The 226,444-nt window shown below is 73.9% G+C and carries 224 protein-coding genes, 1 pseudogene and 1 riboswitch (2 of these 226 cut by a window edge); of the genes and pseudogenes, 88 read left to right on the forward strand and 137 right to left on the reverse strand.

The window, feature by feature from the left end; translation table 11 throughout:
- Together CLV37_RS28810 and CLV37_RS07360 are read left to right on the forward strand one after the other, a co-directional pair.
- Positions 1 to 663, forward strand: partial view of a Gfo/Idh/MocA family oxidoreductase gene (locus CLV37_RS28810; protein ID WP_106208761.1) — the 3' portion only. It extends 393 nt beyond the left edge of the window; only the last 663 of its 1,056 coding nucleotides appear in the window; the start codon falls outside the window, past its left edge; it ends in the stop codon at positions 661 to 663.
- Between the two features lie 26 nt (positions 664 to 689).
- Positions 690 to 1,436, forward strand: a complete 747-nt coding sequence (locus CLV37_RS07360) for a TIM barrel protein (protein WP_106209357.1) — start codon at positions 690 to 692, stop codon at positions 1,434 to 1,436.
- Between the two features lie 43 nt (positions 1,437 to 1,479).
- Here CLV37_RS07360 and CLV37_RS07365 read toward each other — a convergent pair whose 3' ends face one another.
- Complete coding sequence (locus CLV37_RS07365; protein ID WP_106209359.1) at positions 1,480 to 2,934, reverse strand: sugar porter family MFS transporter; 1,455 nt, start codon at positions 2,932 to 2,934, stop codon at positions 1,480 to 1,482.
- 97 nt (positions 2,935 to 3,031) lie between these two features.
- On the opposite strand from CLV37_RS07365, the gene CLV37_RS07370 reads away from it, so the two are divergent.
- Complete coding sequence (locus tag CLV37_RS07370) at positions 3,032 to 3,880, forward strand: PhzF family phenazine biosynthesis protein (protein ID WP_106208763.1); 849 nt, start codon at positions 3,032 to 3,034, stop codon at positions 3,878 to 3,880.
- A gap of 48 nt (positions 3,881 to 3,928) precedes the next feature.
- On the opposite strand, the gene CLV37_RS07375 is transcribed toward CLV37_RS07370, so the two are convergent.
- From CLV37_RS07375 to CLV37_RS07395, 5 genes are all read right to left on the reverse strand, one after another.
- A complete protein-coding gene (locus CLV37_RS07375; RefSeq protein WP_106208765.1) occupies positions 3,929 to 4,213 on the reverse strand; it encodes a hypothetical protein in 285 nt (94 codons plus the stop codon).
- Positions 4,210 to 5,727, reverse strand: coding sequence for a hypothetical protein (locus CLV37_RS07380; protein WP_106208767.1), 1,518 nt, complete (start codon positions 5,725 to 5,727; stop codon positions 4,210 to 4,212). The genes CLV37_RS07375 and CLV37_RS07380 overlap by 4 nt, the downstream gene beginning before the upstream one ends.
- Complete coding sequence (locus tag CLV37_RS07385; RefSeq protein ID WP_211298469.1) at positions 5,724 to 6,416, reverse strand: ABC transporter ATP-binding protein; 693 nt, start codon at positions 6,414 to 6,416, stop codon at positions 5,724 to 5,726. Before CLV37_RS07385 ends, CLV37_RS07380 begins: the two co-directional genes overlap by 4 nt.
- The gene (locus CLV37_RS07390) at positions 6,413 to 6,949 is read right to left on the reverse strand and encodes a PadR family transcriptional regulator (protein ID WP_106209363.1); all 537 of its coding nucleotides are present in this window, start codon (positions 6,947 to 6,949) and stop codon (positions 6,413 to 6,415) included. Before CLV37_RS07390 ends, CLV37_RS07385 begins: the two co-directional genes overlap by 4 nt.
- A gap of 182 nt (positions 6,950 to 7,131) precedes the next feature.
- Positions 7,132 to 8,532 carry an aspartate aminotransferase family protein gene (locus tag CLV37_RS07395; RefSeq protein ID WP_106208769.1) on the reverse strand — a complete coding sequence of 467 codons (1,401 nt, stop codon included), beginning with the start codon at positions 8,530 to 8,532 and terminating at the stop codon, positions 7,132 to 7,134.
- A gap of 133 nt (positions 8,533 to 8,665) precedes the next feature.
- On the opposite strand from CLV37_RS07395, the gene CLV37_RS07400 reads away from it, so the two are divergent.
- Positions 8,666 to 10,159 (forward strand): PucR family transcriptional regulator, encoded by a 1,494-nt coding sequence (locus tag CLV37_RS07400; RefSeq protein WP_211298470.1) that lies wholly within the window; start codon positions 8,666 to 8,668, stop codon positions 10,157 to 10,159.
- On the opposite strand, the gene allB is transcribed toward CLV37_RS07400, so the two are convergent.
- The 9 genes from allB to CLV37_RS07445 are packed head-to-tail and all read right to left on the reverse strand — an operon-like array spanning position 10,160 to position 17,428.
- Positions 10,160 to 11,488 (reverse strand): allantoinase AllB, encoded by a 1,329-nt coding sequence (allB, locus tag CLV37_RS07405; RefSeq protein ID WP_211298471.1) that lies wholly within the window; start codon positions 11,486 to 11,488, stop codon positions 10,160 to 10,162.
- 40 nt (positions 11,489 to 11,528) lie between these two features.
- The gene (locus tag CLV37_RS07410; RefSeq protein ID WP_106208771.1) at positions 11,529 to 11,993 is read right to left on the reverse strand and encodes a nucleoside deaminase; all 465 of its coding nucleotides are present in this window, start codon (positions 11,991 to 11,993) and stop codon (positions 11,529 to 11,531) included.
- On the reverse strand, positions 11,993 to 12,895 hold the full coding sequence (pucL, locus tag CLV37_RS07415) for a factor-independent urate hydroxylase (protein WP_106208772.1): 903 nt from the start codon (positions 12,893 to 12,895) through the stop codon (positions 11,993 to 11,995). The genes CLV37_RS07410 and pucL overlap by 1 nt, the downstream gene beginning before the upstream one ends.
- Before the next feature lie 5 nt (positions 12,896 to 12,900).
- Positions 12,901 to 13,218 carry a hydroxyisourate hydrolase gene (gene uraH, locus CLV37_RS07420; protein WP_106208774.1) on the reverse strand — a complete coding sequence of 106 codons (318 nt, stop codon included), beginning with the start codon at positions 13,216 to 13,218 and terminating at the stop codon, positions 12,901 to 12,903.
- The gene (gene uraD, locus CLV37_RS07425) at positions 13,215 to 13,694 is read right to left on the reverse strand and encodes a 2-oxo-4-hydroxy-4-carboxy-5-ureidoimidazoline decarboxylase (protein WP_106208776.1); all 480 of its coding nucleotides are present in this window, start codon (positions 13,692 to 13,694) and stop codon (positions 13,215 to 13,217) included. Before uraD ends, uraH begins: the two co-directional genes overlap by 4 nt.
- Positions 13,695 to 13,737: 43 nt before the next feature.
- A complete protein-coding gene (locus CLV37_RS07430; protein WP_106208778.1) occupies positions 13,738 to 14,619 on the reverse strand; it encodes an ABC transporter permease in 882 nt (293 codons plus the stop codon).
- Entirely contained in the window at positions 14,619 to 15,464 is an 846-nt protein-coding gene (locus tag CLV37_RS07435; protein WP_245885305.1) for an ABC transporter permease, read from the reverse strand. Before CLV37_RS07435 ends, CLV37_RS07430 begins: the two co-directional genes overlap by 1 nt.
- Positions 15,461 to 16,297 (reverse strand): ABC transporter ATP-binding protein, encoded by an 837-nt coding sequence (locus tag CLV37_RS07440; protein WP_245885306.1) that lies wholly within the window; start codon positions 16,295 to 16,297, stop codon positions 15,461 to 15,463. Before CLV37_RS07440 ends, CLV37_RS07435 begins: the two co-directional genes overlap by 4 nt.
- Positions 16,298 to 16,330: 33 nt before the next feature.
- Positions 16,331 to 17,428 carry an ABC transporter substrate-binding protein gene (locus CLV37_RS07445; RefSeq protein ID WP_106208780.1) on the reverse strand — a complete coding sequence of 366 codons (1,098 nt, stop codon included), beginning with the start codon at positions 17,426 to 17,428 and terminating at the stop codon, positions 16,331 to 16,333.
- A gap of 219 nt (positions 17,429 to 17,647) precedes the next feature.
- On the opposite strand from CLV37_RS07445, the gene CLV37_RS07450 reads away from it, so the two are divergent.
- Positions 17,648 to 19,042 (forward strand): NtaA/DmoA family FMN-dependent monooxygenase, encoded by a 1,395-nt coding sequence (locus CLV37_RS07450; RefSeq protein WP_245885323.1) that lies wholly within the window; start codon positions 17,648 to 17,650, stop codon positions 19,040 to 19,042.
- On the opposite strand, the gene CLV37_RS07455 is transcribed toward CLV37_RS07450, so the two are convergent.
- Complete coding sequence (locus CLV37_RS07455) at positions 19,021 to 19,596, reverse strand: TetR/AcrR family transcriptional regulator (RefSeq protein WP_146149332.1); 576 nt, start codon at positions 19,594 to 19,596, stop codon at positions 19,021 to 19,023. The two genes, CLV37_RS07450 and CLV37_RS07455, sit on opposite strands and share 22 nt — an antisense overlap.
- 30 nt (positions 19,597 to 19,626) lie before the next feature.
- On the opposite strand from CLV37_RS07455, the gene add reads away from it, so the two are divergent.
- Both add and CLV37_RS07465 read left to right on the forward strand, forming a co-directional pair.
- On the forward strand, positions 19,627 to 20,601 hold the full coding sequence (gene add, locus CLV37_RS07460) for an adenosine deaminase (RefSeq protein WP_106208786.1): 975 nt from the start codon (positions 19,627 to 19,629) through the stop codon (positions 20,599 to 20,601).
- A gap of 201 nt (positions 20,602 to 20,802) precedes the next feature.
- Complete coding sequence (locus CLV37_RS07465; protein WP_106208788.1) at positions 20,803 to 22,416, forward strand: GAF domain-containing protein; 1,614 nt, start codon at positions 20,803 to 20,805, stop codon at positions 22,414 to 22,416.
- Between the two features lie 6 nt (positions 22,417 to 22,422).
- Here CLV37_RS07465 and CLV37_RS07470 read toward each other — a convergent pair whose 3' ends face one another.
- From CLV37_RS07470 to CLV37_RS07480, 3 genes are read right to left on the reverse strand one after another with little or no spacing between them, the layout of a single operon-like run.
- Positions 22,423 to 23,115: a GntR family transcriptional regulator gene (locus CLV37_RS07470; protein WP_170127112.1), complete on the reverse strand. Its 693-nt coding sequence runs from the start codon at positions 23,113 to 23,115 to the stop codon at positions 22,423 to 22,425.
- Positions 23,112 to 23,840 (reverse strand): aspartate/glutamate racemase family protein, encoded by a 729-nt coding sequence (locus CLV37_RS07475; protein WP_106208792.1) that lies wholly within the window; start codon positions 23,838 to 23,840, stop codon positions 23,112 to 23,114. The genes CLV37_RS07470 and CLV37_RS07475 overlap by 4 nt, the downstream gene beginning before the upstream one ends.
- On the reverse strand, positions 23,840 to 25,342 hold the full coding sequence (locus tag CLV37_RS07480) for an NCS1 family nucleobase:cation symporter-1 (RefSeq protein WP_106208794.1): 1,503 nt from the start codon (positions 25,340 to 25,342) through the stop codon (positions 23,840 to 23,842). The genes CLV37_RS07475 and CLV37_RS07480 overlap by 1 nt, the downstream gene beginning before the upstream one ends.
- 62 nt (positions 25,343 to 25,404) lie before the next feature.
- Between CLV37_RS07480 and CLV37_RS07485 the strand changes: the two genes are divergently transcribed.
- Positions 25,405 to 26,043, forward strand: coding sequence for an MBL fold metallo-hydrolase (locus CLV37_RS07485; RefSeq protein ID WP_245885307.1), 639 nt, complete (start codon positions 25,405 to 25,407; stop codon positions 26,041 to 26,043).
- Between the two features lie 16 nt (positions 26,044 to 26,059).
- Here CLV37_RS07485 and CLV37_RS07490 read toward each other — a convergent pair whose 3' ends face one another.
- Positions 26,060 to 26,893 (reverse strand): LysR family transcriptional regulator, encoded by an 834-nt coding sequence (locus CLV37_RS07490; protein WP_106208798.1) that lies wholly within the window; start codon positions 26,891 to 26,893, stop codon positions 26,060 to 26,062.
- Positions 26,894 to 26,986: 93 nt separating this feature from the next.
- On the opposite strand from CLV37_RS07490, the gene CLV37_RS07495 reads away from it, so the two are divergent.
- Positions 26,987 to 27,703 carry an SDR family oxidoreductase gene (locus CLV37_RS07495; protein WP_106208800.1) on the forward strand — a complete coding sequence of 239 codons (717 nt, stop codon included), beginning with the start codon at positions 26,987 to 26,989 and terminating at the stop codon, positions 27,701 to 27,703.
- 3 nt (positions 27,704 to 27,706) lie between these two features.
- Here the strand turns inward: CLV37_RS07495 and CLV37_RS07500 are convergent, their stop codons facing one another.
- Positions 27,707 to 28,069 (reverse strand): nuclear transport factor 2 family protein, encoded by a 363-nt coding sequence (locus tag CLV37_RS07500; protein ID WP_170127113.1) that lies wholly within the window; start codon positions 28,067 to 28,069, stop codon positions 27,707 to 27,709.
- A gap of 70 nt (positions 28,070 to 28,139) precedes the next feature.
- Between CLV37_RS07500 and CLV37_RS07505 the strand changes: the two genes are divergently transcribed.
- Together CLV37_RS07505 and CLV37_RS07510 are read left to right on the forward strand one after the other, a co-directional pair.
- Positions 28,140 to 29,015 carry a LysR family transcriptional regulator gene (locus CLV37_RS07505; RefSeq protein ID WP_106208802.1) on the forward strand — a complete coding sequence of 292 codons (876 nt, stop codon included), beginning with the start codon at positions 28,140 to 28,142 and terminating at the stop codon, positions 29,013 to 29,015.
- 1 nt (position 29,016) lies between these two features.
- Positions 29,017 to 29,889 (forward strand): aminodeoxychorismate lyase, encoded by an 873-nt coding sequence (locus CLV37_RS07510; protein WP_106208804.1) that lies wholly within the window; start codon positions 29,017 to 29,019, stop codon positions 29,887 to 29,889.
- Positions 29,890 to 29,941: 52 nt separating this feature from the next.
- On the opposite strand, the gene CLV37_RS07515 is transcribed toward CLV37_RS07510, so the two are convergent.
- Together CLV37_RS07515 and CLV37_RS07520 are read right to left on the reverse strand one after the other, a co-directional pair.
- Positions 29,942 to 30,781, reverse strand: a complete 840-nt coding sequence (locus tag CLV37_RS07515; protein ID WP_106208806.1) for a peptidase — start codon at positions 30,779 to 30,781, stop codon at positions 29,942 to 29,944.
- 64 nt (positions 30,782 to 30,845) lie between these two features.
- Positions 30,846 to 31,136, reverse strand: a complete 291-nt coding sequence (locus tag CLV37_RS07520; protein WP_106208808.1) for a hypothetical protein — start codon at positions 31,134 to 31,136, stop codon at positions 30,846 to 30,848.
- 171 nt (positions 31,137 to 31,307) lie between these two features.
- On the opposite strand from CLV37_RS07520, the gene CLV37_RS07525 reads away from it, so the two are divergent.
- Entirely contained in the window at positions 31,308 to 31,907 is a 600-nt protein-coding gene (locus CLV37_RS07525) for a sulfite oxidase-like oxidoreductase (RefSeq protein ID WP_106208810.1), read from the forward strand.
- A 42-nt stretch (positions 31,908 to 31,949) separates the two neighbouring features.
- A complete protein-coding gene (locus CLV37_RS07530; RefSeq protein WP_211298472.1) occupies positions 31,950 to 32,687 on the forward strand; it encodes a ferredoxin reductase in 738 nt (245 codons plus the stop codon).
- A 21-nt stretch (positions 32,688 to 32,708) separates the two neighbouring features.
- Here the strand turns inward: CLV37_RS07530 and CLV37_RS07535 are convergent, their stop codons facing one another.
- Entirely contained in the window at positions 32,709 to 33,101 is a 393-nt protein-coding gene (locus CLV37_RS07535; RefSeq protein WP_106208812.1) for a PPOX class F420-dependent oxidoreductase, read from the reverse strand.
- 2 nt (positions 33,102 to 33,103) lie between these two features.
- Between CLV37_RS07535 and CLV37_RS07540 the strand changes: the two genes are divergently transcribed.
- Together CLV37_RS07540 and CLV37_RS07545 are read left to right on the forward strand one after the other, a co-directional pair.
- Complete coding sequence (locus tag CLV37_RS07540; RefSeq protein WP_106208814.1) at positions 33,104 to 34,015, forward strand: acetamidase/formamidase family protein; 912 nt, start codon at positions 33,104 to 33,106, stop codon at positions 34,013 to 34,015.
- Between the two features lie 174 nt (positions 34,016 to 34,189).
- Positions 34,190 to 36,235 carry a S53 family peptidase gene (locus CLV37_RS07545; protein ID WP_106208816.1) on the forward strand — a complete coding sequence of 682 codons (2,046 nt, stop codon included), beginning with the start codon at positions 34,190 to 34,192 and terminating at the stop codon, positions 36,233 to 36,235.
- A gap of 71 nt (positions 36,236 to 36,306) precedes the next feature.
- Here the strand turns inward: CLV37_RS07545 and CLV37_RS07550 are convergent, their stop codons facing one another.
- The gene (locus CLV37_RS07550; protein WP_106208818.1) at positions 36,307 to 37,716 is read right to left on the reverse strand and encodes a dihydrolipoyl dehydrogenase family protein; all 1,410 of its coding nucleotides are present in this window, start codon (positions 37,714 to 37,716) and stop codon (positions 36,307 to 36,309) included.
- Positions 37,717 to 37,782: 66 nt separating this feature from the next.
- Between CLV37_RS07550 and CLV37_RS07555 the strand changes: the two genes are divergently transcribed.
- Entirely contained in the window at positions 37,783 to 38,934 is a 1,152-nt protein-coding gene (locus CLV37_RS07555) for a glutamate--cysteine ligase (protein ID WP_106208820.1), read from the forward strand.
- On the opposite strand, the gene ald is transcribed toward CLV37_RS07555, so the two are convergent.
- Positions 38,935 to 40,050, reverse strand: a complete 1,116-nt coding sequence (gene ald / locus CLV37_RS07560; RefSeq protein WP_106208822.1) for an alanine dehydrogenase — start codon at positions 40,048 to 40,050, stop codon at positions 38,935 to 38,937.
- A 99-nt stretch (positions 40,051 to 40,149) separates the two neighbouring features.
- Between ald and CLV37_RS07565 the strand changes: the two genes are divergently transcribed.
- Positions 40,150 to 40,659 (forward strand): Lrp/AsnC family transcriptional regulator, encoded by a 510-nt coding sequence (locus tag CLV37_RS07565; RefSeq protein WP_106208824.1) that lies wholly within the window; start codon positions 40,150 to 40,152, stop codon positions 40,657 to 40,659.
- An 18-nt stretch (positions 40,660 to 40,677) separates the two neighbouring features.
- On the opposite strand, the gene CLV37_RS07570 is transcribed toward CLV37_RS07565, so the two are convergent.
- Entirely contained in the window at positions 40,678 to 41,322 is a 645-nt protein-coding gene (locus tag CLV37_RS07570) for a TetR/AcrR family transcriptional regulator (protein WP_106208826.1), read from the reverse strand.
- A 135-nt stretch (positions 41,323 to 41,457) separates the two neighbouring features.
- Here CLV37_RS07570 and CLV37_RS07575 point away from each other — a divergent pair, with 135 nt between their 5' ends.
- Positions 41,458 to 42,951 carry an MFS transporter gene (locus tag CLV37_RS07575; RefSeq protein WP_106208828.1) on the forward strand — a complete coding sequence of 498 codons (1,494 nt, stop codon included), beginning with the start codon at positions 41,458 to 41,460 and terminating at the stop codon, positions 42,949 to 42,951.
- A gap of 38 nt (positions 42,952 to 42,989) precedes the next feature.
- Here CLV37_RS07575 and CLV37_RS07580 read toward each other — a convergent pair whose 3' ends face one another.
- From CLV37_RS07580 to purD, 7 genes are read right to left on the reverse strand one after another with little or no spacing between them, the layout of a single operon-like run.
- Positions 42,990 to 43,913, reverse strand: a complete 924-nt coding sequence (locus CLV37_RS07580; protein WP_211298473.1) for an ABC transporter substrate-binding protein — start codon at positions 43,911 to 43,913, stop codon at positions 42,990 to 42,992.
- A 9-nt stretch (positions 43,914 to 43,922) separates the two neighbouring features.
- The gene (locus CLV37_RS07585; RefSeq protein ID WP_106208830.1) at positions 43,923 to 44,618 is read right to left on the reverse strand and encodes an LrgB family protein; all 696 of its coding nucleotides are present in this window, start codon (positions 44,616 to 44,618) and stop codon (positions 43,923 to 43,925) included.
- Positions 44,615 to 45,001, reverse strand: coding sequence for a CidA/LrgA family protein (locus tag CLV37_RS07590; protein ID WP_245885308.1), 387 nt, complete (start codon positions 44,999 to 45,001; stop codon positions 44,615 to 44,617). Before CLV37_RS07590 ends, CLV37_RS07585 begins: the two co-directional genes overlap by 4 nt.
- Positions 44,992 to 45,804: a DUF4253 domain-containing protein gene (locus CLV37_RS07595; protein WP_106208834.1), complete on the reverse strand. Its 813-nt coding sequence runs from the start codon at positions 45,802 to 45,804 to the stop codon at positions 44,992 to 44,994. Before CLV37_RS07595 ends, CLV37_RS07590 begins: the two co-directional genes overlap by 10 nt.
- Positions 45,805 to 45,826: 22 nt before the next feature.
- Positions 45,827 to 46,843, reverse strand: a complete 1,017-nt coding sequence (locus tag CLV37_RS07600; protein WP_106208836.1) for a hypothetical protein — start codon at positions 46,841 to 46,843, stop codon at positions 45,827 to 45,829.
- Complete coding sequence (locus CLV37_RS07605; RefSeq protein ID WP_106208838.1) at positions 46,843 to 47,745, reverse strand: phosphoribosylaminoimidazolesuccinocarboxamide synthase; 903 nt, start codon at positions 47,743 to 47,745, stop codon at positions 46,843 to 46,845. The genes CLV37_RS07600 and CLV37_RS07605 overlap by 1 nt, the downstream gene beginning before the upstream one ends.
- Positions 47,742 to 49,001, reverse strand: coding sequence for a phosphoribosylamine--glycine ligase (gene purD, locus CLV37_RS07610; RefSeq protein ID WP_106208840.1), 1,260 nt, complete (start codon positions 48,999 to 49,001; stop codon positions 47,742 to 47,744). Before purD ends, CLV37_RS07605 begins: the two co-directional genes overlap by 4 nt.
- 72 nt (positions 49,002 to 49,073) lie before the next feature.
- Between purD and CLV37_RS07615 the strand changes: the two genes are divergently transcribed.
- Both CLV37_RS07615 and CLV37_RS07620 read left to right on the forward strand, forming a co-directional pair.
- Positions 49,074 to 50,165: an FUSC family protein gene (locus CLV37_RS07615; RefSeq protein ID WP_106208842.1), complete on the forward strand. Its 1,092-nt coding sequence runs from the start codon at positions 49,074 to 49,076 to the stop codon at positions 50,163 to 50,165.
- Positions 50,166 to 50,191: 26 nt separating this feature from the next.
- Positions 50,192 to 50,665: a DUF4383 domain-containing protein gene (locus CLV37_RS07620; RefSeq protein WP_106208844.1), complete on the forward strand. Its 474-nt coding sequence runs from the start codon at positions 50,192 to 50,194 to the stop codon at positions 50,663 to 50,665.
- Positions 50,666 to 50,717: 52 nt separating this feature from the next.
- Here the strand turns inward: CLV37_RS07620 and CLV37_RS07625 are convergent, their stop codons facing one another.
- Together CLV37_RS07625 and CLV37_RS07630 are read right to left on the reverse strand one after the other, a co-directional pair.
- Entirely contained in the window at positions 50,718 to 51,560 is an 843-nt protein-coding gene (locus CLV37_RS07625) for a GNAT family N-acetyltransferase (RefSeq protein WP_106208846.1), read from the reverse strand.
- Positions 51,561 to 51,626: 66 nt separating this feature from the next.
- Positions 51,627 to 52,169 carry a CGNR zinc finger domain-containing protein gene (locus CLV37_RS07630; RefSeq protein ID WP_106209379.1) on the reverse strand — a complete coding sequence of 181 codons (543 nt, stop codon included), beginning with the start codon at positions 52,167 to 52,169 and terminating at the stop codon, positions 51,627 to 51,629.
- A gap of 66 nt (positions 52,170 to 52,235) precedes the next feature.
- Here CLV37_RS07630 and CLV37_RS07635 point away from each other — a divergent pair, with 66 nt between their 5' ends.
- Positions 52,236 to 53,432: an epoxide hydrolase family protein gene (locus CLV37_RS07635; RefSeq protein WP_245885309.1), complete on the forward strand. Its 1,197-nt coding sequence runs from the start codon at positions 52,236 to 52,238 to the stop codon at positions 53,430 to 53,432.
- A 48-nt stretch (positions 53,433 to 53,480) separates the two neighbouring features.
- Here the strand turns inward: CLV37_RS07635 and CLV37_RS07640 are convergent, their stop codons facing one another.
- Positions 53,481 to 54,317, reverse strand: a complete 837-nt coding sequence (locus CLV37_RS07640) for a LysR family transcriptional regulator (protein ID WP_106208850.1) — start codon at positions 54,315 to 54,317, stop codon at positions 53,481 to 53,483.
- A gap of 93 nt (positions 54,318 to 54,410) precedes the next feature.
- Here CLV37_RS07640 and CLV37_RS07645 point away from each other — a divergent pair, with 93 nt between their 5' ends.
- Positions 54,411 to 55,130, forward strand: a complete 720-nt coding sequence (locus CLV37_RS07645; RefSeq protein WP_106208852.1) for an SDR family NAD(P)-dependent oxidoreductase — start codon at positions 54,411 to 54,413, stop codon at positions 55,128 to 55,130.
- Between the two features lie 67 nt (positions 55,131 to 55,197).
- Positions 55,198 to 55,899, forward strand: a complete 702-nt coding sequence (locus CLV37_RS07650; RefSeq protein WP_106208854.1) for a hypothetical protein — start codon at positions 55,198 to 55,200, stop codon at positions 55,897 to 55,899.
- Here the strand turns inward: CLV37_RS07650 and ligD (CLV37_RS07655) are convergent.
- Both ligD (CLV37_RS07655) and ligD (CLV37_RS07660) read right to left on the reverse strand, forming a co-directional pair.
- Entirely contained in the window at positions 55,889 to 56,815 is a 927-nt protein-coding gene (gene ligD, locus CLV37_RS07655; protein ID WP_106209381.1) for a non-homologous end-joining DNA ligase, read from the reverse strand. The genes CLV37_RS07650 and ligD (CLV37_RS07655) overlap by 11 nt on opposite strands.
- Positions 56,816 to 56,819: 4 nt before the next feature.
- Positions 56,820 to 57,746 carry a non-homologous end-joining DNA ligase gene (gene ligD / locus CLV37_RS07660; RefSeq protein WP_106209383.1) on the reverse strand — a complete coding sequence of 309 codons (927 nt, stop codon included), beginning with the start codon at positions 57,744 to 57,746 and terminating at the stop codon, positions 56,820 to 56,822.
- Positions 57,747 to 57,865: 119 nt separating this feature from the next.
- Between ligD (CLV37_RS07660) and CLV37_RS07665 the strand changes: the two genes are divergently transcribed.
- Together CLV37_RS07665 and CLV37_RS07670 are read left to right on the forward strand one after the other, a co-directional pair.
- Positions 57,866 to 58,858, forward strand: coding sequence for a siderophore-interacting protein (locus CLV37_RS07665; protein ID WP_106209384.1), 993 nt, complete (start codon positions 57,866 to 57,868; stop codon positions 58,856 to 58,858).
- A gap of 1 nt (position 58,859) precedes the next feature.
- The gene (locus CLV37_RS07670) at positions 58,860 to 59,714 is read left to right on the forward strand and encodes a siderophore-interacting protein (protein ID WP_245885310.1); all 855 of its coding nucleotides are present in this window, start codon (positions 58,860 to 58,862) and stop codon (positions 59,712 to 59,714) included.
- 3 nt (positions 59,715 to 59,717) lie between these two features.
- On the opposite strand, the gene CLV37_RS07675 is transcribed toward CLV37_RS07670, so the two are convergent.
- Positions 59,718 to 60,110 carry a PNPOx family protein gene (locus CLV37_RS07675; RefSeq protein ID WP_106208856.1) on the reverse strand — a complete coding sequence of 131 codons (393 nt, stop codon included), beginning with the start codon at positions 60,108 to 60,110 and terminating at the stop codon, positions 59,718 to 59,720.
- A gap of 117 nt (positions 60,111 to 60,227) precedes the next feature.
- On the reverse strand, positions 60,228 to 60,956 hold the full coding sequence (locus CLV37_RS07680; RefSeq protein ID WP_106209388.1) for an NUDIX domain-containing protein: 729 nt from the start codon (positions 60,954 to 60,956) through the stop codon (positions 60,228 to 60,230).
- Between the two features lie 189 nt (positions 60,957 to 61,145).
- On the opposite strand from CLV37_RS07680, the gene CLV37_RS07685 reads away from it, so the two are divergent.
- The gene (locus CLV37_RS07685) at positions 61,146 to 61,901 is read left to right on the forward strand and encodes a DeoR/GlpR family DNA-binding transcription regulator (protein ID WP_106208858.1); all 756 of its coding nucleotides are present in this window, start codon (positions 61,146 to 61,148) and stop codon (positions 61,899 to 61,901) included.
- A 27-nt stretch (positions 61,902 to 61,928) separates the two neighbouring features.
- Here the strand turns inward: CLV37_RS07685 and CLV37_RS07690 are convergent, their stop codons facing one another.
- Positions 61,929 to 62,810 (reverse strand): NAD-dependent epimerase/dehydratase family protein, encoded by an 882-nt coding sequence (locus CLV37_RS07690; RefSeq protein ID WP_106208860.1) that lies wholly within the window; start codon positions 62,808 to 62,810, stop codon positions 61,929 to 61,931.
- Positions 62,811 to 62,936: 126 nt separating this feature from the next.
- On the opposite strand from CLV37_RS07690, the gene CLV37_RS07695 reads away from it, so the two are divergent.
- Positions 62,937 to 63,554, forward strand: a complete 618-nt coding sequence (locus CLV37_RS07695; RefSeq protein ID WP_170127114.1) for a TetR/AcrR family transcriptional regulator — start codon at positions 62,937 to 62,939, stop codon at positions 63,552 to 63,554.
- A 48-nt stretch (positions 63,555 to 63,602) separates the two neighbouring features.
- On the opposite strand, the gene CLV37_RS07700 is transcribed toward CLV37_RS07695, so the two are convergent.
- On the reverse strand, positions 63,603 to 64,481 hold the full coding sequence (locus CLV37_RS07700) for a 3-methyladenine DNA glycosylase (protein ID WP_170127115.1): 879 nt from the start codon (positions 64,479 to 64,481) through the stop codon (positions 63,603 to 63,605).
- 69 nt (positions 64,482 to 64,550) lie between these two features.
- Here CLV37_RS07700 and ku point away from each other — a divergent pair, with 69 nt between their 5' ends.
- The 3 genes from ku to CLV37_RS07715 are packed head-to-tail and all read left to right on the forward strand — an operon-like array spanning position 64,551 to position 68,115.
- Positions 64,551 to 65,546 carry a non-homologous end joining protein Ku gene (gene ku / locus CLV37_RS07705; protein WP_106208864.1) on the forward strand — a complete coding sequence of 332 codons (996 nt, stop codon included), beginning with the start codon at positions 64,551 to 64,553 and terminating at the stop codon, positions 65,544 to 65,546.
- 55 nt (positions 65,547 to 65,601) lie between these two features.
- A complete protein-coding gene (locus tag CLV37_RS07710) occupies positions 65,602 to 66,969 on the forward strand; it encodes a DHA2 family efflux MFS transporter permease subunit (RefSeq protein WP_106208866.1) in 1,368 nt (455 codons plus the stop codon).
- Positions 66,970 to 66,978: 9 nt separating this feature from the next.
- Positions 66,979 to 68,115: a class I SAM-dependent methyltransferase gene (locus tag CLV37_RS07715; protein WP_106208868.1), complete on the forward strand. Its 1,137-nt coding sequence runs from the start codon at positions 66,979 to 66,981 to the stop codon at positions 68,113 to 68,115.
- 15 nt (positions 68,116 to 68,130) lie between these two features.
- Here the strand turns inward: CLV37_RS07715 and CLV37_RS07720 are convergent, their stop codons facing one another.
- The 3 genes from CLV37_RS07720 to CLV37_RS07730 are packed head-to-tail and all read right to left on the reverse strand — an operon-like array spanning position 68,131 to position 72,131.
- The gene (locus CLV37_RS07720; RefSeq protein WP_211298476.1) at positions 68,131 to 69,261 is read right to left on the reverse strand and encodes an FAD-binding oxidoreductase; all 1,131 of its coding nucleotides are present in this window, start codon (positions 69,259 to 69,261) and stop codon (positions 68,131 to 68,133) included.
- On the reverse strand, positions 69,258 to 70,526 hold the full coding sequence (locus CLV37_RS07725) for an aromatic ring-hydroxylating oxygenase subunit alpha (RefSeq protein ID WP_106208870.1): 1,269 nt from the start codon (positions 70,524 to 70,526) through the stop codon (positions 69,258 to 69,260). The genes CLV37_RS07720 and CLV37_RS07725 overlap by 4 nt, the downstream gene beginning before the upstream one ends.
- 27 nt (positions 70,527 to 70,553) lie before the next feature.
- Positions 70,554 to 72,131 carry a BCCT family transporter gene (locus CLV37_RS07730; RefSeq protein WP_106208872.1) on the reverse strand — a complete coding sequence of 526 codons (1,578 nt, stop codon included), beginning with the start codon at positions 72,129 to 72,131 and terminating at the stop codon, positions 70,554 to 70,556.
- Positions 72,132 to 72,325: 194 nt separating this feature from the next.
- Between CLV37_RS07730 and CLV37_RS07735 the strand changes: the two genes are divergently transcribed.
- Positions 72,326 to 72,664: a bifunctional 3-phenylpropionate/cinnamic acid dioxygenase ferredoxin subunit gene (locus CLV37_RS07735; protein ID WP_106208874.1), complete on the forward strand. Its 339-nt coding sequence runs from the start codon at positions 72,326 to 72,328 to the stop codon at positions 72,662 to 72,664.
- A 225-nt stretch (positions 72,665 to 72,889) separates the two neighbouring features.
- On the opposite strand, the gene purU is transcribed toward CLV37_RS07735, so the two are convergent.
- From purU to CLV37_RS07755, 4 genes are all read right to left on the reverse strand, one after another.
- Positions 72,890 to 73,732: a formyltetrahydrofolate deformylase gene (purU, locus tag CLV37_RS07740; protein ID WP_106208876.1), complete on the reverse strand. Its 843-nt coding sequence runs from the start codon at positions 73,730 to 73,732 to the stop codon at positions 72,890 to 72,892.
- Complete coding sequence (locus tag CLV37_RS07745) at positions 73,729 to 76,182, reverse strand: GcvT family protein (protein ID WP_106208877.1); 2,454 nt, start codon at positions 76,180 to 76,182, stop codon at positions 73,729 to 73,731. Before CLV37_RS07745 ends, purU begins: the two co-directional genes overlap by 4 nt.
- Before the next feature lie 100 nt (positions 76,183 to 76,282).
- Positions 76,283 to 76,618: a YnfA family protein gene (locus CLV37_RS07750; RefSeq protein ID WP_106208879.1), complete on the reverse strand. Its 336-nt coding sequence runs from the start codon at positions 76,616 to 76,618 to the stop codon at positions 76,283 to 76,285.
- 32 nt (positions 76,619 to 76,650) lie between these two features.
- Positions 76,651 to 77,430, reverse strand: coding sequence for an IclR family transcriptional regulator (locus CLV37_RS07755; protein WP_106208881.1), 780 nt, complete (start codon positions 77,428 to 77,430; stop codon positions 76,651 to 76,653).
- An 82-nt stretch (positions 77,431 to 77,512) separates the two neighbouring features.
- Here CLV37_RS07755 and CLV37_RS07760 point away from each other — a divergent pair, with 82 nt between their 5' ends.
- The 3 genes from CLV37_RS07760 (at position 77,513) to aroC (ending at position 80,036) form a co-directional block, all read left to right on the forward strand.
- Positions 77,513 to 78,175, forward strand: a complete 663-nt coding sequence (locus tag CLV37_RS07760; protein WP_106208883.1) for a GntR family transcriptional regulator — start codon at positions 77,513 to 77,515, stop codon at positions 78,173 to 78,175.
- 85 nt (positions 78,176 to 78,260) lie between these two features.
- Entirely contained in the window at positions 78,261 to 78,737 is a 477-nt protein-coding gene (locus CLV37_RS07765) for an Lrp/AsnC family transcriptional regulator (protein ID WP_106208885.1), read from the forward strand.
- A gap of 66 nt (positions 78,738 to 78,803) precedes the next feature.
- Entirely contained in the window at positions 78,804 to 80,036 is a 1,233-nt protein-coding gene (aroC, locus tag CLV37_RS07770; RefSeq protein WP_106208887.1) for a chorismate synthase, read from the forward strand.
- Between the two features lie 2 nt (positions 80,037 to 80,038).
- Here the strand turns inward: aroC and CLV37_RS07775 are convergent, their stop codons facing one another.
- On the reverse strand, positions 80,039 to 80,632 hold the full coding sequence (locus CLV37_RS07775; RefSeq protein ID WP_106208889.1) for a TetR/AcrR family transcriptional regulator: 594 nt from the start codon (positions 80,630 to 80,632) through the stop codon (positions 80,039 to 80,041).
- A gap of 216 nt (positions 80,633 to 80,848) precedes the next feature.
- On the opposite strand from CLV37_RS07775, the gene CLV37_RS07780 reads away from it, so the two are divergent.
- The 3 genes from CLV37_RS07780 to CLV37_RS07790 are packed head-to-tail and all read left to right on the forward strand — an operon-like array spanning position 80,849 to position 85,059.
- A complete protein-coding gene (locus CLV37_RS07780; RefSeq protein ID WP_106208891.1) occupies positions 80,849 to 83,989 on the forward strand; it encodes an MMPL family transporter in 3,141 nt (1,046 codons plus the stop codon).
- Between the two features lie 58 nt (positions 83,990 to 84,047).
- On the forward strand, positions 84,048 to 84,443 hold the full coding sequence (locus CLV37_RS07785; protein WP_106208894.1) for a hypothetical protein: 396 nt from the start codon (positions 84,048 to 84,050) through the stop codon (positions 84,441 to 84,443).
- Between the two features lie 10 nt (positions 84,444 to 84,453).
- Positions 84,454 to 85,059: a hypothetical protein gene (locus CLV37_RS07790; RefSeq protein ID WP_106208896.1), complete on the forward strand. Its 606-nt coding sequence runs from the start codon at positions 84,454 to 84,456 to the stop codon at positions 85,057 to 85,059.
- On the opposite strand, the gene CLV37_RS07795 is transcribed toward CLV37_RS07790, so the two are convergent.
- From CLV37_RS07795 to CLV37_RS07825, 7 genes are all read right to left on the reverse strand, one after another.
- On the reverse strand, positions 85,034 to 86,074 hold the full coding sequence (locus CLV37_RS07795) for a LacI family DNA-binding transcriptional regulator (protein WP_106208898.1): 1,041 nt from the start codon (positions 86,072 to 86,074) through the stop codon (positions 85,034 to 85,036). The genes CLV37_RS07790 and CLV37_RS07795 overlap by 26 nt on opposite strands.
- Positions 86,075 to 86,188: 114 nt before the next feature.
- A complete protein-coding gene (locus tag CLV37_RS07800) occupies positions 86,189 to 87,349 on the reverse strand; it encodes an endo-1,4-beta-xylanase (protein ID WP_106208899.1) in 1,161 nt (386 codons plus the stop codon).
- 332 nt (positions 87,350 to 87,681) lie between these two features.
- Complete coding sequence (locus tag CLV37_RS07805; RefSeq protein WP_106208901.1) at positions 87,682 to 88,149, reverse strand: GNAT family N-acetyltransferase; 468 nt, start codon at positions 88,147 to 88,149, stop codon at positions 87,682 to 87,684.
- Between the two features lie 7 nt (positions 88,150 to 88,156).
- A complete protein-coding gene (locus CLV37_RS07810; RefSeq protein ID WP_106208903.1) occupies positions 88,157 to 89,443 on the reverse strand; it encodes an adenylosuccinate synthase in 1,287 nt (428 codons plus the stop codon).
- Positions 89,444 to 89,578: 135 nt separating this feature from the next.
- The gene (locus CLV37_RS07815; RefSeq protein WP_211298477.1) at positions 89,579 to 90,601 is read right to left on the reverse strand and encodes an NAD(P)/FAD-dependent oxidoreductase; all 1,023 of its coding nucleotides are present in this window, start codon (positions 90,599 to 90,601) and stop codon (positions 89,579 to 89,581) included.
- Positions 90,598 to 91,017: a DUF3151 domain-containing protein gene (locus tag CLV37_RS07820; RefSeq protein ID WP_106208905.1), complete on the reverse strand. Its 420-nt coding sequence runs from the start codon at positions 91,015 to 91,017 to the stop codon at positions 90,598 to 90,600. The genes CLV37_RS07815 and CLV37_RS07820 overlap by 4 nt, the downstream gene beginning before the upstream one ends.
- 22 nt (positions 91,018 to 91,039) lie before the next feature.
- Positions 91,040 to 93,442, reverse strand: a complete 2,403-nt coding sequence (locus tag CLV37_RS07825; protein ID WP_170127116.1) for a SpoIIE family protein phosphatase — start codon at positions 93,440 to 93,442, stop codon at positions 91,040 to 91,042.
- A gap of 259 nt (positions 93,443 to 93,701) precedes the next feature.
- On the opposite strand from CLV37_RS07825, the gene CLV37_RS07830 reads away from it, so the two are divergent.
- Positions 93,702 to 94,115: an STAS domain-containing protein gene (locus tag CLV37_RS07830; protein WP_106208910.1), complete on the forward strand. Its 414-nt coding sequence runs from the start codon at positions 93,702 to 93,704 to the stop codon at positions 94,113 to 94,115.
- A gap of 83 nt (positions 94,116 to 94,198) precedes the next feature.
- On the opposite strand, the gene fbaA is transcribed toward CLV37_RS07830, so the two are convergent.
- The gene (gene fbaA, locus CLV37_RS07835) at positions 94,199 to 95,221 is read right to left on the reverse strand and encodes a class II fructose-bisphosphate aldolase (RefSeq protein ID WP_106208912.1); all 1,023 of its coding nucleotides are present in this window, start codon (positions 95,219 to 95,221) and stop codon (positions 94,199 to 94,201) included.
- 114 nt (positions 95,222 to 95,335) lie between these two features.
- Between fbaA and CLV37_RS07840 the strand changes: the two genes are divergently transcribed.
- The 4 genes from CLV37_RS07840 (at position 95,336) to CLV37_RS07855 (ending at position 98,608) form a co-directional block, all read left to right on the forward strand.
- A complete protein-coding gene (locus CLV37_RS07840) occupies positions 95,336 to 95,890 on the forward strand; it encodes a type 1 glutamine amidotransferase domain-containing protein (protein ID WP_106209396.1) in 555 nt (184 codons plus the stop codon).
- 142 nt (positions 95,891 to 96,032) lie between these two features.
- A complete protein-coding gene (locus CLV37_RS07845; RefSeq protein ID WP_106209398.1) occupies positions 96,033 to 97,007 on the forward strand; it encodes a TIGR03557 family F420-dependent LLM class oxidoreductase in 975 nt (324 codons plus the stop codon).
- A gap of 19 nt (positions 97,008 to 97,026) precedes the next feature.
- Positions 97,027 to 97,686 (forward strand): helix-turn-helix domain-containing protein, encoded by a 660-nt coding sequence (locus CLV37_RS07850; RefSeq protein WP_106208914.1) that lies wholly within the window; start codon positions 97,027 to 97,029, stop codon positions 97,684 to 97,686.
- An 82-nt stretch (positions 97,687 to 97,768) separates the two neighbouring features.
- Positions 97,769 to 98,608, forward strand: coding sequence for a right-handed parallel beta-helix repeat-containing protein (locus CLV37_RS07855; RefSeq protein WP_106208916.1), 840 nt, complete (start codon positions 97,769 to 97,771; stop codon positions 98,606 to 98,608).
- Position 98,609: 1 nt separating this feature from the next.
- Here the strand turns inward: CLV37_RS07855 and CLV37_RS07860 are convergent, their stop codons facing one another.
- The 9 genes from CLV37_RS07860 to CLV37_RS07900 form a co-directional block, all read right to left on the reverse strand.
- A complete protein-coding gene (locus tag CLV37_RS07860) occupies positions 98,610 to 99,821 on the reverse strand; it encodes an allantoate amidohydrolase (protein WP_106208918.1) in 1,212 nt (403 codons plus the stop codon).
- Complete coding sequence (locus tag CLV37_RS07865; protein WP_106208920.1) at positions 99,814 to 100,941, reverse strand: FAD-dependent oxidoreductase; 1,128 nt, start codon at positions 100,939 to 100,941, stop codon at positions 99,814 to 99,816. Before CLV37_RS07865 ends, CLV37_RS07860 begins: the two co-directional genes overlap by 8 nt.
- Positions 100,938 to 101,381 (reverse strand): HutD/Ves family protein, encoded by a 444-nt coding sequence (locus tag CLV37_RS07870; RefSeq protein WP_106208922.1) that lies wholly within the window; start codon positions 101,379 to 101,381, stop codon positions 100,938 to 100,940. The genes CLV37_RS07865 and CLV37_RS07870 overlap by 4 nt, the downstream gene beginning before the upstream one ends.
- A gap of 4 nt (positions 101,382 to 101,385) precedes the next feature.
- Positions 101,386 to 102,711: an FMN-binding glutamate synthase family protein gene (locus CLV37_RS07875; RefSeq protein WP_106208924.1), complete on the reverse strand. Its 1,326-nt coding sequence runs from the start codon at positions 102,709 to 102,711 to the stop codon at positions 101,386 to 101,388.
- A gap of 11 nt (positions 102,712 to 102,722) precedes the next feature.
- Positions 102,723 to 103,439 (reverse strand): GltB/FmdC/FwdC-like GXGXG domain-containing protein, encoded by a 717-nt coding sequence (locus CLV37_RS07880; RefSeq protein WP_106208926.1) that lies wholly within the window; start codon positions 103,437 to 103,439, stop codon positions 102,723 to 102,725.
- Positions 103,427 to 104,323: a class II glutamine amidotransferase domain-containing protein gene (locus tag CLV37_RS07885; protein WP_106208928.1), complete on the reverse strand. Its 897-nt coding sequence runs from the start codon at positions 104,321 to 104,323 to the stop codon at positions 103,427 to 103,429. The genes CLV37_RS07880 and CLV37_RS07885 overlap by 13 nt, the downstream gene beginning before the upstream one ends.
- Positions 104,324 to 104,409: 86 nt before the next feature.
- Positions 104,410 to 105,801, reverse strand: a complete 1,392-nt coding sequence (glnT, locus tag CLV37_RS07890; RefSeq protein WP_245885312.1) for a type III glutamate--ammonia ligase — start codon at positions 105,799 to 105,801, stop codon at positions 104,410 to 104,412.
- Positions 105,802 to 105,960: 159 nt separating this feature from the next.
- Positions 105,961 to 106,296 carry a cupin domain-containing protein gene (locus tag CLV37_RS07895; protein WP_106208930.1) on the reverse strand — a complete coding sequence of 112 codons (336 nt, stop codon included), beginning with the start codon at positions 106,294 to 106,296 and terminating at the stop codon, positions 105,961 to 105,963.
- Entirely contained in the window at positions 106,297 to 107,769 is a 1,473-nt protein-coding gene (locus CLV37_RS07900) for a purine-cytosine permease family protein (RefSeq protein WP_106208932.1), read from the reverse strand.
- 270 nt (positions 107,770 to 108,039) lie between these two features.
- On the opposite strand from CLV37_RS07900, the gene CLV37_RS07905 reads away from it, so the two are divergent.
- From CLV37_RS07905 to CLV37_RS07950, 10 genes are all read left to right on the forward strand, one after another.
- On the forward strand, positions 108,040 to 108,702 hold the full coding sequence (locus CLV37_RS07905; RefSeq protein ID WP_106208934.1) for a GntR family transcriptional regulator: 663 nt from the start codon (positions 108,040 to 108,042) through the stop codon (positions 108,700 to 108,702).
- A gap of 97 nt (positions 108,703 to 108,799) precedes the next feature.
- A complete protein-coding gene (locus tag CLV37_RS07910; protein ID WP_211298478.1) occupies positions 108,800 to 109,333 on the forward strand; it encodes a flavin reductase family protein in 534 nt (177 codons plus the stop codon).
- Between the two features lie 183 nt (positions 109,334 to 109,516).
- Positions 109,517 to 110,203, forward strand: a complete 687-nt coding sequence (locus CLV37_RS07915) for an amino acid synthesis family protein (protein WP_106208936.1) — start codon at positions 109,517 to 109,519, stop codon at positions 110,201 to 110,203.
- Complete coding sequence (locus CLV37_RS07920) at positions 110,200 to 110,751, forward strand: amino acid synthesis family protein (RefSeq protein WP_106208938.1); 552 nt, start codon at positions 110,200 to 110,202, stop codon at positions 110,749 to 110,751. Before CLV37_RS07915 ends, CLV37_RS07920 begins: the two co-directional genes overlap by 4 nt.
- A 10-nt stretch (positions 110,752 to 110,761) precedes the next feature.
- The gene (locus CLV37_RS07925; protein ID WP_211298479.1) at positions 110,762 to 111,499 is read left to right on the forward strand and encodes an alpha/beta fold hydrolase; all 738 of its coding nucleotides are present in this window, start codon (positions 110,762 to 110,764) and stop codon (positions 111,497 to 111,499) included.
- Entirely contained in the window at positions 111,496 to 112,983 is a 1,488-nt protein-coding gene (locus CLV37_RS07930; RefSeq protein ID WP_106208940.1) for an aldehyde dehydrogenase, read from the forward strand. Before CLV37_RS07925 ends, CLV37_RS07930 begins: the two co-directional genes overlap by 4 nt.
- Before the next feature lie 44 nt (positions 112,984 to 113,027).
- Positions 113,028 to 114,083 carry an LLM class flavin-dependent oxidoreductase gene (locus CLV37_RS07935; RefSeq protein WP_106208942.1) on the forward strand — a complete coding sequence of 352 codons (1,056 nt, stop codon included), beginning with the start codon at positions 113,028 to 113,030 and terminating at the stop codon, positions 114,081 to 114,083.
- Complete coding sequence (locus tag CLV37_RS27455; RefSeq protein ID WP_170127117.1) at positions 114,080 to 114,508, forward strand: riboflavin kinase; 429 nt, start codon at positions 114,080 to 114,082, stop codon at positions 114,506 to 114,508. Before CLV37_RS07935 ends, CLV37_RS27455 begins: the two co-directional genes overlap by 4 nt.
- A 231-nt stretch (positions 114,509 to 114,739) precedes the next feature.
- Positions 114,740 to 115,132, forward strand: coding sequence for a hypothetical protein (locus CLV37_RS07945; RefSeq protein ID WP_106208944.1), 393 nt, complete (start codon positions 114,740 to 114,742; stop codon positions 115,130 to 115,132).
- A 232-nt stretch (positions 115,133 to 115,364) separates the two neighbouring features.
- Entirely contained in the window at positions 115,365 to 116,261 is an 897-nt protein-coding gene (locus CLV37_RS07950) for a hypothetical protein (protein ID WP_106208945.1), read from the forward strand.
- Positions 116,262 to 116,340: 79 nt separating this feature from the next.
- Here the strand turns inward: CLV37_RS07950 and CLV37_RS07955 are convergent, their stop codons facing one another.
- The 4 genes from CLV37_RS07955 to CLV37_RS07970 are packed head-to-tail and all read right to left on the reverse strand — an operon-like array spanning position 116,341 to position 121,813.
- A complete protein-coding gene (locus tag CLV37_RS07955; protein WP_106208947.1) occupies positions 116,341 to 116,946 on the reverse strand; it encodes a dihydrofolate reductase family protein in 606 nt (201 codons plus the stop codon).
- A gap of 42 nt (positions 116,947 to 116,988) precedes the next feature.
- Positions 116,989 to 119,931 carry an FAD-binding and (Fe-S)-binding domain-containing protein gene (locus CLV37_RS07960; protein WP_425433613.1) on the reverse strand — a complete coding sequence of 981 codons (2,943 nt, stop codon included), beginning with the start codon at positions 119,929 to 119,931 and terminating at the stop codon, positions 116,989 to 116,991.
- Positions 119,928 to 120,812, reverse strand: coding sequence for an NAD(+)/NADH kinase (locus CLV37_RS07965; RefSeq protein ID WP_106208949.1), 885 nt, complete (start codon positions 120,810 to 120,812; stop codon positions 119,928 to 119,930). Before CLV37_RS07965 ends, CLV37_RS07960 begins: the two co-directional genes overlap by 4 nt.
- On the reverse strand, positions 120,809 to 121,813 hold the full coding sequence (locus CLV37_RS07970; RefSeq protein WP_106208951.1) for an SPFH domain-containing protein: 1,005 nt from the start codon (positions 121,811 to 121,813) through the stop codon (positions 120,809 to 120,811). Before CLV37_RS07970 ends, CLV37_RS07965 begins: the two co-directional genes overlap by 4 nt.
- Positions 121,814 to 121,869: 56 nt before the next feature.
- Between CLV37_RS07970 and CLV37_RS07975 the strand changes: the two genes are divergently transcribed.
- Genes CLV37_RS07975 through CLV37_RS07990 form a run of 4 tightly spaced genes read left to right on the forward strand, consistent with a single transcriptional unit; the run spans position 121,870 to position 125,187 of the window.
- Positions 121,870 to 122,565 carry an NUDIX hydrolase gene (locus tag CLV37_RS07975; RefSeq protein WP_170127118.1) on the forward strand — a complete coding sequence of 232 codons (696 nt, stop codon included), beginning with the start codon at positions 121,870 to 121,872 and terminating at the stop codon, positions 122,563 to 122,565.
- A gap of 45 nt (positions 122,566 to 122,610) precedes the next feature.
- On the forward strand, positions 122,611 to 123,402 hold the full coding sequence (locus CLV37_RS07980; protein WP_106208955.1) for an ABC transporter permease: 792 nt from the start codon (positions 122,611 to 122,613) through the stop codon (positions 123,400 to 123,402).
- Entirely contained in the window at positions 123,395 to 124,201 is an 807-nt protein-coding gene (locus tag CLV37_RS07985) for an ABC transporter permease (protein WP_106208957.1), read from the forward strand. Before CLV37_RS07980 ends, CLV37_RS07985 begins: the two co-directional genes overlap by 8 nt.
- On the forward strand, positions 124,198 to 125,187 hold the full coding sequence (locus CLV37_RS07990; protein WP_170127119.1) for an ABC transporter ATP-binding protein: 990 nt from the start codon (positions 124,198 to 124,200) through the stop codon (positions 125,185 to 125,187). Before CLV37_RS07985 ends, CLV37_RS07990 begins: the two co-directional genes overlap by 4 nt.
- Here CLV37_RS07990 and CLV37_RS07995 read toward each other — a convergent pair.
- From CLV37_RS07995 to yczE, 4 genes are read right to left on the reverse strand one after another with little or no spacing between them, the layout of a single operon-like run.
- The gene (locus tag CLV37_RS07995) at positions 125,145 to 125,483 is read right to left on the reverse strand and encodes a transcriptional regulator (protein WP_106208960.1); all 339 of its coding nucleotides are present in this window, start codon (positions 125,481 to 125,483) and stop codon (positions 125,145 to 125,147) included. The two genes, CLV37_RS07990 and CLV37_RS07995, sit on opposite strands and share 43 nt — an antisense overlap.
- Positions 125,480 to 125,887, reverse strand: a complete 408-nt coding sequence (locus CLV37_RS08000; RefSeq protein WP_106208962.1) for a hypothetical protein — start codon at positions 125,885 to 125,887, stop codon at positions 125,480 to 125,482. The genes CLV37_RS07995 and CLV37_RS08000 overlap by 4 nt, the downstream gene beginning before the upstream one ends.
- A 53-nt stretch (positions 125,888 to 125,940) precedes the next feature.
- Positions 125,941 to 126,219 (reverse strand): YciI family protein, encoded by a 279-nt coding sequence (locus CLV37_RS08005; protein WP_106208964.1) that lies wholly within the window; start codon positions 126,217 to 126,219, stop codon positions 125,941 to 125,943.
- Positions 126,220 to 126,228: 9 nt separating this feature from the next.
- Entirely contained in the window at positions 126,229 to 126,777 is a 549-nt protein-coding gene (yczE, locus tag CLV37_RS08010; RefSeq protein WP_342762253.1) for a membrane protein YczE, read from the reverse strand.
- A gap of 139 nt (positions 126,778 to 126,916) precedes the next feature.
- Between yczE and yczR the strand changes: the two genes are divergently transcribed.
- Positions 126,917 to 128,335 carry a MocR-like transcription factor YczR gene (yczR, locus tag CLV37_RS08015; RefSeq protein ID WP_106208968.1) on the forward strand — a complete coding sequence of 473 codons (1,419 nt, stop codon included), beginning with the start codon at positions 126,917 to 126,919 and terminating at the stop codon, positions 128,333 to 128,335.
- 9 nt (positions 128,336 to 128,344) lie between these two features.
- On the opposite strand, the gene CLV37_RS08020 is transcribed toward yczR, so the two are convergent.
- From CLV37_RS08020 to CLV37_RS08035, 4 genes are all read right to left on the reverse strand, one after another.
- Positions 128,345 to 129,256 carry a carbohydrate ABC transporter permease gene (locus CLV37_RS08020; RefSeq protein ID WP_106208970.1) on the reverse strand — a complete coding sequence of 304 codons (912 nt, stop codon included), beginning with the start codon at positions 129,254 to 129,256 and terminating at the stop codon, positions 128,345 to 128,347.
- A gap of 4 nt (positions 129,257 to 129,260) precedes the next feature.
- Positions 129,261 to 130,175, reverse strand: a complete 915-nt coding sequence (locus tag CLV37_RS08025) for a carbohydrate ABC transporter permease (RefSeq protein WP_106208972.1) — start codon at positions 130,173 to 130,175, stop codon at positions 129,261 to 129,263.
- Between the two features lie 112 nt (positions 130,176 to 130,287).
- On the reverse strand, positions 130,288 to 131,601 hold the full coding sequence (locus CLV37_RS08030; RefSeq protein ID WP_106208974.1) for an ABC transporter substrate-binding protein: 1,314 nt from the start codon (positions 131,599 to 131,601) through the stop codon (positions 130,288 to 130,290).
- Positions 131,602 to 131,625: 24 nt separating this feature from the next.
- Positions 131,626 to 133,557: a glycoside hydrolase family 127 protein gene (locus CLV37_RS08035; protein WP_106208976.1), complete on the reverse strand. Its 1,932-nt coding sequence runs from the start codon at positions 133,555 to 133,557 to the stop codon at positions 131,626 to 131,628.
- 135 nt (positions 133,558 to 133,692) lie between these two features.
- Here CLV37_RS08035 and CLV37_RS08040 point away from each other — a divergent pair, with 135 nt between their 5' ends.
- Together CLV37_RS08040 and CLV37_RS08045 are read left to right on the forward strand one after the other, a co-directional pair.
- On the forward strand, positions 133,693 to 134,688 hold the full coding sequence (locus CLV37_RS08040; RefSeq protein ID WP_106208978.1) for a LacI family DNA-binding transcriptional regulator: 996 nt from the start codon (positions 133,693 to 133,695) through the stop codon (positions 134,686 to 134,688).
- Between the two features lie 168 nt (positions 134,689 to 134,856).
- Complete coding sequence (locus tag CLV37_RS08045) at positions 134,857 to 135,570, forward strand: VIT1/CCC1 transporter family protein (protein ID WP_211298480.1); 714 nt, start codon at positions 134,857 to 134,859, stop codon at positions 135,568 to 135,570.
- Between the two features lie 51 nt (positions 135,571 to 135,621).
- On the opposite strand, the gene CLV37_RS08050 is transcribed toward CLV37_RS08045, so the two are convergent.
- Positions 135,622 to 136,509, reverse strand: coding sequence for a helix-turn-helix transcriptional regulator (locus tag CLV37_RS08050; protein ID WP_106208980.1), 888 nt, complete (start codon positions 136,507 to 136,509; stop codon positions 135,622 to 135,624).
- 198 nt (positions 136,510 to 136,707) lie between these two features.
- Between CLV37_RS08050 and CLV37_RS08055 the strand changes: the two genes are divergently transcribed.
- The gene (locus CLV37_RS08055; protein WP_342762254.1) at positions 136,708 to 137,742 is read left to right on the forward strand and encodes an SDR family oxidoreductase; all 1,035 of its coding nucleotides are present in this window, start codon (positions 136,708 to 136,710) and stop codon (positions 137,740 to 137,742) included.
- Positions 137,743 to 137,768: 26 nt separating this feature from the next.
- Here the strand turns inward: CLV37_RS08055 and CLV37_RS08060 are convergent, their stop codons facing one another.
- On the reverse strand, positions 137,769 to 138,044 hold the full coding sequence (locus CLV37_RS08060) for a hypothetical protein (protein ID WP_106209413.1): 276 nt from the start codon (positions 138,042 to 138,044) through the stop codon (positions 137,769 to 137,771).
- A 107-nt stretch (positions 138,045 to 138,151) separates the two neighbouring features.
- On the reverse strand, positions 138,152 to 139,030 hold the full coding sequence (locus tag CLV37_RS08065; protein WP_106208982.1) for a phytanoyl-CoA dioxygenase family protein: 879 nt from the start codon (positions 139,028 to 139,030) through the stop codon (positions 138,152 to 138,154).
- Positions 139,031 to 139,102: 72 nt separating this feature from the next.
- On the opposite strand from CLV37_RS08065, the gene CLV37_RS08070 reads away from it, so the two are divergent.
- Entirely contained in the window at positions 139,103 to 139,870 is a 768-nt protein-coding gene (locus CLV37_RS08070; protein WP_106208984.1) for a helix-turn-helix domain-containing protein, read from the forward strand.
- Positions 139,871 to 139,901: 31 nt separating this feature from the next.
- On the opposite strand, the gene CLV37_RS08075 is transcribed toward CLV37_RS08070, so the two are convergent.
- The 3 genes from CLV37_RS08075 to CLV37_RS08085 form a co-directional block, all read right to left on the reverse strand.
- Positions 139,902 to 141,428, reverse strand: coding sequence for a catalase (locus CLV37_RS08075; RefSeq protein WP_106209415.1), 1,527 nt, complete (start codon positions 141,426 to 141,428; stop codon positions 139,902 to 139,904).
- 162 nt (positions 141,429 to 141,590) lie between these two features.
- The gene (locus CLV37_RS08080; protein ID WP_106208986.1) at positions 141,591 to 142,631 is read right to left on the reverse strand and encodes a DUF4331 family protein; all 1,041 of its coding nucleotides are present in this window, start codon (positions 142,629 to 142,631) and stop codon (positions 141,591 to 141,593) included.
- A gap of 143 nt (positions 142,632 to 142,774) precedes the next feature.
- On the reverse strand, positions 142,775 to 143,320 hold the full coding sequence (locus CLV37_RS08085) for a carboxymuconolactone decarboxylase family protein (RefSeq protein WP_106208988.1): 546 nt from the start codon (positions 143,318 to 143,320) through the stop codon (positions 142,775 to 142,777).
- Positions 143,321 to 143,445: 125 nt separating this feature from the next.
- Here CLV37_RS08085 and CLV37_RS08090 point away from each other — a divergent pair, with 125 nt between their 5' ends.
- Complete coding sequence (locus CLV37_RS08090) at positions 143,446 to 144,105, forward strand: MarR family winged helix-turn-helix transcriptional regulator (protein WP_106208990.1); 660 nt, start codon at positions 143,446 to 143,448, stop codon at positions 144,103 to 144,105.
- Positions 144,106 to 144,145: 40 nt separating this feature from the next.
- Here the strand turns inward: CLV37_RS08090 and CLV37_RS08095 are convergent, their stop codons facing one another.
- Complete coding sequence (locus tag CLV37_RS08095; RefSeq protein WP_106208992.1) at positions 144,146 to 145,174, reverse strand: LacI family DNA-binding transcriptional regulator; 1,029 nt, start codon at positions 145,172 to 145,174, stop codon at positions 144,146 to 144,148.
- Between the two features lie 147 nt (positions 145,175 to 145,321).
- Between CLV37_RS08095 and CLV37_RS08100 the strand changes: the two genes are divergently transcribed.
- From CLV37_RS08100 to CLV37_RS08110, 3 genes are read left to right on the forward strand one after another with little or no spacing between them, the layout of a single operon-like run.
- Positions 145,322 to 146,644, forward strand: a complete 1,323-nt coding sequence (locus CLV37_RS08100) for an ABC transporter substrate-binding protein (protein ID WP_211298483.1) — start codon at positions 145,322 to 145,324, stop codon at positions 146,642 to 146,644.
- Positions 146,644 to 147,630, forward strand: coding sequence for a carbohydrate ABC transporter permease (locus CLV37_RS08105; protein WP_106208994.1), 987 nt, complete (start codon positions 146,644 to 146,646; stop codon positions 147,628 to 147,630). Before CLV37_RS08100 ends, CLV37_RS08105 begins: the two co-directional genes overlap by 1 nt.
- Positions 147,627 to 148,529 carry a carbohydrate ABC transporter permease gene (locus CLV37_RS08110; protein ID WP_211298484.1) on the forward strand — a complete coding sequence of 301 codons (903 nt, stop codon included), beginning with the start codon at positions 147,627 to 147,629 and terminating at the stop codon, positions 148,527 to 148,529. Before CLV37_RS08105 ends, CLV37_RS08110 begins: the two co-directional genes overlap by 4 nt.
- A 39-nt stretch (positions 148,530 to 148,568) precedes the next feature.
- Here the strand turns inward: CLV37_RS08110 and CLV37_RS08115 are convergent, their stop codons facing one another.
- Positions 148,569 to 150,209, reverse strand: coding sequence for a prolyl oligopeptidase family serine peptidase (locus tag CLV37_RS08115; protein ID WP_106208996.1), 1,641 nt, complete (start codon positions 150,207 to 150,209; stop codon positions 148,569 to 148,571).
- 50 nt (positions 150,210 to 150,259) lie between these two features.
- On the opposite strand from CLV37_RS08115, the gene CLV37_RS08120 reads away from it, so the two are divergent.
- The gene (locus CLV37_RS08120; protein WP_106208999.1) at positions 150,260 to 151,084 is read left to right on the forward strand and encodes a PhzF family phenazine biosynthesis protein; all 825 of its coding nucleotides are present in this window, start codon (positions 150,260 to 150,262) and stop codon (positions 151,082 to 151,084) included.
- Positions 151,085 to 151,112: 28 nt separating this feature from the next.
- On the opposite strand, the gene CLV37_RS08125 is transcribed toward CLV37_RS08120, so the two are convergent.
- Both CLV37_RS08125 and dprE1 read right to left on the reverse strand, forming a co-directional pair.
- On the reverse strand, positions 151,113 to 152,675 hold the full coding sequence (locus CLV37_RS08125; protein ID WP_146149334.1) for a GGDEF domain-containing protein: 1,563 nt from the start codon (positions 152,673 to 152,675) through the stop codon (positions 151,113 to 151,115).
- Positions 152,676 to 152,764: 89 nt separating this feature from the next.
- A complete protein-coding gene (gene dprE1, locus CLV37_RS08130; RefSeq protein WP_170127138.1) occupies positions 152,765 to 154,123 on the reverse strand; it encodes a decaprenylphosphoryl-beta-D-ribose oxidase in 1,359 nt (452 codons plus the stop codon).
- A 146-nt stretch (positions 154,124 to 154,269) separates the two neighbouring features.
- Between dprE1 and CLV37_RS08135 the strand changes: the two genes are divergently transcribed.
- Entirely contained in the window at positions 154,270 to 155,712 is a 1,443-nt protein-coding gene (locus CLV37_RS08135; protein ID WP_106209003.1) for a GGDEF domain-containing protein, read from the forward strand.
- Between the two features lie 5 nt (positions 155,713 to 155,717).
- On the opposite strand, the gene CLV37_RS08140 is transcribed toward CLV37_RS08135, so the two are convergent.
- Positions 155,718 to 156,875: a glycerol dehydrogenase gene (locus CLV37_RS08140; RefSeq protein ID WP_106209005.1), complete on the reverse strand. Its 1,158-nt coding sequence runs from the start codon at positions 156,873 to 156,875 to the stop codon at positions 155,718 to 155,720.
- 158 nt (positions 156,876 to 157,033) lie between these two features.
- Here CLV37_RS08140 and CLV37_RS08145 point away from each other — a divergent pair, with 158 nt between their 5' ends.
- The 3 genes from CLV37_RS08145 (at position 157,034) to CLV37_RS08155 (ending at position 160,899) form a co-directional block, all read left to right on the forward strand.
- Complete coding sequence (locus CLV37_RS08145; RefSeq protein ID WP_146149335.1) at positions 157,034 to 159,358, forward strand: putative bifunctional diguanylate cyclase/phosphodiesterase; 2,325 nt, start codon at positions 157,034 to 157,036, stop codon at positions 159,356 to 159,358.
- 25 nt (positions 159,359 to 159,383) lie between these two features.
- Entirely contained in the window at positions 159,384 to 160,046 is a 663-nt protein-coding gene (gene deoC, locus CLV37_RS08150) for a deoxyribose-phosphate aldolase (protein ID WP_106209009.1), read from the forward strand.
- A gap of 70 nt (positions 160,047 to 160,116) precedes the next feature.
- On the forward strand, positions 160,117 to 160,899 hold the full coding sequence (locus CLV37_RS08155; RefSeq protein WP_106209423.1) for an HAD-IIA family hydrolase: 783 nt from the start codon (positions 160,117 to 160,119) through the stop codon (positions 160,897 to 160,899).
- Positions 160,900 to 160,917: 18 nt separating this feature from the next.
- Here CLV37_RS08155 and CLV37_RS08160 read toward each other — a convergent pair whose 3' ends face one another.
- The 4 genes from CLV37_RS08160 to CLV37_RS08175 form a co-directional block, all read right to left on the reverse strand.
- The gene (locus tag CLV37_RS08160; protein WP_106209012.1) at positions 160,918 to 162,795 is read right to left on the reverse strand and encodes a S9 family peptidase; all 1,878 of its coding nucleotides are present in this window, start codon (positions 162,793 to 162,795) and stop codon (positions 160,918 to 160,920) included.
- 49 nt (positions 162,796 to 162,844) lie between these two features.
- On the reverse strand, positions 162,845 to 164,629 hold the full coding sequence (locus CLV37_RS08165; protein ID WP_106209013.1) for an N-acetylglutaminylglutamine amidotransferase: 1,785 nt from the start codon (positions 164,627 to 164,629) through the stop codon (positions 162,845 to 162,847).
- Positions 164,610 to 167,195, reverse strand: coding sequence for a carboxylate--amine ligase/circularly permuted type 2 ATP-grasp protein (locus CLV37_RS08170; protein WP_245885315.1), 2,586 nt, complete (start codon positions 167,193 to 167,195; stop codon positions 164,610 to 164,612). Before CLV37_RS08170 ends, CLV37_RS08165 begins: the two co-directional genes overlap by 20 nt.
- A gap of 229 nt (positions 167,196 to 167,424) precedes the next feature.
- A complete protein-coding gene (locus tag CLV37_RS08175; RefSeq protein ID WP_106209015.1) occupies positions 167,425 to 167,742 on the reverse strand; it encodes a tetratricopeptide repeat protein in 318 nt (105 codons plus the stop codon).
- 51 nt (positions 167,743 to 167,793) lie between these two features.
- Here CLV37_RS08175 and CLV37_RS08180 point away from each other — a divergent pair, with 51 nt between their 5' ends.
- Positions 167,794 to 168,180: a DUF1801 domain-containing protein gene (locus CLV37_RS08180; protein ID WP_106209427.1), complete on the forward strand. Its 387-nt coding sequence runs from the start codon at positions 167,794 to 167,796 to the stop codon at positions 168,178 to 168,180.
- Between the two features lies 1 nt (position 168,181).
- Here CLV37_RS08180 and CLV37_RS28980 read toward each other — a convergent pair.
- The 5 genes and pseudogenes from CLV37_RS28980 to CLV37_RS08205 all read right to left on the reverse strand — a co-directional run bounded on the left by CLV37_RS28980 (position 168,182) and on the right by CLV37_RS08205 (position 172,137).
- Positions 168,182 to 168,539 (reverse strand): annotated as a pseudogene (locus tag CLV37_RS28980) (metallopeptidase family protein).
- Positions 168,540 to 168,543: 4 nt separating this feature from the next.
- Positions 168,544 to 168,825, reverse strand: coding sequence for a hypothetical protein (locus CLV37_RS08190; RefSeq protein WP_106209017.1), 282 nt, complete (start codon positions 168,823 to 168,825; stop codon positions 168,544 to 168,546).
- Positions 168,826 to 168,942: 117 nt separating this feature from the next.
- Positions 168,943 to 169,119 carry a CstA-like transporter-associated (seleno)protein gene (locus CLV37_RS08195; RefSeq protein ID WP_106209019.1) on the reverse strand — a complete coding sequence of 59 codons (177 nt, stop codon included), beginning with the start codon at positions 169,117 to 169,119 and terminating at the stop codon, positions 168,943 to 168,945.
- Positions 169,116 to 171,275 (reverse strand): carbon starvation CstA family protein, encoded by a 2,160-nt coding sequence (locus tag CLV37_RS08200; protein ID WP_170127139.1) that lies wholly within the window; start codon positions 171,273 to 171,275, stop codon positions 169,116 to 169,118. The genes CLV37_RS08195 and CLV37_RS08200 overlap by 4 nt, the downstream gene beginning before the upstream one ends.
- A gap of 70 nt (positions 171,276 to 171,345) precedes the next feature.
- Positions 171,346 to 172,137, reverse strand: coding sequence for a carbon-nitrogen hydrolase family protein (locus CLV37_RS08205; RefSeq protein ID WP_106209021.1), 792 nt, complete (start codon positions 172,135 to 172,137; stop codon positions 171,346 to 171,348).
- Between the two features lie 60 nt (positions 172,138 to 172,197).
- Between CLV37_RS08205 and CLV37_RS08210 the strand changes: the two genes are divergently transcribed.
- The 3 genes from CLV37_RS08210 (at position 172,198) to CLV37_RS28815 (ending at position 176,399) form a co-directional block, all read left to right on the forward strand.
- Positions 172,198 to 174,489 (forward strand): SDR family oxidoreductase, encoded by a 2,292-nt coding sequence (locus tag CLV37_RS08210; RefSeq protein WP_106209023.1) that lies wholly within the window; start codon positions 172,198 to 172,200, stop codon positions 174,487 to 174,489.
- 128 nt (positions 174,490 to 174,617) lie between these two features.
- Positions 174,618 to 175,361, forward strand: a complete 744-nt coding sequence (locus tag CLV37_RS08215; protein ID WP_170127120.1) for a lysophospholipid acyltransferase family protein — start codon at positions 174,618 to 174,620, stop codon at positions 175,359 to 175,361.
- A 161-nt stretch (positions 175,362 to 175,522) separates the two neighbouring features.
- Positions 175,523 to 175,691: riboswitch (cyclic di-AMP (ydaO/yuaA leader) on the forward strand.
- A complete protein-coding gene (locus tag CLV37_RS28815) occupies positions 175,689 to 176,399 on the forward strand; it encodes a LysM peptidoglycan-binding domain-containing protein (protein ID WP_106209027.1) in 711 nt (236 codons plus the stop codon). It overlaps the preceding riboswitch by 3 nt.
- Positions 176,400 to 176,574: 175 nt before the next feature.
- Here the strand turns inward: CLV37_RS28815 and CLV37_RS08225 are convergent, their stop codons facing one another.
- The 8 genes from CLV37_RS08225 to CLV37_RS08260 form a co-directional block, all read right to left on the reverse strand.
- On the reverse strand, positions 176,575 to 177,234 hold the full coding sequence (locus CLV37_RS08225) for a TrmH family RNA methyltransferase (protein WP_106209029.1): 660 nt from the start codon (positions 177,232 to 177,234) through the stop codon (positions 176,575 to 176,577).
- 12 nt (positions 177,235 to 177,246) lie between these two features.
- A complete protein-coding gene (locus CLV37_RS08230; protein ID WP_106209031.1) occupies positions 177,247 to 178,422 on the reverse strand; it encodes an ABC transporter permease in 1,176 nt (391 codons plus the stop codon).
- Positions 178,419 to 179,309, reverse strand: coding sequence for an ABC transporter ATP-binding protein (locus CLV37_RS08235; protein WP_106209033.1), 891 nt, complete (start codon positions 179,307 to 179,309; stop codon positions 178,419 to 178,421). Before CLV37_RS08235 ends, CLV37_RS08230 begins: the two co-directional genes overlap by 4 nt.
- Positions 179,310 to 179,372: 63 nt before the next feature.
- Complete coding sequence (locus CLV37_RS08240; RefSeq protein WP_106209035.1) at positions 179,373 to 180,422, reverse strand: sulfate/molybdate ABC transporter ATP-binding protein; 1,050 nt, start codon at positions 180,420 to 180,422, stop codon at positions 179,373 to 179,375.
- Positions 180,422 to 181,201, reverse strand: a complete 780-nt coding sequence (locus CLV37_RS08245; RefSeq protein WP_245885317.1) for an ABC transporter permease — start codon at positions 181,199 to 181,201, stop codon at positions 180,422 to 180,424. The genes CLV37_RS08240 and CLV37_RS08245 overlap by 1 nt, the downstream gene beginning before the upstream one ends.
- Before the next feature lie 17 nt (positions 181,202 to 181,218).
- Positions 181,219 to 182,004 carry a molybdate ABC transporter substrate-binding protein gene (gene modA, locus CLV37_RS08250; protein WP_106209040.1) on the reverse strand — a complete coding sequence of 262 codons (786 nt, stop codon included), beginning with the start codon at positions 182,002 to 182,004 and terminating at the stop codon, positions 181,219 to 181,221.
- On the reverse strand, positions 182,001 to 182,411 hold the full coding sequence (locus CLV37_RS08255) for a TOBE domain-containing protein (RefSeq protein WP_106209042.1): 411 nt from the start codon (positions 182,409 to 182,411) through the stop codon (positions 182,001 to 182,003). Before CLV37_RS08255 ends, modA begins: the two co-directional genes overlap by 4 nt.
- 56 nt (positions 182,412 to 182,467) lie before the next feature.
- Positions 182,468 to 182,863, reverse strand: coding sequence for an ankyrin repeat domain-containing protein (locus tag CLV37_RS08260; RefSeq protein WP_106209044.1), 396 nt, complete (start codon positions 182,861 to 182,863; stop codon positions 182,468 to 182,470).
- A gap of 151 nt (positions 182,864 to 183,014) precedes the next feature.
- On the opposite strand from CLV37_RS08260, the gene CLV37_RS08265 reads away from it, so the two are divergent.
- The 6 genes from CLV37_RS08265 to CLV37_RS08290 all read left to right on the forward strand — a co-directional run bounded on the left by CLV37_RS08265 (position 183,015) and on the right by CLV37_RS08290 (position 187,505).
- Entirely contained in the window at positions 183,015 to 183,767 is a 753-nt protein-coding gene (locus tag CLV37_RS08265; RefSeq protein WP_106209046.1) for a sugar phosphate isomerase/epimerase family protein, read from the forward strand.
- Positions 183,764 to 184,873: a Gfo/Idh/MocA family protein gene (locus CLV37_RS08270; protein WP_106209048.1), complete on the forward strand. Its 1,110-nt coding sequence runs from the start codon at positions 183,764 to 183,766 to the stop codon at positions 184,871 to 184,873. The genes CLV37_RS08265 and CLV37_RS08270 overlap by 4 nt, the downstream gene beginning before the upstream one ends.
- A gap of 196 nt (positions 184,874 to 185,069) precedes the next feature.
- Positions 185,070 to 185,789, forward strand: a complete 720-nt coding sequence (locus CLV37_RS08275) for a DedA family protein (RefSeq protein WP_106209050.1) — start codon at positions 185,070 to 185,072, stop codon at positions 185,787 to 185,789.
- 24 nt (positions 185,790 to 185,813) lie between these two features.
- Positions 185,814 to 186,227: an acyl-CoA thioesterase gene (locus CLV37_RS08280; RefSeq protein ID WP_106209052.1), complete on the forward strand. Its 414-nt coding sequence runs from the start codon at positions 185,814 to 185,816 to the stop codon at positions 186,225 to 186,227.
- A 34-nt stretch (positions 186,228 to 186,261) separates the two neighbouring features.
- The gene (locus CLV37_RS08285) at positions 186,262 to 186,882 is read left to right on the forward strand and encodes a DedA family protein (protein WP_211298487.1); all 621 of its coding nucleotides are present in this window, start codon (positions 186,262 to 186,264) and stop codon (positions 186,880 to 186,882) included.
- Positions 186,879 to 187,505 (forward strand): YigZ family protein, encoded by a 627-nt coding sequence (locus CLV37_RS08290; RefSeq protein WP_106209432.1) that lies wholly within the window; start codon positions 186,879 to 186,881, stop codon positions 187,503 to 187,505. Before CLV37_RS08285 ends, CLV37_RS08290 begins: the two co-directional genes overlap by 4 nt.
- 64 nt (positions 187,506 to 187,569) lie before the next feature.
- On the opposite strand, the gene CLV37_RS08295 is transcribed toward CLV37_RS08290, so the two are convergent.
- Genes CLV37_RS08295 through pyrE form a run of 3 tightly spaced genes read right to left on the reverse strand, consistent with a single transcriptional unit; the run spans position 187,570 to position 189,337 of the window.
- Positions 187,570 to 188,346 (reverse strand): methyltransferase domain-containing protein, encoded by a 777-nt coding sequence (locus tag CLV37_RS08295; protein WP_211298488.1) that lies wholly within the window; start codon positions 188,344 to 188,346, stop codon positions 187,570 to 187,572.
- Between the two features lie 38 nt (positions 188,347 to 188,384).
- Positions 188,385 to 188,759: a hypothetical protein gene (locus CLV37_RS08300; RefSeq protein WP_106209056.1), complete on the reverse strand. Its 375-nt coding sequence runs from the start codon at positions 188,757 to 188,759 to the stop codon at positions 188,385 to 188,387.
- Complete coding sequence (gene pyrE / locus CLV37_RS08305) at positions 188,759 to 189,337, reverse strand: orotate phosphoribosyltransferase (protein WP_106209058.1); 579 nt, start codon at positions 189,335 to 189,337, stop codon at positions 188,759 to 188,761. The genes CLV37_RS08300 and pyrE overlap by 1 nt, the downstream gene beginning before the upstream one ends.
- A gap of 83 nt (positions 189,338 to 189,420) precedes the next feature.
- On the opposite strand from pyrE, the gene CLV37_RS08310 reads away from it, so the two are divergent.
- Both CLV37_RS08310 and CLV37_RS08315 read left to right on the forward strand, forming a co-directional pair.
- Positions 189,421 to 190,221 carry an exodeoxyribonuclease III gene (locus tag CLV37_RS08310; RefSeq protein ID WP_106209060.1) on the forward strand — a complete coding sequence of 267 codons (801 nt, stop codon included), beginning with the start codon at positions 189,421 to 189,423 and terminating at the stop codon, positions 190,219 to 190,221.
- A gap of 62 nt (positions 190,222 to 190,283) precedes the next feature.
- Positions 190,284 to 190,844, forward strand: a complete 561-nt coding sequence (locus tag CLV37_RS08315; protein WP_146149336.1) for a hypothetical protein — start codon at positions 190,284 to 190,286, stop codon at positions 190,842 to 190,844.
- A 136-nt stretch (positions 190,845 to 190,980) separates the two neighbouring features.
- Here the strand turns inward: CLV37_RS08315 and CLV37_RS08320 are convergent, their stop codons facing one another.
- Complete coding sequence (locus CLV37_RS08320) at positions 190,981 to 191,580, reverse strand: DUF1684 domain-containing protein (protein ID WP_106209064.1); 600 nt, start codon at positions 191,578 to 191,580, stop codon at positions 190,981 to 190,983.
- Positions 191,581 to 191,668: 88 nt separating this feature from the next.
- Positions 191,669 to 192,100 carry a DUF2000 domain-containing protein gene (locus CLV37_RS08325; RefSeq protein WP_106209066.1) on the reverse strand — a complete coding sequence of 144 codons (432 nt, stop codon included), beginning with the start codon at positions 192,098 to 192,100 and terminating at the stop codon, positions 191,669 to 191,671.
- A gap of 49 nt (positions 192,101 to 192,149) precedes the next feature.
- On the opposite strand from CLV37_RS08325, the gene CLV37_RS08330 reads away from it, so the two are divergent.
- Complete coding sequence (locus CLV37_RS08330) at positions 192,150 to 192,935, forward strand: helix-turn-helix transcriptional regulator (protein WP_245885318.1); 786 nt, start codon at positions 192,150 to 192,152, stop codon at positions 192,933 to 192,935.
- A 16-nt stretch (positions 192,936 to 192,951) separates the two neighbouring features.
- Here CLV37_RS08330 and CLV37_RS08335 read toward each other — a convergent pair whose 3' ends face one another.
- The 4 genes from CLV37_RS08335 to CLV37_RS08350 form a co-directional block, all read right to left on the reverse strand.
- On the reverse strand, positions 192,952 to 194,145 hold the full coding sequence (locus CLV37_RS08335; protein WP_106209068.1) for a TolB family protein: 1,194 nt from the start codon (positions 194,143 to 194,145) through the stop codon (positions 192,952 to 192,954).
- Positions 194,146 to 194,297: 152 nt separating this feature from the next.
- Positions 194,298 to 195,914 carry a peptide chain release factor 3 gene (locus tag CLV37_RS08340; RefSeq protein WP_106209437.1) on the reverse strand — a complete coding sequence of 539 codons (1,617 nt, stop codon included), beginning with the start codon at positions 195,912 to 195,914 and terminating at the stop codon, positions 194,298 to 194,300.
- Between the two features lie 195 nt (positions 195,915 to 196,109).
- The gene (locus CLV37_RS08345; protein WP_106209069.1) at positions 196,110 to 196,964 is read right to left on the reverse strand and encodes an aminoglycoside phosphotransferase; all 855 of its coding nucleotides are present in this window, start codon (positions 196,962 to 196,964) and stop codon (positions 196,110 to 196,112) included.
- 171 nt (positions 196,965 to 197,135) lie between these two features.
- Entirely contained in the window at positions 197,136 to 197,777 is a 642-nt protein-coding gene (locus CLV37_RS08350) for a TetR/AcrR family transcriptional regulator (RefSeq protein WP_211298489.1), read from the reverse strand.
- A gap of 175 nt (positions 197,778 to 197,952) precedes the next feature.
- On the opposite strand from CLV37_RS08350, the gene CLV37_RS08355 reads away from it, so the two are divergent.
- The gene (locus CLV37_RS08355) at positions 197,953 to 199,284 is read left to right on the forward strand and encodes an MFS transporter (RefSeq protein WP_106209073.1); all 1,332 of its coding nucleotides are present in this window, start codon (positions 197,953 to 197,955) and stop codon (positions 199,282 to 199,284) included.
- A 63-nt stretch (positions 199,285 to 199,347) separates the two neighbouring features.
- On the opposite strand, the gene CLV37_RS08360 is transcribed toward CLV37_RS08355, so the two are convergent.
- The 6 genes from CLV37_RS08360 to CLV37_RS08385 form a co-directional block, all read right to left on the reverse strand.
- Complete coding sequence (locus tag CLV37_RS08360) at positions 199,348 to 201,399, reverse strand: beta-galactosidase (protein ID WP_106209439.1); 2,052 nt, start codon at positions 201,397 to 201,399, stop codon at positions 199,348 to 199,350.
- 140 nt (positions 201,400 to 201,539) lie between these two features.
- Complete coding sequence (gene clpB / locus CLV37_RS08365; protein ID WP_106209075.1) at positions 201,540 to 204,173, reverse strand: ATP-dependent chaperone ClpB; 2,634 nt, start codon at positions 204,171 to 204,173, stop codon at positions 201,540 to 201,542.
- A 128-nt stretch (positions 204,174 to 204,301) separates the two neighbouring features.
- A complete protein-coding gene (locus CLV37_RS08370) occupies positions 204,302 to 204,805 on the reverse strand; it encodes a hypothetical protein (protein ID WP_106209077.1) in 504 nt (167 codons plus the stop codon).
- A 200-nt stretch (positions 204,806 to 205,005) separates the two neighbouring features.
- Positions 205,006 to 206,043, reverse strand: a complete 1,038-nt coding sequence (locus tag CLV37_RS08375) for a DUF2891 family protein (protein ID WP_106209079.1) — start codon at positions 206,041 to 206,043, stop codon at positions 205,006 to 205,008.
- A 1-nt stretch (position 206,044) separates the two neighbouring features.
- Positions 206,045 to 207,109, reverse strand: coding sequence for a DUF979 domain-containing protein (locus tag CLV37_RS08380; protein ID WP_106209081.1), 1,065 nt, complete (start codon positions 207,107 to 207,109; stop codon positions 206,045 to 206,047).
- Positions 207,106 to 207,801 (reverse strand): DUF969 domain-containing protein, encoded by a 696-nt coding sequence (locus tag CLV37_RS08385; protein WP_106209083.1) that lies wholly within the window; start codon positions 207,799 to 207,801, stop codon positions 207,106 to 207,108. The genes CLV37_RS08380 and CLV37_RS08385 overlap by 4 nt, the downstream gene beginning before the upstream one ends.
- Before the next feature lie 138 nt (positions 207,802 to 207,939).
- Between CLV37_RS08385 and CLV37_RS08390 the strand changes: the two genes are divergently transcribed.
- A complete protein-coding gene (locus tag CLV37_RS08390) occupies positions 207,940 to 209,175 on the forward strand; it encodes a hypothetical protein (protein WP_106209085.1) in 1,236 nt (411 codons plus the stop codon).
- Between the two features lie 32 nt (positions 209,176 to 209,207).
- On the opposite strand, the gene CLV37_RS08395 is transcribed toward CLV37_RS08390, so the two are convergent.
- Complete coding sequence (locus tag CLV37_RS08395) at positions 209,208 to 209,882, reverse strand: GntR family transcriptional regulator (RefSeq protein WP_106209087.1); 675 nt, start codon at positions 209,880 to 209,882, stop codon at positions 209,208 to 209,210.
- A gap of 94 nt (positions 209,883 to 209,976) precedes the next feature.
- On the opposite strand from CLV37_RS08395, the gene CLV37_RS08400 reads away from it, so the two are divergent.
- Genes CLV37_RS08400 through CLV37_RS08410 form a run of 3 tightly spaced genes read left to right on the forward strand, consistent with a single transcriptional unit; the run spans position 209,977 to position 214,045 of the window.
- Entirely contained in the window at positions 209,977 to 210,753 is a 777-nt protein-coding gene (locus tag CLV37_RS08400; RefSeq protein ID WP_106209089.1) for a LamB/YcsF family protein, read from the forward strand.
- A gap of 14 nt (positions 210,754 to 210,767) precedes the next feature.
- Positions 210,768 to 212,333 carry a 5-oxoprolinase/urea amidolyase family protein gene (locus CLV37_RS08405; RefSeq protein ID WP_106209441.1) on the forward strand — a complete coding sequence of 522 codons (1,566 nt, stop codon included), beginning with the start codon at positions 210,768 to 210,770 and terminating at the stop codon, positions 212,331 to 212,333.
- A complete protein-coding gene (locus CLV37_RS08410) occupies positions 212,330 to 214,045 on the forward strand; it encodes an acetyl/propionyl/methylcrotonyl-CoA carboxylase subunit alpha (protein ID WP_106209094.1) in 1,716 nt (571 codons plus the stop codon). Before CLV37_RS08405 ends, CLV37_RS08410 begins: the two co-directional genes overlap by 4 nt.
- A 25-nt stretch (positions 214,046 to 214,070) precedes the next feature.
- Here the strand turns inward: CLV37_RS08410 and CLV37_RS08415 are convergent, their stop codons facing one another.
- From CLV37_RS08415 to CLV37_RS08475, 13 genes are all read right to left on the reverse strand, one after another.
- Positions 214,071 to 215,138 carry a hypothetical protein gene (locus CLV37_RS08415; RefSeq protein WP_106209098.1) on the reverse strand — a complete coding sequence of 356 codons (1,068 nt, stop codon included), beginning with the start codon at positions 215,136 to 215,138 and terminating at the stop codon, positions 214,071 to 214,073.
- Positions 215,139 to 215,216: 78 nt separating this feature from the next.
- On the reverse strand, positions 215,217 to 216,179 hold the full coding sequence (locus CLV37_RS08420) for a ketopantoate reductase family protein (protein ID WP_106209101.1): 963 nt from the start codon (positions 216,177 to 216,179) through the stop codon (positions 215,217 to 215,219).
- On the reverse strand, positions 216,176 to 217,027 hold the full coding sequence (locus tag CLV37_RS08425; RefSeq protein WP_106209104.1) for an alpha/beta fold hydrolase: 852 nt from the start codon (positions 217,025 to 217,027) through the stop codon (positions 216,176 to 216,178). Before CLV37_RS08425 ends, CLV37_RS08420 begins: the two co-directional genes overlap by 4 nt.
- A gap of 8 nt (positions 217,028 to 217,035) precedes the next feature.
- Entirely contained in the window at positions 217,036 to 218,760 is a 1,725-nt protein-coding gene (locus CLV37_RS08430; RefSeq protein WP_106209107.1) for a DUF885 domain-containing protein, read from the reverse strand.
- Positions 218,761 to 218,784: 24 nt separating this feature from the next.
- Complete coding sequence (locus CLV37_RS08435; RefSeq protein WP_106209110.1) at positions 218,785 to 219,483, reverse strand: SDR family NAD(P)-dependent oxidoreductase; 699 nt, start codon at positions 219,481 to 219,483, stop codon at positions 218,785 to 218,787.
- Positions 219,480 to 220,379 (reverse strand): MurR/RpiR family transcriptional regulator, encoded by a 900-nt coding sequence (locus CLV37_RS08440; RefSeq protein WP_106209112.1) that lies wholly within the window; start codon positions 220,377 to 220,379, stop codon positions 219,480 to 219,482. Before CLV37_RS08440 ends, CLV37_RS08435 begins: the two co-directional genes overlap by 4 nt.
- A 34-nt stretch (positions 220,380 to 220,413) precedes the next feature.
- Positions 220,414 to 221,370, reverse strand: coding sequence for an isoaspartyl peptidase/L-asparaginase family protein (locus CLV37_RS08445; protein ID WP_211298490.1), 957 nt, complete (start codon positions 221,368 to 221,370; stop codon positions 220,414 to 220,416).
- Positions 221,370 to 222,203 (reverse strand): M55 family metallopeptidase, encoded by an 834-nt coding sequence (locus CLV37_RS08450; protein WP_106209114.1) that lies wholly within the window; start codon positions 222,201 to 222,203, stop codon positions 221,370 to 221,372. The genes CLV37_RS08445 and CLV37_RS08450 overlap by 1 nt, the downstream gene beginning before the upstream one ends.
- On the reverse strand, positions 222,200 to 223,303 hold the full coding sequence (locus tag CLV37_RS08455) for an ABC transporter ATP-binding protein (RefSeq protein WP_106209116.1): 1,104 nt from the start codon (positions 223,301 to 223,303) through the stop codon (positions 222,200 to 222,202). The genes CLV37_RS08450 and CLV37_RS08455 overlap by 4 nt, the downstream gene beginning before the upstream one ends.
- Entirely contained in the window at positions 223,300 to 224,292 is a 993-nt protein-coding gene (locus CLV37_RS08460) for an ABC transporter ATP-binding protein (protein WP_211298491.1), read from the reverse strand. The genes CLV37_RS08455 and CLV37_RS08460 overlap by 4 nt, the downstream gene beginning before the upstream one ends.
- 2 nt (positions 224,293 to 224,294) lie before the next feature.
- On the reverse strand, positions 224,295 to 225,185 hold the full coding sequence (locus CLV37_RS08465; RefSeq protein ID WP_106209118.1) for an ABC transporter permease: 891 nt from the start codon (positions 225,183 to 225,185) through the stop codon (positions 224,295 to 224,297).
- A complete protein-coding gene (locus CLV37_RS08470) occupies positions 225,182 to 226,141 on the reverse strand; it encodes an ABC transporter permease (protein WP_106209120.1) in 960 nt (319 codons plus the stop codon). Before CLV37_RS08470 ends, CLV37_RS08465 begins: the two co-directional genes overlap by 4 nt.
- 90 nt (positions 226,142 to 226,231) lie before the next feature.
- Positions 226,232 to 226,444: the 3' portion of an ABC transporter substrate-binding protein gene (locus CLV37_RS08475; RefSeq protein ID WP_106209122.1), read on the reverse strand. 1,350 nt of this gene lie beyond the right edge of the window; only the last 213 of its 1,563 coding nucleotides appear in the window; its start codon lies beyond the right edge, outside the window; it ends in the stop codon at positions 226,232 to 226,234.

The following is a 226,444-nucleotide window of genomic DNA, read 5'->3' on the forward strand; positions in this document are numbered from 1 at the left end:
AACCGGCGCTTCGCCGCCGAGTTCGCCGCCGCCCGCGCCGCCGTCGACGCCGGCCGCGTCGGCACTCCGCAGCTGCTGCGCTCCCTGACCCGCGACCCGGGCCTGGTCGACCCCGCCGGCGTGCCGCCGTGGACGATCTTCCTGCTCACCCTCATCCACGACTTCGACACCCTGCTGTTCCTGAACCCCGGCGCCGAGCCCGTCTCGGTGTACGCCGTCGCCGACGCCCTGGTCGCCCCCGGCTTCAAGGACGCCGGGCTGCTGGACACCGCCGTGGTCACCATCCGCTTCGACAACGGCGCCCTCGCCACCGCCGAAGCCAGCTTCTCGGCCACCTACGGCTACGACGTGCGCGGTGAGGTCTTCGGCTCCGGTGGCCGCCTGGAGATCGGCGGCGGGCCGCGCCGGCAGCTGGCGATCTCCGACGCCGACGGCCGGCACGTCGACACCCCCCGCGGGGACACCGAGCTGTTCCCCGAGGCCTACGCCGGCGAGCTGGCCGAGTTCGCCGCCGCCGTCCGAGAGGGACGGGCACCGGCCGTCACCGGTCACGACGCCAGGCGGGCCCTGTCGATCGCGTTGTCGTGCATCGCGTCCGTCCGCTCCGGCGGACCGGTCGACCCGGCCGTCGTCGCCGCCACGATCGACGGGCGGGTCCGGTGAGCTTCACCCTGGCGGTCTGCGCGGAGATGGTCTTCCGGGACCTGCCGCTCGTCGAGCGCGTGCGGACCCTGCACGACGCGGGTTTCGCCGTCGAGATCTGGGACTGGACCACCAAGGACCTCGACGAACTGGCCGGCACGGGTGCGCGCTTCACCTCGATGACCGGGTACGTCGACGGGGAACTCGTCGACCCCGAGGGGGCCGACCGCCTGCTGGCCGGCGCCGAGCGTTCCATCGAGGCCTCCCGGGTGCTGGGCCACCCGAACCTGAACCTGCACGGGACGGGCCTGGACGACCGCGGCCTCCCCGTCCGTCCCCAGCAGGTCGTCTCCCCCGCCGACTGGCTGGCCGCGGACCGGACGCTGCGCCGCATCGCGGCGCTGGGCGAGGAGCACGACGTGGTCTTCACCCTGGAGAACCTCAACGTGGCCGTCGACCACCCGGGAACCCCCTTCGCGACGGCCGCCGACACGCGGACCCTCGTCGCCGCCGTGGGCAGCCCCCACCTGCGGATGAACCTCGACCTCTACCACGCGCAGATCGGCGAGGGGAACCTCGTCGAACTCGTGCGCGACAGCGCCGCGTGGATCGGGGAGGTCCAGGTGGCCGACGTCCCGGGCCGGTGCGAACCGGGGACCGGGGAGATCCACCACCCCGCCATCGCGCGAGCCCTGCACGACGTCGGGTACACCGGGACGGTGGGGATGGAGGCCTGGGCCTCCGGCGACAGCCGCGAGGCCGTCGAGCGCTTCCGCGAGGCGTTCACCCTCTGAGCACGCGACCCGGTCGCACCCGGCGCAGCGGGGTGCGACCGGTCTACCGGCGCCGCCCGGCCGCCTCCCGGCTGGAGTTCTCCGCCGACACGTCCACCCGGCGCCCGCTGCGGCCCCCGGCGAAGTCCGCGGGCCGGAACCGCCCCGCGCGCAGCTCGCCCTCGATCTCCTCCAGGGAGTGCCCGGTCAGCTCCGGCATCTTGCGGAACAGGAAGACGAACGCGGCGACGTTGAACGCGGCGTACAGCCAGAACGTCTGCCCCGTGCCGATGGTGTCCATGATCGTCAGCAGGGTCAGGGTGATGAGCAGGTTCGTCCCCCACAGCGACGCCGACTGCGCCGCCGCCCCGGCCGAGCGGGTGGCGAGCGGGTAGATCTCCGAACCCGTCAGCCACCCCATGAGCTGGATCCCGCCGGCGGTGAAGGCCATGAACACCACGAGGGTGGCGACGATGAAGGGGATCTGCTCCTTGCCGGCGTTGCCCGTCACGAAGAACGTCCCGAGCACGATCAGCGCCAGCGCCGCCCCGGGCAGGGTGAGCAGCGTGAGCCGGCGCCGGCCGACCCGGTCGATGATCGCCAGCCCGACGAGCTGCACCACCAGGTACGTCGCCCCCAGGGCCACCGAGACGCGCAGCGCGACGCTGTCGTCGAAACCGTTGTCGGTGAGGATCGTGGGCGAGTAGTAGACGATCATCTCGATGCCGGACAGCTGGGTGAAGATCGCCAGGCCGCAGCCGACGACCAGCGCGGGCCGCACCCACGCCTCCCGCAACCCCCGCCACCCGCGCGTGCTGGCCTGCTTCTCCTCCTGCACGAGCCCGTTCATCTCGTCCAGCTCCGCCTGCAGGTCCGCGCCGTCGGGGCGGACCCGGGCGAGGGCCTCGCGGGCCCGCTCGTCCTGGTCGGCCTTCAGCAGCCAGCGCGGGCTCTCCGGCAGCCGGAGCATGAGCAGGAACATGACCGCCGCGGGCACCGCGGCGGAGCCGATGGAGACGCGCCAGTCGACGGCCTCGCTGGCCCCCACGAGGGTGGCGATGAGGATGCCGGCGCCGATGGCGATCTGGAAGCACAGCACGAGCCGGCCCCGGTATGCCGTGGGCGCGAGCTCGGCGACGTACACGGGTGCCGTCTGGGTGGCCCCGCCGACCGCGAAACCCAGGACGAGGCGCGCGAGGGAGAGCAGTTCGGGGTTCGGCGCCAGCGAGGCCCCGAGGGTGCCGACGACGAACACCGCACCGACGACCAGCAGGGTCCCGCGCCGGCCCCGGCGTTCCCCGAGCCGGCTGCACGTGAGCGCCCCGATCACGGCCCCGGCGAGGATGGAGGCGGCGATGACCTGTTCCCAGCCGTTGCCGGTGTCGAAGTCGTCGCTGATCTGCAGCAGCGCGCCCGAGATGATGCCGGTGTCGTAGCCGTACAGCAGCCCCGAGATCGCCGAGACGAGGGCGACCACGACCACGGCACCGTTGAGTTCACGACCCTTCGCTGGGCTCATGGACACTCAGGCAACCACCGGCGGACGAGTTCCGCGCGCCGGGGTGCGTCCGGGGTGCGTCCGGGGTGCGTCCGGGGTGCGTCGCTACGCTGCGCCGGTGTCGCGCCACCGGTTCACCCAGCTCGACGTGTTCTCCCCCGACCCCCTGGGCGGCAACCCGCTGGCCGTCGTGCACGACGCGGACGGCCTGCCCGACGCGACGCTGCGGCGGTTCGCGGCGTGGACGAACCTGTCCGAGACGGCGTTCCTGCTGCGCCCCACCCACCCCGACGCGGACTACCGCGTCCGGATCCTCACCCCGGGCGAGGAGTTCGCCTTCGCCGGGCACCCGACGCTGGGCTCGGCGCGCGCCTGGCTGGAGGCGGGCGGGACGCCGCGCCGCGACGGGGTCGTCGTGCAGGAGTCCGGCATCGGCCTGGTCGAGGTGCACGTCGAGGCCGGCAGCGGTGGTGAGCGGCTGAGCTTCACCGCACCGCCCCTGCTGCGGCAGGGCCCCCTCGACCCCGGCCTGCTCGAGCGGGTGCGCCGCGGGCTGGGTCTGGACGCCGCGCAGGTCGTGGCGAGCGCGCACCTGGACAACGGCCCGGGCTGGATCGTGGTCCGGGTGCCGGACGCGGCGACGGCGCTCGCGCTGCGCCCCGACCCGGCCGGGCTCGCCGGTCTCGCGGTCGGCGTCGTCGGGAACCACCCGGCCGGTGCGGCGACGGCCGTGGAGGTCCGCGCCTTCGCCGCCTCCCCCGACGGCCGGCTCCTCGACGAGGACCCCGTCACGGGCAGCCTCAACGCCGTGGTCGGGCAGTGGCTGAGCGACCTGCCGGCCCGGTACACGGCCGCGCAGGGCACGGCGCTGGGACGGACGGGGCGGGTCCACGTCACGCGCGAGGACGGCCGGGTGCGGGTCGGCGGTGCGACGCGGATCGTGGTCGCGGGGACCGTCGACCTGTGACCGGGGCGTTCCCGGCGACCGGTCGCGGTGCCCCCGGGAACCGCGCGATCACCCCGGGCCGCCCGCCGGGGTGCGCGGTCCCGGCGCCGGCAGGGTTCCCCGGAACGTCCACGAGCACCCGCGGCGGGCGGCCTCGCTGCGCAGGACCAGCAGCGCGCGGCGGACCCCCGGCGAACTGCGCCGGGTGCGGGTGAGGTCGACGACGAGCTCGGGGTGACCGGTGGCGGCCCGCAACCGGCGGACGACGTCGGCCAGGGCCGGTCCGGTCGGGTCGGCGGGGATCTCGACGACGAACGGCACGGTCGTGGACCGCTCCCGCCCGGTGGGGTTCACGGGACCCTCAGGTTCTCCAGGGCCGCCGCCGCGCGGACGCGACCGGACAGCAGGCGCGCCAGGGCGAAGCAGGCCGCGGTCGTCGCGGCGGTCACCACGACGGCGACCGCGAGCGGCAGCAGCGCGGTCCACCACGCGGCGGTCCCCTCCGCCGGGCGCCCCAGCGCGGTCACGGAGTACGGCAGGGCGGAGACGAGGACGCCGATCGCCGTCACGGGCACGGCGGTGCGGACCAGGGACACCGCCTGGACGCGCACGAGCCGGGAGACCGGGACCCCCAGCGCCGCGGTGGAGGCCACCGCCCGCCGGTTGCCCAGCAGATGGTCGGTGAGGCTCAGGACCAGCGCGGCGATCGCGACGGCCGCACCGAGGAGCCCGACCGCGCCGGCCAGCGCCGCACCGCCGACGTAGAACCGCAGGTCCTCGGCGGTGTGGTTCGCCTCCGCCAGGACCCCGGCGGCGAACGTCGACTCGACGCCGAACGAGAGCCCGCACAGGAACAGCACCCCGGCGGTCCCGGTCACGGCACCGGTGTTCCCGCGCCGTTGCGCCTCCGCCAGCAGCCCGACCGCCGCGTCGCCGCGCGTGCGGACCGACCGGCTGCGGCGGTCGGGCGTCGGCACGGGGGCGTCGGCGGTGCGGAAGACCCCGGCGGAGGACCGCGCGACCCCGGCCCCCGCCGCGAGGACGAAGAGGACCACGGCCACCACGAGGGTCACGGGGAAGACCACGTCGCCGCCGCCGCGGCCCGCGACGGCCGGAGCGGTCAGCAGGAGGACCCCGCCGGCCACGGCGCTCAGCAGCACGAACAGCCGGGACGGGACCCGGGGCACGGCCCCGGTGCGCTGCCAGACCAGGACGTCCTGACGCCGGAACGCCGTGGTCCCCAGGACGCGGGCGAGCGCCCACAGCACGACGGTGACCGCCGCCCAGATCAACGGCATCGCCCAGTGCAGCGGGGGCAGCATCCGGTACCCCGCCGGCGGGGCGGCCCCCAGGACGAGCCAGAGCAGGACGTACAGCGGGCCGGCGGCCAGCCCCCCGCGCAGGAACGCGGCGGTGGTCCGCGCGGTCCGCAACCGGCGCAGGTCCGCCGACGTCGCCCCGGCGACGAGCAGCTGGCGCGCGCGGCGGTCCTCGACGACCTGCCCGACCCGCAGGGCCTGGACCGCCAGGGCCAGGAACGGCAGCACCAGCAGCACGGCCGCGACCACGAAACCGGGCCGCAGACCGGGCTGGGCCAGGAACGGGGCCAGCCCCCCGGCGGCCTCGTACGTGTCCTCGACGAACTGCCGGCCGGCGGCGTCGGTCCCGCGGGACGTCCCGGTGAACACCGTGTCCTGCACCGTGGCGACGGATCCGGCGACGAGCAGCGCGAGGCCGACGCCGGCCGCCGCAGCGCTCGTCGCGCGGGCACGGACCCGGTCGACGTGCGAGCGCGCGGCCGTCATGGACCGGACGGCCTCGGCCGTCAGGGCCGACCGTCGCGCACCGGCGGTCGCGGTGGCGTTCACCGGAGCACCGATTCACGGTCGACGTTGCCGTCGCGCAGGCGGATCTCGCGGTCGGCCATCGCTGCGGCGGTGTTGTCGTGGGTCACCAGGACCACCGCGCCGCCGTCGCGTCGCGCGACGCCCAGCAGCATGTCCAGCACGTCCTGCGCGGCGACGGCGTCGAGGCTGGCGACGGGTTCGTCGGCGAAGACGATCCTGGGCGCGGTGATCAGGGCCCGCGCGACCGCCGCCCGCTGCACCTCGCCCCCGGACAGTTCCTGCGGGACGGCGAGTCCGGCGTGCTCGAGGCCGACCGTGTCCAGGGCTGCCCGGGCCGCCGTGCGCGACGCGGCGACCTCCCCTCCGTCGAGCAGCAGCGGCAGGGCGACGTTGTCCTCCAGCGTCATGTCCGGCACGAGTTGCCCGTACTGCAGGACGATGCCGACCTCCCGGCGGCGCAGGAGCGCGCGCTGCGCCTCGTCGAGGGTGCGCAGGTCGCGCCCCAGCAGGGTGACGTCCCCGGTCTGGGGCAGCAGCAGGCCGGCGGCGGCGTGCAGCAGCGTGGACTTCCCGCAGCCGCTGGGGCCGGTGACGGCCACCACCTCCCCCGGTTCGACCTGCAGCGACACGTGCCGCAGGGCCGGGGTCCTCGTGTAGGAGTGGCCGACGCCGCGCAGGGTGAGCGGGGTCGTCGCAGCGGTCGGGTTCACGCGGTGCCTCCGGGAGTGGTCGTGGACGTTCCGTCGAGGGCGGCGGCGGCCTCGTCGAGCCAGCGCAGGTCGGCGTCGAGGTGCAGGACGGCGTAGCGCCGGGCCAGCCGGGCTCCGAGGTCGTCACCGCCCGACGGCGTCGCGGTGAGGGCGCACATGGCGCGCAGGTGGGCGGTGCGCTGGTCGGCCACGACGGAACTCGCCCGCCCACCGGTGCGCAGGGCGGCGATCGCCTTGCGCACCAGGTCTTCCGCGCCCGTCGCCGTCGGGGGCGCGGGTTCGGCCAGCCACGCCTGCAGTCGTTCCCGGCCCGCGACGGTGACCGCGTAGACGGTTCGTTCCGGCCCCCCCTCGGAGCGCGTCTCGACCACCTCGGCCAGGCCGTCGCGGACCAGCCGGCCCAGGGTCGAGTACACCTGCCCGAACGGCAGCGGCTTGGCGTCGGGGAACCACGCGTCGTACTCCCGCTTGAGGTCGTACCCGTGGGCCGGTCCCGAGGACAGGAGCGCGAGGTGCAACTCGGCCATGGACATGCGCGTCACTGTACACACGGAGTACGTACTGAATGAATAGTTGGGCGGACTCTCGCCGACGTGTGACGCTGAGCGGCCCCCGGGGGGGTGTGCGACACCGGGTGCGGCCAGTCCGAAACGGCACGTTGACTCCACGGTCCCGTTCATCGAGACCGCGGAGTCAACGTGCCGTTGCGCGGGCCTCAGACGAGCCGCATCGCCTCGGTCAGCGTCGCGCGCAGGATCTGCTCCATCTCGTCGAACACCGCCTGCCCGCTCGTCAGCGGCGGGGCGACCTGGATGACGGGTTCACCGCGGTCGTCCGGGCGGCAGTACAGGCCGTTGCGGAACAGCGCGCCCGGCAGGAACTGCTTGATGAGGGTCTCGCGCTCGCCCAGGTCGAACGTCTCCTTCGTCGCCTTGTCCTTGACGAGCTCGACGGCCCAGAAGTACCCGTCGCCGCGGACGTCGCCGACGATGTCGAGGTCGAGGAGCTTCTTCAGCGTGTTCCCGAGGGCCTGCTCGTTGTCGAGGACGTTCTGGTTCAGGCCCTCGCGCTCGAAGATGTCGAGGTTCGCCAGCGAGACGGCGGCCGAGACGGGGTGCCCGGCGAACGTGTAGCCGTGCGGGAAGAAGTTCTTGCCCTGCAGGAACGGCTCCATGATGCGGTCGGTCGTGATCATCGCGCCGATCGGCCCGTACCCGGAGCTCATGCCCTTGGCGCACGTGATGATGTCGGGCTGGTAGCCGAACTTCTCCGCCGCGAACATCGTGCCGTGGCGGCCGAAACCGCAGATGACCTCGTCGGAGACCAGGAGCACGTCGTGCCGGTCGCAGATCTCGCGGACCCGCTGGAAGTACCCCGGCGGCGGGGTGAAGCAGCCGCCGGAGTTCTGCACGGGCTCCAGGACGACGGCCGCGACGGTGTCGGGACCCTCGAAGAGGATGGCCTCCTCGATGCGGTCGGCGGCCCACCGGCCGAACAGGACCGGGTCGGTGGGCGCACCCATCCGCTCGGCGCGGTAGATGTTGGTGTTCGGCACCCGGAAACCACCCGGGGTCAGCGGTTCGAACGCCTGCTTCATGGCCGGCAGGCCCGTGATCGCCAGGGCGCCCTGCGGGGTGCCGTGGTAGGCCGTGGCCCGCGAGATCACCTTGTGCTTCATCGGTTTGCCGGTGAGCTTGAAGTACTGCTTGGCGACCTTCCAGGCGCTCTCGACGGCCTCGCCGCCGCCGGTGGTGAAGAACACCCGGTTCAGGTCGCCCGGGGCGTAGCCGGCGATCCGGTCGGCGAGCTGGATGGCGGGTTCGGTGGCGTAGCCCCAGACGGGGAAGAACGCGAGCTGGCGGGCCTGCTGGGCCATGACCTCGGCCAGTTCCTCGCGGCCGTGCCCGACCTGCACGACGAACAGCCCGGACAGCCCGTCGAGGACCTTGTGCCCCTGGTCGTCCCAGATGTACGCACCCTCGCCCTTGGTGATCACGGGCGCGGGCCTGTCCTGGTAGGCGCCCATGCGGGCGAAGTGCATCCAGAGGTGGTCGCGGGCGGCCTCGGTGAGGTCGGAGCCTCCCGCGCCCGTCACCGTCTGCTCGGTCACCGTCATGTCCAGCCTCCTCGACGTTCGCACCGACGCTCGGTCACGATCCTCCCACCCTGCCGCCGCAGGGCCGGGAGTTCCAGCGACGTTCCGTCGGCGGACTGCGGGGATCACGGACGATCCGTCGTACCCTCGGTGCGTGCTGACGGTCGCCGACGTCCTCGCTCTGCCGGTCCTGGCCGCGGGCTCGCCCCGGGTGCGGGCCGGTGAGGACGCGCTCGACGCCCCGGTGCGCTGGGTGCACGTGACCGAGCAGGCCGACGTGGCCGGGCTGCTGGACGGCGGCGAGCTCCTGCTGTCGACGGGGATCGGCTGGCGGGCAGGCACCTTCGACGCGCGCGCCTACGTCACCTCCCTCGTGGAGGCCGGGGTCGCCGGTCTGGTCGTGGAGCTCACTGAGCACCTCGTGGACCTGCCGGCCGACCTCGTGCGCGCGGCCCGGGCGGTGCGGCTGCCCCTGGTCGAGCTGCACCGGGTCGTCCGCTTCGTCGAGGTCACCGAGCAGGTCCACGCCCGGCTGCTGCACGAGCAGTACGAGAGGTTGCGCTTCGCCGACCGCGTGCACGCGACGTTCGCCTCGCTGGGGCTCGTGGACACCTCCGCGCAGGAGGTGCTCGACCGCGCCGCGGGCCTGCTGGGCGGACCCGTCGTGCTGGAGGACCTCGCCCACCGGGTGGTGGGTCACGTCAGCCACGGCGCGGCGGAGCTCCTCGTCGACTGGCCGCGCCGCTCGCGCCGGGAGGTCGTCAACGAGGGGTGGCTGGTGGCCGACGCCGGACCCGCCGGCGACCGGTGGGGCCGGCTCATCGCGCCCGGACCGGTCGAGGCCCGCGACGGCCTGCTCGTGCTGGAACGGGCCGCGGAGGTGCTGACCGTGCTGCGCCTGCTGCGCGGGGACCCCGCCGACGGGGACGACCTCGCGCTGCGGGCCCACGACGACCTCGTGCGGGACCTGCTGCGCGCCCGAGCCGTCGACGAGAACGCCCTGCGGCAACGGCTGCGGGCGCTCGGGGTCAGCGCCCGGGGCGGGTTCGTCGCCGTGGCCGTGGTGGGCGCCGAGCGCACCGAGGTGTCCGCGGCCGTCACCGCGGTCCGGGCCGCGGGGGTGACGGGGATGGTCGGGGACCGGGACGGGCCCGTCGTCGGGGTGCTGCTGGTCGGCAGCGCCCGCAGCCTGGAGGAGACCCTGCCGAAGCTCGCCGCGGCCCTGCCGGCGACGGCCACGGCGGGGGCGGCGGAGCACGTCGCCGACCTCACGGCGACCGGCGCGGGGTTCGCCGAGGCGCGCCACGTCGCGCAGGTCGCCTCGGCCTTCCCGGGGCGCGTCCCGGGCCGGGTGCACCGCACGGCCGACCTCGGGGTCCGGGGACTGCTCTGGCGGCTGCGCACCGACGCCCGGCTGGCCGAGTTCGCCGAGGCGCAGCTCGCCCCGCTGTTCGACACCCCCGAGGACCTCGCCTTGCTGAGGGCCTACCTGGAGGTCAACGGCTCGATGACGCGCCTGGCCGAACGCCTGCACCTGTCGCGGCCGGCCACGTACGGCCGCGTGGAGCGGCTGGCGCGACGGCTGGGCCGCGACCTCGAGGACGCCGAGGTACGCCTGGGGCTGCACCTGGCCCTGCTGACCCGCTGATCAGCGCGACAGGAGCCGGCCCGACGGGTCGTCGAGGTCCACCGGCGCTCCGCGCCGCCACGTCGACCGCACCACGCCGACGAGGTCGCGCCCCGCGTACGGCGTCACCTTGTTCTTGTGGTGCAGCGCCTGCGCGTCGACCGTCCACGCCTGCTCCGGGGCGAAGACGGCGAAGTCGGCGACGTTGCCGGCCCGGATCCGCCCGCGGTCGCCCAGGCCCGCGAGGTCGGCCGTGGCCGACGACATCCACCCCACGACGGTGGCCAGCGGCACCCCGCGCTCGCGGGCCGCCGTCCACACCACCGGCAGCCCGATCTGCAGGGAAGCGATCCCGCCCCACGCCGCCCCGAAGTCCCCCTCGGACAGCCGCTTGAGCTCGGCCGTGCAGGGCGAGTGGTCGGACACCACGCAGTCGATCGTCCCGTCCAGCAGACCGCGCCACAACGCGTCCTGCTCGGCCCGGTCGCGGATGGGTGGGCAGCACTTGAACGCCGTGTCCCCGTCGGGGACGTGGTCGGCGTCGAGCGTCAGGTAGTGCGGGCACGTCTCGACGGTGATCCGCGTCCCGGCGGCCTTCGCGGCCCGGACCTCCGCCAGCCCCGCCGCCGAGGACAGGTGCACGACGTGGGCCCGGGCCCCCGCGCGGGCCGCGGCCTCGGCCACGGTCCGGACCGCGACCGCCTCGGCGCTCGGCGGCCGGGAGGCCACGAAGTCGGCGAAGCGCGGGCCTCCGGCGTGCTCGTGCAGCTCCCCGCCGTCCTCGGCGTGCACGAGCATCAGCCCGTCGAAGCGGGCGAGCTCGGTCAGCGCCTCCTGCAACCCGGCGGCGTCCAGCGGCGGGAACTCCTCCACACCCGAGTCGAGCAGGAAGCACTTCACGCCGTAGACCCCCGCCTCGTGCAGCGGTCCGAGCTGGTCGGCGTTGCCGGGGACCGCACCGCCCCAGAACCCGACGTCCACGGCGCACCGCCCCTGCGCCGCCGCCCGCTTGACGGCCAGGGCGGCCGGGTCGAGGGTCGCGGGAACGCTGTTGAGGGGCATGTCGAGGATCGTCGTGACCCCCCCGGCCGCCGCGGCCCGGGTGGCGGAGGCGAAACCCTCCCACTCGGTGCGGCCGGGTTCGTTGACGTGCACGTGAGTGTCGACCAGCCCCGGCAGGAGCACCTCGTCGTCGGCGAGCACGACCTCCCGGCCGGCGCCCCAGGGGTGGTCGACGTCCTCGACCCCCGCGACGTACCCGTCGCGGACCCCCACCGACGCCGGCCGTTCGGTGCCGTCGACGACGGCGCGCCGCGCCCGGAGCACCACGTCCACCTGGTCGCCGCTCACGACGCCAGGTCCGTCGGGTTCATCAAGTCCATCACCTCGTTCAGTAGTCGACGCGCTGCGCGCTGGCCAGCCAGGCGTCGAACGGGGCGGGTGAGTTCACGTCCCGGCGTTGCTGGACGGGGACCTCCCACTCCGCGCGGGGCCGGTCGAACAGCTCGTAGAACGCGCGGTCGTCGAACCCGCCGCGCGCGGCGTCGTGCCGGTCGGCGGCGAACACCACCCGGTCGACGCGCGCCCACAGGGACGACGCCAGGCACATCGGGCACGGTTCGCAGCTGGAGTACAACGTCGTGCCGGTCAGCGTGAACGTCCCCAGCGCGGCGCAGGCCGCGCGGATCGCCTGCACCTCGGCGTGCGCGGTCGGGTCGTTCTGCGCCGTCACGCGGTTCTGCCCGGTCGCCACGACCGTCCCGTCGCGCACGACGACGGCCCCGAACGGGCCACCGCCGGCCGCGACGTTCTCCACGGCGAGGCGCACCGACAGGTCGAGGAACTCCTGGTCCATCACCGCTCCCACGCCAACGGCGCCGCCGGCACGTCGTCGCGCGCCACGACCGCCTGGATCAGCCCATAGGGGCGGTCGTCGGCGTGGAACACCTCGCCCGCGTTCGGCACGTCGAACCGGGCGAGGTCGTAGAGGAAGTGGTGCTTGTTGGGCGCCGCCAGCCGGACCTCGACCACGCCCGGGACCTCCTCGATCGCTGCCTTCCCCATGTGCCACAGGGTCTGCTGGAGGGCGAAGGAGTGCAGGGTCGCGAACTGGGTGAGGAAGGCCCGCTTCACGGCGTCGTAGGCGGCGTCGAAGTCGAACCCGTCGGCCAGGCAGGTCGCGTCGTAGCGCCACTGCGCCACCAGCGAGGTCGCCATGACCCGGTCCTCGGTGGGTTCGAGCGTCGTGTAGGCGTCGGTGAGGAAGTCCTTGAACTCCGACCCGGTGGACTTGAGGACGGTGAAGTCCTTCAGGCCGGCCACGACGTGGGTCTGCTGCGCCTCGCCCTCGCCGGCCACGGTCACGGCGGCCGTGCGCACCTCGCTGCCGCTGCGCGTCCACGTGTGGTCGTGGTCGTGGCCGTCGACGACGACGCGCGTCCAGGCGTAGGAGTCCACGTCGATCCGCGCCCCGTGCACGGGGTCGACGTCGTCGACGAAGTGCCGGGCCAGGTCGAGGGCGTACCCCTCGACGCTGGAGACGCCCTTCTCCTTGGCGTAGGAGTACATCGTGTTCTTCTGCGAGTCGGTGGGCAGGACCTTGCTCTGGTCGCCCGTGAGGTAGGCGTCGGCGAAGTCGCCGCGCAGCGTCGAGGTGACGTTCAGGTCGACGATCTCGTGGCGCGGGGTGTCGCGCTGGAACCGGACGACGCGGTTCTCCGCCTTGCCGTACTGGTGACCCGCCAGGACCACGGCCATGTCTTTCAGCTCCCTCGGTAGGTCGAGTAGGCGAACGGGGACAGCAGGAGGGGGACGTGCAGGTGCGGTTCACCGTCCGCGGTGAACGCGACGACGACCTCGGGGTAGAAGGTCTTCCACCCGGCCGTCGCGCACCACTCCCCCGTCGCGAAGGACAGCCGGTAGGTGCCGCGCGGCAGGTCCTCGGCCAGCCGGGCGCGACCGTCGGCGTCGGTGACCGCCTCCACCAGGCGGCTGCCGTCGGCGGCCGACAGGCACAGGGCCACGCCGGCGGCGGGGGTCCCCGTGACGGCGTCCAGGACGTGGGTGGACAGGCTGGTCACGAGAACAACCTCTGCAGCCGCAACCGGGTGATGGCCCCCAGTTCCTTGCGCAGGACCGCGCGTTCGACGACGGGGTCGTTGTCGATCCGCGCGTTCAGGATCGCCAGCAGCTCCTCGGCGCTCTTGCCCGAGGCGAAGACCAGGTACACGTGCCCGAAGCGTTCCTCGTAGCGGCGGTTGCCCTCGGCGAGCTCGCGCAGGACGTCGACCCCCGCCGCCAGGGCCCCGGCCTGCTCCTGCCGGGAGGTCGCGCTCTCCGAGCGCTCACCGATGCGGGGGTGCGCCGCCAGGGCACGGTCGACGTCGGCCTCGGAGGTCGCCGCCAGCTCCCGGTCGGCCGCGGCGAGCAGGTCGTCCAGCGACGCGAACGGCCGCGCCGCGGTCACCCGGGCCGCCCAGGCCGGGGCGTCGCAGCACGTGCGCAGCAGGTCCCGGCAGGCGCGGGCGTCGAGCGTGCGGAACTCCCGGAGGTTCACGCCGCCCCCGCGACGGGACGCGCGGACGGGCGGGGGCCGGACGTCACGTGGTGCTCCTCGGGTACTTGGCCAGGACCAGCGTCTCCACGATGCTGACCAGGGTGTAGAGCAGGATCGAGGTGAAGGTGACGACGACGACGATCGACCAGACCTTGTTGTACTGGACCTGGGAGTTGGCCCGGAAGATCTCCGCCCCCATGCCCGTCCCCGAGAACAGCCACTCGTAGAGCATGGCACCGATCACCGCACCGGGCACCGAGATCCGGATGGCCGCGAACAGGTTCGGCAGGGCGCTGGGGATCGCCACCTTGCGCAGCGCGGTCCACTTCGAGCCCCCGTTGACGCGGATGACGTCGATCGCCTGCGGCGACGCCGAGCGCAGCCCGGTGGCCGCGTTGACGAGGACCGGGAAGAACACGACGACCCCGCCGATCGCGGCCTGACCGCCCAGACCGCGGCCGAAGAGGATCCCGATGAGGGGGGCCATGGCGACCAGCGGGACCGAGCGCAGCAGCATCGCCAGCGGCATGAAGACGAACTCCAGGGGCCGCAGGACGGTGAACAGCGAGGCGACGACGACGGCCGCGACGACGCCGGTCACGAAACCCGTCACCGAGTCCGTGAGCGTGATCTTCAGCGCCGCCTCGATCGCGGCCCGGTTCTCGGCGGCCTTGGGCACCGAGAACAGGTAGTCGTAGACGTCGAGCGGACGCTTCCCGACGAAGGCGTCCACGTCGAACAGCCGCAGCAGGGCGTACCAGGCGACGACGAGGACGACCGTGGAGATCAGCAGGGTGAGCACGGCGACGCCGATGCGGCGGCTGACGGCGGCGGCCACCGAGGCCCCACTGCGGTTCTGGTGCACGGGGTTCGCGGCGACGTCCGGGACGGCGTTCTGGACGGTGTTCTGGACGGGAACGGCCATCAGAGCTCCCCCTTCCGCTCACCGGTCGAGGACCAGGGCGTGAGCAACTTCGCGACGAGGCCGATGAGCAGGTACCCGACGCCCGCGACCGCCCCCGACAGCAGGGCCAGGCCCCAGATCTGGGCGTAGAGCAGGTTGGTCTGGGCCGCGACGATGAGGATGCCGAGCCCGGAGTCGACCCCGCCGAAGTACTCCCCCAGCACCGCGCCGAGGAAGGCCGCCGGCGCGGCGAGCTTGAGCGCGGCGAAGACGTTGGGCAGGGCCGCGACGAGCCGCACCTTGACCAGCGCCGTCCAGCGCGAGCCGCCGTAGGCGTGCACCACGTCCAGCGCCGTGCGGTCCGCGGCCCGCAGCCCGAGCAGGCACCCCACCACGGAGGTGAAGATCACGCTCATCGCGGCCAGGAAGACCGAGGTGGTGCGCGACCCGGGCGGGGAGACGATGAGGACGATCGGGCCGATCGCGGTCAGCGGGATGCAGTAGGAGATGACGGCGACCTGGTTCGCCGCCCCCTCCAGCGGCGGGATCAGCAGCACGACGACGGCGATCGCGATCGCGACGAGGTTGCCCCACAGCCAGCCCTGGGCCGCCGACCACGTCGTGACCGACAGGTTGTTCCAGTACGTCGTGAAGCCGGTGTCCCCGAACTGGGCCACCACGGCCCACGGGGTCGGGACGATGCCGCCGGAGCCGAAGAAGATCGTGCTGACCAGGCTCCAGACGACGAGGACCGCGACGACCCCGATGGCGCCGCCGGCCCACGGGGGCAGGGGACGCCGGGCGCGGGGTGCAGCGACGGTCGAGACCTCCGCCTCGGTGCGCGGCGCGACGGACGCCTCGGTCACGAGTGCCCCCCGCCGCCGAAGAGGATCTCGGACAACCGGTCGTGGTAGGCGTGGAACTCCGGCGTGCGCATCATCTCCGGCGTCCGCGGCCGGGGCAGGTCGATCTCGACCACCTCGACGACCCGGCCGGGCCGCGGGCTCATGACGGCCACGACGTCGGACAGGAAGATCGCCTCGCTGATCCCGTGGGTGACCATGAGGGTCGTGGCGGGCTTCTGCGTCCAGATGCGCAGCAGCTCGACGTTCAGCCGCTGACGGGTCATGTCGTCCAGCGCGCCGAACGGTTCGTCGAGCAGCATGACGCTGGGCTGCACCACGAGGCAGCGCGCGATCGAGACGCGCTGGCGCATCCCGCCCGACAGCTGCGCCGGCTTGGCCTTCTCGAACCCCTTCAGCCCGACCAGGCCGATGAGGTCGTCGATCAGCCCCTTCTCGGGGGTGACCCCCGCCACCTCGAGCGGCAGCCGGATGTTCTGCGCGACCGTCCGCCACGGCAGGAGCGCGGAGTCCTGGAACGCGACGCCGAGGTCGTGCCCGCGCTGGAGCTCACGGGTGGTCAGGCCGTTGACGAGGGCCTGACCACCGGTGGGGGTCTCCAGACCGGCGAGGATCCGCAGGATCGTCGACTTGCCGCAGCCCGAGGGACCGAGCAGCGACAGGAAGGCGTCCTTGCGGGTGCCGAGGTCCGTCTGCTCGAGGGCCAGGACGCTCTTGCGGCCCAGGTCGAACCGCTTGGTGAGGCCCTGCAGGTTGAACCCCGTGGCCGCCTCGGGGTGGCCGGCCGGGTCCGTCGTGGCCGACAGGCCGGCGGGGGTGGAGGTCTCTTGCGACACGGGGTTGCCCTTCTGCAGCGGTCAGGCGGGGGTTCAGCCGGTGATGAGGTCCGGGTTGTCCTGGTAGACCTCGTCCAGGAGGGACAGGTCGAACAGGTCCTTCGCCGAGATGGTGGTCCCCATCTCCTCCAGGGACTTGATGTTCTGCTCGACGAGCGCGTCGGTCATCGTGAACAGACCGTTCTTCTTCGTGTCGTCGGAGACGATGAGGGCGGCCTGCGCCTCCGCCTCCTTCTGCTGCTCGGCCAGGTCCAGCTTCTGGTCCTTGCCGTAGGTGTTGACGGCCAGGGCGGCGCTGGCGGCGGCGTCGGCCACGGCGTCGGTCCAGCCCTGGATCTCGGCCTTGAGGAACGCCTTGAGCATGTCCCGCTGGTCGTCGATCGTGGACTGCAGGACGGTGAAGGTCTCGGCGACCACGGGCAGGCCGTTGTCGGCGAAGCCGAGGGTCACGGGGACGATCGGCTGGCCGTCGACCTGACGGGCAGCGAGCAGGATGGGCTCGTTGGTCAGGTAGGCCATGAACGCGTCGACGTCCTTGGAGACGACGACGGACGGGTCGTACTGGACGGGCACGATCTCGAACGTCGACTTGTCGATCCCGTTGGCCTTGCAGAAGCCGTCGAAGATCGTCTCGTTGCCGCCGGTCTGGATGCCGATCCGCTTGCCGGCCAGGTCGGCGACGGTGCGCACGGGCTTGCCCTGCTCCATCGACACGAGGCAGAAGGGGTTCTTCTGGAAGGTCGTGCCGATGATCTTCAGCGGGGCCTGCTCGTTGACGATCGCCGGGCCGGTGAGCGTCGGGGACGACAGGCCGACGGTCGCCTTCTTCGACAGGACCATGGCCTCGGCCGCGGTGCCCGCGCTCCCGCCGGCGACCAGGTTGACCTTCGAGAAACCGGCCTTGGTGTAGTAGCCCTTGCTGTCGGCGAAGTACTCGCCGGCGAACTCGATGTTCTTGATCCAGGACAGCTGCACCGTCAGCTCGCCGAAGCCGGAGGACCCGCTCGAGGACGAGCCGGTGCTGGAGTCGGTGCCGCCGCCGCACGCCGCGAGGGTCCCGAGCGTGCCGAGGCCGGCGGCTCCGAACAGCAGGGATCGGCGCGAGAGGGGGGAACGACGGAGTTCGGACATGGGCTGCTCCGGGAAGGGTGGGGTCCCGTGTCCACGTGACACCGGGGGATGTCGACACTGAAGCACCCGCGCGAGGCGGGCGTGTCACGCCCGCGTGAACGGCGTGTTACACGGCCACCGCGGTGTGACGATCGTGTTGCGGACGGGACGCGAGCCCCGGCGCCGTGGTCTCATGTGAACCGACTGGTTCAACGAGAGGGGTCACGTCCCGTGCGCAGAATGCACCTGGGGGTCTTCGAGGTGGCGGCGCCACAGGTCGGCGGGACCCTGTCCTGGTCGCACCCGTACAGCGACTCCGTCCACCACCGCGAGCAGCAGCACTGGATCGAGGTGGCGCAGCTCCTCGAGGCGGCGGGTTTCGACTTCCTGTTCTTCGCCGACGGGTACGGGTACCCCAGCGTGGGCGGGGACCTCCCCGAGGCGGCCGCCCGCGGGGGCCTGAACTTCACCGGGATCGACCCCATGCTGCTCATCCCGACGCTGGCCCACCACACGTCCCGGCTGGGTTTCGTCGTCACGAGTTCCACCGGGATCGACCACCCGGTCGCCATGGCGCGGCGCTTCGCCACCCTGGACCACCTGACGGGCGGGCGGATCGGCTGGAACGTCGTGACGGGCGCCTCGCAGGACACCATCGCGGGGTTGTTCGGTCACGACGGGATGACGCCGCACGACACCCGGTACGAGATCGCCCGGGAGTACGTCGACCTCTGCCTGCAGTTGTGGGAGGGCTGCTGGGAGGACGCAGCCCTGGTGCAGGACAAGGAGTCCGGCGTCTTCGCCGACCGGTCGAAACTGCACCGCGTCGAGCACGTCGGCAAGCACTTCCGGTCCTCGGGGTTCTTCACCGTGGTGCCCTCGGCGCAGCGCACGCCCGTCCTGTTCCAGGCCGGGAGTTCCGCGGCCGGGCGGGAGTTCGCGGCCGCCCAGGCCGAGTGCGTGTTCCTGCAGGGCACGACCCCCGCGCACGCCGCCGCGAACGTGGCCGACCTGCGCGCCCGCGCCGCCGCGGCCGGACGCGACCCGCGCTCGGTGAAGGTCCTCGTCGGCGCCACGGTGACCGTGGCCGCGACCCACGACGAGGCCCTCGCCCGGCGCGCGGAGTTCGAGGCCCTGCAGACCGACGAGGTCGCCGCGGTGATCTACGCGGGGAACACGGGGATCGACCTGACCGCGCTCGACCCGGACCGCCCGCTGTCCCAGATCAACGAGGCGGCAGCCGACTCCCGGATCGGTCAGATGGGCCAGAGCAACATCGACCGGTTCCGCAGGCCCGACGGCAGCTGGCCCCTGGTCCGCGAGGTGCTCGACGAGTTGCGGGGCCGCGGGACCCGGGGTTTCACGGTCGTCGGGGACCCGGTCGAGGTCGCCGACCAGCTCGAGGAGATCATGGACGTCACCGACGTCGACGGGTTCCTCCTCGAGGCCATCTTCTCCCCCGGTGACCACCGGCTCTTCTGCGACCTCGTGGTCCCCGAACTGCGCCGCCGCGGCCGGCTGCCCGAGCCCGACCACGCCCCCGGGACAGGGTCGCTGCGCGAGCGGCTCGGCGCCGACTCGCCCCGGTTGCCGTCCGACCACCCCGGGGCGCGCTACGTGCCGACGCCGGCCTGAGTGCGGGCGCAGAACCCGTCGAGCGCCCGGTCCTGCACCCGCGTCACCGCGGCCGGGTCCTGGGTGAGGATCAACGTCATCTGCAACCCGCGCCACAGCGCGATGAGTTCGGTCGCGAGGGTCTCGGCGTCCTGCGCGCACAGACCCTCGCGGCGGAACCGCGCGGCGGCCGGCCGGTGCCAGGACGCGATGTCACCCATGAGGTTGGTGTACCCCGGCTCGCGGGTCGCCTGGCCGAACACCTCGAAGAACAACCGCAGGAAGGGCAGGTTCACGGGGTTGGCGATGACGTCCCACACCTGCTGCAGGTCGTGCCGGAGGGTTCCGGTGCCGTGTTCGAGGGCCGACCAGGCGTGCTCGAACTCCGGGAAGAAGTCCCGCGAGACGGCCTGCAGCGCTTCACCGACCAGTTGTTCCCGGCTGCCGAAGTAGTACAGCAGCATCCGGTTGTTGGACCCCACCGCCCGCGCGAGCCCGCGCAGGGTCGAGGATGTGAGCCCGTGGCCGAGCAGGTGCTCGGCCACCAGCCCCAGCAGCCGATCCCTCTCGTTCACACCCAGCACAGTAGTCGGAGGAGACACCCGATGCGTGACCTCGCCACGTTGCCGAAGGCCCACCTGCACCTCCACCTCGAGGGCGCCATGCGCCCCGGGACCCTCGCCGAGTTCGCGCAGGAGGCCGGTGAGGCCGTCCCCCCCACGCGGGGTTTCACGACGTTCCCGCACTTCGTCGAGATGTACGACGGGGCCGTCGCCTTCATCCGCACCCGCGAGCACCTGGCCCGGGTGATCCGCGAGGTCGTGCAGGACGCGGCGGCCTCGGGTGCGGTGTGGATCGAGGCCCAGGCGAACCCGATGTTCTACGTCCCGCAGTTCGGGACGGCGGACGAGGTCACGACGTTCATGCTCGAGACGGGGCAGGCCGAGGCCGCCCGGCTCGGCATCGGGTTCGGGCTCATGCTCGTGGCGATCCGCAACCTGCCCCCGGCCGAGGCCGAGGCGCTGGCCGTGCACGCCGCCGGGTTCGCCGGTCGCGGGGTCGTGTCCTTCGGGCTGGCGGCCGACGAGGCGCTGTTCCCCCCGGCCCCCTTCGAGAAGGCGTTCGCCATCGCCCGCGAGGCGGGCCTGAAGTCCGCCCCCCACGCCGGTGAGCTCCTCGGCCCGCAGAGCGTGGTCGACGCCCTGGACAAGCTGGGCGCGCAGCGCGTCCAGCACGGAGTGCGGGCGGTGGAGGACCCCGAGCTCGTCCGGCGGCTCGCCGCCGAGGGCACCGTCCTGGACGTGTGCCCCACCTCGAACGTGGCGCTGTGGGTCGTCCCCGAGATCGGTGCCCACCCGCTGCCCGCGCTGCTGGAGGCGGGTGTGCGCTGCTCGATCAACGGCGACGACCCGCTGCTCTTCGGCCCCGGGCTGCTGGAGGAGTACGAGACGGCCCGCCGGGACCTGGGCCTGAGCGACGGCGACCTCGCGGCCGTGGCGAAGGCGTCGCTGGAGGGGTCGGCGGCCCCCGCCGAGTTCGTCAGCGCGCAGGTGGCCGCGGTCGACGCCTGGCTGGCGTGAGCGGGCCGGTCGGTCGTCGCGCACGACGACGCGAAACGGTTGCAGCACAGAATTTCTAGACATCTGATCGACGCCTGCCGACCTGTCCCCGACAGGTCAAGTCCTCCACCGGACCTGTCGATCCCAGGAGAGCTGAAACAGTCGGCGCTGCGTGGCTCCCGTCTCCTGACCGGGCTACCACCGGACGGGAGACGGGGAGTCATGTTCCGAACCACGCGAGCCGCGAGGGCCGCCGACCGGGCGGCCGACCAGGCGCAGGCCGGGGCCGCCGACCTGGAGGCCGTCACCGACCTGGTGCGCGCGCTGCACGACGCGGCGACGCCGGAGGCTGCCGTGACGACGGCGCTGGAGACCATCCGGCACCGCTTCGGCTGGGCCTACGGCTCGTTCTGGCGGCTGGAACGCCCGTCCGGGTCCCCCGCCCGCGGCGCCCGCAGCGCCGCGCCCGTCCTCGTCTTCGCCCAGGACAGCGGCCAGGTCCCGGGTCAGGCCGGCGAGGAGTTCCGGCGGGTGACCCTGTCGGCGTCGTTCGCCGAAGGCGTCGGGCTGTCGGGGCGGGCGTGGCGTCAGCGCGACCTCGTCCACGTCGCCGACCTCGGCGAGCTCACCGACTGCGTCCGGGCCCCCGTCGCCCAGCGCGCCGGGATCCGGTCCGGCATCTGCTTCCCCGTCCTGGACGGGGGCCAGGTGGTGGGGACGATGGACTTCTTCACCACGGAACGCGTCGAACTGTCGCCGGGCCGGTCGGCCGTGCTGCGCACGGTCGCGACGCTGGTGTCCGAGACGCTGGCCCGCCTCGACGAGGCGGTCCGGCAGGAGAGGGCCGCGCAGGACGTCGCCGCCGTGTCCACGCTGATCCGCGAACTGACCGCGGCCACCAGCGAGGAGCGGGCGCTGCGCGTCGCGCTGGACACCATCCGCGCCGACTTCGACTGGCAGTACGGCTCGTTCTGGCGGCTGGACGAGGCCGGTCCCGCCTCCGGTCACGTCCTGCGGTTCGAGCTGGAGTCCGGCGACGCCGGTGCGGAGTTCCGGCAGGTGACGCTGCAGGCCTCCTTCGCCGAGGGCGTCGGCCTGTCGGGGCGCGCGTGGGCGCAGCGGGACCTGGTGTTCGTCGAGGACCTGGGCGAGATGACCGACTGCGTGCGGGCCCCCGTCGCCCAGCGCGCCGGGGTGAAGTCCGGCGTGTGCCTGCCGATCGTCGTCGGCGGGCGCGTCGTGGGCACCATGGACTTCTTCGCCACCCGCACCCTGGTCATGTCCGACAGCCGGCGCGCGGCGCTGCAGAACACCGCCTTCCTCATCGGCCAGGCGATGGAGCGGTTCGCCGCGGGGGGCCGGCTGACCCGGGCCGGCGAGGACCTGCTGGCCTCCATCCAGGAGGTCGAGCGCAACGTGGTGGCCGCCACGGGCGTGGCCGCGCACGGGGAGGCGCTGGCGGCGGAGGCCAACGCGGAGGTCGCGGCCCTGGAGGAGGCGTCGGCCGAGATCAACGAGGTCGTGCGGGCCATCCAGGCCATCGCGGCGCAGACGAAGCTGCTGGCGCTGAACGCGACCATCGAGGCGGCCCGGGCCGGGGAGGCCGGGCGGGGTTTCGCCATCGTGGCCGAGGAGGTCAAGGAGCTGTCCGGGGAGACCGAGCGCGCCACGAGCAGCGTCGGGAACCGGGTGTCGACGATCCAGGCGCGGGTGGGCGCGGTGACCTCCTCGCTGGCCCAGATCAGCGCCGCCGTCGGTGAGATCAACCAGACGCAGTCCATCATCGGCGGGGTGCTCACGGAACAGTTCGCGGTGACCCGCGACATCATCGGCTGACGGCCGTCAGGGCGCGGACGAGCGCGGTCGACGCCTGACCGGCGCGGACCTGACCGGCGCGAGGACCGGGAACGGCCGCGCCCGGACGCGGGCGGCCAGGTTCTGCTGGTGGGCCGCCGCCGCGTCCAGGAGCGCGTCCGCGTCACCGGCCGCGAAGGCGGCGAGCATGCGCCCGTGGTCGTCGTGCAGCTCCTCGGCCTCGAGGGGTGCGAGGTCGTCCATCGGCCGGTAGGGCTCGGTGAGGTCCCAGACCCGGTCGAAGACCGCCAGCAGCCGCGGCATCGCGGACGGCCGGGTGAGCGCCTGGTGGAACGCACGGCTCTGGTGGTGGTACTCGCGCTCGTCCGCGGCGGCCGCGGCCCTCGCCAGCGCCTCGTGCGCCCGGCGGGCGGTGTCGACGTCGCCCGGCCCGCCGAGCGCCACAGCGACCCGCAGCGCCGCGAGCTCCAGGGTCCCGCGCACCTCGTAGAGCTCGGCGAGCTCGCCCGGCGCGAGCTGTGCGACGGAGTACCCCCGCCGGGGCTGGTGCTCGACGAGCCCTTCGCCCACGAGCGTCATGAGCGCCTCCCGGACGGGGATCCGGCTGACGTCGTGGGCGGCGGCGAGCACGTCGACCTCGAGGGCGGACCCCGGCGGGACCACGCCCTCGACGATGTCGCTGCGGATGGCGTCCAGCACCGGACGCGCGCTGGGGCTCACCGCAGCGGCCACCCGAGCACGGCCTTGGGCCCCGGCGTGGCGTAGCTGCGCGCCTTCGAGGTGGACAACCCCAGCGCCACCAGGGACTCGGCCAGCCGGGCGGCCGCCGCCACACCGTCGACGACGGGGACCCGCAGGTCGGCGAGGTCGGCGCTGACGGCCTCGTGGACGCCGGCCATCCCGGCGCAGCCCAGGACGACGACCTCGGCCCCGTCCTCGACCAGCCGCCGGGCCTGCTCCACGAACGCCCCGGCGGTGACCTCGGGCGCGGCCTCGAGCTCCAGGACGGGCAGGTCGACGCTGCGGATCCCGGTGCAGCGGCCGGAGAGCCCGGCCAGCAGCAGCCGGTCGGCGATCGAGGGTGCCGCGCGGTCCAGCGACGTGACGACCCCGAACGTCCGGCCGAGCAGGCACGCGGTGTGGGCGGCGGCCTCGGTGATGTCGACGACGGGGACGGTCAGGACGTCCTGCAGGGCCTCGCGTCCCACCTCGCCGAACCCGGCGTGCACGACGGCGTCGAACGGGCCGGCGTACCCCTGCACGGCGTCCAGGACCCCGACGGCCGACAGGTGGCTCTCGTAGTTCGACTCCACCGACGCGGGGCCGAAGCGGGGGGTCAGGGCCACGACCCCGGTCGTCGGCGACACCGCCGCGCGGGCCGCGGCGGCGATGACGTCGGTCACCGCCGCCGAGGTGTTCACGTTGACGACCAGGATCGTCGGCATCAGGCCCCGGCCCGGTCGGCTCCGGCGGGGATGGAGTTCTTCAGGGCGACGTACAGCCCGAAGGCCAGGCCGGCGCCGATGAACCAGCTGAAGCTCGCGGCCGTGGCGTTCGTGAAGAAGACCACGACGATCCCGACCACGGCCGCGACGGCGGTCACGCCCACGGCGATCGGGTTCCAGCCCCGGCGGTAGTGGTAGGTCCCCGCGGGGTCCATCGTGAAGAGGTCGTCGACGCGCACCTGCTGCTTCTTCACGACGTAGTAGTCCGCGATGAGGACGCCGTACAGCGGCCCGATGAAGGCCCCCAGCGTGTCGAGCGTGTAGTGGATGGTCTCCGGGGAGTTGTAGAGGTTCCAGGGCGTGATGAGCACCGACCCGACGGCGGCGATCATCCCGCCCGTGCGCCAGCTGATCCGCTGCGGCGCGACGTGCGAGAAGTCGAACGCCGGGGAGACGAAGTTCGCGACGATGTTGATGCCGACCGTCGCGATCATGAAGGTCAGGCACCCGAGGACGGCGATCGTCAGGTTGTCCAGGCGGTACACCGTCGCGACCGGGTCGGTGATGAGCTCGCCGTAGACGGGGACGGTCGCCGAGGCCGTGACCACGCAGAGCACGGCGAACACCAGGAAGTTCACCGGCAGGCCGAGGAAGTTCCCCTTGCGCACCGCGCGCATCGTCGTCCCGTACCGCGCGAAGTCGCCGTAGTTGAGCATCGGGCCGGAGAAGTAGGAGACGACCAGCGCGATCGCCGAGACCATGACCCCGACCGCACCGAGGCCCGTGTGCTCGATCGACCCCAGGTTCAGCGAGACCTGCGAGAACCCGCCGGCCTCGGTGACCAGGTAGGCCGCGAGGGCGAACATGACGACGTAGACGGCGGGACCGCAGAAGTCGATGAACCGGCGGATCGCGTCCATGCCGCGCCAGAACACCAGCGCCTGGACGACCCACATGACGCCGAACCCGATCCAGCCGAGCGTGCTCAGTCCCACGAACCCGTGCTGGGCGACGTCCGCGTAGGGCGCCCACGACGGGTCGACCTTCAGGGCCAGCAGCACCAGGGCGTTCGAGGCGAGGTAGGTCTGGATGCCGTACCAGGCGACGGCGATGAGGCCGCGGATGACGGCCGGGACGTTCGCCCCGAGCACCCCGAACGCGACTCGGGACACGACGGGGTAGGGGACCCCCGTGGCCTGGCTGGGTCGGGCGACGAGGTTGCAGAGGAAGTACACGACGACGATGCCGACGAGCAGGGAGACGAGCACCTGCCACGCGGCCAGACCGAGCGCGAACAGGCTCCCGGCGGTGACGTACCCGCCGACGCTGTGGACGTCGGACATCCAGAACGCGAAGAAGTTGTACGACGTCCAGTTCTTGACCTTCAGCGGAGCCAGGTCGGAGTTCGTCAGCCGGGGGTGGTACCCGGCCTTGACCACCCCGTCCCCCGCGGCGTGCGAACGTCCGGCCGGTTCCACCTCGGCCCGGGTCACCTCTGTCATGCTCAGGAACGCTATTGACCTCAGGTTTCGCTCGTGTTACCCAGCGGATATATTCCGTGACCATGCGCGTCACGCACTTCGGCCACTCGTGCCTGCTGGTGGAGACCGGCGCCGCCCGGGTCCTGCTCGACCCCGGCACGCTCAGCCACGGCTTCGAGGAACTCGAGGGCCTCGACGCGATCCTCGTCACGCACTCCCACCCCGACCACGTCGACCTGGAGCGCCTCCCGACGCTGCTGGAGGCCAACGACGGCGTCCTGCTGCGCGCCGAGCCCGCGACGGCGGCGTCCCTCGCGGAGTCGGGGCTGGACGCCGCCCCCGTGCACCCCGGTGAGTCGTTCCCGGTCGCCGGGGCGACGGTGACGGCCGCGGGCGGCCGGCACGCGGTCATCCACGCCGACGTCCCCCGGATCGGCAACGTGGGCCTGCTGGTCTCGGCCGAGGGGGAACCGACCCTGTTCCACCCGGGCGACTCCTACGAGGCCGTCCCGGGGGGTGTCGACGTGCTGGCCGTCCCGGTGAACGCGCCGTGGGCGGCGCTGAAGGAGACGGTCGACTTCGTCCGGGCGGTGGGTGCCCCGGTGGGGGTGCCGATCCACGACGGGCTGCTCGCGGCCCCCGGGCGCGCGATCTACGGCAACCAGGTGCGCTCGCTCGGCGGGCTGGACCTGCGCGAGTTCGACGGCGCCCTGGAGTTCTGAGCCACCGCGCGGCCGGCTACCGCGCGGCCACGGCCACGAGGTCGCGCACGGCCCGGCTCGTCCCGTGGGCGGGCCAGGCCAGCGCGACGGTCACGGGGCCGGCGTCGCGCAGCGGCAGGACGGCGACGCCCGCCGTCGCGGCGGAGCGGGCGCAGGCCGCGGGGACGACGGCCGCGGTGCGCCCGAGGGCGACCAGGTGGACGAGCTGGACCTGATCGCGCACCACCGGCCCGGGGCCGTCGGGGACCTGCCCGTCCGGGCCGCGCCAGCGCGGCGGCGGCAGGACCGCGGCGACCTCCGCCGTGGTGGTCGAGGAGTTCTGCGCGACGGCGTGACCGGACGGCACCAGGGCGACGAGCTCCTCGGCGCCGATCGCCAGGTGGTCCAGCCCGGCCGTGCCCTCGAACGGCAGGTGCAGCAACCCCACGTCGGCACGGCCGTCGCGCAGGGCCGTCTCCGTCTCGCCGAACTCGGTGAGCACCAGGTCGACCCGGGCAGCGCCGGGTTCGGCGGCGTAGGCGTCGAGCAGCGTCGCGAGCTGCTCGGCCCCGGTCCCGGCCTTGACGGCCAGGGCGAGGGCCTCGGGTCCCTCGACGGCCCGGCGGGTGCGCCGTTCGGCCGCCTCGATGGCCGCCAGCGCGGCCCGGGACTCCCGCAGCAGCACCTCCCCCGGGCGGGTGAGGACGACCCCGCGGGGGGTGCGGTCGAACAGCTCCGCGCCGAACCTGCGCTCCATGCGCTGCAGGGCCCGGGACAACGGGGGCTGGGCGATGCCGAGCCGCTGCGCCGCACGGCCGATGCCGAGTTCCTCGGCGACGGCGACGAAGTACCGCATCTCCCGTTCCTCCACGCAATCAGCGTACGTCGACCCATACCTCCCGGGTATGCCGGGCCACCCGATCGGTGTTGGACCGCGACGGCGCACCCGCCGCAGGATCGGCGCATGACGGAACGGAAGACGGCGCTCGTGACGGGCGCCAACAAGGGCATCGGCTTCGAGGTCGCGGCCCAGCTGGGCGAGCTCGGGTTCCGGGTGGGGGTCGGCGCGCGCGACGCCGCCCGCGGGACGCAGGCCGTGGAACGGCTCCTCGCCGCGGGGGTGGACGCGTTCGCCGTCGCCCTGGACGTGGCCGACGACGAGAGCGTCCGCGCGGCGGCGGCGGGCTGGACCGGCGGTCTCGACGTCCTGGTGAACAACGCCGGGATCTCCGGGGGTGCGCAGGACCCGGCGAGCAGGACGTCCCCCGACCAGCTGCGTGCCGTGCTGGACACGAACGTGGTGGGTGTGCTGCGGGTGACGAACGCGTTCCTGCCGTTGCTGCGCCGCTCGGACGCGCCGCGCATCGTCAACGTGTCGTCGAGCATGGGGTCGTTGACGCTGCAGCACGGCGAGTCGGCGGGCAGCGGGCCGGTGGGCGGGGCGTACGGGCCGTCGAAGTCCCTGCTCAACGCGCTGACCCTGCAGTACGCGCGGGAGTTGCGGGATTCGGACGTGCTGGTCAACGCGGTCTGCCCCGGCTACACGGCGACCGACTTCACGGGCCACGCGGGCGACCGCACGCCCGCCCAGGGGGCGAGGATCGTGGTGGAACTGGCCACGGTCGGCGACGACGGCCCGCGGGGCGGGTTCTTCGACGAGAACGGCGTGCTGCCGTGGTGAGGCTCACCCGGCCAGCGCGGCCAGCAGGTCCCGGGGGTCGAACACGACGCGGATCCGGTCGATGCCGCGCGGCCCGACGTGCAGGCGGTTCGCGACGGGGAACGGGTCGAGCCCCTCGATGCGGGTCCGCATCGTGAACCAGGTGATCGCCTCCTCGTCCTCGACGAGCAGCCTCTCGACGACGACCTCGTCGAGGAACCCCCGGCGCATCCCCAGCAACCCGGCCACGCACTCGTCCGGGCCGTGCGCGACACCCATGGGCCCCCGGAACGTGACGCCGGGGTCGAAGAGCGTGCGCAACCCCTCGGCGTCCTGACCGTTCCAGCCCCGGAAGTACTGCTCGGCGTGTTCTCTCACGGTGGTCACGGCTCCACCCTGCGCCGGTAGGAGCCAGAAGTCCAAGACCGGTTCGTGACCCCTGCCATACGGTGTGGTGATGGATCTGCGCGCCCTGGAGCACTTCGTGGCCGTCGTCGACGAGGGTGGTTTCACCCGCGCCGCGCAACGGCTGCTCGTGGCCCAGCCGGGCGTCAGCGCGCAGATCCGCAACCTCGAGCGGGAACTGGGCCAGACGTTGTTCGAGCGGCACGCCCGCGGCGCGACCCTGACCGCCGCGGGCGAGGCGGCTCTGCCCCACGCCCGGGCCGCGCTGGCCGCCGCGGCCGCCGTCGGCGACAGCGTCGCGGAACTGTCCGGCCTGCTGCGCGGGACCCTGCGACTGGGGATGCTGCTGTCCAGCAACGGGATGCAGATGCCGGCGCTGCTGCGCCGGTTCCGCGACCAGGCACCGGCGGTGGACGTCACGATCGTCGAGGACGACGCCGCGAACCTGCTCGCGGCCGTGCGCGAGGGGACGCTGGACGTCGCCTGGACCGCGACGGCGGCCACCGCCCCCGAGGGCCTGCAGAGCCGCCGGGTCTCCGACGAACCCCTGTCCGCGCTCGTCGTCCCCGGCCACCGCTGGACGCGGCGCCGGACGGTCCCGCTGGCCGAGCTGTGCACCGAACCCCTGCTCGTCGTCCCGCGCGGCGGGGGGATCCGGACGGTGCTCGACACCGCGTGCGCCGAGCACGGCCTCGACCTGCGCGTCGAGCTGGAGGCGAACTCCCCCGTGCTCCTGGCCGCGCTGGCCCGCGAGGGGCTGGGGATCGCGGTGGTCCCCTCCTCCTACGCGGCGACCGCGGAAGGTCTGCACGCGCTGCGGATCGTGCGCCCGGACCTCGTGGGCCGGGTCCAGGTGGTGTGGCGCGCCGAGAACCCCTCCCCCGCGACCCGCGCGTTCGCCGCCCTGGTCCGGCGGGCAGGATGGTGACGTGCCCAGCAGCCCGGTCCTGTTCCTCGCCACGATCGCCGCCGACGGCACGACGTCGTTCGCCCCCGCCGATCCCGGTGCGCCGCAGCTGCGCGTGGACGACCTGGGCGCCACCCGCGGCGACGGGGTCTTCGAGTCCGTCAACGTCGTCGGCGCGGTCCCGCAGAGCCTGACCCACCACCTCGCGCGCTTCGCCCGCTCGGCCGCGATGCTCGACCTGCCCGCCCCCGACGCGGCGGCCTGGACCGACGCCGTCCACCGGGCCGTGGCCGCCCACGAGCCCGGTGACGAACTGCTGGCCAAGCTCGTCCTCACCCGCGGGGTCGAGGGGTCCGGCGTGCCCACCGGCTGGGTCCACGTGTTCCCCGGGTACGACTACGGGACCCAGCGCACGGCCGGGATCGACGTGCTCGTCCTCGACCGCGCCTACCCCAGCGACGTCGTGACCCGCGCACCGTGGCTGCTGCAGGGCGCCAAGACGTTGTCGTACGCGCTGAACCAGGCCGCGCTGCGGTACGCCCGCGGCCACGGCGCGCACGACGTGGTGTTCGTCTCCGCCGACGGTGACGTGCTGGAGGGCCCGAACTCGACGGTGCTGGCGAAGTTCGCCGACCGCTGGGTGACGACCCCGCCAGAACTCGGGCTGCTGGACGGGACCACGCAGGGCCGCGCGTTCGCCTGGGCCCGGGCCCGCGGCGAGCGCACCGAGGTGGCCCACCTGACGGTCGACGACCTCAGGACCGCCGACGCGCTGTGGTTGCTGTCCAGCGGCCGGTTGTCCGCGCCCGTGCGCAGCCTCGAAGGGGTCCCGCGCCCGACGGACGCGGGGCTGCAGGCCGAACTCCTGCAGCACCTGCTGACCGTTCACGAGTGAGGCGGGGGCGATCACCCCGGCCGCTCCCGCGCCGGGGCCGCATGAACCCTGGTCAGCGCCCCGTCAGGCTCAGGGTGAGCTGCTCGGCACCGGTGTGCACGGCGTCCTGGACGTCGATGCGGTAGAGCCCGGTGCTGGGCAGGGTGAGCGTCACGTCGGACTGGTTCCGGCCCCCGGTCGTGTGCAGCGGGGTGCCGTCCGGGGCGATCAGCGCGAACGTCCCCGTGCGGGAACCGCCGAGCTGGACGCGGGCGCGCTGCCCCTTCGACGCGGCGAAGGTGTAGGCGGCGCGGTCCTGGGGTCCGACCGTCGCGCTCACCGTCGCGCTGGTGCGGCCGGGCGCGAAGTCGATCTTCGTGGCCTCGGCGACCACCGGCCTGCCCGGCTGGGCCGCCGACGCACCCGGCTTCGTGGTGGCCTTCGTGCTCGCCGGGATGGACAGGTCCAGCCGGTAGCTGGAGGGCCGGGTGGAGACGATGTCGACGTAGTAGCGCCCCGTCTCGGGCAGGCGGTAGGTGAAGTCCGACTGCCGCGGGCTGTGCGCGTCGTGGACGGCCGGCCCGGAGGGGCCGACGAGGGTCCAGGTCTGGGCGCTGGTGGAGCGGGCCAGGTGGAAGCTGGCGGTCTGCCCGGCCTTCGCGTCGAAGACGTACCGGTCGTCCTCACCGGGCCCGACCTTGCCGGAGACGCTGGCCGAGGTCGCACCCTTGGCGAAGTGGACGACCGTCTGCGCGGGGACGCCGTGGGCGCCGGACCCGGTGCCGGTCCCGGTCACCGGGCCGGCGGCGCTGGCGACACCCGCACCGGCCAGCAGGGCGGCGGCGGTGAGGGCGGCGGCGGTGAGGGCGGCGGCGGTGAGGACCTTGCGGTGCTGCACGAACTGGGTGTTCACGGTGGTTGTGCCCTTTCGGAACTGGTGAGGAGGTTCGGTCCCGCTGACTGCGGTCCCGGCTCCGTCACGGGGAGGACGCAGCAGCGGCCGCACCTGTTACACCGCCCCGCCCCGTGATCACCCACTGCGGGGCGATGAGGGCACCGGTGCAGATCGGTTCGCCGTCCTCGTACAGGCGGACGCTCCACCGGCCGTCGCGGCTCACCGACCCACCGACCACGGCCTGCGCCGGCACGGCCCAGACCACGGCGCACACCACCGCGCACACCACCGCGAGCAGGCCGGTGGACCTCGTGCGCAGGCGCTGCCGGCGCCGCGTCGGCGACGAGGCGGCCCACTGCGGGAACCGGGTCACGTCTCGCTCCAGGAGGTTCGCGTCGGACGGGTTCCGCCGCTGCGGTCCCCCCGGGGGACGCGGCACGGCGCTGCCCGGACCGCAGGGGCGCCGAACCGGGTGGACCAGGCCCTCGCGGGGTCACGTCCGCCCCTTCACGACGGTGTCGCGGATGCGCTTCAATGCCTGACCATGGCGACGTTCTCCCCGGGCTTCGGCGGTCGGCGACGCGCTGCGCGGGACGACCTGCCCCCCGGGCAGTACGAGACCCACGACTTCCCCGTCCTGTCCTACGGCCCCACGCCCCACGTGCCGCGCGACACCTGGCAGTTCACCCTCACCGACGAGAACGGTGCCCGGCGGAGCTGGTCCTGGCAGGAACTGCTGGACCTGCCCCAGGAGGACATCACCGTCGACATCCACTGCGTCACCAAGTGGTCGAAGTTCGCGACCAGCTGGCGGGGCGTCTCGCTGGACGTGCTGCTCGACGACGTCGAGACGTCGGCCGACTTCGCCGTGGCGCACAGCTACGGCGGGTACACCACGAACCTGCCGCTGGACGACCTGCTGGACGGCAAGGCGTGGATCGCCCACGGCTACGACGGGCAGGACCTCGAACCCGAGCACGGCGGCCCGGCGCGACTGCTCGTGCCCCACCTGTACTTCTGGAAGTCGGCGAAGTGGGTGGACGGCCTGCGGCTGACGACGACCGACGAACCGGGTTTCTGGGAGACCAACGGCTACCACGCCTACGGGGACCCCTGGCGCGAGCAGCGGTACTGGGGCGACTGACGGGGGACGACCGGCGAGATCGAGGGACGGGGGACGGCTGACGTGCGGCGGTTGACGTGGCGGGCGGCGACCCTGGTGGCGGCCCGGTGGGAGACGGCCGCGGCGCGGACCCTCGTGCTCGACGTCCCCGACTGGCCCGGGCACCTGCCCGGGCAGCACGTCGACGTGCGCCTGACGGCGCCCGACGGCTACCAGGCGCAGCGCAGCTACTCCATCGCCTCCGCCTGGCCCGCCGGGGGCGGCAGCCGCCTCGAACTCACGGTGCAGCGCCTGGGCGACGGCGAGGTGTCGCCCTACCTCACCGACGTGCTGGGCACCGGGGACCAGATCGAACTGCGCGGTCCGGTCGGCGGGTGGTTCGTGTGGGACCGGCACGTGCCCGGACCGGTCCTCCTGGTGGCCGGCGGTTCCGGCGTCGTCCCCCTGATGGCCATGGTCCGGGCCCGCGCTCTCCTCGCCGCGCAGCAACCGTTCCGGCTCGTCTACTCGCTGCGCAGTCCGGAGGACCTCTACTTCCGGCGGGAACTCGAGCAGGTGCAGCGCGGTGGGCGCGGCGTCGAGGCCCACCTCGTCTACACCCGCTCGGCACCGCCCGGGTGGCCGGTTCCGCCGGGGCGTCTGGACGCGGCGGCCCTGGCGGAGCACGGCTGGCCCGCCGACGCGGAACCCACGTGCTTCGTCTGCGGTCCGACGGGTTTCGTGGAGACCGCGGCGAACCTGCTGGTCGAACTGGGGCACGACCCCCAGCGCATCCGCACCGAACGCTTCGGGGGTTCCTGACCGGTTCGCCGCACCGGAGCGTCAGCCGACGGCGTGGACCCGGTCGGCCGCGATCGTCAGCACGACGCGGACCTGGTCGCGGCCGCCGAACCAGGGGTACGGGGCGCCGAGGTACTTCTGCGACAGGGCCTCGATGCCCTCCGTCCCCCCGTCGGTGGTGGTCGCCACGACCCGGCCCCGCACCGCGAAGTAGCGGCTCGGGTTCGCCGGGTCGGCGACGGTGACCGCCACCCGGCCGTCCCGTTCCACGTTCCGCAGCTTCTGGAAACCCTGCACCGTGTTGATGACGATGTTCGTCCCGTCGGTGTCCACCCAGGTCTGGGTGAGCTGGGGCGAGCCGTCGGGCATCGTCGTCGCGAGGTAGCAGGTGGCGGGTCCGCGCAGCAGCGCGAGCAGTTCGGGGGGAAGATCCATGCGTGGACGCTACCCCGACCGACGTGTTCGACCCCGACCTGGAGCCCGCGCTCGTGGTCGACGACGGACAGCGCTTCGTCGTCGAGGCCCTCGACGCCCGCGGCTACCTGGAACGCCCGCAGCGGCCCGGGGGGCCCGCTCCCCGCCGCATCGAGGACGCCCGCGGTCACTGCCTGGTCGGGCCGATCGCCGTGCGCGGCGCCGAACCCGGGGACGTGCTGGCGGTCACCCTGCACTCGATCACGACGTCGGGCTGGGGGTGGACCAGCGCCGGCGCGGTGGACACCCCGCTGAACGCGCGGCTCGGCGTCACCGACCGGGTGGACCTGCTCTGGGACATCGACGACGAGGCGGGGACGGCCACGAACCAGCTGGGGTTCACGGTCGACACCGCGCCCTTCCTCGGCGTCATCGGGACGACGCCGGCCGAACCCGGCCAGCACTCCACGACCCCGCCGCGGCCCGGCCACGGCGGCAACGTCGACTGCCGCTCCCTGGTCGCCGGTTCCACGCTGTTCCTGCCCGTGCACGTCCCCGGCGCCCTGCTGTGCCTGGGCGACGGCCACGCGGCCCAGGGTGACGGCGAGGTCTGCGGGACGGCGGTGGAGTGCGGCACCACGACGGACCTGACGGTGTCCGTCGTCCCGGCGCCCGCCCTGCCGTCGGTCCACGCGACGACGCCCACGGAGCGGCTCACGTTCGGGTTCGACGCGGACCTGAACGCCGCGACGGACGCGGCGCTCGGCGACATGGTGACCTGGGTCGCCGCGGAACTCGGCCTCGACCGGCCGACCGCGCTGGCCCTGCTCAGCACGTGCGCGGACCTGCGCGTCACCCAGGTCGCCAACCAGACGTGGGGCGTGCACGCGGCGCTGCGGCACGACGCCCTGCGGCGGAACCGGCCACGCCCCTGACGCTTCGGCGCACGTGCGAATCTCACTCTGGAGCATCGGACGATCACTCACCGTGAAAATACCCGGGGCAACTACCCACTCGTGACATCTCCGTGACACCGAGTGGCGCGTTTTCACCCACACGGCCGCACGGAGGTCTAGGTTCGCGACACCACTCCGCGGAAAGGACCACTGGTGCAACACTCAGCGTCTTCCAAGGTTTCTCCAGCACGGCTGTCCATCAGGCTGCTCACCGCAGCGGTCGGCGCCACCGCCCTCGTCGCGACCGGCGGCGTGGCCCACGCCGCACCGCCCCGGACCACGACGATCGCCGGCACCCTGCCGAGGTGGCTGCCGAGCGGCACCGCGCGCCTGCTGCGCTCGGCCCCCGTCACCGCCCCGCAGACCGTCCGCGTCTACCTCGCACCGCGCGGCGGGCTGACCGCGCTGCAGGACGCGGTCGCCGCCGTCTCCACGCCCGGCTCCCCCTCCTACGGCCACTACCTCACCGGGGCGCAGTACACCGCCTCCTACGCCCCCACCGAGGCCGCCGCGACCGCGGTCTCGAACTACCTGGCCTCCGCCGGCCTGCACGTGGACTCGGTCGAGGCGAACCGGCGCTACGTGGCGGCGACCGGGACCCCCGCCCAGCTCCAGCGCGCCTTCGGGGTCACGCTGGCGTCCTTCACCCACGACGGCGCGCAGGTCGTCGCCCCCACCACCGCCGCGTCCCTGCCCACCGACGTGGCCGCCGACGTCCTGACCATCAGCGGCCTCGACACCAGCGTGCAGCGCATGACGTCGCAGCACGTCACCGGGGAGACCGGCTCGACGACGGCCACCGCGACCGACACCGCGGCGAACCGCACCGCGGCCGCCGCCTCGGCCGCCGGGGTCGCCCAGCCGGTCATCGCACCCCCCGCCGCGTCCGTCGTGGGCCGTCCCTGCACCCAGTTCTACGGCGGGCTGCTGGCGAAGTACCAGGCGGACTACAAGACCCCCCTGCCCACGTACGGGGGGCAGACGCTGTCCTACGCCCTGTGCGGCTACACCGCCCCGCAGCTGTTCAACGGGCTCGGCGGGGACAGCGGCAACTACGGCAAGGGCGTGACCGTCGGCATCGTCGACGCCTACAACTCCTCGACGATCGTGCAGGACAGCGACACCTACGCCAAGAACTACGGCTGGCCCCGGTTCGGCCAGGACCAGTACTCCACCTGGAGCGCCGGGAAGTTCACCGACCAGGAGGAGTGCGACGCCTCGGGCTGGACAGGTGAGCAGACCCTCGACGTGCAGGCCGTGCACGCCGTGCGCCCCAACTCCCGCATCCGGTACTACGCGGCCGCGAACTGCGGCCAGGGGCTGCTCGACGCGCTGGCCGCCGTCGTGGACGAGAACCGCGCCGACGTCGTCACCAACTCCTGGGGCGACCTGGAGACCAACACCGGCGCCGACGCCGTCTTCGCCTACGAGCAGGTCTTCCTGCAGGGCGCGCTGCAGGGGCAGACGTTCCTGTTCAGCTCCGGCGACAGCGGTGACGAGGTCGCCTCGACCGGCACCAAGCAGGTCGACTACCCGACGAGCGACCCGTACGTCACCTCCATCGGCGGGACCTCGACGGGCCTGGGCAACGGCACGCGCAACGTCCTCGCCGAGAGCGGCTGGGGCACCCGCGTGAACACCCTGAACGCCAAGGGGACCGGCTGGACCGACGGCGGGTACCTCTACGGCGCGGGCGGCGGGTACTCCACCCTCTTCCCGCGGCCCGCCTGGCAGGCCTCGACCGTGCCCACCTCGGCCCCGACCGGGCGCGGGGTGCCGGACATCGCCAGCATCGCGGACCCGCAGACCGGGATGCTCGTGGGCCAGACCCAGACCTTCCCGGACGGGATCCACTACGGGGAGTACCGCATCGGCGGGACGAGCCTCGCCTCGCCGCTGGCGGCGGGCGCCCTCGCCGAGGCGGTGCAGGTCGGCGGCAAGCGGGCGGGTCTGGCGAACCCGGCGCTGTACTCGATCGCCCGCGGCGCCTACACCGACGTCAAGGCCTCCCCGGTCAAGGGCGTGGTCCGCACGAACTACACCAACGGCCTGGACCCCAGCGGCGGGTTCACGTACACCGTCCGGACCTGGGGCCAGGACTCCAGCCTCGCGCTCGCGAAGGGCTGGGACCCCGTGACGGGTCTGGGACGCCCCGGCGCGACGTTCGCCCGGACCCTCGGGAAGACCCTGGGCGGCTGAGGCGGCCGGGACCGACGGAACGCGCCCACCGGGTCCTCCCGGTGGGCGCGTCCTGCGTGCGGGGGACGGCGTCAGAGCCCGTAGGTCTCCAGCAGCCGCAACCACACCTCGCTGATCGTGGGGTAGCTGGGGACGGCGTGCCAGAGGCGTTCGAGGGGGACCTCCCCGACGATCGCGACCGTCGCGGCGTGCAGGAGTTCGGCGACGTCCTGCCCGACGAACGTCACCCCGACGATCACGCGCCGGTCCTCGTCGACGACCATGCGGGCCGTGCCGGTGTACCCGTCGGCGACGAGGGAGGCACCCGCGACGTTCCCGATCTCGTAGTCGACGACCTTGACGTCGAGGCCCCGCTCCCGGGCCTGCGCCGCGGTGAGCCCCACCTGGGCGACCTCGGGGTCGGTGAACACGACCTGCGGGACGGCGTGGTGGTCGGCCGTGGCCGTGTACCTCGACCACGCGGGGGTCTCGATCGGCCCGGCGGCCCGGGCGGCGATGGCGTCGCCGGTCGCGCGCCCGGCGTACTTGCCCTGGTGGGTGAGCTTGGGGCGGCCCGAGACGTCGCCCGTGGCGTAGAGCCAGCCGCCCTCCACACCGTCGACGAGACCGGTGTCGTCCACCGACAGCGAGCCCCCGTCCTCCAGGCCCACGGTCTCCAGCCCCAGGCCCGAGGTCGCCGGGCGGCGGCCGGTGGCGACGAGGAACTCGTCGGCCTCGACGCGGGAACCGTCGGACAGCTCCACCGTGAAGGGGCCCGTGCCCTCGCGGGTGACCCGCGTCGGGGACGCCCCGAGCCGCACGTCGACCCCGTCGGCGCGCAACGCCCCGGCGACGAGCTCCCCGGCGAACTCCTCCTGGCCGCCGAGCAGCCCGGTCCGGGCGGCGAGGGTGACCGTGGACCCCAGCCGCGCCCACGCCTGGGCCAGTTCGACGCCGACGACGCCGCCGCCGAGGACGAACAACCGGCCGGGCACGGTCTTCGCGCTGGTGGCCTCGCGCGAGGTCCACGGCGAGCTGTCCGCCAGCCCCGGCACGTCCGGGACGACCGGGACGGACCCGGTGGAGAGCACGACCGCGTGCCGGGCCACCAGCACCTCGTCCCCGACCCGCACCCGGCGGGGGCCGTCCAGCCGGGCGGTCCCGCGCACGAGCGACAGACCGGCCGACTCCAGCCACTGCGCCTGGGAGGAGTCGTCCCAGTCGTGGGTGAAGGACGTCCGCCGCTGGAGGACCTCCGCCGCGTCGAGACCGCCCGTGACGGCCTCGGCGGCCCCCGGCAGCCGCCGCGCCGCCGCCAGGGCCTGCCCGGAGCGCAGCAGCGCCTTGCTGGGCATGCACGCCCAGTAGGAGCACTCCCCGCCGACGAGCTCCTTCTCCACGACCACGACCGACAGCCCCGTCCGGGCGGCCCGGTCGGCCACGTTCTCCCCGACCGGTCCGGCCCCGACGACGACGACGTCCACTTCCCGCTCAGCGCTCACGCACCGGACGGTAGAGCCTCACCCGGTGGTGCGGCGAGGGTGGCACGGGTGTGGTGTGATCGTCGGGTGGGCCGACGCACGGTGGAGTTCAACGCCTCTCCCCGCCCGACGCTGGGCGTGGAGTGGGAGATGGTCCTCGTGGACCGCGGCACGCGCGACCTCGCGTCCCGGGCCTCGGAGGTCCTCGAGGCGGTCGAGCGGGAGGCCTCCCCCACGGGCCCGCGGGTCACCAAGGAACTGCTGCGCAACACCCTCGAGGCCGTCACGGGGGTGTGCGACACGGTCGCCGAGGCCGCCGACGACCTCACGCGGACCCTGGACGCGATCCGGCGCGTCACCGACCCGCTGGGCCTGGACCTGATGTGCGCGGGGACGCACCCGTTCGGCCGCTGGGACGAGCAGCTCGTCACCCCCGACCCCCGCTACGCCGAGCTCCTGGAACGCACCCAGTGGTGGGGGCGGCAGATGCTCATCTGGGGCGTCCACGTCCACGTCGGCGTGAACTCGGTGCACAAGGTGCTGCCGATCCTGAACACCCTGCTCAACCACTACCCGCACCTGCAGGCGCTGTCGGCGAGCTCGCCGTACTGGACGGGTTTCGACACCGGCTACGCCAGCAACCGGGCGCAGATGTTCCAGCAGCTCCCGACGGCCGGCCTGCCGTTCCAGTTCGGCGCGTGGGACGAGTTCGAGGACTACGTGGACGACATGTTCGTCACCGGGGTCATCGACGGCCTGTCCGACGTGCGCTGGGACGTCCGCCCGTCCCCGCGGTTCGGGACCATCGAGGTCCGGGTCTGCGACGGGACGCCGTCGTTGCGGGAACTGCGCGCGCTGACGGCGTTCACCCAGGCCCTCGTGGTGCACCTCGACGCGCGTCTGGAAGCCGGCGAGACCCTGCCGACGATGCCGCCGTGGCACGTGCAGGAGAACAAGTGGCGCGCGGCCCGCTACGGCCTGGACGCCGAGATCATCGTGGACGCCGCCGGTCGTGAGCGGCTCGTCACCGACGACCTCGACGAGTGGCTGAACCGCCTGGAACCCGTTGCCCGGCAGCTGGACTGCGCCGACGACCTCGCCCTCGTCGCGGAGATCCCGCGACGGGGGGCGAGCTACCAGCGGCAACGGGCGACGTTCGAGGCGGCGTGCGCGCGGGGGGCGGCCAACCCCCTGCACGACGTCGTCGACTCGCTCGTGGCCGAGCTGCGCGAACCCTGATCAGGCCAGCGCGTCGGCCAGGGTGGTCGACGGCAACCCGTGCGCCGCGGCGACCTCGGCGTTGACGAGCGAGCCGGCGTGCGTGGACAGCCCGCCCGCGAGCGCCGCGTCGGAGCCCAGCGCGGCCTTCCAGCCCGAGTTCGCGAGCTTGACGACGTAGGGCAGCGTGGCGTTGGTCAGCGCGTAGGTGGAGGTGTGCGGGACGGCGCCGGGCATGTTCGCGACGCAGTAGAACACCGACCCGTGGACGGTGAACGTCGGGTCGTCGTGGGTGGTGGGGTGGGAGTCGGCGAAGCAGCCGCCCTGGTCGATGGCGATGTCGACGAGGACCGAGCCGGGGCGCATCTGGGCGACGAGCTCGTTGCTGACGAGCTTGGGGGCCTTGGCGCCGGGGACGAGGACGGCGCCGATGACGAGGTCGGCGCCACGGACGGCGCGGGCCAGTTCGTAGGAGTTCGACACGATGGTGCGCACGGCGCCGCCGAAGCGGGCGTCGACCTCGCGCAGCTTGGGGATGGACAGGTCGAGGACGGTGACCTCGGCGCCCATGCCGAGGGCGATCTGGGCGGCGTTCTGGCCCGAGACCCCGGCGCCGATGACGACGACGTCGGCGCCGCGCACGCCGGGGACCCCGCCCATGAGGACGCCGCGCCCCCCGGCCGCGCGCATGAGGGAGTACGCACCCACCTGCGGGGCGAGCCGGCCGGCGACCTCGCTCATGGGGGCGAGCAGGGGCAGGGAGCGGTCGGGCAGCTGGACGGTCTCGTAGGCGATGGCGGTGGTGCCGGAGGCCAGGAGGGCGTCGGTGCACTCGCGGGAGGCGGCGAGGTGGAGGTAGGTGAAGAGGACCTGGTCGCGGCGCAGGCGGTGGTACTCGCTCGCGACGGGTTCCTTGACCTTGAGCAGGAGGTCGGCGGCGCCCCAGACCTCGTCGGCGTCGGCGACGATCTTGGCGCCGGCGGCCTCGTACTCGTGGTCGGGCAGGGAGCTGCCGAGGCCGGCACCGGACTGGACGAGGACCTCGTGGCCGTGGCCGGCGAGCTCGTGGACGCCGGCGGGCGTGAGGGCCACGCGGTACTCGCGGTTCTTGACCTCGGTGGGGACGCCGATGCGCATGGTGCTCTCCTCGTCGTTGCGGTCAGGCTCGGTTCCAGCGTGAACAGCGTTCGACGAGACGGCAAGCTCTCTGCAGATGATTCGTGGGAGGCTGTACGAGTGGCAGATCCTTCGAGCACGGCGGCGTACGGACCGGTCCCACCGAAGAAGCTGCAGCGCATCGTGGACCCGGTGGACCGCGCGATCCTGCGGGTGCTGGCCGAGGACGCGCGGATCACGAACGCCGCCCTGGCCCAGCAGGTGGGGATCGCGGCCTCGACGTGCCTGCTGCGGGTGCGGGCGCTGCGCGAGTCGGGGGTGATCCGGGGGTTCCACGCCGACGTCGACCCCGCGGCGCTGGGGCTGGACCTGCAGGCGATGATCGCGGTGAAGCTGGCCGCGCACGCCCGCGGGAGCATGGGCCCGTTCGTCGCGCGGATGCGCCGCCAGCCGGAGGTGCTCGACGTGTACTTCGTCGCCGGGGCCGACGACTACCTGCTGCACGTGGCGGTCGAGAGCACGGCGGCCCTGCGCGACTTCGTCGCCGAGCACCTCTCGCGGGACCCGGACGTGGGGCTGACGGAGACGAGCCTGATCTTCGAGCACACCCGGGCCGCGGGGCGCTCCTGACCCGGGGGCGCCCCCGGCTCAGGGGCGGGCGACGGCGCAGCCCGCGGGGGGCGGTGCGAGCGGCTCGCCCACCAGGGGCGGCAGCTCGCCGGCCGGCGGGCAGACCGCGTCGACCAGGAGCAGGGCGTAGCGCCGCCAGGCGTCCGGGTGCTCGTCGCGGGTGCGGTCGGCGATGGAGCCGATCATGGACGACACGGCGGGGACGTCGTCGGGGGTGAACCCCTGCCGCACAGCGCCTTCGGCCTGCGCCCGGGCGACGACACCCCCCATGAGCGCCCACAGCCGCTCCCGCAGTTCCAGCGCCTCGGCGGTCTGCGGTGCCGCGCGCATGACGGCCGTGGACAGGGACCGGTCGCTGGAGCGCAGCTGCATGGCCCCCAGCAGGTACTGGCGCAGTCCCTCGCGACCCGTGGGCAGCGCCGCGGCCTGCTCGGCGAGCTCGACGAGCGTCTCGTACTTGGCGGTGACCAGGCCGGCGAGCAGGGCGTCCTTGTCGGGGAAGCGGCGGTAGACGGTGCCGACCCCCACGCCGGCCTCCTCGGCCACGTCGTGCAGCGTCACGTCGAGGCCGCGTTCGGCGAAGAGCTTGCGGGCCGCGTCGACGATGAGGGCGCGGTTGCGGACGGCGTCGGCGCGCAGGGGGCGGACAGCGGTCGTGCTCACGACCCCAGGTTACCCGCGTCCGGGAACAAGTGGACGCATCTTGTCCGTTTGCGTGTACGCTGATGGAAGTGGACGCGAGCCGTCCGCTTCAGTCGGCCCGAACCACTCGCCGGCACCTCGACCCCTGGAGAACCCGTGAGCTCCGCCACCCCCACCCGCAGGGACACGCGCCACCATCCCGCGCACGTCGTCGTGAAGGACCACCGCTGGGCGATCCTCGCCGTCATCGGCATCGCCCAGCTCGCCGTCGTCCTGGACGCCACGATCGTCAACATCGCCCTGCCCGCCGCCCAGCGCGACCTCGGCTTCGCCGACGACCAGCGGCAGTGGATCGTCACGGCGTACTCCCTCGCGTTCGGGTCCCTGCTGCTGCTCGGCGGGCGCCTCGGGGACCTGTTCGGCCGCAAGAACACGTTCATCGTCGGCCTCGTCGGGTTCGCCGGCACCTCCGTCGTCGGCGGCCTGGCCGAGAACTTCGGCCAGCTCGTCGCGGCCCGCGCCGGCCAGGGCGTGTTCGGCGCCCTGCTCGCCCCCTCGGCGCTGGCCCTGCTCACCACGACGTTCACCGACCCGAAGGAACGCGCCAAGGCGTTCGGCGTCTTCGGCGCCATCGCCGGTTCCGGGGCCGCCACCGGCGTCCTGCTCGGCGGGGTCCTCACCGAGTACACGACCTGGCGCTGGTGCCTGTACGTGAACGTCGTGTTCGCGGTCCTCGGCGTGGTCGGCGCCCTGGTGTTCATGCCCAGGCCCGTGCGCGGCCACCGCCCGCGCCTGGACCTGCTCGGCACCGCCACCATCACCGTCGGCCTCGTCGGGATCGTCTACGGGTTCTCCAACGCCGAGCGCCACGGCTGGTCCGACGTCACGACGATCGTCTCGCTGGTGGCCGGCGTCGTCCTCGTCGCGCTGTTCGTCCTCGTCGAGTCCCGCGTCTCCCACCCGCTGCTGCCGCTGCGCATCGTCCGCGACCGCGACCGCGGCGGGGCCCTGATCGCGATCGGCCTGGTCGGCGTCGCGATGTTCGGGATCTTCCTGTTCCTGACGTACTACCTGAACCAGACCCTGCGGTTCTCATCCTTGGAGACCGGGCTGTCGTTCCTGCCGATGCCGTTCTCGATCATGACGGCCGCCACCCAGATCACCCCGCGCCTTCTGCCGCGCGTCGGCCCCAAGGTCCTGCTGCGCACCGGCGGGATCGTCGCCGCGGCCGGGATCCTGCTGTTCCTGCGCACCGCGGCCGACAGCACCTGGGCCGGGACCGTCCTGCCCGCCCTCGTGGTGACCGGCCTGGGGATGGGCCTGATCGTCTCCTCGGCCATGAACACCGCCACCGCCGGCGTGGCCCGCGAGGACGCCGGGGCGGCCAGCGCCAGCGTCAACACGTTCCAGCAGATCGGCGGTTCGATCGGGACGGCCCTGCTGTCGACGGTGTTCGCCAGCGCCGTGGAACACCACGGCGGGAACCCCGCCGACGCGGTGCTGCACGGGTACCACGTCGCCTTCACCGGGGGCGCGATCGCCGTGTTCCTCGTCGCGGTCGTCTCCGGCAGCCTGGTCAACCGGCACGCCGTGCGGCAGGAACGGCTCGCCGGGATCACCTCGATCCCGGCGCCGAGCGCCGCGCACTGAGACCTGCGCCCCTCCGCGAACGCGGAGGGGCGTACTGCTCAGCCCGCGTCGAGGATCCGGTCGATGTCGTCGAGCACGCGCTCGCCGCCCAGGGGCCCGACGCCGGAGACCCAGTACGACGTGTCGACGAGGTGCACGTGCCCGAACACCTGCGGGGCGTTCGCGACGAGCGGCGGGACGCCCGCGGGGTCGGCCACGTCCTGCACGGGGACGAACAGGTGGTCGGCGGCGGCCTCGGGGACCCGCTCGGGAGAGATGTCGACCTGGATGCCGCCGCCCCAGTCGCGCTCGGGGAGCGTGAACCCCGCGCACTCCAGGACGCTGCCGGCGAACGACGTCGGCCCGTACAGGCTCAGGGTCGCCGCGTCCCGGGGGCGGACGAAGTTCGCGGTGGTCCCCGCCAGGGCGTGCTCGGCGGCGATCCGGTCGCAGCGCCGCCGGTGCTCGTCGAGGAGTTCGGCGGCCCGGTCGCCGCGCCCCAGGGCCTGCGCGACGAGCGCGACGTCGTCCGCCCAGGGGTCGGACTGACTGGCCACGAACACGGTCGGCGCGATGGAGCGGAGTTCGTCGTAGAGCTCGGAGTGCCGGGACTCGGTGCCCAGGATCAGGTCCGGTTCCAGCGCTGCGATCGCCTCGAGGTCGGGTTCGGGGACGGTCCCGACGCTCGCCACGGCGTCCCCCACGCCGAGGTAGGCCGGGATCCCGGCGACGTTGCTGGCCACGGCCGCCCCGACGGGCGTCACGCCGAGCGCGACGGCCGTGTCGAGTTCGAGGGGTTCGAGGGTGACGACGCGCCGCGGGTCCGCCGGGACCTGCGTCGTCCCGCGGACGTGCTGGACGCTGCGCCCCTCGACGCGGGGTGCGTCCGCGGCGGAGGGGTTCGAGCAGCCGGTGAGGGCGAGCCCGGCGGCGAGGGCGAGGGCGATGGTCGTCAGGCGTATGACAGGTGAGCCTAACCTCACTCGAAGGCGTCAGTGGAAGGCCCGGGCGACGACCGGCAGCGCGACGGTCATCGCCAGCGCGTTGAGCACCATGGCCGCGCTCGACCAGCCCCCGGTGACGTCGGACTCCGCCAGCGCCCGCGACGTCCCGATCCCGTGCGAGACCACCCCGAGCGCGAAACCCCGCGCGCGGGCGTCGGTGACCCGGACCCGGTCCAGCAGCCACGGTCCGACCGTCGCCCCCAGCACTCCCGAGACGAGGGTCAGGACGACCGCGAGGGTCGTGTTCGCCCCGATCGCCTCCCCCACCGTCAGCGCGACCGGGGTCGTCACCGACCGCGGCAACGTCGTCAGGACCAGCTCGTCGGGGGCGCCGAGCGCGACGAGCGCGGCGACCGTGACGCCCACGCTCACGACGCCGGTCACCACGAGCGTCACGAGCACCGCGAGCCGGTCGGCCAGCAGCGCCCGCCCCGAGCGCAGCAGCGGCAGCGCGAGGGCCACCGTCGCCGGGCCGAGCAGCAGGGTCAGCACCGACACCGACGACAGGTACTCCGCGTACGAGATCCCCAGCAGTTCCAGGACGACCGAGACGACGACCATGGCGACGAGGACCGGGGCGAGCAGGGCCGGCCGCCCGAGCCGTCGGTGCAGCTCCCCGGCGCCCAGGTAGGCGCCCACCGTCAGGAACAGCCCGAAACCGGGCGCGTGGACCAGCGCGTTCACGCCGTCCCCCGGCGCCGCAGCAGCCGCTGCAGGACGAGTCCGGCCACCACGAGACCCGTCGCGAACGAGCCGACGACCGCGAGCGCCAGCGGCCCCGCGTGCTGCACGAGCGTGGAGAGCTGGGTGAGGGCGCCGACCCCGGGCGGGACGAAGAGGAGCTGCAGGTGCTTCAGCAGCGGTTCACCGGCCGGTTCGGCCCGGCGCGCGAACCGCGGGAACCGGGCTCCGACGCCGAGCAGGACGACCAGCCCGACGACGGCGCCCGGCACGGGCAGGTGCGTGAGGTCGACGAGCAGCGTCCCGAGCAGCTGCAGCCCGAGCAGCAGCGCGAGCGCGGCCAGGACCGAGCGGGCCCCGTCGGTCTCGGCGGTCCTCAGTCCCACCAGAACCTCCACGCACCGGCGCCGACCAGCTGCTCCGCGTGCCCGACGACGTCGCCCGGCCCGTTCTGGACGATCTCGTCGCAGCAGAACGCCAGGTGCTCGGCCGCGACGGGCACGGCCGCCTCGAGGGAGGTGGGCGGGGCCGCGACGCTCAGCCGGACGGTGTCGAAACCCAGCGCGACGAGCCGGGTGGAGAACCGGTCCTCCCAGCTGCGCAGGACGGCCGACAGGGTCGCGGGGGCGACGTCGGAGTTGACGGCGCCGTACCAGCCGATCGCGGCGAGGACGTCGGCCCCGCGGTCGACGGCGACGAGCCCGAGGTGCCGGTGGGGGCCGTGGTCGAGCAGTTCGCAGGCGAACCGCTCCGCCGCGGCGAGGGGGTCGGTGACCGCGGGCAGCGCGGGCGAGAGCCCCGGCCAGGCGGGTGGCGGCCCGGTGGGCGGTTCCTCCCCGTCGTCCTCGTCCTCCCAGTCGTCCTCGTCCTCGAGCGCGGCGGCGTACTCCCCCGCGAGGAACGTCTCGACGTCGAGGGGGACGACGTCGTCGGGACCGGAGAACTCCCCCACGGTCCAGGGCCGTTCGACGTCGCCGACCTCCAGCCCCTCCAGGAGGACGGGCCACAGCCCCGTCGCGGGGTGCAGACGGGCGAGGCGGCCCCAGTCGTCGCGGGCGGCGGGCGCCGCGCTCACCCAGACCACCGGCCCGGCCCCGGGCACGCCCACGGGGGCGACGAGCCTGCCGGGCGGCAGGCCGGGGACGTCGTCGACCAGGTCGGGCAGCGCGGGGCGGGGGTGTCGGGCCACGCGCCCACGGTAGAGCGCCGGGTCAGCCCCGCACCCGGCGCGACCGGGCCAGGTCGGCGTTCACCAGACCGAGCAGCACGAGGTCCCCGAGCAGCCCGGCCGTCGCGGCGAACTGGGACGCCGCGAACAGGAACACCTGCGTCAGCAGCAGGGACGTCAGCACCGACCGCTGGAACGACTCCACGGCCGCGCGCCGCCCGCGGCGCCGGCCCTGCCACAACCCGGTCGTCGTGAACACGACCGAACCGGCGGTCCCCAGCAGCACCCCGCCGACCGAGACGCCGTGCGGGGCGTCGGAGAGCGTCAGCCAGGCGAGGACGAGCAGGGCCCACGCGACCTGGGTGAACAGCAGGACCCCCATGACGGGCAGGGCGAACCGCGACCGCGAGACCCGGGCGAACCCGTCGGCGACGCGCTGCCACCACCCCTCGAGGCGTTGCGGCACGGCCGGTGCGCGGGTCTCGATCCGTTCCAGCAGCCGGCGCACCTCCGCCGCCCCCTCGACGTCACCGACCTCGTCGAGGGAGTGCAGCACCTCGGCCCGCCGGTTCTCCGACAACCGGCCCGCCAGCCCGTCGACGAGGACGTGCGCGGCGTTCGCGACCCGTTCGGCGTCCGAGAGCGGGACCCGCCGGCGCCAGAAGTGCGCCCCCACCACGAAACCCGCGAACACCACGTACATGATCGCCGCGGACGGGGCGAAGAAGTAGTCGTTGTCGGACGTGACGAACTTGCCGACCTCGTCCAGGAACAACCCGAACCCGATCCCGCCGAACAGCGCCGCCACCGGACGCGGTCCGGGCCCGATGTACGACAGCTGCAACCACATCGCGAACAGCATCAGCAGTCCGCCGGGCAGCACGTGCGCGACGTGCAACCCGGTGTCCCCGCCGATCTGCGGGTACCCCGACAGCGCCAGGTACAGCCGTGTGATCAGGATCGTCGAGATCCCCGCGACGACGAACGTCGTCAGGTGCTGCACGGCCTTCGTGCTGCGCACGAGGTCGAGGTGGAACAGGCCCTTCAGCCGCGGGAGCATCAGCCGGCGAACGTGGACCCCGTCAGCCGCTCGTAGGCGTCGACGTAGCGTTCGCGGGTCCGCTCCACGACCTCGGCCGGCAGCACGGGCGGCGGCTCGGAGCCGTTCCGGTCCCACCCCGAGGCCGCCGACGTCAGCCAGTCGCGCACGAACTGCTTGTCGAAGCTCGGCTGGGCCCGGCCCGGTTCCCAGCTCTCGGCCGGCCAGAACCGCGAGGAGTCGGGGGTGAGGACCTCGTCGCCGAGGACCGTCACGCCGTCGGCGCGGCCGAACTCCAGCTTGGTGTCGGCCAGGACGATCCCGCGCTCGCGGGCGATCTGCTCGGCGCGGCGGTACACGGCGATCGTCAGGTCGCGCAGTTCGGCGGCCGCCTCCGCCCCGACGGACGCGGCGACGTGCTCGAAGGAGACGTTCTCGTCGTGCTCACCGACCTCGGCCTTGGTCGCCGGGGTGAAGATCGGTTCGGCCAGCCGGGAACCGTCCACGAGACCGGCGGGCAGGGCGACCCCGCACACGGCCTGGTTCTCGCGGTACTCGACCAGCCCCGACCCCGTGAGGTAGCCGCGGGCCACGCACTCGACGGGGAACATCTCCAGCTTGCGGCAGAGCATGGCCCGGCCCGCGACGGCCGCGGGGACGTCGGTCGACACCCCGCCGGACAGCAGGTGGTTCGGGACGATGTCGCGCAACTGCTCGAACCACCACAGCGACAGGGCCGTCAGGACCTTGCCCTTGTCGGGGATGGTGCTGGACAGCACGTGGTCGTAGGCGGAGATCCGGTCGCTGGCGACGACCAGGACGGTCCCGTCCTCCCCGGCGGCGGGCACGTACAGGTCGCGGACCTTGCCCGAGTAAGTGTGGGTCCAGCCCGCGAGCTCGAGGGGTTCCACGGGGGCGCTCACGCCTGCGCCGCCGTCAGCGCGATGTCGCGGCGGAACCGGCCGCCGTCGAGGTCGATCAGCTCCACCGCCTCGTACGCCACGGCGCGCGCCGCGGACAGGTCCGGCCCGACGCCCACGACGGACAGCACCCGGCCGCCGGCGCTGACGATCGCCGCGCCGTCGGGCGCGGTGGCCGTTCCGGCGTGCAGGACGTCGGCCCCGCCGATCGCGTCCGCCTGCGCCAGCCCGCGCAGCACCCCGCCGGTGACCGGCGCCTCCGGGTAGCCCGGGGAGGCCAGGACGACCGTGACGGCGGCGTCCTCGCGCCAGCGCAGGGCGGGCTGCTCGGCGAGGGTGCCCGTGGCGCAGGCGTTCAGGACCGCGCCGAGCGGGGTCGCCAGCCGGGCCAGGACGACCTGGGTCTCCGGGTCGCCGAACCGGGCGTTGAACTCGATGACCCGCGTCCCGCGCGAGGTCAGCGCCAGCCCGCAGTACAGGACCCCGCTGAAGGGGGTGCCGCGCCGGGCCATCTCGTCCACGACGGGCTGCGCGATGCGCTCCACGACCTCGTCCGCCAGGCCCTCGGGCGCCCACGGCAGCGGCGAGTACGCGCCCATGCCGCCGGTGTTCGGGCCCTCGTCGCCGTCGAGGGCCCGCTTGAAGTCCTGCGCGGGGGCCAGCGCCACCACCGACGTCCCGTCGGTGAGGCAGAACACCGAGACCTCCGGGCCGTCGAGGAACTCCTCGACGACGACCGGGCCGTGCTCCAGGCAGGTGCGGGCGTGCGCGAGGGCCGCCTCGCGGTCGGAGGTGACGACGACGCCCTTGCCCGCGGCGAGCCCGTCGTCCTTGACGACGTGCGGGGCGCCGAACGCGTCGAGGGCGGCGGCGACCTCGTCCTCCGTGGTGCACAGGTGGGCCATCGCGGTCGGCACGCCCGCGGCGGCCATGACCTCCTTGGCGAACGCCTTGGACCCCTCCAGCCGGGCCGCCTGCCCGGACGGGCCGAAGACGGCGATCCCGGCCGCGCGCACGGCGTCGGCGACCCCGGCCACCAGCGGGGCCTCCGGGCCCACGACGACCAGGTCGGCGCCCAGGCGCTGCGCGAGGGCGGCGACGGCGCCGGGGTCGGTCGCGTCGACCGGTTCGACGCTCACGTCGAGCGCGATCCCGGCGTTGCCCGGGGCGGCGACGACGCGGTCCACCCCCGGGTCGTGCAGCAGGGCACGCACGAGGGCGTGTTCGCGGGCACCGGATCCGATGACGAGGACGTCCACGGGACTCGAGGGTAGAGGTTCGGGGTGGCCGTCCCGACCGCGCGCGGGGGGATCCACTGCCAGGATGGGCGGGTGCCCCGCACGATCCCGTTCGCCGTGACGGCCCGCCGCCGGCTGCGCACGGGCTGGCAGCGCTGGCAGGGGTCGTGGTGGCAGATCATGCAGTGCGGGCTCGGCGCCGGGATCGCCTGGCTGCTGGCCCAGGCCCTGTGGGGGCAGCCCTACCCCGTCTTCGCGACCGTCGCGGTCGTCGTGTGCCTGGGGGTGCAGAACAACCAGCGGGTGCGCCGCGTGGGCGAGCTGGGCGTCGGCGTCACCATCGGCGTGCTGCTCGGCACCCTCGTCGTGCACTTCGTGGGCCGCGGCCCCCTGCAGATCACGGCCATCGTGGCGACGGCCATGTTCGTGGCCCGGTTCCTGGACTCGGGGATCCTGCTCGTCAACCAGGCGGCCCTGCAGGCCGCGTTCATCGTCGCCTACCCGCCCACCGCGGGCGGCGGCGGCGGGGGGCGCTGGCTGGACGCGATGACGGGGGTGGTGGTGGCCCTCGGTGTGGCCGCCCTGCTGCCGCCGGACCCGCGCCGCGACGTGCGGGGACGGGCCCGGGCCTACGCCGGGCAGCTCGCCGACCTCCTGGAGGACGGCGCCGACGCCCTGCGCAGCCGCGACGCCGCCAAGGCCGAGGACGTCCTGAACCGGGCGCGGGGCACCCAGACGGAGCTGGAGGGCTGGTCGCAGTCGGTCAACGCGGGCCAGGAGGTGCACCGGCTGTCCCCGTTGCGCCGCCGCGGGCGCGGGGAGATCGTGCGGCAGAAGAAGCTGCAGGCCGGGATGGACCGCGCGACCCGCAACCTGCGGGTGGCGCTGCGGCGCGTCAGCACCGCCCTGAAGTACGACGAGCCGATGCCCGACTCCCTGGCGGGTGCGCTCGACGGCATGGCCGCGGCGATCCGCTCGCTGGGGGAACCGCCCTACCCGGGCGAGACGGTGCCGCCGTCGGTGGCCGTGCTGCAGGAGCTGGCGGTCACCCTGGGGCCTCGGACCCTGGGCGCGGAGTCGCTGTCCGCGACCGTGGTCGTGGCGCAGCTGCGCTCGGCCGCCGTGGACCTCCTGCAGGCCCAGGGCGTGGGTGCGGCCGAGGCGCACCGCCTGCTGCCGCGCTGATCCGGCGCATCGGCGATGATGGGGGCATGAACGCTCCCGCCGCCCCCGCTGCGATCGAGTCCGCGTACCCCACCGAGGTCAGCGGCCCCGTCAACGGCTTCGCCCGCGCCGCGGGCGTCCTCGTCCTGGGCCTGGGTGTCCTCGGGCTGGTCCCCGGCATCGTGACGCACTACTCCGACCTGGGCTTCTACAGCTCGGGCGCCAACCTCTTCGGCCTGTTCCGGACGTCGATCGTCAGCGCCTCCCTGCAGATCCTCTTCGGCCTGGCCATCCTCGCCTTCTCGGGGTCGGTGCGGCAGGCGCACAAGGTCGTCGTCTGGGTCGCCCTGGCCTACCTGGCCGCCGGTCTGGCCGGCGCGGGCCTGCGGGTGAACGCCGAGCGCGACGACCTCGTCGTCAACGCCGCCAGCAACTGGCTGCACCTGGCCCTGTTCTTCGTCCTCGCCGGTGGTGCGGCGCGCAGCCGCAAGAAGCACATCGAGCAGCTGGGCGTGTTCTGATCCGCTCCCCCGGTCGCCGCGGCGCTCCGCGCGCCGCGGCGGCGGGTACGGCCTAACCGCCCAGCGGCAGGTCGTAGTAGTCCTCGGTCTGGACGCGGGCGAACCCGACCGAGGTGTAGAGGCCGAGCGCACGGTCGTTGTCGACGGCGACCTCGAGCCGGACCGACGTGGCGCCGCCGGCGAAGAACTCCCGGCAGACGCGGCGCAGGACGTCGCGGCCGATGCCCCGGCCCTGCGCCCGCGGGTCGACCGCGAAGCCGTAGACCCCGCCCTGGTCGCCGTCGCGCTGCAGCCGAACGGTTCCGACGGGTTCCCCGGCGTGCTCGACGAGCAGGGTGCGCCCGGTGCGCAACCCGTCCTCCAGGTGCGTCGGCGCCTCGCCGAAGGCGGCGGTGAGCAGTCCGGTGAGCACCCCCAGGTCCGCGGCCGTGGCGTCGCGCAGGACGGTGCGGGCGTCCTCCTCCCCCGTGGCGGGCGCGTGGTCGAGCCGCAACGCGTGCTCGGAGTGCTCCAGCGGTGCCCCGAGGCGCTGCGCCAGGTGGTGCCCCGCCGCCGAGGGCCGCGGGACGATGAGCAGCGCCTGGGCGAACCCGCGCTCGCGGCAGACGCGGACGGCCGCCTCGAGCAGGGCCGACCCGATCCCCCGCCCCCGCGCACCCGGGGCGACCATGCCGACGAGTTCGACGACGCGACCGTTCCAGGTGTCGAACCCGACGTACCCCACCACCTGCCCGTCGACCGTCCACAGCAGGTCGTTGGTGTGGTCGCCGGTCCTGTCCCGCAACCCGTTCCACTCGATCTTCAGCCGGCCGCCGTCGTGGGCGACGACCTCCTGCTCGAGGGCGGCGACGGCGCGCAGGTCGTCGGGGGACAGTCGGGTCCTGGTGTGCAGCACCGGGTCAGTCGACCGGTCGCGCCGCGGGCGGTCAACCGCGTTTCCCGGCCGCCCGGGCCCGGGCCGTCAGGCGGTGGCCCGCCGGCGGTAGGCCGCCGTCTTGTGGCGGTTGCCGCACACCTGCATCGAGCACCAGCGGCCGGCGCCGCTGCGGGAGGTGTCGTGGAAGGCCCAGCGGCACTCCGGTGCGGCGCAGAGCTTCAGCCGCGACCAGCGCCCCGAGGCGACGGCCGTCGCGACGGTTTCGACGAGGACGTCGAGCCCGGGTGAGCCGGTGGCGGCGGCGAGCCGCAACCGGCCGGACCCGTCCGGCGCCAGACGCACCGGGAATCCGGCCAGCGCGTCCTGCCCCGCAGCGGGTCCCGCCCCGAGGAGGGCCTCGCGCAGCGCCGTCCGCAACCGCAGGACCGCGCCCAGCTCGGCCGCGTCCGGCTCGGCGCCGTCCGGTGCGGAGCCCGCGAGGTCGTGCTCGCGCCACCAGGCGGACAGGGCCTCGCCGGAGACGAGTTCGTCGGTGGCGCTGTGCTCCTGCCCGTGCCGGGTGAAGCGCCGCTCGTCGAGGGTGTTCAGGAAGTCCCGCACGAGGTCCAGGTCGCCCGCCGTCCGCATCACGACACCAGATTAGACCGTCTCCGGTGTTGACAGGTCGTGCGACACCGGTAATACGCTTGAATGGTGTCGAACTCCTCCCTCCCCGAGATCGCCACCGACACCACCGCCGGTGGACCGCTGCTGCAGGTGCCCGAGGCCGACCTGGCCGACCTGCGATCCCGGCTGCGTGCGACGCGCTGGGCCACCCCCTGGCCGGTCGAGCCCTGGCAGGTGGGGACCGACGGCGCCGACCTGCGGCGCCTGGTCGCCCGCTGGGCCGACGGGTACGACTGGCGTGCCCACGAGGCGCAGATCAACGCGCTGCCCTCCCACGTCGCGGAGATCGAGGGCACCCGGGTCCACTACCTGCGCTTCGACGCCGAACCCGGCGCCGGTCCGGACCCCCTGCCGCTCGTGCTGACCAACGGCTGGCCGAGCACCTCCTACGAGCTCGTCGGCCTCGCGCAACGGCTCTCGCAGCCGTCGCGGTTCGGTGGCGACCCGCGGGACGCCTTCACCGTGGTCGTCCCCTCCCTGCCGGGTTTCCCCTTCTCCGGGCAGCGCCCCACCCTCGACGCGCTGCCGACCCACGAGTTGTGGCACCGCCTCCTGCACGACGAGCTCGGGTTCACCCTCTACGGGGCGCACGGCGGCGACCTGGGGGCCGGGATCACCGGGTGGCTGGCGCAGGCCCACCCGGAGTCGGTGGTCGGCGTCCACCTCCTCGACGTCGACCGGACCCCGCGGGCCGGGGACACCGACCTGAGCGCCGAGGAACGCGCCTACCTCGACGCCGTCGCCGACTGGGAGGACCGCGAGGGTGCCTACGCCCACCAGCACAGCACCCGCCCGCTGACCCTGGCCCAGGGGCTGAGCGACTCCCCGTCCGGGCTGCTGGCCTGGATCCTGGAGAAGTACCGCGCGTGGAGCGACTGCGACGGGGACGTGACGGGGCACTTCGGCGACGACTTCCTGCTCACCCAGGCGTCGCTGTACTGGTTCAGCGGCACGATCTCCACGTCGTTGCGGCCCTACTACGAACGCCGTCACGGGCTGACGCCGACGCTGGAACGGGTGCGCGTCCCCACGGCCGTCGCCTGGTTCCCGGCCGACCTCGGCGCCCGCCCGCCGGAGTCCTGGGTGCGGCGCCGCTACGACCTGGCGCGCTTCACGCCGATGCCGCGCGGCGGTCACTTCGCCGCCGTGGAGGAACCCGAACTGCTGGCCGGTGACATCACCGCCTTCTTCGGCCCCCTGGCGCGCACGGCGCCGACCGGGTGAGGCGTTCCGCGCGATCGGCCCCGGGTTGCGCACCGCGCGGAACCCCGGTCAGGCGGTCGCCGTCCGCACGAGGGCGGCCACCGCCCGCGAGCGCGAGTGGGCGGGCCAGGCGATGGCCGTCGTCACCCGCACGGCGTCGACGAGCGGCACCAGGGCGATCCCCTCGCGCGGGAAGGGGATCGCCGACGGCGGCAGGATCGCGCAGGTCCGTCGCAGCGCGACCAGTTGCAGCAGTTGCAGGTGGTCGCGGATCTCCGGCCCCGTGGGTTCGGGCAGGTTCGGGTCCGGACGGGGCCAGCGCGGCAGGGGCAGGTCGGGCAGGCCGGTGAGGTCGGCGAGTTCCAGGTGGTCGCGGGCGCTGAGGGGGTGGCCGGCGGGCAGGACGGCCACCTGGTCCTCCACGAGGAGTTCCTCGGCGTCGAAACCCGCGGTCGAGTCCATCGGCAGGTGCAGCAGGGCGACGTCGGCGCGCCCGTCGCGCAGCATCGCCTCGGGTTCCCCGGGGCCCACCAGCGCGACCTCGACCGGGACCGCGTCGGGTTCGGCGGCGAAGGCGTCGAGGAGTTCCGCCAGCACCTCGTTGGCCGACCCCGCCTTCACGGTCAGGACGATCCCGGCGGAACCCGCCGCGGCGCGCACGGTGCGGCGTTCGGCGGCCTCGACGGCGGCCAGCGCCGCCCGCGCCTCGTCGAGCAGCACCCGTCCGGCCGCCGTGAGGGTCACGGCCCGCGGCGTGCGTTCGAGGAGTTCGACGCCCAGGCGTCGTTCGACCTGCTGGATGGCCCGCGACAGCGGCGGTTGGGCGATGCCCAGGCGCCCGGCGGCGCGCCCGAAGTGCAGCTCCTCGGCCACGGCCACGAAGTAGCGCAGCTCCCGCGTCTCCACCCCGCCAGGCTACGCCCGCGATACCGCAGGGGTATCGACCGGGACCGGACCGGTGTTGGACCCCGGACCGTCCCCGGGCGCAGGGTCGGGGACGTGAGCGAACAGAGGACGGCGCTGGTCACCGGCGCGAACAAGGGCATCGGGTACGAGGTCGCGGCCGGCCTGGGCCGCCGGGGTTTCTCCGTCGGCGTGGGCGCGCGGGACGCGGCGCGCCGCGAGGAGGCCGTCGGGAAGCTGCGCGCGGAGGGTCTCGACGTGTTCGGGGTACCGCTCGACGTCACCTCCGGCGACAGCGTCCGCGACGCCGTGGAACTGCTGGCCGCCCGGGGCGGTCTGCACGTCCTGGTGAACAACGCGGGGATCACGGGCGGACCGCCGGCGCTGCCCTCCGAGCTCGAGGTCGACCGCCTGCGGTCCGCGGTGGAGACCAACGTCCTCGGCGTCGTGCGCGTCACCAACGCGTTCCTGCCCCAGCTGCGCGCGGCGGCCTCGCCGCGGATCGTCTGCACGTCCAGCCGGCTCGGGTCCTTCGCGTACCAGGCCGAGAACCCCGACCCGCCGGTGTTCTGGGCCACCTACACCCCGACGAAGGCGTTCCTCAACGCCGTCGTCGTCCAGTACGCCCAGGAGCTGCGCGGGACGGGGATCCTCGTCAACGCCGCCTGCCCCGGCTACACGGCCACCGACCTGAACGACTTCGCCGGGCACCGCACCCCCGCCCAGGGCGCCGAGGTGGTCGTGCGGCTCGCGACGCTGCCGGACGACGGGCCGACGGGTGGTTTCTTCGCTGAGGAGGGCGAACTGCCCTGGTGACCACCCGTGGGCGTCGGGGTGAAGTCGCTGGCCCGGCACGCCGGCGCCGCCTACCATCGACGTCGCCATGGAGAGCGAACCGCACGTCCTGTCCCGCCGGGGGGAGACGATCACCCTCGACGCCGAGCACGTCGGTGACGTCCACCGGCACAGCGCCTTCAGCCTGTGGGACGACGCCGACGACCTGCCCGACGACGCCGACCCCGCCACGCAGGTCCGCGCCGTCGGGGAGCCGGTCCCGGTGCGGCGGGGCGACCTCGACGACGTCGCCCGCGCCGAGACGGAGGCCCTGCTGTCGCTGGCCGGGGCCGTCGACCACGCCTGCCTCGAACGCCTGCTCCCGCAGGTCGAGGTCGACGACGTCGCGCCGGACGCGCTGGCGGCCTGGCTCGTCGGGGCCGTGCAGGCCGTCAACGACGCCGCCGCACCCACGTGCAGCCTCAACGCGCTGCTGGACACCGAACTGCGCCGGTACGCCGGCATCCCGCTGATCAACGGCCGCTACCGGCTCCTCGACGCGGGCTGGTGCGACGCGGACGTGCAGCTCATGAGCCGGCGCGAGGAACCCTGGTACGCGGTCGTCGCCGACGAGCACCTGGCCGGTCTGCGCGGAGCGCTGCAGGTGAGCCTGACGTCGGTCGACTTCGGCCCCGAGGAGTACCTGACGGCCTCGGCGCTGTTCGCGTACTCGCCGCGGATCAGCCTGCACCCGGGCGAGGTCCGGATCGCCCGGGTCAGCCCCCGGATCAGCTCGCAGGTCAGCGCGTAGGGACGCGGGGTCCGGGTTCGGCCAGGGGGGCCAGGAGGTCGCCGTCGCGCGCGTACCGCGCGGCGACCTCCTCCAACGTCAACTGCCGCAACGACCCCGGGTCGTCGAGTTCGGCCCAGGTCCGCGGCGCGGCGGCGCAGGGACGGTGCCGGCCGCGCGGCGAGTACGGCGCGACGGTCGTCTTCGCGGAGTTGTTCTGGCTCCAGTCCAGCAGGACCTTCCCGCCGCGCAGCCTCTTCGTCATGCGGCTGACCACGAGGCGCGGTCGTTCCCGCTCCATCTCCTCGGCGATCCGGTGCGCGTAGGACCGCAGGACGTCGGCGTCCTGGCGGCCGGAGACCGCGGCGTACAGCTGCACCCCCTTCGACCCCGACGTCACGGGGTGGCACCGCAGACCGTCCTCGGCCAGCCGGTCGCGCACGGCCACGGCCACCTCGGCGCACTCGGCCAGCCCGGCCCCCTCGCCGGGGTCGAGGTCGACGACGAGCCGGTCGGGGTCGCGCACTCCCCCGCGCGGTCCCACGCGCCACTGCGGCACGTGCAGCTCCAGGGCGGCGAGGTTCACCAGCCAGACCAGGCCGGCGAGGTCGTCCAGGAGCGGGTAGCGGACCGTCTCGCGGTCCTTCGTGCTGCCGGGGACCTCGATCTCCACGGTGCGGATCCAGTCGGGCACCCCGCGCGGGACGTTCTTCTCGAAGAACGAGCCGCCGGTGACCCCGTCGGGGTAGCGCTTGCGCGTCAGGGGCCGCTGGTGCAGCTGGGCGAGCAGGGCCGGGGCCACCGCGGTGACGTAGGCGAGGACCTCCGCCTTGGTGGTCCCGGTCGCGGGGTACAGCACCTTCTCCAGCCGGCGCAGCCGCAGGTGACGTCCCTCGACGTCGACGACGGTCTCGTCGGTGCCGTGCTCGCGGGCCACCACCTCACTCCTGCCGCACGTCGGACGGTCCCAGGTCGGGGCGCAGTCCCCGCAGCGTCGGCTGGCGCAACCGGCCCCCGCTCGTGCGGCCGAGGTGGCGGACCTCCACGACCGCGACGGGTTCGGTGAACGTCGCCCCGGCCGCGTCGGGGCGGGGCACGTCGACCACGGGGCGGGGCAGTTCGCGTCCGGCGAGCGCCGCGCGCAGCCCCTCCTCCAGGGCGCCGTCGAGCCCGCTGCCGGCGCGGCCGGCGTAGCGCAGCCGCCCGTCGGGGCCGGGGACGGCGAGCAGCAGGGCACCGATGCGGTCGGGGGACCCCTCGACGGGGCGCCAGCCGGCGACGAGGCAGGCCTGGTGGTGGCGGTGGGCGTGCTTGACCCAGTCGGGGCTGCGGCGGCCGGGCTGGTACGTCGAGGTGCGGCGCTTGGCGACGACGCCCTCGAGGCCCTGCTCGCGGGTGGCGGTCAGCAGGGAGGAGGCGTCGGGGTAGACCGGTGAGACCTGCCAGGCGCGTCCGGAGGGCAGCAGCCGGTCGAGGGACTCGCGGCGGTCCTGCCAGGAGCGGTCGAGGAGCTCGACGCCGTACAGGCGCAGGACGTCGAAGGCCATGAGGGTGACGGGGGTGCGCGCGGCGGCGCGTTCGGCGGCGCGGGGGTCGCTGACGTGCAGGCGGTCGGCGAGGACGGAGAACGAGGGCAACCCGTCGTCGAGGGCGACGACCTCGCCGTCGAGGAGGACGTCGGCGTGGGCGTCGGCGAGGGCGGTGAGCTCGGGGAACGTGGTCGAGACGTCGCGGCCGGTGCGCGAGCGCAGCACGACGGTGCCCTCGTGGACGTCGGCGAGGACGCGCATGCCGTCCCACTTGACCTCGTAGGCCCACAGGTCGCCGTCCGTGGGCACTCCCGCGGACCGGGCGGCGGTCGCCAGCATCGGGAGCACGGTCCCACTCTGCGGCCCGTGCGGGGCCGTGGCGAGCGGGGCCTTGCCGAGCACCACCTTCCATTGGTTAGGCTGGCCTCACACATCGGGGGTCGAGGAGCGGGGTGGGCATGAGCACGGGCACGGGCGTCGAGGTGCGGGCGCGGCGGGCGGCGTACGCCCTGTACGAGGTGCGGGTCGCGGCCGTGCAGCGGGTCGGGACGAGCTTCGCCCGGATCACGGTGACGTCCCCCGACCTGGGCGGGTTCGGCGTCGCCGGGTTCGACCAGCGGTTCAAGGTGCTCCTGCTGCCGCAGCCGTTCGCGGCCTACGACGTCCCCGAGGGCGACTGGTACACGTGGTGGCGCGAGCTGCCCGAGGCGGTCCGCCCGACGATGCGCACCTACACGGTGCGCGCGTTCCGGCCCGAGACGCTGGACGCGCAGGCCGAGCTCGACATCGACTTCGTGCTGCACGGCGTCGCGGACGGGCACGCCGGCCCGGCGTCGTCCTGGGCGGCGCAGGCGGCGGTCGGCGACCCCCTCGTGCTGGTGGGTCCCACCGCTCCCGGCGAGGGCCGGATGTGGGGCGTGGAGTGGGCCCCGCCCGCCGAGGCCCGCACCCTGCTGCTGGCCGGCGACGAGACCGCGGTCCCGGCGGTGTCGGCGATCCTGGAGCAGCTGCCGCCGGGGGTGAAGGCGACGGCGCTGCTGGAGGTCCCCACCTCCGGTGACTTCCTCGACCTGCCCTCCCCCGCGGACCTGACGGTGGAGTGGCTGCCGCGCAACGGGTCCCACCCGGCGGGGGAACTGCTGCAGAGGCGCGTGCACGAGGTGGCGTCGGCGCTCGTCGACGAGGTGTCCTCGCCCGCCGACGCTGACCTCGACGCCGACCTGGACGCCGACCTGGACGCCGAGCTCGACGCGGAGGAGGACACCGGCATCCTCTGGGAGGTCCCCGAGCAGGCCGAGGCCAGCGGCCCGGAGGCGCTGTACGCGTGGCTGGCCGGGGAGTGCGGGGTCGTCAAGGCCCTGCGGCGCCACCTCGTGCGCGAGGTCGGCGTCCCGCGGACCTCGGTGGCGTTCATGGGGTACTGGCGCGAAGGCCGCGCCGAGGGTGAGTGAGGTGGAGCAGGACGTGCGCAACCCGTTCAAGCGGAAGGAACCCGCGCCCCGGCGCCAGCGCCTGGGTGTCGTGCAGCGCGTCGAGCGGCTCGCCCCGCACATGGTGCGGGTCGTCTTCGGCGGTGAGGACCTCGCCGACTTCGCCGTCGAGCACGCCGACTCCTACGTGAAGCTGATCTTCCCCGTGCCCGGCGTCGAGTACGACGAACCGTTCGACGTGGCCGCGATCCGGGAGACCCGGCCCCGCACCGAGTGGCCCGTGCAGCGGACCTACTCGGTCCGCGCGGTCTCCGGCGGAGAGGTGACCGTCGACTTCGTCGTGCACGGCGACGAGGGCCTCGCCGGGCCGTGGGCGGCGAACGCGCAGCCCGGCGACGAGCTGTGGCTGACGGGCCCGGGTGGGGCCTACACCCCCGGCGACCACGCGCCGTGGCACCTGCTGGTCGGGGACGCGAGCGCCCTGCCCGCCGTCTCGGCCTCGCTCGAACGCGTCCCCGCCGGGTCCGTCGCGGTCGCGGTCGTCGAGGTGCACTCCCCCGCCGAGGAACTGGACCTGTCCTGCCCCGGTGACCTCCGGCTGCACTGGGTCCACCGCGAGGAACCGGACCCCGAGGCGCTGCTGGAGTTCCTGGGCTCCCTCGACCTGCCGTCCGGGGCGCCGCAGGCGTTCGTCCACGGCGAGGCCGACACGGTCCGCGCCGTGCGGCGCTGGGTCCGCACCGAACTCGGGGTGACCAAGGACCTGCTCTCGGCGTCGGGGTACTGGCGCCGGGGGCGCACCGAGGAGGGCTGGCGGTCGGAGAAGCGGGACTGGAACGCCGCGACCGAGACCGACGACGCGGCCGCCGGGGTCTGAACCTCAGCGGACGACGGTGAGGTCGAGGAACTCCTCGACCCCCAGCCGCGCGAGCACGAACCGCACGGGGCGGGGCATCCCCGTCCGTGCGGGGTCGTGGACCAGGCGGGGGTCGGCGAGTTCCAGCCTGCGGCCCCGGAACCGCAACGAGCACCCGCCGGCCGCGAGGACGTTCTTCACCCAGTCGGTGCCCGGCCCGTAGGTCAGGGCCAGCCGGATCCCGGGCGCACCCTCGGACGTGACCTGGAACACGTTGACCGGGATGGTGAACTCGCGCCCCGAGCGGCGACCGCGGTGCGTCAGCAGCCCGAGGAACGGGGTGTGGGGCGCGACCCTGCGCATCACGTGGTTCAGCGCGGCCCGGTTCGCCCGGGCCACCGCCATCGGGATCGGCATCGTGCCCCTTCCTCGCGCGGGCCGTGTCCCACCATCGTGCGCCCCACCTGCCCCTGCCGCAGCGTCCCCGGCGCGCCCGAGCCGCCCGTCCGGCGAGCAGGGGCGCCCCGACGTGCGTCACGTCCTCTCGAGGAGTGCGCGCGGTGGTGCGGGGTTCCAGCCCGCGGGCGAGAAGGGCCCCTGGAGGACGGCCCACTGCAGGAGCAGGACGGTCTTGGCGTCGACGATGCCGCGGCCGATCTCACCGAGCGCGTCGTCGACGTCGAGTTCGACGACCCGGGTGTCCTCACCCTCGGCGCGCACTCCGGCCCGGGCCCCGTGGTCCACGCTCCCGTGCTCGTAGGGGGCGGCGAAGAAGTGCAGGCGCTCGGTGAGCGAACCGGGACTGCTGTAGAGGTCGAAGAGGTGGTGGACCTCACCGACGACGCACCCGGTCTCCTCCTGGCTCTCCCGGCGGACGGCGGTCTCGGGGTGGTCGTCGTCGAGCAGGCCGGCCGGGACCTCCAGCAGCATCCCGTCGGGGTGCTCGTTGACGTAGGCGGCGTAGCGGAACTGCTCGATCAGCAGGACGGTCCGCGCCGCGGCGTCGAAGAGCAGGACGCACGCGCCGTCGCCGCGGTCGTGGGTCTCCCGTTCCTGCCTGCTCCACGTGCCGTCGGCGTGCTGGTAGTCGAAGGCGGTGGTCCGGGTGACGTACCAGTTCGAGGTGAGCAACCGCACGTCCCGCACGACGACGCGGGGGTTGCGGTCCAGGTCGCGACCGGTCCGGTCGAGGTGGGTCCGGCCCCGCGCGTCCGGGACCTCGATCCCCGGGCGCGGTGCACCGGGTGGGGTGGGGTCGGTCATCCGGTCGTCCTCCTCCTGGGCCGCGACGGCCACCTCCGCGGGCACGGGCGTGCCCCACCCGTCTCCGTCCCGGGCAGCCGCCGCGGCGAGCCGCCCGGTGCGCGTGACCGCCGGGTCGTCGGTACGGCAGTACAGTACCCCGAACAAGCAAGAACGTGCATGAACTTGCAGCAACGAGAGGAGGCCCGCGTGCTGGGAGCTCAACGGCAGGAACTGCTGCTCACCCGCCTGCGCGCCGACGGCCGTCTGGTCGCCAAGGACCTGGCCGTCGAACTGGGCTTGTCCGAGGACAGCATCCGCCGGGACCTGCGGGAGCTGGCCGCCGCCGGGTTGTGCCAGCGCGTCTACGGCGGAGCCCTGCCCGTCTCCCCCGCCGTGGCCGACCTCACCACCCGCGGCGGTGTGGCTGCCGACAGCAAGCGCCGCGTCGCCGAACGTGCCGCCCGGCTCGTCACCCCCGGCTGCACCGCCGTCCTCGACGGCGGCACCACCGCCCTGGCCCTGGCCCGGGCCCTGCCGGCGGACCTGGAGGCGACGGTCGTCACCCACAGCCCCGCCGTGGCCGCCGCCCTGCTCGACCACCCGCGGATCGACCTGCACGTCATCGGCGGGCGCGTCTTCAAGCACTCCGGCGTCGCCTGCGGAGCCGCCGCCGTCGAAGCCGTCGCGGGCCTGAGCGCCGACGTGTTCCTGCTGGGGGTGACCGGGGTCCACCCCGACGCGGGTCTGACCACCGGGGACTCCGACGAGGCCGCGATGAAGCGCGCCCTGGCCCGCCGGGCCGCCGACACCTACGTCCTGGCCAGCGCGGAGAAGCTCGGCACCGCCTCGGCGTTCACCGTCCTGCCCCTGCAGGACGTCGCCGGCATCGTCACCGACGGCACCGACCCCGGGGACCGGACGCTGCGCGCCCTGCGCGAACAGGGCGTCACCCTCCTGCCCTGAGGGCCGGCCACCCGCGCCGCGCCGGGGTCAGTCGGTGTAGAACCCGGCCTCCAGGTCCTCGAGCAGGGTGGGCCCGGTCGGCTCCCACCCGAGGAGCTGCCGGGTCGCCGCGCTGGAAGCGGGCTGGTCGGTTCCGAGGAGCGCCCCGAAGACGCCCAGCTCAGCGGGGTCGACGGCCGCGGCGCGCAGGCCGGTCTTGCGCGCCACGACGTCGGCGACCCGGCGCATCGCCACGCCCTCCTCCCCGACGGCGTGCAGCACCGAACCCGCCGGCGCCTGCTCCAGGGCGAGGCGGAAGAGGCGGCCGGCGTCGCCGAGGTGCACGGCGGGCCAGCGGTTGCCGCCGTCCCCCACGTAGGCGGCCGTGCCCAGCCGCCGGTCCAGATCGACGAGCACCGAGATCAGCCCGTTGCGGTCGCCCGCACCGTGCACGGAGCGCGGCATCCGCACCAGGCCCGAGCGGATGCCGCGCTCCGCCAGGGCCAGGACGGCGGTCGCGGTCCGGGCGCGGGCGCCGGCCGGCCCGGAGGGGTCGAGGACGTCCTGCTCGGTGGCGACGCGGCCGGGCAGGATCGGGGTCCCGGAGGCCGCGAAGAAGGCTTTCCCGCTGCCCTGCAGGGCGTCCCCGATCCGGCCGACGAGCTCGACCTCGTTGTCGACCGTCTCCTCGAACGCGGCGAAGTCGAGCGTGAAGGCCAGGTGCGCCACGGCGTCGGCCTGCTGCGCCTGCGCGACGATCAGGTCGTGGTCGCCCGTGTCACCGCGCACCGCGGTCGCGCCCAGCGCCCGGACCTTCCCGGCCGAGGCCTCGGACCGGGCGAGACCGACGACCTCGTGGCCCGCGGCGGTGAGCTCCCGCAGGAGGGCGGTTCCGATCCAGCCGGAGGCACCGGTGGTGAAGACGCGCACGGTCGTTCTCCTTCGCGAGGTGGTGGTGTGGCCCAGCCCGTCGTCCGGTGACGACCACCGGTGATGTGACTGAGTAACATCACCGTACATCTGATGTGACTTAGTCGCATCACGTACAGTTCACCCGTGGCACGCTGGGAACCCGACGCGCGGGGCCGGCTGCTGCGCACCGCCGTCGACCTCTTCGCCGAGCAGGGGTACGAGGCCACCACGACGGCCCAGATCGCGCAGCGGGCCGGCCTGACGAGGACGACGCTCTTCCGGCTCTTCCCCGACAAGCGGGAGATCCTCTTCCAGGGCCAGGACGACCTCATCACCGTCGGCGTCGACGCGGTCCACCGGACCCCCGCCGACGCCCCGGCGATCGCGGCCGCGGCCGCCGCGGTGGCGGCGATAGCGGACGCGCACGTCGCCGACCGCGCCGGCAGCCGGCGCATCACCGGGCTCATCGCCGCCAGCCCGGAACTGCGCGAACGCGCCGCGTTCAAGCGGTCGTCCATCACCGAGGCCCTGCAGGCCGCCCTCCGGGAACGGACCGGCAGCCACCGCCTGGCCGGCCTGCTGACCGACGTCGCGGTGCGGTCCTACTACGACGGGTTCGACGTGTGGATCTCCACGGACGACGACCGGTCGTTCTCCGCCGTCGTGCTCGACGAACTCGCGGACGGCGAGGCCGCCCTGCGACGACTCGCAGGGGAACTGACGGGCCCGGTCCCCGGCCGCGGCGCACGGTCCCGGGCCTGACCGGGAGCCGTCCGCCGCACCTGCCGGGTCCCCGGGCCGCGGGACGGCTCAGCCCCGGACCTCGACGTCCTCCTGCAGCAGCGCGTCGCACACCTCGACCAGCGCGGCCCGCAGCGGGTCGGCCCGTTCGGCGAACGCCCGCTGGGCCCGTGCGTACTCCGCCTTGCCCTCGGCGGTCTCGATCGCGACGGCCGGGTACCCCAGGGAACTCACGTCGTACGGGGAGGCGCGCATGTCGAGGACCCGCACGTCGCGGGCCAGTTCGAAGCAGTCGAGCAGCAGTTCCCCGGGCACCGCGGGCGACAGCTTCATGGCCCAGCGGTAGAGGTCCATCGTCGCGTGCAGGCACCCCGGCTGCTCCTGCGCGGCCTGGTCGACGCGCGTGGGCCGCAGTTCGTTGAGCGGGACGGCGCTGGGGGTGAAGAAGCGGAACGCGTCGTAGTGGCTGCACCGGATGCGGTGCGACTCCACGACCTCGTCCGTGCCGGCGTGCCCGAGCCGCAGCGGCAACCCCGCGTGGCGCACCTGCTCGGGCTGCGTGCGGTGCACCATGGCCCACTCGTGCAGACCGAAGCAGGCCAGCTGCGGGGCCCGGCCCCGGGTCGCGGCCAGCACGTCGCGGGCCAGCCGGACGGTGGCCCGGCGCTGCGCCACCAGCGCCGCCGCGTCGACCCGCCACCCCGCACCGGTCGCGACGTAGTGGGCCCAGTCGGCCCTCTCGTCCGCGTCCGCCAGCGCGACCCCGACCCCGGGGTGCCAGCGGGCGAGGCGGCCCGGCGACCACGAGTAGTACGTGAACAGGAAGTCCTCGACAGGGTGCTTCTCGCCGCGGGCCCGGCGCGCGGCGGCGTCCCCGGTCAGGGCGAGCGCGCGCTCGGCGTGCGCGGCGGCGCGGGCGCGCCACCGCTCGGCGGGCACCGTGGTCACCGCTCGACCCCGCGCGGGGGTGCGGTGCCGGCCGTACGGTGGAGGTCCGACCCGAGGAAGGGGGGCGCCGTGCCACGCGCCGTCTGGAAGGGCGCCGTGTCCTTCGGCCTGGTCAACGTGCCGGTGCGGCTCCACCCCGCCACCGCCGAGCACGACATCCGTTTCCACCAGGTCCACCGTACCGACGGCGGCCGCGTCCGGATGAAGCGGACCTGCTCGGTGTGCGGCGAGGAGATCGCCTACGACGAGGTCGCCAAGGGCTACGAGAGCCCCGACGGCAAGCTCGTCGTCCTCACCGACGAGGACCTCGAGGAGCTCCCCGTGGCCAGCGGTCACGAGATCGACGTCCTGCAGTTCGTGCCCGCCGACCAGGTCGACCCCCTCCTGCTGTCCAAGCCGTACTACCTCGAGCCCGAGGCCCGCGCCGCGAAGCCCTACGCGCTGCTGCGCGAGGCCCTCGCCGAGACCGAGCGGATGGCCGTCGTCAAGATCGCGTTGCGCCAGCGCGAGTCGGTCGCCGTGCTGCGCGTGCGCGACGAGGCGATCGTCCTGCAGACGATGCTGTGGCCCGACGAGGTCCGCGAGCCCGACTTCGAGGTCCTGCAGGCCGACGTCGACCTGCGCCCGCAGGAGCTGAAGATGGCCGCCTCCCTCGTGGAGTCCCTCGCCGGGGACTTCCACCCCGAGGAGTTCGAGGACGAGTACGAGGTCGCGGTCAAGGAACTCGTGGAGGCCCGCCTCGAGGACGCCGACGCGGCGCCGGGCGCGGCCGCCGAGGAGACGTCCTCCGCCGGGACGGGCAGCAGCGAGGTCGTCGACCTGCTGACGGCGCTGCAGCGCTCCGTCGAACGGGCCCGCGGGGGTGGGGGTGGCGCGAAGCCCGCCGAGGTCGCGGACGAGGAGCCCGCAGCAGCGGAGAAGACCGCCGCGAAGAGGACGACGAAGAAGACGGCGTCCCCGGGGAAGACCCCCGCGAAGAAGACGGCCGCCAAGAAGGCGACTGCACGGAAGACGGCGGCGAAGAAGACGACCGCCAAGAAGACGGCGACGAAGAAGAGCGCCTGACCGTCACCGATACTTGCCCGAGGCCCCCGCACGGAAGGACCGCCTCGAGCCCCGCATGACGTCCCCGATCCCCGCCCCTCCCCCCGTCCGTCGGGGGTTCGTCCTCGCCGCGCTGCTGTCCGCGACGTTCATGGCCACCGTCGACGCCTCCATCGTCAACGTCGCCCTGCCGACCCTGTCCCGCGAACTGCACGCCCCCGCCTCGGACACCGTCTGGGTCACGACGGCCTTCCTGCTCGCCGCGGCCTGCTGCATCCCCGCGACGGCCGCCCTCGGCGACCGCGTCGGGCGCCGCAGGCTGTTCCTCGTCGGCGTCCCGGCGTTCACCCTCGCCTCGGTGGCCTGCGCCGCCGCCCCCACCCTCGGCGTGCTCGTCGCGGCCCGCGTCGCGCAGGGCGTCGCCTCCGCGCTGGTGCTCGCCGTCCCCATCCCCGTCTACCGGCACGTCGTGCCACCCGAACGGCTCGGCAGCGTCCTGGGGCTCAACGCCATGGTGGTCGCGCTCGGGACGTCGGCGGGCCCGGCGCTCGGCGGGCTGCTGCTGACGGCGCTGCCGTGGCCGTGGCTGTTCCTCGTCAACGTCCCCGTGGGCCTGACCGCCACCCTGCTCGGGTGGCGGTTCCTGCCGGGGGTCACCGGCCGGGGCGGCCGGTTCGACGCCCTGGGGTCGGTGTGGATCGCCGCGGCCATCGCGAGCTTCCTGCTGGGCGTGCGCGGGCTGGGTTCCACGTCCACGCTGCCCGTCTCGACCGCCCTGCTCGCGGCCACCGCCGTGCTCGTCGTCCTCTTCGTGCGCCACGAGAAGCGCACGGCGCGACCGGTCGTCCCCCCCGCCCTCTTCCGGCGGCCCTTCACCCTCGCGGTGCTCACCGCCTCGTGCTCGTTCTTCGGGCAGTCGACGGCGTTCGTGGCCCTGCCGTTCCTGTTCCAGCAGTCCCTGGGGGACAGCGCGCTGCGCTCCGCCCTGCTCTTCACCCCCTGGCCGCTGGTCATCGTCCTCGTCGCCCCCCTGTCCGGACGCGCCGCCGACCGGGTCGACCCGACCCTGCTGGCCCTGCTCGGGCTCACGGTCATGGCCGGCGGCCTCGTGTCCCTGGCCCTGCTGCCCGAGGACGCCTCCACCGCCGAGATCCTGGTCCGCACCGGCCTGTGCGGGCTCGGGTTCGCCGTGTTCCAGTCCCCCAACAACCGGGACATGATGTCCGCCGCCCCGCTGCAGCACGCCGGGTCCGCCGCCGGCGTCCTGAACCTCAACCGCACCGTCTCGCAGTCGACGGGGTCCGGCGCGGTCAGCGTGGTGTTCGTCGCGGCCGGGGCGAGCGCCGGCCAGCACGTCGGCCTGGTGCTCGCCCTCGGGGCGGCCGTCACCGCCGTCGGCGCAGGGCTCGCCGGGCTGCGGCTGGCCGGCGGCACGAGCCGGTAGCGTGCCGCGGTGAGTCCGCCCCTCTTCGACACCCTGCGCCGCTGGCCCGACGTCGAGGCCCCCGAACTCGTCGCCGTCGACGCCGCGGACCGCCTGCTCCTCGACGAGGCCGCGCCGGCGCTCGCCACCGCGGGCGCCGACGTCGTGGTGGTCGGGGACGACTACGGCGCCCTCACCCTCGGCGCGCTCACCCGGCACGACCTGGCGCGGGTCCGCGTCCACCAGGACTCCTTCACCGGCGAGCTCGCCATGGCGGCGAACGCCGCCCGCGCGGGGATCGACCCGGGCCGGGTCGAGAACCACCCCGTGCCGGGTCCGGCGCTGGTCCGGGGGGCGACGGTCGTGCTGCTGAAGCTGCCCCGCAGCCTCGAGGCGCTGGACGCCACCGCCCGCCTGCTGGCCCGGCACGCCCACCCCGACGTGGTCGTGCTCGCCGGGGGCCGGGTCAAGCACATGACCCACGCCATGAACGACGTCCTCGCCCGCTCCTTCGCCCACGTGCGGGCCGGGCTGGGGCGGCAGAAGGCGCGCGTGCTGACGGCGACCTCCCCCCGCCCGGACGTCACCGAGACCGGACCCCGCCGGTTCCACGACGAGGACACGGGGCTGTGGGTGTGCGCCGTCGGTGGCGCGTTCGCCGGCGCCACCACGGACATCGGGACCCGCGTGCTGCTGGACCACCTCGACGAGGTGGGGCGCTCGCTGCGGCCCCCGCGCACCGTCGTCGACCTCGGGTGCGGCACGGGACTGCTCGCGGCGGCGGCCGCCCGCCGGTTCCCGTCCGCCGCGGTGGTCGCGACCGACCAGTCCGCCGACGCCGTCGCGAGCGCACGGCTGACCGCGGCGGCCAACGGGGTCGCCGACCGCGTCCGCGTCGAGCGCGACGACGCGGGCAGCCGCATCCCCGACGCGGGTGTCGACCTCGTCCTGCTGAACCCGCCCTTCCACGTCGGCGGTGCCGTGCACACGGCCATCGCCTCGAAGGTGTTCCGCGCCGCCGCCCGGGTGCTCGCGCCCGGGGGCACCCTGGTGGCGGTGTGGAACTCGCACCTGACCTACCGCCGCGAACTCGAACGCGTCGTCGGGCCGACCCGGCAGGTCGCGCGCACGCCGAAGTTCACGCTCACCGCGAGCACGCGGCGCTGAGGGCGCCCCCGCGCCTCAGGAGTCGATCTCGACGTCCCCCAGGGGCTTGCTGCAGCAGATGAGCACCTTGCCCGCCGCGATCTCGCGCGGGCGGATGCCGCCGTTGTGCTGCATGTCGACGTCCCCGGACAGCAGGACGGTCTTGCACGTCCCGCACATGCCCTGGCTGCAGGAGCTCGGCGGCGAGATCCCCGCCCGGAAGGCGGCGTCGAGGATGAACTCGTCGGGGGCGCACGCGAACGTGCGGCCGGACCTCGCCATCGAGACCGTGAACGTCCCCAGGTCCGTCCCCGCCGGGACGTGCGCCCCGATCGACCCCACGTCGACGGGCTCGGTGCCGGTGAACGCGGCCTGCGGCAGGGCCTCGAAGGTGAACGTCTCCTCGTGGTGGTGCGCGAGGTCGAACCCGAGCGCGGTGAGGGCGTCCCGGACCGTGGCCGTGTACCCGTCGGGGCCGCAGACGAACACCTCCCGCTCGTGCAGGTCGGGGGCGATCTCCTGCAGCACCTCGCGCGTCAGCCGGCCCTTCCAGCCCCACCACTCCTGACCGGGGCTGTCCCGGCTGCACACCTGCACGACGTTCACGGTCGGGAACTGGGTGGGCAGACCGAGCAGCTCGGGCCGGTAGACGATGTCGGCCGGGCTGTGGGCGGAGTGGACGAAGACCACGTCGACGTCGCTCCCGAGGTCCACGAGCGTGCGCGTCATCGAGATGAGCGGGGTGATCCCCGATCCCGCCGAGAGGAACAGGTACTTGCGCGCGGGGTGATGGACCATGCTGAACGCCCCCAGCGGTGGGGCGGCGGCGACCCGGTCCCCCACGGTCAGGTTGTCGTGCAGCCAGTTGGAGACGAGGCCACCGGGTTTGCGCTTGACCGTGATGGCCAGCCGGTGCGGACGGGTGGGCGGGGACGAGATCGTGTAGGACCGCTCGACGCGCCGGCCGTCGATCTCGAGGTGCAGCGTGATGAACTGCCCCGGGTCGAAGTGGAACACCTGCGAACCGACCGGTTCGAACCAGAACGTCTTGACGTCGTGGGTGATCTCCCGCACCCCGCCGCAGACGAGTTCGGCGACGTCGGCGTCGTCGCCCCAGACCGTGATCCCCCCCGGGTGCGGGACGCCCTGCGTCTCGGTGACCGTCACGCGATCGCCTCGCGCAGCCGGGTCACGTACCAGTTCACGAACGCCTCCACGTCGTCCTCGACCATCGAGTAGGGCCCCGGCACGTACCCGGGGTCCGAGCACCCCGCCTGCGTCCCGGCCACCAGGGCGCGGTCCTGGTCGTTCGTCGCCCGCCAGACCGCGGTCAGGGCGTCGAGGTCGTAGTCGACCCCCTCGACCGCGGCCGGGTGCACCAGCCACGTCGTCCGCAACGTGCTCGTGCCCGTGGACGTGGGCAGCACCGAGAACACCACGGCGTGGTCGGACAGCAGGTGGAACCAGGAGTTGGGCTGCAGGTGCAGCGACAGGTCGCCGAACGCGGCGTCCTGCACCTGCCCCATGAGCGTGCGGCAGACCGCGCCCCCGTTCGGCGCGAACGACTTCCCCTCCCCGTCCAGGGGCAGGTGGGACAGCTGGAACCCCACGACGCGGGTGTCGAGCTCGCGGTGGTCGGTCAGCGGGAGCCCGTGCGCGGCCCGGATCTTCTCCAGGGCCTCAGCGGCCTTGACGTAGCGGTCGTACAGGGGTTTGAGGCGCGGGGTGATGTCCTCGGCCTCGTAGGCGAACAGCGGGAAGTAGGCCGTGATGAGCTCGGGGTGACCGTCGCAGTGGTAGCACTCGCGGTTGTTCTCCATCACGAGCTTCCAGTTGCCGGCCTCGGCCAGGTCGTACGTCGCGGCGACCTTGGCCTTGCCCAGCTCGTAGGGACGCAGGTGCGGTTCGAGGACCTCGGCGACGGCGTCGAAGTCCTGCGGTGCCTGCTCGGCCAGGCAGATGAAGACGAGCCCGGCCAGGTCGCGCACGTGCACGGGCCGCAGCGAGAAGCAGGTCGTGTCGAACGTCGCGGGCTGGGACTCGGCGAACCGCAGCCGGCCGTCCACCCCGTACGTCCAGCGGTGGTAGGGGCAGACGATGTTGCCGACCGCCCCCTGGCGCTCGGGCAGCAGCCGCGACCCCCGGTGCCGGCAGACGTTGTGGAACGCGCGGACCTGCTCGTCGTCGTCGCGGACCACGATGACGGAGTACTCCCCCACGTCGACCGTGACGTAGTCGCCGGGTTCGGGGATCTCGGCGGCCGCGGCGACGAAGATCCAGTTGCGGGCGAAGATCACGTCGAGGTCGCGCCGGTACACCTCCTCGGAGGTGTAGAAGGGCGCCTCCAGGCTCTGCCCGGCCACCCGGCCGCGCACGAGGTCGTCGACGACCTCGTGCGCGGCCGGGGCGGGGACGGCGGTCTGGGCGGTCATGCTGTTCTCTCCCTCGGTACGGCGGGCTCAGTCGGGGACGCGGGCTTCGGCGGGTTCCCGCGCGGCGCCGTTCAGGTGGACGACCGACGGGCGCGTGAAGAGGCGGTCGCTGCGGACGTCCTTCACGACGGCCACGCACAGGAGCACCATGACCACGAGGAACGGCGTGGCCGCGATGATGGTGACGTTCTGCAGCGCCTGCAGCCCGCCCGCGGAGAGCAGGACGATCGCCACCGCCCCGGTCAGCGCCCCCCACAGCGCCGTGAGCCAGCGCCGGGGTTCGTCGTCGCCGTGGCTGGACAGCGACGCCATGACGATGCTCGCCGCGTCGGCCCCGGAGACGAAGAAGATGGCCACCAGCAGGACCACGAGGACCGAGGTCGCCCCCGCCCACGGGAACTGCTGCAGCAGCGTGAACATCTGGACGTTCTGGTCCGGGCTGGCCAGCACGTCGAGCGCGCCCGTGAGCTGCTCGTGGATGGCCGTCCCGCCGAAGACGGAGAACCACAGCAGGCTGACGGCGGTCGGGATGAGCATGACCCCGACGACGAACTCGCGGATGGTCCGGCCCCGGGAGATCTTCGCGAGGAACGCGCCGACGAACGGCGTCCACGAGATCCACCAGGCCCAGTAGAAGATCGTCCACCCGGACAGCCACGACCCGCCGCCGTAGGCCCCCGTGCGCACGGACATCTCCGGCAGCTGCGCGAGGTAGTTCCCGGCCGCGTTGGGGATGAGGTCGAGGATGAACACCGTCGGCCCGACGACGAACAGGAACAGCAGCAGGACGGCCGCGAGGACCATGTTGGTGTTCGACAGGATCTTGACCCCGCGTTCGATGCCGCTGACGGCGGAGACGACGAAGCAGACGGTCAGGACGACGATGATGCCGATCTGCCACGCCCGGCCGTTGCCGGCGCCGAACACCTCGGACAGCCCGCCGTTGATCTGGGCCGCGCCGAGCCCCAGGCTCACGGCGGAGCCGAAGATGGTGGCGAAGATCGCCAGGACGTCGATCGCCCGGGCGGCGCCGTGGCCGCGCGGTCCGCGCAGCAGCGGCGCGAACGCGGCGGAGAAGCCACCGGTCCGGCCCTTGCGGTAGCTGGAGTACGCGAGAGCCAGGCCGACGACGGCGTAGATGGCCCACGGGTGCAGGCCCCAGTGGAACATCGCGTAGTTCATGGCCTCCCCGGCGGCGGCGTCGGTGCCGGGTTCGATGCCCGCCTCGGGCGGGGTCATGAGGTGGGTCACGGGTTCGGTGACGCCGTAGAACATCAGGCCGATGCCCATGCCGGCCGAGAACATCATCGCGATCCAGGAGGCGCGCGAGTGCTCGGGCCTCTCGTCGTCGGCGCCGAGGCGGATCCGCCCGACGCGGCTGAAGGCGAGCAGGAGGGCGAACACGACGAAACCCGTCGCGCCGAGCACGAACGCCCAGCCGAGGTTGGTGGTGATCCAGCTCAGGACCGACCCGGTGCCCGAGGCGAGCCGCTCGGGGACGGCGACGCCGACCGCGAGCAGCACGGCCACGACGGCCACCGAGACGATCAGGACGGGCCGGTCGAGGGGGAGTCTGCGGTGACGTGTTCCCGGGTCGAGCGCCATGGGCGGGTCCTCTCCTCAGCGGTGCGCGTGCACCCGTGGGCGGTGGAGTGGAGCTGTTGCAGACTACGGCCCACGTTGCGCCATGGGCAACAGGTTCACGTGGATGAAACGGGACCCAACGTCGCCGAAACACGCACGGGCGCAGGGTGGGACGATGGGGCCGACCGTGGAGCCCGAACGAGGAGGAACTGCCGATGTCGACTGGTCACAGGGTCGTGGTGTGCCCGGCGGCCGCGCTGCCGGCGGGCGAGGTGGTGCGCGTCGACCGCCCCGGGCTGGACGTCCCCGTCGCCGTCTTCAACGTCGACGGCGACCTGTTCGCCATCGACGACACGTGCACGCACGCCGACGAGTCCCTCGCGGAGGGCTGGGTGGAGGACTGCGCCGTCGAGTGCCCCCGGCACGCCTCGGCGTTCGACCTGCGCACGGGTGTCCCGTCGAGCCCGCCGGCCATCACGCCCGTGCGGACCCACCTCGTCGAGGTCGTCGACGGTGAGGTCGTCGTCGAGGTGGGGACCCCGCGCCCCGCCTGACCGCGCGAAGCACACCTCGGACCCCGCCGGGCGACGGTTCCGGGTCCGAGGTGTGCGTCGCGCGGCAGCCGTCGACGGTCCCCGACCCGAAGCGCTGGGAGGAGCTCAGCGGAAGACCCAGCTGAGCGACGACCAGCGCGTCGGGGTCCGCGGGTGACCGACACGCCGACGGAGTCGCTGCGTGGCGGGCGTCCGCGGGCTCCGACCCGAAGCGCTGGGAGGAGCTCAGCGGAAGACCACAGTGCTGTGGCCGTTGAGGAGCACGCGCTGCTGGCAGTGCCACTTCACGGCCCGCGACAGCGCGAGCGCCTCGGCGTCGCGGCCGACGGTCGCCAGCGCGGCCGGGTCGTGCGTGTGGTCGATGCGGATGACCTCCTGCTCGATGATCGGTCCCTCGTCGAGGTCGGCGGTGACGTAGTGGGCGGTGGCCCCCACCAGCTTGACCCCGCGGTCGAACGCCTGGTGGTACGGCTTGGCCCCCTTGAAACCGGGCAGGAACGAGTGGTGGATGTTGATGGCCCGCCCGCGCAGGTCCTGCGTCAGCTCGTCGGAGAGCACCTGCATGTAGCGGGCCAGCACCACGAGGTCGGCGCAGTGCTGCGCGACGAGTTCGCGCAGCCGGGCCTCGGCCTGCGGTTTCGTGGTGGGGGTGACGGGGACGTGGTGGAACGGCAGCCCGGCGGCCTCGGCCATGGGCCGCAGGTCCTCGTGGTTGGAGACGACGGCGACGATCTCGCCGCCGAGGTTGCCCGAGCGCCAGCGGAAGAGCAGGTCGTTGAGGCAGTGGCCCATCGTGGAGACCATGACGAGGATCCGGGTGGGCCGTTCCCCGGTGAAGGTGAACTCCATGCCGTACTCGCGGGCGAGGCCGGCGAACTCGGCGGCGAGGTCGTCCACGCACGTCTCACCGGCGAACGCCGTGCGGGAGAACAGCCGGCCGCTGGTCCGGTCGTCGAACTGCTGGTGCTCGACGATGTCGCAGCCGTGCGAGAACAGGAACGAGCTGACGGCGTGCACGATGCCGGGCCGCTGGGGGCAGCTGAGCGTGAGGGTGCGGGGGACGTTCATCCGCGGATCTTCTCCATCCCGGGGTCGACGAGGGGTTCGGCGGCGACGGTGGCGGCGACCGGGCGCCCGAAGTACGAGATCTGGACGTGGTCGCCGACCGCCGTGGCCCCGGGCAGCCAGGCGTAGGCGATCGGGCGGCCGACGGTGTGCCCGAAGGCGGCGCTGGTGACGTACCCGGCGGGGGCGCCGTCGACGAGGACGGGTTCGCCCCCGAGGACGACGCTGGTGCCGTCGTCGACGGTGAGGCACACCAGCCGCTGGTCCGGGGTCCGCTGCGCGCGGCCTTCGAGGGCGGGTCCCCCGACGAAGGAGTCGAGCGGGGAGCGGACGGCGAACCCGACCCCGGCCGCGTAGGGGTCGTGCTCGATGGTCATGTCCGTGCCCCACGACCGGTACCCCTTCTCCAGCCGCAGGCTGTTGAAGGCGGCGCGACCGGCGGCGACGATCCCGGACTCCTGACCGGCCTCCCACAGGGCGTCCCACAGCCGGGCGCCGTGCTCGGCGCTGGTGTAGATCTCCCAGCCGAGTTCCCCGACGTAGGACAACCGCATCGCCGTCACGGGGACTCCCCCGACGACGGCGGGCTTGGCCCGGAAGTACTTCAGGGCCTCGTCGGAGAAGTCGTCGCGGGAGACCCGGGTGACGACGTCGCGGGCGCGCGGTCCCCACAGGCCGATGCAGCAGGTGGCGCCGGTGGTGTCGGTGACGCTCACCCCGGCCGGGGCGGTGCGTTCGAGGTGCACGACGTCGGCGCCGGAGTTGACGCCGATCTGGAACTCCTGCGCCCCGAGCCGGGCGACGGTCACGTCGCTGCGGATGCCGCCGGCGGTGTCGAGGAACAGGGTGTAGGTGACGGAGCCGACGGACTTGTCCATCTTCGCCGTGGTGATCCCCTCGAGGAACTCGACGGCTCCCGGTCCCCGCACGACGACGCGCTTGAGGGGCGTCATGTCGTACATCGCGACGGCCGTGCGGGTCTTCCACGCCTCGGCCGCGGCGATCGGCGAGTGGAACCGCGCCGCCCAGGGTTCGCGGGCCGGCGGGGTCCACTCGGCGGGCAGGTCCGCGAGCAGGCCGGCGTTGGCCTCGTACCAGTGGGGTCGCTCCCAGCCGCCGGACTCCAGGAAGAACGCGCCGAGCGCCTTCTCGCGCGAGTGGAACGGGCTGACCCGCAGGTTGCGCGGGGATTCGCGCGGTTGCAGCGGGTGGAGGACGTCGTAGACCTCGACGAAGTTCTGCTGGGCGGTCTCGCTGACGTACTCGTCGGTGAGCTGGACGTCCTCGAACCGGTGGACGTCGAGGGCGTGCAGGTCGTAGGAGCTGCGACCGTCGACGAGGAGTTCGGCCACGGCCCGGGCGACGCCGGCGGAGTGGGTGACCCACACGGCTTCGGCGACGAAGAACCCGGCGACCTCGCGCGACTCCCCGACGAGGGAGCCCCCGTCGGGGGTGAAGGAGAAGACGCCGTTGAACCCCTCCTCGACCTTGGTCTGGGCCAGGGCGGGCAGCAGCCGCAGGGAGTCCTCCCAGCTGGGGGCGAAGTCCTCCTCGGTGAACGGCAGCATCGAGGGCATCGAGGCGGCGCTGACCTCGCCCTCGGGGAGCTCGTCGAGCCGCACGGGCATCGGCCGGTGGGCGTAGGACCCGATGCCGACGCGGTCGCCGTGCTCACGGTAGTAGAGGTCGGCGTCCTGGTGGCGCAGGATGGGCAGGCCCGCTTCGAGGAGTTCGGGGTTGCGGCCGACGAGTTCGGCGACCTGCCCGGTCCTGGCGTACTGGTGGGCCAGCGGCAGCAGCGGGACCTTCATGCCGACCATCGCGCCGACGGCCGGTCCCCAGAACCCGGCGGCGGAGACGACGACGTCGGCGGGGACGACCCCGTCGGCGGTGCGGACCCCGGTGACGCGGCCGCCGGTCTGCTCGACGTCGAGGACCCGCACGCCGCCGCGGAACTCGACGCCGGCGGCGGACGCGCGCCGGATGAGGGCGGTGACGGCCCGCGACGCCTTGGCGAGCCCGTCGGTGGGCACGTGCAACCCGCCGAGCACCTGCTCGACGTCGAGCAGGGGGTGCGCGGCCACGCACTCGGCCGGGGTCAGGACCTCACCGGCCACCCCGGCGGCGGTGAGCCAGCCGAGCCGTCGCTCGAGCTCGGTCAGGCGCGCGGGGGTGGTCGCGACCTCGAGCCCGCCGACGGGGTTGAAGCACCAGGCGCCGTCGACGTCGAGGGAGGCGAGCTTGTCGCGCGTGTAGGTGGCCATCCGGAGCATGGTCCGCGAGGAGTTGGCCTGGAACACCAGGCCGGGGGCGTGGGAGGTGGAGCCGCCGGTGAGCGGCAGCGGGCCCTGGTCGAGGACGGTCACGTCGGTCCAGCCCCGCAGGGCCAGTTCGTCGGCGAGGTTCGCGCCGACGATGCCGGCGCCGACGATCACGACACGTGGGTGGGTCACGGTGCGCTCCTGGCCTCGGGGCACGTCGGCGACGGGCGTGTCGACGACTGATATATCAACCCGGCCGACGCTAGGCCCGCAGCGGGACGGCGTCAAGGGCTCAGGCGTCGCCGCGCGGCGCGTACATGATCACGCCGACCCCGGCGAGGCAGACGAGGGCCCCGGCCACGTCGTACCGGTCGGGCCGGTAACCGTCGACCACCACGCCCCACGCCAGCGCCCCCGCCACGAACACCCCGCCGTAGGCGGCCAGGACCCGCCCGAACTCCGCGTCGGGCTGCAGCGTCGCGACGAACCCGTACAGGCCCAGGGCGATCACGCCCGCGCCGATCCAGGCCCACCCCCGGTGCTCGCGCAGACCCTGCCAGACCAGCCACGCCCCGCCGATCTCGAACAGGGCGGCGACGACGAACAGCAGGATCGATCGCAGGGTCACGCGGGGACGCTAGACGACGACGCCGGACCACGTCAGGGCGTGACGCGCCACCCCAGGGCCGCCGAGGCCCGCTCGGCCGCCGCCACGACCGCGGGGGCGACCTCCAGCAGGCGCTCGGCCGACAGGCGGTAGGCGGGCCCGGAGACGCTGAGGGCCGCCACCACGGACCCGTCCGGTCCCCGCACCGGGGCCGCGACCGCGTTGAGGCCGACCTCCAGCTCCTCCGCGGTCGTCGCGAACCCGTCGACGGCGATCTTGTCGAGCGCCTCCTCCAGGTCGCGGCGGCGCGTGAGGGTCGCGTCCGTGAACCGGCGCAACCGCCCGGCCAGGCCCCGGGCCCGCACCGGGGCGGAGAAGGCCATGAGCACCTTGCCGCTGGAGGTGGCGTGCAGGGGCGTGCGCTCGCCGATCCAGTTGTGCGTCACGACCGACGAGGCGCCCCGCACCTGGTCGACGTTGAGGGCCGCGTCACCGTCGGCGAGCGCCACGTTCACCGTCTCCCCCGTCTGCGCGGCGAGGTCCTCGCAGGCCGGCCGGGCGCGCCGGGTGACGTCGAGCTGGTCGGCGACGGCTCCGGCGAGGCGCACGACGGCCATGCCCAGGCGGTACTTGCCGCGGTCGCCGACCTGTTCGACCAGACCCCGGTTCTCCAGGGCGGCCACGAGCCGGAAGGCCGTGGACTTGTGGACGTCGAGCCGCTGGGCGATCTCGGTGACCCCCGTCTCGCCGAGCTCGGCGAGCACCTCGAGGATCGTGATGGCCCGGTCGACGGACTGCACCGGTGAGGTCCGCGTCCCGGGGGTCTCGCTCATGGGGTCATCGTCTCAAACGGGACCCCGCCCCACCCGCCACTGGACGGGTACTGGTGTACCAGTTCGCGCGTAGGATGCCCGCGTGAGTGCCGAAACGGTCCCCGACGCCCCCGCCTCGCTGGCCGACCTGGCCTACGAACGGCTGCGGGACAGGCTGGTCGTGCTCGACATCCGGCCCGGCGCCCCCCTGAACGACGACGCCCTCGCCAAGGAGTTCGGCGTCGGCCGGACCCCCGTCCGGGAGGCGCTCAAACGCCTCGAGGCCGACCGGCTCGTCGTCGCCTACCCCCGGCGCGGGACGTTCGCGACGACCGTCGACATGACCGACCTCGGCCACATCTCCGAGGTGCGCCGGGCCCTGGAACCGGTCGCGGCCGCCGACGCCGCGCGGCGCAGCGGCCCGGCGGCGCGGGCCGAGATGCGGGCGCTGGCCCGCACCGTGGCCGAGCTGGGCGACTCCCCGCGACTGACGCAGCGCGAGCTCATGGAGCACGACGTCGAGGTCCACCGCAGCATCTACCGCAACTCCCAGAACCCCTACCTGCAGGACGTCCTCGTCCGTCACGACAACCTCGCGACGCGCATCTGGTGCCTGGTCCTGGACCGGTTGCCGACCTTCGCCGGCCACGTCGGGGAGCACGTGGACCTGCTCGAGGCCATCGTCGCCGGGGACGCCGACCGGGCCGCGGAGCTGGCCCTGGCCCACGTCACGGGCTTCGAGGAGACGGTCCGCGCCGTCCTCTGAGCACGACCCGCACCCGCCAGGTGCACAGGGAAGTCACACGCGGGTGCGCACATTGTTCGCCGGTACCGGGTCCGGATGCGCCAAGATGTCGTCCGTGCGCCGTCTCGACTCCATCGATGCCCGGATCCTCCTCGCGCTCGACGAGGACCCGCGAGCCACCGTGCTGGGCCTGTCGCGCGAGCTCGGCCTGGCCCGCGGGACGGTCCAGGCCCACCTCGAACGGCTCGAGTCCGACGGGGTGCTGCACCGCTTCTCCCGGCGCCTGGCCCCCGCGGCCCTGGGGTTCTCGGTCTCGGCGTTCGTCATGATCGAGATCCACCAGGGCCAGCAGGACGACACCCTGCACCGGCTGCGCGAGACGCCCGAGGTGCTGGAGGTCCACGGGATCACCGGCGACGGGGACCTCATGTGCCGGGTCGTGGCGCGCGACGCCGACGACCTGTACCGCGTGGGCCAGGGCCTGCTGTCGATCCCGGGAGTGGTCCGCACGCGCACCTCCCTGGCCATGCGCGAGCTCGTCCCCTACCGCGTCGACCCGCTGCTGACCGAGCTCGCCGACTGACGCACCGCGCGACCGGGGCACGACCGGGGCACGGACGAGGGCCCCCGGTGCGGCAGAATCGGGGGCGTGTTGCGCTGGCTGACCTCAGGTGAATCGCACGGCCCCGCCCTGGCGGGCATCCTCGAAGGCCTGCCCGCGGGCGTCGAGATCGACAGCGCGCAGATCCGCCGGGCCCTGGCCCGCCGTCGCCTCGGGCACGGCCGCGGGGCCCGCATGAACTTCGAGCAGGACGAGCTGGAGGTCATCGGCGGGGTCCGCCACGGCCTCACCCAGGGCGGCCCGATCGCGCTGCGCATCGGCAACACCGAGTGGCCGCGCTGGTCGGAGGTCATGGCCGCCGACCCGGCCGACGCCGACGGCCGCCGCTACGACGAACCCGGCCGCATCCCGGCCCGGGGCCGCTCCGCTCCCCTGACCCGTCCCCGTCCCGGGCACGCCGACCTGACGGGCATGCAGAAGTACGGCTTCACCGACGCCCGCCCCGTCCTCGAACGCGCCTCGGCGCGCGAGACGGCGACCCGCGTGGCGCTCGGCGAGGTCGCCCGCGCCTTCCTGGCCCAGACCGTCGGCGCCGAGGTCGTCTCCCACGTCGTCTCGATCGGGACCCAGGCCGTCGCCGAGGGCACCGTCCCCGCCCGCGGGTCGCTGGCCGCCGTCGACGCCGACCCGGTGCGCTGCGCCGACCCCGAGGCCAGCGCACGGATGGTCGCCGAGATCGACCGGGCCCACACCGAGGGCGACACCCTCGGCGGGGTCGTCGAGGTCGTCGTCCACGACCTGCCGCCGGGGCTCGGCTCGTACGTGCACTGGGACCGCAAGCTCGACGCCCGCCTCGCCGCGGTGCTCATGGGCATCCAGGCCATCAAGGGCGTCGAGGTCGGCGACGGTTTCGAGACCGCCCGGCGCCGGGGTTCGGCCGCCCACGACGAGATCGAGCGCGTCGAGGACGGCACGGGTGGTTTCACGGTCCGCCGCCGCACCGACCGCGCCGGCGGGATCGAGGGCGGCATGACGAACGGCGAGGTGCTGCGCGTGCGGGCCGCGATGAAACCCATCTCCACCGTGCCGCGCGCCCTCGACACGATCGACACCGCCTCCGGGGACGCGGCCCAGGCGATCGCCCAGCGCTCGGACGTGTGCGCGGTCCCCGCGGCCGGTGTCGTCGCCGAGGCCATGGTCGCGCTCGTGCTCGCCGACGCCGTCGTGGAGAAGTTCGGCGGCGACAACGTCGAGCAGGTCCGCGCGAACGTGCGGAACTACCTGGACAACCTCGCCGTCAAGGTCGCCGAGACCGCCTGAGGTCAGGAACCGGCCGGGCGGGACCGCCTGCGCGGCAGGAGGAACCGCCGGCCGGTCTCCTTGAGCAGGTCCCGCAGCTCGTCGTCCGGGACGTCCCGGCACGACGGGTCCCCGATCGGGCCGACGAGCCCGGACAGGAAGAAGACGACCGAGACGCGCCGCTCGACGTCGGCGTCGGGACCGGCGAGCAGGTCCCGCAGCGCGTCGCCGACCTCCCGCATCCTCGGGTAGTTCTCGTTCAGGTGGGCGATGACCGGGTCGACCGCCGCCACCACGTACAACCGGCGCACGTCCACGACGACGTCGACGAGGCCGTCGATGAGCGTCTCGACCTGCGCCCGGTGGCCGCGCCGGGCCCGGGCGGCCGCCACGACGTCGAAGACGCGGTCGAGGAACGGGGCGACCACCCCGACGACCAGGTCGTCCTTGGTCCTGTAGTGGTAGTAGACCGCGGCCTTGGTGACCCCGACCTCGTCGGCGATCATCTGCAGCGACGTCCCGCTGACCCCGTGCTCGCCGAACAGCCTGATCGCCGCCTCGTGCAGCCGCTGCCGTCCCGGTCCCGCCGGTCGCGCCTCGCCGACCGTCGTCGTCACTGGGTCTCCTCGTTCGTCGTCTGCGCCGACTCTAACCCGCGACTACGACTTCCGGCGGATCCGTGGGCCGCTCAGAACTAGCCGATCGACTAGGAGCCAGCCGTTGGCAGCACCCCGGACTCGGGGTACCGTCGACCAGCCGATCAGCTAGCTCGGCGCGCGTCGCCACCGGTGCCGACGAACCCCGGTCCGCCCCACCGCGAAGGAGCCCGCCCGATGGCCACCCTGCTCTACCGACTCGGGAGGTTCAGCGCCCGCCGCCACTGGCAGGTGCTCGCCGTCTGGGCCGTGCTCCTCGCGGTCCTGGCCTCGCTCGCGTTCGGGCTCAAGCAGACCGCCGCCCAGGACACCAGCTTCTCCATCCCCGGCACCCAGGCCAGCGACGGCCTGGACCTGCTGGAGCAGAAGTTCTCCAGCGGCGCGAACGACGCCACCGCGACCATCGTCTTCCAGGCCCCCGCCGGCCAGACCCTGACCGCGGCCAACGCCACCGCGGTCGAGGACCTCCTCGGCCGGGTGCGCGGGCTCGACGGCATCGCCTCGGTCAGCGACCCGCTGTCCCAGCAGACCCCGATGGTGTCGCGGGACCAGCGCATCGCGGCCGCGACCGTGACGTTCGACGGCACCGTCGGGGACGTGACCACCGAGCAGGTCGACGCCCTGACCGCGGCCACCGACCACGACGCCGGCGACGTCCGCGTCGAGGTGACCTCGCAGGTCCAGCGGACCGAGGCGGGCCACACGAGCGAGGCCATCGGGGTCGCCGTCGCCTTCCTCGTCCTCGTCCTGACCTACGGGGCGCTGGCCGCCGCCGGGGCGAACCTGCTCACCGCCGGGCTCGGCGTCGGCGCCGGGTTCCTCGGCATCATGGCGCTGGGCAAGGTCGTCTCCCTGTCGACCACCACCCCCGCGCTGGCCGGGATGCTGGGCCTGGCCGTCGGCATCGACTACGCGCTGTTCGTCTTCGCCCGCACCCGCACGGAACTGCGCCGCGGTGAGGAGCTGGACCAGGCCATCGCCAAGGCCACCGGGACCGCCGGGACCGCCGTCGTCTTCGCCGGCACGACCGTCATCATCGCCCTCGCCGGGCTGTCGGTCGTGAACATCCCCTTCCTGACGCAGATGGGTCTGGCCGCGGCCGCCACCGTCGCGATCGCCGTCGTCGTGGCGCTCACCGCCGTGCCCGCCTTCCTCAAGGTGCTCGGCCTGAAGGTCCTGCCGAAGAAGGAACGCCGCCGCGACCCCGCCGGCCTGCGCGCCGTCGCCGACAGCGACGACTCCCTCGTCGACGGGGCCACCGCCGACCTCGCCGGGCGCGGGTTCCTCGGACGCTGGGCCCGCGCCGTCACGCGGCACCCCGTCGTGGCGCTGCTGATCGCCGTCGTGGCCGTCGGGGTCATCGCCGTCCCGGTCGCCTCGATGCGCACCGCGCTGCCCTCGGCCGAGAACGCCGACCCGGCCACGTCCCAGCGCCAGGCGTACGACCTGCTCGTGGAGGGCTTCGGCCCCGGGTCGCAGTCCACCCTCGTCGTCCTGGTGGACGGGCCGGAGGCGGCGTCGGTCGCCGCCGAGGTCGGACCGAGGATCCAGGCCCTGCCCGACGTCGTCGCGGTCACCCCCGCGATCCCCTCCCGGGACGGCAGCGCGCAGCTCATCACCGTCGTGCCGGGCTCGGGGCCCACCGACGAGCGCACGTCCACCCTGGTGCGCGCCATCCGCTCGGCCACCGACGGCACCCGCGGCGCCGAGGTCCTCGTGACGGGCCAGACGGCGCTCGACATCGACGTCACCGACGCCCTGAACGGCGCCCTGCCGATCTACATCGCCCTCATCGTCGTGCTGGCGCTGCTGCTGCTGATCATGCTGTTCCGCTCGCTGGCGGTGCCGCTGCTGGCGACCGTGGGGTTCCTGCTGTCCCTCGGCGCCGCACTGGGCTCGGTCGTGGCCATCTACCAGTGGGGGTGGCTCTCGGACGTGTTCCAGATCGCCCAGCCCGGCCCCCTGCTGAGCTTCATGCCCGTCCTGGTCGTCGGGATCCTGTTCGGGCTCGCCATGGACTACCAGATGTTCCTCGTCTCGGCGATCCACGAGCAGCACGCCCACGGCCGCAGGCCCGTCGACGCGGTGCTCGCCGGCTTCCGCCGCTCGGCGCCCGTGGTCGTGGCGGCCGCGCTCATCATGTCGGGCGTCTTCGTCGGGTTCGCCACCAGCGGCGACCAGATCATCGGCTCCATCGGGATGGCGCTGACCGTCGGCGTCCTCGCCGACGCCCTCGTGGTGCGGATGGTCATCATGCCCGCCGCCCTGACCCTGCTCGGCGACGCCGCGTGGTGGATGCCGCGGTGGATGTCGCGCCTGGTGCCGAACGTGGACGCCGAGGGGCAGAAGCTCACCGAACTGCTCGCGCAGGAGGCCACCGGGTCCGCGGACCTGCCCGGCGGGCGCGCCGAACGCCGCCGCCCCGAGGAGGCCGCACCCGAGGAGGCCGCGCCTGCGGAGGCCGCTCCCGCCGGGGCACCGCACGGGGTGCCCGCCGGGCAGCGCGTCGAGCGGCTGCTGCAGGACCTCGACCTGGGGATCGTGGGGATCGTCACCGACGGGGTCGGCGGCGCGCTGCCGGACGCGGTGCTCACCGTCACCGACCCCACCGGCCGCCAGGTCGCGCGCACCCACGCCGACGACGTCGGGTTCTACGCCCTGCCCCTGAGCGCGGGCGGGACGTACGTGCTCATCGTCGCGGCGACGGACGCCCGACCCGTCGCGCACCTCGTCGCGGTCTCCGACCGGGCGGTCCGCCACGACGTGCGCCTCGTCGGCAGCTGCGCCCTGCACGGCCTGCTGCGCAACGGGTCCGAGCCCGTGCCCGGGGCCGTCCTGACGCTGCTCGACGTGCAGGGCCAGGTCGTGGCCTCCACCCGGGCCGGTGACGACGGCCGCTACCGGTTCGGCGACCTCGTGGCCGGCAGCTACGTGCTGAGCGTGCTGTCCGAGGACCACCGGCCCGTCGCCCAGAACGTCGAGGTCGGTCACGGGCAGGAGACCGAGCTCGACCTCGAGCTCAGCCACGGCGGCCGCCTCGTCGGGACCGTGAACGCCGCCAGCGACGGCCGGGGCGTCCAGGAGGCCTCGGTCACGCTCGTCGACGGCGGGGGCGCGGTGGTCGACGCGACGACGACCGACCTCGACGGGTCGTTCTCCTTCGACGACCTCTCCGGCGGCCGCTACACGCTGACCGCGGCGGGCTTCCCCCCCGTCGCCACCGGCGTCGAGGTGCCCGAGGGCGGCCACCGGGACGTGGAGGTCGCACTCGGCGACGGCGCGCGCCGGGACGCGGACGAGGAACCGTCCCGCTCCTGAGCCGCACATCATGAACCCAGGGTTGACAACTTCTGTCAACCCTGGGTTCACTGCTGTCGTGACCGAGGCACCGGAGGCGTCGTGGGGGGAGGTGCTCCCCCACCGGGACCCCTACGACCCCACCCTGCCCGAGGTGGCCCACCGGCTCGGGCGGCTCACCTCGCCCCCCGTCGTGGCCGACGTCCTCGCCGACCACGGCGACGGGCTGCTGCGTCAGCTCGCGGGGCTGCCCGTCCCCCGCGACTGGGTGCGCGACTGCGGCGGGCTGCTCGGGGCCGTCCTCGTCCTGGCCGAGGTCGACGTCGCGGCCTCCGCGCTGCGCTCGCAGCTCGCGGCGGCCCGCGCGAGGGCGCTGGCCGACCTCGTGCAGGACCACAGCCTCGTGGACCTCGCCCGCGAGCTCGGGGTGACGCGGCAGGCGCTGCACAAGACGTTGAAGAACCGCGGGCTGTGAGGGGACGACGATGACGACGCACGGGCTCACCACCGGCACCCACCCCCTGCAGCGCGCGGGGGCGGGCCGGACCCTCTACGCGGCCGGTCTCGCTGCCGACCTGCTCGGACTGATCGCCCTCCTGGCGCTGTCCTCCGGGCTCCTGACGGTCGACTCGTTCGCCCAGCCGGCCGGGATCGTCGCCATGCTCGGGTTCCAGCTCGTCGCGAACCGGCTGCGCTCGCGCGCGTGGTGGTACGTCCCGCTGCGCGAGGCGGTGCCGGTGCCGGTCCGCGTCGACCTGCTGTTCTGGGGCGTGTTCGCCGCGGCGGTCGTGGTCACGGGCGCGCTGCGCACCTTCGCGCTGGACGGCAGGTCCGCCACCTTCCCCTTGTGGGTCCTCGCGGTCGTCACCGTCGCGATGGCGCTGCTGCCCTCGACGAACCGCCCCGGCCCCGAACCCGCCGCCGCCTGGTGGCCGCGCTGCGTGCCGATGCTGACCGCGACCGTGGCCCTGCTCGCGATCGGGGTCGGCGGCCGGGTCCTGTCGCCGGTGACGGCGGCCGTGTTCCTCGCCGTGGCGGCCGGCGCCACCGCGCTGTCGCGGGTGCTCACCCGCCGGTGGCACCGCCGCTGACCGTGGCCGGGGACCGCGGCGGGGCGGTGCTGCCGCGGACGACGAGGTCCACGGCGAGGTCCATCCGCAGCGCGGGGGGTTCCTGCCCGGCGGCGAGGGTGAGGAGCAGACCGGTGGCGGCGGCGGCCATCCGGGTCAGGGGCTGGTGCACCGTCGTCAGCTCGGGGCCGACCCAGCGGGCCACGGGCAGGTCGTCGTAGCCCACGACGGACAGGTCGTCGGGGACGTGCAGGCCCAGTTCCCGCGCGGCCCGGTACACGCCGAGGGCCTGCAGGTCGTTGCCCGCGAAGATCGCCGTCGGCGGGTCGGAGGCGGTCAGCAGGCTCAGCGCCTCGTCGTGCCCGTCCTCGACGAAGAAGTTCCCGTGGCGGACCAGTGCCTCGTCGACCGGCACCCCGTACCGGGCGAGCGCGTCGCGGTAGCCCCCGACGCGGGCCCGGCTGCAGAGGGTCTCGGGCGGTCCGCCGATGACGGCGATGCGGCGGTGGCCGAGCTCGAGCAGGTGGCGGGTGGCCTGCTGACCGCCGCTGAAGTTCGCCGACCCGACGGAGGGGACGTCGCTCGCCTCCTCGCCGACGGGGTCGACGACGACGAAGGGGATGCTGCGCGCCTCCAGCTGGGTCCGCTGGTCGTGGTCGAGGTCGGAGAACACCATGATCACGCCGGTGGGGCGCCGTTCGAGGACGCTGTCGAGCCAGTCCTGGCGGGGGGTGCGCGCCCCGAGGCACTCCGAGAGCACGACCTCCACACCCTGCTCGCGGGCGGCGTTCTCGACCCCCTGGATGACCTCCAGGGCCCAGGGGTTGCCGAGCTCGTTGAAGACGAGGTCGATCAGCCGGGGACCGCGGGGGGTGGCGGCGCGGCGGCGCTGGTAGCCGTGGCGCTGGATGGCGGCCTCGACGCGGGCGCGGGTCTCGCTCGCCACATCCGGGCGCCCGTTGAGGACCTTCGAGACCGTGGGGACGGAGACCTGGGCCGCAGCGGCGAGCTGCGAGATGGTCATGCGCTCGGCCATGGTTCCGCGAACCCTCCCCTGTTCAGGGTTCGACCCTACCCGGCGCCCCGCCGGTCGCGGGGGCGCGCCGGGCGGGACCGGCGGCGCGGGGGAAGAGCCCCGCGCCGCGGTGGCTCAGGCCCAGCCGCCACCGGACTCCGCGCGGTGCGGGGCCCGGGTGGTGCGCAGCACGTCCTGCAGCGCGGTGTACTGCGGCTTGGGGGCGAGGTCCTCGTCGTAGAGGTTCGCCGCGCCCTGACCGGGGAAGGTGCCGGGGACCCACGAGTAGGCGTCGCCGAAACCCCACGCGGTGTAGGAGATGCAGTTCTCCACCGCGAGGCAGGCCTGCAGGGTCTGCGTCCAGTAGGAGGTCTGCTTCGCCTGCACCGCAGCGGTCACGGGCAGGGTGCTGCGGACGTCGACCTCGGTCTCGGCGACGAACAGGCCCAGGTCGGCGAAGCGCTGCAGGTTGGCCTGCAGGTCCGGGAACCCGTACTGGGTGTCGAGGTGGGTCTGGAACCCGACGCCGTCGATCGGCACGCGTTGGGCCTTCAGCTGCTTCGCCAGTGCGAAGGCGGCGTCGCTCTTGGGGCCGGTGAACTCGATGTTGTAGTCGTTGTAGAACAGCTTGGCCTGCGGGTCGGCCTCGTGGGCCCAGCGGAAGGCGTCGGCGATGTACCCCGTGCCGCCCCAGGCCTGGTACCAGACGTCCTGGCGCGGGGTGCCGTCCTCGTTGAAGGCCTCGTTGACGACGTCCCACTGCCAGACGCGGCCCTTGAAGTGGCCGACCTCCTCCTGGACGTGCTTCTTCAGCAGCGCCTTCAGCTCGCTCGCCGGCAGGCTCGAGGTGTCGACCCGGTTGCCCGCGGCGTCGGTGGTGGAGGTGATCGTGGCCTGCAGCCACGAGGGGAGCTGGCTGTGCCAGACGAGGGTGTGCCCGCGCACGCGCTGCTTGTTGGCGTGGGCGAAGTCGACGAGGCGGTCGGCGGCGGCGAAGTCGAGGGTCCCTCGCTGCGGTTCCACGACCTCCCACTTCATGACGTTCTCCGCGGTCACGGAGTCGAACTGCTGCGCGGTGATCTGCGCGTACTGCGGGGTGGAGGCGAGGAGGTCGGTGTTGACGGCCGTGCCGATGCGCAGGCCGGAGGGGTGGTCGAGGCGGCGCAGGGAGTCGGCCGGGGAGCTGCGGTAGAGGGAGGGCGCGGGGGTCGGCGCGGCGGCGAGGGCGGTCGCCGGGGTGCACAGGACGGCGGTGACCCCGAGGGCCCCGACGAGGAGGGATCGGCTCAAGCGCATGACGTGCTCCTTCGCACGGGTGGCGGCGAGACGGCGGCGGACCGCGTGATCTCGAAACTATCGGGAAATTCCCGATCGCAGGAACCGTAAGCGGGTGGTCGCACCGCGTCAAGGAGGATGGCGACGAGAAACGTCGAGGGTGCACCCGGGGACCCCCGGGGGTGGACGCACGCACGGACGTGCCCGTCGCGGTGGCGGTACGGGCTCGGCGCCGTCCCTGCGGGTGCGTCAGGCGTGCGGGCGGCACGTCCCGCTGCGCGCGGCGGTGCCGGTACCGGTCCGCGTCGACCCGCTGCCCCGGACCCCGTTCGCCACCGTGCCGTCGCGGGTGCTCACCCGCCGGTGGAACTCCCGACGACGTCCGCCGGCCGCACCATCGTCCGGTGCGGGATCCGGTCCTCGAGGAACTCCTCGCCCTGCGCGACGAACCCGAACCGCGCGTACCAGTCCACGAGGTGCGCCTGCGCGTCGAGCACGACCTCGTCGCCGTCGAGCAGTTCCAGCGCCCGCCGCACCAGCGTCCCGGCGACCCCCGCCCCCCGGGAGGCGGGCGCGGTGGCGACCCGGCCGATGCGGCCGCGCCCGTCGGGGTCGCGCAGGACCCGCAGCGCCGCCACCGGCACCCCGCCGGACTCCGCCCACACGTGCACGCAGTCCGGTTCGAGGTCGCGGCCGTCGAGCTCGGGGTAGGCGCACTCCTGCTCGACGACGAACACGTCGACCCGCAACCGCAGCAGCGCGTAGAGCACCGCGGGCGGGAGGTCGGCGAGCGCCGCCTCCCGCACCACGAAGGAACTCACGGGGTGCTCAGCCGAGCAGGTCGTGGCGGACAACCGTCTGCTCGCGGTCGGGACCGACGCCAACGGCGGAGATCCGGGCGCCGGAGATCTGCTCCAGCGCCTCCACGTAGGCCTGCGCGTTCTTGGGCAGGTCGGACATCGTGCGGGCGCCGGAGATGTCCTCGGTCCAGCCGTCGAAGAACTCGTAGACGGGTTTGGCGTGGTGGAAGTCGCTCTGCGACATGGGGATCTCGTCGTAGCGGACCCCGTCGACGTCGTAGGCGACGCAGACCGGGATGCGTTCCCAGCCGGTGAGGGTGTCGAGCTTGGTCAGCACGAAGTCGGTGACGCCGTTGATGCGGGCGGCGTAGCGGGAGATGACGGCGTCGTACCAGCCGGTGCGGCGGGGACGGCCGGTGGTGGTGCCGAACTCCCCGCCGTCCTGACGCAGCTTCTCGCCGTCGGCGTCGAGCAGTTCGGTCGGGAAGGGGCCCTCCCCGACCCGGGTGGTGTACGCCTTGACGACGGCGACGATCCGGTCGACGCGGTTCGGCGGGATGCCCGCGCCCGTGCAGGCCCCGGCGGCGGTGGCGCTGGAGGACGTCACGAACGGGTAGGTGCCGTGGTCGATGTCGAGCATGGTGGCCTGGCCACCCTCGAACAGGACGATCTCGTCGCGGTCGAGCGCGCGGGACAGTTCCAGCGACACGTCGGTCACCATCGGCCGCAGCCGGTCGGCGTAGGACAGCAGGTTCGCGACCGTCTCGTCGATCGAGACGGCGCGACGGTTGTAGTGCTTGACCAGCAGGTGGTTCTTCTGGTCGAGGGCACCCTCGACCTTCTGCCGCAGGATCGACTCGTCGAACAGGTCCTGGATCCGGATCCCGACCCGGTTGATCTTGTCCGCGTACGACGGCCCGACCCCGCGGCCGGTGGTGCCGATCTTGCGCTTGCCGAGGAACCGTTCGGTGACCTGGTCCAGGACGCGGTGGTACGGGGCGATGACGTGCGCGGAGGCCGAGACGAGGAGCTTGGAGCAGTCGACCCCGCGGGCCGTCATCGCGTCGATCTCCTCGAACAGCACCGAGAGGTCGACGACGACGCCGTTGCCGATGACGGGGGTGACCCCGGGGGTCAAGATGCCGCTGGGCAGCAGGTGCAGGGCGTACTTCTCGTCACCGACGACGACCGTGTGGCCGGCGTTGTTGCCGCCGTTGAACTTCACCACGTAGTCGACGCGGGCCCCGAGGGCGTCGGTGGCCTTGCCCTTGCCCTCGTCCCCCCACTGGGCGCCGACGAGCACGATCGCGGGCATGAGATCCCCTGCTTCCTGGTGAATGCCGCCCGAGGAGACGGCTGTCCGGGTGCTACTGGCCCAAGGACCACACCCGGCGTCCGGGGTGGTCGCCGCAGACCACCCCGAGCGTACCGGGTCACGGCACCAGGGGGGTCAGCCGGCGAAGCGCCCCCGGAGCTCCTCCCCCAGCGCGGTCCCCGACTCCCAGGCCGTCTGCACGCGCGCCCGCTCGCCCCAGGCGTCCCCGCAGACGCCGATCGCCGTCTCCTCGTCCCAGCCGAACGTGAGGTCCTCGTGCCGGCGCAGCGGCTCGGCCAGCGACCAGCGGTGCGCTCGCGCCCACTCGGCCCCGGGCGTGGGGGCCGAGGTCAGCATCGGGCCCAGCCCGGCCAGGACGTCGCTGATCACCGCGGCGGGTGCGTCCAGGTGGTCGGCCGAGCGCTGCGGAGCGACGTGCGCGACGAGGACGGGGGCGTCGTCGCCGCGGCGGGAGCCGTCGTCGGCGAGGAAGACCAGCAGGTCGGAGTCGTTGACGAACGCCGCGTGGAAGTCGGGCCACCACCGCTGGGACCAGGCCGCGTAGACGGAGATGCAGGGGCGCCAGTTCCACTGGGCCGACACGTCGAGCCGCATCGCGGCCATGCGCGGCAGCAGGTCCGCGGCCTGCGGGTCGGGCATGGCCAGCACGACGGCCGCCGCGGGGCGACCGTCCACGGCCGGGCCCTCGGCGCCGGCGGAGACCGCCTCGACGTCGATGCCGTTGACGACCTCCAGCGGGGTCCGGCCGGGCGGGTCGACGAGGTCGTCCAGCAGGGTGCGCAGGCCCCCGGTGGTCCCCCAGCGCACCGGGCCCGACGAGCTGCGGGACAGGACCCCGTCCTCGACGACGCCGAAGGTGTCGGTCCACGGCCGGGCCAGGCCGCGCTGCTCCCAGTCCGCGACGGTCCGGGCGAACCCGCCGTCGCCGGAGACGGTGAAGTAGGCGGCCCCGAGGTCGGCGACGCGCACGCCCACGCTCGTCTCGACGCGCCGCCCGCTCATGCGGCCCCCGATCCGCCGTCCCCGGTCCAGCACGCGGACGGGGACCCCGGCGTCGGCCAGCACGCGGGCGCAGGCCAGGCCGGAGATCCCGGCGCCCACGACGAGGACGGGGCGTTCGGGCGTCACGGTGCTCACGACGGCAGCAGCTCTCGCGCGGCCGCGGGGTCGCAGTCGTTGAGGAAGGTGGTGCAGCGCACCGCTTCCTCGGTCTCGCCGATGGCCTCGGCCGCCTGCTGCAGGACGGCGAGCGCCCGCAGGAACCCGCGGTTGGGCTCGTGCGCCCACGGGACGGGCCCGTGGCCGCGCCAGCCGGCGCGCCGCAGCGCGTCCAGGCCGCGGTGGTAGCCGGTGCGGGCGAAGGCGTACGCGGTGATCGTCTGCCCCGCCGCGAGGGCCCGTTCGGCCAGCAGCGCCCAGGGCAGGGACGCCGCGGGGTGCGCGGCGGCGACGGCGTCGGGGTCGGTCCCGGCCGTCAGGGCCGCCTCGACCGCGGGGTCGGCGGGCAGGTGGGTGGGCGGGGGCCCGCCGAGCAGGTTCGTGCCGGTGCTCACGTGCGTTCCTCTCGAACGGTGGTCAGTGGCTGATCTCGACCCAGACGATCTTGCCCCGCCGGGTCCGGGTGGTGCCCCAGCGGCCCAGCGAGGCGACGAGCCGCATGCCGTGGCCGCCGGCGCCGTCGGGGCGTGCGTCGACGACCCGGGGTTCCTCGGGGCTGTCGTCCTCGACCTCGATGCGCAGCGTCCCCGGCAGGTCGAACAGGCGCAACCCGATGGTCCCCCAGCCGTGCAGGACGGCGTTGGCGACGAGCTCGGAGACGACGATCTCGGCGACGGGGCCGCGGTCCAGGCCCCACACGGCGCAGGCGCGCAGGGTGGCGTGCCGGGCCTTGCCGATGGAGGACGGTTCGGACGGCAGCTGCCAGCGCCGGCGGCGGGGGGTGTCGGCCGTGGGCAGGGGCTCGCCGTCGAGCTCGGACTCGGCGGGGACGCGGACGACGACGATCGCCGTGTCGTCCTCGGGGGTCTCCCCGAGGCCGGCGAGCAGCTCCTCCCCGATGCCGGCGGCGTCGCGGGCGGTGGAGCCGGACAGGACCTCCACGAGGACCTCCAGGCCGTCGCGCATGGGCCGGGACCGGGTCTCGATGAGGCCGTCGGTGTAGAGGACGAGCACGTCGCCGGGCGACAGGGCGCGTTCGCGGGTGGGCCGGGGGCGTTCGCCGAGGCCGACGAGGGTGCCGGTGGCCTCGCTGAGGACCTCGACGCTGCTGCCGCGGCGCAGCAGCGGAGGCAGGTGCCCTGCGCTGGACCACGCCATCTCCCACTCCCCGTCCTCCAGGCGCTGGAGGGTGGCGAAGACGAGAGAGGCCATCCGGCCGATGCGCAGGCCGCCGGCGAGCTGGTCGACGCGCATGAGGACGCTGCCGGGGTCGTCGAACTCGTGGGCGGCGGTGCGCACGACGGAGCGGATCTGGCCCATGGCGGCGGCGGCCTCGACGTCGTGGCCGACGACGTCGCCGACGACGATGCCCGCCACGTGCCCGCCGCCGTGCTCGGCGCCGGCGGGCAGCACGTCGTACCAGTCGCCGCCGACCTGGGTGTGGTCGGCGTTGGAGGCGTAGAACGTCCAGACGTCCAGGCCCTCGATGCCCTCGAGCCCCGTCGCGTCCGGCAACATGCTGCGCTGCAGCGTCTCGGCCAAAGCGTGCTCCCGTTCGTGCAGTCGTGCGTTCTCCACCAGCAGGCCCGTGCGCCGGGCCGCGCCTACGACGACCGCGCGGTCGTCGGGGCTCAGCCCCCCCGGGTGGGGGCGGACCACCAGGACGCCGAGGACGTCCTCCCGTCCCCGCAACGGCACGGCCAGCGCGGAGGTGCCCGCGGCCGGCGCGTCGGGCGTGCAGATCTCGTGCAGCCACTGCGTGAGCGTGCCCGGGGACGCGGCGGTGGTCGTCAGGTCGAGCACGTCCCCGGGCCCGGCCTCCAGGACGGGGTCGTCGCCGGAGCGCCGCGAGCGGCGGAAGCGGTGTCCGAGGCGGGGGCGCAGGTCGCGCCCGTGGGCGGCGACGACCTCGACCTCGAGGGCCTGCGAGCCGGGCCGGGTGCGGACCTCGGCGACGAGGGCGGCGGCCACGAGCTGGTCGCCCAGGACGCGCACGACGGCCCGCAGCGCGCTCACGGGGTCCTGGCCGGCGTCGACGACGGCGTCGTCGAGCCGGGTGAGCGCGGCCACCCGGCTGCTCGCGCCCCGGTCGGCGGCCGTGCGGCGGGTCGCGTCGGTGTGCCGGGTCAGGACGTGGGACACCGTGCCGGAGCGGTCGTGCAGGGGGATGGCGCGGACCTGGTGCAGGAAGTCGGTGCCGTCGGCGCGGTGGTCCAGGACGGTGACCGTGGTGCGCCGCCCGGCGGCGACGGCGGCGGCGAGCTCGTCGAGCGCCTGGTCGTCGCGGGCGCGCAGCAGGTCGTGGCAGGGGTGGCCCAGGACCTCGGCCGCGGGGGTGCCGGTGGTCCGCACGTACCCGCCGTCGACCCAGTCGACGACGACCTCGCCGCCGCGCACGGCCGACAGGGCCGTACCGGGCGCGGCGGTCACGACGGCCCCGGCCCCGGCACCCTCGGGCAGGTCGACCTCGGCGAGGACGACGAGCAGCTCGTCGCGGTCGGGGACCCGGCCCGCCATCACCCACAGGTGCCCCTCGAGGAGCTCCCCGGCCAGGGCGTGGCCGCGGCCGACGAGGTCCCACGCGGGGGCGGGGGGCAGGCCGGCGGCCCGCAGGTAGGCGGTCAGGTCCGTGGGCGGGCCGGCGGGCTGGTCGGTGGCCGGGTCCGCCGCCGGGCCGTCGCCCGGACCGGCCCCCGCGCGGTCGCGACCGGCGGCGTCGACGGCGAGGAGGGCACCGGTGGGGCGCTCGGGCACGGACTCCAGGAGCAGCACCGCGGCGGGCTCGCGCAGCGCGAGCGCCTGCGGTCGGCTGCCGGGCATGGGTGGCGCTCCTCGTGGTGGGACGTCGTGGGACGGGCTGGGACGGAGGGGGTCGGCGGGGTGGGTGCGACGTGCGCGGACCTGCGGGGGTCGGCACGGACCCGGCGTCGATAGCATGCAGGGGGGTCGTTCGGACCGCGCGTCGAGGGTGGCGCCGGGGCGGGCGGTCCCACCGTGCGGTTCGAGGCCGTGCGGTACGGACATCCGCTGCCTGTAGAAGCCGGGCACGGCCATACAGCGGACGGACTGCGGAGGACCCATGACGAACGACGCCACCCCACCGGGGGAGTCCCCCCGGGTGCCCCAGGTGCGCTCGGTGGACCCGGGCTCGGTGCACGTCCTCTACGAACCCCGGGCCACCCGTGTCGTGCTCACCGGTGAGATCGACGCGGAGCTCGGGCCGGACCTCCTGGAGGCCGCGGAGGACGCTCTCAGCTCGGGCCGCCCCGTGCAGGTCGACGCCCACCACGTGACGTTCATGGACTCGACGGGACTGGCCTTCCTGGCCCGGCTCGCGTCGCGGTCCAAGGCGCACCGGGTGACGTTGATCCGGCCCCCGGCGGTCGTGAAGTTCCTCATCGAGACGACGAACATCGTGCAGCTGCTCGACGTCGTCGACGAGGAGCCCGGCCTCACGAGCTCAGCCGAGGACGACGGGCCCCAGCCGGCCTGACGACCTCCCCCGCCGCAGGCGGCACCTCCGGCCCCTCGAACGTCGTTCCGGGGGCCGGAGGTGCGCCTGCGGCGGTCAGGGGGTCACTTCAGGGACTTGCCGGCGCTGCGCAGGTTCTGCGCGGCCTCCACGACGCGGGCGGCCATGCCGGTCTCGCCGGCCTTGCCCCACACGCGCGGGTCGTAGGTCTTCTTGTTGCCGACCTCGTCGTCGACCTTCAGCACGCCGTCGTAGTTCTTGAACATGTGGTCGGCGATCGGGCGCGTGAACGCGTACTGGGTGTCGGTGTCCACGTTCATCTTGATGACGCCGTAGTCGACCGCGTCGCTGATCTCCTGCTCGGAGGAGCCGGACCCGCCGTGGAAGACGAGGTCGAACGGCTTGTCCTTGCCGAGCTTCGCGCCGACCTGCTCCTGGATGTCCTTGAGGATCTCCGGGCGCAGCTTGACCCCGCCGGGCTTGTAGACGCCGTGCACGTTGCCGAAGGTGAGGGCCGTCAGGTAGCGGCCGTTCTCCCCCGAGCCGAGGGCGTTGACGGTCGCGAGGGCGTCCTCGACGGTCGTGTAGAGCTTGTCGTTGATCTCGTGCGCGACGCCGTCCTCCTCGCCGCCGACGACGCCGATCTCGACCTCCAGGACGATCTTCGCGGCCGCGGCCGCGGCCAGCAGCTCCTTGGCGATCTCCAGGTTCTCCTCCAGCGGCACGGCCGAGCCGTCCCACATGTGCGACTGGAACAGCGGGTCCCGGCCGCTCTTGACGCGCTCGTCCGAGATCGCCAGCAGCGGGCGGACGAAGCCGTCCAGCTTGTCCTTGGGGCAGTGGTCGGTGTGCAGGGCGATGTTGACGCCGTAGCCCTTGGCGACGTGGTGGGCGTACTCGGCGAGGGCCTGCGCGCCGAGGACCATGTCCTTGACGGTCGTGCCGGACAGGAACTCGGCCCCGCCGGTGGAGACCTGCACGATCCCGTCGCTCTCGGCCTCGGCGAAACCGCGGATGGCGGCGTTCAGCGTGATCGAGGAGGAGATGTTGATGGCCGGGTAGGCGAAGGAACCGGCCTTGGCGCGGTCCAGCATCTCGGCGTAGACGTCCGGGGTGGCGATGGGCATTGAAGGCTCCTCCGTCTGGCGGCTCTGGCGGCACGATCCTTCCACGGCCCCCCGCGCCCGGGCACCCGGCCCTTCCGGATGCCGACCCCGGTCCGCGGTGCGAGCGTGGCCGACATGACGGACTCCTCCCTGAAGGGCAAGAAGGTCGCGTTCCTCGTGGCCGAGGAAGGCATCGAGCAGGTCGAGCTGACCGAACCGTGGAAGGCCGTGCAGGAGGCGGGCGGCGAACCCGTGCTCATCTCCACCTCCCCCGGGACGGTGCAGGCGTTCAACCACCTCGACAAGGCGGACACCTTCGACGTGGACGTCGTCGTCGACGACGCCAGCCCGTCGGAGTACGCCGCGCTCGTCCTGCCGGGCGGGGTCGCCAACCCCGACGCGCTGCGCACCAGCCTGTCGGCCGTGAAGTTCGTGGGGCAGTTCGCGGCCTCCACGCGCCCGATCGCCGCGATCTGCCACGCGCCGTGGACGCTGGCCGAGGCCGACGTGCTCAAGGGGCGGCGGATGACGTCGTGGCCCTCGCTGCGCACCGACCTGAGCAACGCGGGCGCCGAGTGGGTCGACGAGGAGGTCGTGGTCGACCGCAACGGCCCCGGGCCGCTGGTCACGAGCCGCAACCCCGACGACCTGCCCGCCTTCAACCGGGCACTGCTCGAGGTGCTGGCGTGAGCGACGAGCGGCGCGTCGGCGCCTGGAACGAGGGAACGCGCCGACGGAGTCGCTGCGTGGTCCCGAGCGGAGGCGCCGACCCCGGCGCCGTGACGGAGCGAACCGAGGAGATGGCGTGAGCGTCGGGATCGGCTACACCTGCATGAGCGAGCAGTCGGACCCGCGCTGGCTGGTCCGCGACGCCCGCGCCGCCGAGGAGGCCGGGTTCGACACGGTCGTCTTCTCCGACCACGCCTCGCCGTGGCTGACGACCCAGGGGCACGCGCCGTACGCCTGGTCGGTGCTGGGCGCGGTCGCCGCGACCACCTCGCGGGTCGAGCTCATGACGTACGTGACGTGCCCGACGATCCGCTACCACCCCGCGGTGGTCGCCCAGAAGGCCGCGACGGTGCAGATCCTGTCCGAGGGCCGGTTCGTCCTGGGCCTCGGCTCGGGCGAGAACCTCAACGAGCACGTCGTGGGTCAGGGCTGGCCGGCCGTGGAGGAACGGCAGGACATGCTCGTCGAGGCGGTCGAGATCATCTCGAACCTGTTCGACGGGGACCTGCTCACCTACGCGGGCGAGTACTTCCGGGTGGACTCCCACCGCCTGTGGGACGTGCCGGACCACCGCGTCCCCCTCGCGCTCGCGGTCAGCGGGGAGAAGTCGGCCACCCGGTTCGCGCCGCTGGCCGAGCACCTCATCGCCGTCGAGCCCGACGCCGCGATCGGGGCGTGGGACGCGGCCCGCGAGCCCGGCCAGGCCCCCAGCCGCAAGATCGGGCAGATGCCGGTCAGCTGGGACTCCGACCGGGACGCGGCGATCTCGCGGGCCCACGAGCAGTTCCGCTGGTTCGCGGGGGGCTGGAAGGTGAACGCGGACCTGCCCACCACGGCCGGTTTCGCCGGGGCCACCCAGTTCGTGCGTCCCGAGGACGTCGCGCAGCAGATCCCGTGCGGGAACGACGTCGACGCGATCGTCGAGGCGGCGTCGGCGTACTTCGAAGCCGGGTTCACCGACCTCGCCCTCGTCCAGATCGGCGGGGAGCACCAGGAGGCGTTCCTGCGGGCGGCGCGCGACGAGATCGTCCCGGCGCTGCGGGAGGCGGCCCAGGGCAGCGACCCCTCCCCCAGCTGAGTACCGGCATCATGGCGGCATGAGCACGGACGCGCAGGACCCGATCGCCACCGGTTCGCCCGCACGGCAGATCGCGCGCGAGGCGGTGGCCCCCGTGGAGGGCCACCTCGAGCGCAGCATCGCCGCGCAGGTGCGGGCGTACCGGCTGGCGTCGGGGGCGTCGGTCGCCGAGATGGCCGAGCGGGTCGGCATCTCCAAGGCCATGCTCTCCAAGATCGAGAACGCCCAGACGTCCTGCAGCCTGACGACCCTCGCCCGGCTGGCGGCGGGGCTGGATGTCCCGGTGACGGCCCTGTTCCGCGGGGTCGACGACCAGCGCGAAGCCGTCTACGTCCCGGCCGGTCACGGGGCGCAGATCATCCGGCGGGGGTCCAAGCAGGGCCACCTGTACGAGCTCCTCGGGGGGTTGCGCGGGCCCCACAAGCGCATGGAGGCCGTCCTCGTGACGCTCACCGAGGCATCCGAGGTGTTCCCCCTGTTCCAGCACCCGGGCACCGAGATCCTCTACATGCTCGAGGGGGAGATGGTGTACGGCCACGGCGAGGCGCGCTACACCATGCGCCCGGGGGACGCGCTGCAGTTCGACGGCGAGGGGCCGCACGGCCCCGAGGAACTCGTCGGGCTGCCGGCGAAGTTCCTGGCGATCACGGCGTACGGGGACGGGTCGGCCCACACCTGAGGGACGACCCGAACCATTCCCAGAGAGTGAACCCCGCGATACCCTCGGTGACGACATCGAGGTCGCAGGGGGGACGATCGTCATGCGCACCCGCACCGCGGTCCTGGCCGCACCCGTCGCCGTCGCGGCGGTCCTGACCTCCGGACCGGCCGCCGCCGCCGTCCCCCGCACCAGCACCCCCCCGTGCGGTTCCACCCTGGTCCAGAGCGTGCGCCTGGCCTCCGACGTGGTGTGCCCGGACGGCGGGGCCCTCACGCTGGCCGCCGACGGCGTCGAGCTGAACCTCAACGGGCACCGGCTCGTGGGGCCCGGCGCCGGTGGGGCCGGGGTGGTCGTCGCCGCCCGCGACGTCGTGGTGCGCAACGGCACGATCACCGGGTGGGGTGCGGGAGTGCTGGCCGCCCCCGCCGACGGCGACGAGGACTCCCCACCCTCGGCGACCGCGACGGCCCGCGCCCTGCGCATCGACCGCAACGGCGTCGGCGTCTCCGTGGGGCCCGAGGGCTCCGTCCTGGTCCGCGACAGCTGGATCACCGGCAGCCGACGCGGCGGCGACGTGAGCTTCGGCGGCCGGCTGCGCGTCGAGAACTCCACCGTCGCCGACAACACCGTCGGCCTGTGGTCCTTCTCGATCGACCGGCAGGGTCTGGTGGTCCGGGGCTCCGTGGTCCGCGGCAGTTCCGACGCCGGGATCGCCTGCGGCCAGGACGGGCACTACGACGTGGCGGGCAGCACGCTGCAGCGCAACGGGACCGGCGTCTACGCCTTCGAGTGCAACGGGCGCGTCGTGAACTCCCGGTTCGTCTGGAACACCCGGCACGTCGACGGTTTCCTCGTCGACGAGGACGTCATGGAACTGCGGTGCGACACCTACAGCCGCGACGGGCTGCCGCTGCTGTTCCCCGCCACGCCCTGCTCCTGACTCAGGCCAGGAGGTCGGCGAGCACGTCGGCCAGCGCCACCGACCCGAGTTCGGCGTCGTCGTCCGTGCACGATTCCTCCGGCGAGTGCGAGACCCCCGTGGGGTTGCGGGTGAACAGCATCGCCGTCGGCACGTGGGAGGCGAGGATCCCGGCGTCGTGCCCGGCGCCGGTCGCCAGGACCGGGGCCCCACCCAGCGCCGCGGTCAGCCGCTGCGCGAGCGCGGGGTCGAAGTCGACGGTGCCGCCGAAGGACTCCTCGCGGACCTCGACGGTGCAGCCCTCCCCCGCGGCGAGCTCGGCCGCGCGGCGGGAGATCTCGGCGACCACGGCGGCCGTCACGACGTCCTCGGGGTGGCGCACGTCCAGCCACAGGTCGACGCGCGAGGCGATGACGTTCGTGCCGCCGGGCACGGGCTGCAACCGGCCGACCGTGGCCCGCGTCCCGGGGTTCGCGGCGGCCACCTCCCGCGCGGCGACGACGATCCGCGAGGCCGCCAGCAGCGGGTCGCGCCGGTCCTCCAGCAACGTGGTCCCGGCGTGGTTGCCCTGGCCGTGGACGCTGAACCGCCACCGCCCGTGACCGATGATCGAACTCGCGACGGCCACCGGCGCGTCGAGGTCGACGAGCCCGCGGCCCTGCTCGACGTGCAGCTCGACGAACGCGCCGACGCGGGCCAGCGCCTCGTCGTCGCGCCCGAACCCGGCCGGGTCGAACCCCGCGGCACGGGCCACGTCGGCGAACGTGTTCCCGTCGGGGTCCTTCAGGGCCAGGGCGCGCTCGGGCGTGATCGCACCCGTCAGCAGCCGGGACCCGAGGCAGGCGACGCCGAAGCGGGAACCCTCCTCCTCGGGGAAGACCGCCAGGCCCAGGGGCCGCGCCGGGTCCACCCCGCGCTCGCGCAGCAGGTCGAGGGCGCGCAGCGCGGACGCCACCCCCAGGGGCCCGTCGAAGGCACCGCCGCCGGGCACGGAGTCGAGGTGGCTGCCGGTGACGACGGCCCCCTCCAGCGGCGCGCCGTTCGGGTTCCACCACGCCCAGACGATCCCGTTGCGGTCGGTCTCGGGCTGCAGACCGCGGCGGTCGAGCTCGCCCGCGCACCACTCGACGAGTTCACGTTCCGCCGGGCCGAAGACGGGACGGGAGTACCCGCCGCGAACGGTGTCGCGGCCCGTACCGGCGATGGCGGCGAGCAGGTCGGAGGTCTCAGACACGCGCCGAACCTACCCGGAACCGGTCCGGCACGGTGCCCGTGCCCAGCGCCGCGTCGGCGGCGAGCTCCCCGAGCAGGGGCGCGAACTTGGCGCCGTGCCCCGAGCAGGGGGACACGACGGTGACGCCGTCGACGCCGTCGACGACGAAGTCCTCGGTCGGGGTGTTCGTGAACAGGCACGTCGTCTCGGCGTACGGCTCGGGCTCCAGACCGGGCAGGTAGGTCTTGACGTACTCCACGACGCGGGCCCGGTTGGCCGGGTCGACCACCCCGGACCGGGCCGCCGCCGAGGGGATCGCCCGGCCGGCGTCGTACTCGGCGACCTTCTGACCGCGGAACTGCGCGTCGCGCCCACCGGGCAGGGAGTAGACGCTGATGTCGGCGCGCTTGTGGATGAGCGTGGGCCAGTCCGCGCCGGGGTCGCGGTGGGGGAAGTGGAAGGCGTTCTCCTCGCGCACCTGCAACGGCGGGAACGCGCGCAGGAAGGCGTCCGGCAGCGAGAGGTTCCCGAGCAGCGCCGGCAGGAAGCCGCCCGCGCTCACGACGACGCGCTCGGCCCTGACGGTCCGCCCGTCGGCGCTGTGCGCGGTGAACCCGTGGCCGTCGCGCTCGAGCCGGTCCAGCGGCCAGCCCGTGAGGACCTCCGCACCGTTCGCCTCGGCCGCCGCGACCATGGTGTTCACGGTGGACTCGGCGTCCAGGACCCCGCCGGCGGCGTGGAACAGGACGTCGGTGTCGGCGAGGACGTGCGGCCAGCGCTCGCGGGCCTCGGCCTGCGGGACGAGTTCGTGGTCGACGCCCGCCTCGGTGAGGACGGCGGCGAGGCCGTGCGGGTCGCGGGTCGCCCCGAAGTCCAGCGCGCCGCAGCGGGTGATGAGGTCGGAACCGTGCAGCCGCGACAGTTCCTCCCACCCCGGGACGGACGCCTTCACGAGGTCGACGTACTGCCGGCGCGGGTAGGGGAACCGGAAGATGCGGGCCGACCCGTGCGAACTGCCGTGCTCCGACGCCGGGACGTCGCGCTCGACGAGGGTGACCGAGAAACCCCGCGCGGCCAGCCGCCAGGCCGCCGAGGCGCCCGCCAGGCCGGCGCCGACGACGAGGAACTGCGTGGAACTCATGTGATCCCTTCCACCACGACCCCCTGGGCGGTCACGTCCCCGGGGGCCACTGCGAAGAACGTCTGCAGCGTCGTCAGGTCGACGAACGCCTCGGCCGCGCCGGGGACCCCGACCCGGACCCGCGCCCGGTGCGGGCGGGTGGTCATGACGTTGACGGCCGTGACCTCCCCGTCGGGGGCGGCGCGCACCTCGTCCTCACCGGCGAACTCCAGGAGGTCGCCGGGGAGGAGGCGGTGCGCCGTCCCCGCGACGGTCAGGACGAGCGTCCCCCGGGCGACCGTGAAGGTGCGCTCCACCCCGGGGAACGCCGAGAACCGCCCCGCCGCGCGGATCGTGGCGATGCTCAGCCGCCAGCGCTCGTCGCGGTGCAGTTCGCGCGTCGTCCCTCCCCCGTTGCGCCAGGGCTGGTCGGGGACGTCGTCGTAGTCGAGCGTTCGCACCCGCTCAGAGTGCCTGACCGGGGATCCAGCTGGTCCCCGCGAGGGGCAGCTTGGCCATGGCGGCGGCCTCGATCGACAGCGCCACGAGGTCCTCGGGTTCGAGGTGCTGCAGGTGCGCCTTGCCGCAGGCGCGGGCGATGATCTGCGCTTCCATCGTCATGACCCGCAGGAAGTTCGCGAGCTTGCGGCCGCCGACCTCGGGGTCGAAGTTCTTCTGCAGCTCGGGGTCCTGGGTGGTGATGCCGGCCGGGTCCCGCCCCGCCTGCCAGTCGTCGTAGAACCCCGCGGCCGACCCGATCTCGCGGTACTGCGCGTCCAGCGCCGGGTCGTTGTCGCCGAGGGCGATGAGCGCGGCGGTGCCGATCGCGACGGCGTCGGCGCCCAGGGCCATGCACTTGGCGAGGTCGGCACCGTTGCGGATGCCGCCGGAGACGACGAGCTGGACCTCGCGGTGCACGCCCATCTCCTGCAGGGCACGGACGGCCTCGGGGATCGCGGCGAGCGTCGGGATGCCCACGTGCTCGATGAAGACGTCCTGCGTGGCGGCCGTCCCGCCCTGCATCCCGTCGACCACCACGACGTCCGCACCGGCCTTCACGGCGAGCTTGACGTCGTAGTAGGGGCGCGAGGCACCGACCTTGACGTAGATCGGCTTCTCCCAGTCGGTGATCTCCCGGATCTCGCCGATCTTGATGGCGAGGTCGTCCGGGCCGGTCCAGTCGGGGTGGCGGCACGCCGAGCGCTGGTCGACGCCCACGGGCAGGGTGCGCATGCCCGCGACGCGTTCGGTGATCTTCTGGCCGAGCAGCATGCCGCCGCCGCCGGGTTTGGCGCCCTGGCCGAGCACGATCTCGATGGCGTCGGCCGCGCGCAGGTGGTCGGGGTTCATGCCGTAGCGCGAGGGCAGGTACTGGTAGACGAGGTGCTTGGAGTGCCCGCGCTCCTCGTCGGTCATGCCGCCGTCGCCCGTGGTGGTCGAGGTGCCGACCTCGCTGGCCCCGCGCCCGAGGGCCTCCTTGGCCCGGCCCGACAGCGCCCCGAAGCTCATGCCCGCGATGGTCACCGGCGTCGACAGGTGCAGCGGGAACCTCGCGTTCCTCGCCCCCAGCACCACGTCGGTGTCGCAGCGTTCGCGGTACCCCTCCAGGGGGTAGCGGGACATGCTGGCGCCGAGGAACACCAGGTCGTCGAAGTGCGGGAGCTTGCGCTTGGCACCGCCGCCGCGGATGTCGTAGATGCCGGTGCGGGCGGCGTGCTGGATGGCGGCGATCGTGGTCCGGTCGAACGTCGCGGATTCGCGCAGCCCCCGGGAGGCGAACTCGTCGGTCATGGGAACCCTCCTCAGTACGCCGAGGCGTTGTCGACGTGGAAGTTGTAGAGCGTGCGGGCCGAGCCGTAGCGGGTGAACGCGGCGGGGTCGTCGTCGCGGCCGGCGGCCTCGAGCAGCCGGGTGAGCTCGTCGAGGTGCTCGGGGCGCATCTCCTTGGCGACGCAGTCCGCGCCCAGGGACTTCACGGTGCCCTTGACGTAGATGCGCGCCTCGTAGATCGAGTCGCCGAGGGCGTCCCCGGCGTCGCCGCAGACGACCAGGCGGCCGGCCTGGGCCATGAACCCGCTCATGTGGCCGACGTTCCCGCCGACGACGATGTCCACGCCCTTCATCGAGATCCCGCAGCGCGCAGCGGCGTTGCCGTCGACGACGAGCAGCCCGCCGTGCGCCGTGGCGCCGGCGGCCTGGGAGGCGTCGCCGTGGACGAGGACCGTGCCGGACATCATGTTCTCGGCGACGCCGACCCCGGCGTTGCCGTCGATCTCGACCGTCGCGAGCTGGTTCATGCCCGCGGCGTAGTACCCGACGTGACCGTCGATCGTGACGGTCACGGGGCGGTTCAGGCCGACCGCGAGGGAGTGCTTGCCCTCGGGGTGCACGACCCGGTAGCCCGCGGTGGAACCCTCGGGTTCGGCGTGCAGGGCGGCGTTCAGGTCCCGGACGGAGGAGGCCGAGAGGTCGACCTCGGTGACGGTCTCCTGCACGACGTCTTCGGTCAGCGTTCCCATGCGTACACCACTTCCGGCTCGGGTTCGAAGATGCGGGCGTTCTCGACACCGGGCAGGCCGGTGAGGTAGCGGTACTCGCTGGCCATCGCGACCCACTGGTCGGTCTCGGCGACGACGGCGGGTTTGCAGGCGATGGCGTCGCGGACGACGGCGAAGGAGTTCTCGGTCGCGACCAGCAGGGTGTAGAAACCGTCGAACCGCTCGCAGAGCAGCCGCAGCGCCTTCTCGACGTCGGCGCCCTCGGCGAGCTGCTTGGCGACGAACCGCGCCCCCACCTCGGTGTCGTTCTGCGAGTCGAACTCGATGCCCTCGGCCATCAGCTCGCGGCGGATCGTCGCGTGGTTGGCGAAGGACCCGTTGTGGACCATGCACTGGTCGGGGCCGACCGAGTAGGGGTGGCTGCCGGTGGAGGTGACGGCGGACTCCGTCGCCATGCGGGTGTGGGCGACGCCCTGGTAGCCGCCGGCGTCGGCCAGCCGGAACGTCGTGGCGAGGTCGTCGGGGTGGCCCGTGCCCTTGAGGACGGCGAGGTTCTCCCCCCGGCTGGTGACGACGGCTCCCGGCAGCGCCGTGCGGACGGCGGTCTCGAGCAGCGCGGGGTCCACGGCCGCGGTGAACACCGTGGTCTGGCCGCTGGCCCGGCCCTGGACCGGCTGTCCCAGTGCGCGTTCGACGCCCGCGACCGCCTCAGCGGCGGCGAGCGGGGACTCGATGACGCAGACCGTGGCCCGGCCGGCGGGGTTCAGCGACGGGTCCCCGTAGAGGCCGACCCCGGCGGCGTCGGTCCCGCGTTCGGCGGCCTGGCAGAGCATCGTCTGCAGCAGGGAACCGAGCTGCGGCTGCAGCGCCGCGTCCCGCAGGTGAAGACCGGCGATCCCGCACATCAGCGTCCTCCTTCGTTCTGGTGTTTCTTCACAGTAGTCTGCGTTTCTTGGTGGTGTCCAGTCGTCCCGCCCTGGCTGCGCAGCCGCTACACCGACGTGAGGTAGCGGTCGACCTCCCAGTCGGAGACCCGGGAGTGCCAGGCGTAGAACTCCTCGCGCTTCAGCTCGGCGTAGTAGCGCGAGACCCCCGCACCCGGGTCGACGGCGTCGAGGACCCCCGTCACGACCTCGTCGGACTCCAGCGCGTGCACGGCGTCCAGCAGGGTGCGCGGCAGCAGCGGGGCGTCCTGGCGCCGCGCCCCCGGAGCGCCGGGGTCGAGGTCGCGCCGGATGCCGTCCAGGCCGGACCCCAGGGCGACCGCCGCGGCCAGGTGCGAGCTCGCCGCGCCGTCACCGGCCCGCAGTTCCACCCGGTTCGCGTCCGGGACCCGGACCAGGTGGGTCCGGTCGTTGCCCCCGTAGGTGGCCGCCCGCGGCGCCCAGGTCGCCCCCGACGCGGTCGAGGTCGCCCCGGTCCGCTTGTACGAGTTCACGGTGGGGGCGATCACGGCCTGCATGGCCGGCGCGTGCTCCAGCAGACCGGCGATGAAGCCGTAGGCCGTGCGGGACAGGCCCAGCCCGTGCTCGTCGACCAGCGCCGGGAACCGCGCACCCTCCGCACCCCACAGCGACAGGTGCAGGTGCATGCCGCTGCCGGTGCGGTCGGTGAAGGGTTTCGGCATGTAGGTGGCGATCATGCCGCGCTGCTCGGCGAGCATCTGGATGACGTAGCGCAGGGTCGTGACCCGGTCGGACGTCGTGAGCGCGTCGGCGTAGTGGAAGTTCTGCTCGAACTGCCCGTTGCCGTCCTCGTGGTCGCTCGCGTACGGCCCCCACCCGAGTTCGTCCATGGCGTCCGAGACCGCGGCGAGGTGGTCGTACATCCGCGTCACGCCGCGGGTGTCGTAGCAGGGCTGGTCGGCGTCGTCGTGGGCGTCGGCCGTCACGAGCCTGCCGTCGGGGCCGCGCCGGACGAGGAAGTACTCGACCTCCGCGCCGACGGACAGGGTCATGCCCAGGTCGGCGGCCGCGGCGAGCTGGCGGCGCAGCAGGACCCGCGGGGCGAAGGCGTACGGGACGCCGTTCACGTGCGGGTCGCAGTGGACCATGGCCAGACCGGGACGCACGAAGGGCAGCGGCGCGTAGGAGCTCTTGTCCGGGACGGCCACGACGTCCGGGTCGGCGGGGACCTGGCCGAGCCCGCCGGCGGCGTACCCGGCGAACCCGCACCCCTCGGCCTCGAGCTCGTCGGCCGCCGAGACGGGGACGAGCTTGGAGCAGGGTTTGCCGGTGAGCGTGGTGAAGGTCGCGAGCAGGTACTTCACGCCGTCGGCGCGGGCGAGGCTGGCCAGGGACTGGGTGCTGTCCGGCGCCGGCGGCGGGGTGGTGGTCGCGACGGGGGCGGTCTCGATCGGGGGGGTCTCGACTGGGGCGGTCACGGGAGCCTCCAAGGGCGTCTCACGGTAGCGTCCAATATCTACTACCAGTAGACACCTTCGGTGTTTCGTCCGTGTTTCGCGAGCGTCACCGGCAGGTGACCGACACCCCCGGAACGACGGAACCCCCTCCGCGCGGGCGGAGGGGGTCCGGGTCGGCGGTCAGTCGAGCGCGGTGTCCTGCCGGGCGGACACCGACACGTGGGTCATGGCCGCGTCCGGGGCGGCGGCGTGCCGGTGGACGGCCCCGGGCGGGACGACGCGGACGGCGCCGGCAGCGAGCTCGTGCAGCGCTCCGTCCCGGAACTCCAGGACACCGCGTCCCTCGCCGACCACGAGCACCTGGGGGTGGTCGTGGTGGTGCCAGGCCGTCCCGGCCCCGGCGGCGAACGTCGTGAGCACGACCGTGACGGGCTGCCCGACGACTGCCGCGAGGTCGGCCCAGGCGACGTCACCGGAGAACAGCGGCGCCCCCAGGGGCTGGAACTCCAGCGGCACTCAGGCCTCGCTCGCCGAGGGCACCGGGGAGGCGGCTTCCGCGGCCCGGTCCCCGCGGACGGGCCCGCTGCGGTGCCACAGCGGCGGGAGCCGGTGCAGCAGCAGCCACGCCGCCCCGCCGACCAGGAACCCGACGACGTAGGACAGGTCACCCCACTGCGGGTGCGCCGCCGCGACCGGCCCGACGTAGAAGGACAGGTTCCAGAAGGGCGCCGAGGCGGCGGCCCCCAGCAGCCAGGCCACGAAACCCCACTCCAGGACGCGACGCTCGTCGTACAGCTCCCCGATGCGGTTGCGGTCGCGGCGCCCACCCACGGTGTAGTCGAGCAGCAGGATCGCGCCGAACGGGGCGATGAGGTAGGCGCCGACGAAGAGGAAGTTCTTGAACTTCGCCTCGAACCCCGCGTCGGCCCACAGGCTCACGGCGTAGGCCAGCGCGCAGATCGCGATGACGGCGGTCTTGCGGCTGACGGGGATGCGCAGCGTCTGGATCGAGATGGCCCCGCCGTAGACGTTGAGGAAGTTCTGCGAGAAGGACGAGAGCAGGACCACCAGCAGCGCCGGGGTGGCGAACGGGCCGGTGATGCGGGTCAGCGCGCCGATGGCGTCCTCCCCGGAGACCGCCGAACTGCCCAGCAGGGCTCCCGCGATGCCCAGCCAGCTGAGGGTGATGAAGTTCCCGGCCCACGTCCAGCCCCCCGTGGCGCGACTCGTCCGCTCGTCGTCCGGCAGGTACCGGGAGTAGTCCGACGCGAACGGCCACCAGGCGATGAGGAAGCTGAGGAAGTACCCGGCGAAGGTGATCCACCCCCCGGTCGGGCCCGACCAGTACGGCGCGGCCGGGTTCTGCCCGAAACCGCCGTGCACACCGCGCACGACCGAGACGACGGTGATCATCGCGAACCCGACGAACAGCACCACGGCGAGGATCCGCTGGAGGAAGTGGATCATGTTGTAGCCGTAGACGGCGACGACCAGTTGCAGCGCCACGAGGGCCCCGGACGCGAGCCAGTACGGCACGAACGGCACCAGGTGGTGCAGGGCCTGCCCGCCCAGGATGATCGTGACGGCCGCCCAGCCGATCCCGGCGAAGACGTTGATGTAGGCGACCGGGACGAAGTTGCCGAAGAACCCGAGCGGACCACGGGCCTGGATCTGCTGCGGGACGCCGAGCTTGGCCCCCATCCGGGCCAGGACGCCCATGACGACCGACCCCAGGAACGAGCCGACGAGGATCGCGGTCACCGACGACGTCAGCGAGAGCCCGAAGCTCACGGCCGAGAACCCGAGGACCATGATCGGGAAGTTCATGCCGGCGGCGAACCAGATGGAGAACTGCGACGAGGCCCTGCCGTGGCGTTCGGCGTCGGGGATGTGGTCGACGCCGTACGGCTCGACGACCGCGACGCGGTCGCGGTACCCCCGGTCCTGGGGGTGGGCGGGGCCGGTGGAACCTGCGGGCTGGTCGTTCACGAGGTGTGTCCCTCCTGCTCGGCGCGGGGCGACGGGTGGGGCGGCCCTCGACCGCGAGGGGCGCAGCGGTGCGGGGATCGAGGTGCCGGGGCGAGGTGCGCTCACCGGTGACACAGGACGGTGGCATGCAACACCGACGGAGTCAAGGCCCTCAGGTCACCGCGAGCTGCGGGCCCGGGAACTGCCGGTTCCTCCGCTCTTCTCCTGCAGCAGGCGCACACGGGCCCGGAACGGTTGACGAGAGCGACAGGTCCTCCTACCGTCTCTTGCATGCCACAGCCGATGGAGGCCGCGGCGCTCACCGGAGCGCAGGCGCGAGTCCTGGACGCCCTGCGGACCGCGATCATCAGCGGTGACCACCAGCCCGGGTCACCGTTGTCCGAGATCGCCCTCGCCGAGCAGCACGGCGTCAGCCGCACCCCGGTCCGGGAGGCGCTCAAGCAGCTGCAGATCGAGGGCCTCATCGAGGTCCGGCCCCGCGTGGGCACCTTCGTGCGCGCCCCCAGCCGGCGCGAGGTCATCGAGCTCTTCGAGCTCAAGGAGGTCCTGGAGGGCATGGGGGCGCGCCTGCTGGCCGCCCGCGGCCGGGTGCCCGCCCTCGACGAGCTCGAGGAGAACATCGAGCGCTCGCGCCTGGCCGTGGCCGCCGACGACCACGACGGGTACGCCGACCTCGTGCACGCGTTCCACTCCACGATCATCGACGGGGCGGACAACACCCAGCTGAAGAACCACTACCGCACCCTCATGAACCAGCTCGCCTACCACCGGCTGGTCGCCCGCTCCCTCAACCGCCCGGGCCGCCTCGGCGCCTCCCTGGGGGAGCACGAACGCGTCCTGACCCGGATCCGGGACAAGGACGGCTTCGGGGCCGAGTTCGCGATGCGCGACCACGTGCGCTCCAGCGAACGGGAGACCCTCTCCGCGGACTGACCCGCGCCCGCACCACCGGGTCCGCGCACCCACCCACGGCGACGGCGCCACGACACCGGGGCCGTCGACACCCGAGAACCGACCCCCAGGAGCTTCCGTGACCGAGCCGCTCACCCTGCAGGCCTTCGAGGACGACCCCGCCGCCCTGCGCACCACCTTCGCCCTGTACCCCTTGGGCGTCGCCGCGATCTGCGCCGAGGTCCCCGGCGCCGACGGGCCGGAACCGGTCGTCCTGGTCGCCTCCTCCTTCCAGGTGGGGATCTCCCTGGACCCGCCACTGGTCCTGTTCGCCGTCCAGCACACCTCCACGAGCTGGCCGCGACTGAGGGCGGCCGCCGACGCCGGGCTGCGGCTGGGGGTCTCCGTCCTCGGCGAGGCGCACGACCTGACGGCGCGCCAGCTCGCCTCCCGGGCCGCCGACCGCTTCGCCGGGATCGAGACGACCACCACCGGAGCGGGGGCGAAGTTCGTGCACGGCGCCCCGGTCTGGCTGGAGTGCTCGGTGCACTCGCAGTTCCCCGCCGGCGACCACGACGTCGTGCTCCTGCAGGTGCACGCCCTGGCCGCCGCTCCCGACGCCGAACCCCTCGTCTGGCACTCGTCCGGGTTCCGCACCCTGACGCCGCGCTGATCCCAACGTTCCTTTGTGGCATGCCACAGAGTCGGTTCATCGTGTCCCGAGAACCCCGCCGTCCGACCCGGACGGCGGGGTTCTCGTGCGTCAAGCCCTGCATCGCAGAGTTTTTCGCATCAGATCGAGAAGCATCCCGCCAATTCCTTGACCGGACGTGGAGCAACACCTAGCGTCTGTGGCATGCAAGAGGTCGCACGCACTACCGCGGTGGACACGCTCCCCCGGCCGACCACGCCCTCGCTGCGGGCCACCGCGGACGACCGCGCCCCCGCCGGCGTCGAGGTCCGCAAGCTCGTCGTCTACCGCGAGACGGTGCTCTCCGAGGCCGGCGCGGCCCCCGCGGTCCCCGCCGAACGGGCCTCCGCGGCCGCCGTCATCGCGAACCCCTGGGTGGGCACCCCGGCCACCACGGACCTCGACGAGACGGTCGCCGCCATCGCCCCGTCCCTGGCGAAGCTGCTGACCGACGCCCTCGTCGACGCCCTCGGCGGCGTCGGGAACGTCGAGGCGTTCGGCAAGGCCGCCGTCGTCGGCACCGCCGGGGAGATCGAGCACGGCGCCGCGCTCATCCACACGCCCTACTTCGGCAACCTCGTCCGCGCCTTCCTCGAGGGCGAGTCGATCATCTGCTTCGCCGACACCCGCGGCGAGGCCGGCGAGACCCTCGTCGTGCCGCTGTGGCACAAGACCCGGGCCTCGACGCGCAGCCACTACCAGACGGTCACGACGCGGGTCGCGGACGCACCCCGCCCCGACGAGATCGTCGTCGTGGCCGCCGCCTCCACCGGACCGCGCCCGCACGCCCGCATCGGCGACCGCACCACCGACCCGAACGTCACCCCCGCGATCCTGGAGGACAAGGCATGAACGTGCGCAAGCTCGTCACCGTGGTGGAGGAGACCCGCCTGGAGGGCGGCCGCGAGGTCGACCCCGTCGCGCGCGTCGCCGTCGTCGCCGCCGTCATCGAGAACCCCTGGGCCGGTGCGGGGTTCGTCGAGGACCTCGCCCCCGGCATCGAGGCGAACGCCTCCGAGCTGGGTGCCCTGCTCGCCCCCCGCGTGCTGGAGGCGCTCGGCGGCACCGCCGAGGCCTACGGCAAGGCGGGCATCGTCGGGCTCGACGGGGAGGTCGAGCACGCCTCGGCCCTCATCCACACGCTGAAGTTCGGCGACCACTTCCGCAAGGCCGCCCAGGCCACGACGCTGCTGCCCGCCGTCGAGAAGCGGGGCCGGGCCGGGACCACGTTCGACATCCCCCTCAAGCACGTCACCGACGCCACGATCCGCTCGCACCACCAGAGCGTCGAGGTGCAGGTCCCCGACGCCCCGCACGCGGGCGAGATCGTCGTCGCCCTCGCCGCCGCGACCCGCGGCCGGCCCCAGCAGCGCCTGGCCCCCCTGTCCTCCGAGCAGTGAGCCGGCACCGGTGACCAGCCACGACAGCGTCGTCCTCCTGCACGGGGTGGGCCTGGACCGCACCATGTGGCAGCCGGCGGCGGACCTCCTGCGCCGCGACGGGTTCGAGGTCCTCACCCCCGACCTGCCCGGCCACGGGGCGAACCCGCCGGTCGCCGAGGGGACGAGCCTCGCCGACCTGGCCGGGCAGGTCGCCCCGCTGGTCCCCGCCGGCTCCCACGTCGTCGGGTTCTCGCTCGGGGCGTTGATCGCCCAGCACCTCGCCCGGTTCCGGCCCGACCTGGTGGCGACGCTCACCTCGGTGAGCTCGGTCTGCCGGCGCACCCCGGCCGAGCGCGCCGCGGTCCTGGACCGGCTGGCCACGGCCGGGCGGGACTTCCCCGCCGGCGTGGCCGCGTCGCTGCAGCGCTGGTACCCGGCCGACGACGACGTCGACCCCGACCTGGTGCGCCGCACGGAGAAGACCCTGCTCGCCAACGACACCGCGTCCTACCTGCGCTGCTACCGGGTCTTCGCCACCGCCGACGCCGAGATCGGTCCCGAGCTGGACCGCATCACCGTCCCCGCCCTCGCCGTGACCGGCGACCTCGACCCCGGGTCGACACCGGAGATGACCCGCCGCCTCGCGCGGGCGATCCCGGGGTGCGTGGCGCACGTGGTCCCCGGCGCCCGGCACATGTGGCCGGCGCAGCGACCGCAGGACCTGACCACCCGCCTCACGACCTTCTGGGAGGAGATCGACGCATGAGCGACGTGCAGCAGCTCGACCACCACATCGGCGGCACGACGAGCGCCCCCGCCGGCGGGGACTACCTCGAGAGCACCAACCCGGCCACGCTCGCGGTGAACTACCAGGTGGCGCGCGGGACCGCCCCCGACGTGGACGCCGCCGTCCGCTCCGCCCGCGACGCCTTCGAGGACCCGCGCTGGCGCGACCTCAGCCAGACCAGGCGCGGTCACCTCCTGCGCCGCCTCGGCGACCTCGTCGCCGAGAACGCGGAGGAACTGGCCCGCATGGAGACCGCGGACAACGGCAAGCTCCTGCGCGAGATGCGCGGGCAGCTGACCACGCTGCCGGAGTACTTCCACTACTACGCGGGCCTGGCCGACAAGATCCAGGGCGACGTCATCCCCACGTCGGACCGGCGCGTCCTGAACTACACCCAGCGCGAACCGCTCGGCGTCGTCGGGGCCATCACCCCGTGGAACTCCCCGCTGACCCTGACGACCAGCAAGCTGGCCCCGGCCCTGTGCGCGGGGAACACCGTCGTCGTCAAACCGTCCGAGCACACCTCGGCCACGATCCTGCGGCTGGCGCAGCTGGCCGTCGAGGCCGGGTTCCCGCCCGGCACCGTCAACGTCGTCACCGGCTACGGCGCCGAGGCCGGACAGGCTCTCGTCGACCACCCGGGCCTGGCGAAGATCTCCTTCACCGGCAGCACCGCGACCGGCGCCCGGATCGCGGCGGCCACCGCCTCCCGGTTCATCGGCTCGACGCTGGAACTGGGCGGCAAGTCCCCGAACATCGTCTTCGCGGACGCGGACGTCGCCAACGCCGCGATGGGGGTCGTCGCGGGGATCTTCGCCGCCGCCGGCCAGACCTGCATCGCCGGCAGCCGCGTCTTCGCCCACCGTTCCGTCTACGACGAGCTGCTCGAACGCGTCACCGACCGCGCCCGCACCATCCGCATCGGCGACCCGCTGGACGACGCCACCGAGCTGGGTCCCCTCGCCTTCGCCGACCAGCGCGTCAAGGTCGACGGCTACGTGCAGCTCGGGGTCTCCGAGGGTGCGCGCGTCCTGACGGGCGGCCGGCAGACCGACGGCGGCCTCGGCGGCTACTTCTACGAACCCACCGTCCTCGTCGACGTCGACAACTCGATGCGCGTCGTCCGCGAGGAGATCTTCGGGCCCGTCGCCGCCGTCATGCCGTTCGACACCGAGGACGAGGTCGTCGCCCTCGCCAACGACACCGAGTACGGGCTCGCGGCCGGGGTGTGGACCTCGGACCTGTCCCGCGCGCACCGGATGGCGAACCGGCTGGACGCCGGCACCGTCTGGGTCAACACCTACCGGGCGATGTCGCCCATGTCCCCCCGCCAGGGTTTCGGCAGCAGCGGCGTCGGGGTCGAGCACGGCCAAGAGACGATCCGCGAGTACACGCGCCTGAAGAGCGTGTGGATCAACACCAGCACCGAGCCGCTCGCCGACCCGTTCACCATGCGCAGCTGAGCCGTTCAGCACCACAGTCATCGACGCGATGAGGAGTAGACGACGTGAAGTTCTCGCTGTTCGTGCACATGGAACGCTGGGACGAGGAGGTCTCCCACCAGCAGCTCTTCGAGAACCTGACCGAGCTGGCGCTCATGGCCGAGGAAGGGGGTTTTAGCACCGTCTGGATCGGTGAGCACCACGCGATGGAGTACACCGTCTCCCCCAGCCCGATGCCGCAACTGGCCTACCTCGCCGCCCGCACGTCGCGGATCCGGCTGGGCGCGGGGACGATCATCGCCCCCTTCTGGAACCCGATCCGCGCCGCGGGCGAGTGCGCCCTGCTCGACGTCATCAGCGGCGGCCGCATGGAGGTCGGGCTGGCCCGGGGGGCCTACCAGTTCGAGTTCGACCGGATGGCCGATGGCCTGTCGGCGCGCGACGGCGGCAAGCACCTGCGCGAGCTCGTGCCCGCCGTCCGGAAGCTGTGGGAGGGCGACTACGCCCACGACGGGGAGATCTGGCAGTTCCCGACGTCGACCAGCGTGCCCTCCCCCGTCCAGAAGCCCGGCCCGCCGGTGTGGATCGCCGCCCGGGACCCCGACTCGCACGACTTCGCCGTCGCCTCCGGCTGCAACGTCATGGTGACCCCGCTCATGAAGGGGGACGAGGAGGTCGAGGACCTGGCCCGCAAGTTCGACACCGCCGTGGCGAACCACCCGGAGCGGGACCGTCCGCAGCTGATGGTGCTGCGGCACACCCACGTCCACCCCACCGACCGGCCCGACGCCTGGCGGCCCGCCGCCGAGGCCGTCGCCCGGTACTACCGCACCTTCGACGCGTGGTTCGGGAACCGGACCACACCCGAGAAGGGTTTCCTCGCCCCGAGCCCGGAGGAGAAGTTCGCCGACCGTCCGGAGTTCGAGGTCGACTCGCTGCACAAGACCGCGATGATCGGCACACCCGAGGAGGTCGTCGAGCGCATCCGGTACTACGAGCAGCTCGGCGTGGACGAGTTCAGCTTCTGGATCGACAACGGCATGTCGCACGAGGAGAAGCGGGACTCCCTGGCGCTGTTCATCGAGCAGGTCGTCCCGGCGTTCACGGGGGACGGGCGGTGACGCCGCCGACCGGCGCCGCTGCCGCGCAGCGGATCGAGGGCGTCGTGGAACACGGGGACGAGCGCGGCCGGCTGCTCGGTTTCCCGACCGCGAACCTCGGCGTCCACGGGCAGGACCTGCGCGACGGGGTCTGGGCCGGTCTCGTCGAGGTCGACCCGGGCACCGGGCGTGCGACGACCCACGTCGCCGCCGTCTCGGTCGGGCACCGGCCGACCTACTACGACCGCACCGGGGAACGCCTGCTCGAGGCGAACCTGCTCGACTTCAGCGGTGACCTGTACGGCCGCCGGGTGATCGTGCACCTGATCACCCGGTTGCGTCCGCAGCGCCGGTCCACCGGGTCGGAGGAACTCGTGACCCAGTTGCGCGCCGACGTCGCCGCCGTCCGGGAGTGGGCCGCGGGCGCGGGCCACTCCGGTTCCTGACCTCGATCGCCGCCTGACCCCGCCCTCCCCCGCGCCCCCTCTCCGCGCGAGGCACACCTCGCGCCCTCCTGCCGCCCGATCCCGGGTCCGAGGCACACCTTCGGCCCCGGGGTCCGGCGGTCGGGCGGTCGGGCGCTGGCGGAGTCCGGGGGCACCGTGTACGGTCTCGCCCACGGTGAATCCGCGCCCGGGGGCTTCGTCTCCCGGTCTGTCGAGTGCGCGGATCTTCTCTTGCACCACCACACCGCGCTGACCCCGGTCAGTCTGCGCCTGTTCGTCGTCCTGCCCGTGCTGTTGCACGTCAAGGAGTTCCACCACCGCCACCGCCCGTGCGTCGGGGACGACGTGACGTGGTTCCTGCGGTCCCGCCCGGTACCCGCCGAACTGGGGACGGGCGTCCGGCACGGCACCCTGGACCCCGTCCCGGGGGCGGTGCCCACGACGGGTTTCCCCGTCCGCGTCCGCGTCGTGAACTGGGCCCTGTCCGGCCCGTCCGACGACCGCCGCCCCGTCCCCGGCTCCGCCGACCTGCGGGACGTCCACCGCCCACCGAAGAGGTTCCTCGCCGGCCGCGACCGCCGGGACACCCACGTCCTCGTCGACCTGGCCGTCCGCCGCACCTGACTCCCGACCCGCCACCCCCCTTCCCGCCGAAGGCACACCTTCCGCCCTCCACGTGCCTCGTCTCCGGCCGAAGGCACATCTTGAGCCCCCGCGACGTCTGATCCTGGGGCGCGAGGTGTGCCTTCGGCGGAGATGGCGCCGCGGTGTCCACAGGAGGGCGGGAACGGCGTGTCGTCCACAAGACGCCGATCGTCGCGGTGAGAACGCGTCGTGAGGATCGCAGGGTGCGGGGATGCGACGACGTGATCCCTCGATCCTGCTGCCGGAGGTCTTCCTCGGGCGCGACGCCGTGAAGGACGGCGTCTTCACCGCCAGGGAACTCCGCGGGAGTGCGGTCAAGCGCGTGCTGCGAGGCGTCTACACCGTGCCCGGCGTTCCGGTGACCCACCGACTGCGGTGCAAGGCGGCCGCTCTCGTCCTGCCGGAGGGCGCCGTGGTGACGGGTCGTTCACAGGCGACTCTCCTCGGTGTCGAGCTCACGCGCTGGGAGGACGACGTCCAGGTCCTGTGTCGGCACGGGGATCGCTGGACGACCCCTCGGGGTGTGAGCATCCGGCGGGCCAAGCACGTGGCCGTCGCGAGCGTGCGCGACGGCGTTCCCCTCCCCGGACCCGAACGCATGGCGTTCGACCTGACGACTCGCGTCGGGCTCCTGGACGCGGTGGCCGATCTCGACGCCGTGGTCCGCGCGGGGCTCGTCGACCTCACGCGGTTCCGCCAGTGGCTCGAGGACGTGCACGACCCGCACGTGGTCCAGGCGCGCGAGGCCGCTGCCCTGTGCGACCCGCGTGCGGACTCCCGTCCGGAGTCCAAGCTGCGCGTGGTGCTGCAGAAGGCGGGGCTCCCCGTGGAACCCCGGTGGAGGGTGTTCGACCAGGGCGGACGATTCGTCGCCCGTCTCGACCTCGCTCTCGTCGATCTCCAGGTCGCGATCGAGTACGACGGCGAGTGGCACGCGCTGCGGGAACAGCTGTCGGAGGACCGCCTTCGACTGCGACGTCTGCGGGACGCCGGCTGGGAGGTGGTGCACGTGACGTCGCGGATGCTGCGCGACGGGCAGGAGATCGTCGACGCGGTCAACCGGGCGATCGCCCGTCAGCGCCTCGCACTGCGACCCCTCCGACGCTGAAGGCACACCTTCCGCCCGGGAATGTCAGTCGGGAGGGCGGAAGGTGTGCCTTCAGCGTGGTGGGGGCGGGGCGGGGGGGTCAGCGGGAGTAGTGGACGTGGGTGGCGAGCGGGGAGTGGACGACCTCGACGGGAGTGAGGGTGAACCCGGTCAGGCCGTCGAACAGGCGCTCGCCCGCGCCGAGCAGGAACGGGGAGACGTCCAGGAACAGGTCGTCGACCAGGTCCCGCTCCAGGGCCTGCCGGACGGTGGAGGCACCGCCGGCGATGCGGACGTCACCGTCGCCGGCGGCTTCGCGCGCACGGGCGAACGCGGCGTCGAAACCCTCGGTGACGAAGTGGAAGGTCGTCCCCGTCGTCTCCAGCGGCGCGCGCTCGTGGTGGGTGAGGACGAACACCGGCGCGTGGTACGGCGGTTCCTCACCCCACCAGCCCCGCCACGACTCGTCCGGCCACGCACCCCGGACGGGGCCGAACATGTTGCGTCCCATGACGACCGCACCGATCGGCCCCAGCAGGCCCGCGCGCCACGCGGCGTCGGCCTCGTGGCCGGGCTCGTCGGCGCGGAACATCCACTGGTGCAGGCGCCGCACGTCCCCGGTCCCCATCGGGGTGTCCAGGGTCTGCTCGGGCCCGGCGGAGAACCCGTCGAGGGAGGTGGACTGGTGGCACACGACTCGGCTCATGACGCTTCGACCTCTCGACTCCACGGAACTCAGCGGTCGGGCTCAGTCCTCGGGCAGGGCCTCGGCGAGCAGTTCGGCGAGGTGCTTGGGCCGGACGCCGGTGAGGTTGTCCGACTGCGTCCGGCACGAGTACCCGTCGGCGACGACGAGCGCGTCGCCGCGCTCGCGCAGCGCCGGCAGCAGGTCGTGCTCGGCGACCTTCACCGAGACGTCGTAGTGCCCCGCCTCGGCCCCGAAGTTGCCCGCCAGACCGCAGCAGCCCTTCAGGACCTGCGCGTCCACACCGGCCTTGGCCAGCAGGCGCTCGTCGGGGGAGAACCCCATGACGGCGTGCTGGTGGCAGTGCGGCTGGACGACGGCCTTGACCGGCCCGTCGGGGTCGAGCTGCGGCGGGATCCAGTCCGGGCGCTGCTCGGCGATGAGCTCGGCCAGCGTCTTGACCCGGTGCTCCAGCGCGTGGGCGCGCGGGTCGTCGGGCAGCAGTTCGGCGGCGTCCTCGCGCAGCAGCGCCGTGCACGACGGTTCGAGCCCGACGACGGGGACGTTCGAGGTCCCCAGCGCGTCCAGCGACGTCCGTAGCTGGCGCTTGGCCCCGTCCAGCTGGCCGGTGGAGACCCACGTCAGGCCGCAGCAGACCTGCTTCTCGGTCAGGCGCACCGAGAACCCGAGGTGCTCCAGCAGCTTCACGGCCGCGCGCCCCACCTCGGGCGAGAAGTGCTCGGTGAACGAGTCGACCCACAACAGGACGGGCTGACCGTCGTCGCGCACCGCACGTCGGGCGAACCAGTCGCGGAACGTCTCGACCGCGAACTCCGGCAGCGGCCGCTCCTGGGCCACCCCGCCGACGGCCTTCGCCGTCCACGCCAGCGCCGGGACCGACGTCAGCGTGTTCACCAGCTTCGTCAGCGCCGGGGCGGCCGTCGCCAGCTTCGACCAGCGCGGCAGCCAGCCCAGCAGGTAGTGGTTCATCGGGCGCACCCGGCCCGCGTAGAACTTGTCGAGGAACTCCGCCTTGTACGTCGGCATGTCGACCCCGGCGGGGCAGTCCGCCGAGCACCCCTTGCAGGACAGGCACAGGTCCAGGACGTCCTTGACCTCCTGCGAGCGCCACCCGTCGGTGACGAGGGTGCCGTTGGCCATCTCCTGCAGGAGCCGGGCGCGGCCGCGGGTGGAGTCCTTCTCGTCGCCGGTCGCCAGGTACGAGGGGCACATGACGCCGCCGGAGTCGGCGCGGCACTTGCCGACGCCGACGCAGCGGTGGACGGCGCGGGTCAGGTCGCCCTCGTCGCGCGAGTAGGCGAACTTGAGCGGCATGCCCAGGGCGTGCGCGGGACGGGCGGCGGGCACGCGCAGGTCGGCGGCGACGTCGGCGGGGCGCACGATGACGCCGGGGTTCAGCAGGTCGGCGGGGTCGAACGCGCGCTTGACCTCCTCGAACGCCGCGATGGCCTCGGCGTCGTACATGAGGGGCAGCAGCCCGCCGCGGGCGCGGCCGTCGCCGTGCTCGCCGGACAGCGACCCGCCGTGGCGGGCGACGAGCCGGGCGGCGTCCTCCAGGAACGCCTTGGCGAGCGCGCCGCCGCCGTCCTTGTAGAGGGGGAAGTCGATGCGGACGTGGATGCACCCGTCGCCGAAGTGCCCGTACGCCAGGCCGTCCACCCCGTGGGAGGCCATGAGCGCGTCGAACTCGCGCAGGTACTCCCCCAGCCTGGCGGGGGGCACCGCGGCGTCCTCCCAGCCCGGCCACGCGGGCAGCCCCTCCGGGGACCGGCCGGCCAGCCCGGCGCCGTCCTCGCGAATGCGCCACAGCGTCCGCGCCTCGGCGGCCGTCGGGATGACCACCGAGTCCAGCGCCCGGGAGTCGGCGACCATCGCCCGCGCGGCGGCGAGGGACTCCTCGGGGCTCTCCCCGCCCATCTCGACGAACAGCCACCCGTCCCCACCGGGCAGGCCGTCGACGGACCCGCCCCGGCGCACGACGACGTCGGCCAGCCGGCGGTCGATGCCCTCGACGGCGAGCGGGGCGTGCTCCAGCAGGGCCGGGGTCGCGTCGGCGGCCTCGTGCATCGAGGGGTAGCCCAGGACCACGAAGGTGGTCGAGGGCGACTGCCGCACGAGCCGCACGCGGGCGCGCAGGATCGTGGCGAGGGTGCCCTCCGAACCGGTCAGCAGCCGCGCCAGCGCCGTGCCGGTGGGGCCACCGGTCTCGGGCAGCAGGTGTTCGAGGGCGTAGCCGGAGACCTGCCGGCCGAACGTGCCGAACGTGGTGCGGATCAGCCCCAGGTGCGCCGAGGCGATGCCCTGCAGCTCGGTCAGGAGGTCCGCGGGCGGGGCGTCGGTCCAGTACCGGCGGCCGTGGCCGTCCAGGACCTCCAGGGCGACGACGTTGTGCGAGGTGCGGCCGTAGGCCAGGGCGTGCGAGCCGCAGGCGTCGTTGCCGATCATCCCGCCGACGGTGCAGCGGGCGTGGGTGGAGGGGTCGGGCCCGAACCGCAGCCCGTGCGGGGCGGCCTGGCGCTGCAGGTCGTCGAGGATCACCCCGGGCTCGATGAGCGCGGTCATGGAGTCGGCGTCGACCTCCAGGACGCGGTTCAGGTGCCGGGAGAAGTCGAGCACGACGCCGGAGCCGATGGCGTTGCCCGCCACCGACGTGCCCGCGCCGCGGGAGGTGAAGGGCACCCCGAGCTGCCGGCACACCGACCAGACGGACTCGACGTCCTCGACCGAGCGGGGGAAGACGACGACCTGCGGGACGACGCGGTAGTTCGACGCGTCGGTCGTGTACTCGGCGCGCCGGCGGCTGGAGGCGTCGACGACCCCGGAGGCGGGGTCGGTGCCGAGCACGGCGTTGAGGGCGTCCACCAGGTCCGCGGCCGGGGCCCCACCGTCAGCGGCAGCGGTCGTCGCGCGGTTGTCGTCGATCAGGGTCACGAGCCCCAGTGTGCCGCCGCGCGGGGGGTGCTGGGGCACGGAGCCCACCCTCATCGGCGCAGCAGGGCGAGGTGGCGCGGGCTGACCCGCACGTGCAGGTGCTGCCCGCGGCTGACGGTGAGCCGGTCCTCCTCGACCCCGTCGCCGAAGACGACCAGGTCGTCGGACAGGACGTCGACCGTCAGCGACTCCTGCGCCAGGGTGCCCGCGACGAGGTCGGCGCCGGTGGTCGGCGAGGGCCAGGCCTCCCGGACGAACCAGGCCAGCGCCGGGTCCGTCGCACCGGGCAGGGCGGCCCCTCCGCGCGCCCGGGCCAGCGAGGCGAGCCACCCCGTGGCTCCCGTCCCGGTCCCGACGACGAGGCCGCTGGAGGCCTGCTCCTCGCGGCGCTCACCGCAGCGCAGGACGTAGCGCGACGTCTGGTGGCTGCGGTGGCCGACGAAGACCTCGTTGAGGGCGTGCAGCTCCTGCCCGTCGTCCGTGGTCGCGCAGACCATGGTGCGCTGCTCGCACACCCCTTCGGACAGGCTGCGGTGCAGCAGGTCCCGGGCCTGCGAGGCGCGGTGCGGGACGAGGACCCCGGCGTTGCGGCCGGGCGCGGGGTCGATGCCGACGACGGTCTGGCCCGCCAGGTACTTGGCGACGTTGGCGACCAGCCCGTCCTGCCCGACGACCACGACGACGTCCTCGGGGGCGAAGAGGAAGCGGGACAGCTCGGCGCGTTCGACGGTGCCGGTGCGCCAGTCGGCGGGGACGGCGGCGGCGACGGTCGCGAGCGCCGCCCGCTGCTGGTCGTCGGCGGCGGCCAGGTCGTCGAGGGAGCCGCCGCGCTGGCGCAGGAAGAAGTCGGCGGCGCCGGGGGTGCCGTGCCGGGCGACGGCCTCGGCGTACTGGGTGCGCCGGTGCACGAGGACGGCGCGCGGCGCGAGGCTCACGCCTGCCCTCCCGCCACCAGCTTCGTGAGGGCGCCGGTGACGACGTCGGGGGTCAGGACGAGGGTGCCGACGTTCGGGAGCTGACCGGCGAACTCCTTCAGGGCCAGGGTGAGCAGGACCTCGGGCGGGGTGCCGGCGATGGCGGCCATGCGGGCGGCCTCGGCGGCGGCGTCGGCCTCGCCCTGCAGGCGGCGGGCGGCGGCGTGGGCCCGGGCGAGGCGTTCTTCGCGTTCGGCCTCGGCGGTGGTGCGGATGGCGTCCGCGGCGGCGCTGTCCTCGACGGCGCGGCGCTGGTTGGCGCCCTTCTGGGCGACGAGCTGCTCCTCGCGGCGGGCGAGCTCGATCTTGCTCTGCAGCTCGTTCTCGCTGATGGCGCGCTCGCGTTCGACGGCCAGGGCCCGGCGCTGGGCGGTGGCCCCGTCGGCCTCGGTCTGCAGCTGCTCGCGGGTGGGGGTGCCGAGGGCCTTCTCGACGTCGGGGTCGGGGCGGACGGCGACGACGCGGGCGTCGACGAGGGCGAGCCCGGTCTGGGCGAGGCGGCTGTCGGCGAGCAGGCCGGCGGTGATGCGCTCGCGGGTGAGGCGGACGCCGTCGGTGAGGACCTGCAGCAGCGGCAGGCCGGCGACGACGTCGAGGACGTGCTGCTGGGCGGTCTCGGTGAGCAGGCCCGCGATCTGCTGCAGGGGGGCCGAGCGCCAGCGGCCGGTGGCGGGGTCGAGGGAGAAGTCGACGCGGGTGGCGGCGAGGTCGGGGTCCTCGATGCGGAAGGTGACGGTGGCCTGGACGGTGACGTCGACGAAGTCGGCGGTGCGGGCGTGCAGGACGAGCGGGAGCTCGCGGTCGTCGACGGGCAGCTCGGACAGGGTCGCCGACAGGGGCCGGAACCAGAACGCCTGGCCGGTGCCGGAGTGGGCGAGCTTGCCGCAGCGGTGGTGGATGACGTGGGTGGTGGGGGTGCTGCGCAGGTGGCGGGTGAAGGGGTAGCGGGTGATGTCGGCCATCGGGTCCTCCTCGGGAGTTCTTGTCGTCGAGATGACGATAACGTACTTTCGTCAGAATGACGACAAGTCACTACGCTGACCGGGTGAGCCACCCCGCCCTGGCCGTGACCGTCGACCTCGTCGTCCTGACCGTCCGCGCCGACACGCTCTCGGTGCTCCTCGTCGAACGCGGCGAGGAACCCTTCCTCGGGCGCTGGGCCCTGCCCGGCGGTTTCGTGCGCCCCGACGAGGACCTGCCGGCGGCCGCCGAGCGCGAACTGGCCGAGGAGACCGGCCTGCCCCGCGGGCTGGTCCACCTCGAGCAGCTCGCCAGCTACGGCGCCCCGGGTCGCGACCCCCGCCAGCGCGTCGTGACGGTCTGCTACCTGGCCCTGGCCCCCGACCTGCCCGTCCCCCGCGCCGGGACCGACGCCGCCGACGCCCGCTGGTTCCCCGTCGCCGAGGCGCAGGGCCTCGCCTTCGACCACGACCATCTGCTGGCCGACGGCGTCGAGCGGGCCCGGTCCAAGCTGGAGTACAGCCCGCTCGCGACGGCCTTCTGCCCACCGGAGTTCACCGTCGCCGAACTCCGGAAGGTCTACGAGGCGGTGTGGGGCACCGGGCTGGACCCGCGCAACTTCCACCGCAAGGTGACGGGAGCGGCGGGTTTCCTCGACCCGACGGGCGCCACGACCACGCGCGACGGGGGGCGGCCCGCGGCCCTGTTCCGCCGGGGACCGGCCACGACCCTGCACCCGCCGCTGCTGCGCTGAGCGGACCCTGGAACCGGCCGCGTCCCTGGTCTAGGGTCGATCGACGTGCCCGTCTACCCCGCCCTCGTCGCGGCGGGGTTCCGCAGGTGGTCGACCTACCGGGCCGCGACGGCTGCCGGCGCCCTCACGAACTCCATCTTCGGGGCCATCAAGGCCGCCGTGCTCGTGGGGACCGTGGGTTCGGCGGGCGCCGTCGCGGGGTACGACCTGCAGCAGGCCGCGACCTACGCGTGGATCAGCCAGGCCCTGCTCGCCCCCGTGAGCGTCTTCGCCGACGACGAGGCCGCCCGGCGCGTGCGGACCGGCGACATCGCCGTCGACCTCGCCCGGCCCGTCGACCCGCAGCTCGCCGCGTGGGCCACCGACCTCGGCCGCGCGGCGTACCTGTTCCTGCCGCGCGGGATCCCTCCGCTGCTGCTGGGGGTCGTCCTGACGGGCCTGAGCCTGCCCCCCGGCCCGGTCCCCTACCTGCTCGGGGCGTGCTGCGCGGTGCTCGGGGTGTCGGTCTCCTTCGCGGCGCGCTGGCTGGTGAACCTCACGGCGTTCTGGCTGACGGAGATCCGCGGGCTGCTGCTGCTGTACACGGTGCTCGCGTCGTCGCTGACCGGCCTGGCGATCCCCGTGGCCTGGTTCCCCGGGTGGCTGGAGACCCTCGCGCACGCGACGCCGTTCCCCTCGATGCTGCAGGCGCCCATCGACGTCTTCCTCGGCCGGGCAACGGGATCGGAGGCCCTGCGCCTGATCGGGGTGCAACTCGGCTGGCTCGCGGGGCTGCTGCTGGCCGGGCGGGTCCTGCTGGGCGCAGGGTCGCGCAGGCTGGTGGTGCAGGGTGGCTGAGGACCGGTCCGCGCCGTACCGCGCCCTCCTGGGCTCGCGGATCCGGTCGCAACTGTCCTACCGGGCGTCCTTCGCCGCGGACCTGCTCGCGAACGTCGGCATCGGGGCCGGTGAGTTCGTGACGCTCTACGTCGTGTTCTCCCGGGCGAACACCCTGGGCGGGCTGGACGTGTGGCAGGCCTGCCTGGTGTTCGCCCTGGCCAACGTCACCTTCGCCGTCGGCGACCTCCTGCTCGGGCACGTCGACAACCTCCCGACCCACGTCCGCACCGGGACCCTCGACGCGTTCCTGCTGCGTCCGCTGCCCGTCCTGACCCAGCTGGCGACCTCCGACGTGTCGCTCAAGCGGATCGGGCGGGTCCTCGTCGCGGCCGCGGTGTTCGCCGTCGCGTGGCCGCACACGGGCGTCGAACTCGACGCCCGGGCCGCGCTCCTGCTGCTGGTGGCCGTCGTCGGCGGCACCGGGGTCTTCACGGCCGTGTTCGTCGTCGCGGGCGCCCTGCAGTTCTGGCTGCTGGACGGCAAGGAGGCGGTGAACTCGATCACCTACGGCGGGTCGAACGCCGCGCAGTACCCGGCGTCGTTGTACTCGGCCCCGCTGCGGTGGTTGTTCTGCTACGTCGTGCCCGCCGCGTTCGTCGCCTACCTGCCGGTCCTGGCCCTGCTCGGCGAACCCGGGCCGGCCGGGTTGCCGGCGTGGCTCGGCTGGTTCTCCCCCGTCGCCGCCGCGGCCGTGTGGGGCATCGCGCTGCTGCTGTGGCGCAGAGGGGTCCGGCACTACACGGGGAGCGGGTCGTGAACGCGCTGGAGATCGAGGACCTCGTCCGCGAGTACGTCGTGCGGGAGAAGGCGGACGGCCGGTTCCGTCGGCGCCGCAAGGTGGTCCGGGCCGTCGACGGCCTGTCGATGCGCGTCGCCGCGGGCGAGTCCGTGGGGTTCATCGGCGCCAACGGGGCCGGGAAGTCGACGACGGTCAAACTCCTCACCGGCATCCTCGTCCCCACGTCCGGGACGGTCCGCACGTGCGGGCTGGACCCCGTGACGCGCCGCCGCGACCTGGCCCGGCGCATCGGCGTCGTGTTCGGCCAGCGCAGCCAGCTCTGGTGGGACCTCCCGCTGCGCGAGTCGTTCCGCCTGCTGGCCGCCATCCACCGCCTACCGCCGACGGTGTGGCGGCCGAGGTTGCGCGACCTCGACGAACGGCTGGGCCTCGGCGAGTTCCTCACGACCCCCGTGCGGCAGTTGTCGCTGGGGCAGCGGATGCGCGGCGAGGTCGCCGCGGCCCTGCTGCACTCCCCCGGACTGCTGCTGCTGGACGAACCCACGATCGGGTTGGACGTGCTGTCCAGCGAACGCCTGCGGCAGTTCCTGCGGGCCGAACGCGCCGAACGGGGGACGACGCTGCTGCTGACGACCCACGACATGGGCGACGTGCAGCGGTTGTGCGACCGGGTCCTCGTCGTCGACCGCGGCCGCGCCGCCTACGACGGCGACCTGCCCGGGCTCGTCCGTCGCGTCGGCGCCCGGCGGGTCCTCGTCGTCGACCAGCGCGAGCCCGTCGAGCCCGCCCGCGTCGACGACGCCGAACTGCTCGCCGTCGAGGAGGGCGGGTTGCGGCTGCGGTACGCCTTCTCCGCGGAGGAGACCACCGCCGCCGCGGTCCTCGCCCAGGTCTCGCGCCGGTCCGACGTCAGCGACCTGTCGGTGGAGGAACCCGACATCGCCGACGTCCTGCGCACGCTCTACGCGACCTCGGTGGGCTCGGCGGGCAGGTCCGAGGCCTGAGCCAGCGCCCCCGCGGCGATCGCCTGCAGGGCCGCGAGGTGACCGGCGAGCTTGCGCCGGCCGTCGGCCGTCAGCGAGACCCAGGTGCGGGGTCGCTTGCCGACGAACCCCTTGCGGACCTTGACGTGGCCGGTCTCCTCCAGTCCCGACAGCGTCCGGGAAAGGGCCGAGTCGCTGAGCTCCAGCCGGTCGCGCACCGACTTGAAGTCCGCTTCGAGGCAGCCGGACAGGAACGCGACGACGGCGAGCTTGGTGGGGTGCTGGACGGCGGGGTCGAGCTGGGGTCCGGTACTCACGACCGCCCCTGCCGGGAGACCTGACGCCACAGCGGCACCGCGAAGAGGGCCCCCAGCAGGACCAGCCCGAACCCCGGGTCCCAGAAGGCGGAGACCAGCAGGCACACGGCGATGGCCCCGAAGTCGGTGAGGTTCTGGGCACGGGTGCGTGCGGGCTTGGTCCGCACCCGCTGGCGCAGGACGGCGGTGAAGAAGACGACGAAGAAGACCAGGAGCAGGCCCACCCCGACGCAGACCCCCGCGACGCTCCCGGCCCACGAGGAGACGGCCAGTGCGGCGAACCCGCCGACGTACGGGATCACCATGGCGGGGGCGACCCAGCGCGGGAACGGCTCGGGGCGGGCCGCGGCGACAGCAGCGGCGGCGGCGTTCAGGTCGTCCTGGGCGCGATCGGCTGTGTTCATGCCTCAGTTCTACAGAAGTACTTTCCATACGCGCAAGTACTTTCCGCGATGAATCACAAGGACGGCTGCAGCCGCCCCAGCACCGGGTTCCAGCCCACCACGGTCCGCGAGGAGATGACGCGGCCGTCGAGCTGGAACGGGTCGGCGTCCAGCAGCGCCTCGACCGCGGGCACGTCGGCCGCTTCGAACACCAGCAGGGCGCCGTCGTCGTCCGTGGGACCGGACAGGACGAGCTCGTCGAGGGAGGCCAGGTACTGCCGGTGCGCCGGGCGCACCGCGTCCCGGGCGCTGAGGTCGTCGGAGTAGGCGTAGGTCACGGCGAAGAACGGCATGGCCCGACGCTATCCGGCGGTCGCGGCGGCCGGGACGGGGCGTGCGTGCCGGGCCCCGTCCAGGCGCGGCATCACGAAGCCGACGAGCGGGCCGATGCCGAAGGCGAACACGACCGTGCCCACCCCGACGTTCCCGCCGAGGACCCAGCCGACCACCAGGGCCGAGACCTCGACGGCGCAGCGGCACAGCCAGATCGGCCGGCCCGTCCGGGCGTGCAGGCCGGTCATGAGCCCGTCGCGCGGACCGGGGCCGAGGCCGGCGCCGATGTAGACGCCGCTCGCGACGGCGAGCAGGACCATGCCGGCGGCGAACAGGGGCACCCGGACCGCGAGGAGGTCGGGGGCCGGCAGCAGGTCCACGGTCGTCTCGATCGCGGTGCCGACGAGCAGGACGTTGAGGACCGTGCCGATGCCGGGCCTCTGCCGCAACGGGATCCACAGCAGCAGCACGCCGATCCCGATGAGGTTGGTGAGCCAGCCGACCCCCACGCCGGTCGATCGGGACAGCCCCGTGGCCAGCACCGACCACGGGCCGACACCGACGTGGGCGCTCACCATCAGCCCCTCGGCGACGCCGTAGAGGACGAGACCGGCGAGGAGCCGGAGGACACGGGGGAAGGACACTGGCCTGCTCACTCCTCGAGTGGACCGCACGATTGGCCTTCAAGAACAGTGCCAATCCGCCTAGAGTGGCCTGGTGGCTTCCCTCTCCGCGTCCAGTCTGCGCCACCTGCTGGGCGATTGGCACGACGACGGCCCCGCCCTGCGCGCCCTTGCCGACCGCATCCGGCTGCTGCTGCTCGACGGCCGCATCCCCTCCGGGACGCGCCTGCCCGCCGAACGCGAGCTCGCCGCCGCCCTGTCGGTGAGCCGGACCACCGTCGCCGCCGCGTACGCCCGGCTGCGCGACCAGGAGCACCTGCACAGCGTCCGCGGCTCCGGCAGCGTCCTGCGGCTGCCCGCCGGGGAACAGCCTGCCGAGGCGCCCCACCGGAGCCCCGCGACCGTCGACCTGACGCGCGCCGCCCTGCCCGCCGCTCCCGAGGTGCAGGCCGCCGTCGAGGCGGCCGTCGCCGACCTGCGCGCCCACCTGCCCGGCGACGGGTACGAGCTGCTCGGGGTGGCGGACCTGCGGCGCGCGGTCGCCGACCGGTACACCGCCCGGGGACTGCCCACCACCGCCGAGGAGGTGCTCGTGACGCTCGGCGCCCAGCACGCCGTGGGACTGGTGTGCCGGGCGGTGCTGACCCCCGGGGACCGCGTCCTCGTGGAGTCGCCCGGCTACCCGCACGCGCTGGACGCGGCCCGCGCGGCCGGGGGCCGGCCCGTCGCCGTGCCCGTCACGGCCGCCGCCGGTCCCGGGTCCGGCGGCTGGGACGAGGAGGCGCTCCAGGAGGCCTTCTCCCGCACCCGCCCCGCGCTGGCCTACCTCATGCCCGGGTTCCACAACCCGACCGGGTCGGTGATGCCCGCCGACCAGCGGCGCCGGGTCGTCGACCTCGCCCGCCGGCACGGGACCCGGCTCGTGGTCGACGAGACGACCAACGACCTCGCCTTCGACGGCGAGGTCCCGGCACCGTTCCCGGCCGACGTCGTGCACGTCGGGTCGGCCGCGAAGTCGCTGTGGGGCGGGTTGCGCATCGGCTGGGTGCGGGCCGACGCGGCCACCGTGCGCCACCTCGCGGCCCACCGGGCCCCGTGGGAGCTGGGGACCCCCGTGTTCGAGCAGCTCGTCGTCGCCCGCTGCCTGCCGCGGCTCGACGAGATCCTCGTGGGCCGCCGCCGTGAACTGCGCTCGCGGCGCGACGCGCTCGTCACCGGGCTCGCCGCGCAGCTGCCGGAGTGGGAGGTGCCGCACGTCGACGGCGGGCTGGCCCTGTGGGTGCGCCTGCCGACCCCCGCGAGTTCCGCCCTGGCCGTCGCGGCCCGCCGCCACGGGGTCCTGCTGACCGCCGGCCCCCGCTTCGGCCTCGACGGCGCGTTCGAGCGCCACCTGCGGCTGCCGTTCAACGCCGACGCCGCGACCGTGCGCGACACCGTGCCCCTGCTGGCGCGGGCCTGGCGCGAGGTCGGGACCTCCGTCCCGGCCCCGCGCCCGTTCGAGGTCGTCGTCTGAGCGGCCGGGTCAGCCCTTGACCGCGCCGGAGGCCAGACCGGCGACGTAGAACCGCTGCAGCGCGACGTAGAGGATCACGCAGGGGATCATCGCCACGACGGCCCCGGCGACGAGGTAGCCGTAGTTGACGGCCCCGTACGCCCCGGCCTGCAGGTTCACCAGCGACAACGGCAACGTGTAGAGCCGGTCGTCGGTGAGGAACGTCAGCGCACCGAGGAACTCCGTCCAGCTGGCCAGGAACGCGTACAGCGCGCTCGTCGCCATGCCCGGGATCAGCAGCGGCCGCAGCACCGAGACGAGCGAGCGCATCGTGCCCGCCCCGTCGACGCGGGCCGAGTCCTCGATCTCGGCGGGGATCGTCTCGAACGCGTTGCGCATGACGAACACCCCGAACGGCAGGTTCACCGTCGTGTAGAACAGCACGAGGCCGAGCCGGGAGTCGGTGAGGCCCATGGCGTTCATCTGCAGGTACAGCGGCGTGATGATGGCCTGGAAGGGCACCATCATCGTCACGACGATCACGCCGAACAGGACGTTGCGGCCGCGGAACCGGAACCGCCCGAAGCCGTACCCCGCCAGGGTCGCGACGAGCGCGGTGACGACGGCCGTGCCGAGGGCCACCACCAGGCTGTTCCCGATCGCCCGCACGATGTCGAGGTCGCTGGAGAACAGGGCCTTGAAGTTCTCCCCCGTCAGGTGGAGCAGCGCGCCCGCGCTGGGGTCGGGGGAGACGATCGCGTCGTTGCTCTGGAACGAGCGCAGGACCGACCACAGCAGAGGGACGAGGAACACCAGCGCGGCCAGGGTCCCCCCGAGCCAGTACAGCGTGCGCTTCGTCCGCGTCTCGGTTCGCCCGTTCGCCGTCACGGACCGCACGGACCGGACCTGCAGGTCCGCAGGACTCTTCGTCAGCGTCGCCATCGACTCACTCCTTCTCGCGCAGCAGGCGGAACTGGGCGGCCGTCACCAGACCGATGACGACGACCAGGACGATCGACAGCGCCGACGCCGCTCCGAGCTGGAGCTGCACGAACCCGCGCTGGTAGACGTACATGACGACCGTCTGGGTGTCGGTGCCCGGACCGCCGCGCGTCAGGACGTAGAACTGCGTGAAGGCCAGCAGCGAGCCGATGACGGAGATCACCAGGCTCATGGCGATCGTCCGGCGCAGCATGGGGACGGTGATGCTGCGCTCGCGCTGCCACCACGAGGCGCCGTCCATCTCGGCGGACTCGTAGACGTCGCGCGGGATGCCCTGCATCCCGCCCATGAGCAGCACCATCGTCAGACCCGACACGGCCCACACGATCATCCCGCAGATCAGGCCGGTGGCGGCGGGGCCGTCGGCCAGCCACGCGGTGGTCCCGTCGGTGATCCCCAGGGTCTTCAGGACGACGTTCACCATGCCCGACGACGGCTGCGCCTCGAGCACCATGAGAAAGCTCAGGGTCGTCAGGCCGACGACGTAGGGGACGAAGAAGATCGTCCGGAACACGGTCGCGAACCGGCGGTCGCTGCGCACCACGACGGCCAGCACGTAGCCGAGCACGAGGATCGGCACGGTGACGATCGCGGTGTACAGCAGGGTGTACCCGACGGACTTCCAGAACACCGGGTCGGACGCGATGGCGGTGTAGTTGCCGAGGCCGATGAAGCGGTAGGACCCGATGAGCGGCCAGTTCGTCAGCGACATGTAGACCGCGAACGCCAGCGGGACCAGCACGAAGACCGTGACGAAGGCCAGGGCCGGCAGGGTCAGCAGGAACCCCGTGCGGGCCGGGTGGGTGAGGGACTTCGGGTTCCGGTCGATGGTCGCCGGGGTGCGGGTGAGTGTGCTCACAGCTTCTTCCGTTCGCTCGGGCGGTCCGCTCTGGCCGGCGGCTTCACGTCGCGCCACACACGACTCCGTCGGAGCGGCGCGACGCTCCAGCCGCCGTCGCGGCCCTGCTCGCTCACAGCTGCGCCTGTTCCAGGATGCGGTCGAAGTCCTTCTGGCCCTGCTCGAGGGCCCCGTCGAGGTCGCCGTCGAAGACCGCCCGGCGGAACGCCGCGATCCACGGCGAGTCCTGCTGGTTGAACAGCAGGTTGTAGGCCAGCGTCGTCGGCGCGTACGCCCCGGCGATCCCGTCCAGCGGCGCGACGGCCAGCGGGAACGTGCGCCGGTACTCGTCGGTGGCGGCGTCGGAGCGGACCGGGATGTACCCGCCCGCGGGCAGGTTGGCCTGCTGCGGCAGGTCGAGGGCGAACTTGGCGAACTGCCACGCCCCCGAGGCGTTCGGCGCCCCGCGCGGGATGCAGAGGTTGTCGCCACCGGCGAACGTCGCCCGGCCCCCGTCGGGTCCGGGCAGCAGCACGACACCCGTCTTGGCCCGCATCTCCTCCGAGGCGTTCAGCGCCGCCACCGAGAAGTTCGCCGGGATCATCCCGACCTTGCCGTCGCGGAAGTCGGCCCCCCAGCGCGAGCCGTCGCCGGAGAAGTTCGCCTGCGGCATCAGCTTCTCCGTCCACAGCGTCCGGTAGAACGCGAACGTGCGCCGGACGGCGTCGTTGTCCTTCATCGAGCCCCGCTGCGCGCCCACGTCGCCCACGACGTTCGGCATCTTCGCGGCCCAGATGTGCGGCTGGACGACGAACCCGAGGATGCCCGCGGCGTTGCCGTCGACGGACCAGCCGTAGGTCCCCTCCCCCAGCTCCCCGATCGCGCGGGCCGCCTCGAGCAGGCCGTCGAGGTCCTGCGTCTGCTCCACCGGGTCCAGCCCCGCCCGCTCGAACAGCTCGGTGTTGTAGAACAACGCCGAGTTGTCCGCGATGTAGGGCACGCCGTAGTGCCGGCCGTTCCGCGTCGCCAGGCCCAGCTGGCCGGGGTTGAGCTGTGCGGCGAAGTCGAGCTGCTGCACGAGCGGGGTGAGGTCGGTGAACGAGTCGCGGTAGATGAACAGCATCGAGTTGATGTCGTCGATGTCGACGATGTCCGGGACGTTCCCGCCCCGGATCGCCGTCGCCAGCTTCGTGACGTACTGACCGTCCAGGACGGGCGTGACCTCGACGGTCACGGCGTCCTGGGACGCGTTGAACGCGTCGACGACCTGCCGGACCCCGACGACCGTCGCCGCCCGGCACCACAGCCGCACGGTCCCGGTCGCGTCCTCGCCGAAACCGGCGGCACTCACGTCGGCCTCGGGCAGGGCGGACGCGCACCCCGGCAGCAGCGCTGCCAGGGCCGCGAGCCCGCCCAGCCCGAGGACGTCCCTGCGGTGGAGCTCCATCGCACCTCCTCGAACGTCGTGGGATCAGGCCCGGGGGAACCAGACCCGCATGGCTCCCAGTTCCCGGTTCGCCCAGGCGTAGTACGGGATCGCCGGGACGGTGAGGGTCTCGTCCGCGCCCTGCGGGGCCGGGTCGTCGCCGGCCGGCCGGTACAGCGGGCCGGTCGCGGCGGACAGGGCCGCGTGGACGGGCAGCTGCAGCACCGTGACCCCCTCGAGCAGGTCGGGACGGTGCTCGGGCTGCGCCCCGCGCAGTTCCGCGACGCGGACCCGCACGTCGTCGGCGACGAGGCCGCCCGGCAGGTCGGCCTGCTCGACGGCGTACACGAGCGGACCGCGTTCGACGACGACGCAGCCCCGGACCGCGTCGACGCGCGGGTCGGCCTCGACGACCCGGACGGTCATCGGCAGCACGAGCTCGACGACGTCGCCGACGGCGAACTCCCGCCGGACCCGCAGGTACTCCCCCGGCACGGCCTCGACGGCGGACCCGTTGACGGTGGCCATCGCACCCTCGGCCCAGGCGGGGACCCGCAGCGCGAGCTCGAACTCGCCCGGGGTCCGCGCGACCTGCACGCGGACCGTCCCGTCCCAGGGGTAGTCCGTCGTGACGTCCAGCGTGGCGCCGGCGCCGGAGACGGTCCCCGTCGTGAACTGGTGGACCTGCACCCCGTCGGTGCTGCTGGTCGCGACGTAGGCGTCGAGGGAGGACAGCGTCCGCATGATGTTCGGCGGGCAGCAGGCGCAGTCGAACCAGGGCCGGCGGCCGTGGGTGGCGCTGCGCTCCTCCTCGGGGAACGCGCCGTGCCGCAGCTGCAGGGCGTTGACGTAGAAGTACTCGGTGCCCGCCAGCGAGACGCCGGGCAGGAACGCGTTGTAGAGGGTGCGTTCGACGAGGTCGGCGTAGCGCGCGTCCCCCGTGGCCAGCAGCATCCGCCACGTCCACTGGACGCTGCCGATGGCCGCGCACGTCTCGGCGTAGGCCCGGTCGGGGCCGAGTTCGTAGTGGTCGCCGAACTGCTCCCAGTCCCAGCGCGACCCGATGCCGCCGGTGACGTAGGTCTTCGAGGCGAGCATCCCCTCCCACTGCCGGACGAGGGCGGCCAGGAGCTCGGCGTCGCCGGTCTCGGCGGCCACGTCGGCCGCGCCGGCCGTGAGGTAGACCGCCCGGACCGAGTGGCCCTCCGGCGACGTCTGCTCGCGGACGGGGACGCGGTCGGAGAAGTAGGTGGGTTCGGCGTCGTGCTTCGTCTGGATGATGCCGTGGCCGCGGGCGTCGACGAACCAGCGGGCCAGGTCGAGGTACTCGCGGGTGCCCGTCTCGCGGAACAGTTCCACCAGGCCCATCTCGACGACGGGGTGCCCGTCGACCTCCTCGGTCTTCCCCGCGCCGAAGGTGGCGACGAGGTGGTCGGCGAGCTTGACGGCCACGTCGAGCAGGCCCGTCTCGCCCGTGCTGCGGTGCACCGCGACGGCGGCCTGGAACAGGTGCCCGGCGCAGTAGTGCTCGTGGCTCCAGTGCAGGCCGGTGTAGCGCTCGCCCTTCCCGCGGACCTGCTGGACGGAGTCGAGGTACCCGTCGGGGGCCTGGGCGGCGGCGACGACGTCCGTGACCTCGCGGATCCAGCCGAGGACCTCGTCGTCGGCCTGCCGGCCGTACTCCCACCCGGCGGCCTCGAGCCACTTGTAGACGTCGGAGTCCATGAAGATCGGGCCCGTGACCTCGCCCTGCTCCTGGCCGGCGGCGATCCGCAGGTTGCGCAGGTTGCCCGCCGTCTCCAGCTTCTCGTAGCCGGTGCGGATGGCCTGGCGGCGGTTGGCCTGCATGCGCTCGAACCAGAAGCCCGAGGTGATCGTCGAGTCGCCGAGGGGGACCGGTCGCAGGGCGACCGCGGCGGCGGCCGTCGGGGCCGCGGGGGCGCTGGGCACGGTGGGGCCGGCGGTCGTGCTGGTCATGAGCTCTCCGTCGAGTCGTCAGGAAGCGGCCCGGAAACCCCGGAACACGTTTTCTGCAGCGAACCTAGAACGCGACCCGCACGCCGTCAAGGGCGCGGTACTCTGCTGCGACTCGGACGGACGGGAGGACAGCACGTGACGGAAAGCCTCGTTCCGGCGCGGATCGTGGACGTCGCCGCGCTCGCGGGCGTCTCGGCCGGCACCGCCTCCAAGGCCCTCAACGGGACCGGTCAGCTCCGGGCCGAGACGCGCGAACGCGTCCGCCGCGCGGCCGAGCAGCTCGGCTTCACCCCCGACGCGGTCGGCCGCGGCCTGTCCTCCGGGCGCAGCTACACCGTCGGCCTCATCACGACCGACAGCTTCGGCCGGTTCTCCATCCCGATCATGCTCGGCGCCGAGAACGCCCTCGGGGCCGGGGAGATGAGCGTCCTGCTGTGCGACAGCCGCGACGACCCGCTGCGCGAGCAGCACTACCTGCGCACCCTGCAGGCCCGGCGCGTCGACGGGATCATCGTCACGGGCCGCCGGACGGACCCCCGCCCGCCGCTCGCGGCGGGCGTCCCCGTCGTCTACGCGTTCACCCCCTCCCAGGACCCGCACGACACCTCCCTCGTCGCCGACCAGGCCGGCGGCGCCACGGCCGCGGTGCAGCACGTCCTCGACCTCGGCCGCCGCCGCGTCGCGCACGTCACCGGCCCCGCCGACCACCACGCGACGCAGGTCCGGCGCGGGGCCGTGGAACGCGCGGCCGGGGAAGCCCTCGTCGGCCCCGTGCTGCACGGGGACTGGAGCGAGCGCTGGGGCCGGCACGCGGCGGACCTGCTGCTGCGCCGGCACCCCGACGTGGACGCCGTCACCTGCGGCAGCGACCAGATCGCCCGCGGGATCTGCGACGGCCTGCGCGACGCCGGCCGGCGGGTCCCGGAGGACGTCGCCGTCGTGGGGTTCGACGACTGGGACGTCATCGCCCTGGCGTCCAGGCCTCCCCTGACCACCGTGAACCTCGGGCTCGAGGCGCTCGGGCGCCGGGCCGGGGAACTGCTGCTCGCGGCCGTCGCGGGCACCGCCTCCCCCGGGATGACGACGATGCCGACCCGGCTCGTGGTCCGGGAGTCGACCGTCCCCGCCTGACGCGCTCCCGGTCCTCGGGGCGCCGGGGTCGCGGCTCAGCCGGGGAGCTCACCGGCGCACCACGTGCGCCCGGTGCGCGGTGGTGCGACAGTTGACGCGGAATGCGTTGCGCGGCAACGTCGATGAAGGGTAGGCACACCTTGCTGCCCCGGGATCGAAGGGGTAGTCGTGGTCGAAGTGCACCCGAGCGAGCCGGCGCTGCACCAGGGGGCGGTCAGCGGTCGCCTGAACTGGATGCGGGCCGCGGTGCTGGGAGCGAACGACGGGATCGTCTCGGTCGCCGGCCTGGTCGTCGGGGTGGCCGGGGCCACCACCGACCGCCCCGTGCTGCTGACGGCAGGGACCGCGGGACTGGTGGCCGGGGCGCTGTCGATGGCCGCCGGGGAGTTCGTCTCGGTCTCCACCCAGCGCGACACCCAGCGGGCCCTGCTGGAGACCGAACGCCGCGAACTGGAGGAGACGCCGGCCGAGGAGCTGGAGGAACTCGCCCAGATCTACGTCGGCAAGGGCCTGTCGGACGAGCTGGCCCACCAGGTGGCGGTCGAGCTGAGCGCGAAGGACCCGTTGCGCGCCCACGCCGAGGCCGAGCTGGGGATGGACGTCGACGAGGTGGTGAGCCCCTGGCAGGCGGCGTGGGCCTCGGCGGCCGCGTTCACGATCGGGGCCCTGGTCCCGCTGCTGACGATCGTGCTGATGCCCACGGGGGCGCGGGTCGCGGCCTGCTTCGTGGCGGTCGTCCTCGCCCTGGCCCTGACGGGCACCCTCAGCGCCCACCTGGGTGGTGCCGGCCGGCGCCGGGCGACGGTCCGGACGGTGCTGGGCGGGGCGGTCGCCATGGCCGTGACCTACGGGATCGGCCACCTGGTCGGCCGGAGCGTCTAGCACGACACCCCCGACGCCGTCCGGGAGGGGCGGTGGAACGCTGGGCCACCGTCAACGGCCAAGGCTGCCCTCGAGCAGGGTGAGCGCCGCCTGGTGACCGGAACCGGGTGCGGCGCTGAGGGTGAGGAGCCTGTGCCCGGACCCGTCCGCGACGGTGAGGACGGTGTACTGCAGGTCGACGTCGCCGACGGTGGGGTGGTGCAGCCGTTTCGTCCCGGTGGTGCAGTTGTGCACCCGGTGGGACGACCAGGCGCGGGCGAACTCGGGACTGGCGATGCTGAGGTGCCCGACCAGTTCGGCCAGCGCCCGGTCGTCGGGGAACTGGCCCGCGACCCAGCGCAGGGAGGCGACGGCGCGTCGCGCTTCGGCCGGCCACTCGCGGTGCAGCTCCTTGGTGTGCGGGTCGCAGAACAGCATCGAGACCAGGTTCGGACGATCGGCGACGCGGTCGGGAGCTGCGAGGTCGAGGTGGCCGGCCAGCAGGGCGTGCCCGAGCCGGTTCCAGGCCAGGACGTCGTTGCGGACGTCGAGGACCAGCACACCGGCACCTGAGACCGCGTGGGCCAGTTGCCGGGTGCCGGCCCGGACGTGTTCGACCCTGGGAGGGGTGCGGCGGCCCCGGGTGGTGGGCCGGGCGAGGTGTCGCAGGTGCTCGTCCTCGTCCTCGTCCAGTCGCAGCGCATCGGCCAGGGCCTCCTGGACCTGGTCGGAGGCGTGGGCGCTGAGCCCCTGCTCCAGGCGCGCGTAGTACGTGGGGCTGACGCCGGCCAACTGGGCCAGCTCCTCCCGACGCAGGCCCGGCACCCGCCGCGCCCCGTGGGAGACCAGACCCACCTGGGCGGGGGTCAGCCGCGCCCGCACCGCCCGCAGGAAGGCGCCCAGCTCCCCGGCGTGGCCGAGGGGCGCGCTGGGCGGGGTGACGGGTCGCGGGTCGGGCACCGGCCCAGTGTGGCCCGCGACCCCGGGAGGCTGCCTGTCCCTGTCAGTGCTCGTTCCGGTCGGACCAGGCTGGAGGGGGTGTGGCTCGGGGGGAGACGGCCGGTCGAGGCTGGCGGCGTGAACCTGAACACGACCGCGAGCACCGCCCCTGCTGCCACCTCCGCCCGCACCGTCCCCCCCGGTCGCCGGGGCACCGCACTGGTCGTCGGTGCGCACGGCGTCATCGGCGCCGAGCTGGTCCGGCACCTGCGCGAGCGCGCCGACTTCGACGTCGTCGGCCTCTCCCGTCGTGGCGGGCAGGACGAGCCGGGGCTGCGGCACCTGGCCGTGGACCTGCTCGACGCGGCGGCGACGACCCGGGCGCTGGCCCGGGTTCCGGAGGTGACGCACGTCTTCCACGCCGCGTTCCAGGACCGTCCGACGTGGGCGGAGCTGGTGGAGCCGAACCTGACGATGCTGCGCAACGTCGTCACCGCCGTCGACGCGGCTGCGACGGGTCTGCAGCACGTCGGCCTGATGCAGGGGTACAAGGTGTACGGCGCGCACCTGGGCCCGTTCCAGACCCCGGCCCGCGAGGACGACCCCGGCCACCTGCCCCCGGAGTTCAACGTGGCGCAGCAGGACGTCCTGCAGGAGCTGCAACGGGACCGGTCGTGGACCTGGTCGGCGCTGCGCCCGTCGGTGGTCTGCGGGACGGCGCTGGGCAACCCGATGAACCTCGTCCTGGTGCTGGCGGTGTACGCGGCCCTGTGCAAGGAACTCGGGGTGCCGTTCCGCTTCCCCGGCAGACCCGGGGCCTACGACACGCTGCTGGAGGTCACCGACGCCGGTCTGCTGGCGCGGGCGACGGTGTGGGCGGCGACCGACCCGGCGGGGGCGAACCAGGCGTTCAACGTCGCCAACGGGGACCTGTTCCGCTGGAACCGGATGTGGCCGGTGCTGGCGGAGCTCTTCGAGGTCCCCGTGGCGGCGCCGTTGGCGATGTCGCTGGTGGAGGTGATGGCGGACGAGGAACCGGTCTGGGAGAGGATCAAGGCCCGGCACGGGCTGGCGGACGTGCCGTTCTCGGCGGTGTCCAGCTGGGGTTTCGGCGACGGGGTCTTCTCGTGGGACTACGACTTCCTGGCCGACGGGTCGAAGGCGCGCAGGGCTGGTTTCCACGACCACGTCGAGACCGAGGAGATGTTCAAGGTGCTGGTGCGCCGCCTCCGGGAGGACCGGATCATCCCCTGACGACGGCCCGGGTGCCGACGCGGGGCCTAGGCCCCGCCGACGTCCACGAGCTTCTCGAAGAGGAACTCGTAGGGCAGGTACGCGGTGTCGTACTCGTGCCCCTCGGCGTGCGGCAGCAACTGCGACACCTGCAGCAGGCGCCACCCGTCGAGGAGGGCGTCGAGGCCGGTGGCGTAGGGGGGTTCGTCGCTGTCGCCCATCGTCGGGCGCGAGCGGCCGGTGCCGTCGTAGCGGGTCCAGCCGATGACGGTGGAGTCGAGGGCGGAGGTGCCCAGGTAGAGCACCATGACCTGCTGGCGCACGGTGGGCGTGGTGGACGGTGCGGCGAAGGACTGCTCGACGCTGCCGAGCGGGGTGGTCGTGGTCACGCTGTTCTCCTCGGTGGTGGGGGACGGACGACGGGCCGGGTTCAGCGACCCCAGCCGTCGGCGGCGTGGCTCGCGCCCAGCCGCACGTCGGTGGCGCCGGGGGCGATGAACCGGGGGCGCAGGGTCTCCCGGGTCAGGTAGTAGTCGATGTCGAAGTCCTCGTCGCCGGTCAGCGTCCGCCACAGCTTGGCGCGGTTCACCAGTTCGAGGCGCCCCTCGTTGGCGTCGGTCCAGCCGAACTGCCGGGTCAGTTCGCGGCGCACGCCGTCGCTGTCGATGTCGTCGGTGTTCCACAGCCGCAACTGCCGGACGGCGGGGTTGAAGCGGATCTTGAACATGTAGCGGGGCACGTCGGAGTCGTTGCGGCGACCGCCGTGCCAGATGCCGTGGTGCAGCAGGACCACGGTCCCCGCCGGGCAGGTGAGCCGGGTCTGGCCCGCGAGGTTCTGGTAGCGGCCGATCCCGGTCTGGTTGATCCGGCGCAGGTGGGTCCCGGGGACGCTGAGGGTGCCACCCTGCTCGAGGGTCACCTCGCGGGGGTAGTACATGAGCTGGGCGTCGAACGCGTCCCGTCGCGTGTCGAGGATCGCGTCGCCGTGCATGTTCTGCGCCTCGCCGCCGTGGGGCGGGCGCACGTGCACGGCGTGGTGGTCGACGTGCGGGGACGGCCCCACCAGGCTCTGGATCGCGCCGGCCACGACGGGCAGGTCGATGAGTTCGCGGACGAAGCTGCCCTCAGGGAACGCGACGTCGACGGGGGTCCCGTAGGGCACGGGGTCGATCCCGGCGTCGAGGACGTCGACGGCCCGCCGGTTCAGCTCGTCCGGGACGACGCCCTCGAACGAGATCGCGCCGTGGGAGACGAAGTGCGCCATCTCCACCGACGTCAGGAGGTGCTTGCGGTCCACCGGAACGGTCATGGCCCCGACGCTAGGCGCGCGCCGGAGGGCCCGTCGTGGCGCAGACCCGACGTCTGCTGGTAGGAAAGCGACGTGCTCGGCGCCGACCTGTCCGAACCGCCGCAGGTCGTGGCGCAGGGCCGCAGCGTCCACGGCCGCGACCGCGCGGTGGACGAGTTCGAACTCCCGGACCTGTGGTCGCTGCACCTCTACCAGTACGACGCCGACCTCGAGGTCGACGGCACCACCTACCCCGTCACCCCGGGCAGCCTGTCGCTGGTGCGGCCGGCGACCCCCGTGCGGTACCGCTACCGCGGCCCGTCCCCGCACCTCTACGCCCACGTGCGCGCCCCCGTGCTGACCACCGGGGGTCCCCGGGCGCTGGTCGTCAGCGCAGGGCCGAACCTGCCGGTGTTCACCGACCTCATGACCTCGGCCGTCGCGAGCGCGGTGGCGTGCCCGGAGCGGACACGGGCGGACGTGTGGCTGGTGCTGCTGCGCCTGCGCGACGCCGTCCGGCCCCTGCCGGGGACGCCGGGCCTCGCGGAGAGCTACGTCGCCGCGACCATGTCGTACGTCGAGGCGCACCTGGCCGGGGTGGTCACGGTCCCGCAGATCGCACGGACCGTCGGCGTCTCGCCCGACCACCTCACGCGCGTGTTCTCGCGCACCACGGGGCAGACGGTCGCCGGGTACGTGCGGCGCCGGCGCGTCGAGCACGCCGTGCACCTGCTCACGCGGACGACGATGTCCGTCAGCGCGGTGGCCGCCGCGGTGGGCATCCCCGACCTGCAGGCCTTCAACAAGACGTGCCGGGCCGTGACGGGACGCTCGCCGCGGCGGCTGCGCGAGCAGGGGTGAGGCCGGGGCGCAGCGGCCCCGGGCCCGCGGGTCAGGCCTTGTGCTGCGCTGAGCTGCGCGCCGGGTTGCCCTGCTCCTCGGCCTTGGGGTCCACCAGGTCCTGCTTGGCCGACACGCCCTCGCGGATCCGGCGGCCGATCTCGGCGTCGACGTGGTCCCAGTAGCCGAAGGCGCGGGTGAGGACGGCGTCGCTCACCCCGTTCAGCAGGTGGCCCACGACGTTGTCGACGAAGCGACCGCGCGCCGCGTCGTCCATCACGTCGTTCAGGAGGGCGTGGGCCTGACCCCAGTCGTCGTCCTCGGCGTGCTGCTCGTAGGCGGCGCGGACGGGTTCGCCGCCCGCGTCCCAGCGACCGGTGTGACCGGCGCGCTCGGCGTCGGCGGCAGGCCCCCCGTAGGAGTTCGGCGCGTACACGGGGTCGCCCGGGTTGCTGTACCGCATGGCCCCGTCCTTGGCGTAGCTGTTGACGGGGGCCTTCGCGTGGTTCACCGGCAGCTGGGCGTAGTTCGCCCCGATGCGGTAGCGGTGCGCGTCGGCGTAGCTGAACATGCGGCCCAGCAGCATCTTGTCCGGGCTCACCCCGATGCCCGGGACCATGTTCGACGGCTCGAAGGCGGCCTGCTCGATCTCGGCGAAGTAGTTCTCCGGGTTGCGGTTCAGCGTCAGCTTGCCGACCTCGTGCAGGGGGTAGTCGCTGTGCGGCCACACCTTGGTCACGTCGAAGGGGTTGAACCGGTACCCGGCGGCGTCCTCGTCCGGCATGAGCTGGACGAACAGGGTCCAGGACGGGAACTCGCCGTCGCGGATGTGCTCGTTCAGGTCACGGATGTGGTAATCGGTGTCGATGGAGGCCATCTGGTCGGCCTCGTCCTGCGTGAAGAACTCGTTCCCCTGGTCGGTCTTGAAGGTGTACTTGACCCAGGTGCGCTCGCCCTCGGCGTTGATCCACTGGAACGTGTGGGACCCGTAGCCGTTCATGTGCCGCCACGTGCGCGGGATCCCGCGGTCGCCCATGAGCCAGGTGACCTGGTGGGCCGACTCGGGAGAGAGGGTCCAGAAGTCCCACTGCATGTCGTGGTCGCGCAGGTGGTTGTCGGCGCGGCGCTTCTGGGAACGGATGAAGTCCTGGAACTTCAGCGGGTCCTTGACGAAGAAGACCGGCGTGTTGTTCCCGACGAGGTCGTAGTTCCCCTCGCTCGTGTAGAACTTCAGCGAGAACCCGCGCGGGTCGCGCCAGGTGTCGGGGGTGCCGGACTCGCCGGCGACGGTCGAGAAGCGGGCGAGCACAGGGGTCGTGGTGCCCGGCTGGAACAGCGCGGCACGGGTGTGCGCGGACACGTCGCCCGTCACGCGGAACTCGCCGAAGGCTCCGCCCCCCTTGGCGTGCACGACGCGCTCGGGGACGCGTTCGCGGTTGAACTGGGCCATCTTCTCGATGAGGTACGCGTCGTGCAGCAGGATCCCGCCGCCGGGGCCCTGGGTCAGGGAGTGCTCGTCGCTCGCGACGGGGATGCCGGCGTCGTTCGTCGTCGGCGCGCCGGGTGCGGTGGTTTCCATCTGCTCGGTCACGACCTCAGCATCCGCGCCGCCGGGACGCCGCGCCACCGGGGAGGACCCGCTCGCAGCCGGCGTCCAGGGAACCGTCGGGGAGGGTGCGTGACGGGACTGGACTGGACCAGGTCACCTTCGCCCACCCGGAACCACCGACGGGGACGCACCTCAGGGCGTCGCGCCGGGGACCGGCCGGACGTAGGGGAACGTGCTCGAAGGGGCGTGCGGGACCGAACCCCGCCCGAGGCCCAGACCGATCGGGCTGTTCGCGGCCAGGGTGAACACCACGTCGGCCGCGTCGTCGGTGAGGGTGCGCCCGTTCCAGCCGAGCAGGTCGAAGGACGCGGGTGTCCCCACGGTGTAGGGCAGCACGTCGGGCAGCAGGCGCCCGACCAGGCGTTCGGCGTAGGCGGCCGGGTCGGCGGCGGTCCCGTGGGCGGCCACGAACCGGGTGAGCCGCTGCGTGAACGTCGCGGCGTGGGCGGCGCGATCACCGGCGGGGGTGCCCTCGTTGAGACGTTCCGCCAGGTCCTCGTCGAGCTGGGCGAGCAACGGGTGGACCACGGGCAGCCCGATCCGGTTGACAGGGTGCCAGCCGCCGGCGTGGGTGGCCAGCCACGCCACGGCCCACACCCGGATCCGTCCGTCGGCGGCGACGGCGGGCAGCAGCTCGTCGGGCACCTCGAGCACGAGGGAGTGCACGTCCTGGTCGGCGAACAGGTTGCGGGCCCGGGCGGGGGTCCAGTCGCCGAGGTCGGGCACCGTGCCCTCGTGGACGGCGTGCCCCACGGCGTGCAGCACGGTCGGCTCGATCCAGAACGGGTCGGCGGCCCGGCCCGCCCACACCCGGACCCCGTCGGCGGTGGCCGAGGCCTCGCCGGTGCGCGCTCGCAGCAGCACGCTCCCCCCGGCGTGCGGGTCCGTCGCGGCGGCACCGCTGAGAACCTCCAGCTCGAAGGCCTGGGCGCCGTCCTCGGCGCGGTCGTCGAAGGTGAAGCGGTGGGTCAGGTCCTCCACGGCGTCGCCGTCGAGGTCGACCTCGACCTCGTAGCGGCCCTCGGGGTGCCACCCGGGAACGGGGGCCCGACCGAGGGAGTGGCAGGTGTTCAGGACCAGCGCGGTGCCGCGCTCGCCGCGGAAGAGGTAGAGGTCGGTGGTGTCCAGGCGCACGTCCTGGCGAGCCTGGGGGGAGTCGAGGTGGTGGGACACGATCGGTGACCTGCCGTTCCTGGTGGGTTCGCGGGTGGTTTCGCGGGTGGGTTCCGGGTGGTGGGGCCGGTTCACGGCGCGACTGGAGCCGGGCACCGGTGCGGGTGCACCGGTACCCGGCGCCGGGTGGGGAGGCCGGTGGCTCAGCGGGCGGCGAGCAGGCGGACCTTGGGGAAGTCCAGGGGCACCTGGAGAGCGACGTTGACGTAGTTCGTGAACAGGTTGAGCGCGACGTGGGCGATGAGCTCGACGATCTCCTCGTCGTCGAACCCGACGGCGCGCAGCCTCGTGAAGTCCTCGTCACCGACCTGGGCGCGCTGCTCGACGAGGGCGTGCGCGAAACCGAGCGCGGCGGCCGTGCGGGGGTCCTCGGAGTTCCCGGCCTGGGCCTGGCTCATCTCGGCGGTGGTGGCACCGGCCTTGCGCCCCAGAGCGGTGTGGGCGGCCAGGCAGTACTCGCAGCTGTTGCGGTCGGCGACCATGACGGCGATCTGCTCACCGAGCTTGGCGGGCAGCCGGCCGGCGCCGAGCGCGCCGAAGGCGCCCCACATCATCGTCAGGGCGGCCGGGGAGTTGGCCACCGCGCGGAACATGGCCGGGGTGACCCCGAAGGCGGCGGTGATGTCGGTGAGCAGCTCCCGGGTCGTACCGGTGGCGTCCTGGGTGGTGATCGAGGCGACGCGCGACATGGCGGTTCCTTCCGTCAGGGACTCCCGGGTGCCTCCCGGGAGGTGTGGGATGCGGCCGGCGACCGACCGTTAGGAGTACTATTTGTCTCCAGGGGCGACGGTGTCAAGAGTGTTAGGCTCCCAAAGTGAACAAGGCGGCCATCTTCGACGCGCTGAGCGAACCGGTCTCCCGCCGCATCACCAGCGGCCTGACGAGGATCGCCCTGGTCCTGCGCACCCAGGCCTGGCGCGGGGCCGAGCCCGAGGGCGTGACCCCCACCCAGGCGCAGGCCCTGGCCACGTTGCGCGAGAACCCCGAGGGCATGCGCCTGGCCGAGCTGGCCGCGCAGCTCGGGGTCTCGGCCCCCACCACGAGCGTGCGCGTGAACGCCCTCATCGCCAAGGGCCTCCTCGTGCGGGAGGCCGGTGCGGACAAGCGCTCGATCCGGCTGCGCCTGAGCCCCGCCGGGGCCGCTCTGCTCGAACGGTCGGCCCGGTGGCCGGACTTCCTCGCCCGCGCCGTCGACGTCCTGGACGACCGGGAGCAGGAGGACCTGCTGCGTTCCCTGGTCAAGATCGTCCGGACCCTGCAGGTCGAGGGCAACGTCGCCCCTCAGCGCACCTGCGTCACGTGCAGCCACTTCCGCCCGTACGCCCACCCCGACGGCCCCCTGCCGCACCACTGCGCGTACGTCGACGCCCCCTTCGGCGACCGCCACCTGCGCCTGGCCTGCCCCGAGCACGAGGACGCACCGGCGCAGGAGCAGGAGCTCAGCTGGCAGCGCTTCACCGAGGGCCCCCGCTGAACCTCACCGGCGCGAGGCGTCCGGCCCGGGCGGGTGCGCCCTACGCGCTGGCCCGCGGCGTGAACACGTGCTCGACCCGGCGCGAGCCCGGCTCGGCCGGGGCGTCGGGGCCGAGCGCGGCGATCGCGAGGTCGACGGCGTGCCGGGCGACGAGGTGCCGGTCGGCGGCCAGCGTCGTCAGCTGCGGGGTGACGAAGGTCCCCAGCGACAACCCGTCGATCCCGAGCAGGCGCACCTGGTCGGGGACCCGCACCCCGAGCTCGGTGAACGTCGACAGCGCACCGACGGCCAGGATGTCGTTCCAGGCGAACACCGCGTCGGGCAGGCCCGCGGCGACGATCCGGCGGGCCGCCGCCCGGCCGGCCTCGACCTCCTGACCGCCGGCGTTGCAGAACTCCGCCGACAGGCCGCGCGCGGTGAGCGCGTCCGCGATGAGCCGGGCCCGGTCGCTGGTCCGGTGCTCGCCGTCGCCGTCGAGGACGACCACGTGGCGCACCCCCGCCGTCGCGAGGTGCTCGGCGGCCTCGCGCAGGGCGGGCCGGGGGTCGAGGCGGACCAGGTGCGAGTCCGGCGTCTTCCCGCCGGCCCCGGGGTCGACCGCCACGACCGGCATCCCGGCCAGCGCCTCCGCCCAGTGCGCGGAGTCGCCGAGGTAGCCCAGGACGGCGTCCACCTGGCCGGCCAGGTCCGACAGGATCCGCCCCGGGTCCCGGGCGTGCGAGGTGTCGACGAGCACGACGTTCCACCCGAGCTCACCCGCGTAGCGCACCGTGGCGGCGGCGAACTCGGGGGCGTAGGGGTTGGCCAGGTCAGGCACGACGAGCCCGAGGGTGTCGTGCGCGGCGCGGGCCAGGCCCCGCCCGAACCGGGAGGGCCGGTAGTTCAGCTCCTTCGCCGCGGCCAGGACCCGCCCCTTCGTGGCGGCGGAGATGCCGTCCATGTCGTTCATGGCGCGGGTCACCGTCTGGCGGGACACGCCCGCCGCGGCGGCGACGTGCTCGATGGTGGCCCCGACCCGCAGCGTCCTGCGGGCACGACGGGGCGCGTCTTCCTGCTGCTCAGCGGTCATCGCCGTTCCTCCACTCCGTCACGGACCCGCGACGCATCATCGCGTGCCTTGACAGGTCTCCGTGACCGGTGGCACCGTCCTACCACTCCGTGAGCGCTCACGGAAGCACGGCTCGAAGGTCTCGACGAAGAGAGTGGGCTGGTTGGATTGCACGTCTCGTCTCACCCGCCGGGGGGCGCCCCCGGTCGATCCCCCTCCCGGCGCGCGTTCCTGCGGGCCGGTCTCGCCGGCGCGGCCGGCGTCCCGCTGACGGCCGCGGTGGCCGGGTGCGGGTCGGGGACCTCGATCTCCAGCGACCCGAAGGAACTGGTGCTCTGGTACTGGAACCGGTCGATCGCCCCCAGCCTCCTGGCGAAGGCGGCCCAGCAGATCCCGGGCACCGCCAAGCGCCTGCGGGCCGACGTCATCGGCGGGGCCTTCGACAACAAGCTGCGCACGGGGTTCGCCGCGCAGGCGTACATCCCCGACATCACGGCGGTCAACTCCAACGCCGCGCTGTACTTCCCCAGCGAGGACCAGTTCGTCAACCTCGACGACTACGGGGCGCAGGACTTCAAGGACGACTACTACGAGTGGAAGTGGAACCTCGGCCGGACGCCGACGGGCCGCTTCCTGTTCTTCCCCATGGACACCGGCCCGACGGGGTTCTTCTACCGCGCGGACCTGTTCGAGGCCGCCGGGATGCCCTCGGCGCCCGAGGACGTCGGCGCCGCCGTCCGCACCTGGGACGACTGGATCGCCTTCGGCCAGCAGCTGCGCGAGTCCAGCGACGTCGCGCTCGCCACCAACGCCGTCTCGATCTTCAACCAGTACGTCAACGCCTCCCCGGAACGCTTCTTCGACAAGGACGACAAACCGTTGTTCCACGAACCCGGGTCGGCGATCCGGGCCGCGTGGGACACCGCGGTCAAGGCGGTCCGGGCCAAGGTCACCCGCAACCTGCAGATCGAGAACGAGCAGAACGCCGCGTGGAACTCCGGCAAGCTCGGCGCCAACATCGAGGGCGCGTGGTGGATGAAGGTCCTCAGCGACACGACCCCCGACCTGGCCGGGAAGTGGCGCATCGCCCAGCAGCCCGGCCTGCCGGGCAACTCCGGCGGCTCGTTCCTCGCCGTCCCCAAGACGTGCAAGGACCCCGCGGCGGCCCTGGCCTTCGCCCGCTGGCTCACGCTGCCGGAGAACCAGGCCCAGTCCTACAACGAGGTCCAGCTCTTCCCCTCGGCCCCCGGGGCGTTCACCGCCGGCATGGCCGACTCCGGCGGGTTCTTCGGCGACCAGGACCCCCTGGCGTTCTTCAGCACCGCCGCCGAGAACGTCCCCACGACGTTCATCAGCACCTACGAGAAGCAGGTCGAAGCCTTCCGCGACCAGCTGCGCGTCGTGGAGTCCGCCGGCAAGGACCCCGACCAGGCGTGGGACGACGCGGTCACAGCCGTGGACAAGATCCTCAAGAAGCGAGGGGTGATCTGATGGCCGTCACCGTGGGCCAGCGGACGACGCGCCGGGCACCGGAGCTCAGCGTGAAGCGCCAGGGTGTGCGGCGGTTCTGGCCGCAGTACGCCGCCGTCTCGCCGTTCTACCTGATCTTCCTCGTCTTCGGGGCCTTCCCGATCCTCTTCTCGATCTACCTGTCCTTCACCGACTGGGACGGCATCGGGCAGATCAAGTTCGTCGGCCTGCAGCAGTACGCCTACCTCTTCCAGGACTCCCGGTTCTGGAACGCCGTCGGGAACACCCTGGTCATCTGGGTCATCTCCACGGTGCCCATGCTGTTCCTGGCCCTGGTCATGGCCTTCCTGCTGCACCAGAACATCCGGATGAAGGGCTTCTACCGGGTCGCCTTCTTCATCCCGAACGTCACGAGCATGGTCGCCATGGCCATCGTGTTCGGGTCGGTGTTCTCCGACAGCTTCGGCATCGTCAACTCGGCGCTCACCGCCCTGCACCTGCCGACGGTCGCCTGGCTGTCGACCGAGTGGGGCATCAAGATCACCATCGCGGTGATGGTCATCTGGCGCTGGACCGGCTACAACGCGATCCTCTACCTGGCTGCGCTGCAGGCCGTCCCGGACGAGCTCTACGACGCGGCGAAGGTCGACGGCGCCGGGTTCTGGCGGACGTTCTTCTCCGTGACCATCCCGATGCTGCGCCCGGTGATCCTGTTCACCGTCATCACCTCCACCATCGGCGGCCTGGGGCTGTTCACCGAACCGCAGATCCTGTTCGGGGCCGCGAACGGCAACGGCACGGTCGGCGGCGTCAACGAGGCCGGCATGACGATCGTCCTCTACCAGTACGACCAGGCGTTCTCTCAGCTCGACTTCGGCTACGGCTCGGCGATCGCGTGGGCGCTGTTCGCCCTCGCCGCCGTGTTCGCCATCATCAACTGGCGGCTGCTGCGGGACCGCGACGCGGTCCCCAAGGTCACCCGCCGCGCCAAGGAGGTGGCGAAGTGAGCGCTCCCGAACTGGCCCGCACGTCGGCCACGACGCGCAAGGACCGCCTCGCCGTCGTCAGGCCCCGCCGCAGCCGGCAGTGGGTCGTGGGACGGGTCGTCACCCACGCCTGCATCCTCGTCGGTGTCGTCCTGTCGCTGTTCCCGTTCTACTGGCTGCTCGTCATGTCGACGAGCACGACGGCGCAGATCTTCGGCTACCCGCCGAACCTGCTGCCGAGCACGCACCTGCTGCAGAACCTGCGCAATGTCGTCGCCAACGTCGACCTGCTCGGCTCCATGCTGAACTCGTTCATCGTGGCGGGATCCCTCGCGGTGCTGGTGGTCCTGCTGGACTCCCTGGCCGCGTTCGCGTTCGCCAAGTACCGGTTCCCCGGCCGCAACGCGCTGTTCGGCGTGCTGCTGGTGACGTTCCTCGTCCCCGGCAACCTGTCCCTCGTCCCGAGCTTCGTGCTGATGTCGAAGCTGGGGTGGATGGGCGACCTGCAGGCCCTCATCGTGCCCGGTGCGGCCAACGCCTTCGGCATCTTCCTGCTGCGGCAGTTCGCGCAGGCGTCCATCCCGGACGAGCTCATCGAGTCCGCGACCCTCGACGGGGCCGGGTTCTTCCGGACCTGGTGGTCCATCGCGATCCCGATGCTGCGCGGTGGGCTCGCGTTCCTGGGGATCTTCACGTTCGTGACGGCCTGGAACGACTACATCTGGCCGTTGGTCGTGCTGGTCAACCCGGGGCGGCAGACGTTGCAGACCGCGCTGGCGCAGCTGAACTCGGTCTACACGACCGACTACGGGATGATCATGGCCGGCGCCGTCGTGAGCGTGGTGCCGCTCATCGGCATCTTCCTCATCGGCTCCCGGCACTTCATCTCGAACATCGCCGCCGGCGCCCTCAAGGGGTGAGGCCCCGGGCGGCGGCCCCCCGCGGGGCCGCCGCCCGGTTCACCGGAAGGTCTGCCGCACCCACGCGACGAAGTTCTCCGTGTGGTCCCCCGTCTCCTCGGCCTCGGTGTGGCCGACGCCCCAGACGGTGGCGAAGTCGACCGAGGCCCCCCGTCCCCGCAGGGCGGCGGCGAGGTTCAGCTCCACCGTGCTCGCGGTGTCCCCCTGGGTCAGCCCCGTGCGGATCCGCCAGTGCGGGGCCAGCGAACGGTCCGTGCGACCGTCGGCGAGGTGGTGCAGCGGGTCGTAGGCGTCGACGCGGTACGCCGCGTCCTCGCCGAGGCTGTCGGTCTGCTCGAGGTCGGCGGCGTACTCCGAGGCCGCGTACCCCGCCTGCCAGCCCTGCAGCTGCGCGTACCGCTCCTCCCCCGCCGCGACGACGTCGTGCGCGGCCCGAGCGAAGTGCAGGTTCTGCGTGCCGTGGCCGAAGACCGCGTTCTCCGTGGCGCCGCGGTCGACCCCGTCGAAGGCTCCCACGTCCTTGGTGGGCGGTTTCTGGCTGCGGACGAAACCCCCCAGGTCCCGGACGGTCGCCTGCCCCGACGCCTGGTCGAACGTGACCCAGCCCGCTCCCCCGTCGAGGGCGGCGACGAACTCCACGGGTGTCGCCGCCCCGTCGTGCGGGAACGTCGTGTAGCCCAGGAACCGGTTGAGCGAGGTGGTCAGAGCCGCCAGGACGTGGTCGTGGTAGCTGCCGGCCAGGTCGATCCCGGTGGCCGAGGACGTCAGCGTAAGGGCGTCGCCCGCCTCGTCGAGCAGGTCCAGGGAGTTCAGGTGCCCGGCGTAGGCCGCCGCGAGGTCCTTCGAGTACTGCTCCGTCCACGTCCCCGGCGCACGGGTCCCGGTGTCGGCGAACTGCCCCATGTTCCACTCGTACGCGGCGTTGGCGTGACCCAGGCTGGTGATGGGGCACCAGCACACCGCGGCGGCGATCGCGTCGGAGGTCCCCGCCGCGCCGAGCGCCTCGAGGTAGGGCGTGAACTCGGGGGCGTCGCCCGACGTCCCGGTGACCGCCGTCTGCGCCCCGCCCCCGCTGTGCCCGTAGCAGACGATCCGGTCGCGGCTGCCGGGGATCGCCTCGGCGTTGGCCCGCACGTACCGGATCGCCGCCTTGAGGTCGACGACCCCCCAGGGCGCGTTCCCGGTGAACGTGTCGGAGTTCGTGTCGGTGCCCCGCAGCCCGGCGGTGACGTGGACGAAGCCGGCCGACACCGTCGCCGCGACGTCCTCCCAGCGGTACTCCGCGACCGCGGGCTGACCCGTGTACCCGGGGGTGTTCACGGGGAACACGATCGGGGCGGTCGCCGCCGTCCAGCCGTCGACGGCGCCGTCGGACGCGGTGACGGTGAAGGTGCCGTCCCCGTTGTCCTCGGCGTCGAAGTACGCGCCGGGGACGACCACGGCGAGCCGTTCGCGGTCGGGGGCCTGCGGGCTCGCGACGTAGGTGACGCCGACCTGGTGGTAGGCGTCGTGCTCCGCGTCGTAGCGCCAGGCCGCCGCGTCGAGGGTGAGGTCGCCCGCGGCCGGCGCCGGGGAGGTGGACGCGGGGGCCGGGGCGCTCTCCTCGTCGGGTCCGCAGGCGGCCAGGGCCAGGACCCCCGCCGCGGTGCCGCCCAGGACCGTCCGCCTGCTGGTGCTCATGCCCCGACCGTACGAGCCGGACCCGTGACCGCGCGAGTAGCGTCACGGGGATGGACGTGCTGCGCTACGCCGCCTTCACCGACGACCCCTCCGGGGGGAACCCCGCGGGCATCGTGCTGGACGCCGCGGACGCCTCCGCCGCCGAGATGCTCGCCGTCGCCGCGCAGGTGGGCTACGCCGAGACCGCGTTCGTCGTCTCGCCGCTGCACGAGCGGCGGGTGGGCCTGCGCTACTTCTCCCCCCACGCCGAGGTCCCGTTCTGCGGTCACGCCACCGTCGCGACGGCCGTGCTGCTCGGGGAGCGGCACGGGGCCGGGACGTTCACGTTCGACACCCCCGTGGGTGCGGTGGAGCTGACGACGGCCGACGGGCGGGCGTCGTTCACGAGCGTCGACCCCCTCGTCACCGAACTGCCCGCCGCGGACGTCGACGAGCTCCTGGACCTCCTGGGCCTGCGGCACGACGACCTCGACGAGCTGCACCCGCCGCGGCTGGCGGCCGCGGGCAACCCGCACCCCGTGCTCGTCGTGCGCGACCGCGCCCGGTTCGACGGGTTCACGGTCGACCCCCTGGCCGCCCGCCGGGTCCTCGACGCCCACGGCTGGCCGGCGACCATCACCGTCGTGCACCGCCGCGAACCCCTGGTCTTCGAGGCGCGCAACGTGTTCCCCGTCGGCACGATCACCGAGGACCCCGCCACGGGGTCGGCCGCGGCCGCCTTCGGCGGGTACCTGCGCGCGCTCGGGCTCGTCGAGGTCCCCGCGCGGGTGACGATCCACCAGGGCCGGCACGTGGGGCGGCCGGGACTGCTGATCGTCGACGTCCCGGCCGAGGGCGGGATCGTGGTGACGGGCAGCGCGGTGCCGATCGGGTGAACGTGCCCCGGGCCGGGGCCCCTCGGCCTCAGCCCGCGTCGACGCGGTTGCGCCCCGCCGCCTTCGCGGCGTACAGCCGCGCGTCGGCGAGCGCCAGCAGGGACGCCTTGTCCCCGCCGGGCGCGAGGGTCGCGACGCCCGCGCTGACGGTGATGGCCCGGCCGGGGGTGACGGCGGACCAGTCGGTCTCCTCCACCGTGCGCCGGACGCGTTCGCCGAGGTCCGCGGCGCAGCCGGAGCGGGCGTCGGTCACGACGAGCAGGAACTCCTCCCCGCCCAGGCGCGCGGCGAACGACTCCGGGCCGGGGCAGCCGTCCACGGCGTCGGTGAGGATGCGGGCCAGGCGGCGCAGCACCTCGTCACCGGCCTCGTGCGAGTAGGTGTCGTTCACGGCCTTGAAGTGGTCGAGGTCGAGCAGCACCACGCCCGCGACCCGTCCCTGGCTGCGGGACGCGGTGAGCAGCTCGGGCAGGCGCTCGTCGACGAACAAGCGGTTGCGCAGCCCCGTCAGCGGGTCGCGTCGCGCCTCCTCGCGGTACCGGGCCGCTTCCTGGCGCGCGACGTCGATCTCGAACACCGCCTGCCGGGCCCGGGCCTGCGCCTCGCGCTGCTCCGAGAGCAGCTCGCGGTCGGCGGCGTGGAACGCCTTGTGGGTCTCGAAGGCGGCCCGGTAGTCGCCCAGGGCCGCGAAGACCTCGGCCTGCTCGGCGAGGATCTGGGACCGGACGGTGCCGAACCCCTCCCGGGCGCACGCCGCGCGGGCCTCGTCCAGGACGCGGGACGCCGCGGCGACCTCCCCCCGCACGCGCAGCACCACGGCGAGGGTGAGCAGGCAGACGGGGGCGTCGTCGCCGTTCTTCGCGTCCATCGCCGAGTTCGCCTCGATGGCGGCGCGGGCGGCGGCCTCGGCGAGCTCGGGTTCCCCGCACAGCAGGTGGACGCGGGCGACGGTGTCGAGGGTGTTGGCGTTCAGCGGGCGGTCGTAGCGCGCGCTCAGCTCGTGCAGCAGGGCCATCTCCCGCCGGGCGGCCACCGCGTCCCGGCGCTCCAGCTCGGAGTAGGCCCGGTTGTTCACCACGAGCAGGTGCAGCTGCCCGTCGCCCACGGCGAGCTCCTCGGCCCGCTCGTACCAGGTGCGGGAGTCCTCGTAGGCGCCGAGCTCGTCGAGCAGGTCGGCGACCTTGACGAAGACGCGCGTGCGCAGCCGGCGGGGGAGGTCGTCGCTGCACGCGGCGGCGGCGTCGAGGGCGTGCTCGAGGGCGGTGGGCCGGTCACCGAGGTCGGTGAAGACGCGGGCCAGCAACCAGGGGACGCGGACCGCGGCCTCCGGGCCCAGGTGGTCGTGCTGGGCGCGCAGGTCGGTGATGAGGCGGGCGGCGGCGGCGGAGTCACCGGTGCGCTGCACCGCCTCGGCCAGTCCCAGGCGGGCCAGGACGAGCGCGTCGGCGTCACCGAGCGCGGAGGCCCGTTCGGCCAGCTCGCCGGCGAGCGCCTCGGCGCGCTGCGGGTCGGCCCCGACCAGGTCGTCGAGCGCGGCGAGGTCGCGGCGCAGCAGCGCGCGGGCGGGGTCCAGCGCGACGTGCCCCGTCACGCTCACCACCGCCGTCCGTCGTCCACCCCGAGGGGTCCTGCTGCTCCTGTCGACGCCGTGGCCGTGCGCCTTGAGCCCGTCTCGCCCTTTCAGCCGGTGACCAGCTGCAGCCGCCGGGACTGGTCGGAGGCGAACTTCCGTTCGGGGTCGACCTCGTCGCGCACCTTCCGCCAGGCCGGCAGCTCGGGGTACATGCGGGCGAACCGGTCGGCCGTGGTGCGGGAGTCCTTGGCCAGGTACAGCCGGCCGCCGGCGTCGAGGACCATCTCGTCGAGCAGGTCGCAGAGCTGGTCCAGCCCCTTCTTCACGGGCAGGTCGACCGCGAGCGTCCAGCCGCGCGTCGGGAACGACAGGGGTGCGTCGTTGGCGTCGCCGAAGCGCTTCAGGACGTTCAGCGCCGAGATGTGCCCGGACTCGACGATGGCCTCCATGCTCGACTTCAGCAGGTCGGTCCGCTCGAAGGGCACGACGAACTGGTACTGCAGGAAGCCGTCGGGGCCGTAGGCCCGGTTCCAGTCCGCGAACAGGTCCAGCAGGTGGTAGAACTGCGTGATGTTCTGCACCACACCGGACTTCGTCTTCGACTTCCGGTAGTAGAACTCGTTGAGCGCCTTGGCCGACAGCCGGTTCAGCATCCCGGAGGGGAACAGGTCGGGGAAGCGCGCGAGCTGCGGGGCGTCGAACTTCAGCGGGTCCTTGCGCAGCTCGGGCGGCAGGTCGGACAGCTTCGCCGAGGAGCCGCGCAGCAGGAAGCCGCGGCCCATGTGCTCGCCCTTGGTCACCGAGTCGAACCACGTCTTGGAGTACGTGTAGTTCTCGTCGTTCTTCTGCAGCCGCTCGAGCATGTCGTCGAAGTCGGGCGTCTGCTCGACGTCGGCGATGAAGTAGGACGTCTCGACGCGGTCCAGGCGGATCTTCGCGCGCAGCACGATGCCGGTCAGGCCCATGCCGCCGGTGGTGGCCAGGAAGAGGTCCCGGTCGGGCCCGTCGGGGGTGAGCGTGCGGATCTGCCCGTCGGCGGTCAGCAGGTCCAGGGACAGGACGTGCCGGGTGAAGGTGCCCTGGGTGTGGTGGTTGCCGCCGTGGATGTCGGCGCCGATGGCCCCGCCGACGGTGACCTGGCGGGTGCCGGGCAGGACGGGCACCCACAGGCCGTGCGGGACGACGGCGCGCAGGAGCTCGTCCAGGGAGCACCCGGCGTCGACGTCGGCGACCGCGGCGTCGACGTCGACGTGGTGGATGCGGTCCAGGGCGGTCATGTCGACGACGAGCCCGCCGGCGTTCTGGGCGGGGTCGCCGTAGGAGCGGCCCAGGCCGCGGGCGATGACTCCGCGCGGGCCGGCGGTGCGGACGGCCTCGGCGATGACGTCGAGGTCCGCGGTGCGCAGGACGGTGGCCGTCGTGGGGGCGGTGCGTCCCCAGCCGGTGAGGCGCCGGCTCGTGCGCAGCGCGCCGTCGGCGTCGGGGACCGGTCGGGAACTCGAGCGCGGGCTCAGGCCAGGGATGCTCACCACGGGGACGAGCCTAACCGCCACCCCGGACGGTCCCACGGACGGCGCATCAAGGCGGACGGGGCCGTGCCGATCATGCTGGTGTGCTCGGAGACCAGGACCGTCCGTCGCTGCGGCCCACGGTCCTGACGATCGCGGCCGGGCTGCTGTGCGTCGCCGTCGCCCAGGTCCCCTCCCCGGAGTCGGACGCGGGCACCCTGCTCTACCTGCTGCCCGTGGTGGCCTCGGTGCTGACCGCGGCGGTCGCGGTGCCGCGGATCCCGGCGGGGTTCCGCCGGCCGTGGTGGTGGCTGCTGGCCAACCTGGTCCTCCTCCTGCTCGGCGAGACGGTCTTCGCGGTGCTCGACCTGCGCGGGTCGCAGACCTGGCCCACCCCGGGCGACGCCTGCTACCTGCTGGGCTACGTGCCGGTGACGGTCGGGCTGCTGTCGCTGAACCGGCAGCGCACGAGCACCCGGTACCGGGGCAGCCTGCTGGACGCCGCGATCCTGTCCCTGTCGGCGGCGACCCTGTTCGGGGTGTTCGTCATCCTCCCGGTGGCCTCGGACAGCGCCCAGCCCCTGCTGGCCCGCGTGGTCAGCTCGGCCTACCCCGTCGCCGACGTCCTGCTGTTCTTCCTCGTCGCCCGCCTGGTGACGGGCCCGGGGGCCCGGCCGCCGGCGTTCTGGCTGCTCGTGGCCGCCACGAGCAGCACGATCGTGGCCGACGTCGCGTGGAACCTGCAGCAGCTGACGACGGGCGGCAGCGAGTCGGGCCGGGCCGTGAACGTGCTGTGGCTGCTCTACTACGTCGGGTTCGCCGCGGCGGCGGTGGACGCGCGGACGCCCGGGCACCACGTGGACGCGTCGGAGTCCACCGGGGGGCTGACCGCGCCGCGGTTGTTCGTCCTGGCGGTCGCGGCCGCGCTGCCCTCGGCGGTCCTGGTGACGATGGCGCTCACGCGCCGGCCCGTGGCAGTCGGCTGGCTGGCGGCCGGCTCGGTGGCCCTGATCGCCCTGGTCGTCGGGCGCGTCTGGGACCTGCTGCAGCGCCTGCGGTCGCAGTCGCGCCGGCTGGAGGCCCTGGCCCGGACGGACCCCCTGACGGGCCTGGCCAACCGGCGCACCCTGGAGCACGAGCTGTCCCGGCAGTGCCGGGCCGACCGCGGCGACGAGGTCTTCCTGGCGCTCGTCGACCTCGACCACTTCAAGCGCTACAACGACAGCCGCGGCCACCAGGCCGGTGACGACCTCCTCAAGGCCGCCAGCGCCGCCTGGGTGGAGTCCCTGGGCGCCGGGGGGTTCCTGGCCCGTTGGGGCGGTGAGGAGTTCGTCGCCGTCGTGACGGGGTCGGCCACCGACGCCGCGCACCGGTTCGAGGCGCTGCGCCGGGTGGTGCCCGACGGGCAGACCTGTTCCGTGGGGGTGGCGCAGTGGGTCCCGGGCGAGGCCGTGGACGCGACGCTGCAGCGCGCCGACGCGGCCCTGTACGCGGCGAAGGCCGCCGGCCGCGACCGGTGCGAGGTGGCGGCCCAGCCCGTCGGCTGAACGCCTCAGTGCCGGCCGGTGAACGGCACCGGCTCGGGCAGCCCCGCCTCGGCGCGCACCCGCCGGGAGAAGCCCTCGATCGAGGCCAGGGCCGCCGCGACGTCCGCCGCGGACACCGCGAACGGCATGCTGTGGATCGTCTCGGCCGGGACCGTCGCGGCCGCGGCGACCCTCGCCAGCTCCTCGGTGTCCGAGGGGCGCAACCCCACCTCGGTCAGCGTGGTCGGCAGTCCGACCCGGGTCGTGAACTCCACGAAGTCGCGGATCTCCGAGGTCGGCGCACCCTCCAGCACGAGCTGCGTGATCGAGCCGATGTTCACCTTCTGCCCGTGCGCCAGCCCGTGCGTCTGCGGCACGGCCGTGAGCCCGTTGTGGACGGCGTGCGCGGCCGCCAGACCACCGGACTCGAACCCCACCCCGGACAGCAGCGTGTTCGCTTCGACGACCTTCTCCACCGCGGGGGTCACCAGGTGGTCGCGGACGGCGTCCAGCGCGGGCAGCGCGTTGTCCCACAGCACGTCCCAGCTCAACCGGGCCAGCGCCGCGGCGGCCTGGGTGGGCAGCCCGCCCGCCATCGTCGCCGATCCCGAGGCCACCGTCGCGCGCGCCTCCAGCCACGTCGCCAGGGCGTCACCGACCCCGGCGGCGAGGAAGTGGGCGGGCGCGCTCACGATCAGCTGCGTGTCGACGAGGACGAGGTCGGGGTTGCGGGGGAAGAACCGGTACTCCTCGAACTCCCCGGCGTCGGTGTAGATCACCGCGAGCGCCGAGGTGGGCGCGTCGGTCGAGGCCACCGTCGGGACGGTGGCCCAGCGGGTGCCGGCGAGGAACCCGGCGGCCTTGACGGCGTCGATGGTGCTGCCGCCGCCGAGGGCGACGAGGACGTCGGCGCCGGCCTGCCGGACGACACCGACGAGACGGTCGACCTCGCGGGCCGAGGGCACCCCGCCGAACCCCTCCCGGCGCGCGGGCAGCCCGGCGGCCCGCAGGGAGGCCTCGACCTCGTGCCCGGCGAAGCCCCAGACGACGTCGTCGGCCACGACGAGGGGGGCCGAACCGAGGGGCCGCAGGTGCTCCCCGAGGCGTCCGAGGGCGCCGGCGCCCTGGACGTAGCGCCCGGGGCCGATGAGGGTGCGGATCGCGGGAGAGCTGGGACGGGACACGGGGTGCACCTCCGGGACGGGACGACTCCTGCGTCGTCGGGCGCTGCGGACGGTACGGGCGGGGACGGGGTGCGCGCTGCGACGGTTCTCACCCCGTGAGAAGTCGATCGACCCGTTCGGCCGATCACCCCCGCGCCCGGGCGGCCGATCCTCTGAAGGTGAGCAGGAGGACGGAGCGCCGGCGCCCGGCCGCAGCGGGCGCGTGGGTCGTCCCGCTGCCGGTGCGCCTGCTCCTGGTGCTGCTGACGGCCGGCGTGGGCGTCTACCTCGTCAGCCTGCTGCCGCCGTTCCGGCCGCAGGGCCGGACCATCCCGCTGTTCGACCTCTACCTCAAGAACTCGATGTGGCCGCTGTTCGCGGTGCTCGTCCTGTGGCGCGCCGTGCGGGTCCGCGCAGAACGCCTGGCCTGGTCGTTCCTGGCGGCCGCCGTGACGGCCGGCGCCACCGGGTCGTTCACCTACTACGCCTTCCTGCAGTTCCGGACGGACGTCGCGTTCCCGTCGGTGTCCGACGCCTCGTGGCTGCTGCTGTACCCCCTGGCCTACGTGGGCGTGGTGCTGCTGCTGCGCTCGCGCGCGGGACGGCTGCAGGGCACGGTGTGGCTGGACGCGCTCCTGGCCGCCTTCGCCGGCGGTTCCCTGGCGGCGCTGGTGCTCATCGGCCCGCTCCTGCAGCTGGGCTCGCACCGGCTGCTGCCCGCGCTGACGGGCCTGGCGTACCCGATCAGCGACCTCCTGCTCCTCATGATGATGACGTCCGTCGTCGCGGTGTTCGGCTGGCGGCCCGGGCGCACGTGGACGCTGCTGGGCGCGGGGTTCGCGGTGCAGGCCGTCTCCGACTCCACGTACGCCGTGGCGCTGACCGAGGGCACCTGGCGGGCGAACACGGTCCTCGACGCGGGCTGGCCGATCCCGCTGCTGCTCATCGCGCTGGCGGCCTGGCAGCCGCCGACGCGGCACGTCAGCCGGCCCGTGGGGCTGACCGACCTCGTGGCGCCCGCCGCGTTCGCCCTGCTGTCGGTGGCCGTGCTGTTCGTCGCCACCGTCCGGGACGTCCCGCTCGTGGTGAGCCTGCTGGCCCTGGCGGGCGTCCTCACGAGCATCACCCGCACCGCCGTGACCTTCCGGCAGGTCCGGGACCTGACGGTCTTCCGCAACCAGGCGCGCACCGACGAGCTGACGGGCCTGGCCAACCGGCGCCGCTTCACCGAGGCCCTCGGCAGCCTCCTGGAGACCGACGGGCCGCCGGGCCTGTCGGTCCTGCTCATCGACCTCGACCGCTTCAAGGAGGTCAACGACAGCCTCGGGCACGCCGCCGGCGACGAGCTGCTCGTCGAGGTCGGCCGGCGGTTCGCGGCCGCGCTGCGCTGCGACGACCTGCTCGCCCGGCTGGGCGGCGACGAGTTCGCCGTCCTGGTCCGCACCGGCCGCGACACCGACGCCCAGCACGTCGCGGACCACCTGTCCGCGGCGCTGGCCGCCCCGTTCGTCCTGTCCGGCGTGCGCGTCCACGTCGGGGCCAGCGTCGGCCTGGCCACCGCCTGCACCCGGGCCGTGAGCGCCGCCGAGCTCCTGCGCCGCGCGGACGTGGCGATGTACCGCGCCAAGGCCGACCGCTGCGGGACCCACCTGTACGCCGACGACCTCGACGAGCACAGCCGCGACCGGCTGCGGCTGGTCGACGAGCTGCGTACCGGCATCGCCCAGGGCCAGCTGGTGCTGCACTACCAGCCGAAGATCGCCCTGGGCTCGGGGCGGCTGACCGGCGTGGAGGCGCTCGTGCGCTGGCAGCACCCCGTCCGGGGGCTGCTGGGCCCCGACGCGTTCCTGCCGCTCGTGCAGGACGCCGGCCTGTCGGCGGACCTGAGCGCGCAGGTCCTGCGCGTCGCCCTGCGCGACTGCGCCGCGTGGCGCGCGGCGGGGTGGGACGCCACCGTGGCCGTGAACCTGTCGACGTCCGAGCTGCTCGACCTCGCCCTGCCGCAGGAGGTGGCCCACGCCCTCGCCGAGGTCGGGCTGAGCGGCTCGGCCCTCGTCGTGGAGATCACCGAAGGCGTCTTCATGGTCGACAAGGCGACGTCGGTCGCGGTGCTGACGGCGCTGCGCGACCAGGGCGTCCGCGTCTCCGTCGACGACTACGGGACCGGGTACTCCTCGCTGGCGTACCTGCGCGAACTGCCCCTGGACGAGCTGAAGCTGGACCGCTCGTTCACGCAGAACCTCGACGCCGACGCGCGGACCGCGGCGATCGTGGAGTCCACCATCGCGCTGTCGCACTCCCTGGGCCTGGCCATGGTCGCCGAGGGCGTCGAGAACGACGCCGTCCTCGACCGGCTGCGGACCGCGGGCTGCGACCTCGCCCAGGGCTACCACGTGAGCCGGCCCCTGCCCGTGGACGCGCTGCGCGCGTGGTTCGCCACGCTCGACGCGGACCGGGCCTGGCACGCACCGCAGGCGGGCGCCGAAGTCCGCGCGGGCGCCTGAGACCCCGGGTGGCACACTCGCCGGTGTGAACCGACGAACCCGGACCGACGTCGCCCGCCTGGTCGACCACACGCTGCTCAAGCCCGAGGCCACCGCCGCGGACGTCGCGGCCCTGGTCGCCGACGCCCGCGCCCTGGGCGTCCTGGCCGTCTGCGTCTCCCCGAACACGCTGCCCCTCGCCGACGCCGGCGACCTCGTCGTCGCGACCGTCGCGGGGTTCCCGTCCGGCAAGCACACCAGCGCCGTCAAGGCCGCCGAGGCCGCCGCCGCCGTGCAGGCCGGCGCGCACGAGGTCGACATGGTCATCGACGTCGGCGCGGCGCTCGCGGGCGAGGTCGACGCCGTCCGCGCCGACATCGCCGCGGTCCGCACGGCGGCCCCGGCCCCCACCGTCCTGAAGGTCATCGTCGAGTCGGCCGCCCTGCCGGACGAGACGCTGGTGGCCGTGTGCCGGGCCGCGGAGGAGGCCGGCGCCGACTTCGTGAAGACGTCGACGGGTTTCCACCCCGCCGGTGGCGCCAGCGTCCACGCGATCGAGGTCATGCACGCCACCGTCGGCGGCCGGCTGGGCATCAAGGCCAGCGGCGGGATCCGCACCACCCAGGCGGCGCTCGCGCTGCTGGACGCGGGTGCGACGCGGCTCGGGCTGTCGGGCTCGGCGGCGGTGCTGGACGGCCTGACGGACTGAACGACGGACTTGGACGACGGACTGGACGCGCGACGGACCGGACGGAGGGGCTGAGGTGGAGGGCAACGAGATGAGCACGGCGAAGAACGGCATCGAGTGCTGGCTGACGGACATGGACGGCGTCCTCGTCCACGAGGAGCACGCCCTGCCCGGGGCGGCGGAGTTCCTGCAGCGCCTCGCCGACTCCAGCCGGCGGTTCCTGGTGCTGACGAACAACTCGATCTTCACCCCGCGCGACCTGTCGGCCCGGTTGTCGCGCAGCGGGATCGAGGTCCCGGAGGAGAACATCTGGACGTCCGCGCTGGCCACGGCGGACTTCCTCTCGCGGCAGATGCCGGGCGGTTCGGCGTACGTCATCGGGGAGTCGGGCCTGACGACAGCCCTGTACGAGGCCGGGTACACGACGACCGACACCGACCCCGACTACGTGGTGCTCGGGGAGACCCGGACCTACTCCTTCGAGGCCATCACCAAGGCCATCCGGCTGGTCGAGGCCGGGGCGCGGTTCATCGCCACGAACCCCGACGCGACCGGCCCCTCCAAGGAGGGTTCGCTGCCCGCGACCGGTTCCGTGGCGGCGCTCATCACGCGGGCCACGGGCGCCGAACCGTACTTCGTGGGCAAACCCAACCCGATGATGTTCCGCTCGGCGATGAACCGGATCGAGGCCCACTCCGAGACCACCGCGATGATCGGTGACCGGATGGACACCGACGTCGTCGCGGGGATCGAGGCCGGGCTGACGACGTTCCTCGTCCTGACCGGGTCCACCAAGCGCGAGCAGGTGCGGCGCTTCCCGTTCCAGCCGCACGCGATCGTCGACGGGATCGGGGACCTGATCGACCTGATCTGAGGGTGCCGGGGCACCGCCTCAGGAACCGACGCCCAGCCGCGCGGCGAGGAACGTCACGACCCGCTGCCACAGTTCCCGCTTGGACTCCTCGCGCCGGTAGTCGTGCCCCTCCCCGGCCAGCTGCAGGTACTCCACGTCGCGCTCCAGCGCGCGCAGCGCCGCCACGACCTGCAACGCCTCCCCCAGGGGGACGTTGGTGTCCAGCTCCCCGTGGACGACCAGCAGCGGCACGTCGATCTCCTCGGCCCGGTGCAGCGGCGAGATCTCCTCCAGCAGCGCGCGGTCGCGCTCGGGGTGGCCGTACTTGCTGACGGCGGCAGCCCCGATCCACGGTTCGGTGTCGCGGTAGAACGTCGTCAGGTCGCTCATGCCGCAGATGTCGACCCCGGCGGCGAAGACGCCCGGGGAGAAGGCGAGCGCCGCGAGGGTCAGGTACCCGCCGTAGGAGCGGCCGGTGACGGCGATGCGGGCGGGGTCGGCGTCCTGCCGCTCGACGAGCAGCTCGGCGCTGGCCAGGACGTCGTCGAACGCGTCCCAGCGCTTCTCGAGGTCGTCGGCGTGCACGAACTCGCGGCCGAACCCGGACGAGCCCCGCACGTTGGGGGCCAGGACGGTGATGCCGGCGGCGACGAGGGCCTGCAGCATCGGGACGAACGTGGGGCGTTCCTGCGCCTCGGGGCCGCCGTGGAGCCAGAGCGCGGCCGGGCCGGGCCCGTCGGCGCCCGGCGGGCGGTACAGCCAGCCGGTCAGCGCCAGCCCGTCGCGTCCGCTGTAGCTCACCAGGGTCGGCACCACGAGTTCCCGCTCGGGCAGGTCCGGGGAGTGGGTGATGCGGGTCCAGCGTCCCGACCCGGTGTCCAGGTGCCACAGCTCGCGCGGTCGCTGCGGCCCTTCCACGCCGAGGACGACGCTGCGCCCGTCGCGCGAGAGCACCGGGTCGGTGGCGACGAGCCCGGGCAGGCCGTGCAGCGGGGTGCGCTCGCGGGTGGAGGTGTCGAACAGCTCCAGCTCGCTGGCGCCGGCGGCGTTCCAGACCAGCAGCAGCAGGGTGCCGGCGTCGTCGGCGTCGACGAACTCCAGCTCGGCGTCGTCGCGGGCGGCCAGCGTCTGCGGTTCGCCGCGGTACCCGTTGGGCCCGAACGGCAGGCCGAGGAGCTGGCGGCGGGGCAGGCCGACGTCGGAGGCCAGGTAGACGTAGACGGGCCCGGTGTCGCCGGCCGGGGCCGGGCGCAGCAGGGCGACGTCGGTGGACCCGGTCGCCCCGTGCGGCAGCAGGGGCTGGTGCTCGTCGATGAGCCGGTCGACGACGACGGCGAACTGCTGCCCGCGCTCGCCGTCGACGAGCACGAGGAAGCGTTCCTCCTGCGAGACGTCGAGCACGTGGATCAGGTCGCCCTCGGCGAGGGGGTCGAGGCGGCCGGTCGCGGGGTCGCCGAGGAAGGCGCGCGAACGGCGGCCCCCGGTCGGCGGGAACGTCACGACGACGCGGTGCCCGCTGCGCGTCCAGGGGCCGAGCTCGGCGTGCTCGTGCGCCTCCCCGGCGATGCGGCGCGCGCCGGTGCCGTCGGGGCGCACGACCCAGACCTCGGTGCGCACTCCCCCGCCGGCGGCGACGGCGCACGCCAGCCAGCGGCTGTCGGCGGCCCAGGAGACCGAGACGACGGGGTCGTCGGACAGGTGGATCCGGCGCGCCGGCGGGGCGGGCCCGTCCAGCACGACCTCCTGCACCCACACCTGCGGGGTGCCCGAGCGGTCCGAGAGGAAGGCGACCTGCCGGGCGTCCGGCGTCATCGTCGGCCGCCAGCTGCCCCAGGCGCCGGCCAGCTCGCCGGCCAGGGTCAGGGCCGCGTCGAGCGGGGCGGCGACCGCGGTGCCGGTGGACTCGTGCGCGCTCATGGCCTCCACTGTGCCCGCCGGCGCGGGCGGGCGGCGACCGGGGTTCGGCTCACCCGACGCCGTGCCGCTGCAGCCACATCTCCAGCAGGGCCAGCTGCCACAGCACGTTGGAGCCGAGGGGTGTCCGCTCGGTGTTGGGGTCGGCCAGCAGGCGGTCGACGACCTCGGGCCGGAACAGGCCGCGGCGCCTGGCCGCCGGGTCGGTCAGCGCCTCGCGCACCCGGTCCAGGTAGGGCCCCTGCAGCTGCCGGATCGCCGGCACCGGGAAGTACCCCTTCGGCCGGTCGATGACCTCGTCGGGCACGAGTCCGCGCGCGGCCCGCTTCAGCACGCCCTTGCCGCCGTCGGCCAGCTTCAGCTGCGGCGGGATGCGCCCGGCGAACTCCACGAGCTCGTGGTCCAGGAACGGGACCCGCGCTTCGAGGCCGTGCGCCATGGTCATGGTGTCGACGCGCTTGACCGGGTCGTCGACGAGCATGACGGTGGTGTCGTTGCGCAGGGCCGCGTCGACGGCCGTCTCGGCGCCGGGGGCGGCGAACGCCTGGCGGGTGAAGTCGCCGGCGGCGTCGGAGTCCGGCAGCCACTCGGGGTTCAGCACGTCGGCGAGCCCGCGGTGGCTGCGGTCGAAGAACACCCGGGCGTACTCCGCCACGGCCCGCTCGCGCGGGACCCCGGCCAGCGGCGGGTACCAGTCGTACCCGCCGAGCACCTCGTCGGCGCCCTGCCCGGACTGCACGACCTTGACGTGCCGGGAGACCTCCTCGGACAGCAGCAGGAACGCCACGCAGTCGTGGCTGACCATGGGCTCGCCCATGGCGGCCACGGCGTCGTCGATCCCGGGCAGCAGCCGGGCGCTGTCGACGTGCAGGCGGTGGTGCGCGGTCCCGAACCGGCGGGCGACGAGCGAGGAGTACTCGTACTCGTCGCCGGACTCCCCGCCCGCGGCGTCGAACCCGATGCTGAAGGTGGCGAGGTCGCGCTGACCGGCCTCGGCCAGCAGCGCGACGACGAGGCTGGAGTCCAGGCCCCCCGACAGCAGCACCCCGACGGGCACGTCGGCGACCATCCGCCGTTCGACGGCGATGCGCAGCCGTTCCAGCAGGCCCTGCTCCCACTCCCGGGGGGACAGGTCGGCGAACTCGGGCGAGCGCGTGAACTGCGGCACCCAGTACGTCGTGTCCCGGGTGGTGCCGTCGGGTTCGACGACGCGGACGGTGGCCGGCGGCAGCTTGCGCACCCCGGTCAGGACGGTGCGCGGGGCGGGCACGACGGAGTGGAACGTCAGGTACTGGGCCAGGGCGTCGCGGTCGAGGCTCGTGTCGACCCCACCGCCGGCCAGGAGGGCCTGGACGGTGGAGGCGAACCGGATCCGGTGGGGCTGCGCGTCGACGTACAGGGGTTTGATCCCCAGCCGGTCGCGGGCCAGCACGAGCCGGCCCGTGGCGTGCTCGTGGACGGCGATGGCGAACATGCCCAGGAAGTGCTCGACGAACGCGGTCCCCCACTGCGCGTAGGCCTTCGCGACCACCTCGGTGTCGGAGGTGGAGGCGAAGCGGTGCCCCGCGGCCGTCAGCTCGGCCCGCAGTTCGCGGTAGTTGTAGACGCAGCCGTTGAACACCACCGAGACGCCCGCGGCGACGTCGACCATCGGCTGCGCACCCGCCGGGGACAGGTCGATGATCGACAGGCGGCGGTGCCCCAGCGCGACGGGGCCGCGGGCCCACAGCCCGTCGCCGTCGGGCCCGCGGTGCACCAGGCACGCCGACATCCGCACCACGGCACCGACGTCGGCCCCGGCCCCGTCGAACCTCAGCTCACCGGCCAGCCCGCACACCGGTGTCCCCCTCCCGCGCGTCGGCGCCGCGGTCGACGAGGATCCACGTGTCCTTGGCCCCGCCCCCGCGCGAGGAGTTCACGACGAGGCTGCCCTCGGGGGCGACGCGGGTCAGCGCGACGTCGGCCAGGTGGCAGTCCGCGGCGCCGGTGCCGGTGACGTAGACGAACGCGCGCAGGTCGACCCGCCGGGGCTGCAGCGTGGCCTCGGTCCGGTTCCAGCTGGGCACCGAGGACAGGTCGACCACCTCCTGGGCCACCCAGTTCGCGGGGTCGGCGGCGATCTCGGCGCGGCGGGCGGCGACCTCGGCCGCCGAGGCCGCGGGACCGATGAGCACCCCCGCCCCGCCGTAGCCGTCGACGGGTTTGGTCACCAGTTCCCCGATGCGTTCGAGCACCGCGCGGCGCTCGCTCTCGTCGCTGAGGCGGTACGTGGGCACCGACTCCAGCAGGGGACGTTCCCGCAGGTAGTAGCCGATGAACTCCGGCACCGAGCGGTACATGGCCTTGTCGTCGGCGATGCCGTTGCCCGGGGCGTTGGCCAGCACCACCCCGCCGGCGGCGGCGACCTCGAAGACCTCCTCGCCCAGCGCCCGGCCGGTGCGGTCGCGCAGGTCCAGCAGTTCGTCGTCCAGGCGCAGGTACAGCACGCCCACCGGGTCCCCGGACGCCCGGTGCAGGACGACCCCGTCCCGCACGTCGAGGTCGTCGACGCCGGCCAGCAGCAGCCCGGCGCCGTCGGCGAGCTTGCGGTGCTCGAACCAGGCGCCGCTGGCCGGGCCGCTGGACAGCAGGACCGCCCGCGTCCCCGGCCGCGACCGGGCGAGCAGGGTCGAGCGCAGCCGCTCGAACGCCGTCGCGGGGTCCAGCAGGGCCGGTGGCCGCGGCATCCCGGGGACGACGGCGTCCATGAGGGCGCGGGCGGCGACCCCGTAGGCGACGCCGCTGGGGTTGCGGACGTTGTCCTCCAGGACCCGCCAGCCGCCGTACTCGTTGCGCACCAGGTCGAAACCCGCCACGGGAGCCCGCACGACGCCGGCCGGCAGCCGCCGGGCGCGGTCCTCCCAGCCCGGGGCGCCCACGACGGCGGCCCGGTCCAGCACTCCGTCCTCCACGATGCGCTGCTCGCCGTAGACGTCGCGCAGGAAGCACTCGATGGCGCGCGCCCGCTGGACCAGGCCGTGCTCGAGCTGCGTCCACTCGTGCTGGTGGATCATGCGCGGCAGCAGGTCGACCTCGAAGGGCTGCTCGCGGGTGCCGTCGGGTCCGGCGACGACGTAGGCGAGGTGGCGCTGGGCGGCCCACGCGTCGCGCGCGGCCCCGGTGATCGCCATGCCCTCCGGGCCCAGGGCCCGCACGTGCTCGATGACCTCCCGGTACACCGGCCGCGGCTGCGCGTTGAGGCCGACGGCCTCGTCCCCGGCGCGGCTGCGGTACCGGCGCAGCACGGGGGTGGCCGGCGACTCGCCGGCGGCGGCGCCGTGGGTCTCCTCCACCACCTGGCGCACGACGTCGTCGAGCTGGCCGTGCTCGACGAAGGCCGCCCGCTGGCGGTCCGCGGAGTTGCCCCGGGCCAGGGTGGCCTCGGTGAGGTCGGTGACCTCGTCCCAGTCGCCGAGCTCCTCCAGCTGGGGGCGCAGGCGGTGCAGCAGGGAGCGGACCGCGACGGGGGCCGGGACCGGGCGGGGGTGCTCGCCCTCGGCGAGCAGGTCGCCGGACAGCCCGCCGCGGGCGGCCTGCCAGATGCCGGCCCGGTACAGCGGGGCCGCCTGCTGCACGCGGGGCCGTCCCGCGAGGACGTCGAGCTCGGCGGCGCGGACGGCGGCGCGGAACAGGCCGGCGATGAGGACGGCGTCGTCGACGAGCGGGCAGGCGTCGCAGACCCGCAGCTCCAGGGTGGGCGCGTGCGAGCTGGGCCGGACGTCGAAGTAGGCCATCTTGCGGTCGGCGATGACGCCGGAGGCGATGAGGTCGTCCAGCAGCTGGTCGTACCGGGCCGCCGAGCTCAGCTCCCCGGTCGTGCCGGCGGAGGGCCAGCGCTGCCAGATGGTGGTCCGGATGCTGGCGTACCCGGTGTTCTGCCCGTTCCAGAACGGCGAGCTGGCCGACAGCGCCAGCAGGACGGGCAGCGTGGGGGCGACGCGCTGCATGATCTCCACCGCGAGGTCGCGGTCGCTGACGCCCACGTGGATCTGGGTGCCGCAGATGAGCTGCTCGTCGACCAGCAGGCGGTACTGCTCCTGCATGCGCCCGTAGCGGCCGGTGGCGGTCAGCTCGAAGTCGCTGAAGGTCGAGCGCGGGGCGGTGCCGACCGCGGCGACCCCGAGACCGTCGCGGGCCGCGGCCTCGACCAGGCCCTTGCGCAGGCGCAGCAGTTCCTCGCGCAGCTCGGTCAGGGTGCGCACCACCGCGGTGTTGGTCTCGACCGTCGTGCGCTGCAGCTCCGCGGAGTACCACGTCTGGTCCAGCCGCGACAGCACCTGCGGGGCGCGGGCGGACAACTGCCAGCTCTGCAGGTCGATGAGGTGGAGCTCCTCCTCGACGCCGAGCGTCAACTCTGCACCCATCCGCTCACGCTAGACCGGATGCGCGATCCTGCCCCCGGAGCGGGCCCACGAAACCCAACGTTTACGTGCCGAGCCCCTGACGTCACTGCGGGTGGAGGTGAGGTCACTGCACGTCCCGGGTGCGGGGGCGGGGGCCGGACCTCGTCGTCGCAGGTCCGTGGGGACGCCCCGGGGCGGGTCCGCGGGTCCGCACCGCCGCTGCGGCGGGACCCGCGGGCACGCCGGGAGGTCAGACCTCCGCGCCGAGGACGTGGGCCATCACGCGGTGGCCCCGGGCCTCGCCGTGGCGGCTCTGGCGCTCCAGCGCCCGGGACAGGAGCAGGTGCGCGAACGCGTCGGACGGGCTGCGGCGGACGAGGTCGCGCGCCTGCTCCTCGGCCTTGCCGAGCATGGCCGCCCCGAAGTAGCTGCGGGCCAGGAGCTCGCGCAGGGAACGGTCGTCGGGGTGCCGGCGCACCAGGGGTTCGAGCGACCGGACGGCGTCGGTGAACCGGCGCTCGTCGAACGCGTCGCGGGCCATCTCGAAGCTGAGCAGGTCGATGTTCACACGGTCTCCAACCCCACCCCCGGGGGTGTTGTTCCGGGTAGCGTGGCGACCGTGCCGGACAACGGGAAGACCCCCGCCCAGAACATCGACGAACTCGTCGAGCGCAGCGCCGGCTGGCGCGGTGAGGTCCTCGCGCAGTGCCGCCGGACCATCCTGTCCGTCGACGACGGGATCGTCGAGGAGTGGAAGTACATGGGTGCCCCGGTCTGGGACCGGTACGGGACGCTCGTCGTCGGCGGGGTGTTCAAGGCCAAGGTGAAGATGGGTTTCCTGTGGGGTGCCTCGCTGGCGGACCCGAAGGGCCTGTTCAACGGTGAGCTCGGCGGGAACCAGCGCCGGTCGGTGGAGTTCGCCGAGGGCGACACCGTCGACACCGAGGGGTTCGCCGACCTGGTCCGGGAAGCCGTGCGCCACAACGCGGCCAAGAAGAAGAAGTAGTTCAGCCCCAGCCGAGCTCGTGCAGCCTCGCGTCGTCGAGGCCGAAGTGGTGCGCGATCTCGTGCACCACCGTGATCCTCACCTCCGCGACGACGTCGTCGCGGTCGCGGGCGATCGCCAGCGTGGGGCGCCGGAAGACCGTGATGCGGTCCGGCAGCGCGCCCGCGGCCCACCACGAACCGCGCTCGGTCAGCGGCGTCCCCTCGTACAACCCCAGCAGGTCCGGCCCGAAACCCTCCGGGGGGGTCGTCCTCGACGAGGACCACGACGTTGTCCATCGCCCGGGCCAGGTCGGCGGGGATCTCGTCGAGGGCGTCGGCGACGGCCTCCTCGAACTCCTCGCGGGACAGGTGGACCACGCGCCTAGCGGACCACGGCCGTCCGCCGGCTGTCGAGTTCGCGCACGGGCGAGCGCCCCCACCGCAACCGCTCCACGAGGACCGCGTCCACCCCGACGCGCACGTCCGCGACCAGGGCCGACTCGGCGTGCACGTGGACCAGGGCCAGGTCGCGGGCCAGGGCGGGGGTCGTGGCCCGCACGGTCTGCACCCGGACGATCCCCGAGTCCGACCACGCGGCCGGGAAGGAGGTGGAGCGCCGGTGCGCGATGACGGTCACCCGGTAGCGGTGGTGCTCAGGCTGCATGCCTCGATCGTCACCGCGTCGTCGTCGCCTGTCGAACATCGGGTCTCAGCTCCGTCTCAGGTCGGCCCCCGACCCCACCACGGGGCGCCGGCCCCGGCGGTTCACCGGCCCGGCGGTTCAGCAGCAGCGGGCACCGGGCCGGACGGCCCGCGCGTCGGCGCGCCGGCGTTCGAAGGCGCCCCGGCTCAGCGGCGCGTGGCCGTGCTCGGCGCACCGGCCCAGGTACGCCTCCCAGCGCTCCTCGCCGTCGACCTGCCGCCGCGCCCAGCGCAGCGCCGCCCACACGCGTCTCACGACCGGCCCCCGGCCCGGGCCCGCTCCAGCTCGCGCCGCTCGTCGGGCAGGACCACGATCCCGGCCGGTTCGACGAGCCGGGACTCCACGGCCGGCTCCTCCGTCGTCGGCAGCCCCCCGGCCCGCAGGGCCCGCACCACCACGACGGCGGCGTTGACGGCGACCACGAGCACCAGCAGCGCGAACACCGACTGCAGGACCCCGTTCACCGTCGAGTTCGTCACGACCTGCTGCATCTGCGCGGCGTCCTTCGCCGGGGCCAGGACCTGGCCCGAGGCCAGGGCGTCGGCGTACTTCGAGCGCTGCGCGAAGTAGCCGATGGCCGGGTTCGCGGAGAACACCTTCTGCCAGCTCGCCGTCATCGTGGCCACGAGGTCCCACGCCAGCGGGACGGCCGTGACCCACGCGTACCGGGCCTTGCCGTGCTTGACGAGCAACGTCGTCACGAGCGTCAGCGCGATCGCGGCGAGCAGCTGGTTGGCGATCCCGAACAGCGGGAACAGCTGGTTGATCCCGCCGAGGGGATCGGTGACCCCGGTGTAGAGGAAGTACCCCCACGCACCGACGACGACGGCGCTGGCCACGACGTTGCCGGGCCGCCAGGACAGGTCCCCGAACCTCTTCCAGACGTTGCCGACCGTGTCCTGCAGCATGAACCGGCCCACGCGCGTCCCGGCGTCGACCGCGGTGAGGATGAACAGCGCCTCGAACATGATCGCGAAGTGGTACCAGAACGCCTGCAGCCCACCGCCGAACGCCTGGTGGAACACCTGGGAGATCCCCAGCGCCAGCGCCGGGGCGCCGCCCGTGCGGGACACGACGCTGTCCTCGCCCACGGCCTGCGCCGCGCCGGCCAGGGCGTCGGGGGACGTCGTGAACCCCAGCCCGGAGACGAAGCGCGCGGCGGACTCGGCGGTGCCGCCCGTCGCCCCCGCCGGGGAGTTGACCGCGTAGTACAGCCCCTGGTCGATGACCGAGGCCGCGATGAGCGCGCTGATCGCGACGAAGCTCTCCATGAGCATGCCGCCGTACCCGATGAGCCGGACCTGGCGTTCCTTCGCGACCATCTTCGGCGTCGTGCCGGAGGCGATGAGCGCGTGGAAGCCCGACAGCGCCCCGCAGGCGATGGTGATGAACACGAACGGGAACAGCGACCCCGCGAACACCGGCCCGTTCCCCTCGCGCGCGAACGACGTCACGGCGTCGTTGGCCAGCACCGGCCGCGCCACGACGAGGCTGACGGCCAGCAGGACGATGACGCCGACCTTCATGAACGTCGAGAGGTAGTCGCGCGGGGTCAGCAGCAGCCACACGGGCAGCACCGAGGCGACGAAGCCGTAGACCACGAGGGCGACCACGAGGGTCTGCGGCGTCAGCGTGAGGGCGCCGGCCAGGCCCCAGCTCTCCACGTACCCGCCGCCGACGATCGCGGCCAGCAGCAGGACCACGCCGACGCCGGTGGCCTCCAGGACCTTCCCGGGCCGCAGGTAGCGCAGGTAGACGCCCATGAACAGCGCGATGGGGATCGTCAGGGCGATGGAGAACACGCCCCACGGGGAGTCGGCCAGGGCGTTGACGACGATGAGCGCGAGCACGGCCAGGATGATGATCATGATGGCGAACACGGCGACGAGCGCCGCGACGCCGCCGACGAGGCCGATCTCCTCGCGGACCATCTGCCCCAGGCTGCGCCCGCCGCGGCGCATCGAGAAGAACAGCACCGTCAGGTCCTGCACGGCCCCGGCGAAGATCACCCCGACGACGATCCAGACGGTGCCCGGCAGGTAGCCCATCTGCGCGGCGAGCACGGGCCCGACCAGCGGGCCGGCCCCGGCGATGGCGGCGAAGTGGTGGCCGAACAGGACCCGCCGGTCGGTCACCTCGAAGTCGACGCCGTTGGCGTTCTTCTCCGCCGGGGTGGCCCGGCGGTCGTCGGCACCCAGCACCCGGTAGGCGATGAACCGGGAGTAGAACCGGTACGCGATCGCGTAGGACGCCAGCGCCGCGAACAGGATCCACAGGGCGTTGACGGACTCGCCGCGCGCGAGGGCCAGGACCGTCCAGCAGGCGGCGCCGACCACGGCCACCGCCGTCCACACCGCGACCGACCGGGGTGAGGGGCGCCGTCGCGCCACCTCGAGGTGCTCGGACTGCAACCGGGACACGTTCCGCCTCCTCGCGGTCGTCTGTGCGTCTGCCCAGAAGACTCGCACGCCCGCCCGGCCGTCACCCCACGAGCGGCCCGTACAGCGCGGCGCGGCGGTCGGCCAGGTAGGGGTTCGCCCGCTGGGCCCGCTCGACCGCCCCGGGGTCGACCGTGGCGAACAGCAGCGCCTCGCCGTGCTCCACCGACGCCAGGACCGTCCCGTCCGGGGCGACGACGCTGCTGCGGCCCACGTAGTCGAACGACCCCTCGTGCCCGTCGCGGTCGACGTAGGCGACGTGGACCTGGTTCTCCCAGGCGCGGACCCGGACCACCTGCTCGGCCACCAGCTCGAACGGGTGCATCTGCGCCGTCGGGACCGCGACGAGGTGGGCGCCCGCGAGCGCCGCCGCGCGCACGGCCTCGGGGAACTCCACGTCGTAGCAGATGAGCAGCGCGATGCGCAGACCGTCGAGGTCGGCGGTCGTGACGAGCCGGTCGCCCGCGGTGAAGGCGGCGCGGTCGACGTCGCCGAACAGGTGGACCTTGTGGTGGCGGGCCAGCACCCGCCCGTCGGGGCCGACGAGGACGGCGGCGTTGAAGCAGTCGTCCCCCACGACCTCGGGCAGGCCCACGACCAGCGCGATCGAGTGCTCGCGGGCGAGCGCCCGGACCCGGTCGAGCAGGCCGGGGGCCAGGGCGCGCACGCGGGCCGGGGTGTCGGGACCCAGGTCGTAGCCGGTGAGGAACATCTCCGGGGTGATGAGCAGCGAGGCCCCGCCGGCGGCGGCCTCGGCGGCCCGGCGCCCGAGCGCGTCCAGGTTGGCCCCGGGGTCCCCGCTCACCCCGGCGGTCTGCAGGCAGGCGATCTCCACGGGGTGGACCCTACGGTCGGGCGCGCGGTGCGGGTGCGCATCCGTGGCAGGATCCTCCGCGTGCGATTGGCTGAGCAGCTCGACGGCAAGCGGTTCCTCCTGACCGGGGTGACGGGCTTCATCGGTGAGGCGTTGCTGCAGCGTCTGCTGGTCGACCTGCCCGGCACGACGGTGGTGGCGCTGGTCCGTCCCAAGCCCGGTCAGAGCGGCGAGGACCGGCTGCGCTCGCTGCTGCGCAAGCCGATCTTCCGGGCCGCCGGGGACGCCGACGACCTGCTCAAGACGCGCGTCGAGGCCCTCGAGGGCGACCTGTCGAACGTGCCGGAACTGCCCGCCGACATCGACGTCGTCGTGCACTGCGCCGGCGACGTCTCCTTCGACCCGCTCATCCAGGACGCCTTCACCACCAACGTCGTCGGCACCCGCGCGCTGGTGGAACGCACGCTGGAGGCCAACGAGCGCGGCCACGGCGCCGTCCACTACGTCCACGTCTCGACGGCCTACGTGGGGGGCCGCCGGCGCGGGGCCGTGCCCGAGCGCGCGGTCGAGCACAGCGTCGACTGGCGCAGCGAGACCGAGTCCGGGCTGCGGCTGGCCGCGCGCATCGAGGAGGACTCCCGCCTGGAGGAGCGCCTGAAGGGGTTCCTGCGCGCCGCCGAGCGCGACCACGGCCGGGCCGGGCCGCTGTCGGTGGCCGCCGGCGCCGAGGAGCGCCGCGTGAAGTGGGTCGTCGCCCAGCAGAAGGCCGCGGGCCTGGAACGGGCGCGCACGCTGGGCTGGACGGACTGCTACACCTTCACCAAGGCCATGGGCGAGCGGCTGGTCGAGGAGGTCGCCGCCCCCGTGATCCCCACGACGATCCTGCGCCCGAGCATCGTCGAGTCGGCCGTGAAGCACCCCAGCCCCGGCTGGATCGAGGGCTTCAAGATGGCCGAGCCGATCATCCTGGCCTACGGGCGCGGGGAGCTGACCGAGTTCCCGGCCGCTCCCGACTCCGTCATGGACGTCGTGCCGATCGACCACGTCGTCAACGCGATCCTCAAGGCGTCGGCGACCCCGCCGCCGCTGTCGCGGCCGGCGTACTACCACGTGTCCTCCGGGGCCCGGAACCCGCTGACGTTCCGGGAGATCTACGAGTACATCCGCGAGTACTTCACCGCGCACCCCTTCGACTCCTCCCCGGCGGTCATGCCGACGTGGGACTTCCCCGGGGGCCGGGCCGTCGAGCGCAAGATCCGCGCCGGGGAGCTGCTGACGGGTGCCGGCGACCGCCTGCTGGCCTTCGCCCCGCGCTCGCGCAAGGTGCGCGAGGCGTCCCGCAAGCTGGACGGGGCGCGTCGCCAGATCGACTTCGCCCGCCGCTACATGGACCTGTACAAGGCGTACACCGAGGCCGAGCTGCGGTTCGTCGACGACAACACCCTGGCCCTGCACCGGGCCCTGGACCCGGCCGACGTGGAGCTGTTCGGCTTCGACACCTCCACGGTCGACTGGCGGCACTACTGGCTGGAGTCGCACTGCCCGTCGGTGACGACCCAGATGCGCAAGTACGAGGAGATCCGCCGCCGGCGCACGGCGACGGAGAACAACGGGCCCCGGGCGCTGCGGCCGGCCGGTGAGGGTGGCGCGCCGGTCCTGGCGGTCTTCGACCTGGCCGGGACGCTGCTGCCGGGCACGGTCGTCGACACGTACCTCACGCTGCGGCTGTCGTCGCTGGACGCGCCGGCCCGGATCGCGGAGTTCGGCCGCGTCATGCGGCACCTGCCGGGCTGGATCGCCGCCGAGCGCCGCGACCGCGGCAGCTTCCTGCGCTCGCTGTTCCGCGGCTACGCCGGGGTGGACCTCGACGCCCTCGAGCAGTACGTCGACGACGTCTTCGCCCCGGACTTCCTGGCCTCGATCTCCTCCGACGCGCTGCGCCGCATCCAGGCCCACCGCGACGCCGGGCACCGCACGGTCCTCATGACCGGCGACGTCCGGCAGGTCACGCGGCCGCTGGCCGGGCTGTTCGACGAGGTCGTGTGCACCGAGCTCGACGAGCAGGTCGTCGACGGCACGCGCCGCGCGAGCGGCTTCCTCACCTCCCCGCCGCTGGTCGGGGAGGCCCGGGCGGCGTGGGTGCGCCGGTACGCCGAGGTCGAGGGGGCGGACCTGTCCGCCAGCTACGCCTACGCCGACTCCCACGTGGACCTGCCGCTGCTGAAGGCCGTCGGCAACCCCACCGCCGTCTCCCCCGACGTGCCGCTCTTCCGCGTCGCCCGGGGCTCGCGCTGGCCCGTCGCGGACTGGGCCGCGTCGTCGCCGACGCGGCGCCTGCGGGTGCCGCAGCAGGTGCTGGCGGGGACGGACTGAGGTGGCGCGCAGGGCCCCCGCCGGGGCCCTCGTGGCAGGATGCGCGGTGTGAACTCCGCACCGTCGAGCAGTCCCCGCACCGGTCAGCGCCGACCGCTGGTGACGGGGACCGAAGGATGGCGAGTCTGATGGGAATCCCGCGACCGTCCCGGATCGTCCGGGCACTGCCGTTGCTGCGCAAGCACTCCAGCGGCTCCTCCGAGGGCGGTGGACGGTCCGTCCACCGCAACGACTGGGTCCGCTCGGCGCCGGCGACCACGGTGCGCTCGGCGCTGCAGCAGGTCCTGATGGGCCCGGTGATCCGCTCGCAGGTGCGGGTCCACACCCACGACGTGGAGGCGCTGGACCGGCTGGGGACGGCGGCCGTGCTGGTCGCCAACCACTCCTCGCACCTGGACGCGCCCGTGATCCTGGAGGCGCTGGGCGCGCGCCGGCGCCGGCGGGTGGCCATCGCGGCCGCGGCGGACTACTTCTTCGACGTGTGGTGGCGCGCGGCCCCCTCGGGCCTGGTCATCGGGACCTACCCGCTGGAACGGCGCGGCGGCCGCGGGGCGAACCCGTCGGCGCAGCTGCTCGCGGACGGCTGGAGCCTGGTGATCTTCGCCGAGGGCGGCCGCAGCTACACGGGCGAGATGCGTCCCTTCAAGAAGGGCGCGGCCTACCTGGCCCTGGAGGCCGGCGTCCCCGTCGTCCCGATCGCGCTGCGCGGGACGTTCGAGGCCATGCCGCCCAAGCGCAACTGGCCCGTGCCCGGCCGTCCCGACGTGCACGTGACGTTCGGGGAGCCGCTGCACGGCCGCCAGGGCGAGAAGGCCGGGGACTTCACCGCGCGCATCGAGGAAGCGGTCGCGAAGCTCCTCGCGAACTCCTGACTCCTTGTGATCTCCCCCACACCGGCGGTGGTCCTGCCTGCGTGGTGACGCGGGTCCCGGTCACGAACCGGTCTCCGGACGGTGTACGTCAGGCCTCGCAGGCGTTACCGTCGGATCGTCCCCGGGCCACCCGGGGACACGGCCGCGGAACGCCGAGTCCTGCCCACCGCGCGCCGGAACAGAGCCCGTGGGCAGGAGCGGGGGACCCATGGTTCCTCGGACGACCGCTCCGGCGGGAGTCCTCGGGGTGAAGCCGCGTCCGCGCGGCCGGGTCAACAACCTTCGACCCGAACCCGACAGCTGACCTCGCAGGCGTTGGAGGTCAGCATGCCTGCGATCCGTCGCGTCCCCGCGCGCCACCGCGCGTCCACTCCCGCCCCCGCCAAGACGCTGCGTCGCGGACTGCTCGTGGCGGCCGCCGCGGGTGCCGCCGGCGCCGCGGTCCTCGGCCCCGCCTCCAGCGCCTCCGCCGCTCCCGTCGAGCAGTGGGACCGCCTGGCCCAGTGCGAGGCCAGCGGCAACTGGCACATCAACACCGGCAACGGCTACTACGGCGGGGTCCAGTTCAACCCCCGCACGTGGACCAGCTTCGGCGGCGGGCAGTTCGCCCCCCGCGCCGACCTCGCCTCCCGCGAGCAGCAGATCGTCGTCGCCGAGCGCGTCCTGGCCGTCCAGGGCTGGCGCGCCTGGCCGTCCTGCTCCCGCAGGCTGGGCCTGAACGGCGCCGCCGACCCCGTCGGCATGGAGGCGGCCCTGCTGCACCCCGCGCCGGCCCCCGCTCCTGCCCCGGCGCCCGCTCCTGCCCCGGCGCCCGCTCCGGCGCCCGCTCCGGCCCCGGCTCCCGCCCCGGCCCCGGTCGTCGAGGCCGCGCCCGCGGCGCTGCGCACGCACGTCGTCGCCCCCGGCGAGACGCTGTACCGGATCGCGGTGAACAACGGCGTGGTCGGCGGCTACGTGGCCGTCTGGAACGCCAACCGCGCCGCCATCGGCGACAACCCGGCCCACATCGTCGTCGGTCAGGTCCTCGTCCTGCCCTGATCGCCGCGAGACCGAGCACGGGCTCTGCCCCTGCTCCTCCCGACGGGTCCCCCAGCCCGCCGTCGGAGGAGCAGGTGCGGAGTCCGTGCTCCTCGCCGTCCCGGGGCGCCTGGACCACCGGCTCACCCTCCCGGCCGGACACGCTCTCACGTCCGCCCGCCCGTGACGGGGTGCCTCAGGCCGGCGGGACTCCCCCGGAGCCGTCCCCGGGCCGTTGCCCGAACACGTGCCGCCGCACCCACGCGTGCATCGCCACCGCGGCGGCGGCACCGACGTTGATGGACCGGGTCGAGCCGAACTGGGCGATGGCCAGGACGTCGACGCAGTGGCCGACGGCCTCGTCGGTCAGCCCCGGCCCCTCCTGCCCGAAGAGCAGCACGCACGCGCGCGGCAGGTCGTAGGTCTCCAGCGGCACCGACCCCTCGACGTTGTCGATGCCGACGATCGGCAGGCCCCGCCCGGCCGCCCAGGCCGCCAGTGCCGCCACGTCGGCGTGGTGGTGGGTGCTCAGGTACCGGTCGGTGACCATCGCCCCGCGCCGGTTCCACCGCTTGTGCCCCACGACGTGGGCCCCGGCGGCGTTCACGGCGTTCGCGGTCCGCACGACGGAGCCGATGTTCGCGTCGTGCTGCCAGTTCTCCACCGCCACGTGCAGCGGGTGCCGGCGGGTGTCGAGGTCGGCGACGATCGCCTCGTTCGACCAGTAGCGGTACGTGTCGACGACGTTGCGGCGGTCCCCCTCGCGCAGGAGCTCGGGGTCGTAGCGCGGGTCGTCGGGCCAGTCCCCGTCCCAGGGCCCGACGCCGACGACCCGCTGCTGCTCGACCTCACTCACGCCCCGATGGTCTCAGGCCGCCTTGCGCCACGCAGACTTCAGCCCGAGCGAGCGGCCGGTCTGCAGCAGGCTGTTCTCGTACAGCCTGCGGGCGACGCTCACGAACAGCACGGCCGTCAGGGCGATGATCCCGAGCGAGACCAGCGGTTCCCACAGCGCGACGTCGCCCTGGACGACCCGCTTCGGCATGGTCATGGGCGAGGTCAGCGGGACGTAGCTGAGGACGGTCTGCAGGGTCCCGGGGTCGTTGGTGAAGAACGTCGCGAAGAACGGCAGCATGACGAACATCTGCACGGGCGTCGCGGTGGACTGCAGGTCCTCCAGCCGGCTGGCCATCGCCCCGGCCGCCGCCCACAGGCACGACAGCATCGCGAACCCGAAGAGGAAGAACACCAGGAACCACACCGCCGCCGTCGGGATCCCCGGGATCGAGGACAGCAGGTCGGGCTGGGCGGCGGCCAGGGCCCCCACCCCGGCCCCGACGAGCAGCAGCACCTGGCCGAAGGCGAGGATCCCGTTGCCGAGGATCTTGCCGATGAGCAGCTGCCGCACGGGGACCGTCGTCACGAGGAGCTCGATGACGCGGGTCTGCTTCTCCTGCACGACGCTCTGCGCGATGGAGTACCCGAAGATGATGACGATCTGGAAGAAGATGATCGCGAACGCCAGGCCGAGCAGGTAGACGGTCAGCGGGTCGACGGCGTCGGGGGCCAGAAGCCGCGTCGCGGGCGGCGGCAGCGCCAGGACGCGCTCGACGTCGGCGCGGTCGACGCCGACGGCCTCGAACCCCAGGACGGTCTGGGCGTTGACGACCCGGTTCGTCAGGATCGAGGTGAGGGTGTCGCCCACGGTGCGGTCCCCGACGATCGAGGCGGCGCCGGAGTCCACGACGACGGCCGCGTCGACGTCCCCGGCCCGCACGGCGGCCTCGGCGGCGGCGACGTCGGCGGTGTCCTTCAGGTGGACGCGGTCGTCGCGGTCCTCGGAGGCCAGGGCGGTGGCGACCAGGGGCCGGGAGTCGGAGGTGACGGCGACGTCGTAGTCGTTGGTGCCGCCGGAGAACACCCCGGGCAGGACGGCTGCGGCCGCCACGATGAGGAAGAGGAACAGCGTCGAGAAGATGAAGCCCTTGTCGCGCAGGCGTTCGGTCATCTCACGCCGGGCGATGATCCACCACTGGCCCCTCACCGGGACACCTCCTGGAACAGTTCGGACAGCGTCGGCAGCAGCGGCGCGAAGGAGCGCACCGGCCCGCGGCGGACGGCTTCGGCGAGGATCTTCTGGTCGAGGTCGGCGTGCGTGTCGAGCAGTTCGAGGACGACGCCGTGCTCGCGGCGCTCGGCCAGGCGGACCCCGGCCACGTCGCGGACCCAGTCGAGGTCGGCGTCGGTGACGAGCTCGTAGCGCGACCCGCCGCGTTCGCGGCGCAGCTTCTCCGGTTCGCCGGCGGCCACGACGCGGCCGGCGTGCAGGATGACGAGGTCGTCGCACAGCCGGTCGACGAGGTCCAGCTGGTGGCTGGAGAACAGCACGCCGACGCCCGCGGCGGTCTTCTCGCGCAGCAGGTCCGCCATGGCGTCGACGGCGAGGGGGTCCAGGCCGGAGAACGGTTCGTCCAGGACCAGGAGCTCGGGGTCGTGGACGAGGGAAGCGGCGACCTGGACGCGCTGCTGGTTGCCCAGCGACAGGGACTCCAGCTTGTCGTTCGCGCGCTCGCCCAGCCCGAGGCGATCGAGCAGGTCCTGACCGCGCTTGGCGGCGACACCGCGGTCGACGCCGTGCAGGCGGGCGAGGAACACGAGCTGCTCGAGCAGCCGGCCCTTGGGGTACAGGCCGCGTTCCTCCGGCATGTACCCGAACCGGCGGCGCAGGGCCAGGTCGGGGACCTGCCCGCGGAACGTCACCGTCCCGGAGTCGGCGGCGAGGACGCCCAGGGCGATCCGCATCGTGGTGGTCTTCCCGGCACCGTTCGCGCCGACGAAGCCGACCATGCGTCCGTCGGGGACGCTGAGGCTGACGTCGTCGAGCGCGAGACGGTCCCCGAACCGGCGGGTGATGTTGTCGAGGACGAGCACGGCGCCGAACCTATGGGCCGGCTGGGAACGGTCGCGTCCCCCGATCGTCTACCGGCCCCTCGCTCAGACGGCGGGGTGGACCTGCACCGCGGTGGCCTTGACCGCCAGGTGCACGGGCCGGCCCGGGGCGAGGTCGAGCTCGGCGGCCGCGGCGGCCGTGAGGTCGGCCAGGACGTCGTGCGCCCCGAGCGCGGCGCGCAGCCGGACGACCTCCCCGCGCGGGGTGACGTCCACGACGGTCGCGGTCCACCGGTTCCGGGGGCTGCCACCCGGGTCGGTGGCGTGCACGGCGACGGCGCTCGGGCTGAACAGCGCGACGCCCCGCTCCCCCACGGGTCCGTGGACGAGACCGGCGACGACGGTCCCGTCGTCGGTGCGCAGTCCGTCGGCCGTGACGGTCCCGGGCAGCAGGACCAGACCGGCGAGCCGGGCCCCGAAGGCGCTGCGCGGCCGGGCGAGGACCTCCTGCACCGGGCCGCGCTCGACGACCCGGCCCGCGTCCACGACGAGCGCCCGGTCGGCGAGGGCGAGGGCGTCGAGGGGGTCGTGCGTGACGAGGACGGCCGAGCGGCCCGCGCCGCGCAGCACGCGCCGCAGGACCTGGCGGACCTCCGGGGCCGCGCTGACGTCGAGGGCGGCCAGCGGTTCGTCGAGCAGCAGCAACCGCGGTTCGGCGGCCAGGGCCCGCGCGATCGCGGCGCGCTGGGCCTGCCCGCCGGACAGTTCGTGCGGCCGGCGGTCCGCGAAACCGGCCAGGCCGACGTCGGTGAGGAGTTCGCGGGCCCGGGCGAGCGCGCGGGCGCGGGGCACCCCGCGGCTGCGGGGGCCGAAGGCGACGTTGGCCTCGACGTCCAGGTGCGGGAACAGCAGCGCCTGCTGCGCGAGCAGCCCGACCCCGCGCCGGTGCGGCGGCGTGGACGAGCGGTCGTCGACGAGGACCCGGCCGTCGAGCACGACCCGGCCGGCGGTGGGCCGCAGCAGCCCGGCGAGCAGCGCGAGCAACGTCGACTTCCCGGCGCCGTTGGGGCCGAGCACGGCCAGCACCTCCCCCGCGGGCACCTCGAAGCCCAGCGCCAGCCCTCGGGGGGCGAACTCGACGTCGACCTCGAGCATCAGAGGATCCCGCGCCGTCCGCGCACGGCCACGACCACGACGACCGCCACGACGACCAGGAGCAGCGACATCGCCGCCGCGGCGTCGGGGTCCACCTCGCGCTGCAGGTAGATCTCCAGCGGCAACGTGCGGGTGACGCCCTGCAGGCTCCCCGCGAACGTCAGGGTCGCCCCGAACTCCCCGAGGGCCCGCGCGAACGCGAGCACGGCGCCGGAGACGACGCCGGGCGCGACGAGCGGCAGCGTGATGCGGAACAGCACCCGCGCGGGACGGGCCCCCAGGGTCGCGGCGACGGACTCGTAGCGCCGTCCGGCCGTGCGCAGGGTCCCCTCCAGGCTCAGCACGAGGAACGGCAGCGACACGAACGTCTGGGCGACGACGACGGCGAGGGTCGTGAACGCCACCGTGACACCCAGACCGGACAGCGTCGGACCGAGCAACCCCCTGCGCCCCAGGGCGAACAGCAGCGCCAGGCCGCCGACGACGGGCGGCAGCACGAGCGGCAGCAGGACGATCGAGCGCAGCACCCGCAACCCCGGGAAGCTGCTGCGGGCCAGCACGAGGGCCATCGGGACGCCGAGCAGCAGGCACAGCGCGGTGCTGGCCGTGGCGGTCTTCAGGCTCAGGACGAGCGCGGCCCGTGCGGAGTCGGACGTGACGAGCGGGACGAAGTGCGCCCAGTCGACCCGGGAGACGACCCCCAGCAGGGGGACCACGAACAACGCCAGCCCCAGCGCCGCGGGGACGAACACCCAGCGCGGCAGTGCGCTCCCCTCCACCGCACCGCCGCGTCGGGTCACGTCGCCGGGGCGCCGAACCCGGCGTCCTCCAGGACCGACCGCCCCTGCGCGCCGGTCACGAAGGTGACGAACTCCGCGGCCAGGTCGGACTCACGAGTGCCCTTCAGCGCCGCGATCGGGTAGGTGTTCACGGCCTCGGAGCTCTCCGGGAACTCCACCCCGGTGACCTCCTCGCCCGCGCCCGCGACGTCGGTGACGTAGACGAGCCCGGCGTCGGCCTCCCCGGAGGTGACCTTGCCCAGGACGTCGGTGACCGAGGACTCCTCGCTGACGGGGGAGATCGTGACGCCGGTCTTCTGCTCCACGGTCCTCGTCGCGGCACCGCAGGGGACCTGCGCGGCGCACACGACGACCTTCACACCGGGTTTCGCGAGGTCGGCGAAACCCCTGATGCCGGCGGGGTTCCCCGCGGGGGTTGCGATCTCCAGGACGTTGGTGGCGAAGTCGACGGGCGCCCCGGAGGTCAAGTCGGTGACCTTCGCCATGTTCTTCTCGTCGGCCGAGGCGAAGACGTCCGCGGGGGCGCCCTCGGTGATCTGGGTGGCGAGGTCGGAGGAGCCGGCGAAGGAGAACGTCACGTGCACGCCGGGGTGGGCCTGCTCGAACTCGGTGCCGATCTCGGTGAAGGTCTTCGTGAGCGAGGCGGCGGCGAACACCGTCAGCGTCGTCGTGCTCCCCGCGGAGGCCGAGGACGTGGCCGGGGCGGCGGTGTCGGCCGACGACCCGCACGCGGTGAGCAGGGCGCCGGCGGCGACGAGGGCGAGCAGGGCGCGCGAGGTCACGAGAGGTGCCCCTCGGGGGTCTCGACGATCACCGTCGTCGCCTTGACGACGGCGGTGGCCCGGCTGCCGGGCTCGAGCCCGAGCTCCTCGGCGGCCTCCCGGCTCATGAGGGACACGACGCGGTGCGGACCGCACTGCATCTCGACCTGGGCCATGACGCCGTCGAGGACGACGCGGGTGACGAGCCCGGCGAAGCGGTTGCGGGCCGAGCGCGCCACCCCGGTGGTGTCGGTGGCGGCCGTGGTGGCGTGCTCGACGGCGAAGCGGGCGAGGTCGGCCCCGTCGACGACCGTGCGCCCGGCGCCGTCCTTGGCGCTGGGCAGGGCCCCGGCGTCGGTCCAGCGGCGGGCGGTGTCGTCGGAGACGCCGAGCAGGTCGGCGACGTCACGGAGGCGGTACGTCGGCACAAGCGGATCCTAGCCGCAGACGCGGCGTCACGTCTGCGGACGGGCCGCAGGTGCGGTCAGCGAGGCGTGGTGAGGAGTTCGGCCATCTCGGGCAGGTCGAAGACCTGCGCGACGGCGAGCCCGGACTGCCGCCCCAGGCCCGGGTCGGCGCCGGCGCCCAGCAGCGCCTCCACGACGTCGCGGGCCTGCCGGAACACCGCGGCACCCAGGGCCGTCTGCCCCTTGTCGTTGACGCGCGAGTGGTCGGCGCCGCGCTCGAGCAGGACGCGGACGGTCTCGGGGTGCACGTGGTAGGCGGCCAGGATCAGCAGGGTGTCCCCCACGGAGTTCGTGAGGTTCGCCGGGACACCGGCGTCGAGGCGCTCGGCCAGCGCGGCGCTCTCCCCGTCGCGGGCCAGGTCGAACGTCTCCTGCAGGAAGCGCAGCTCGTCCTCGGTCAGGGCCTCGGTCACCGCCGGATCGTATCCGCGCGCCCTGGGGGGCTGGTGTCGGGCCGACCGGGGGCCGTACGGTTGCTGAACCGGTTCGGTACACGATCGGACCCGGGACGAGGGCGTCCACGACGACGCCCGCCGACCGCCGAGAGGACGCGAAGCAGCGCTCATGACGACCCTGGACCCCTCGAAGATCTCCGTGCAGCTGTACACCGTGCGCGACGCGCTCGCCGCCGACCTGGACGGCACCCTGGCCCGGCTGGCGGGCATCGGCTTCCGCCAGGTCGAGCCGTTCGGCCTCGCCCAGCGGGCCGCCGAGCTCGCCCCGGTGCTGGCCCGGCACGGGCTGAGCGCATCCAGCGCGCACACGAGCGTCGTCGGCGCCGACCTGGACGCCGTCCTGGCCGCCGCGCGGCTCACCGGCACGACGCTCGTGGTCGACCCGCACGTCGACCGCGCCCGCTGGACGAGCACCGAGGACGTCGCCGGCGTCGCCGCCGAGCTCAACGCGGCCGCCGCGCGCGCCGCCGACGCCGGCGTGACGATCGGCTACCACAACCACGAGTTCGAGCTGGAGACGAGGATCGGGGGCCGCCCGGCCCTGGAGGTCCTCGCCGACCACCTCGACGACGCCGTGGCCCTCGAGGTCGACACCTACTGGGCCGTCGTCGGCGGTGTCGACGTCCCCGAGCTGCTGGGCCGCCTCGGCTCGCGCGTCAAGGCCGTCCACCTCAAGGACGGCGACGGCTCGCGCGACAACACCAAGCAGGTCGCCTTCGGCACCGGCGACGTGGACGTCACCTCGATCCTGGCCGCCTCCGCCGGCGTCGACCTGGGCGTCGTCGAGCTCGACGACACCACGGGCGACATGTGGGCGGCCGTCGAGGACAGCTACGCCAACCTCGTGAAGGCCCTGTCGTGACCGGGCGCTCGGGGCCCGTCGGCATCGGCATCGTCGGCGCCGGCGTCATCAGCGGCACCTACCTGGAGAACCTGACGTCGTTCCCGGACGTGCGGGTCCACGCCGTCGGCGACCTGTTCCCCGAGGCCGCCGCGGCGCGCGCGCAGGAGCACGGCGTCCCGGTCCACGGCGGGATCGACGCCGTCCTGGGCCACGAGGACGTCGAGATCGTCATCAACCTGACGATCCCGGCCGCGCACGTCGAGGTCTCGCTCGCCGCGATCTCGGCGGGCAAGCACGTCTGGTCCGAGAAGCCCGTCGCCCTCGACCGCGAAGGGGGCCGGCAGCTGCTGGGTGCCGCCGACGCCGCGGGCGTCCGGCTGGGCTGCGCACCGGACACCTTCCTCGGCACCGGTCTGCAGACGGCCCTGAAGGCGCTGCGGCGCGGCGACATCGGTGAGCCGCTGACCGCGCTGACCCTCATGCAGTCCCCCGGCCCGGAGTCCTGGCACCCCAACCCCGCGTTCCTGTTCCAGACCGGCGCCGGTCCGCTGTTCGACATCGGCCCCTACTACCTGACGACGCTCGTGCAGGCGTTCGGGCCGGTCTCGTCCGTGGCGGCGATCGCCTCGAAGTCCAGGGAGCAGCGCACCATCGGCTCCGGGCCCCGGGCCGGGGAGGTGTTCGACGTCACCGTCCCCACGCACGTCAGCGCCCTGGCCCGGTTCGCGGGCGGTCAGAGCTCCCAGAGCACCTTCAGCTTCGACTCCCCGCTGCCGCGGCACGGCTTCGTCGAGATCACCGGGACGGAGGCGACCCTGGCGCTGCCGGACCCCAACGACTTCGACGGCGACCTGTCGATCCGCCGCCGCGGGTCCGAGGACTGGGAGCTGCTGGCCTCGACCAAGGCCCTGTCGACCCGCGGGACGGGGGTCCTGGAGATGGCCCGCGCCCTGCGCGCCGGCCGCCCGCACCGCGTGCAGGGGGCGCTGGCCCACCACGTCGTCGACGTCATGACGTCCATCGCCGAGTCCGCGGAGAGCGAGGCGTTCGTGCCCGTCACGAGCACCGTCGAGGCGGCCGAGCTGCTGCCGGACGACTGGGACCCGACGGCGCGCACCGTCTGAGCCCGGCCCGCGCCCGGATCGTCGGCCCCCGCTGCCGTTCACCGGCAGCGGGGGCAACGACCACCCGGCCTGCTCGGTTCCGCACCTGCGCCCGAGGTCCGCCGAGCGGCTGATCCCGGCCCGGACGGGTCATCCTCTGGGCTGATCTCCAGCCGCCCTCGTCCTCGGGCGCCGGATCGGGACTTACCCTGTCCACGTGTCCTTCCTCGCCGAGTTCTCGGCCGCGCTGACGTCCTCCGCACCGTCCGCCGTCCCCGCGCTCCTGCCGGACTGGGCCAGCCCCGAGACCTTCCTCGACAGCCTCGGCGCCGCCGCGCTGTGGGTCTCGATCGCGATCGTGTTCGTCGAGTGCGGGCTGTTCATGTTCTTCCTGCCCGGCGACTCCCTGCTGTTCACCGTGGGCCTGTTCACCCACTCCGGCATCCTCAAGGACCCGCTGTGGGTGTCGTGCCTGCTGCTGTCGGTCGCGGCGTTCCTGGGCAACGCGGCCGGCTACGAGATCGGCCGCAAGGCGGGGCCGGCCCTGTTCGACCGCCCCAACTCCAAGATCCTCACGCCCAAGCGCATCAAGCAGACCCGCGAGTTCTTCGAGAAGTACGGTGCCCGCGCCATCATCCTGGCCCGCTTCGTGCCCGTCGTGCGCACCTTCATCACCCTCGCCGCGGGCGCGGGCGCGATGCCGCGCCGCGTCTTCCTGACCTTCTCGGCGATCGGGGCGGTGGCCTGGGCCAGCGGCATCACCCTCCTCGGGTACGCCCTGGGCAGCGTCTCGCTCATCCGCGACAACCTCGAGCTCGGGCTGCTGCTGCTGGTCGTCCTGTCCCTCATCCCGGTGGGCATCGAGTACCTGCGCGGCCGGGCCAAGGAGCGCAAGCAGGCCGCGGTCGAGCCCCAGACCCCCGAGCGCCAGCACTGACCAGCCCCCGGGCAGGATGACCCGGTGGCCCGTACGCGTCTGCTCCTGTCCCTGCGCTGGGGCGACATGGACGCCTACCGCCACGTGAACAACGTCGAGCTCCTGCGGCTGCTCGAGGAGGCCCGCGTCCGGGCCTTCGGCATCGCCGCCCCCGACGGCTCGGCGCCCATGCTCGCCACGGGCATGGTCGTGGCCAAGCACACCGTCGAGTACCTGCGGCCCCTGGACTACCGGCTCGCCCCGATCGCGGTCGACCTGTGGGTCGGGCGGGTCGGCGGGGCCAGCTTCGAGGTCGACTACGAGGTCGTCGAACCCGACGAGGCCTCGGCCGTGTACGTGAAGGCCTCCACGGTCTGCGTGGCCTACGACTTCGACGCCGCCCGCCCGCGGCGCCTCGGCGAGGACGAGCGGGCCCGGCTGGCGGGCCTGGCGGGCTGAGGGTCGCCTTCCCCGCTTCTGGGATGATCGGGACGTGTCCGACTGGCTGGCCCACCTCGCCGACCCCCAGCTCGAGGACCTCGGCGCGCTCGGGCTGTACGCCCTCGTCTTCGGGATCGTCTTCGCCGAGACGGGCACCCTCGTCGGCTTCTGGCTTCCCGGCAGCAGCGTCCTGTTCACCGCGGGCCTGCTGGCCGGCCGGGACTCCTCGACGCTGTCGCTGCCGGTCCTCGTCGTCGGGGTGACGCTCGCGGCCGTCCTGGGCGACACCGTCGGGTACTGGTCCGGGCGCCGCCTGGGCCGGCCGTGGCTGCAGCGGCGCGCCGGGCGGGCCGCCGCCCACCTGCCCAAGGCCGAGGCATTCTACCTCAAGTACGGCTGGTTCGCGGTCGTGGCGTGCCGGTTCATCCCGTGGCTGCGCGCCTTCACGCCGATCATCGCGGGGACGGCCGCGATGCCGTACGCGAAGTTCTTCTCCGCCAACGTCGTCGGCGCACTGTGCTGGGGCGCGCTGCTCGTGCTCGCCGGCTACGCGGCCGACTCCCTGCCCTGGGTCCGCACCGTCGCCTACTCGATCGCCGGGGTCGCGATCCTCGCTTCGATCGTCGTCCCGATCGTGTCGTGGGTCCGCCGGCGGCGGTCCGCGCGCGCGTGAGGGAGCCGCTGCCCGTCCCGGCCCGCGGGGTGCGGACCGAGCTCGTCGTGGAACGGTCCCGGTTCCTCACGACCCTCGAACCCGTGTCCGGCGCGGGGGACGTGGACGCCGTCGTGGCCCGCGTCCGCGAGGAGTTCGGCGACGCCCGCCACCACTGCACCGCGTCGGTGCTCGGCGAGGACGGCGGGCAGCAGCGGTCCGGCGACGACGGCGAACCCGCCGGGACGGCCGGCGCGCCCATGCTCGCGGCGCTGAACGGGGCCGGGGTGACGGGCGTTGTGACGGTGGTGACGCGGTACTTCGGCGGAGTGCTGCTCGGGACCGGTGGGCTCGTGCGCGCCTACGGCGGCTCGGTGAGCGCGGCCCTGGCCGAGGCCGGCGTCGTGCGGCGCCGGTGGGTGGACCTCCTGGCCGTCCGCGCACCCCTCGCCGACGGTGGACGGGTCGAGGCGGCGCTGCGGCGCACCCGCGCCGTGGAGGACGTGCAGTGGGCCGCCGACGGCTGGCGGGCCGTCGTCGCCGCCCCCGTGGACGGTCGGGACGCGCTGGCGGCCGAGCTGGCCGCCGCAGGTCTGCCCGCCACCCTGGAACCCCTCGGCCGCGCCGTCCGCCCCTCCCCGTGATCAAGGACTCCCCCACCGCGATCAAGGAACTGGACGTCCTTGATCGCGGCGGGGGAGTCCTTGATCACGGAGGGAGGTGGGCGACCGTGAGGCGGACGGCGACGGTGACGTCGACCGCCTCGGGGACCGCGTCGAGCCGTTCGCGCAGCGCCGCCTCGTCGGTGTGGAAGGCGCTGGGGCCCATGAGCACCAGCGCCCGCAGGTCGGGGCGGGTGAACGTCCGGGTGAACCGCAGCTCGTCCTCGGCGGCGATGGCGAACGCAGCGAGGTCGGCGTGCAGCCGCTCGGCCTTGCCCTCCTCGACGCCGACCATCCCCAGCGGCCCGCGGACCTCCTCGAGGTGCTCGGGCAGGGGCGTGACCACGACCCACGAGCCGCCGGGGCGCAGGACCCGCGCGACCTCCGCGGCGCCCCGCGGGGCGAAGACCGTCGTCACGAGGTCCGCCGAGGCGTCTGCGAACGGCAGCCCGCGCCACACGTCACCGCCGACGGCCGCGACCCGCGGGTGGGCGCGGGCGGCCCGCTTCAGCGCCGGGGTCGACGGTTCGAGGACGACCCCGCGACCGCCCGTGCGCTCCACGACGGCCGCCAGGTAGTACCCCGTCCCGCCCCCGACGTCGACGACGAGCCCGGGCACGGCCCGGTCCGCGAGCGCCGCGGCGACGGGCGCGTAGTGGCCGGCGCCGAGGAACTGATCGCGGGCGGCGACCATGCCGGGGGTGTCGCCGGTGGCCCGGCTGCCGACGGCGAGGTTGACGTAGCCCTGGCGGGCGAGGTCGAAGCGGTGCCCGGCGGCGCACCCGAGCGTGCGGTCGGCCAGGTCCAGGCCCTGCGCGCACACGGGGCAGCGCAGCGCGGGCAGGACCTCGGCGAGGGCGGTCAGTTCTCCGCCGCGGCGCCGAGGGGGTGCAGGCCGGAGACGGCGCCGACCCAGGAGGCGGGGACGGCGTGCAGCTTGGCGTCGTAGGCGCGCACGGCCGCGGCGTGGAACGCGACGTCCCCGGCGAGGCGGTGCTCGGCGTCGGCGAGGGCCTTGACGGTCTGCGGGTCGGGTTCGACGTCGGAGGCCTGCTGGGAGGAGACGTGCGCGGCGAGGTCCGCGAGGCGGCTGCGGCGCTGGTCGGCCAGGGCCCCGGCCTCGACGGCGAGGTCGCGCATGCGCACGAGGGCGGCGCGGGTGGAGACGGCGTACAGCGCGACGACGAGCACGAGCAGGACGACGACGATCAGGACGACGGTCCCGGCGGCGCCCATCAGGCGAGCCCGATGTCGGCGAGGCCGAAGGCGTAGCGGTAGGGGACGCCCTGGGCCTCGACCTTCTCCTTGGCGCCGGTGTCGCGGTCGACGATGACGGCGACGCCGACGACCTCGGCGCCGGCGGCCCGCAGGGCCTCCACGGCGGTCAGGACGGAGCCGCCGGTGGTGGAGGTGTCCTCGACGGCCAGGACCTTGCGGCCGGCGACGTCGGGGCCCTCGATGCGCCGCTGCAGGCCGTGGGTCTTCTCGGCCTTGCGGACGACGAACGCGTCGAGCGCCCGGCCGCCGTGGTCCTGCGCCCAGCCGCGGGCGTTGGCGGCGTGGACCATGGCGAGGGCGACGGGGTCGGCGCCCATGGTCAGGCCGCCGACGGCCTCGAAGTCCCAGTCGGCGACGAGGTCGAGCAGCACCGGGCCCACGAGCGCGGACGCCTCGCCGTCGAGGCTGATGCGGCGCAGGTCGACGTAGTAGTCGGCCTCCTTGCCGCTGGACAGCGTCACCGTGCCGCGCACGACGGCCTTGGTGGACACGAGGTCGGCGAGGCGTTCTCGATCTGGGTTCGCGGCAGGGCTCACGGGTGCCGATCCTAGGTGCTGCCGGGCCACGTCCCCGGCACGGTCCCGGGCACGCGGGTGGGTGCGCGGGTAACGTCCGGCGCGTGCGCCTCGCGACCTGGAACGTGAACTCCGTCCGTGCCCGCCTCGACCGCGTCCTGGCGTGGCTCGAGCGCAGCGACGTCGACGTCCTGGCGGTGCAGGAGACCAAGTGCAAGGACGAGCAGTTCCCGGAGCAGGCGTTCCGGGACGCCGGCTACGAGGTCGCCCACCACGGGCTGTCGCAGTGGAACGGCGTCGCGCTGCTGTCCCGGGTGGGGCTGGAGGACGTCAGCACGAGCTTCTCCCCCGACGTCCCGCACTTCGGCGACCCCGCCGTGGCCGAGGCGCGGGCGATCGGGGCGACGTGCGGCGGGGTGCGGGTGTGGAGCCTGTACGTGCCCAACGGCCGGGGGCTGGACGACCCGCACTACCCGTACAAGCTGCAGTGGCTGGAACAGCTGCGCGCGGCCGGCGCGGGCTGGCTCGCCGAGGACCCGGGCGCGCAGGTCGCGCTGGTGGGCGACTTCAACGTCGCCCCGCAGGACGAGGACGTGTGGGACGTGGACTTCTTCGCGGGCAAGACGCACGTCTCCGAGCCGGAGCGGGCCGCCTTCCAGGCGCTGGTCGACGCGGGCTTCGCCGACACCGTCCGCCCGTACGCGCCGGGGCCGGGGACGTACACGTACTGGGACTACACGCAGCTGCGCTTCGCGAAGCGGCAGGGCATGCGGATCGACTTCGTCCTGGGTTCCCCCGCGCTGCAGGCCCGGGTCACGGGCGCGACGATCGACCGCGAGGAGCGCAAGGGCAAGGGCGCCTCCGACCACGCCCCGGTGGTCGTGGAGCTTGCGCCGAACGCGTGAACCCTGCCCGTTCGGCCCCGGAGGGGGAGACGGGGGCGCTGGGTCTCACTAGATTCCGAACGGTGCGAGCACCTGTGAGCTGCGACGACCTCGAGCAGGTCGAACTGAGCGCGGCCAACGACGCCCGGGGCCAACGGGCCGTCGCGGACCTCCTGCACTCCTGGGCCCGCCGGGCGGTCCCGGGGGACTCGGTCTCGCGGGGGCGGTTGTTCGTGGCGGCCAGTGAGCACGCCGCGTTCGCCGGGGACGCGCGGCGGGCGCTGCGACTGGCGCGGGAGGCCCTGGCGACCGGTGACCACGTCGCGCCCGACACGCGGTGCTACGTGGTGTCGGCGCTGCTGGTGTGCGGTCACCTGCGCGAGGCGGTGGCGCTGGCCGACGAGGTCCTCGACGACCCGGGCGCCGACGTCGACGTGTACCTGCAGCTGGGCGAGGAGTTCTCCTGGCACCGGCAGCCGGAGGAGGCGTCGCGGATCTACACCCAGGGGATGTTCCGCTGCGCGGGCGACGAGGAGGCGACCGAGCTGCTGCTGGGCGCGTGGCGCCGTGGGCGCACCCCCCGCACGATCGACCTGCGCGACCGCGTCCCCGTGCTGCCTTCCCCCGCCGCCCCCCGCGACTGACCCGCCCCTCCCCCTTCCCGCGCATCGCACACGTCGGACCCCCGTGGGCGCCGCTTTCCCGCGCATCGCACACGAAGAGCCCTCCCGGACCGCTCCGGGAGGGCTCTTCGTGTGCGATGCGCGGGAAGAGGAGGGGTCAGGCGTCCCAGGCCCAGGAACCCGCGAGCTCGCCGACGGTGACGGGCACGTCGACGACGTTGCCGGGCGGCGGCAGCGGGCAGGCCCACGCGGGGTCGTACGCGCAGCTGGGCGGGTAGGCGAAGTTCAGGTCCACGACCAGGCCGTCGGCGGTGCTGCCGAGGTCGGCGCCCTTGACGGTGTCCAGGACGTAGCGCCCGCCGCCGTAGCCCGGGCCGGGGTCCTTCAGCGGCACGAACAGACCGCCGCCGTACTGGTCGAGCCACCACGCGTCGAGCGTCCCGAGGCCCGGCAGGGCGAGGGTCCCGACGCGTTCGAAGGTGACGGTCCCGTCGGTGCCCGTGACGGCCTCGCGCCGCAGGGGGTCGGCGGGCTGCACCGGGACGACGAAGCGCAGCGCGGGGTCGTAGGTGGCGACGGGCAGGCCGCGGAAGGTCGCGCGGTCGGCCGGCAGCAGCGGGCTCGCGGGGTGGGTGGCGAACAGCTCGTCGCGCCCGGCGGTCCACAGGGCGTGCCCGTCGGCGGGCTCGGACGCGCGGACGGCGGCGTACAGCGCGCCGACGCGGCGGCGCCAGTCCAGGACGTCGAGGCGGTCCATCAGCGGACCCGGGCGGGGGTGCGGTCGATCACGCGGCCCAGTCGAGCACGGGGGGCGCCGGGGCGCGCGACGACCCCCCGCCGCGGTCTCAGGGGTGGGCGTGGGCCCCCTTGACGACCTTGTCCACCGCGTTCTTCGGCCCGTGCACGGCCAGTCCGACGACGTCGAGGTCCTGCGCGCCGACGGCGGCCACCGCGGCCCGGTTGGCGGCGTCGTGCCCGGTGGCGAACATCTCGGCCGTGAACAGGGCCGTCGACAGCTTCCGCCCGAGGGCCTTCTCGCGCGCCGAGCGCAACGTCGCCGCGTCCGCCTCGAAGACCATGACGGGCTGGCCGAGCAGCGCGAGGTAGGCGTTCGCATCGGCGTCGGCATAGGGCTCGCCCACCAGCTCGGGGTGGGCCGCGCTGATCCCGCTGGCCAGGAACGCCGTGACGTTCAGGCGCTGCCAGGCGGGCAGGTCGTCGCGGACCAGGACGGCGATCTTGGTGTCGAACCGGGCGGTCGGGGGTGCGTCGCTCACGCGGTCAGACTCCTGCGCCCGGCACCGTCGCGTCTTGTACGTTCCTGACGTGGCGGACTCCACGGGCGACTCGGTGCGCAGCTGGCGACCCGGACTGGCCGGGGTCGCCGAGGTGCTGCACGCCCGCTTCGTCGAGCACGCCTACCCCCTGCACACCCACGACACGTGGACGCTGCTTCTGGTGGAGGACGGCGCGGTGCACTACGACCTCGACCGCCGCGGGCACGACACCTCGACGCTGGTCACGCTGCTGCCCCCGCACGTCCCCCACGACGGCCGCGCCGCGACGACGACGGGGTTCCGCAAGAAGGTCCTCTACCTCGAGGAGGACGCGCTGCCGGCGGGGTTCGCCGGACGCGCCGTCGACGACCCGGAACTGCCCGACCCGCGGTTCGCCACCGCCGTCCGAGCCCTGCACGCCCGGCTCGGCGGCCATCCCGAGCCCCTGGACGTCGAGTCCCGGGCCGCGGTCCTGCTCGACGCCCTCGGCGGGCACCTCGCGCGCACCCGGGTGCGTCCCGTGCGCGACGTCCCCCTGGCCCGGCGGCTGCGCGCCCTGCTCGACGGGCACGTCGTCGAGGGGGTGTCCCTCGCCGACGCCGCCACCGCGCTCGGGGTGTCCGGCGCGCACCTGGTGCGGACCTTCACGCGCGAGGTCGGGATGCCGCCGCACGCCTACCTCACCGGTCGCCGGGTGGACCTGGCCCGGCGCCTGCTGCTGAGCGGGCACCGCCCCGCCGAGGCCGCCGTCCTCGCCGGGTTCCACGACCAGCCGCACCTGAACCGGCACTTCCGGCGCGTCCTGGGCACGACCCCGGGCCGGTTCACGGCCTGAGGGTCGTCGCCCGGGGTCAGCGCCGGTCGCGGGTACCGCGCACGAGCGTCGGGGGGTCCGGGAACGTCGGGCGGAACGCCAGGCCCGCCGTCGCGAAACCCGCCGAGTCGCTGAGCCGGCGCGGCGTCCCGCCGGCGGTGGGGAAGGTCCAGACGGCCGGGTCCGCCGAGCCGACGTCGCTGCCGGGGGTGTCCGGGACGAAGTTCGCGCCCGCCACGGCGACGGTCGAACCGTCCGGGCTCCACGCGAGCTGGTCGACCTGCAGGTCGACGGCCCCGAGGTCGCGCAGCAGGTTCCCCTCGAGGTCGAGGACCGCGACGTGCGGGTCCTGCACGGGGCGGAAGTACGTGTGGGGGTCGGGGACGACGGCGGTGCGGACCACGGCGACGGTGTCCCCGGACGGGGAGACCGACGGCAGCCGCTCGGAGAACCCGGGCGTCTGGACCCGGCGGGCCGACGCGGTCGCGACGTCGACCCGGACGAGGTCGTCGCCGAACTCGTCGGAGGTCGCGGCGAGCACGGTCCGGCCGTCCCCGCTGAACGTCGGCGACTGCAGGCTGCGCGCCCCCGTGACGGCGCGGGTGGTCCCCGTGGCGACGTCGGTGAGGTTCAGGTGCGGCCAGCTGCTCGACCCGCACGGGTCCCCGTCGCTGGAGGCCCACACGAGGTCCGCGCCGTCCCGGGAGAACTGCAGGGCCCAGGTGTTCACGGGGGTGTCGGTGAGGCGGCGGGTGCGTCCCGCGGGGCTGACGAGCGTGATGTCGGCGGCGGGGACGGGCGGGTGGCCGGCGCAGTCGACGAGGTCGCGCACGTCGGAGCGGGCGACGGCGAACCCCCCGTCCGGGGCCGCCGCGACGTCGGCCAGGCTGGACCCGGCGAGCAGGGTCCGCCGGTCGGTCCCGTCCGGCCGGGCCGAGTACAGGGTCGTCTCCGTGTCCGCGACCGGGCCCGTGGGCTCCTCGAACCCGATCCAGGCCAGGCGGGAACCGTCGGCGGACCAGGCGAGGTCGGCGATCCCGCCCGGGGCGACGGTGCGGGGTTCCGCCGTGGCGGTGTCTGCGGTGTCCAGGACGAGCAGGCGCTGGCGGACGTCGGCACCGACCCAGCCCGTGAAGGCGAGTTCCTGACCGGTGCTGCGGGCGGTCGCCGGCAGGGGCGTCAGGACGAGGGCGGCGGCGAGGACGACGGCGGTGCTCCAGCGTCTGCGCACGGGAACCACTGTGGCACGCACCGGCCGGTCGTGCCGGGGTTCGGCGGGGGCGGCTCAGCCCCGCGCCCTCCGCCGCCCAGGGGTTCGGGTCGTGGACGCATCGCGCCGAACCTTTTGGCGCGATGCGTCCACGACCCGGATCCCCGGGCGGCTCACTCGCTGGTGGCGACCAGCTGCTCGAGCGTCACGTCGGGGTTGTCGCGCTCGAAGCTGCGCACGCGCCACTCGTCGGTGAACAGCGCGAACACCTGCCCGCTCGCGTGCTCGACGACCTCGGCGCCGCGGTGGGCGCGCAGCAGCGGCGCGTCCTTGGGGTCGATGATCCGGGCCGTCGTGAAGGGCAGTTCGGTGAACAGGACGGGCGAACGGAACTCGTGGGTCATGCGGTACTGCACGACGTCGAACTGCAGCGCGCCGACGGCGGACAGGACGGGTTCGCCGTCGCCGCGCGAGTCCGACGTCAGCACCCGCACGACCCCCTCGGCGTCGAGCTCGCGCAGCCCCTGGCGGAACTGCTTGCCCGCGCCGAGGTCCTTGGGGCGCACGGTGCGGAAGTGCTCGGGGGCGAACACCGGCAGCGGCGGGTAGGCGGTGCGGCCGTTCTCGCTCAGCGTGTCCCCCACGTTGACGTGCCGGGCGTTGACGAGGCCGATGACGTCGCCGGGCCAGGCGACGTCGACCGTCGAGCGGTCGGAACCGAACACCGTCTGGACGTGCTTGAGGACCATGGGCCGGCCGCTGCGGTCGTCGCGCACGCTCATGCCGCGGTGGAACACCCCGGAGTGGATGCGCGCGAACGCCAGCCGGTCCCGGTGCGCGGGGTTCATGCCGGTCTGGGTCTTGAACACCTGGGCGCTGAAGCGGCCCGTGACCTCGTGGACCTCGCCCTCGACGTCCACCTGGTCGTGCGGCGGGGGCGCGATGTCGACGAGCGCGTCGAGCACCTGCCCGACGCCGGTGTTGGCGACGGCGGCGGTGAAGAACACCGGCGTCGTCTCGAAGGCGAGGAACGAGTCCTCGTCGTGGTCGGCGCCGGTGGCCTCGAGGAGTTCGTGCTCGTCGAGCGCCGTCGCCCACGCGGCTCCCTCGACCTCGGCCGCGGCGGCCGCGTCGAGGTGCTGCTCGAGGGCCAGCGTCGCGCCGCCGGGGGCCTTGGTGTACTTCGTGTAGGCGCCCGTGGCGCGGTCGAGCAGCCCGCGGAAGTCGCCGGCGATGCCGACGGGCCAGGTGACGGGCGTGGGACGCAGCCCCGTGACGGTCTCGATCTCGTCGAGCAGGGCCAGGGCCTCCTGGCCGGGGCGGTCCCACTTGTTGACGACGGTGATGACGGGCAGCCCGCGCTGCTTGCAGACGCCGAACAGCTTGCGGGTCTGGACCTCCATGCCGCGGGCCGCGTCGACGAGCATGATCACGGCGTCGACGGCCGTCAGCGCGCGGTAGGTGTCCTCGGAGAAGTCGGCGTGACCGGGGGTGTCGACGACGTTGACGACCATCCCGCGGTGGTCGAGCTGGAGGACGGCGGAGCTGATGGAGATCCCGCGCTGCTTCTCCATGTCCTGCCAGTCGGTGACGACGCCCGCCCGGCCGGCCTTGCCGTGGACGTGCCCCGCCTCGCGCAACGCCTTGGCGTGCAGGGCGAGGGCCTCGGTGAGCGTGGACTTGCCGGCGTCGGGGTGGGAGATGACGGCGATGGTGCGCCGGCGCCGGGACTCGGCCAGGACCTGCTCGGTCGGGACGTCGATCGGGGTGTCGGTCTCGGCAGCGCTCACGTCCCCATTCTCCCGCGCCGCGGGGGGTGCCCCGTGCCGCACGGCCGGCCGCCCCCACGAGCCGCACCCGGCCTGGACGTCCACCGCGTCGAGGACGGTCCGCCGGACGACGACGACGTGCAGCCGCTGCCGGTGTTCGCCGGCTGCGCGGCCGTCGCCCCGGCCCACCACCGCGCCGCGCGGAGTCGACGGCCGTCAGACCGCGCGGCGGCGGGCGACCCAGCGCGCCAGCCCCTCCCCCTGGGCCCGCTGGAACGCCCGCAGCGTCGGCAGCCCGGGCGGGGCGGGCTGCGCGGCCCGGTCGAGGAAGAAGGTGCTGAACCCGTCGAGCACCGTCGTGAGGACGGCGGGGTCGACGTCCCGGGTCAGGGACGACGTGCGCAGGGTCCGCTCGGCCAGGTCCTGCCCGCCGAGGCGGTCGACCTCGAAGAGCAGTGCCAGCAGGTCCAGCCAGGCAGCGCCGACGCAGGCGTGCGGCCAGTCGACCAGCCACGCCCGGCCACCGCCGACGAGGAGGTTGTCGGCGCGCAGGTCCAGGTGGACGAGGGTGTCCCCGCCGACCAGTCGCAGCGCCTCCTCGGGCAGCTCCCCGGTCAGCGCCTCGCGGGCCGTCGGCAGGCCGGGCACCGGGCAGGGGGTGGCGACCTCGGCCAGCCGTTCCAGCGCCCGCACCACGAGGTCGAGGTCCTCGTGCCGCCAGGGCAGCTCGGGCTGCCGGCCCGGGACCTCGTCCAGGACGAGCACCTGCCAGTCGTCGACCAGGGACGCACCGAGCAGTCGCGGGGCGGGAACCCCTGCGGGCAGCGACCGCGCGATCCGGGCCTCGCGGGCGTGCAGCGCGGGGCTGTCGGCGTTCTGGCGTGGGCTGACGGCCTTGACGAACGCCCGGGAGCCGTCGGCGGCGAGCACCCGGTCCGCAGAACCGGGGGAGAAACCCCCGGACTGCGAGACGGCCCGCACCACGGGCGAGCCCAGGACCTGCGCGACGGCGTCGTGCACCGCCGCGGGCAGGTCCTGCCAGCGGACGCGGTTGCCTCCGGCTCCTTCCACCCGGCCACCGTGGCAGGGTCCGCACCCGGACGGCCAGAGGGTTTCCGGACCAGCAGCGCCGACGCGGTCGTGGGCCGGGTGGCTCCCCCGACGTCCGTGGCCGTGCTGCGGGCGGGACGGGGTCCTGCGGTGGTGCCCCGTCCGCCGCTCGACCCGGCGGCCTCGCACGGGTCAGCGGAAACCGTCCCAGACGGGCGAGGGGAAGAGCACGCGCTCGAACCCCGCCCAGGCGGTGGGCAGGTCCAGGGGAGGGCTGCGGAACGCCCGCAGCTGCAGACCGTCCATGGCGGCGAGGGCCATCTGCACGAGGTCGCGCATCCCGTCCCAGCCCCCGACCCCGGCCGGCAGGCGCCACCGGGTCGCGGAGTACAGCTCCCACACCTGCTCGGGCCGCCGGTCGAAGTACTCGTGCAGCGGGTGGTCCTCGACGAGGGCCTCGGCGCCCAGGACGACGTAGAGCCGCAGCAGTCGCAGGTCCTCGGCGTTGTGGGCGACGAGGTAGCGCAGGTAGGCCGGGAAGGACACCCCGTCGGGGTGGGTGGCGCCGGGGTCCCCGGTGGCGACGAAGTCCTCGGGGTCGAAGCGCTGGTCGTACCCCTGCTCCACGACGAGCTGCAGCAGCCCCTGCCGGGACCCGACGTAGTGCAGCAGCCCGGCCCGCGTCATGGGGACGGCGCGCGCCACGTCGTCGAGGGACACGGCGGCGTACCCGCGCTCGCTGATGATCCGGGTCGTCACCTCGACGATCTGCGCCCGCCGGGCCTCGCGCGTCATCCGGACTCGGCGGGCCGGGGCGGCGCTGGAGGGGGTCACCGGCTCACCGTACTGATCCGCGCGGGCACCCCGGCCCCCCGTCGCGACCGCGTTGACAACCGACGGGTGTCGGCTTAACTTCCTGCTATCTACAGATCGGTAGATAGTGGGGTGCAGGGCTGCTCCACGACGTCTCGAGGTGGAGTCGTCCCCTCCCAGGACCGAAGAAGGTGCCATGGACACGCACAGCAGCGCCGTCCCTCCCCTGCTCCCGCCCGGAGCCGTCGACCCCGCGGCCGACACCGGCGCCGACCTGGCCGACGACCTGGCGCCCGACACCGGCCGCCGCTTCGACCGCGCCACGACCGTCCGCTTCGGCGCCGGGTTCCTGCTGTTCGGGCTGCTGTGGATCATCGGCCTGATGACGATCTCCGCGGTGCTGCTCCCCCAGCGGCTCAAGGACATCGGCATCTCCTCGCCCGAGACCCTGCTGGGGTCGATCAACGCCGTCACGGCCGTCGTCTCGCTCGTGTCGAACCTCGTGTTCGGCAACTTCTCCGACCGCACCCGCAGCCCGCTCGGCCGGCGCACGCCCTGGGTCGTGGGCGGCGGTCTCCTCGGCGGGGCGGCGATGCTGAGCATGGGCGTGGTGGACAGCGCCGCGCTCATCACGCTCGTGTACTGCGTGGCGATGGTCGGGCTGAACATGATGCTGGCCCCGGCGGTCGCCGTGCTGAGCGACCGCGTGCCGGGCCGGCTGCGCGGCACGATGTCCGCGTTCTACGGCACCGGCCTGTCCGTCGGCGCACCCCTGGGCACGCTCGTCGGTGCGGCCCTCATCACCAGCGGCCTCACGGGTTTCGTCCTCGGCGGCGTGCTCATGGCCGTCTCGGCGATCGTCGCCGTGGTGCTGTGGCCGCGCGAGCGCCCGCCGGCCGGCCTGCCGACCGCGCCGGCCACGCTCAAGGACGTCCTCGTCAGCTTCCGGCCCCCGCGCAGGGCGCCGGACTTCTACAAGGCGTTCACCGGCCGGCTGTTCATGCTCGTCAGCTACCAGATGATCTCGGCCTACCAGCTCTACATCGTCCAGGACCACCTCGGGCAGAGCACCGCGCGGTCGGCCGCGACCCTGGCCACGATGTCGGTCATCACCCTCGTCGTGTCCCTCGTCGGCTCGCTCGTCTCCGGGCCGGTCTCGGACCTCATCGGCCGCCGCAAGCTGCCCGTCGTGCTGTCCAGCGCCCTGTTCGCCGTCGGCATCGCGATGCCCTGGGTGTGGCCGACGCCGGGGGGCATGTTCGCCTACGCCGCCATCGCCGGTCTCGGCTACGGCGTCTACACGTCCGTCGACCAGGCCCTCAACGTCGACGTCCTGCCGAACCAGGCCGACGCCGGCAAGGACCTCGGCATCCTCAACCTGTCGACCACCGCGGGGCAGACCGTGGGCCCGCTCATCACGTCCTCCCTCGTCGTGGCGACCGGCGGCTACGGCCTCGTGTTCCCCGTGGCGATCGTCACGGCCCTGCTCGGCGCGTTCGCCATCACCCGGATCCGCTCGGTGCGCTGACGTCCCCCCGCACGGCGAAGGGCCCGTCCCCCTCGGGGGACGGGCCCTTCTGCGTGCGGTCCCTCAGCCCTCCAGGAGCACGAGGTCCCACGGCCCGACGGTGAGTTCTTGACCCACGGTCACGTCCCGGGCACCGAGGACGTCCCGGCCCGCGACGGGAGCGGCCACCGCGACGGGGGCACCCGAGTAGTTCAGCAGGTACGTCACGGCCCGGCCGCGGCCGTTCGTGCCGCGCCGCACCGCCACCGTCGGCGCGCTGCGCGCGAGGTCCTGCGGCCAGTCCCACACGCCCGCGTCGCGCAGCAGGTCCCCCAGGACGGCCCGCAGCGTCACGGGGTCGGTCAGCGTCGCCAGGTACGTCGCGGTCCCCTCCCCGAAGGCGTTGCGGGTCAGCGCCGCGTACCCCGACCACGCCGGGTGGTCGTAGCGGGCGAGGACCTCCGTCCCCTCCGCGGGGGTCAGCAGTTCCAGCACGACCTCGGCGGCCGCGTCGGCTGCGCCCGCGAACCCGTCGCGGAAGGACAGCCGGGCGCCGTCGGGCGTCGAGAACTGGTTGTAGGTGACGCCGAAGACGTCGGTCAGGCCGTGCGGAGCGCGGTCTGCCCACACGGTGAGGTGCTCGTCGGCCACCGCGGTCCGGAACGTCGCGACGAGGTTCCCCCCGTCCTGCACGTACCGGCGCAGCGCGTCGACCGTGGACTGCGGCGCCGTGTAGAGCGCCGGCACGACGAGGACCTCGTACGCACCGAGGTCCTCGGCGTCGAACGGCGCGACGTCGACCTCGACGTTCAGCTCGAACAGCGCGTCGTAGACCCGCCGGAGCACGTCGTTGTAGCCGGCCGACTCACCGAACATGAACCCCGTCTCGAGCCGGAACAGCCGCAACGCCGTGAGCGCCTCGTTGCTGACGAGGACCGCGACGCGGTTGCGCTTGCGCAGCCCGGTGATCGACGCCGCGTGCCGCTCGACCTCGCCCCCGAAGACCCCGGCCTCCTCGTACGTCGGGTTCGGCTCCAGGTCGTGGCTCAGCACGCCCTTCCAGTACGTCTCGAAGGAGTTGTGGATCGAGTGCCAGTGCCAGTACACGACCCCGCAGGCGCCGCTCGCGAGGTGGCTCCAGGCCTGCAGGCGCAGCTGCCCGGGGTAGGGCAGCCAGCCCATCTGACCCTGCGCCTGGGTCTCGGCGACGAGGTAGTTCGCGCCGCCCTTGAGGGACCGGACCACGTCGCCGCCGAAGGCGATCTCCTTGCCCGTCAGCCGCGACTGGGTGGGGTGGTAGATGTCGGTCCCCGCCAGGTCCACCGTGCGGGCGGCCCGGAAGTGGTCCACCGACGGCTGCAGCCCGTAGGACCAGCCCGGGGCCCAGTCGAAGTCGAAGTTCTGGGTGACGAACTGGCCGGGCCGGGCGTGCTCGCGCACGATCCCGGCCTGCCACGCGAGGTACTCGGTGACCAGCCCGCGGCGGTAGGCGTCGAACGCCGCGGCCAGCGAGCCGTTGATCGTGCCGCGCACGTCGGGGAAGTCCTCCCAGGCGTCGACGCGGTTGGACCAGTAGTCCATGCCGTAGGTGCGGTTGAGGGCGTCGAGGTCGCCGTCGAACAGTTCCCGCAGGTGGCGGACGAACCCGCGCTGCACGGAGCGCGAGGCCGCGTCGTAGTACTTGGTCTCGTTGTCGATCTGGAACCCGATGACGTGCTCGCGGCCCGCGGTGCGCTCGGCCAGGGCCCGGATCACCCGCTCGGCGTGCAGGCGGAACGCGGGTGCGGTGATGTCCATGATCTGCCGCGCGCCGTAGCGGGGCGCATCGGTCGTGTCCGTGACGGCGAGCACCTCGGGGTAGGTGGCCACCAGCCACGCGGGCACCGCGTACGTGGGGGTGCCGACGATCACCTTCAGCCCGAACGCCTCGGCCGCGTCGAGCGCGCGGTCGACGTGGGTGAAGTCGAAGACGCCCGGCCGGGGTTCCAGCGTGCTCCACGTGGACTCCGCGATGCGGATGACGGTGAAGTGCGCGTCGCGCATCATCGCCATGTCGGTCGTGATGCGGTCGTTCTCGATGCGGTGGCCGGACAGGTACTCGTCGTAGTACGCCGCCCCGAACAGGATCCGGTCCATCGGGATCACCCCTCCTCGCGTGACGCCCGGCCCGCGTCCCCGCACCACCGGGTGGCCCGGGGTCCGGACCGGGGACCATCCTATCTACTATTGAGTAGATAGGAGACGCCCCCGGCCCTCCGCGGACCGTGCGGGACCGCTCAGAGCGAGACGGCCGTCTCCGCCCGCCGCACGACCAGCCCCGAGGTGCCCGAGGCCGGGTCGTCGAGGTCGAAGCTGCCGCGCGCGACGTCCACCTCGACGGTGTCGCCGTCGCGGACCTCGCCGGACAGGATCGCCCGGGCCAGCTTGTCGCCGATCTCGCGCTGCACGAGCCGGCGCAGCGGCCGGGCCCCGTAGGCGGGGTCGTAGCCGGTCAGGGCCAGCCAGTCCTTCGCGGCGTCGGTGACGTCGAGCACCAGGCGACGGTCGGCGAGCCGTTCGGCCATCTTCTGCACCTGGATCTCCACGATCCGGGACAGTTCCGTCGTCGACAGCGGGTCGAACACCACGACGTCGTCGAGCCGGTTGAGGAACTCGGGCTTGAAGTTCTGGCGCACGGCCGTCATGACGGCGTCGTGCTTGGTGGCCTGCGACAGTTCGGGGTCCACCAGGAACTGCGACCCGAGGTTCGAGGTCAGCACGAGGATGACGTTGCGGAAGTCGACCGTGCGGCCCTGGCCGTCGGTCAGGCGACCGTCGTCGAGGACCTGCAGGAGGATGTCGAACACCTCCGGGTGCGCCTTCTCCACCTCGTCGAGCAGCACGACGGAGTAGGGCCGGCGCCGGACGGCCTCGGTGAGCTGACCGCCCTCCTCGTACCCGACGTACCCCGGAGGGGCCCCGACGAGCCGGGCGACGGCGTGCTTCTCGGAGTACTCGCTCATGTCGATGCGGACCATGGCGCGTTCGTCGTCGAAGAGGAAGTCGGCCAGCGCCTTGGCCAGTTCGGTCTTGCCGACCCCGGTGGGCCCGAGGAACAGGAACGAACCGGTCGGCCGGTCGGGGTCGTTGACCCCGGCCCGCGAGCGCCGGACGGCGTCGGAGACGGCCTGCACCGCAGCGGTCTGGCCGATGAGCCGGGCGCCGAGGAACTCCTCCATGCGCAGCAGCTTCTCGGTCTCGCCCTCGAGCAGCCGGCCGGCGGGGATGCCGGTCCAGCCGGCGATGACCTCGGCGATGTCGTCGGGGCCGACCTCGTCGGCGACCATGGGTGCGGTCACGGCGACGTCCTGCTCGGCTTCGGCGGCGGTGGCGAGCTCGCGTTCGAGGGCGGGGATGCGCCCGTAGAGGATCTCGCTGGCCCCGCCGAGGTCACCCTCGCGCTGGAGGCGTTCGGCCTGCGAGCGCAGTTCGTCGACCTGGTGCTTGAGGTCGCCGACGCGGTTGAGGCCGGCCTTCTCCTGCTCCCAGCGGGCGGTGAGGGCGGTGAGCTGCTCCTGCCTGTCGGCGAGGTTCTGGCGCAGGGCGCCGAGACGTTCGCGGCTGGCGGCGTCGTCCTCCTTGGAGAGGGCGAGTTCCTCCATCTTCAGGCGGTCGACGGAACGGCGGAGCTCGTCGATCTCGACGGGCGAGGAGTCGATCTCCATGCGCAGCCGGGACGCGGCCTCGTCGATGAGGTCGATGGCCTTGTCCGGGAGCTGGCGGGCGGTGATGTACCGGTCGGACAGCGTGGCGGCGGCGACGAGGGCGGCGTCGGAGATGGCGACCTTGTGGTGCGCCTCGTAGCGTTCGCGCAGCCCGCGCAGGATGCCGATGGTGTCGGGCACGGAGGGTTCGCCGACGAAGACCTGCTGGAAGCGGCGTTCGAGGGCGGGGTCCTTCTCGATGCGCTCGCGGTACTCGTCGAGGGTGGTGGCCCCGACGAGGCGGAGCTGGCCGCGGGCGAGCATGGGCTTGAGCATGTTGCCGGCGTCCATGGCGCCCTCGCCGGCTCCAGCGCCGACGACGGTGTGCAGTTCGTCGATGAAGGTGACGACCTGCCCGTCGGAGTCGGTGATCTCCTTCAGGACGGCCTTGAGCCGTTCCTCGAACTCACCGCGGTACTTGGCCCCGGCGACCATGGAGGCGAGGTCGAGGGAGATGAGCCGCTTGCCGCGCAGCGACTCGGGGACGTCGCCGGCGACGATGCGCTGGGCGAGACCCTCGACGACGGCGGTCTTGCCGACGCCGGGTTCGCCGATGAGGACGGGGTTGTTCTTGGTGCGGCGGGACAGGACCTGCACGACGCGGCGGATCTCGGCGTCGCGGCCGATGACGGGGTCGAGGCGGCCCTGGCGGGCCTGTTCGGTGAGGTCGACGCCGTACTTCTCGAGGGACTTGTAGGTCCCCTCGGGGTCGGGCGAGGTGACCTTCGCCCCGCCCCGCACGGACGGCAGGGCGTCGAGGAGGGCGTCGCGGGTGGCGCCGACGGCGCGCAGGGCCTCCCCGGCGGCCGAGGTGGACGCGGCGGCGCCGAGCAGCAGGTGCTCGGTGGAGACGTAGGCGTCGTCGAGGGCGCGCGCCTCGTCGCCGGCGGCCTGCATGAGGGCCAGGGCGGGGCGGGACAGCTGCGGCTGGCTGACGGAGGAGCCGGACGCGCTGGGCAGCGAGGCGAGGGCCCCGTCGACCCGGCGGACGACGGTGGCCCGGTCGGCGCCGACGGCCTGCAGGAGGTGCCCGGCGACGCCGTTGTCCTGGCCGAGCAGGGCGGCGAGGACGTGCAGGGGTTCGACCTGCGCGTGGCCCGCGGACGTGGCACGGCCGACGGCGTCGGCCAGGGCTTCCTGGGCGCGGGTGGTGAGCTTGAGGTCCACGGACTACCTCCAGACGGGGTGGACGACTGCGGTCGCTGGTGACAACTCTGCCAGACTTGAGCTTGTTCCGCTCAACTCTGGCGCGTCGCCCCGGCGACGGGCCCGGACCCCGGCCGCGGTCGGGCCGGTCAGAGGAGCGGGTCCTGCTCCCAGCCGTCGGCCAGCGGCGGAGGGCCGTCCTGACGGGGCGGACCGGAGCGATCCGGTCCACCGGACGCGCGGGCCGCGCCGGACCGGGGAGCGCGGGGGGTCTCGCGCGGTCGGGCGGCGCGCCGAGGGGCTGCGGCGGCAGGCGCCTCGTCCCCGCGCGACGGGTGGCGCCTGCTCCAGCCCCTGCGGTGCCTCACCAGGTGACCGGTGTCGCTGAGGTGCGCCAGCGTCGCGCTGATGTTGCCCCCGATCACCAGCACCCACCAGGAGCCGCGCACGTCCTCCGGCAGGCGCAGCCACACCTCCTGCCGGACCGCGTCCAGGGCCAGGAGCTCGTCGGAGTCGGCGAAGACGTCGAGGACGACCTCCTGCAACTGCGCCATCAGCCCCGACGGGCGCAGCGGCAGCGTCGACGCGGCACCGGTGGCCGTGAAGTCGGCGGGGAGTTCCGGGGCGCTGACGTCGAGTTCGAAACGATCCATGCGGCGACTCCTCGGCGGACCGGACGACCCGCACGACCTGAGCGAGGTGCTGAGCAGAGTAGTCAGCGGCGTCTGCGGTCGCTCTCCGACGAGCCGGGTCCCACCGTCGACGGAGTCCGGTGGAGCACGCCGACGACCCGCCGGCGACCCGCCGGCGCCACCGCGGCGGTCCGCTCCGACGTCGCTCGCGGGCCGCGGGTTCAGTCCCGCAGGGCGAGGACCGCGAACGTGCCCAGCCAGTGGGTGCTGAGGTAGCCGTCGCCGGCCAGCGCCTCCAGCCCGCGGGCCCGGTGCGCCGCGGCGGACCCGCGCAGGACGGCGCCGCGGGGGTCGTCGGCGCCGAGGGCGGTGGCGAGGGCGCGCAGGGCCGCGGCCCGGTGCAGGTTGAGCCCGTCGAGGTGCCCGAGGCGGCCGTCGGCCCGGTCGGCGACCGCGACCGGTTCCAGCACGCCGCGGGGCCCGCCCGCGGCGAGGCCGGGCCAGAAACCGTCCAGCCAGCGGCCGAACTCCGGCGCGGGCAGCACGCGGCGCACCAGGTCCGCCTCGGCCAGGCCGGGCGAGAGGAAGTCCTCCCCCGAGGGTTCCCAGCGCAGCGGTGCGTCGCGGTCGGGCCCGAACCAGGCGGTGGTCGCCGCGCGCACCGCCTCGGCGAGGTCGACCCGGCCCAGCCCGGGCGCGGCGTCCAGGAGCAGGCCGAGGGCGAACGCGGTGTTGGCGTGGGTCCCGGCCCGCACGGGCCGTCCCGCCCGCGGCAGCCAGTCGAGCGTCAGGTCGGCCACCGCGTCGGCCGCCGGGGCCAGCGCCGCCGCCCAGTCCCGGACCTCGGCGGGGCTGCCGGCCTCGTCGGCCCAGTCGCGGCACTCGGCCGCGAGCGCCGCGAGCCACGCCCAGCCGTAGGGGCGCTCGAACCCCGGCGACGCGCGCAGGGTCGTGGTCTCGGTGGCCAGGTTCTGCACGCTCAGGTGCGCGGTGAGGACGGCGCGCACCGCCGCTGCGTCCAGGGCCGACGGGTACCGGCGCAGCAGGTGCACGAGCAGCCAGTGCGTGTGCACGGCGGAGTGCCAGTCGTAGCAGCCGTGGAAGGCCGGGTGCGCGACGCGGGGCAGCACGAGGTCCTCCGGGCCGCGCAGCACGGTGCCGGGGGCGTACGGGAACTCCCGGGTCGCGTTCGCGACCGCGGTCGCGGCGAGCGGCCCGGCGAGTTCGGCGAGGTCGGCGAGGTCGGCGACGTCCGTCACGTCAGAACGCCAGGACGTACATGAGGACGACGTTCGCGACGAGCAGGGGCACCGCGGTCGGGATCTGCGCCTTGATGACGGCGTAGTTGCTCTTGAGTTCCAGCAGCGCGACGGGCACCACGTTGAAGTTCGCGGCCATCGGGGTGCACAGGGTTCCGCAGTAGCCCGACAGCATCCCGATGGCGAACACGGCCGGGGGGTTCCCGCCCATCGCCTGCACCAGCACCGGGTAGCCGATGGCCGCGGTCAGCACCGGGAACGCGGCGAACGCGTTGCCCATGATGACCGTGAACACGGCCATGCCGAGGCAGTAGAGGACCACCGCCGGCAGCAGCACCCCGTCGGGCAGGACCGCGGAGACGGTGTCCCCGATGGCCTTGCCGACCCCGGCGGTCGCGAAGACGAGACCCAGCACCGACAGCAGTTGCGGCAGCACGAGCGCCCAGCCGAGGTCCTCGGTGAGCCGGCGGCCCTCGGTCAGCGCGAGCGCGGGGGTGCGCTGGCGGAACAGCCACATGCCGACGGGGATCGCGATGATGCCCGCCGCGGCCAGGCCGATGACGGTCTCGCTGCCGCTCTGCAGCAGCGGCTGCCCGCCGACGGAGACGTCCTTGCCCACGGTCGCGCACAGCGCGGTGACGACCGGGATGATGAGGACCGGCACGAACAACCGGTTCCCGAACCGCGCGGCCAGCGCCTCGCGCGAGGCCAGGACCGCCGTGCCGGCCGCGCGCAGCGGGGCGGTGGCGCGTCCGGCGCCCTCACCCCCGCGGTCGGCCTCCAGGCCGTCGACGTCCCCGGCCGCACCGGCCGCCGCGGCGGACCCGCTGCGGGCCAGGCGCCCGGTGCCGGCGATCGCGGCGATGACGACGAGGCCCAGGCCGAGCACCCACGCGGGCGCGGCACCGGTCACGACGAAGGAGCTGTAGGGGAAGCAGAGCCCGACCAGCGCCCAGAACGCACCGCTGGTGGTCCGGCGGGGGTTCGTCCGGTCGCGGGCGACGAGCACGCCGACCGCGACGAAGAACAACCCCATGAGCCAGTAGAACCACTCGACCTGGATCACCGCGCCACCTCCGTCGCCCGGGTCTTCGCGATCGCCCTGGCCAGGGCGCGGTCGGTGTGCAGGCTGCGCGCCCCGTGGATCAGCAGCGCGACCACGGCGCTCGGGATGGCCCACAACGCCACCTGCAGCGGTGCGAGGGTGTAGCCGTACGTCGTGTCGACGAAGGAGGTGATGAGCAGCACCGCGCCGACGGCGACGAAGATGTCCTCGCCGAAGAACGCCCCGACGTTGTCGGTGCTGGCCGCGAACGCGCGGATGCGCTGGGAGACCGCCTCGGGCAGTTCGCCGAAGCGCCGGACCGCGGCGGCCTCGGCCATCGGCGCGACCAGGGGGCGCACCGTCTGGGCGTGCCCGCCGATGCTCATGAGCCCGATCGCCGCGGTGGCCTGCCGCACGACGAAGTACCCCGCGAGGATCCCGCCGGTGGTCAGCCGGGACATCCGCGAGACCAGGCGCCGCGCCTGTTCCTGCAGGCCGTTGCGTTCCACCAGGCCGATCACGGGCAGGACCAGCAGGAAGATGCTGACCGAGCGGCTGCCGGCGAAACCGGTGCCGAAGGCGTCGAGCACCTCCTTCAGGGACATGCCGCCGAGGAAACCGGTCACCAGGCCGGCCACCGTGACGACGAGCATGGGGTTCAGCCGCAGGGCGAAGCCCGCGACCACCACCAGGATTCCGAGGAGGACGAGCACTTCCGCGCCTTTCGCCAGGACGGACGGGAGGTCGAGCGTTTCCGGTGACGCTAGGGATCGTTCAACGATCACACAAGGGGTACGGTCGGAGAAGTTTCTCCGAGCAACTCCGCTCCCTCCCCCGCACCCGAGGTGATCGTGACCGCACCGCACCCCGCCCCCTCCCGTCCCGCGCCCCCGACGGTCGAGGAGTCCCGCCTCGGGACGCCCGCCGTCCCCGGCGGCGCGCCGGTCGCCCAGCAGGTCCTCACCGCCTCCGGGTTCGACCGTTTCCCCGCCGCGTTCGAGGCCGCGCTGCACTCGGCGGCCTCGCTGCCCGAACTCCTCGCCGTGGTCCGCGGGCACGGTGCCGCGCTCTGGGACGCCGCGGTGGCCCGCGCCCGGGAACCGGAACCCGCCGGATCCCTCGACCGCTTCGACGACCGGCCCCTGTACTGGGCGCGGACCGCGATGAGCGCCGCCCTGCGCACCCTGGACAGCGAGCACCTCGCGGTGCAGCACCAGCGGTTCACCCTGCTGCACGTGCTGGACCGCACGTCCCGCGGCATCGACCGGCCGCTGTGGCCCACGGCCGCCCCCGGCGACCTGCGGGTGGCCGTCAGCGGGTTCGACGTCTACCAGCTCGACGCCGACGTGCGGCACTCCAACCCCTCCGGCGCCGCCGCGCTGCAGCTCGACGGTGCCCGGTTCGAGTTCCCGCAGGGGACCGCCGTGGTGCGGGCCGTCGTGCTCCCGGTGAACTACGGCGACTTCGACCAGGGCGTCGTCGAGGACGCCTTCGGCCCGGTCCTGCGGCCCGGTCCGCAGCGGGCCGACCTCATCACCACGATCAGCATGACCGCGCGGGGGCGGATGGACGTCGAGAAGTGGGCCGCCGGCGCCCGCGGCGGCACCCCGGACAACAACCGCGACCAGCACTTCGGCCCCGTCGCGCGCGCCGCGCGGTGGCCGCAACCGGAACCGTCGCCGGAGTGGATCGAGACGACACTGCCCCACGAGGCGATGGTCGCGGCCGGCACCGCCCCCTGGCCGGTCGTGCTGCGCGACGGCGTCCGGGAGTGGCCGGCCGGGACGTTCCCCGACCCCGCGGCGCTGCGCTCGGTCGACGACCCCACCGCGGGCAGCACCCCGGCCGCCGGGACCGGCGGGGACTACCTGAGCAACGAGAGCATGTACCGCTCCAACCGGCTGCGGCAGGCGTTCGGCGCGCACGACGTCCCCGGCGGGCACCTGCACGTCTCGGCCCTGCTCGACCCCGCCGACCTCGCGGCCCTGACCGACGAGGCGTTCGCGGCCGACCGTCGGGCGGTCGTCGAGCAGACGGTCGCGCTCGTGCGCGCAGCCGCGCGGGCCGTGCTCGAGCGCCGGGCCTGACCGGGCGGCCCGGTCAGGCGCGGCCGGCGCGGTCAGGCGCGGCCGGCGGCCCGGGTGCGGTAGGCCCGCAGCACCCGCTGCTCGGCTTCGTCGAGGTAGGTGCGCAGCTCCTTCGCGGCGGCGACCCCGCCGCGCTGCACCAGGGTGTCCAGGACGACGTGGTTGCGGGCGAGGTAGGTCCCGTGGAACTCGTCGGGCCGGCCCACGACGTGGAAGGCCAGCCGCATCTCGTTCCAGATGCTCTGCATGAGCGCCTCGACGCGGACGCTGCCCAGCGCCGTCAGCGCGCGGTGGAAGTCGATGTCGGCCGTCCCGACCCCGACCCAGTCACCCGTGGCCGCCAGCCGTCCGGCGCGCTCGAGGGTCTCCGCCACCGCGGCCAGGCCCTGCGTGCGCCGGCCGTGGTCGCGCACTGCGGCGCACTCGACGAGCCGGCGCGCGTCGTACAGCTCGCGCACGTCCTGCTCGGTGGGGACCCGGACGAACACCCCGCGGTTCAGCTCGTGGACGACGAGGCGCTCCTCGCCGAGCACCCGGAAGCTCTCGCGCAGGGTGTTGCGCGAGACGTCGAAGGCCGCGCACAGCTCCGGTTCGGGCAGCCGGGCGCCGAGGGGGTAGGTGCCGTCGAGGATGCCCGCGCGGACCTGGTCGGCGACCGCGTGCGAGCGTCCGGAACGACTGAGTTCCGCTGTGCTGGACGCGGTCAAGGAACGCTCCTCGGGTGGGACGGCGCCCTGACGCTACCACCGGGGATCGGGCCCGGCCCTTGCGGAATCGTTGAACGATCGGCAGGATCGAGGGGTGGCGACGATCCTGGACCTCAACGCGGACGTGGGCGAGGGCTTCGGCCGCTGGGAGCTCGGCGACGACGACGCCGTGCTGGCCACCGTGACCAGCGCCAACGTCGCCTGCGGCTTCCACGCCGGGGACCCGGCCACCATGACCCGCACGGTGCGGACCGCGCACGAGCGCGGGGTCGCCGTCGGCGCGCACGTCTCCTACCGCGACCTCGCCGGGTTCGGCCGCCGCTACGTCGACGCCACCGAGGACGAGCTGACCGGCGACGTCGTCTACCAGATCGGGGCGCTGCAGGCCATCGCGCGCTCGGTCGGGGCGCACGTCGACTACGTCAAACCCCACGGCGCCCTCTACAACACCATCGCCTCCGACGAGCGCCACGCCCGCGCCGTGATCACGGCCCTGCAGCTCGTCGACCCCGCGCTGCCGCTGGTGGGCCTGGCGGGTTCGCCGCTGCTGGAGACCGCCCGGGCCGCCGGCCTGACCGTCGTCGCCGAGGTGTTCGCCGACCGCGCCTACACCCCCGGAGGGACCCTCCTGTCGCGCCGCGAACCCGGCGCGGTCCTGCACGACCCGCAGGAGGTCGCCGAGCGGGTGGTGCGCTGGGCGCGGACCGGCACGATCACGGCCGTCGACGGTTCCGAGGTGCGCGTGCGGGGCGAGTCCGTCTGCGTGCACGGCGACTCCCCCGGCGCGGTCGAGATGGCCCGCGCGGTCCGCTCCGGGCTCGAGGGCGCCGGGATCGCGTTGCGGCCCTTCCGCGCGGCGGACCCGCGGTGAGCACCGGCGCGGCGCTGCGGTTCCTGCCCTGCGGCTCCGACGGCCTGCTCGTGGAGGTCGCCGGGCTCGAGGAGTCCCTGGCCCTGCACGCCGCGCTGCGCACCGATCCGCTCCCGGGGACCACCGAGCTCGTCCCCGCGGCCCGCACCGTCCTGGTCCGGTTCCGCCCCGAGCTCACCGGCGCCGCCGAACTCGCCGCGCGGATCCGCGAGCGGCCGCTGACCGCCGCGGCCACCGGACCCGGCGACCTCGTCGAGGTCCCCGTGCACTACGACGGGCCCGACCTCGAGGAGGTCGCCCGGCTGTGCGGCACCACCCCGGCCGAGGTCGTCCGCCGGCACACCGGCGCGACCTGGACGGTGGCGTTCACGGGTTTCGCCCCGGGTTTCGCCTACCTCGCCGGGGACGACCCCGTCCTGGACGTCCCCCGCCGCAGTTCCCCGCGCACCGCCATCCCCGCCGGTGCCGTCGGCCTGGCCGGCCGGTTCAGCGGCGTGTACCCGCGGGCCAGCCCGGGCGGCTGGCAGTTGCTGGGCCGCACCACGCTGGCCGTGTGGGACGTCGCGCGCCCCGAACCGGCCCTGCTGCGCCCCGGGACGCGGGTGCGGTTCGTCGAGGCCCCGGCCGGCGAACCGGCGCCCGGACCCCCGGCCGCCCCGGGGATCGCGGGAACCCCCGTCCCCGAACCGTTCCTGGAGGTCCTGGCCGCGGGGACGCAGACGCTCGTCGAGGACCTCGGCCGCCCCGGCCGCTCGGCGCAGGGCCTGTCCCGTTCCGGGGCGGTCGACCGCGGTGCGCTGCGTCGCGCGAACCGGCTCGTCGGGAACCCTCCCGGCGCTCCCGCCCTCGAGGTCGCCGGCGGGGGCCTGCGCGTGCGCACCCACGGCCGGTCGGTCCTGGCCCTGACCGGGGCGCCGGCCCCGCTGCGGATCTCCACCCGCACCGGCACGCTCGAGGTTCCCGCCCAGCGCCCCTTCGCCCTGGACGACGGCGAGGAGCTGCACGTGGGGACCCCGGCCCGCGGGGTGCGGTCCGTGCTCGCCGTGCGCGGCGGCCTCGCCGTGACCGCCGTCCTGGGCAGCGGTTCCACCGACCTGCTCTCCGGCACCGGCCCCGACCCGGTGCGCGCGGGCGACCGACTGCCCGTGGGGGCCGCGCCGGGCGGCGCCGTCGTCCCGTGGACGGCCCCGGACCCCGAACCCCCGGCGGCCGGTGACGTCGTCGGGCTCGACGTGGTCCTCGGCCCCCGCGACGACTGGTTCTCCCCCGCGACGGTTCAGCGGTTCTGCGACCAGGAGTGGGTCGTGACCCCGCGCTCGAACCGGGTGGGCCTGCGGCTGGACGCCGAACCGCTGGAGCGCGCGGTCACCGGGGAACTGCCCAGCGAGGGGACCGTCCCCGGCGCCGTGCAGGTCCCGCCCGACGGCCGTCCCGTCGTGTTCGCCGCCGACCACCCGGTCACCGGTGGCTACCCGGTGATCGCCTGCGTCGCCGCCCACCACCTCGACCTGCTCGCGCAGGTCCCCCCCGGAGCCCGCGTGCGGTTCCGCCCCGTCACCCCCGAGGGAGAACCCGCGTGAAGAAGGTCCTCATCGCCAACCGCGGCGAGATCGCCGTGCGCATCGCCCGCGGCTGCGCCGACTACGGCGTCGCCTCGGTCGCCGTCTACGCCGACCCCGACGCCGACGCGCTGCACGTGCGGACGGCCACCGAGGCGTGGGCGCTGCCGGGGGGCTCCCCCGGCGAGACCTACCTCGACGCGGCGAAGCTGCTGGCGGTCGCGCGGGCCAGCGGCGCCGACGCCGTCCACCCCGGGTACGGGTTCCTCTCCGAGGACGCGGGTTTCGCCCGGGCCGTCGAGGAGGCCGGGCTCACCTGGATCGGCCCGACCCCCGCGACGATCGAACGGCTGGGGGACAAGACGTCCGCCCGCGAGATCGCCCGCGCCGTCGGCGCGCCGCTCGCCGCCGGCAGTCCGGGCCCGGTGTCCGGGGTCGAGGAGGTCCTGACGTTCGCCCGCGACCACGGGCTGCCGCTGGTCGTCAAGGCGGCCTTCGGCGGGGGTGGTCGCGGGATGCGCGTCGTCCACGACGCCGCGGAGATCCCCGAGGCCTACGCCTCAGCGGTGCGCGAGGCCGTCGCGGCGTTCGGGCGCGGCGAGTGCTTCGTCGAGCAGTACCTCGACCGGCCACGGCACGTCGAGGCCCAGGTCCTCGGCGACGGCCGGGGCACGGTCGTCGTCGTCGGCACCCGCGACTGCTCGGTCCAGCGGCGGAACCAGAAACTCGTCGAGGAGGCCCCCGCCCCGTTCCTCACGACCGCGCAGGAACAGGCCGTCACCGACGCGGCACGGGCGATCTGCGCCGCCGTGGACTACCGCGGCGCGGGCACGGTGGAGTTCCTCGTGGGGGCGGACGGGACCGTCTCCTTCCTGGAGGTGAACACCCGGCTGCAGGTCGAGCACCCGGTGACCGAGCAGACGACCGGGGTGGACCTCGTCCGCCAGCAGCTGCTCGTCGCCGACGGCCTGCCGCTGGAACTCGACCGGACCCCCGACCCCGTGGGCCACGCGTTCGAGTTCCGGCTCAACGCCGAGGACCCCGGCCGGGGTTTCCTGCCCGCGCCGGGCCCGGTGCACCGGTTCGACGTCCCCGGCGGGCCGGGGGTCCGGGTGGACGCCGGTGTGGTCGCGGGGGGTGCGGTGCCGGCGACGTTCGACTCCCTCGTCGCCAAGCTCGTCGTGACGGGCACCGACCGAGAGCACGCCCTGCGCCGGGCGCGGCAGGCGCTGGCCGAACTCCGCGTCGAGGGGGTCCCCACCGTCGCCGGGTTCCACCGCCGGCTGCTGCAGGACCCGGCGTTCACCACGGACTTCGCCGTGCACACCCGCTGGATCGAGACCGAGTGCGGGTGGCTGGAGGACCTCGCCGCGGACCGGCCCGAGGCGGTGACCGGTCCGGGGGTCGTCCGGACGTGGATCGAGGTCGACGGGCGCCGGGTGACGCTGGCCCTGCCCGCCGACCTCACCCGCGCCGTCCCCGCAGCGACGACGGCGGAACCGGTGGCACGGACCGCGGGCGATCCGGCTGCGCTGGCCTCCCCCGTCGCGGGCACGCTGGTGACCTGGCACGTGCCGGACGGCGCCGACGTCCGGGCCGGGGACACCGTCGGCGCGGTGGAGGCCATGAAGATGGAGACGCCCGTCCTGGCCCACCGCGACGGCCGGATCACCCTGCTGGCCCGGCCCGGGGACGGCGTCGACGCCGACGCACCCCTCGCCCGGATCGGCTGAGCCGGGGGACGGCCCGTTCCGGCCCTCAGCCCAGCAGTTCGAGCGTGCGGCGCACCGCCGCGTCGGCCCCCTCCGGGGACCGGCGACCCAGACCGCACGAGGTGGCGACGTCGACCGTGCGGCCCAGGGCCTGCTCGACCAGGTCGAGGACGCGCACCTGGTCGGCGAGGTGCTGCTCCTCGTGCGCGAGCCCGGCGGCCACCTCGGTGGTGGCGGGCAGCGTGGAGCGCAGGGCGCGCAACGGCGCGTGGAACCGCGGGTCGGTCGACGGCGGCCGGTCCCCGCCCGACAGGGGCAGGTGCACGAAGTCCAGCGACCGGCCCGCGGGCCAGCGGCGCACCAGGGCGTTCGTCAGGTGGACCAGCGGCGCCGCGTCCTCGACCTGGCGCAGCGCGCGGTGCCCGAGGTCGCCCAGGCACAGGTGCACCCCGAACCGGGTCCCGGGCGGGGCCTCGGCCACCTGCCGCAGCAGCGGGCGCGCCACCACCCGCGCGACCACCGGCCGCAGGGGTTCGGGGGCGGCGGCGACGGCGACCAGTTCGACCGGGACCTCCAGCTGGAAGACCACGGCGCGCCCGGCGCGGGCGTGCAGCGCCGCGATCTCCTGCCCCAGCCGGCGGCGGAACACCGGCTCCAGCCGCAGGGCCGCGGCCGGGCCGAAGCTGAACAGGGCCACGTCGAAGCTGCCGGGGACCCCCACCTGCAGGGGCAGGTCCTCCGTGGCCGGGTGCCCGGAGCCGGCCAGCAGGTCGAGTTCCTCCAGGCCGTGGCGGGCGACCCGCAGGTCCAGGTGCACCGGTTCCAGGCGCTGCCCGCGCCGCACGGCGAACCGGTCGACGTCGTCGTAACCGGTCCAGTCCCCCGACCGCACGCGCCGCACCACGCGCTCGCGCGCCAGCCGTTGCACGACGGGGACGATCCAGTTCGCGCGGTCCCCGGTCTCCCCGCCGGTGAGCCGGCGCACCCGCCCGGCGAGCGCGGTGCGCTGCCAGGACAGCGCCGCGGCGGGACCGTCGAACTGCGACAGGGTGCCGACCAGGTGCATCCGCCGCCGCGTGCCGCCGTCCACGCCGCCGTCGGGGGTGTCGTCCACGGCGGCAGTGTGCCGCACGGTGTCCCGGCGGGGAAGGGTCACGGCGTTCGCCGCGCGGCCCCACCCCGCCGGGCGGGATCAGGCCGGCAGCTCCCGGCGACCGGCGACGAACCGGGCGAGCTCGTCGAGGTTGGCCACCTCGCACGTGCGCCGGCCCTGCTCGATGTCGTGGATCATCTCCACGACCCGGCCGAAGATCGGACCCTGGATGTCCTTGTGGACCTCGTCCACCTCCGTCTTGCGCTTGCGGACCACCAGGTCGCGGTAGATGCCGGAGTGCGTCTTGGCGCTGCGGCGGTTGAAGGCGGCCAGCCGGTCGAACGAGCCCGGCAGGTCGTCGGGTTCGAACCCGTCGAAACCCTCGACGGTCACGGGCGCCTGGGCGAGCACCTCCTGCGACAGCGCGGTCATGAGCTCGCGGTACTCGGGCCGTTCCAGCGTCTCGGCGATGGGCAGGTCGGAGACGGCCCCGGCCCACATCATCGCGCCGTACACCTCCTTGCCCCACAGGTAGCCCAGGACGTTGCCGGTGGGCTCGGCGTAGGGCAGGACCCCGGCCAGTTCCCGTACGCGCTGCGTGATCGTCCCGCCGGCGAGTTCGCCGATCCGGAACGTGGCGACGTTGCCCTGCAGCACGACCCCGGGGCCCATGAGGTCCGCGCCGACGTTGATGAAACCGGACAGCACCCGCTCGCGCCCGACCGCCTCGACGAGGACGTCGGCCGTCAGGCCGTTCTGGACGGTCAGGACGTACCCGTCCGGGGCGAGGCGGTGGCGCAGGAGCTCGGCGGCCGAAGCCGTGTGCAGGCTCTTGACCGCGACGACCGCCCGCTCGACGGTGTCGGGCAGGTCCTCGGGCAGGATCGCCGGGACGCGGACGGTGAACTGCTCGACCGGTCCCTCGATCCGCAGCCCGTCGCGCTGGATCGCCGCCACGTGCGCGGTGTCGGCGTCGACGAGGGTCACGTCGTGACCGGCCCGGAACGCGTGCGCGCCCAGGGTTCCCCCGATGGCCCCGGCTCCGATGACGAAGAGCGTCACGCCGCCACCCCCGCCGGGACGGCCCGGTCGACGAAGTCCCGCAGCACCCGTTGGAACTCCTCGCGCTCCTCGTTCTGGGGCGAGTGCCCGGAGTTCTCGAACACCACGAGCTCGGCGCCCGGCACCAGGCGGGCGATGGTCTCCGAGGCGCTGACGGGCGTCACCCAGTCGTGGCGCCCGACGGTCACCAGGACGGGCACCCTCAGGTGCGGCAGGTCGGGTTTGAGGTCGTAGGTGGGGAAGTTCTCCTGGAAGCAGGCGTTGTGCGCCTCGTGCCGGTAGATCCCGGCCTCGACCGCGGCGGTCGAGCGCGCCTCGTCGTAGTCGGCGTCGTACAGCGGGATGAGCTCGCGCCACAGTTCCTTCAGCTCGGCGTCGCTGCGCACGGTCCCGCCCCAGTACCGGTCGAAGTGCTCCCAGTCGATCGTGACGCGGGTCTGGTTCCGCGCGTTCTCGAACGCGAGTTCCAGGTTCGAGCCGTCGGCGGAGGTGTCGCGCAGGATCACGGCCTCGACGTGCTGCGGGTAGCGCACGGCGTGCTCGAGGGCGATGAAACCCCCGTAGGAACCCCCCGCCACGGTCACTCGCTCGGCCCCGGCCCACTGCCGCAGCCCGTCCACGTCCGCGGCCCACTGCTCGTGGGAGTAGGGGCCGACCCCTTCGCTGAGCCCGCAGCCGCGCGCGTCGAAGACGACGACGCGGAACCGGTCGGCCAGGGGCCCGAAGGTCGCGCGGGGTTCGGCCAGCGAGCCGATGCCCCCGCCGCCGTGGTGGGCGATGAGGACGGGCCCGTCCTCGGGGCCCAGCACCTCGACGTTCAGGCGCGCGCCGTTGATGGTGACGTCCACGGTTCTCCTCAGTTCGCAGCGGGGGCCGACGCGAGCGCGGCGGCGACGTGGCGCTCGACGACGTCGCCGAGCACGGTGAGCGGGACGGCCCCGGACGACAGGACCGCCCGGTGGAACTCGACGATCGAGAAGCGTTCCCCCAGAGCCTGTTCCGCGACCGCGCGCAACCGCAGGAGCTCGCGGCAGCCGATCATGTAGGCCAAGGCCTGACCGGGCCAGGCGATGTAGCGGTCGACCTCGCTCTCGACGTGCTCGCGGGTGGTCGCGGTGTTCGCGTACATGAACTCCACGGCGCGTTCGCGGGTCCAGCCGAGGTGGTGGATCCCGGTGTCCACGACGAGCCGGCACGCGCGCAGAGCCCGGAACGACAGCATCCCGAGCCGGTCGAGGTCGCTGCTGAACAGGCCCATCTCGTCGGCCAGCTGCTCGGAGTACAAGCCCCAGCCCTCGTTGAAGCTGCACGCCTCGACGTCGAGGTGGCGCCGGTAGCGCGGGACGTCGAGCAGCTGCGCGGTGGCCAGCTGCAGGTGGTGGCCCGGGACCGCCTCGTGGAAGGACAGCGACTCGTACTCGTAGCGGAAGTGGCTCGGGGCGTCGGCGGCCAGCACGCAGTACGCGCCGGGGCGGCTGCCGTCGACCGCCGGCGGCCGGTAGTAGCCCAGCGCGCTGCCGGCCGCGTCGACCGGGTTGATCTCCTCGATCGCGCAGTCGGGGATCGGCAGGTCCGGGAACCACGCGTCGCGGGCGGCCTGCGCCCGGGCGAGGGCGGCGTGCGCGACGGCGAGGATCTCCTCGCTCGTGTCGAACCGCAGCGCGGGGTCGGCGCGCAGGCGCTCGGCGATCCGGGCGAACTCGGTCTCCCCCAGCGCCCGGGACCCGACCGCGCTCCACTCGGCGCGCATCTCCTCCAGGACGTCGAGGCCGGTGCGGTGGATCTGCTCGGGGGTCAGGTCGGTGGTGGTGTGGCGGCGCACGGCGGCCGCGTACGCCGCCCGCCCGCCCGGCACGGCGTGGATCCCCACGTCCTCGCCCTCGCGCCCCAGCGGCAGGAGCTCGGTGCGCAGCCGGTCGGCCAGCGCGCGCAGCGCGGGGTGGACCTCCTCGCGCACCACGCGGGTGGCCTCCTCCAGCGTGGCGGGGTCGTCCGCGGCCCGGGCCGGGGCGAGCAGGGCGTCGGCCTCGACGGGCAGGGCGAGGTGCCCCTCGAGCTGCTCGATCGCGTGCTGCACCCCCAGGCGGGTGGGCCGGCGGCCGGCGGCGGCCTCCTGCGCGTACCGGTCCCCGAGGGCGGTGAAGAACCCCGGCAGCCCGGCCAGCCGGGTCAGGTAGCGCTGCCGGCCCGCCGCGTCGGTGGCCGACATCGCCGGGACGGCCTGGAAGACCAGGCCCTGGCGGCTGACGTACCCCTTGGCCGAGGCGTTGGCCGCCCACAGGGAGTGCTCGGCGTCCTGCGCGGCGCCGCGGGCCAGGGCCACGAGCACCCCGCGGTCGACCAGCTCCTCCTCGTCCAGCCCGGCGGGGTCGACGGCCTCGGCGGCGCGGGCCACCTCCTCCAGCTCGGCGGCCGCCCGCTCGCTCGCCGCCCGCGACGGGTCGCCGGGCAGGTGGTCGAACTCGCTGAGGCCGAGCAGGGTCGCGTTGTACGGGTCGTAGGTGTGCTGGGCCTGGAAGTAGCGCTCGCCGAGCGCGGCGAGCTGCTGCGCGGGCGTGCCGGCAGGGGTTGTCGTCGTCACGTGGTTCCGTCCTCGCTGGGCCCCTCAGAAGAGGGAGTGCCCGCCGTCGATGGAGAGGGTCTGGCCGCTGACCCAGGAGGCCTCCGGGTCGGCGAAGAACAGGACGCCGCGGGCGATGTCGTCCGGGGTCCCGGTGCGGCGCACGGCGATCCGTTCCAGGAGCGCCTGCTGCCCGGCCGGGCCGTAGGCGTCCCACTGCGCCTGCGTGGTGGGGTTGGACAGCACGAACCCCGGGGCGATGCAGTTGGCTGTGATCCCGAAGGGACCGAGTTCGTGGGCCATCTGCCGGGTGAACCCGATCTGCGCGGCCTTGGCGGTCGTGTAGGCCTGGACGCCGGTGAGGCTGACGCTGCGCCCGGCGCCGGAGGAGATGGTGACGATGCGCCCGAAGCGGCGGCGCTTCATCGACCGGACCGCGGCCCGGGTGCAGTTGCGCATCGTCACGACGTTGGCCCGCACGACCGCGTCCCACGCCTCGTCGGTGAGCTCGTCGACCGGCGTGTGGGTCTGGCCGACGACCCCGCCGGCGCAGTTGACGAGGACGTCGACGTCCCCGACGGCGGCGAAGAAGTCCTCGACCCGCGCGGTGTCCGCGAGGTCGACCTCGTCGCGGTCGACGCCCCGCACCGTGGCGCCGGCCTCCCGCAGCCGCTCGGCGATCGCCCGGCCGATGCCCTGGGCCGTGCCGGTCACGACGGCGGTGCGTCCCCTCAGGTCTGTCACGTGCGCTCCTCGGCGGGTCCGGTGCTGGGTCGGGGTGCCGGGTCGGGTGCCCCCCGGTGGGCGCGGGCGATCTGCACCGTGTCCTCCCACTGCTTCATGCGCTCGATGCCCCGGCTGCCGGTGGCGAGCAGGACGGCCTCGACGAGGGCCTCGACGAGCGCGATCGTGCCCACCACCGAGTCGAAGGGCAGACCGTCCACCGGGACCGGGAGCACCACGTCGGCGCTCTCGGTGGCCGGCGACAGGCCCTGGTCGGTGATGACGACGACCTTGGCCCCGCGGCCCTTGGCGATGGCGGCGGCCTGCTTGGCGGTCAGCTCGTAGCGGCGGAAGTCGAAGACCACCGCCACCGACCCCGGGCACAGCCGCAGGAGCTTGCCGATGTCGTGGCCCACCGGCTGCTCCACGAAGTCCACGCAGGGGATCACCTGGTCGAGCTGCGTGGCCAGGAGCTCGGCGGAGAAGCGGCTGAAGTAGCCGCCCATGACCGCGACCTGCTTGGCCCGCCCCGCCAGGGCCTCGACGGCGCGGTCGAACTCGCTGGGCGGCACGGACGCGGCCAGCTGCTCCACGAGCCCGACCCGTTCCGCGATCGCCGCCTGCAGCACGGGCCGTTCGGCGTGCTCGCGGGCGCCCTGCTGGGTGCGGCTGACCGGGCTGCTCATGCGGTGCGTGACCTCCTCGCGCAGCCGCCGCTGGAAGTCGGGGTAGCCCCCGATGCCCAGGCGCGTCACCAGGCGCAGGACGGTGGGCGTGCTCGTGCCCGCCGCCTTCGCCACGGCCGCCGCGCTCTCCAGCCCCGCGCTGGGCCAGGAGGCCAGGAGGACGCGGGCCACCTTCTTCTCGGCGGGGCTCAGCTCGCCCATGCGGGCGAAGATCTCCTCGTCGATGGTCATGGTGCTACCTCCCTGACGTGCACGCCGCCCCCGCTCAGGTCAGCAGGACGAGTCCGTCCTGCCCCTCGAAGGCGGCGAACATGGTGGGCGAGTTGTGGGCGGCGACGACGCTACCGTCGGGGGCGACCGCGACGAGGCCGCCGCTGGCCCCCTTGGCCGTCAGCTCGGCGTGGACCGTGGCGCGCACGGCGTCCGGCAGGGACGAACCGAGGTAGCGCATCCGGGCGGCGATGTCGTAGGACACGACGCCGCGGATGAAGGCCTCCCCCTCGCCCGTGCAGGACACCGCCAGGGAGTCGCCGCGCGCGTACGTCCCGGCGCCGATGACGGGGCTGTCCCCGACCCGGCCGGCGCTCTGCGCGGCCATGCCGCCCGTCGAGGTGGCCGCGGCGACCCGGCCGGCGCGGTCGCGGGCGACGGCGCCGACCGTGCCGTGCCGGGGCGCGGCCAGGCGCAGGGCGTGGATGCGCTCGAGCTGCTCGCGGCGGGCCTGGGTGACGAAGTACTCCTGCTCGCGCACCTCCAGGTCCCAGCCGGTGGCGAGGTCGCGGGAGGGGTCGACGAGCAGCAGGTGCGTGCTGTTGTCCAGGACGGCGCGCGCGAGCCGGACCGGGTTCTTCGCGTGGCGGGAGACCGCCACGGCCCCGGCGCGCCCGTCGTCGTCCATGACGGCCGCGTCGTGCTCGACGGTCCCGTCGGCGGCCAGGGCCGCGCCGCGGCCGGCGTTGAACAGGGGGTCGTCCTCGAGCTGCTCGACGGCGGCGCAGACGGCGTCGAGCGCCGTCCCGCCGTCGGCCAGCACGGCGCGCCCGGCCCCGTGCGCCCGGCGCAGCCCGGCCTCGAACGACTCGCGGCGTTCGGCGGACAGCTCCTCGATCCGGCCGCCGGCACCGCCGTGCAGGGCGAGGCTGAAGGGACCGACCGCGGGCACCGACCACATCCGGGTCTCGCCCGGGCGGGCCACGGACTCCTCGTCACGCGTGTCGCGCATCAGCGGCCACCCGCCTGACGGGTGATGTAGTTCACCGCGACGAACGAGCGGAACACGCCCAGCAGGTCCTCGCCCTCGATCCGCACCTCGCGGACGCCGGTGCGTTCGGCCCCGCGGGCCCAGGTGGCGACGTCGGCCATGTCGGCGGTCTGCACGTCCAGGTCCAGGACGGCGGGGCGCTCGACGCGCGGCAGCTGCACGCGACCGGCGGCGACCCGGCGCACGGCCTCCTCCGCGCCGGCGCGGATGAGGCGGCAGGACTCGCTCGGGTGCAGGTTCAGGGCGCTGGCCCGGGTGACGGACCGCTTCGTGACGACGTTCACCGCACCCTCGGCGAAGGGCGCGGTCTCCTCCCACGTCACCTCGTCCCCGGACACGAACGCGATGGGGACGCCGTAGTGGTCGGCGACGAGGGCGTTGATGCCGCTCTCGCCCACGGGACGGCCGTTGAGCCGGGCCCCGGAGAACACCTCGGGGTTGTAGGTGTGCGACATCGTCGAGGCCTCCCCCGAGATCGACCCGTGGTAGCCGACGAAGAACGCGGCGTCGACGGTCTCGTCGAGCCCCTGCATCATGTACATCGGCTTGTGCCGGCCGGACAGGTACTTCGCCTCCCCGGCGACGAGCCGGGGGTCGAGGTTCGCCATCCGGCTGTGGGAGTCGTTGAGGACGACCTCGGTGGCCCCACCGGCGATCGCCCCCTCTACGGCGGCGTTCACCTCGGCCTGCAGCAGTTCACAGCCCAGCGCGTACCCGGGGCTGCCGGGGCGGCACTGGTCCCAGTCGACGATCCCGGCCACCCCCTCCATGTCCAGCGACATCCAGACCTTCACGGTGCGGTGCTCCTCGTGTGCGTGGGTTCTTCGGGGAGTTCTTCGAGCAGTTCCTCCCGGACGTCGGCCCGGTCGATGCTCGACGCGGGGTCCGGGGAGGACTGGAACGGGGGGAGGTCCGCCGCGCGCAGGCACGCGCTGAGGTGCCCGGCCGCGACGGTCTCCAGGGCGGGGTCGACGCTGCGGCAGGCGTCGACGGCGTACGGGCAGCGGGGGTTGAACCGGCACCCGGCCGGGACGTCGTAGGGGCTGGGCGGTTCCCCCTCGAGGACGAACTCCTCGTTGACGCTGCCCGCCCGCATCCGGGGGATGGAGTCGACGAGGGCGCGGGTGTAGGGGTGGCGGGGGTTGGCGAACAGCTCGCCGGTCTCGGCGACCTCCACGATGCGCCCCAGGTACATCACCGCGACCCGCTGGCTCAGGTGCTGCACGACGGCGAGGTTGTGGGCGATGAACAGGACGCTCAGCCCGAGGTCGCGCTGCAACCGGGCGAACAGGTCGAGGATCGTGGCCTGCACGGACACGTCGAGCGCGGAGACCGGTTCGTCGGCGATGAGCACGTCGGGCCGCACGGCCAGCGCGCGGGCGATGGCCAGCCGCTGCCGCTGCCCGCCGGAGAACTGGCTGGGGTAGGCGTCGAGGGCGTCCTCCTCCAGCCCCACGAGGTTCAGCAGCCGGACGCTCTCGGCCCGCACCTGCGAGCGGGGCACGACGCGGTGCAGCAGGAGCAGTTCTCGCAGCATCGAGGCCACGGAGATGCGGGGGTTCAGGGAGGAGTAGGGGTCCTGGAACACCATCTGGATCCGGCGGCTCGCGTCCTTGCCGCGGCTCGCCGGGACGGGTTCGCCGTCGTGCTCGAGGGACCCCGCGCTCGGGCTGGTGCTGCCGACGAGCACCTTGGCCAGGGTGGACTTGCCCGAGCCGGACTCCCCGACCAGCGCGAGGACCTCGCCCCGGCGCAGTTCCAGGTCGACCCCGTCGAGGGCCCGCAGGTCCGCGCGGGAGTCGGTGCGCGTCACGCGTGCCGCCAGCGAGGGCCGCGACCGGTACGTCTTGGTGATGCCCGCGGCCCGCAGGACCGGGGTCGTCGTCCCGTTCACGCGGGGGCTCCTTCGAAGATGCGGGCGGACTCGACGCACGCCGCGTCGTGCCCGGGGGCGACGGTCTCGCGCGGGGGCACAGCGGTGGTGCAGGCGTCCACGACGAACCCGCAGCGGGGGGCGAACGGGCAGCCCGGGGGCCGGGAGGTCAGGTTCGGGGGGAAACCGGGGATGGGGACGAGGCGGCGGTCGGGCTGGTCGAAGTCCGGGGCGGAGTCCAGCAGCCCCTTCGTGTAGGGGTGCCGCGGGTCGGCGAGCACGTCGCGCACCGTCCCGGACTCCACGACGTGGCCGGAGTACATGACGGCCACGTCCGAGCAGGTCTGGTTCACGACGGCCAGGTCGTGGGTGACGAAGGCCAGCGCGGTGCCGGTGTCGTCGCACAGGCCTTCGAGGAGCTTGAGGACCTGGTGCTGGACGGTGACGTCGAGCGCCGTCGTCGGCTCGTCGCACAGCAGCAGCCGGGGCCGGCAGGACACCGCCATGGCGATCATGATGCGCTGGCGCAGACCGCCGGAGAGTTCGTGCGGGTAGGCGCGCGCCCGCCGGCCCGGGTCCGGGATCCCGGTCCTGGCCATCGTCTCCACGGCCAGCTGCGCGGCGTCGGCCTTGGACAGCCCGAGGTGGCGCCGGGGTCCCTCGGCGATCTGGTCCCCGACCCGCACGACCGGGTTCAGCGCGGTCATGGGTTCCTGGAAGACCATCGCGATCTCGGGGCCCATGAGGTGCCGGCGCTGCGCGGCGGGCATCCCGACGAGTTCGCGGCCGTCGTAGACGATGCTGCCGGAGAGCACCTCCACGCCCCGGGGCAGCAACCCGGCGATCGCGCGCAGGGTGAGCGACTTGCCGGACCCGGACTCGCCGACGATGCCGAACCGCTCCCCCGCGGCGATGTCCAGGCTGAGGTCCTCGACGATGCGGGTGTCGGGGCGGCCGCGGCGGCGCACGCCGAGGGTGAGGTCGCGGACGCTGAGCAGGGAAGCGGCCACGGTCACTTCCTCCTCTCGGGGTTCAGGAGGTCGGAGATCCCGTCGCCGAGCCAGGACAGGCCCAGGCTCGTGACGACGACGACGAGACCGGGGATGGTGGCCTGCTGCCACTGGGTGGTGATGAACTCCTGGCCGTCGTTGATCATCGATCCCCACTCGGCGGTGGGCGGGGCGATGCCGAGCCCGAGGTACCCGAGGGTGACGATCGCCATGATGTCCATGACGATGTCGCTCATCCCGTAGATGACGGCCTGCGACAGCACGTTCGGCCCGATGTGGCGGACCAGGATCCGCGCGTGCGACATCCCGCCGAGGCGGGCCGCGACGACGTAGTCCTGCTCCTTGGCGACCAGCACCTCGCCGCGCACGATCTTGGCGTAGGAGACCCACGACACGGCGGCGATGGCGATGTAGATGCTGAACTCGCCGGAGCCGAAGACGAACACGAGGACGATGACCATCACGTAGAACGGGAAGGCGAAGAACACGTCGACGACGCGCATCAGCACGGTGTCGAGCCAGCCCCCGGCGTAGCCCGCGATCCCGCCGACGACGGTGCCGACGACGAACGGGATGAGGACGGCCAGGAACCCGACGCGCAGGTCGACCCGCGCGCCCCAGATCAGCCGGGACAGCACGTCGCGGCCGTACTTGTCGGTGCCCAGCGGGTGGGTGCCCGACGGGGACTGCAACGCGTTCGCGAGGTCCTGCTTCACGGGGTCGAAGGGGGCGAGGACCGGGGCCAGGACCGCCACGAGGACGAGGAGGCCGACGATGACGCCGCCGGCGACGAGGCTGCCGTTGCGGTACCAGGGCCGCAGGGACCGCGAGCGCGGGCGGGCGGCCCGCCGGCGCGCGCTGCGTTCGACGAGGAGCGCGGTGGGGGTGCTCATGCGCGGGCCGTCCGGCTGAGGTCGACCCGGGGGTCGAGCAGGGTGTACACGACGTCGGTGAGGATGCCGACGACCACGACGAACAGCGCCACGAAGAGGGTGACCCCCTGGATGGTGGGGAAGTCGCGGGCGAAGATCGAGTTGATCATCAGCGAGCCCAGGCCGGGCAGGGCGAAGACGCGTTCGATGACGAGGGAGCCGCCCACCAGGTACCCGAGGTTCACCCCGACGATGGAGACGGTGGGGATCGCGGCGTTGCGCAGGACGTGACCGCGGAACAGCTGCACGCCGGCGGCCCCCTTCATCTTGGCGGTCCCCACGTACTCCGAGCCCAGCACCGAGATCATCGACGACCGGAGGCTGCGGATGATCGTGGGGGACATGGCGATCGCGAGCGTCACCGCGGGCAGGAACAGGTGGTACAGGTGCTCCAGGGCGGTGTCGCCGTACCCGCCGACGGGGAACGCGCGCAGGCTGACGCCCAGCAGCAGGATCAGCATGATGCCGACCCAGAACTGCGGCATGCCCTGACCCAGCAGCGTGAAGCCGCGCACCCCGAGGTCGCGGGCGCCGCCGGGCCGGAAGGCCGCGAGCGCCGCCAGCGGCACGCTGATGGCCAGCGCCAGGACGAGGGCGTACAGCAGCAGGGACAGGGTCACCGGGATCGCCTCGAGCACGAGCTGGGTGACGGGGAGCTGGTAGGTCAGGCTGGTGCCGAGGTCGCCGTGCACGAGCTGGCCGAGGAACAGCAGGTACTGCCGCCACAGCGGCTCGTCGAGACCGAGCCGGGCGGTCAGCGCGGCGACGCTCTCCTGCGTCGCGCGCTCCCCCAGCAGGGCCACCGCCGCGTTGCCGGGCAGCAGGTGGGCCAGGAGGAAGACGATGAGCGTGACGCCGAAGGCGACGGGGATGGACTGCACGAGACGGCCGGGGATGAACCGCAGACGGTGGCTCACCGTCCCACCTCCTTGTTCTCCGTGGTCTCCGTGGTGGGGAGTCGGGTCGGGGTGTGCGGGCGGGGGCGCGGTGCGCGCCCCCGCCTGCGCTCACTTCTTCTTCGAGACGTCCTGGAGCAGGTAGCCGCCCAGCGGGGTCACCTGGAAGCCCTGCACGGCGTCGGTCGTGGCGTACACGTACGGCGAGTAGTACAGGTAGGCCAGGAACGCGTCCTCGCTCGTCTTCTGCTGGAGCTGGGTGTACAGCGCCTGGCGCTTCGCGTCGTCGGTCTCCTTCTGCGCCTGGGCGTTCAGGGCGATGAC

It is taken from the genome of Kineococcus rhizosphaerae, assembly GCF_003002055.1.
Classification (GTDB): domain Bacteria; phylum Actinomycetota; class Actinomycetes; order Actinomycetales; family Kineococcaceae; genus Kineococcus; species Kineococcus rhizosphaerae.

Excerpts from the sequence above, each read along its gene's own strand:
- CLV37_RS07360 (WP_106209357.1), top strand. The coding sequence starts at position 690 with ATGGTCTTCCGGGACCTGCCGCTCGTCGAGCGCGTGCGGACCCTGCAC.
- CLV37_RS07365 (WP_106209359.1), bottom strand. The coding sequence starts at position 2,934 with ATGAGCCCAGCGAAGGGTCGTGAACTCAACGGTGCCGTGGTCGTGGTC.
- CLV37_RS07390 (WP_106209363.1), bottom strand. The coding sequence starts at position 6,949 with ATGTCCATGGCCGAGTTGCACCTCGCGCTCCTGTCCTCGGGACCGGCC.
- CLV37_RS07395 (WP_106208769.1), bottom strand. The coding sequence starts at position 8,532 with ATGACGGTGACCGAGCAGACGGTGACGGGCGCGGGAGGCTCCGACCTC.
- CLV37_RS07410 (WP_106208771.1), bottom strand. The coding sequence starts at position 11,993 with ATGGACCAGGAGTTCCTCGACCTGTCGGTGCGCCTCGCCGTGGAGAAC.
- pucL (WP_106208772.1), bottom strand. The coding sequence starts at position 12,895 with ATGGCCGTGGTCCTGGCGGGTCACCAGTACGGCAAGGCGGAGAACCGC.
- CLV37_RS07430 (WP_106208778.1), bottom strand. The coding sequence starts at position 14,619 with ATGGCCGTTCCCGTCCAGAACACCGTCCAGAACGCCGTCCCGGACGTC.
- CLV37_RS07445 (WP_106208780.1), bottom strand. The coding sequence starts at position 17,428 with ATGTCCGAACTCCGTCGTTCCCCCCTCTCGCGCCGATCCCTGCTGTTC.
- CLV37_RS07450 (WP_245885323.1), top strand. The coding sequence starts at position 17,648 with ATGCACCTGGGGGTCTTCGAGGTGGCGGCGCCACAGGTCGGCGGGACC.
- add (WP_106208786.1), top strand. The coding sequence starts at position 19,627 with ATGCGTGACCTCGCCACGTTGCCGAAGGCCCACCTGCACCTCCACCTC.
- CLV37_RS07465 (WP_106208788.1), top strand. The coding sequence starts at position 20,803 with ATGTTCCGAACCACGCGAGCCGCGAGGGCCGCCGACCGGGCGGCCGAC.
- CLV37_RS07475 (WP_106208792.1), bottom strand. The coding sequence starts at position 23,840 with ATGCCGACGATCCTGGTCGTCAACGTGAACACCTCGGCGGCGGTGACC.
- CLV37_RS07480 (WP_106208794.1), bottom strand. The coding sequence starts at position 25,342 with ATGACAGAGGTGACCCGGGCCGAGGTGGAACCGGCCGGACGTTCGCAC.
- CLV37_RS07485 (WP_245885307.1), top strand. The coding sequence starts at position 25,405 with ATGCGCGTCACGCACTTCGGCCACTCGTGCCTGCTGGTGGAGACCGGC.
- CLV37_RS07495 (WP_106208800.1), top strand. The coding sequence starts at position 26,987 with ATGACGGAACGGAAGACGGCGCTCGTGACGGGCGCCAACAAGGGCATC.
- CLV37_RS07505 (WP_106208802.1), top strand. The coding sequence starts at position 28,140 with ATGGATCTGCGCGCCCTGGAGCACTTCGTGGCCGTCGTCGACGAGGGT.
- CLV37_RS07525 (WP_106208810.1), top strand. The coding sequence starts at position 31,308 with ATGGCGACGTTCTCCCCGGGCTTCGGCGGTCGGCGACGCGCTGCGCGG.
- CLV37_RS07535 (WP_106208812.1), bottom strand. The coding sequence starts at position 33,101 with ATGGATCTTCCCCCCGAACTGCTCGCGCTGCTGCGCGGACCCGCCACC.
- ald (WP_106208822.1), bottom strand. The coding sequence starts at position 40,050 with ATGCGCATCGGCGTCCCCACCGAGGTCAAGAACCGCGAGTACCGCGTG.
- CLV37_RS07600 (WP_106208836.1), bottom strand. The coding sequence starts at position 46,843 with ATGCTCCCGCGGCTGAAGGGCCTGTTCCACCTCGACCTCGTGCGCAGC.
- CLV37_RS07620 (WP_106208844.1), top strand. The coding sequence starts at position 50,192 with ATGAACGCTCCCGCCGCCCCCGCTGCGATCGAGTCCGCGTACCCCACC.
- CLV37_RS07630 (WP_106209379.1), bottom strand. The coding sequence starts at position 52,169 with ATGCGGACGGCGGGCGACCTGGACCTCGTGCGGGACTTCCTGAACACC.
- CLV37_RS07650 (WP_106208854.1), top strand. The coding sequence starts at position 55,198 with ATGGAGAGCGAACCGCACGTCCTGTCCCGCCGGGGGGAGACGATCACC.
- ligD (WP_106209383.1), bottom strand. The coding sequence starts at position 57,746 with ATGCTGGCGACCGCCGCCCGGTCCGCGGGAGTGCCCACGGACGGCGAC.
- CLV37_RS07665 (WP_106209384.1), top strand. The coding sequence starts at position 57,866 with ATGAGCACGGGCACGGGCGTCGAGGTGCGGGCGCGGCGGGCGGCGTAC.
- CLV37_RS07675 (WP_106208856.1), bottom strand. The coding sequence starts at position 60,110 with ATGCCGATCCCGATGGCGGTGGCCCGGGCGAACCGGGCCGCGCTGAAC.
- CLV37_RS07680 (WP_106209388.1), bottom strand. The coding sequence starts at position 60,956 with ATGACCGACCCCACCCCACCCGGTGCACCGCGCCCGGGGATCGAGGTC.
- CLV37_RS07710 (WP_106208866.1), top strand. The coding sequence starts at position 65,602 with ATGACGTCCCCGATCCCCGCCCCTCCCCCCGTCCGTCGGGGGTTCGTC.
- CLV37_RS07725 (WP_106208870.1), bottom strand. The coding sequence starts at position 70,526 with ATGACCGCCCAGACCGCCGTCCCCGCCCCGGCCGCGCACGAGGTCGTC.
- CLV37_RS07730 (WP_106208872.1), bottom strand. The coding sequence starts at position 72,131 with ATGGCGCTCGACCCGGGAACACGTCACCGCAGACTCCCCCTCGACCGG.
- CLV37_RS07735 (WP_106208874.1), top strand. The coding sequence starts at position 72,326 with ATGTCGACTGGTCACAGGGTCGTGGTGTGCCCGGCGGCCGCGCTGCCG.
- purU (WP_106208876.1), bottom strand. The coding sequence starts at position 73,732 with ATGAACGTCCCCCGCACCCTCACGCTCAGCTGCCCCCAGCGGCCCGGC.
- CLV37_RS07755 (WP_106208881.1), bottom strand. The coding sequence starts at position 77,430 with ATGAGCGAGACCCCCGGGACGCGGACCTCACCGGTGCAGTCCGTCGAC.
- CLV37_RS07765 (WP_106208885.1), top strand. The coding sequence starts at position 78,261 with ATGTCGTCCGTGCGCCGTCTCGACTCCATCGATGCCCGGATCCTCCTC.
- CLV37_RS07780 (WP_106208891.1), top strand. The coding sequence starts at position 80,849 with ATGGCCACCCTGCTCTACCGACTCGGGAGGTTCAGCGCCCGCCGCCAC.
- CLV37_RS07790 (WP_106208896.1), top strand. The coding sequence starts at position 84,454 with ATGACGACGCACGGGCTCACCACCGGCACCCACCCCCTGCAGCGCGCG.
- CLV37_RS07795 (WP_106208898.1), bottom strand. The coding sequence starts at position 86,074 with ATGGCCGAGCGCATGACCATCTCGCAGCTCGCCGCTGCGGCCCAGGTC.
- CLV37_RS07800 (WP_106208899.1), bottom strand. The coding sequence starts at position 87,349 with ATGCGCTTGAGCCGATCCCTCCTCGTCGGGGCCCTCGGGGTCACCGCC.
- CLV37_RS07810 (WP_106208903.1), bottom strand. The coding sequence starts at position 89,443 with ATGCCCGCGATCGTGCTCGTCGGCGCCCAGTGGGGGGACGAGGGCAAG.
- CLV37_RS07825 (WP_170127116.1), bottom strand. The coding sequence starts at position 93,442 with ATGCCCGGCAGCCGACCGCAGGCGCTCGCGCTGCGCGAGCCCGCCGCG.
- CLV37_RS07830 (WP_106208910.1), top strand. The coding sequence starts at position 93,702 with ATGACGAACGACGCCACCCCACCGGGGGAGTCCCCCCGGGTGCCCCAG.
- fbaA (WP_106208912.1), bottom strand. The coding sequence starts at position 95,221 with ATGCCCATCGCCACCCCGGACGTCTACGCCGAGATGCTGGACCGCGCC.
- CLV37_RS07840 (WP_106209396.1), top strand. The coding sequence starts at position 95,336 with ATGACGGACTCCTCCCTGAAGGGCAAGAAGGTCGCGTTCCTCGTGGCC.
- CLV37_RS07845 (WP_106209398.1), top strand. The coding sequence starts at position 96,033 with ATGAGCGAGCAGTCGGACCCGCGCTGGCTGGTCCGCGACGCCCGCGCC.
- CLV37_RS07850 (WP_106208914.1), top strand. The coding sequence starts at position 97,027 with ATGAGCACGGACGCGCAGGACCCGATCGCCACCGGTTCGCCCGCACGG.
- CLV37_RS07855 (WP_106208916.1), top strand. The coding sequence starts at position 97,769 with ATGCGCACCCGCACCGCGGTCCTGGCCGCACCCGTCGCCGTCGCGGCG.
- CLV37_RS07865 (WP_106208920.1), bottom strand. The coding sequence starts at position 100,941 with ATGAGTTCCACGCAGTTCCTCGTCGTCGGCGCCGGCCTGGCGGGCGCC.
- CLV37_RS07875 (WP_106208924.1), bottom strand. The coding sequence starts at position 102,711 with ATGACCGACGAGTTCGCCTCCCGGGGGCTGCGCGAATCCGCGACGTTC.
- CLV37_RS07880 (WP_106208926.1), bottom strand. The coding sequence starts at position 103,439 with ATGGGAACGCTGACCGAAGACGTCGTGCAGGAGACCGTCACCGAGGTC.
- CLV37_RS07885 (WP_106208928.1), bottom strand. The coding sequence starts at position 104,323 with ATGTGCGGGATCGCCGGTCTTCACCTGCGGGACGCGGCGCTGCAGCCG.
- CLV37_RS07905 (WP_106208934.1), top strand. The coding sequence starts at position 108,040 with ATGCCACAGCCGATGGAGGCCGCGGCGCTCACCGGAGCGCAGGCGCGA.
- CLV37_RS07915 (WP_106208936.1), top strand. The coding sequence starts at position 109,517 with ATGCAAGAGGTCGCACGCACTACCGCGGTGGACACGCTCCCCCGGCCG.
- CLV37_RS07920 (WP_106208938.1), top strand. The coding sequence starts at position 110,200 with ATGAACGTGCGCAAGCTCGTCACCGTGGTGGAGGAGACCCGCCTGGAG.
- CLV37_RS07930 (WP_106208940.1), top strand. The coding sequence starts at position 111,496 with ATGAGCGACGTGCAGCAGCTCGACCACCACATCGGCGGCACGACGAGC.
- CLV37_RS07950 (WP_106208945.1), top strand. The coding sequence starts at position 115,365 with ATGCGACGACGTGATCCCTCGATCCTGCTGCCGGAGGTCTTCCTCGGG.
- CLV37_RS07955 (WP_106208947.1), bottom strand. The coding sequence starts at position 116,946 with ATGAGCCGAGTCGTGTGCCACCAGTCCACCTCCCTCGACGGGTTCTCC.
- CLV37_RS07960 (WP_425433613.1), bottom strand. The coding sequence starts at position 119,931 with ATGAGGGTGGGCTCCGTGCCCCAGCACCCCCCGCGCGGCGGCACACTG.
- CLV37_RS07970 (WP_106208951.1), bottom strand. The coding sequence starts at position 121,813 with ATGGCCGACATCACCCGCTACCCCTTCACCCGCCACCTGCGCAGCACC.
- CLV37_RS07975 (WP_170127118.1), top strand. The coding sequence starts at position 121,870 with ATGACGACAAGTCACTACGCTGACCGGGTGAGCCACCCCGCCCTGGCC.
- CLV37_RS08000 (WP_106208962.1), bottom strand. The coding sequence starts at position 125,887 with ATGAACACAGCCGATCGCGCCCAGGACGACCTGAACGCCGCCGCCGCT.
- CLV37_RS08005 (WP_106208964.1), bottom strand. The coding sequence starts at position 126,219 with ATGCCGTTCTTCGCCGTGACCTACGCCTACTCCGACGACCTCAGCGCC.
- yczE (WP_342762253.1), bottom strand. The coding sequence starts at position 126,777 with ATGGTGAGCGCCCACGTCGGTGTCGGCCCGTGGTCGGTGCTGGCCACG.
- CLV37_RS08020 (WP_106208970.1), bottom strand. The coding sequence starts at position 129,256 with ATGGCGACGCTGACGAAGAGTCCTGCGGACCTGCAGGTCCGGTCCGTG.
- CLV37_RS08030 (WP_106208974.1), bottom strand. The coding sequence starts at position 131,601 with ATGGAGCTCCACCGCAGGGACGTCCTCGGGCTGGGCGGGCTCGCGGCC.
- CLV37_RS08035 (WP_106208976.1), bottom strand. The coding sequence starts at position 133,557 with ATGACCAGCACGACCGCCGGCCCCACCGTGCCCAGCGCCCCCGCGGCC.
- CLV37_RS08065 (WP_106208982.1), bottom strand. The coding sequence starts at position 139,030 with ATGACCGTTCCGGTGGACCGCAAGCACCTCCTGACGTCGGTGGAGATG.
- CLV37_RS08075 (WP_106209415.1), bottom strand. The coding sequence starts at position 141,428 with ATGGAAACCACCGCACCCGGCGCGCCGACGACGAACGACGCCGGCATC.
- CLV37_RS08085 (WP_106208988.1), bottom strand. The coding sequence starts at position 143,320 with ATGTCGCGCGTCGCCTCGATCACCACCCAGGACGCCACCGGTACGACC.
- CLV37_RS08095 (WP_106208992.1), bottom strand. The coding sequence starts at position 145,174 with ATGACCGCTGAGCAGCAGGAAGACGCGCCCCGTCGTGCCCGCAGGACG.
- CLV37_RS08105 (WP_106208994.1), top strand. The coding sequence starts at position 146,644 with ATGGCCGTCACCGTGGGCCAGCGGACGACGCGCCGGGCACCGGAGCTC.
- CLV37_RS08115 (WP_106208996.1), bottom strand. The coding sequence starts at position 150,209 with ATGAGCACCAGCAGGCGGACGGTCCTGGGCGGCACCGCGGCGGGGGTC.
- CLV37_RS08120 (WP_106208999.1), top strand. The coding sequence starts at position 150,260 with ATGGACGTGCTGCGCTACGCCGCCTTCACCGACGACCCCTCCGGGGGG.
- CLV37_RS08155 (WP_106209423.1), top strand. The coding sequence starts at position 160,117 with ATGAGCACGGCGAAGAACGGCATCGAGTGCTGGCTGACGGACATGGAC.
- CLV37_RS08160 (WP_106209012.1), bottom strand. The coding sequence starts at position 162,795 with ATGAGCGCGCACGAGTCCACCGGCACCGCGGTCGCCGCCCCGCTCGAC.
- CLV37_RS08170 (WP_245885315.1), bottom strand. The coding sequence starts at position 167,195 with ATGGGTGCAGAGTTGACGCTCGGCGTCGAGGAGGAGCTCCACCTCATC.
- CLV37_RS08190 (WP_106209017.1), bottom strand. The coding sequence starts at position 168,825 with ATGCAGCCTGAGCACCACCGCTACCGGGTGACCGTCATCGCGCACCGG.
- CLV37_RS08215 (WP_170127120.1), top strand. The coding sequence starts at position 174,618 with ATGGGAATCCCGCGACCGTCCCGGATCGTCCGGGCACTGCCGTTGCTG.
- CLV37_RS28815 (WP_106209027.1), top strand. The coding sequence starts at position 175,689 with ATGCCTGCGATCCGTCGCGTCCCCGCGCGCCACCGCGCGTCCACTCCC.
- CLV37_RS08240 (WP_106209035.1), bottom strand. The coding sequence starts at position 180,422 with ATGCTCGAGGTCGACGTCGAGTTCGCCCCCCGAGGGCTGGCGCTGGGC.
- CLV37_RS08265 (WP_106209046.1), top strand. The coding sequence starts at position 183,015 with ATGACGACCCTGGACCCCTCGAAGATCTCCGTGCAGCTGTACACCGTG.
- CLV37_RS08300 (WP_106209056.1), bottom strand. The coding sequence starts at position 188,759 with ATGGGCGCCGCCGGGACCGTCGTCCTGATCGTCGTCGTCCTGCTCGTG.
- CLV37_RS08320 (WP_106209064.1), bottom strand. The coding sequence starts at position 191,580 with ATGGACCGCCTCGACGTCCTGGACTGGCGCCGCCGCGTCGGCGCGCTG.
- CLV37_RS08355 (WP_106209073.1), top strand. The coding sequence starts at position 197,953 with ATGGACACGCACAGCAGCGCCGTCCCTCCCCTGCTCCCGCCCGGAGCC.
- CLV37_RS08360 (WP_106209439.1), bottom strand. The coding sequence starts at position 201,399 with ATGGACCGGATCCTGTTCGGGGCGGCGTACTACGACGAGTACCTGTCC.
- CLV37_RS08370 (WP_106209077.1), bottom strand. The coding sequence starts at position 204,805 with ATGGATCGTTTCGAACTCGACGTCAGCGCCCCGGAACTCCCCGCCGAC.
- CLV37_RS08440 (WP_106209112.1), bottom strand. The coding sequence starts at position 220,379 with ATGACCATCGACGAGGAGATCTTCGCCCGCATGGGCGAGCTGAGCCCC.
- CLV37_RS08445 (WP_211298490.1), bottom strand. The coding sequence starts at position 221,370 with ATGCGCGACACGCGTGACGAGGAGTCCGTGGCCCGCCCGGGCGAGACC.
- CLV37_RS08465 (WP_106209118.1), bottom strand. The coding sequence starts at position 225,185 with ATGAGCACCCCCACCGCGCTCCTCGTCGAACGCAGCGCGCGCCGGCGG.